General features: G+C 71.6%; 197 protein-coding genes and 5 pseudogenes (2 of these 202 running past the window's edge). 101 read left to right on the forward strand and 101 right to left on the reverse strand.

Going from position 1 to position 230686, the window contains the following annotated elements; all coding sequences use genetic code 11:
• A protein-coding gene (locus tag ACN28F_RS03155; protein ID WP_421356975.1) for an elongation factor G-like protein EF-G2 crosses the window boundary here: on the forward strand, nucleotides 1-457 show its end. Its footprint begins 1667 nt before the window's first position; only the last 457 of its 2124 coding nucleotides appear in the window; the start codon falls outside the window, past its left edge; the stop codon is at nucleotides 455-457.
• Nucleotides 458-587: 130 nt separating this feature from the next.
• Here ACN28F_RS03155 and ACN28F_RS03160 read toward each other — a convergent pair whose 3' ends face one another.
• Both ACN28F_RS03160 and thrS read right to left on the reverse strand, forming a co-directional pair.
• On the reverse strand, nucleotides 588-1127 hold the full coding sequence (locus ACN28F_RS03160) for an HIT family protein (RefSeq protein ID WP_421356976.1): 540 nt from the start codon (nucleotides 1125-1127) through the stop codon (nucleotides 588-590).
• Nucleotides 1128-1242: 115 nt separating this feature from the next.
• Nucleotides 1243-3252, reverse strand: coding sequence for a threonine--tRNA ligase (thrS, locus tag ACN28F_RS03165; protein ID WP_421356977.1), 2010 nt, complete (start codon nucleotides 3250-3252; stop codon nucleotides 1243-1245).
• 189 nt (nucleotides 3253-3441) lie between these two features.
• Here thrS and ACN28F_RS03170 point away from each other — a divergent pair, with 189 nt between their 5' ends.
• From ACN28F_RS03170 to ACN28F_RS03195, 6 genes are all read left to right on the forward strand, one after another.
• Nucleotides 3442-4584, forward strand: coding sequence for a class I SAM-dependent methyltransferase (locus tag ACN28F_RS03170; RefSeq protein ID WP_289206620.1), 1143 nt, complete (start codon nucleotides 3442-3444; stop codon nucleotides 4582-4584).
• Nucleotides 4585-4623: 39 nt separating this feature from the next.
• Nucleotides 4624-4920, forward strand: a complete 297-nt coding sequence (locus tag ACN28F_RS03175) for a hypothetical protein (protein WP_289206621.1) — start codon at nucleotides 4624-4626, stop codon at nucleotides 4918-4920.
• Between the two features lie 321 nt (nucleotides 4921-5241).
• On the forward strand, nucleotides 5242-6198 hold the full coding sequence (locus ACN28F_RS03180; RefSeq protein WP_289206622.1) for a glycoside hydrolase family 3 protein: 957 nt from the start codon (nucleotides 5242-5244) through the stop codon (nucleotides 6196-6198).
• A gap of 67 nt (nucleotides 6199-6265) precedes the next feature.
• Complete coding sequence (locus ACN28F_RS03185; RefSeq protein WP_282227815.1) at nucleotides 6266-6955, forward strand: response regulator transcription factor; 690 nt, start codon at nucleotides 6266-6268, stop codon at nucleotides 6953-6955.
• Nucleotides 6956-6984: 29 nt separating this feature from the next.
• Nucleotides 6985-8391, forward strand: a complete 1407-nt coding sequence (locus ACN28F_RS03190; RefSeq protein ID WP_289206623.1) for a HAMP domain-containing sensor histidine kinase — start codon at nucleotides 6985-6987, stop codon at nucleotides 8389-8391.
• Nucleotides 8392-8688: 297 nt separating this feature from the next.
• Nucleotides 8689-8925: a hypothetical protein gene (locus ACN28F_RS03195; RefSeq protein ID WP_289206624.1), complete on the forward strand. Its 237-nt coding sequence runs from the start codon at nucleotides 8689-8691 to the stop codon at nucleotides 8923-8925.
• Here ACN28F_RS03195 and ACN28F_RS03200 read toward each other — a convergent pair.
• On the reverse strand, nucleotides 8913-9965 hold the full coding sequence (locus tag ACN28F_RS03200; protein WP_421356978.1) for an adenosine deaminase: 1053 nt from the start codon (nucleotides 9963-9965) through the stop codon (nucleotides 8913-8915). The genes ACN28F_RS03195 and ACN28F_RS03200 overlap by 13 nt on opposite strands.
• Nucleotides 9966-10059: 94 nt before the next feature.
• On the opposite strand from ACN28F_RS03200, the gene ACN28F_RS03205 reads away from it, so the two are divergent.
• Entirely contained in the window at nucleotides 10060-11043 is a 984-nt protein-coding gene (locus tag ACN28F_RS03205) for an aldo/keto reductase (RefSeq protein ID WP_289206626.1), read from the forward strand.
• Nucleotides 11044-11218: 175 nt separating this feature from the next.
• On the opposite strand, the gene ACN28F_RS03210 is transcribed toward ACN28F_RS03205, so the two are convergent.
• The 7 genes from ACN28F_RS03210 to ACN28F_RS03240 all read right to left on the reverse strand — a co-directional run bounded on the left by ACN28F_RS03210 (nucleotide 11219) and on the right by ACN28F_RS03240 (nucleotide 15443).
• Entirely contained in the window at nucleotides 11219-11422 is a 204-nt protein-coding gene (locus ACN28F_RS03210) for a cold-shock protein (RefSeq protein WP_007075740.1), read from the reverse strand.
• 241 nt (nucleotides 11423-11663) lie between these two features.
• Nucleotides 11664-11936, reverse strand: coding sequence for a DUF4235 domain-containing protein (locus tag ACN28F_RS03215; protein WP_289206627.1), 273 nt, complete (start codon nucleotides 11934-11936; stop codon nucleotides 11664-11666).
• Nucleotides 11933-12259: a DUF3618 domain-containing protein gene (locus ACN28F_RS03220; protein WP_289206628.1), complete on the reverse strand. Its 327-nt coding sequence runs from the start codon at nucleotides 12257-12259 to the stop codon at nucleotides 11933-11935. The genes ACN28F_RS03215 and ACN28F_RS03220 overlap by 4 nt, the downstream gene beginning before the upstream one ends.
• A complete protein-coding gene (locus ACN28F_RS03225) occupies nucleotides 12256-12678 on the reverse strand; it encodes a phage holin family protein (protein ID WP_421356979.1) in 423 nt (140 codons plus the stop codon). Before ACN28F_RS03225 ends, ACN28F_RS03220 begins: the two co-directional genes overlap by 4 nt.
• 50 nt (nucleotides 12679-12728) lie before the next feature.
• Nucleotides 12729-13964, reverse strand: a complete 1236-nt coding sequence (locus tag ACN28F_RS03230; protein WP_421361238.1) for a mechanosensitive ion channel family protein — start codon at nucleotides 13962-13964, stop codon at nucleotides 12729-12731.
• A gap of 204 nt (nucleotides 13965-14168) precedes the next feature.
• Nucleotides 14169-14990 carry a DUF1206 domain-containing protein gene (locus tag ACN28F_RS03235; protein WP_289206631.1) on the reverse strand — a complete coding sequence of 274 codons (822 nt, stop codon included), beginning with the start codon at nucleotides 14988-14990 and terminating at the stop codon, nucleotides 14169-14171.
• 78 nt (nucleotides 14991-15068) lie between these two features.
• Nucleotides 15069-15443, reverse strand: coding sequence for a hypothetical protein (locus tag ACN28F_RS03240; protein ID WP_421361240.1), 375 nt, complete (start codon nucleotides 15441-15443; stop codon nucleotides 15069-15071).
• A gap of 228 nt (nucleotides 15444-15671) precedes the next feature.
• On the opposite strand from ACN28F_RS03240, the gene ACN28F_RS03245 reads away from it, so the two are divergent.
• Nucleotides 15672-15950, forward strand: a complete 279-nt coding sequence (locus tag ACN28F_RS03245; protein ID WP_289211007.1) for a GNAT family N-acetyltransferase — start codon at nucleotides 15672-15674, stop codon at nucleotides 15948-15950.
• Nucleotides 15943-17037: a PQQ-dependent sugar dehydrogenase gene (locus tag ACN28F_RS03250; protein ID WP_289206632.1), complete on the forward strand. Its 1095-nt coding sequence runs from the start codon at nucleotides 15943-15945 to the stop codon at nucleotides 17035-17037. The genes ACN28F_RS03245 and ACN28F_RS03250 overlap by 8 nt, the downstream gene beginning before the upstream one ends.
• Here ACN28F_RS03250 and ACN28F_RS03255 read toward each other — a convergent pair.
• The gene (locus tag ACN28F_RS03255) at nucleotides 17027-18643 is read right to left on the reverse strand and encodes a glycoside hydrolase family 3 protein (RefSeq protein WP_289206633.1); all 1617 of its coding nucleotides are present in this window, start codon (nucleotides 18641-18643) and stop codon (nucleotides 17027-17029) included. The two genes, ACN28F_RS03250 and ACN28F_RS03255, sit on opposite strands and share 11 nt — an antisense overlap.
• Nucleotides 18644-18808: 165 nt before the next feature.
• Here ACN28F_RS03255 and ACN28F_RS03260 point away from each other — a divergent pair, with 165 nt between their 5' ends.
• The 4 genes from ACN28F_RS03260 (at nucleotide 18809) to ACN28F_RS03275 (ending at nucleotide 22077) form a co-directional block, all read left to right on the forward strand.
• Nucleotides 18809-18934 carry a hypothetical protein gene (locus ACN28F_RS03260; protein WP_289206634.1) on the forward strand — a complete coding sequence of 42 codons (126 nt, stop codon included), beginning with the start codon at nucleotides 18809-18811 and terminating at the stop codon, nucleotides 18932-18934.
• A 52-nt stretch (nucleotides 18935-18986) separates the two neighbouring features.
• On the forward strand, nucleotides 18987-20624 hold the full coding sequence (locus ACN28F_RS03265) for a RecQ family ATP-dependent DNA helicase (protein WP_289206635.1): 1638 nt from the start codon (nucleotides 18987-18989) through the stop codon (nucleotides 20622-20624).
• Between the two features lie 49 nt (nucleotides 20625-20673).
• Complete coding sequence (locus tag ACN28F_RS03270; protein ID WP_421356980.1) at nucleotides 20674-21183, forward strand: hypothetical protein; 510 nt, start codon at nucleotides 20674-20676, stop codon at nucleotides 21181-21183.
• A gap of 99 nt (nucleotides 21184-21282) precedes the next feature.
• A complete protein-coding gene (locus tag ACN28F_RS03275; RefSeq protein WP_421356981.1) occupies nucleotides 21283-22077 on the forward strand; it encodes a TerC family protein in 795 nt (264 codons plus the stop codon).
• On the opposite strand, the gene ACN28F_RS03280 is transcribed toward ACN28F_RS03275, so the two are convergent.
• From ACN28F_RS03280 to ACN28F_RS03315, 8 genes are read right to left on the reverse strand one after another with little or no spacing between them, the layout of a single operon-like run.
• Nucleotides 22069-23055 (reverse strand): DNA topoisomerase IB, encoded by a 987-nt coding sequence (locus ACN28F_RS03280; protein ID WP_289206637.1) that lies wholly within the window; start codon nucleotides 23053-23055, stop codon nucleotides 22069-22071. The genes ACN28F_RS03275 and ACN28F_RS03280 overlap by 9 nt on opposite strands.
• Nucleotides 23039-24046 (reverse strand): glycosyltransferase family 9 protein, encoded by a 1008-nt coding sequence (locus ACN28F_RS03285; RefSeq protein WP_289206638.1) that lies wholly within the window; start codon nucleotides 24044-24046, stop codon nucleotides 23039-23041. The genes ACN28F_RS03280 and ACN28F_RS03285 overlap by 17 nt, the downstream gene beginning before the upstream one ends.
• Entirely contained in the window at nucleotides 24043-24738 is a 696-nt protein-coding gene (locus ACN28F_RS03290; RefSeq protein ID WP_289206639.1) for an SDR family oxidoreductase, read from the reverse strand. The genes ACN28F_RS03285 and ACN28F_RS03290 overlap by 4 nt, the downstream gene beginning before the upstream one ends.
• Complete coding sequence (locus tag ACN28F_RS03295; RefSeq protein WP_289206640.1) at nucleotides 24735-26219, reverse strand: PfkB family carbohydrate kinase; 1485 nt, start codon at nucleotides 26217-26219, stop codon at nucleotides 24735-24737. The genes ACN28F_RS03290 and ACN28F_RS03295 overlap by 4 nt, the downstream gene beginning before the upstream one ends.
• Entirely contained in the window at nucleotides 26216-26926 is a 711-nt protein-coding gene (locus ACN28F_RS03300) for a D-sedoheptulose-7-phosphate isomerase (RefSeq protein WP_289206641.1), read from the reverse strand. Before ACN28F_RS03300 ends, ACN28F_RS03295 begins: the two co-directional genes overlap by 4 nt.
• Nucleotides 26923-28149, reverse strand: coding sequence for a glycosyltransferase (locus ACN28F_RS03305; protein WP_289206642.1), 1227 nt, complete (start codon nucleotides 28147-28149; stop codon nucleotides 26923-26925). Before ACN28F_RS03305 ends, ACN28F_RS03300 begins: the two co-directional genes overlap by 4 nt.
• Nucleotides 28134-29111 carry a glycosyltransferase gene (locus tag ACN28F_RS03310; protein ID WP_289206643.1) on the reverse strand — a complete coding sequence of 326 codons (978 nt, stop codon included), beginning with the start codon at nucleotides 29109-29111 and terminating at the stop codon, nucleotides 28134-28136. Before ACN28F_RS03310 ends, ACN28F_RS03305 begins: the two co-directional genes overlap by 16 nt.
• On the reverse strand, nucleotides 29108-30784 hold the full coding sequence (locus tag ACN28F_RS03315; protein ID WP_421356982.1) for an HAD-IIIA family hydrolase: 1677 nt from the start codon (nucleotides 30782-30784) through the stop codon (nucleotides 29108-29110). Before ACN28F_RS03315 ends, ACN28F_RS03310 begins: the two co-directional genes overlap by 4 nt.
• A gap of 76 nt (nucleotides 30785-30860) precedes the next feature.
• Between ACN28F_RS03315 and ACN28F_RS03320 the strand changes: the two genes are divergently transcribed.
• From ACN28F_RS03320 to ACN28F_RS03340, 5 genes are all read left to right on the forward strand, one after another.
• Nucleotides 30861-31310 (forward strand): SRPBCC family protein, encoded by a 450-nt coding sequence (locus ACN28F_RS03320; RefSeq protein ID WP_289206645.1) that lies wholly within the window; start codon nucleotides 30861-30863, stop codon nucleotides 31308-31310.
• A 38-nt stretch (nucleotides 31311-31348) separates the two neighbouring features.
• Nucleotides 31349-32410, forward strand: a complete 1062-nt coding sequence (locus ACN28F_RS03325) for an SDR family oxidoreductase (RefSeq protein ID WP_289206646.1) — start codon at nucleotides 31349-31351, stop codon at nucleotides 32408-32410.
• A gap of 224 nt (nucleotides 32411-32634) precedes the next feature.
• Entirely contained in the window at nucleotides 32635-33048 is a 414-nt protein-coding gene (locus ACN28F_RS03330) for a hypothetical protein (protein ID WP_421356983.1), read from the forward strand.
• Nucleotides 33048-34463, forward strand: a complete 1416-nt coding sequence (locus tag ACN28F_RS03335) for a hypothetical protein (protein WP_289206648.1) — start codon at nucleotides 33048-33050, stop codon at nucleotides 34461-34463. Before ACN28F_RS03330 ends, ACN28F_RS03335 begins: the two co-directional genes overlap by 1 nt.
• A 148-nt stretch (nucleotides 34464-34611) precedes the next feature.
• Nucleotides 34612-35100 carry a hypothetical protein gene (locus tag ACN28F_RS03340; RefSeq protein WP_289206649.1) on the forward strand — a complete coding sequence of 163 codons (489 nt, stop codon included), beginning with the start codon at nucleotides 34612-34614 and terminating at the stop codon, nucleotides 35098-35100.
• A gap of 41 nt (nucleotides 35101-35141) precedes the next feature.
• Here ACN28F_RS03340 and ACN28F_RS03345 read toward each other — a convergent pair whose 3' ends face one another.
• On the reverse strand, nucleotides 35142-36746 hold the full coding sequence (locus ACN28F_RS03345) for a phytoene desaturase family protein (RefSeq protein WP_421356984.1): 1605 nt from the start codon (nucleotides 36744-36746) through the stop codon (nucleotides 35142-35144).
• A gap of 69 nt (nucleotides 36747-36815) precedes the next feature.
• Here ACN28F_RS03345 and ACN28F_RS03350 point away from each other — a divergent pair, with 69 nt between their 5' ends.
• Nucleotides 36816-38258: an aldehyde dehydrogenase family protein gene (locus tag ACN28F_RS03350; RefSeq protein ID WP_289206651.1), complete on the forward strand. Its 1443-nt coding sequence runs from the start codon at nucleotides 36816-36818 to the stop codon at nucleotides 38256-38258.
• 55 nt (nucleotides 38259-38313) lie between these two features.
• Here the strand turns inward: ACN28F_RS03350 and ACN28F_RS03355 are convergent, their stop codons facing one another.
• Entirely contained in the window at nucleotides 38314-38712 is a 399-nt protein-coding gene (locus ACN28F_RS03355; RefSeq protein WP_289206652.1) for a ChaB family protein, read from the reverse strand.
• Nucleotides 38713-38824: 112 nt separating this feature from the next.
• Between ACN28F_RS03355 and ACN28F_RS03360 the strand changes: the two genes are divergently transcribed.
• The 6 genes from ACN28F_RS03360 (at nucleotide 38825) to ACN28F_RS03385 (ending at nucleotide 41912) form a co-directional block, all read left to right on the forward strand.
• Nucleotides 38825-39790 carry a YihY/virulence factor BrkB family protein gene (locus ACN28F_RS03360; RefSeq protein WP_289206653.1) on the forward strand — a complete coding sequence of 322 codons (966 nt, stop codon included), beginning with the start codon at nucleotides 38825-38827 and terminating at the stop codon, nucleotides 39788-39790.
• A 50-nt stretch (nucleotides 39791-39840) separates the two neighbouring features.
• Complete coding sequence (locus ACN28F_RS03365; RefSeq protein WP_289206654.1) at nucleotides 39841-40251, forward strand: DUF2795 domain-containing protein; 411 nt, start codon at nucleotides 39841-39843, stop codon at nucleotides 40249-40251.
• Nucleotides 40252-40293: 42 nt separating this feature from the next.
• Nucleotides 40294-40758 (forward strand): SRPBCC family protein, encoded by a 465-nt coding sequence (locus tag ACN28F_RS03370; RefSeq protein WP_289206655.1) that lies wholly within the window; start codon nucleotides 40294-40296, stop codon nucleotides 40756-40758.
• A 152-nt stretch (nucleotides 40759-40910) separates the two neighbouring features.
• Complete coding sequence (locus ACN28F_RS03375; protein WP_289206656.1) at nucleotides 40911-41153, forward strand: hypothetical protein; 243 nt, start codon at nucleotides 40911-40913, stop codon at nucleotides 41151-41153.
• A 158-nt stretch (nucleotides 41154-41311) separates the two neighbouring features.
• Nucleotides 41312-41527, forward strand: coding sequence for a hypothetical protein (locus ACN28F_RS03380; RefSeq protein ID WP_289206657.1), 216 nt, complete (start codon nucleotides 41312-41314; stop codon nucleotides 41525-41527).
• A gap of 16 nt (nucleotides 41528-41543) precedes the next feature.
• Nucleotides 41544-41912, forward strand: a complete 369-nt coding sequence (locus ACN28F_RS03385) for a DUF6401 family natural product biosynthesis protein (RefSeq protein WP_289206658.1) — start codon at nucleotides 41544-41546, stop codon at nucleotides 41910-41912.
• A gap of 120 nt (nucleotides 41913-42032) precedes the next feature.
• On the opposite strand, the gene ACN28F_RS03390 is transcribed toward ACN28F_RS03385, so the two are convergent.
• A complete protein-coding gene (locus ACN28F_RS03390; RefSeq protein WP_289206659.1) occupies nucleotides 42033-42938 on the reverse strand; it encodes a mechanosensitive ion channel family protein in 906 nt (301 codons plus the stop codon).
• 141 nt (nucleotides 42939-43079) lie between these two features.
• Between ACN28F_RS03390 and ACN28F_RS03395 the strand changes: the two genes are divergently transcribed.
• From ACN28F_RS03395 to ACN28F_RS03415, 5 genes are all read left to right on the forward strand, one after another.
• Complete coding sequence (locus ACN28F_RS03395) at nucleotides 43080-45242, forward strand: ATP-binding SpoIIE family protein phosphatase (protein ID WP_289206660.1); 2163 nt, start codon at nucleotides 43080-43082, stop codon at nucleotides 45240-45242.
• Between the two features lie 121 nt (nucleotides 45243-45363).
• On the forward strand, nucleotides 45364-46146 hold the full coding sequence (locus ACN28F_RS03400; RefSeq protein WP_289206661.1) for a VOC family protein: 783 nt from the start codon (nucleotides 45364-45366) through the stop codon (nucleotides 46144-46146).
• A 166-nt stretch (nucleotides 46147-46312) separates the two neighbouring features.
• A complete protein-coding gene (locus ACN28F_RS03405; RefSeq protein WP_421356985.1) occupies nucleotides 46313-47713 on the forward strand; it encodes a glycoside hydrolase family 6 protein in 1401 nt (466 codons plus the stop codon).
• A gap of 182 nt (nucleotides 47714-47895) precedes the next feature.
• Complete coding sequence (locus ACN28F_RS03410; RefSeq protein WP_289206663.1) at nucleotides 47896-48492, forward strand: general stress protein; 597 nt, start codon at nucleotides 47896-47898, stop codon at nucleotides 48490-48492.
• 270 nt (nucleotides 48493-48762) lie between these two features.
• Entirely contained in the window at nucleotides 48763-48897 is a 135-nt protein-coding gene (locus ACN28F_RS03415) for a hypothetical protein (RefSeq protein WP_282227855.1), read from the forward strand.
• Nucleotides 48898-48912: 15 nt separating this feature from the next.
• Here ACN28F_RS03415 and ACN28F_RS03420 read toward each other — a convergent pair whose 3' ends face one another.
• Nucleotides 48913-49902, reverse strand: coding sequence for a pirin family protein (locus ACN28F_RS03420; protein WP_289206664.1), 990 nt, complete (start codon nucleotides 49900-49902; stop codon nucleotides 48913-48915).
• Complete coding sequence (locus ACN28F_RS03425; RefSeq protein WP_289206665.1) at nucleotides 49902-50432, reverse strand: MarR family winged helix-turn-helix transcriptional regulator; 531 nt, start codon at nucleotides 50430-50432, stop codon at nucleotides 49902-49904. Before ACN28F_RS03425 ends, ACN28F_RS03420 begins: the two co-directional genes overlap by 1 nt.
• Before the next feature lie 103 nt (nucleotides 50433-50535).
• Here ACN28F_RS03425 and ACN28F_RS03430 point away from each other — a divergent pair, with 103 nt between their 5' ends.
• Nucleotides 50536-51354, forward strand: a complete 819-nt coding sequence (locus ACN28F_RS03430) for a transglutaminase-like domain-containing protein (protein WP_421356986.1) — start codon at nucleotides 50536-50538, stop codon at nucleotides 51352-51354.
• 265 nt (nucleotides 51355-51619) lie between these two features.
• Nucleotides 51620-52408, forward strand: a complete 789-nt coding sequence (locus tag ACN28F_RS03435) for a SigB/SigF/SigG family RNA polymerase sigma factor (protein WP_289211009.1) — start codon at nucleotides 51620-51622, stop codon at nucleotides 52406-52408.
• Between the two features lie 105 nt (nucleotides 52409-52513).
• Here the strand turns inward: ACN28F_RS03435 and ACN28F_RS03440 are convergent, their stop codons facing one another.
• On the reverse strand, nucleotides 52514-53245 hold the full coding sequence (locus ACN28F_RS03440; protein WP_289206667.1) for a PP2C family protein-serine/threonine phosphatase: 732 nt from the start codon (nucleotides 53243-53245) through the stop codon (nucleotides 52514-52516).
• A 252-nt stretch (nucleotides 53246-53497) separates the two neighbouring features.
• On the opposite strand from ACN28F_RS03440, the gene ACN28F_RS03445 reads away from it, so the two are divergent.
• Nucleotides 53498-56554, forward strand: coding sequence for a glycoside hydrolase family 9 protein (locus tag ACN28F_RS03445; protein WP_421356987.1), 3057 nt, complete (start codon nucleotides 53498-53500; stop codon nucleotides 56552-56554).
• Between the two features lie 125 nt (nucleotides 56555-56679).
• Here ACN28F_RS03445 and ACN28F_RS03450 read toward each other — a convergent pair whose 3' ends face one another.
• Together ACN28F_RS03450 and ACN28F_RS03455 are read right to left on the reverse strand one after the other, a co-directional pair.
• Complete coding sequence (locus ACN28F_RS03450) at nucleotides 56680-57624, reverse strand: 3-hydroxybutyryl-CoA dehydrogenase (RefSeq protein ID WP_289206669.1); 945 nt, start codon at nucleotides 57622-57624, stop codon at nucleotides 56680-56682.
• Nucleotides 57606-58601: a 3-oxoacyl-ACP synthase III family protein gene (locus tag ACN28F_RS03455; protein ID WP_289206670.1), complete on the reverse strand. Its 996-nt coding sequence runs from the start codon at nucleotides 58599-58601 to the stop codon at nucleotides 57606-57608. Before ACN28F_RS03455 ends, ACN28F_RS03450 begins: the two co-directional genes overlap by 19 nt.
• Before the next feature lie 508 nt (nucleotides 58602-59109).
• Here ACN28F_RS03455 and ACN28F_RS03460 point away from each other — a divergent pair.
• Nucleotides 59110-60171 carry a helix-turn-helix transcriptional regulator gene (locus tag ACN28F_RS03460; RefSeq protein WP_421356988.1) on the forward strand — a complete coding sequence of 354 codons (1062 nt, stop codon included), beginning with the start codon at nucleotides 59110-59112 and terminating at the stop codon, nucleotides 60169-60171.
• Nucleotides 60172-60223: 52 nt separating this feature from the next.
• Here ACN28F_RS03460 and ACN28F_RS03465 read toward each other — a convergent pair whose 3' ends face one another.
• Complete coding sequence (locus tag ACN28F_RS03465) at nucleotides 60224-60676, reverse strand: YbaK/EbsC family protein (RefSeq protein WP_421356989.1); 453 nt, start codon at nucleotides 60674-60676, stop codon at nucleotides 60224-60226.
• A gap of 155 nt (nucleotides 60677-60831) precedes the next feature.
• Here ACN28F_RS03465 and ACN28F_RS03470 point away from each other — a divergent pair, with 155 nt between their 5' ends.
• The 8 genes from ACN28F_RS03470 to ACN28F_RS03505 all read left to right on the forward strand — a co-directional run bounded on the left by ACN28F_RS03470 (nucleotide 60832) and on the right by ACN28F_RS03505 (nucleotide 76268).
• Nucleotides 60832-68163 carry an amino acid adenylation domain-containing protein gene (locus ACN28F_RS03470; protein WP_421356990.1) on the forward strand — a complete coding sequence of 2444 codons (7332 nt, stop codon included), beginning with the start codon at nucleotides 60832-60834 and terminating at the stop codon, nucleotides 68161-68163.
• A 4-nt stretch (nucleotides 68164-68167) separates the two neighbouring features.
• Complete coding sequence (locus ACN28F_RS03475; protein WP_289206674.1) at nucleotides 68168-69331, forward strand: FAD-dependent oxidoreductase; 1164 nt, start codon at nucleotides 68168-68170, stop codon at nucleotides 69329-69331.
• A complete protein-coding gene (locus tag ACN28F_RS03480) occupies nucleotides 69328-70788 on the forward strand; it encodes a phthiocerol/phthiodiolone dimycocerosyl transferase family protein (RefSeq protein ID WP_289206675.1) in 1461 nt (486 codons plus the stop codon). The genes ACN28F_RS03475 and ACN28F_RS03480 overlap by 4 nt, the downstream gene beginning before the upstream one ends.
• The gene (locus tag ACN28F_RS03485) at nucleotides 70772-71713 is read left to right on the forward strand and encodes an SDR family NAD(P)-dependent oxidoreductase (protein ID WP_289206676.1); all 942 of its coding nucleotides are present in this window, start codon (nucleotides 70772-70774) and stop codon (nucleotides 71711-71713) included. The genes ACN28F_RS03480 and ACN28F_RS03485 overlap by 17 nt, the downstream gene beginning before the upstream one ends.
• Nucleotides 71714-71722: 9 nt before the next feature.
• Entirely contained in the window at nucleotides 71723-72940 is a 1218-nt protein-coding gene (locus ACN28F_RS03490) for a cytochrome P450 family protein (protein ID WP_421356991.1), read from the forward strand.
• Between the two features lie 2 nt (nucleotides 72941-72942).
• Nucleotides 72943-73389 (forward strand): nuclear transport factor 2 family protein, encoded by a 447-nt coding sequence (locus tag ACN28F_RS03495; protein WP_289206678.1) that lies wholly within the window; start codon nucleotides 72943-72945, stop codon nucleotides 73387-73389.
• A 72-nt stretch (nucleotides 73390-73461) separates the two neighbouring features.
• Nucleotides 73462-75405: a B12-binding domain-containing radical SAM protein gene (locus ACN28F_RS03500; RefSeq protein WP_289206679.1), complete on the forward strand. Its 1944-nt coding sequence runs from the start codon at nucleotides 73462-73464 to the stop codon at nucleotides 75403-75405.
• A 44-nt stretch (nucleotides 75406-75449) separates the two neighbouring features.
• On the forward strand, nucleotides 75450-76268 hold the full coding sequence (locus tag ACN28F_RS03505; protein ID WP_289206680.1) for a Rossmann-like domain-containing protein: 819 nt from the start codon (nucleotides 75450-75452) through the stop codon (nucleotides 76266-76268).
• Between the two features lie 276 nt (nucleotides 76269-76544).
• Here the strand turns inward: ACN28F_RS03505 and ACN28F_RS03510 are convergent.
• The 5 genes and pseudogenes from ACN28F_RS03510 to ACN28F_RS03530 all read right to left on the reverse strand — a co-directional run.
• Nucleotides 76545-76743: pseudogene (locus tag ACN28F_RS03510) on the reverse strand (helix-turn-helix domain-containing protein); the annotation flags it as partial.
• A gap of 234 nt (nucleotides 76744-76977) precedes the next feature.
• On the reverse strand, nucleotides 76978-77592 hold the full coding sequence (locus tag ACN28F_RS03515) for an ATP-dependent Clp protease proteolytic subunit (RefSeq protein ID WP_282227873.1): 615 nt from the start codon (nucleotides 77590-77592) through the stop codon (nucleotides 76978-76980).
• Nucleotides 77593-77726: 134 nt separating this feature from the next.
• On the reverse strand, nucleotides 77727-78914 hold the full coding sequence (tuf, locus tag ACN28F_RS03520; RefSeq protein ID WP_421361243.1) for an elongation factor Tu: 1188 nt from the start codon (nucleotides 78912-78914) through the stop codon (nucleotides 77727-77729).
• 362 nt (nucleotides 78915-79276) lie between these two features.
• Nucleotides 79277-80239 carry a TIGR03885 family FMN-dependent LLM class oxidoreductase gene (locus ACN28F_RS03525; protein ID WP_289206681.1) on the reverse strand — a complete coding sequence of 321 codons (963 nt, stop codon included), beginning with the start codon at nucleotides 80237-80239 and terminating at the stop codon, nucleotides 79277-79279.
• Nucleotides 80240-80299: 60 nt separating this feature from the next.
• Nucleotides 80300-80566: a DUF6343 family protein gene (locus ACN28F_RS03530; protein ID WP_289206682.1), complete on the reverse strand. Its 267-nt coding sequence runs from the start codon at nucleotides 80564-80566 to the stop codon at nucleotides 80300-80302.
• 143 nt (nucleotides 80567-80709) lie between these two features.
• Here ACN28F_RS03530 and ACN28F_RS03535 point away from each other — a divergent pair, with 143 nt between their 5' ends.
• The 6 genes from ACN28F_RS03535 (at nucleotide 80710) to ACN28F_RS03560 (ending at nucleotide 87132) form a co-directional block, all read left to right on the forward strand.
• Nucleotides 80710-81738 carry a 3-oxoacyl-ACP synthase III family protein gene (locus ACN28F_RS03535; RefSeq protein ID WP_289206683.1) on the forward strand — a complete coding sequence of 343 codons (1029 nt, stop codon included), beginning with the start codon at nucleotides 80710-80712 and terminating at the stop codon, nucleotides 81736-81738.
• Complete coding sequence (locus ACN28F_RS03540) at nucleotides 81735-82523, forward strand: glycosyltransferase family A protein (protein ID WP_289206684.1); 789 nt, start codon at nucleotides 81735-81737, stop codon at nucleotides 82521-82523. Before ACN28F_RS03535 ends, ACN28F_RS03540 begins: the two co-directional genes overlap by 4 nt.
• 40 nt (nucleotides 82524-82563) lie before the next feature.
• Entirely contained in the window at nucleotides 82564-84090 is a 1527-nt protein-coding gene (locus tag ACN28F_RS03545; protein WP_289206685.1) for a class I adenylate-forming enzyme family protein, read from the forward strand.
• On the forward strand, nucleotides 84087-85235 hold the full coding sequence (locus tag ACN28F_RS03550; RefSeq protein WP_289206686.1) for a cytochrome P450: 1149 nt from the start codon (nucleotides 84087-84089) through the stop codon (nucleotides 85233-85235). The genes ACN28F_RS03545 and ACN28F_RS03550 overlap by 4 nt, the downstream gene beginning before the upstream one ends.
• Nucleotides 85232-86206 carry an NAD-dependent epimerase/dehydratase family protein gene (locus ACN28F_RS03555; RefSeq protein WP_289206687.1) on the forward strand — a complete coding sequence of 325 codons (975 nt, stop codon included), beginning with the start codon at nucleotides 85232-85234 and terminating at the stop codon, nucleotides 86204-86206. The genes ACN28F_RS03550 and ACN28F_RS03555 overlap by 4 nt, the downstream gene beginning before the upstream one ends.
• A 65-nt stretch (nucleotides 86207-86271) precedes the next feature.
• Complete coding sequence (locus ACN28F_RS03560; protein WP_289206688.1) at nucleotides 86272-87132, forward strand: SGNH/GDSL hydrolase family protein; 861 nt, start codon at nucleotides 86272-86274, stop codon at nucleotides 87130-87132.
• A 46-nt stretch (nucleotides 87133-87178) separates the two neighbouring features.
• Here the strand turns inward: ACN28F_RS03560 and ACN28F_RS03565 are convergent, their stop codons facing one another.
• A complete protein-coding gene (locus tag ACN28F_RS03565) occupies nucleotides 87179-88111 on the reverse strand; it encodes a hypothetical protein (RefSeq protein WP_289206689.1) in 933 nt (310 codons plus the stop codon).
• A gap of 480 nt (nucleotides 88112-88591) precedes the next feature.
• Between ACN28F_RS03565 and ACN28F_RS03570 the strand changes: the two genes are divergently transcribed.
• Both ACN28F_RS03570 and ACN28F_RS03575 read left to right on the forward strand, forming a co-directional pair.
• Nucleotides 88592-89515, forward strand: a complete 924-nt coding sequence (locus tag ACN28F_RS03570) for a proteasome assembly chaperone family protein (RefSeq protein ID WP_289206690.1) — start codon at nucleotides 88592-88594, stop codon at nucleotides 89513-89515.
• A 7-nt stretch (nucleotides 89516-89522) separates the two neighbouring features.
• Nucleotides 89523-90290 carry an exodeoxyribonuclease III gene (locus ACN28F_RS03575; protein WP_289206691.1) on the forward strand — a complete coding sequence of 256 codons (768 nt, stop codon included), beginning with the start codon at nucleotides 89523-89525 and terminating at the stop codon, nucleotides 90288-90290.
• Between the two features lie 70 nt (nucleotides 90291-90360).
• Here the strand turns inward: ACN28F_RS03575 and gndA are convergent, their stop codons facing one another.
• The 3 genes from gndA to ACN28F_RS03590 all read right to left on the reverse strand — a co-directional run bounded on the left by gndA (nucleotide 90361) and on the right by ACN28F_RS03590 (nucleotide 93248).
• Nucleotides 90361-91794, reverse strand: coding sequence for an NADP-dependent phosphogluconate dehydrogenase (gene gndA, locus ACN28F_RS03580; protein WP_289206692.1), 1434 nt, complete (start codon nucleotides 91792-91794; stop codon nucleotides 90361-90363).
• A 287-nt stretch (nucleotides 91795-92081) separates the two neighbouring features.
• Nucleotides 92082-92696 carry a class F sortase gene (locus ACN28F_RS03585; RefSeq protein WP_289206693.1) on the reverse strand — a complete coding sequence of 205 codons (615 nt, stop codon included), beginning with the start codon at nucleotides 92694-92696 and terminating at the stop codon, nucleotides 92082-92084.
• A gap of 30 nt (nucleotides 92697-92726) precedes the next feature.
• A complete protein-coding gene (locus ACN28F_RS03590; RefSeq protein WP_289206694.1) occupies nucleotides 92727-93248 on the reverse strand; it encodes a hypothetical protein in 522 nt (173 codons plus the stop codon).
• Nucleotides 93249-93349: 101 nt separating this feature from the next.
• Here ACN28F_RS03590 and trmB point away from each other — a divergent pair, with 101 nt between their 5' ends.
• Nucleotides 93350-94033 carry a tRNA (guanosine(46)-N7)-methyltransferase TrmB gene (gene trmB / locus ACN28F_RS03595; protein ID WP_421356992.1) on the forward strand — a complete coding sequence of 228 codons (684 nt, stop codon included), beginning with the start codon at nucleotides 93350-93352 and terminating at the stop codon, nucleotides 94031-94033.
• Nucleotides 94034-94086: 53 nt separating this feature from the next.
• Nucleotides 94087-96603 carry a DEAD/DEAH box helicase gene (locus ACN28F_RS03600; protein WP_421356993.1) on the forward strand — a complete coding sequence of 839 codons (2517 nt, stop codon included), beginning with the start codon at nucleotides 94087-94089 and terminating at the stop codon, nucleotides 96601-96603.
• A gap of 7 nt (nucleotides 96604-96610) precedes the next feature.
• On the opposite strand, the gene ACN28F_RS03605 is transcribed toward ACN28F_RS03600, so the two are convergent.
• Nucleotides 96611-96973: a hypothetical protein gene (locus ACN28F_RS03605; RefSeq protein ID WP_289206697.1), complete on the reverse strand. Its 363-nt coding sequence runs from the start codon at nucleotides 96971-96973 to the stop codon at nucleotides 96611-96613.
• Between the two features lie 165 nt (nucleotides 96974-97138).
• Between ACN28F_RS03605 and ACN28F_RS03610 the strand changes: the two genes are divergently transcribed.
• Entirely contained in the window at nucleotides 97139-97924 is a 786-nt protein-coding gene (locus ACN28F_RS03610; RefSeq protein WP_289206698.1) for a helix-turn-helix domain-containing protein, read from the forward strand.
• Nucleotides 97915-98121 carry a DUF397 domain-containing protein gene (locus ACN28F_RS03615; RefSeq protein ID WP_289206699.1) on the forward strand — a complete coding sequence of 69 codons (207 nt, stop codon included), beginning with the start codon at nucleotides 97915-97917 and terminating at the stop codon, nucleotides 98119-98121. The genes ACN28F_RS03610 and ACN28F_RS03615 overlap by 10 nt, the downstream gene beginning before the upstream one ends.
• Before the next feature lie 16 nt (nucleotides 98122-98137).
• Here the strand turns inward: ACN28F_RS03615 and ACN28F_RS03620 are convergent, their stop codons facing one another.
• Entirely contained in the window at nucleotides 98138-98659 is a 522-nt protein-coding gene (locus ACN28F_RS03620) for a hypothetical protein (RefSeq protein WP_289206700.1), read from the reverse strand.
• Between the two features lie 52 nt (nucleotides 98660-98711).
• Complete coding sequence (locus ACN28F_RS03625; RefSeq protein WP_289206701.1) at nucleotides 98712-99557, reverse strand: alpha/beta fold hydrolase; 846 nt, start codon at nucleotides 99555-99557, stop codon at nucleotides 98712-98714.
• A gap of 168 nt (nucleotides 99558-99725) precedes the next feature.
• Between ACN28F_RS03625 and ACN28F_RS03630 the strand changes: the two genes are divergently transcribed.
• On the forward strand, nucleotides 99726-100406 hold the full coding sequence (locus ACN28F_RS03630) for a hypothetical protein (RefSeq protein ID WP_289211011.1): 681 nt from the start codon (nucleotides 99726-99728) through the stop codon (nucleotides 100404-100406).
• An 84-nt stretch (nucleotides 100407-100490) separates the two neighbouring features.
• Nucleotides 100491-101366, forward strand: a complete 876-nt coding sequence (locus ACN28F_RS03635) for an RluA family pseudouridine synthase (protein ID WP_421356994.1) — start codon at nucleotides 100491-100493, stop codon at nucleotides 101364-101366.
• 26 nt (nucleotides 101367-101392) lie between these two features.
• Here ACN28F_RS03635 and ACN28F_RS03640 read toward each other — a convergent pair.
• From ACN28F_RS03640 to ACN28F_RS03650, 3 genes and pseudogenes are all read right to left on the reverse strand, one after another.
• Nucleotides 101393-101938: pseudogene (locus tag ACN28F_RS03640) on the reverse strand (histidine phosphatase family protein).
• A gap of 164 nt (nucleotides 101939-102102) precedes the next feature.
• Nucleotides 102103-102303: a DUF397 domain-containing protein gene (locus ACN28F_RS03645; protein ID WP_289206703.1), complete on the reverse strand. Its 201-nt coding sequence runs from the start codon at nucleotides 102301-102303 to the stop codon at nucleotides 102103-102105.
• A complete protein-coding gene (locus tag ACN28F_RS03650) occupies nucleotides 102263-103081 on the reverse strand; it encodes a helix-turn-helix domain-containing protein (RefSeq protein WP_289206704.1) in 819 nt (272 codons plus the stop codon). Before ACN28F_RS03650 ends, ACN28F_RS03645 begins: the two co-directional genes overlap by 41 nt.
• Before the next feature lie 160 nt (nucleotides 103082-103241).
• Here ACN28F_RS03650 and ACN28F_RS03655 point away from each other — a divergent pair, with 160 nt between their 5' ends.
• Both ACN28F_RS03655 and ACN28F_RS03660 read left to right on the forward strand, forming a co-directional pair.
• On the forward strand, nucleotides 103242-103655 hold the full coding sequence (locus ACN28F_RS03655) for a hypothetical protein (RefSeq protein WP_421356995.1): 414 nt from the start codon (nucleotides 103242-103244) through the stop codon (nucleotides 103653-103655).
• A 70-nt stretch (nucleotides 103656-103725) separates the two neighbouring features.
• Nucleotides 103726-104466: pseudogene (locus tag ACN28F_RS03660) on the forward strand (class I SAM-dependent methyltransferase); the annotation flags it as partial.
• Between the two features lie 56 nt (nucleotides 104467-104522).
• Here ACN28F_RS03660 and ACN28F_RS03665 read toward each other — a convergent pair.
• Nucleotides 104523-105029: a hypothetical protein gene (locus ACN28F_RS03665; RefSeq protein ID WP_289206706.1), complete on the reverse strand. Its 507-nt coding sequence runs from the start codon at nucleotides 105027-105029 to the stop codon at nucleotides 104523-104525.
• 202 nt (nucleotides 105030-105231) lie between these two features.
• On the opposite strand from ACN28F_RS03665, the gene ACN28F_RS03670 reads away from it, so the two are divergent.
• The 3 genes from ACN28F_RS03670 (at nucleotide 105232) to hrpA (ending at nucleotide 110449) form a co-directional block, all read left to right on the forward strand.
• Nucleotides 105232-105687, forward strand: a complete 456-nt coding sequence (locus ACN28F_RS03670) for a hypothetical protein (RefSeq protein WP_421356996.1) — start codon at nucleotides 105232-105234, stop codon at nucleotides 105685-105687.
• Nucleotides 105636-106388: a phosphotransferase gene (locus ACN28F_RS03675; protein WP_421361245.1), complete on the forward strand. Its 753-nt coding sequence runs from the start codon at nucleotides 105636-105638 to the stop codon at nucleotides 106386-106388. Before ACN28F_RS03670 ends, ACN28F_RS03675 begins: the two co-directional genes overlap by 52 nt.
• Nucleotides 106389-106474: 86 nt before the next feature.
• Nucleotides 106475-110449, forward strand: a complete 3975-nt coding sequence (gene hrpA / locus ACN28F_RS03680) for an ATP-dependent RNA helicase HrpA (RefSeq protein WP_421356997.1) — start codon at nucleotides 106475-106477, stop codon at nucleotides 110447-110449.
• A gap of 64 nt (nucleotides 110450-110513) precedes the next feature.
• Here hrpA and ACN28F_RS03685 read toward each other — a convergent pair whose 3' ends face one another.
• Complete coding sequence (locus ACN28F_RS03685; protein WP_421356998.1) at nucleotides 110514-111854, reverse strand: hypothetical protein; 1341 nt, start codon at nucleotides 111852-111854, stop codon at nucleotides 110514-110516.
• 300 nt (nucleotides 111855-112154) lie between these two features.
• Here ACN28F_RS03685 and ACN28F_RS03690 point away from each other — a divergent pair, with 300 nt between their 5' ends.
• Nucleotides 112155-112706: a hypothetical protein gene (locus ACN28F_RS03690; protein WP_289206710.1), complete on the forward strand. Its 552-nt coding sequence runs from the start codon at nucleotides 112155-112157 to the stop codon at nucleotides 112704-112706.
• Here the strand turns inward: ACN28F_RS03690 and ACN28F_RS03695 are convergent.
• Nucleotides 112682-115084, reverse strand: a complete 2403-nt coding sequence (locus tag ACN28F_RS03695) for a putative bifunctional diguanylate cyclase/phosphodiesterase (RefSeq protein ID WP_289206711.1) — start codon at nucleotides 115082-115084, stop codon at nucleotides 112682-112684. The two genes, ACN28F_RS03690 and ACN28F_RS03695, sit on opposite strands and share 25 nt — an antisense overlap.
• A 154-nt stretch (nucleotides 115085-115238) precedes the next feature.
• Between ACN28F_RS03695 and ACN28F_RS03700 the strand changes: the two genes are divergently transcribed.
• The 3 genes from ACN28F_RS03700 to ACN28F_RS03710 all read left to right on the forward strand — a co-directional run bounded on the left by ACN28F_RS03700 (nucleotide 115239) and on the right by ACN28F_RS03710 (nucleotide 117228).
• Entirely contained in the window at nucleotides 115239-116348 is a 1110-nt protein-coding gene (locus tag ACN28F_RS03700; RefSeq protein WP_289206712.1) for an acyltransferase family protein, read from the forward strand.
• 52 nt (nucleotides 116349-116400) lie between these two features.
• Nucleotides 116401-116799 (forward strand): PaaI family thioesterase, encoded by a 399-nt coding sequence (locus tag ACN28F_RS03705; protein ID WP_289206713.1) that lies wholly within the window; start codon nucleotides 116401-116403, stop codon nucleotides 116797-116799.
• Nucleotides 116800-116895: 96 nt separating this feature from the next.
• Nucleotides 116896-117228, forward strand: coding sequence for a zinc ribbon domain-containing protein (locus tag ACN28F_RS03710; protein ID WP_421356999.1), 333 nt, complete (start codon nucleotides 116896-116898; stop codon nucleotides 117226-117228).
• A gap of 34 nt (nucleotides 117229-117262) precedes the next feature.
• Here the strand turns inward: ACN28F_RS03710 and ACN28F_RS03715 are convergent, their stop codons facing one another.
• Nucleotides 117263-118816, reverse strand: coding sequence for a deoxyguanosinetriphosphate triphosphohydrolase family protein (locus ACN28F_RS03715; protein ID WP_421357000.1), 1554 nt, complete (start codon nucleotides 118814-118816; stop codon nucleotides 117263-117265).
• Between the two features lie 208 nt (nucleotides 118817-119024).
• Here ACN28F_RS03715 and ACN28F_RS03720 point away from each other — a divergent pair, with 208 nt between their 5' ends.
• A complete protein-coding gene (locus tag ACN28F_RS03720) occupies nucleotides 119025-119714 on the forward strand; it encodes a GOLPH3/VPS74 family protein (protein WP_289206716.1) in 690 nt (229 codons plus the stop codon).
• A gap of 184 nt (nucleotides 119715-119898) precedes the next feature.
• Nucleotides 119899-122328, forward strand: a complete 2430-nt coding sequence (locus ACN28F_RS03725; RefSeq protein WP_289206717.1) for a Tex family protein — start codon at nucleotides 119899-119901, stop codon at nucleotides 122326-122328.
• A gap of 73 nt (nucleotides 122329-122401) precedes the next feature.
• On the opposite strand, the gene ACN28F_RS03730 is transcribed toward ACN28F_RS03725, so the two are convergent.
• Entirely contained in the window at nucleotides 122402-123529 is a 1128-nt protein-coding gene (locus ACN28F_RS03730; RefSeq protein WP_421357001.1) for a hypothetical protein, read from the reverse strand.
• A 225-nt stretch (nucleotides 123530-123754) separates the two neighbouring features.
• Between ACN28F_RS03730 and ACN28F_RS03735 the strand changes: the two genes are divergently transcribed.
• From ACN28F_RS03735 to ACN28F_RS03745, 3 genes are read left to right on the forward strand one after another with little or no spacing between them, the layout of a single operon-like run.
• Nucleotides 123755-124450, forward strand: coding sequence for a response regulator (locus tag ACN28F_RS03735; protein ID WP_421357002.1), 696 nt, complete (start codon nucleotides 123755-123757; stop codon nucleotides 124448-124450).
• Nucleotides 124443-125882: a HAMP domain-containing sensor histidine kinase gene (locus tag ACN28F_RS03740; RefSeq protein ID WP_421357003.1), complete on the forward strand. Its 1440-nt coding sequence runs from the start codon at nucleotides 124443-124445 to the stop codon at nucleotides 125880-125882. The genes ACN28F_RS03735 and ACN28F_RS03740 overlap by 8 nt, the downstream gene beginning before the upstream one ends.
• Before the next feature lie 52 nt (nucleotides 125883-125934).
• Complete coding sequence (locus ACN28F_RS03745) at nucleotides 125935-126468, forward strand: hypothetical protein (RefSeq protein ID WP_421357004.1); 534 nt, start codon at nucleotides 125935-125937, stop codon at nucleotides 126466-126468.
• Between the two features lie 25 nt (nucleotides 126469-126493).
• On the opposite strand, the gene ACN28F_RS03750 is transcribed toward ACN28F_RS03745, so the two are convergent.
• Together ACN28F_RS03750 and ACN28F_RS03755 are read right to left on the reverse strand one after the other, a co-directional pair.
• Nucleotides 126494-127681, reverse strand: coding sequence for an ATP-binding cassette domain-containing protein (locus ACN28F_RS03750; RefSeq protein WP_289206722.1), 1188 nt, complete (start codon nucleotides 127679-127681; stop codon nucleotides 126494-126496).
• Between the two features lie 448 nt (nucleotides 127682-128129).
• Complete coding sequence (locus ACN28F_RS03755; RefSeq protein ID WP_289206723.1) at nucleotides 128130-129710, reverse strand: pectate lyase family protein; 1581 nt, start codon at nucleotides 129708-129710, stop codon at nucleotides 128130-128132.
• A gap of 281 nt (nucleotides 129711-129991) precedes the next feature.
• Here ACN28F_RS03755 and ACN28F_RS03760 point away from each other — a divergent pair, with 281 nt between their 5' ends.
• The 3 genes from ACN28F_RS03760 to ACN28F_RS03770 all read left to right on the forward strand — a co-directional run bounded on the left by ACN28F_RS03760 (nucleotide 129992) and on the right by ACN28F_RS03770 (nucleotide 137882).
• Nucleotides 129992-132922 (forward strand): AAA family ATPase, encoded by a 2931-nt coding sequence (locus ACN28F_RS03760; RefSeq protein WP_421357005.1) that lies wholly within the window; start codon nucleotides 129992-129994, stop codon nucleotides 132920-132922.
• A gap of 112 nt (nucleotides 132923-133034) precedes the next feature.
• Complete coding sequence (locus ACN28F_RS03765; RefSeq protein ID WP_289206725.1) at nucleotides 133035-133220, forward strand: hypothetical protein; 186 nt, start codon at nucleotides 133035-133037, stop codon at nucleotides 133218-133220.
• A 48-nt stretch (nucleotides 133221-133268) separates the two neighbouring features.
• Nucleotides 133269-137882, forward strand: a complete 4614-nt coding sequence (locus ACN28F_RS03770) for a S8 family serine peptidase (protein WP_421357007.1) — start codon at nucleotides 133269-133271, stop codon at nucleotides 137880-137882.
• A 119-nt stretch (nucleotides 137883-138001) separates the two neighbouring features.
• Here the strand turns inward: ACN28F_RS03770 and ACN28F_RS03775 are convergent, their stop codons facing one another.
• On the reverse strand, nucleotides 138002-139138 hold the full coding sequence (locus ACN28F_RS03775; protein ID WP_289206727.1) for a cellulose binding domain-containing protein: 1137 nt from the start codon (nucleotides 139136-139138) through the stop codon (nucleotides 138002-138004).
• Between the two features lie 115 nt (nucleotides 139139-139253).
• The gene (locus ACN28F_RS03780; protein ID WP_421357008.1) at nucleotides 139254-141146 is read right to left on the reverse strand and encodes a DUF6461 domain-containing protein; all 1893 of its coding nucleotides are present in this window, start codon (nucleotides 141144-141146) and stop codon (nucleotides 139254-139256) included.
• Nucleotides 141147-141369: 223 nt separating this feature from the next.
• Here ACN28F_RS03780 and ACN28F_RS03785 point away from each other — a divergent pair, with 223 nt between their 5' ends.
• Nucleotides 141370-142737 carry a hypothetical protein gene (locus ACN28F_RS03785; RefSeq protein ID WP_421357009.1) on the forward strand — a complete coding sequence of 456 codons (1368 nt, stop codon included), beginning with the start codon at nucleotides 141370-141372 and terminating at the stop codon, nucleotides 142735-142737.
• A gap of 125 nt (nucleotides 142738-142862) precedes the next feature.
• On the opposite strand, the gene ACN28F_RS03790 is transcribed toward ACN28F_RS03785, so the two are convergent.
• Both ACN28F_RS03790 and ACN28F_RS03795 read right to left on the reverse strand, forming a co-directional pair.
• A complete protein-coding gene (locus ACN28F_RS03790) occupies nucleotides 142863-143726 on the reverse strand; it encodes a phosphotransferase (protein WP_421357010.1) in 864 nt (287 codons plus the stop codon).
• Between the two features lie 129 nt (nucleotides 143727-143855).
• Complete coding sequence (locus ACN28F_RS03795) at nucleotides 143856-144341, reverse strand: hypothetical protein (RefSeq protein WP_289206731.1); 486 nt, start codon at nucleotides 144339-144341, stop codon at nucleotides 143856-143858.
• A gap of 339 nt (nucleotides 144342-144680) precedes the next feature.
• Here ACN28F_RS03795 and ACN28F_RS03800 point away from each other — a divergent pair, with 339 nt between their 5' ends.
• Nucleotides 144681-145649: an aldo/keto reductase gene (locus ACN28F_RS03800; RefSeq protein ID WP_289206732.1), complete on the forward strand. Its 969-nt coding sequence runs from the start codon at nucleotides 144681-144683 to the stop codon at nucleotides 145647-145649.
• Here ACN28F_RS03800 and ACN28F_RS03805 read toward each other — a convergent pair.
• Both ACN28F_RS03805 and ACN28F_RS03810 read right to left on the reverse strand, forming a co-directional pair.
• Nucleotides 145634-146173: an RNA 2'-phosphotransferase gene (locus ACN28F_RS03805; RefSeq protein WP_289206733.1), complete on the reverse strand. Its 540-nt coding sequence runs from the start codon at nucleotides 146171-146173 to the stop codon at nucleotides 145634-145636. The two genes, ACN28F_RS03800 and ACN28F_RS03805, sit on opposite strands and share 16 nt — an antisense overlap.
• On the reverse strand, nucleotides 146170-146865 hold the full coding sequence (locus tag ACN28F_RS03810; protein ID WP_289206734.1) for a hypothetical protein: 696 nt from the start codon (nucleotides 146863-146865) through the stop codon (nucleotides 146170-146172). Before ACN28F_RS03810 ends, ACN28F_RS03805 begins: the two co-directional genes overlap by 4 nt.
• 63 nt (nucleotides 146866-146928) lie before the next feature.
• Here ACN28F_RS03810 and ACN28F_RS03815 point away from each other — a divergent pair, with 63 nt between their 5' ends.
• The 4 genes from ACN28F_RS03815 to ACN28F_RS03830 all read left to right on the forward strand — a co-directional run bounded on the left by ACN28F_RS03815 (nucleotide 146929) and on the right by ACN28F_RS03830 (nucleotide 149242).
• Nucleotides 146929-147681, forward strand: a complete 753-nt coding sequence (locus tag ACN28F_RS03815; RefSeq protein ID WP_289206735.1) for a MerR family transcriptional regulator — start codon at nucleotides 146929-146931, stop codon at nucleotides 147679-147681.
• Between the two features lie 40 nt (nucleotides 147682-147721).
• Nucleotides 147722-148114, forward strand: a complete 393-nt coding sequence (locus ACN28F_RS03820; RefSeq protein ID WP_289206736.1) for an MmcQ/YjbR family DNA-binding protein — start codon at nucleotides 147722-147724, stop codon at nucleotides 148112-148114.
• A 172-nt stretch (nucleotides 148115-148286) separates the two neighbouring features.
• Nucleotides 148287-149051, forward strand: coding sequence for a helix-turn-helix domain-containing protein (locus tag ACN28F_RS03825; protein ID WP_421357011.1), 765 nt, complete (start codon nucleotides 148287-148289; stop codon nucleotides 149049-149051).
• Nucleotides 149042-149242: a DUF397 domain-containing protein gene (locus ACN28F_RS03830; RefSeq protein ID WP_421357012.1), complete on the forward strand. Its 201-nt coding sequence runs from the start codon at nucleotides 149042-149044 to the stop codon at nucleotides 149240-149242. Before ACN28F_RS03825 ends, ACN28F_RS03830 begins: the two co-directional genes overlap by 10 nt.
• Here ACN28F_RS03830 and ACN28F_RS03835 read toward each other — a convergent pair.
• Together ACN28F_RS03835 and ACN28F_RS03840 are read right to left on the reverse strand one after the other, a co-directional pair.
• Nucleotides 149211-150182: pseudogene (locus tag ACN28F_RS03835) on the reverse strand (hypothetical protein); the annotation flags it as partial. The gene ACN28F_RS03830 and the pseudogene ACN28F_RS03835 overlap by 32 nt on opposite strands.
• Before the next feature lie 27 nt (nucleotides 150183-150209).
• Entirely contained in the window at nucleotides 150210-150470 is a 261-nt protein-coding gene (locus ACN28F_RS03840; protein WP_421357013.1) for a hypothetical protein, read from the reverse strand.
• Between the two features lie 96 nt (nucleotides 150471-150566).
• Between ACN28F_RS03840 and ACN28F_RS03845 the strand changes: the two genes are divergently transcribed.
• Nucleotides 150567-151001: a MarR family winged helix-turn-helix transcriptional regulator gene (locus tag ACN28F_RS03845; protein WP_421357014.1), complete on the forward strand. Its 435-nt coding sequence runs from the start codon at nucleotides 150567-150569 to the stop codon at nucleotides 150999-151001.
• Here the strand turns inward: ACN28F_RS03845 and ACN28F_RS03850 are convergent.
• Genes ACN28F_RS03850 through ACN28F_RS03900 form a run of 11 tightly spaced genes read right to left on the reverse strand, consistent with a single transcriptional unit; the run spans nucleotide 150980 to nucleotide 161606 of the window.
• On the reverse strand, nucleotides 150980-152026 hold the full coding sequence (locus ACN28F_RS03850) for an amidohydrolase family protein (protein ID WP_421357015.1): 1047 nt from the start codon (nucleotides 152024-152026) through the stop codon (nucleotides 150980-150982). The genes ACN28F_RS03845 and ACN28F_RS03850 overlap by 22 nt on opposite strands.
• Entirely contained in the window at nucleotides 151996-152520 is a 525-nt protein-coding gene (locus tag ACN28F_RS03855) for a 3-hydroxyanthranilate 3,4-dioxygenase (protein ID WP_289206742.1), read from the reverse strand. The genes ACN28F_RS03850 and ACN28F_RS03855 overlap by 31 nt, the downstream gene beginning before the upstream one ends.
• A 5-nt stretch (nucleotides 152521-152525) precedes the next feature.
• Nucleotides 152526-152957, reverse strand: a complete 432-nt coding sequence (locus tag ACN28F_RS03860) for a RidA family protein (RefSeq protein ID WP_289206743.1) — start codon at nucleotides 152955-152957, stop codon at nucleotides 152526-152528.
• Nucleotides 152954-153736 carry a 2-keto-4-pentenoate hydratase gene (locus ACN28F_RS03865; RefSeq protein ID WP_421357016.1) on the reverse strand — a complete coding sequence of 261 codons (783 nt, stop codon included), beginning with the start codon at nucleotides 153734-153736 and terminating at the stop codon, nucleotides 152954-152956. Before ACN28F_RS03865 ends, ACN28F_RS03860 begins: the two co-directional genes overlap by 4 nt.
• The gene (dmpG, locus tag ACN28F_RS03870) at nucleotides 153733-154764 is read right to left on the reverse strand and encodes a 4-hydroxy-2-oxovalerate aldolase (protein WP_421357017.1); all 1032 of its coding nucleotides are present in this window, start codon (nucleotides 154762-154764) and stop codon (nucleotides 153733-153735) included. The genes ACN28F_RS03865 and dmpG overlap by 4 nt, the downstream gene beginning before the upstream one ends.
• Nucleotides 154761-155687 (reverse strand): acetaldehyde dehydrogenase (acetylating), encoded by a 927-nt coding sequence (locus tag ACN28F_RS03875; protein WP_421357018.1) that lies wholly within the window; start codon nucleotides 155685-155687, stop codon nucleotides 154761-154763. The genes dmpG and ACN28F_RS03875 overlap by 4 nt, the downstream gene beginning before the upstream one ends.
• Nucleotides 155687-156517 carry a 2-keto-4-pentenoate hydratase gene (locus ACN28F_RS03880; protein WP_421357019.1) on the reverse strand — a complete coding sequence of 277 codons (831 nt, stop codon included), beginning with the start codon at nucleotides 156515-156517 and terminating at the stop codon, nucleotides 155687-155689. The genes ACN28F_RS03875 and ACN28F_RS03880 overlap by 1 nt, the downstream gene beginning before the upstream one ends.
• Nucleotides 156514-158022: a 2-hydroxymuconic semialdehyde dehydrogenase gene (locus tag ACN28F_RS03885; RefSeq protein ID WP_421357020.1), complete on the reverse strand. Its 1509-nt coding sequence runs from the start codon at nucleotides 158020-158022 to the stop codon at nucleotides 156514-156516. The genes ACN28F_RS03880 and ACN28F_RS03885 overlap by 4 nt, the downstream gene beginning before the upstream one ends.
• Entirely contained in the window at nucleotides 158019-159404 is a 1386-nt protein-coding gene (locus tag ACN28F_RS03890) for an FAD-dependent oxidoreductase (RefSeq protein WP_421357021.1), read from the reverse strand. Before ACN28F_RS03890 ends, ACN28F_RS03885 begins: the two co-directional genes overlap by 4 nt.
• Nucleotides 159397-160701: a kynureninase gene (kynU, locus tag ACN28F_RS03895; RefSeq protein ID WP_421357022.1), complete on the reverse strand. Its 1305-nt coding sequence runs from the start codon at nucleotides 160699-160701 to the stop codon at nucleotides 159397-159399. The genes ACN28F_RS03890 and kynU overlap by 8 nt, the downstream gene beginning before the upstream one ends.
• Nucleotides 160702-160712: 11 nt before the next feature.
• Nucleotides 160713-161606: a tryptophan 2,3-dioxygenase gene (locus tag ACN28F_RS03900; protein ID WP_421357023.1), complete on the reverse strand. Its 894-nt coding sequence runs from the start codon at nucleotides 161604-161606 to the stop codon at nucleotides 160713-160715.
• Nucleotides 161607-161748: 142 nt separating this feature from the next.
• Here ACN28F_RS03900 and ACN28F_RS03905 point away from each other — a divergent pair, with 142 nt between their 5' ends.
• The 4 genes from ACN28F_RS03905 (at nucleotide 161749) to ACN28F_RS03920 (ending at nucleotide 165377) form a co-directional block, all read left to right on the forward strand.
• Complete coding sequence (locus ACN28F_RS03905; protein ID WP_282227942.1) at nucleotides 161749-162186, forward strand: Lrp/AsnC family transcriptional regulator; 438 nt, start codon at nucleotides 161749-161751, stop codon at nucleotides 162184-162186.
• Nucleotides 162187-162294: 108 nt separating this feature from the next.
• Nucleotides 162295-163566 carry an AAA family ATPase gene (locus ACN28F_RS03910; protein WP_289206752.1) on the forward strand — a complete coding sequence of 424 codons (1272 nt, stop codon included), beginning with the start codon at nucleotides 162295-162297 and terminating at the stop codon, nucleotides 163564-163566.
• 3 nt (nucleotides 163567-163569) lie between these two features.
• The gene (locus ACN28F_RS03915) at nucleotides 163570-164196 is read left to right on the forward strand and encodes an RloB family protein (RefSeq protein WP_421357024.1); all 627 of its coding nucleotides are present in this window, start codon (nucleotides 163570-163572) and stop codon (nucleotides 164194-164196) included.
• Between the two features lie 26 nt (nucleotides 164197-164222).
• Nucleotides 164223-165377 carry a MalY/PatB family protein gene (locus tag ACN28F_RS03920; RefSeq protein ID WP_289206754.1) on the forward strand — a complete coding sequence of 385 codons (1155 nt, stop codon included), beginning with the start codon at nucleotides 164223-164225 and terminating at the stop codon, nucleotides 165375-165377.
• 1 nt (nucleotide 165378) lies between these two features.
• Here ACN28F_RS03920 and ACN28F_RS03925 read toward each other — a convergent pair whose 3' ends face one another.
• Nucleotides 165379-166188 carry a hypothetical protein gene (locus ACN28F_RS03925; RefSeq protein WP_289206755.1) on the reverse strand — a complete coding sequence of 270 codons (810 nt, stop codon included), beginning with the start codon at nucleotides 166186-166188 and terminating at the stop codon, nucleotides 165379-165381.
• Between the two features lie 172 nt (nucleotides 166189-166360).
• Between ACN28F_RS03925 and ACN28F_RS03930 the strand changes: the two genes are divergently transcribed.
• A complete protein-coding gene (locus ACN28F_RS03930) occupies nucleotides 166361-167227 on the forward strand; it encodes an SGNH/GDSL hydrolase family protein (protein ID WP_289206756.1) in 867 nt (288 codons plus the stop codon).
• Here the strand turns inward: ACN28F_RS03930 and ACN28F_RS03935 are convergent.
• Nucleotides 167187-169643, reverse strand: a complete 2457-nt coding sequence (locus tag ACN28F_RS03935) for a low temperature requirement protein A (RefSeq protein WP_289206757.1) — start codon at nucleotides 169641-169643, stop codon at nucleotides 167187-167189. The two genes, ACN28F_RS03930 and ACN28F_RS03935, sit on opposite strands and share 41 nt — an antisense overlap.
• 233 nt (nucleotides 169644-169876) lie before the next feature.
• Here ACN28F_RS03935 and ACN28F_RS03940 point away from each other — a divergent pair, with 233 nt between their 5' ends.
• A complete protein-coding gene (locus tag ACN28F_RS03940) occupies nucleotides 169877-170650 on the forward strand; it encodes a hypothetical protein (protein WP_289206758.1) in 774 nt (257 codons plus the stop codon).
• 75 nt (nucleotides 170651-170725) lie between these two features.
• Here ACN28F_RS03940 and ACN28F_RS03945 read toward each other — a convergent pair whose 3' ends face one another.
• Together ACN28F_RS03945 and ACN28F_RS03950 are read right to left on the reverse strand one after the other, a co-directional pair.
• Complete coding sequence (locus tag ACN28F_RS03945) at nucleotides 170726-172699, reverse strand: phosphatase PAP2 family protein (protein WP_289206759.1); 1974 nt, start codon at nucleotides 172697-172699, stop codon at nucleotides 170726-170728.
• Nucleotides 172700-172850: 151 nt separating this feature from the next.
• On the reverse strand, nucleotides 172851-172991 hold the full coding sequence (locus ACN28F_RS03950; protein WP_289206760.1) for a hypothetical protein: 141 nt from the start codon (nucleotides 172989-172991) through the stop codon (nucleotides 172851-172853).
• Nucleotides 172992-173627: 636 nt separating this feature from the next.
• On the opposite strand from ACN28F_RS03950, the gene ACN28F_RS03955 reads away from it, so the two are divergent.
• The 3 genes and pseudogenes from ACN28F_RS03955 to ACN28F_RS03965 all read left to right on the forward strand — a co-directional run.
• Complete coding sequence (locus ACN28F_RS03955; protein ID WP_289206761.1) at nucleotides 173628-174467, forward strand: helix-turn-helix domain-containing protein; 840 nt, start codon at nucleotides 173628-173630, stop codon at nucleotides 174465-174467.
• 2 nt (nucleotides 174468-174469) lie between these two features.
• Nucleotides 174470-174688 carry a DUF397 domain-containing protein gene (locus ACN28F_RS03960; protein WP_289206762.1) on the forward strand — a complete coding sequence of 73 codons (219 nt, stop codon included), beginning with the start codon at nucleotides 174470-174472 and terminating at the stop codon, nucleotides 174686-174688.
• 521 nt (nucleotides 174689-175209) lie between these two features.
• Nucleotides 175210-175323: pseudogene (locus ACN28F_RS03965) on the forward strand (transposase); the annotation flags it as partial.
• A gap of 615 nt (nucleotides 175324-175938) precedes the next feature.
• Here ACN28F_RS03965 and ACN28F_RS03970 read toward each other — a convergent pair.
• The 3 genes from ACN28F_RS03970 to ACN28F_RS03980 are packed head-to-tail and all read right to left on the reverse strand — an operon-like array spanning nucleotide 175939 to nucleotide 189786.
• Complete coding sequence (locus tag ACN28F_RS03970; protein ID WP_289206763.1) at nucleotides 175939-176442, reverse strand: SUKH-3 domain-containing protein; 504 nt, start codon at nucleotides 176440-176442, stop codon at nucleotides 175939-175941.
• Nucleotides 176439-183326: a polymorphic toxin-type HINT domain-containing protein gene (locus ACN28F_RS03975; RefSeq protein ID WP_289206764.1), complete on the reverse strand. Its 6888-nt coding sequence runs from the start codon at nucleotides 183324-183326 to the stop codon at nucleotides 176439-176441. Before ACN28F_RS03975 ends, ACN28F_RS03970 begins: the two co-directional genes overlap by 4 nt.
• Before the next feature lie 52 nt (nucleotides 183327-183378).
• Nucleotides 183379-189786, reverse strand: a complete 6408-nt coding sequence (locus tag ACN28F_RS03980) for a carboxypeptidase regulatory-like domain-containing protein (protein WP_289206765.1) — start codon at nucleotides 189784-189786, stop codon at nucleotides 183379-183381.
• Between the two features lie 420 nt (nucleotides 189787-190206).
• Here ACN28F_RS03980 and ACN28F_RS03985 point away from each other — a divergent pair, with 420 nt between their 5' ends.
• Nucleotides 190207-190824 (forward strand): helix-turn-helix domain-containing protein, encoded by a 618-nt coding sequence (locus ACN28F_RS03985; RefSeq protein WP_282227952.1) that lies wholly within the window; start codon nucleotides 190207-190209, stop codon nucleotides 190822-190824.
• An 85-nt stretch (nucleotides 190825-190909) separates the two neighbouring features.
• On the opposite strand, the gene ACN28F_RS03990 is transcribed toward ACN28F_RS03985, so the two are convergent.
• From ACN28F_RS03990 to ACN28F_RS04050, 13 genes are read right to left on the reverse strand one after another with little or no spacing between them, the layout of a single operon-like run.
• Nucleotides 190910-192079 carry an alpha/beta hydrolase gene (locus ACN28F_RS03990; RefSeq protein WP_289206766.1) on the reverse strand — a complete coding sequence of 390 codons (1170 nt, stop codon included), beginning with the start codon at nucleotides 192077-192079 and terminating at the stop codon, nucleotides 190910-190912.
• A complete protein-coding gene (locus ACN28F_RS03995) occupies nucleotides 192076-193089 on the reverse strand; it encodes an LLM class flavin-dependent oxidoreductase (protein WP_289206767.1) in 1014 nt (337 codons plus the stop codon). The genes ACN28F_RS03990 and ACN28F_RS03995 overlap by 4 nt, the downstream gene beginning before the upstream one ends.
• A 14-nt stretch (nucleotides 193090-193103) precedes the next feature.
• On the reverse strand, nucleotides 193104-193463 hold the full coding sequence (locus ACN28F_RS04000; RefSeq protein ID WP_289206768.1) for a TIGR04076 family protein: 360 nt from the start codon (nucleotides 193461-193463) through the stop codon (nucleotides 193104-193106).
• Complete coding sequence (locus ACN28F_RS04005; RefSeq protein WP_289206769.1) at nucleotides 193460-194461, reverse strand: NADPH:quinone oxidoreductase family protein; 1002 nt, start codon at nucleotides 194459-194461, stop codon at nucleotides 193460-193462. Before ACN28F_RS04005 ends, ACN28F_RS04000 begins: the two co-directional genes overlap by 4 nt.
• Nucleotides 194458-194889 carry a nuclear transport factor 2 family protein gene (locus tag ACN28F_RS04010; protein ID WP_289206770.1) on the reverse strand — a complete coding sequence of 144 codons (432 nt, stop codon included), beginning with the start codon at nucleotides 194887-194889 and terminating at the stop codon, nucleotides 194458-194460. The genes ACN28F_RS04005 and ACN28F_RS04010 overlap by 4 nt, the downstream gene beginning before the upstream one ends.
• A gap of 20 nt (nucleotides 194890-194909) precedes the next feature.
• Nucleotides 194910-196178 carry an amidohydrolase family protein gene (locus ACN28F_RS04015; protein WP_289206771.1) on the reverse strand — a complete coding sequence of 423 codons (1269 nt, stop codon included), beginning with the start codon at nucleotides 196176-196178 and terminating at the stop codon, nucleotides 194910-194912.
• A complete protein-coding gene (locus ACN28F_RS04020) occupies nucleotides 196175-197893 on the reverse strand; it encodes a hydantoinase B/oxoprolinase family protein (RefSeq protein ID WP_289206772.1) in 1719 nt (572 codons plus the stop codon). The genes ACN28F_RS04015 and ACN28F_RS04020 overlap by 4 nt, the downstream gene beginning before the upstream one ends.
• Before the next feature lie 10 nt (nucleotides 197894-197903).
• Entirely contained in the window at nucleotides 197904-199592 is a 1689-nt protein-coding gene (locus tag ACN28F_RS04025; RefSeq protein WP_421357025.1) for a hydantoinase B/oxoprolinase family protein, read from the reverse strand.
• Nucleotides 199589-201658 (reverse strand): hydantoinase/oxoprolinase family protein, encoded by a 2070-nt coding sequence (locus tag ACN28F_RS04030; RefSeq protein ID WP_421357026.1) that lies wholly within the window; start codon nucleotides 201656-201658, stop codon nucleotides 199589-199591. Before ACN28F_RS04030 ends, ACN28F_RS04025 begins: the two co-directional genes overlap by 4 nt.
• Before the next feature lie 10 nt (nucleotides 201659-201668).
• A complete protein-coding gene (locus ACN28F_RS04035; RefSeq protein ID WP_421357027.1) occupies nucleotides 201669-203798 on the reverse strand; it encodes a dipeptide ABC transporter ATP-binding protein in 2130 nt (709 codons plus the stop codon).
• Between the two features lie 5 nt (nucleotides 203799-203803).
• On the reverse strand, nucleotides 203804-204700 hold the full coding sequence (locus tag ACN28F_RS04040) for an ABC transporter permease (RefSeq protein WP_421357028.1): 897 nt from the start codon (nucleotides 204698-204700) through the stop codon (nucleotides 203804-203806).
• A complete protein-coding gene (locus ACN28F_RS04045) occupies nucleotides 204700-205710 on the reverse strand; it encodes an ABC transporter permease (protein ID WP_421357029.1) in 1011 nt (336 codons plus the stop codon). Before ACN28F_RS04045 ends, ACN28F_RS04040 begins: the two co-directional genes overlap by 1 nt.
• 22 nt (nucleotides 205711-205732) lie before the next feature.
• On the reverse strand, nucleotides 205733-207391 hold the full coding sequence (locus ACN28F_RS04050; protein WP_421357030.1) for an ABC transporter substrate-binding protein: 1659 nt from the start codon (nucleotides 207389-207391) through the stop codon (nucleotides 205733-205735).
• 384 nt (nucleotides 207392-207775) lie between these two features.
• Between ACN28F_RS04050 and ACN28F_RS04055 the strand changes: the two genes are divergently transcribed.
• Nucleotides 207776-208288: a hypothetical protein gene (locus ACN28F_RS04055; RefSeq protein ID WP_421357031.1), complete on the forward strand. Its 513-nt coding sequence runs from the start codon at nucleotides 207776-207778 to the stop codon at nucleotides 208286-208288.
• Nucleotides 208289-208402: 114 nt separating this feature from the next.
• Here ACN28F_RS04055 and ACN28F_RS04060 read toward each other — a convergent pair whose 3' ends face one another.
• Complete coding sequence (locus ACN28F_RS04060; RefSeq protein WP_282227967.1) at nucleotides 208403-208585, reverse strand: hypothetical protein; 183 nt, start codon at nucleotides 208583-208585, stop codon at nucleotides 208403-208405.
• Between the two features lie 125 nt (nucleotides 208586-208710).
• Nucleotides 208711-210831, reverse strand: coding sequence for a sulfatase-like hydrolase/transferase (locus tag ACN28F_RS04065; protein WP_421361247.1), 2121 nt, complete (start codon nucleotides 210829-210831; stop codon nucleotides 208711-208713).
• 386 nt (nucleotides 210832-211217) lie between these two features.
• Here ACN28F_RS04065 and ACN28F_RS04070 point away from each other — a divergent pair, with 386 nt between their 5' ends.
• The 4 genes from ACN28F_RS04070 (at nucleotide 211218) to ACN28F_RS04085 (ending at nucleotide 214719) form a co-directional block, all read left to right on the forward strand.
• Nucleotides 211218-212123: a terpene synthase family protein gene (locus ACN28F_RS04070; protein ID WP_289206781.1), complete on the forward strand. Its 906-nt coding sequence runs from the start codon at nucleotides 211218-211220 to the stop codon at nucleotides 212121-212123.
• Nucleotides 212120-213115, forward strand: a complete 996-nt coding sequence (locus ACN28F_RS04075) for a prenyltransferase/squalene oxidase repeat-containing protein (protein ID WP_289206782.1) — start codon at nucleotides 212120-212122, stop codon at nucleotides 213113-213115. The genes ACN28F_RS04070 and ACN28F_RS04075 overlap by 4 nt, the downstream gene beginning before the upstream one ends.
• A 193-nt stretch (nucleotides 213116-213308) precedes the next feature.
• The gene (locus ACN28F_RS04080) at nucleotides 213309-213857 is read left to right on the forward strand and encodes a hypothetical protein (RefSeq protein WP_289206783.1); all 549 of its coding nucleotides are present in this window, start codon (nucleotides 213309-213311) and stop codon (nucleotides 213855-213857) included.
• Between the two features lie 517 nt (nucleotides 213858-214374).
• A complete protein-coding gene (locus ACN28F_RS04085) occupies nucleotides 214375-214719 on the forward strand; it encodes a histone-like nucleoid-structuring protein Lsr2 (protein WP_289206784.1) in 345 nt (114 codons plus the stop codon).
• A gap of 213 nt (nucleotides 214720-214932) precedes the next feature.
• Here the strand turns inward: ACN28F_RS04085 and ACN28F_RS04090 are convergent, their stop codons facing one another.
• The 5 genes from ACN28F_RS04090 to ACN28F_RS04110 all read right to left on the reverse strand — a co-directional run bounded on the left by ACN28F_RS04090 (nucleotide 214933) and on the right by ACN28F_RS04110 (nucleotide 218958).
• Complete coding sequence (locus ACN28F_RS04090; RefSeq protein ID WP_289206785.1) at nucleotides 214933-215835, reverse strand: DUF2726 domain-containing protein; 903 nt, start codon at nucleotides 215833-215835, stop codon at nucleotides 214933-214935.
• A 135-nt stretch (nucleotides 215836-215970) separates the two neighbouring features.
• Nucleotides 215971-216216 carry a ferredoxin gene (locus ACN28F_RS04095; protein ID WP_289206786.1) on the reverse strand — a complete coding sequence of 82 codons (246 nt, stop codon included), beginning with the start codon at nucleotides 216214-216216 and terminating at the stop codon, nucleotides 215971-215973.
• A 12-nt stretch (nucleotides 216217-216228) separates the two neighbouring features.
• A complete protein-coding gene (locus ACN28F_RS04100) occupies nucleotides 216229-217596 on the reverse strand; it encodes a ferric reductase-like transmembrane domain-containing protein (RefSeq protein ID WP_421357032.1) in 1368 nt (455 codons plus the stop codon).
• On the reverse strand, nucleotides 217593-218531 hold the full coding sequence (locus ACN28F_RS04105) for an FAD:protein FMN transferase (RefSeq protein ID WP_289206788.1): 939 nt from the start codon (nucleotides 218529-218531) through the stop codon (nucleotides 217593-217595). The genes ACN28F_RS04100 and ACN28F_RS04105 overlap by 4 nt, the downstream gene beginning before the upstream one ends.
• 4 nt (nucleotides 218532-218535) lie before the next feature.
• On the reverse strand, nucleotides 218536-218958 hold the full coding sequence (locus tag ACN28F_RS04110) for a hypothetical protein (RefSeq protein ID WP_289206789.1): 423 nt from the start codon (nucleotides 218956-218958) through the stop codon (nucleotides 218536-218538).
• Between the two features lie 150 nt (nucleotides 218959-219108).
• Here ACN28F_RS04110 and ACN28F_RS04115 point away from each other — a divergent pair, with 150 nt between their 5' ends.
• Nucleotides 219109-220065: a hypothetical protein gene (locus ACN28F_RS04115; RefSeq protein WP_421357033.1), complete on the forward strand. Its 957-nt coding sequence runs from the start codon at nucleotides 219109-219111 to the stop codon at nucleotides 220063-220065.
• Between the two features lie 137 nt (nucleotides 220066-220202).
• Here the strand turns inward: ACN28F_RS04115 and ACN28F_RS04120 are convergent, their stop codons facing one another.
• Nucleotides 220203-220937: a cellulose binding domain-containing protein gene (locus ACN28F_RS04120; RefSeq protein ID WP_289206791.1), complete on the reverse strand. Its 735-nt coding sequence runs from the start codon at nucleotides 220935-220937 to the stop codon at nucleotides 220203-220205.
• 303 nt (nucleotides 220938-221240) lie between these two features.
• On the opposite strand from ACN28F_RS04120, the gene ACN28F_RS04125 reads away from it, so the two are divergent.
• Nucleotides 221241-221972: a hypothetical protein gene (locus ACN28F_RS04125; protein ID WP_353850581.1), complete on the forward strand. Its 732-nt coding sequence runs from the start codon at nucleotides 221241-221243 to the stop codon at nucleotides 221970-221972.
• Between the two features lie 462 nt (nucleotides 221973-222434).
• Here ACN28F_RS04125 and ACN28F_RS04130 read toward each other — a convergent pair whose 3' ends face one another.
• Entirely contained in the window at nucleotides 222435-223082 is a 648-nt protein-coding gene (locus ACN28F_RS04130) for a DUF4360 domain-containing protein (protein ID WP_289206793.1), read from the reverse strand.
• Nucleotides 223083-223563: 481 nt separating this feature from the next.
• Here ACN28F_RS04130 and ACN28F_RS04135 point away from each other — a divergent pair, with 481 nt between their 5' ends.
• Complete coding sequence (locus tag ACN28F_RS04135) at nucleotides 223564-224214, forward strand: DUF4360 domain-containing protein (protein ID WP_421357034.1); 651 nt, start codon at nucleotides 223564-223566, stop codon at nucleotides 224212-224214.
• Between the two features lie 136 nt (nucleotides 224215-224350).
• On the opposite strand, the gene ACN28F_RS04140 is transcribed toward ACN28F_RS04135, so the two are convergent.
• The 3 genes from ACN28F_RS04140 to ACN28F_RS04150 all read right to left on the reverse strand — a co-directional run bounded on the left by ACN28F_RS04140 (nucleotide 224351) and on the right by ACN28F_RS04150 (nucleotide 228515).
• Nucleotides 224351-225508 carry a glycosyltransferase gene (locus ACN28F_RS04140; protein ID WP_289206795.1) on the reverse strand — a complete coding sequence of 386 codons (1158 nt, stop codon included), beginning with the start codon at nucleotides 225506-225508 and terminating at the stop codon, nucleotides 224351-224353.
• 108 nt (nucleotides 225509-225616) lie between these two features.
• The gene (locus tag ACN28F_RS04145; protein ID WP_421361248.1) at nucleotides 225617-226078 is read right to left on the reverse strand and encodes a type II toxin-antitoxin system PemK/MazF family toxin; all 462 of its coding nucleotides are present in this window, start codon (nucleotides 226076-226078) and stop codon (nucleotides 225617-225619) included.
• Nucleotides 226079-226193: 115 nt separating this feature from the next.
• Complete coding sequence (locus ACN28F_RS04150) at nucleotides 226194-228515, reverse strand: rhamnogalacturonan lyase (protein ID WP_289206797.1); 2322 nt, start codon at nucleotides 228513-228515, stop codon at nucleotides 226194-226196.
• Between the two features lie 280 nt (nucleotides 228516-228795).
• On the opposite strand from ACN28F_RS04150, the gene ACN28F_RS04155 reads away from it, so the two are divergent.
• Together ACN28F_RS04155 and ACN28F_RS04160 are read left to right on the forward strand one after the other, a co-directional pair.
• Nucleotides 228796-230376 (forward strand): ABC transporter substrate-binding protein, encoded by a 1581-nt coding sequence (locus tag ACN28F_RS04155; protein WP_289206798.1) that lies wholly within the window; start codon nucleotides 228796-228798, stop codon nucleotides 230374-230376.
• A gap of 9 nt (nucleotides 230377-230385) precedes the next feature.
• Nucleotides 230386-230686, forward strand: the start of a protein-coding gene (locus tag ACN28F_RS04160; RefSeq protein WP_289206799.1) for an ABC transporter permease. It continues 644 nt past the right edge of the window; the window shows 301 of its 945 coding nt (coding positions 1-301); the start codon lies at nucleotides 230386-230388; its stop codon lies beyond the right edge, outside the window.

Consider the following 230686-nt stretch of genomic DNA (forward strand, 5'->3'; position numbering starts at 1 on the left):
GCCGCACCAGTACATCCCGTCGGTGGAGAAAGGGATCCGGGCCCAACTGAGCCGGGGCGTCGTCGCCGGTCACCCGGTGGTGGACCTGCGGATCACCCTGGTCGACGGCAAGGCGCATCCGGTGGACTCCTCCGACGCGGCGTTCCAGACCGCTGGCGCGCTCGCGCTGCGCGACGCGGCGACGACCGGGCGGCCGGTGCTGCTGGAACCGGTGGACGATGTCGCGGTGACGGTGCCGAACGGGTTCGTCGGCGCGGTGCTCGGCGACCTGGCTGGGCGACGTGCCAAGGTGCTGGGTACGACGCCGACCGACGACGACACCGACCGGACGGTGGTCCGGGCCGAGGTGCCGGCGACCGAACTACTGCGGTACGCGGTGGAGCTGCGCTCGATGACCAGTGGGGCCGGCACCTTCAGCCGGGCGTTCGCGCACTACGAGCCCGCCCCCGCCAGCTGACCCACCCCCACTCCACCGACGATCTTGCAGTTATCGAGAGCTTTTGTCGGAATTGTCCAACGATAAGTGCAAGATCGTCGGGGCAGGGCGGGCGGGGGGCAGGGCGGGCGCGGGGTGGGCGGGAGCAGGGTCAGCTGGTTGGCCAGGCCTCGGCGAACAGGTCGCGGGTGTCGGCCAGCAACTGCGGCAGCACCTTCGTCCGGCCGATCACCGGCATGAAGTTGGCGTCGCCACCCCACCGGGGCACCACGTGCTGGTGCAGGTGGGCGGCGATGCCGGCACCGGCCACCGAACCCTGGTTCATGCCGATGTTGAACCCGTGGGCGCTGCTGACCCGCCGGACCATCCGCATCGCCGTCTGGGTGAAGGCGGCCAGCTCGGCGGTCTCCGCCGTGTCCAGCTGCGGATAGTCGGCGACGTGCCGGTACGGGCAGATCATCAGGTGACCCGGGTTGTACGGATAGAGGTTGAGCACGGCGAAGACCCGCTCACCCCGGGCCACCACCAGACTCTGCTCGGCGGGACGCTGCGGTGCCAGACAAAATGGGCAGCCGCCGGGGGCGTCGTAGCCGCCGTCGGGACGGTCCGCACCGGAGATGTACGCCATCCGGTGCGGCGTCCAGAGTCGTTCGAGGCCATCCGGCCCGGGTTGCCCGGTCGCGCCAGTCACCTCGTGATCCTACGGGCTCGGCACGACAGGACGACCGCCCCGGCGACGCGGGCAGTGCCGGCGACCCGGACGGCGCCGCCGGGACGGGCAACGCGGGCAGTGCGGGCGGGGCGGCTCACTCGGCGGCGGTCGGGTTGGCGTTGGTGCGTGAGCGCACCACGTCGACGACGTGCGCCACCGCCTGCGCCACCGGCACCCCGTTGCGCTGCGTACCGTCACGGTATCGGAACGAGACGGTGCCGGCGGCGACGTCGGCGTCCCCGGCGATCGCCATGAACGGCACCTTCTGCTGCTGCGCCGTACGGATCTTCTTCTGCATCCGGTCGTCGGAGAAGTCCACCTCGGCGCGGATGCCCTCGGCCCGCAGCATCGCCACGAACTCGGCCAGGTAGTCACCGTGCTCGCCACGGATCGGGATGCCGACCACCTGCACCGGCGCCAGCCACGCCGGGAACGCGCCCGCGTAGTGCTCGGTGAGGATGCCGAAGAACCGCTCGATCGAGCCGAACAACGCGCGGTGGATCATCACCGGCTGCTGCCGGGTGCCGTCGGCGGCCTGGTACTCCAGCCCGAACCGCTTCGGCTGGTTGAAGTCCAACTGGATGGTGGACATCTGCCAGGTCCGGCCGATCGCGTCGCGCGCCTGCACCGAGATCTTCGGGCCGTAGAAGGCCGCGCCACCCGGGTCGGGCACCAGCTCCAGGCCGGAGTCGACCGCCGCCTGACGCAGCGTCTCGGTCGCCTCTTCCCACTCGGCGGGGTCCCCGATGAACTTGTCCGAGTCGTCGCGGGTCGACAGCTCCAGGTAGAAGTCCTCCAGGCCGTAGTCGCGCAGCAGGTCGAGCACGAAGGCCAGCAACGAGCGCAGCTCGCCGGGCATCTGCTCCTTGGTGCAGTAGATGTGCGAGTCGTCCATGGTCAGCCCGCGCACCCGGGTCAACCCGTGCACCACGCCGGACTTCTCGTACCGGTAGACGGTGCCGAACTCGAACAACCGCAGCGGCAGCTCCCGGTACGACCGACCCCGCGAGCGGAAGATCAGGTTGTGCATCGGGCAGTTCATCGCCTTGAGGTAGTACTGCGCGCCTTCCATCTCCGCCGGTGGGAACATGGTGTCGGAGTAGTACGGCAGGTGCCCCGAGGTCTCGAACAGCTTCGACTTGCTGATGTGCGGGGAGTAGACGAACTCGTACCCGGACTGCTCGTGCCGCCGCCGCGAGTAGTCCTCCAGCTCCCGGCGGATGATGCCGCCCTTGGGGTGGAACACCGGCAGGCCGGAACCGATCTCGTCGGGGAAGCTGAACAGGTCCAGGTCCGCGCCGAGCTTGCGGTGGTCGCGGCGGGCGGCCTCGTCGAGAAGTTTCAGGTACGCCTTGAGGGCGTCCCGGGTCGGCCAGGCGGTGCCGTAGATCCGCTGCAGCTGCGGGTTGCGCTCGGAGCCCCGCCAGTACGCCGCCGCGCTGCGCATCAACTTGACCGCGCCGATCAGCCGGGTCGACGGCAGGTGCGGACCCCGGCACAGGTCCGACCAGCAGGTCTTGCCCGACGTCGGGTCGATGTTGTCGTAGATGGTCAACTCGCCACCGCCGACCTCCATCACCTCGGCCGCGTCGAAGTCGGCGGCCCCCTTGACGTCGATCAGTTCGAGCTTGTACGGCTCGTCGGCGAGTTCGGCGCGGGCGGCGTCGAGGTCGGCGAAGCGCCGCCGACGGAACCGCTGACCCGACTTGACGATCTCCTGCACCCGCTTCTCCAGCCGGTCGAGGTCGTCCGGCTGGAACGGCTTGGCCACGTCGAAGTCGTAGTAGAAGCCGTTGACGATCGGCGGGCCGATGCCAAGCTTCGCCTCGGGGAACAGGTCCTGCACCGCCTGGGCGAGCACGTGCGCGGTGGAGTGGCGCAGCACGGCGAGCCCGTCCGGGGAGTCGATGGCGACCGGCTCCACCCGTACGTCGGTCTCCGGTGACCAGTCCAGGTCCCGCAGCGTGCCGTCGGGGTCCCGGACCACGACGATCGCCTTCGGGCCGTTCACCGGCAGACCGGCGGCGGCGATCGCGTCCGCGGCCGTCGTCCCGGCCGGGACCGCGACGGGTTCGGCCTGGGGTGGGGCTGCGCTTGCGGACACGACGGACTCCTTCGGTCAGAAACGGTACGGCGACGAGGCCGTTGCCGATGCTAGCGGTCGCCACGCGCGGGTCGGACGGCGACGCTGCCGGGCCGCAGCCGACGGCGACGGCGACGGCGTGTTTACGCTACGTTGCTGTCCCGCGGCGAACTCCTGACGGCGGCACCGTCGCGGCGTTAGATTGACGCGGTGGCTCCCACCGACATGGTCGGCGCGTTGCGGCGCCGCTACGACTCATTTTTCGCCAGTCGGCCACCGGTGCCGTTCGCGGTGGTGGACGAGGCCGGGGCGGAACACCACTTCGGGCCGGGTGCGCCCGAGTTCACCATCGCCGTACGGGATCCGCGCGGCGCGCGGGCGCTGGCCGGTCTGGACCAGTTCGCGGTCGCCGTGGCGTACCGGCAGGGCTGGCTCGACCTTGACGGCGACCTGGCTGCGGCGCTGCGGATGCGTGCCTTCTTCAGCGACCTGCATCCGGTGGCCCGCTTCTCCGGCCTGGTCACCGGAGTGCTGCGCGGCCGGCGCGAGGACGACCGGCGGGCCATCTCGCACCACTACGACGCCGAGAGCGACTTCTTCCTGACCTTCCTGGACACCCGGCACCGGTGCTACACCGAAGGGGTCTTCGTCGCCGACGACGAACCGTTGGAGGACGCGATGACCCGCAAGATGGACCTGGCGTTGGACGCGATCGGCGTCAAGCCCGGTGACCGGGTGCTGGAGGTCGGCGGAGGCTGGGGGGCGTTCGCCGAACACGCCGCCCGCCGGGGCGTCGAGGTGACCACGACGACGCTGTCGCGGGAATCGGAGCGCTACCTGACCGACCTGTTCGACCGGGAAGGGCTGGCGGTGCGGGTGGTACGCCAGCACATCCTGGCGTTCACCGACGAGCGCCGCTACGACGCGATCGTCAACATGGGGGTCACCGAGCACCTGCCGGACTACCGGCGCACCCTGCGCAAGTACGCCGAACTGCTCACCCCCGGCGGGCACGTCTACCTGGACGCCCTGGCGATGCGCCGCAAGCACGCGGCGTCGGCGTTCATGAAGCGCTACATCTACCCGGGGCGCTCGGCGCCGCTGCTGCTGCACCAGTACCTGCGGCACGTGGCCCGTTCCCCGTTCGAGCTGTGCAGCATCGCCGATGACCGGCACAACTACTACCTGACCTGCCGGGAATGGGCGCGGCGGCTGGACGCCGCCCGCGACGAGATCGTGCAACGCTGGGGCGAGGCGATGTACCGGCAGTTCCGGATCTTCCTGTGGGGCTCGGCGGCCGGCTTCGACACCGGGCTGGTGCAGGCGTACCGCTGGGTGCTGCGACTGCCCTGAGGGATCGACGACGGTGCCACGCGTGCGTACCCTCCGCTCGTGCGTACCCTCCGTCTGCCGCTGCCCCGCCGCCGTGTCCGCGTCCTGCTCGGTGCTCTGATCGTCGCGCTGCTGGCCGGCGGGCTGGCCGTCGCCCGGTTGACCGCCGCGTCCGGGCCGCCGACAGCGGATCTGGCAGCGGATCCGGCAGCGGGCCCGGACGCCGGGGTGTCGTCGCCGCCGGGCGAGGCGACCTACCGGGACCCGCACGCTTCGGTCGACGCCCGGGTGACCGACCTGCTCGCCCGGATGAGCCTCGACGACAAGATCGGCCAGTTGACATCTCCCCCTGCTTAATCAGGGAGATTCGACCCTCACGGGTTGAGTTTTCTGCTTCGCCGACCACAGCCGACCCGAATCAACGGCAAGGGACGGAATACCGCCCATCGGTCTTACACGGTCTCCACAGACGTCACTTCCCACCAGCCCGGCGGTAGACCCGACCGGCTTGGTTGTCACCGGCAAGGCAACGCCACATTAGCACACCTGTCCGCACGTTCCGGTGTGCGGGTGGTGGACGACGATCCGCCTCGGCGGCGAATCGACTTCCCTGCCCTGCTCCGCAGGAGTCCGTTTCCTCCCCGGCCTGAAGGCCGGAGTAGCCACGGAAGGTATCTGATGACCCAGGCCGAACGCGCCTCGGTGACCCCGGGCGACCTCACCCGGTACCCGTTGGGGATGAGCGCGGCCGACGTCCGCCAGGCGGTCAACGCCGGCATCGACATGGCGATGGTGCCGACCGACTGGCGACGCTTCATCGACCTGCTCCGTACCGAGGTCGAGGCCGGTCGGGTCGCCACGGACCGCGTCGACGACGCGGTCCGGCGCATCCTGACCAAGAAGGTCGAGCTCGGGCTCTTCGAGCGGCCGTACGCCGACCGGTCGCTGACCGCCAGCGTCGGTGCCCCGGCGCACCGGGCGCTGGCCCGGGAGGCGGTGGCCGCCTCCCAGGTGCTGCTGCGCAACACCGACGGGATCCTGCCGCTGGACCCGGCCGGCAACCGCATCTTCGTCGCCGGCGGCAACGCCGACGACGTCGGCCACCAGAGTGGCGGCTGGACCGTCACCTGGCAGGGCGGCAGCGGCCCGATCACCCCGGGGACGTCGATCCTGGCCGGGATCCGGGCGGCGGTGGACCCGTCCACGCAGGTCACCTACGACGCCACCGGCGTCGGGATCGACAGCTCCTACCGGGTGGCGGTCGCGGTGGTCGGGGAAACGCCGTACGCCGAGGGCGAGGGTGACCGGCCGGCGGCGATGGGGCTGCGCGACACCGACCTGGCGACCATCGAACGGCTGCGGGCCGCCGGGGTACCGGTGGTGGTCGTGCTGGTCTCCGGCCGACCGCTGGACGTCGCCGGGCAGGTGTCCGGCTGGGCCGCGCTGCTCGCGTCGTGGCTGCCCGGCACCGAGGGCGCCGGCGTCGCCGACGTGCTGTTCGGGGTCCGCGCGCCGACCGGAAAACTGCCGGTCACCTGGATGGCTGGTGCCGATCAGCAGCCGATCCACCACGGTGACGGGCAGTCGCCGCTGTACCCGTACGGCTTCGGGTTGACCTATCCGGCGGCGGGCTGACCGGTCCGCGCGCTCGCCCGGCGGGGCGTGCCGGCGGGCGACTTGCCAAGGGCAGTACGGTCGTGTGGTGGCTACGGTGCTGTTGGTCGAGGACGACCACGTCGTGCGCGGCGCCATGTTGCGCTCGCTGGCCGACCGGGGACACGCGGTCCACGCCGTCGGCACGGCCCTGGACGCGCTGCGTCGGGTCGCCGCCGAAACCCCTGACCTGGTCGTTCTCGACCTGGGCCTGCCCGACCTGGACGGTGCCGACGCGCTGCGGATGCTGCGCGGCATCACCGACGTACCGATCATCATCGCCACCGCCCGCGACGACGAACAGGCGATCGTTCGGCTGCTGCGTGCCGGTGCCGACGACTACATGGTCAAGCCGTTCACCGGTGCCCATCTCGACGCCCGGATCACCACGGTGCTGCGCCGGGCGGGTCGGGCCAGCCGCTCGGTCCCGCCGGCCGTGCACCAGGTGGGTGGCCTGCGGGTCGACGTCGGGGAGCGCAGCGCGACCCTGGACGGCGAGGCCCTGGCGCTGACCCGCAAGGAGTTCGACCTGTTGGCCTACCTGGCCGCCCGGCCAGGTCGGGTAGTGTCCCGCCGGGAGCTGTTGGAGGAGGTATGGCGGCAGCCGTCGGTCGGCGAGGACCAGACAATCGACGTGCATCTTTACTGGCTTCGCCGCAAAATGGGCGAATCCGCAGCGAAGCCACGTTACCTGCGCACCGTGCGGGGGGTCGGCTTCCGGTTGGTGGTACCCGACTGAGGTTGGCGCTGGCCTACCTCGGGGCCGGCATGACGTCGATCATCGCGCTGGTCTTCCTCATTCCGCTGGGGCTGCAGCTGCAGCAGGAGACCCGGGAACAGGCACTCGCCGACGCCGCCCGCCGGGCCGCCGTGGTGCGCGGCGCGCTGGCGATCAGCAACGACCCGGAATCGGTCCGCCAAGCAGTGGCCAATCTCGGTGAGAGCGCCGAGCGGCAGCCCGTCGTGCACGGGCTCGACCTCGGCGGTACGCCCCGGGCGAGCACCCGCGACGTGGCCGATGCCGCCGCCGGCACCGCGCCGGTGGTGGTGGCCACCGACGGCGGGGTGCTGCACCTGGAGCCGGTGACGGTCGGTGAGGCGGTGACCGTCGTCGAGGTGTTCGTCGCCGACGCCGAGCTCAACCAGGGCGCCACCGGCACCTGGCTGCTGCTCGTCGGCATCGCCGCCGGCCTGGTGGTCTGCTCGGTCATCGTGGTGGACCGGATCGCGGCCCGCGCGGTCGCCTCGGCCAAGGGCCTGGTCAAGGCGGCAATGGCGGTCGGGGACGGCGACCTGGGGGTCCGCATCCAGCCGAGCGGTCCGCGCGAGCTGGCCGAGGCCGGGTACGCGTTCAACCGGATGGCGGACCGGCTGGTCGCCTCCCGTACCGACGAACGGGAGCTCGTCGCCGACCTGTCCCACCGGCTGCGCACCCCGTTGACGGTGCTGCGGCTGGACGCCGACGCGCTCGACTCCGACGACACCAGCGTCGGCTCGTTCAGCGAGGCCGAACTGGACCGCCGCCGCACCATCCGCCGGATCCGGCAGGCGATCGTCACCCTCGAAGGTGAAGTCGACGTGCTGATCAACACGACCCGCAAGACGGTCACCCAGGAGACCGGGCCGGGCAGTTGCGACGTGGCCGAGGTGGTCCGCGACCGGATGGTCTTCTGGTCGGCGCTGGCCGGCGACCAGAACCGCGCGTACACCGTGATCGGCGCGCAGCTGCGGACCCCGGTCCCGGTGCCCCGGGCGGAGCTGGCCGCCGCCCTCGACGCCGTGCTGGGCAACGTGTTCCGCTACACCCCGCAGGGCACCGCGTTCGAGGTGGCGGTCTCGCGCCGCGACGGGTACGTGGCCATCCGGGTCGACGACGCCGGTCCCGGCATCGCCAACCCCGACCGGGCGCTGCGCCGTGGTGCCAGCGATCAGGGCTCCACCGGGCTCGGCCTGGACATCGCCCGACGGGTGGCGTTGCAGGCCAACGGTTCGGTCAGCCTGGACCGGGCCCGGCTCGGCGGTGCCAGCGTGGTGATGCTGCTCGCCGACGCCGAGGCCGCCCCGCCCCGGCCGGCCAGCCGGTTCGGCTTGGTCGGACGGCTGGCCCGGGAACGGGACCGCAACCCGGTACGCGGCCGGCAACCCGACGCGGACTCCCCCGCCGCGCCGCACTGACCGACCCCTGCGTACCGGCCCACCGCGTACCTCCCGGCTGCGGCGACGGGGCTGACCCGGGGCGCAGGTCACGTCCCGGTCTTCAGTGGCGCAAGCTTTTCTTAGGTCTGGATTAACGCCGTTCCGTTGGGGACGCACCGGGTGGCAGCATCTGCTGCGAACCCATCGGCAGCCCTGGACCGTCACCCGCAGTACCGTCCCGTGTCCCAAGGTCCAGGGTTGCTTGCGCGCGGCGGGGCCCGGTCCCCCAACATCGTCGTCCCGCCGCGCGCCCACCTTGGACAGAGGTAGGTGTACGTGTCACCGCCGCTACGGAACTCCCCCACCGGAGCCCGGCGGGACGGGCGCGACGACGAAGGCGCCGAACCACTGGAGCCTGCGCCGCCGGACGGACCCGACGCCGAGTTCGAGGACGAACCCGCCCTGGTCACCCCCCGCCAACTGCTGCGCTGGGTGGCGGTGGTCGGCGCCCTGGTCATCGCGGTCCTCGCCTGCTGGCAGGACCCCAGCTACGCCGGCGGTTACCGGGGCTGACCCGCCACGGCCACGTACCGGTCGATCTCACCGGTCAGCCGCGCCTTGTCCGGTGCGGGCAGGAACGACGCGGTGACCGCGTTGCGGGCCAGCCCCGCCAGCTGCGCCGTGTCCGCACCCAGCAGCCCGGCGGCGACGAGATACTCCTGGTTGAGGCTGGTGCCGAACATCGGCGGATCGTCGGAGTTGATCGTCACCAGCAGCCCCGCCGCCACCATCTCGGCCAGCGGGTGCGCGGCCAGGTCGGGGACCGCCCCGGTCCGCAGGTTCGAGGTGGGGCAGACCTCCAGCGGGATCTGCCGCTGCGCCAGGTGATCGACCAACCGCGCGTCCCGTACGCAGGACGTGCCGTGCCCGATCCGTTCGGCGTGCAGCTCCCGCAGCGCGTCCCAGATCGTCTCCGGCCCGGTGGTCTCCCCAGCGTGCGGCACCGAATGCAGCCCGGCCGCCCTGGCCTTGTCGAAGTACGGCTTGAACTGCGGACGCGGCACCCCGATCTCCGGCCCACCGAGACCGAAGCTGATCAACCCGTCCGGGGCCTCGTCCAGGCAGATCCGCAGGGTCTCCTCGGCCGCCGGCAGGCCCGCCTCGCCGGGGATGTCGAAGCACCAGCGCAGCTCGACGCCGAAGTCGGCGCGGGCCCGGTGCCGGGCGTCCTCGAGCGCGGCGCAGAAAGCCGGTGCCGGGATGCCCCGGCGCACGTGCGAGTACGGCGTCACCGTCAGCTCGGCGTAGCGGACCTGCTGGGCGGCCAGCTCCCGGGCCACCTCGTGGGTGAGGATCCAGACGTCCTCGTCGTCGCGGACCAGGTCGACCACGCTCAGGTAGATCTCGATGAAGTGGGCGAAGTCGCGGAAGACGAAGTAGTCGGCGAGCAGGTCCGGGTCGGCCGGCACCGGACTCTGGCCCTCGTGCCGGCCGGCGAGCTCGGCGACGATCCGGGGCGACGCCGACCCGACGTGGTGCACGTGCAACTCGGCCTTCGGCAGGCCCTCGACGAACGCCGACAACTCGGGCGTCACGGGTGGCGGCTGACTCACCGGCTGCTGCGACCTCCTCGTACCATGCCGGTTCGCCTCGGCGGCGACCGGCTGCGCCGAGCGTACCGTCCGGGGTGTCGACTAGGCTCGCCTGGTGGACAAGCGTACGTTTCCGCGGCTGGGCCGCACAGCGGGTGTGATCGGTCTGGGCGCCTGGCAGCTCGGCGCGGACTGGGGGACGGTCAGCGAGGACGACGCGCTGGCGACGCTGACCTCCGCCGTCGACGCCGGCACCACGTTCCTGGACACCGCCGACGTGTACGGCGACGGGCGCAGCGAGCGGATCATCGGCCGGTTCCTGCGGGAGTCCGGGTCGGGCGAGCTGTTCGTCGCCACGAAGATGGGCCGTCGGGTGCCGCAGGAGCCGGCCGCGTACGTGCTGGACAACTTCCGGGCCTGGACCGACCGGTCGCGGGCCAACCTCGGCGTCGACACCCTCGACCTGGTCCAGCTGCACTGCCCGCCGACCGAGGTGCTGCACACCGACGCGGTCTACGACGCGCTGGACACCCTGGTGTCGGAGAAGCGCATCGCCGCGTACGGGGTGAGTGTGGAGACCGTCGACGAGGCGCTGGCCGCGATCGCCCGGCCGGGTGTCGCCAGCGTGCAGATCATCCTGAACGCGTTGCGGCTCAAACCGGTCGAGCGGGTGCTGCCGGCGGCGGCCGCCGCCGGGGTCGGCATCATCGCGCGGGTGCCGCTGGCCAGTGGCCTGCTCTCCGGCCGGTACGACGAGCAGACCCGGTTCGCCGCCGACGACCACCGCAACTTCAACCGCGACGGGGCGGCGTTCGACGTCGGTGAGACCTTCTCCGGCGTCGACTTCGGCACCGGGTTGGCGGCGGTCCGCCGGCTCGCGCCGCTCGTGCCGCAGCAGGCGACCATGGCGCAGTTCGCGTTGCGCTGGATCCTGGACCAGCCGGGCGTCACCGTGGTGATCCCCGGTGCCCGTAACCCGCAGCAGGCCCGCGACAACGCGGCGGCGGCCGGTCTGGCACCGCTGGACGAGGCGGCCCGGCAGGCCGTGGCGCAGGTCTACGACGAGCTGATCCGGCCGCAGGTGCACCACCGGTGGTGACAGCCGCGTCCTCGTGGGCCGCCCGGTCGCCGGCCGGTCGGCCCCACGAGGGCAGCACGCCCGGTGTCCGGTGACGGGAAAGCCCCGCGTCCGGTGCGGACACGGGGCTTCCTGTTGCACAAGCTTCCCGGGTAGAGCCGGGCCCAGCAGCCGACGTCGCGTCGGCGACTGAGGGTCAGATGGGGCGGACCTGCTCGGCCTGCGGGCCCTTCTGGCCCTGGGCGATCTCGAACTCCACCCGCTGGTTCTCCTCCAGCGTCCGGTAGCCGCTGGTCTGGATGGCCGAGAAGTGGACGAACACGTCAGCACCCCCGCCGTCGACGGTGATGAAGCCGAAGCCCTTGTCTGCGTTGAACCACTTCACGGTTCCCTGCGCCATGTGTATCTCCTTCTGAAACTGGCGGCCAAGCACGCCGTGCGGCCGGTTGGCCGTTTTCGAGCAGCGGCGCCTGAGGTGGCCCCCGGTGAAGGAGGACTCTCAACCCACGCTGTCTCGCAACAGCGTGGACAGCAAACCACGTACGCAAAAACTTCGCACAGCCTACCTGACGAACGTCGCCGACATGTGACCTGAGACGCCGTTCACGCCCTCGTGGCGTGCGCAAATCCGGTCACCGTCGTCAGCCCGGCCAGCGGCCGGTCAACCGGCGGACACCGGTCGCTCCGCCCCGGTCGACGGCGGCCCGGACGACCGAGAAGATCGCCCCCTGCAGGGCCGCCGCAGCGAGCACTTCGCCCCAGCCCCGCTCCTCGTCGATCGCGCTGGGCGCGTCGTCGTCCCCGGCGGCGGCCTTCCACACCTGTCGGAAGATCGCCCCGGCCAGGGCTCCGGCGGCCATTCCCAGAATCAGGCCCACCGGGCGGTAGGCCAGCTTGTTGACCGGCTTGCTCACCGGCGCCTCCCTCGCATCGTCACCCACACCACGGCCACGCTGATCAGTACGCCGGCCACCGCCACCGCCGGCAGCGCGCCGCGCGATCCCAGGTGGCGTACGTCCAGGCCGGTGCGGCGTACGTCGACCAGTACCTGGTCGGCCCGGTCCCGCAGCCGACGCCGGGTCCGCGCGGCACCGACGCGCACCCGGCTCTTGACGTCCGTCTTGGCGGCCAGTGCCTGGACGGTCTGCCCGAGCTCGGCCCGGGTCCGTCGGATGTCGGCCCGCAGCAGGTCCAGGTCACCGCTGCCGTTGCCCGATCTGCCGTTGTGCGAGGTCACGACTGCCGCCCCCGCTTCATGGCCGCGCCGACCACGGTCACGTCGGCGCGCAGACTGTCCGCCGTCGCGGTCGGTACCGGCGGGGCCGCCTGCCGGACCTGACGCCGGCCGGCCAGTGCCAGTCCACCGGCCACCGCGAAGAGCAGCACCGCCACGACCAACGCCGCTACCCACGGCGGCCAGGCCTGGCCGAGCAGCAGAACGGCCGCGGCGATCAACGTGCCGAGGCCGTACAGGGCCACGACACCGCCGCCGCCGAACAGGCCGATGCCCTTTCCGGCGTGTTTGCCTTTCTCGGTCAGTTCCGCCCGGGCCAGCGCGAGCTCGTCACGGACCAGCCGCGATATCTGCTCACCTGCCTGTTGCACGAGTTCCGCGGTGGACTGCTCGGCGGGTGGCCGGTGCAAGACGTCGGCCATGGTGCCTCCTTTCCCGCTGTTCGCCGCTGTATGCCCGGCCCGGGACCAGATCAATCCTGTCGCTGCGGATCCGGGCCGGTGGAATCGTCCGGGCCGACGAAGACCGAGGCCCGGGCCTCGCCGTCGGCACCGCCGCCGAACAGCCGGGCGTCGTCTGGTGGCTCGGCGTCCAGGGCGGGCCGTACGCGGCCCCGGCCGACCCGGTCGCGGCCGCCTCGGTCGCGGGCGGCGGCCGGCGGACGCAGGTCCAGCCAGTCGGACAGGCCGTTGCCGTCGCCGACCTCGGCCCGCCAGCGGGGCAACGCGGTCGGCCGCTGGTCGCGGACCCACCGGACCAGATGTTCGCGGACCAGGCAGCGCAGATCCCACAGGCTCGGTGAGTCGGCCGCGCTGACCAGGGCACGCAGCCGCACCGTGCCGCCCATCGCGTCGGTCACCTGCAGCACGCAGACCCGGCCGTCCCACAGCTCGGATGATTCGACCAGGCGACGCAGCTCCTCGCGCATCACCTGCACCGGAACCGACCAGTCCAGGTCGAACTCAGCGGTGCCGAGCACCGCCGCCCGGGTCCGGGTCCAATTCTGGAAGGGGCGGGTGGTGAAGTACGAGGTCGGCAGGATGAGCCGGCGGTCGTCCCAGATGTGCACCACGACGTAGCTGAGGGTGAGCTCCTCGATCCGGCCCCACTCGCCCTCCACGACGACGACGTCGTCGATGCGCACCGCGTCGCTGAAGGCCAGTTGCAGGCCGGCGATGACGTTGCCGAGCACGCTCTGCGCGGCGAGCGCGGCCACCACGCCGATGACCCCGGCGGAGGCGAGCAGGCTGGCACCGACGCCCCGGACGGCGGGGAAGGTCATCAGCATCACGCCGATGGTCAGCACCACGATCACCGCGATGGTGACCCGGCGCAGCATCACCACCTGGGTGTGCAGCCGCCGGGCGTGCCGGTTGTCGGGCACGTCGGTGCGGAACCGGGCCAGCGTGGTGTCCTCCAGGGCCAGCAGCAGTGCCCCGACCAGCCAGGCACACGAGGCGATGGTCGCCAGCACCAGCAGGTGCAACGTGGTCCGCCGCCAGGGTTCGCCGACGGCGTACCCGGTGGAGAAGCGCACCGCGAACTGGACCGCAGCGACGGTCGCCGCCACCAGTAGGGGCCGGTGGGCGTGGGTGGCGAGCTCGGCGAGCAGCACCGAGCGCCGGCCGAGCCGGCGTACGACCCGGTGGCCGATGGCCACCAGTCCGACCGCCAGCAGGGCCGCTCCGACGGTCACTGTCGCCGTCACCACAACCGGATGCACGAATTTCTCCCTCCACCGCGCGAACGATCGCCACCGGCTGCGCAGCCGGTGGCGATCGGCGTACGGGCGATCGGTCGGCGGCCGGGGACGATCGCGCGATTTGCGATCTTTGGCAGCGAAATGCCAAGGATGCCGGGAGTGTCGCCGGACCGCCAGGCGGGGCCACCAGTCAGTGACCGGTCACACGTCTCAGACCTTGCGGTAGCGGGACTGGGCGAAGCAGTAGACACCGAACGCCGCGAAGCCGGCCGCCACCAGGCAGAGCAGCAGCGTGCCGAACGCCTGCTCCCGCAGCGTGTGCAGCGCCGCGTCCAGGCCCCGGGCCCGCTCGGGTGCGTACTGCACAGCGGCGACGACCACCAGCACCCCGGCGGTGCCGTACGCGACACCCTTGGCGACGTATCCGACCATACCCAGCCGGCAGATCACCCGGCGTGCCTTCGCACTCATCTGCCCGGTCCGCAGGTGCTTGGTGAAGCGCTGGGTGATCCCGTTGACCGCCATGCCGATCCCGATGCCGACCAGCACCACACCGGCGGCACCGACGAGCCACCGGCCACCCGGCTCGGCCATCACCCGTGCGCTCATCGCCTGCTGCTGCCCGGCGGTGTCCGCGTTGGCGTCCCGGAACACCTGCACGGCGGTCCAGGCGAAGGAGAGATAGACCGCCGTACGCCCGGCGGAGAGCACCCGCTCGACGACCCGGTCGCGGCCCTGCTCCGCGCGGTGCCCGACCGCGGCCTCGATCCCCTGCCAGAGCGCCATCGCGGCCAGCCCCACCGCGACCGCGATCAGCAGCACGGTGCCCAACGGCTGCTGGGCGAGCGTCCGCAGGGCACCGGACTGGTCGCCGTCGGCAGCGGAGCGTCCGAAGGCGATCTGCAGTGCGAGCCAGGCCACCAGCAGGTGGACGACTCCGTATCCAATGAATCCGACTCTGGCCAGCGTCTCCAGCCAGCGGCTCTCGCCAACCTGGTGGGCGGTGCGTCGGGCGTCGCGGGTGTTCGGCATGGCCGCTTCAATGACCGGTACCGACCACCGTCAAACCTGCGGGTCGGCGACCGCACCGGCCCGCAGGAGATCGTCAGGTCACTGCCGGGCGACCCGGACCACCACCTGGGAGTCGGTGACCTGCTCCAGGGTGACGGCCATCCCGCCGACCTCGGTCGCCTGCTGACCCGTGGTCAGGGTCACCTGCTCGCCGGCCACCTCGACGGTGACCTGGTCACCCTCGGCTCCGATCAGCTTGGCCTCGATGCCGAGGAAACTGGCGCTGGCCTCGACGCCCCGGTCGAAGGTCACCGTGCAGGCGTCCAGCCCGCAGTCGGTGCTGGCACCCTCGGAGCTGCAGCCGGCGAGCACCGCGGCACCGAGCATCAGCCCGGCGAACGAGGCCGCGAGCCGACCGGCCCGGCGACGGCCAGCTGTCGGGACGGCCAGGGCGGACCGGGTCGGGTCGGTCATGGCGGCCGGGTCGGCGGTGGCGGTGGGCAGGCCGGCGGCGGCCGGCGGCAGGGGGGCGTTCGTCACAGCTCCCAGGGTACCGGGACAAGGCGAAGCAATCGGCGCGTCGGACGCGCGACGGGCCGGATAGGCTCGACGGGCGACGACCGGCCGGCGCAGGTGTCGGCCGGCCCGTGGTCGATGACGTCGACGGCCGTCCACCGGCCAAGGAGGTGCCTGACGTTGACCGTGCTGGTGCAGGACGACCCCGCACGCCACCGGTTCGAGATCCTGATCGACGACGCGCTGGCCGGGTTCGCGGCGTACCGGCTCACGCCGGGGACGGTGACCGTGACGCACACCGAGATCGACCCCGCCCATCGCGGCAAGGGCGCCGGCGACGCGCTCGCCCACGGGATGCTCAGCCAGATCCGCGAACGGGATGAACAGGTGGTGCCGCAGTGCCCGTTCATCGCCGCCTACATCGACCGGCATCCGGAGTTCGCGTCGCTGGTCGCCGGTGACTGACCGGCCCCGCTCCCGGCCGCTGCGGGCGGTGGCGGCGCTGGCCGCCGTGGCGGTACTGACCGCGGCGGTGATCGCGGTCGGCGGCCGGCTCGGCTGGTTCAGCGACCCGACGATATCCGGCGCGCCCGAGGCACCCGCCGAGGTGGAGGTGGTCGCGAGCGGTCTGGCCGCGCCGTGGGACCTGGCGTTCCTGCCGGACGGCAGCGCACTGGTCACCGAACGGGACAGCACCCGGCTACTCGTCGTCGATCAGCAGGGCACCGTCCGGGAGCTCACCCGGATCAGCGACGCCGTCGCCGGCGGCGAGGGCGGGCTGCTCGGGGTCGCGGTCTCCGCGCGGCACGCCGACGACCGCTGGGTGTACCTCTACTACACGACCGCGACCGACAACCGGATCGTCCGGCTGCGGCTGGCCGCCGACGGTACGGCCGGCGCGCCGGAGCCGGTCCTCACCGGAATCCCCCGGGCGGCGACACACAACGGCGGGCGACTCGCCTTCGGACCCGACGGGATGCTGTACGCCGGAACCGGGGACGCCGGGCAGCGGGGTGCCGCCCAGGATCCGGCCAGCCTGGCCGGCAAGATCCTACGGATCGCCCCGGACGGCACGCCACCACCGGACAATCCGTTCCCCGACTCACCGGTGTTCAGCCTCGGCCACCGCAACGTCCAAGGGTTGGACTGGGGTACGGACGGCCAGCTGTACGCCAGCGAGTTCGGCCAGAACCGCCACGACGAGCTGAACCTGATCACTCCCGGCGGCAACTACGGCTGGCCGGACGCCGAGGGTGTCGCCGAGTTGGCGCAGTTCGTCGACCCGGTCGCGACCTGGTCGCCCCGGGACGCCTCACCCAGCGGCCTGGCGTTCCACCAGGGCAAGCTCTGGCTGGCCTGCCTACGCGGCCAACGGCTGTACCGGGTGAACCCGGACGGCACCGGCGCCGAGACGCTGCTGCGCGGCGACTACGGCCGGCTGCGGCACGCCGCCGTCGCGCCCGACGGCACCCTGTGGGTGTTGACGTCCAACCGGGACGGCCGGGGTGATCCGGACGCCGACGACGACCGGATCCTGCGGGTCACCGGCTGACCACCGGCCGGGTCACCGGCTGACCACCGCCGGCGGTCGACAGACCGTCGCGGCCTCGCCGGCCGACCAGCAGCTCGGCGGCGGCCTCGGCGTTGGCCCGGCTCGCCCCGTAGGTGGCCAGGTGGGTGCCGCCGACGACCCGTACCGGCACGCCCATCTCGACGACGACAGCGTCGGGGCGCACCGCCAGCGCCTGCTCGACCGCCGTTGCCATCCACTGGTGGCGGTGCAGGTCCCGGACGACCAGGACGACGGTACGGTCGCGGGCCGCGGCAAGGACCGCAGCCAGCCGGGCCGTCGGGTCGCCGGCTGTTGGCAGGCCGCCGGTTGTGGGCGTGTCGAGGTCGGCGGCCGTCAGCCGTACGGTGACCGTGTCGGGGCGCAGCGCGGTCATCGCCGGGCCGAGTCCCCACGGGGTCTGCGTACCGGAGGCGATGTTGTGCGGGGGCGCGAACTCGACCACGTGGGCGGGCCGGGTCAGCGGCAGCGGCGTCGCGGTCCGCAGCCGCAGGGCCCGGCGGGCGGCGACCAGCCCGACCCCGGCACCGTCCGGTGCGCCGCCGGCGGTCGGCACGGCGCTGTCGACGGTCGGCACGCCGGGCGGCCGAAGGGTCCAATCGGCCAGCCGGGCGATCCGTTCACTCGCCTCGGCCAGCCGGCACACCGGCAGCACTCCGGTCACGACCGCGTCGACGATCGCGTCGCGCAGCAGCCGGACCGTCGCCTCGTCGGAGTGTTCCCCGCCGACGCAGACCGCGTCGACCCCGGCGGCGAGCGCCCGTACGGTGGCCCCGCCGAGGCCGTAGCGGCCGGTCACGGCCCGCATCTCGATGCCGTCGGTGATCACCGCGCCGGTGAAGCCGAGCTCCCCCCGGAGCAGGTCGACCAGGACGGGACGGCTCAGCGTGGCCGGGTACCCCGGGTCGATCGCCGGCACCGACAGGTGGCCGGTCATCACCGTGGCGGTGCCCGCCGCGATCGCCGCCCGGAACGGGGCGAGTTCGACGGCGTCCAACCGGACCCGGTCGGCGTCGATGCGGGGCAGGTCCAGATGCGAGTCGACGCTGGTGTCGCCGTGCCCTGGGAAGTGTTTGGCGCAGGCGGCGACCCCGGCGGACTGCAGGCCACGGATCCACGCGGCGGTGTGCCGGGCGACCAGGTCGGGGTCGTCGCCGAAGGCCCGGACGCCGATCACCGGGTTGTCCGGGTTGGAGTTGACGTCGGCGACCGGGGCGTAGTTGAGCGTGATCCCGGCCCCGGCCAGTTCCCGGCCGAGGTCCCGGGCCACCCGCTCGGTCAGCGCCGGGTCGTCCACCGCGCCGAGCGCCAGGTTGCCGGGCCGGGAGCTGCCGGTGCCGGATTCGAGCCGGGTCACGTCGCCGGCCTCCTCGTCGATGGCGACCAGCAGGTCAGGTCGTTCGGCCCGCAACGCCGAGGTGAGGGCGGCGACCTGCGCGGCGTCGCGCACGTTGCGGTCGAACAGCACCACCGCGCCGAGCCCGTCGGCGGTCCAGCGCCGCACCCAGTCCGGCACGCTGGTGCCGACGAAGCCGGGTTGCAGTACGGCGGCCGCCATCCGCCGCAGACTGGGACTGGAGTCGACCATGCGGCGTGGACCCTTTCGCGACGGTGGGAGCAGCCATGGTCACACCCGGCGATCAGTTCAGTCAATAAACCTTCCTATTAATCGGGACCCACCACGGCACCGCCCGCCCGGCAGCCATCGACCACGACCTGTCGCCGACCGGGCACGATGTGGCACAGTGCGGAGATGGCACCGATCGTCTCGTTCGCCGCCGAGCAGACCAGTTGGCACGACATACCGGGCGTACAGGTGGTCGGCGCGGTCCTGGGCATCCTGCTGCTGATCGCCGCCCTACGGGCGATGTTCCGGTGACCGCCGCACCAGCCGTTTGATCGGCGTACCCGCCGGGTAACCACGGCTTCCGATGAAGCTGCCCCTGCATTCACCCCGCCTACGACGCACGGCCCGCCAGCGGTTCGGCTGGTCCGCGCTGCGTCCCGGACAACTCGGCGCGATGCGCGCGTTGCTCAAGGGACGTGACGCCCTCGTCGTACTCCCCACCGGTGCCGGCAAGTCCGCCGTCTACCAGGTGCCGGCCACCATGCTGGCCGGCCCGACGGTGGTGATCTCCCCGCTGCTGGCGTTGCAGCAGGACCAGATCACCGCGCTCAACGACCGGGGCCAGCCCGACCTGCGGGCGGTCCGGATCAGCTCCGCCGAGACACCGGCCCAGCAACAGGCCGCCCTCGACGAGATCCGCACCGGCCGGGCCCGGTTCCTGTTCACCACCCCTGAGCAGCTCTGCGACCCGCAGCGGCTGGCCGAGGTCCGCCAATTGCGCCCCGGCCTGGTCGCCGTCGACGAGGCGCACTGCATCTCCGCCTGGGGCCACGACTTCCGACCCGACTACCTGTCGATCGGACACCTGGTCCGCGAGCTGGGTCGACCCCCGATCGTCGCGCTCACCGCCACGGCCTCGCCGCCGGTGCGTGAGGACATCGTGCACCGTCTCGGGCTGACCGATCCGCACCTGGTGGTGGCCGGGCTCGACCGGCCCAACCTGTTCCTGGAGGTCGCCCACTGCCCGACCGAGGACTACCGCTGGCGCCGGCTGCTCGCGCTGCTCGACGCCGAAACGCCGCCCGGCATCGTCTACGTGCCGACCCGGCGGGCGGCGGAGGAACTGGCCGCCCGGCTCGACGACGCCGGTCACCCGGCCCGCTGCTACCACGGCGGGATGGCCGCCGGTGCCCGGGAGCGGCTGCACGAGGAGTTCCTCGACGGGCAGGTTCCGGTGATGGTGGCGACGTCCGCGTTCGGCATGGGCATCGACAAACCGGACGTACGGTGGGTGGCGCACACCGCGCTGCCCGACTCCCCCGACAGCTACCTGCAGGAGATCGGCCGGGGCGGCCGCGACGGCGCCCCGGCGCGGGCGCTGTTGCTGTGGCGGGCCGAGGACGTCGGGCTGCAGCGCTACTTCACCACCAGCCCGCCGGAGCACGACGACCTGCGCGACCTGGCCGCGTTGCTGGACGCCGACGGCGCCACCCGCAGCCAACTGCGGGCCCGCTGCGGGCTGGGGGCCCGCAAACTGGGGCAGCTGCTGGCACTGCTGGAGGAGGTGGGGGCCGCCCGCGCCGTCGCCGGCGGCCGGTTCGTCCGCCCGCCGTACGCGCCACTGCCCGACCGGGCCGCCGGTGACGCGGTCGCGGCGGCGACCCGCCGCCAGGCGGTCCAGCGGACCCGAACCGACATGATGCGGGCGTTCGCCGAGGCGAACGGCTGCCGCAGCCAGGCGTTGCTGGCCTACTTCGGCGAGCACATGCGCGACGTCTGCGGGCACTGTGACAGCTGCCACGCCGGCACCAGCACCGCCGACGACGGTGCCAGTGGCCCGTTCCCGGTACACAGTATGGTGCGACACGCCGACTGGGGAGCCGGCATGGTCCTCGGCTACGAGCAGGACCGGATGACGGTGCTCTTCGACGGTGTCGGATACAAGACGTTGTCCGTACCGGTGGTCAGCGAGCAGGGTCTGCTGGCCGCCGAGTCACACTGAGGATCATCGACCGCCGGACACCGATGCGGCGGTCGGACGTGAGAGGGGCATGAGCGTGACGGACCTGCCGGTGTACACCGAGCTCGGATTCTCCGACGAGGAGTGGGGCCTGCTGGTCGGGCTGCCGCAGGCGGTGCTGACCGCGGCCAGCGCCGCCGAGTCCGACGGCGGGCGACGCACCCGGGCGGAGAGCGCCGCCGGGCTGGAGGCCATCGGCGCCGGCCGGGAGTCGGCCAGCCCGCTGGTCAGCGCCGTCGCCGGCGAACTGGTCAGCCGGGTCGGCGACCCCGAGACCGGGGAGGAACTGCCGGTGCCGGAGCCGGCCGACCCGCAGGCGCTGATCGCCGACGTACTCGACCGGGCCGGTCAGGCCGCCCGGTTGCTCACCGCACGGGTCGACGACGGCGAGGCCGGCGCCTACAAGCACTGGCTGGTCGGCATCGCCGAACAGGTCGTCGGTGCCGCCGCCACCGGCGGTCTGCTGGGCATCGGCGGGGAGACGGTGACCGAGTCGGAGCGGCGGTTCCGCGACCGGCTCGCCCAGGTGCTCACCGACTGAGACCACGGCTCCCGGTGCCGCCGAGGTTGACCCCCGGCAGTACGGTCTGGGATCGCGGGCCGGTCGCGGCTCGATGGACACCCCTTTCCTGGGAGCATCATGGAGCTTCTGACCAGCCCCGAGCTGTGGATCGCGTTCGCGACCCTGCTGCTGCTCGAGATCGTGCTGGGCATCGACAACATCGTGTTCATCTCGATCCTCGCCGGGCGGCTTCCCGAGCATCAGCAGGCGCGGGCGCGCACCATCGGCATTTCCCTGGCCCTGATCACCCGGTTGCTGCTACTGGCCTCGCTGTCCTGGGTGATCGGGCTGACCGCGCCGCTGTTCACCGTCGTCGGCCAGGAGATCTCCGGCCGCGACCTGATCCTGCTGCTCGGCGGCCTGTTCCTGCTGGTGAAGGCGACGTACGAGATCCACGAGCATCTGGAGGGCGCCGACCACGGCGGCGGCCGCAAGACCGCCTCGTTCGCCGGGGTGATCGTCCAGATCCTGATCCTGGACGTGGTCTTCTCGCTCGACTCGGTGATCACCGCGGTCGGCATGGTCAACGAGTTGACCATCATGGTCGCCGCCGTGATCATCGCGATGATCATCATGCTGGTGTCGGCCGGCACGGTCAGCGCGTTCGTCAACCGACACCCGACGGTCAAGATGCTGGCCCTGTCGTTCCTGCTGCTGATCGGCGGCAGCCTCATCGCCGAAGGGCTCGGCCAGCACATCCCCAAGGGCTACGTCTACGGGCCGATCGCGTTCTCGATCTTCGTGGAGTTCCTCAACCTGCGGCTGCGCTCGCGCCAGTCCAAGGGCGGTGCCGCCCCGGTCAGCCTGCATCCGACCTTCGTCAAGGAGCCGTCGGCGGCGGCCACGCCGGGCGGCGGCACCACCTCACCGTAGCGGCAGGAGTCGCCGTACCGCCTGCTCGGCGGCATCGCGGGTGGGCTCGCCGGCACCGAGGCGGGCCACCCGGCCGCGGTGGAACATCTCGACCACCCGTGGATCCACGTAGGAGGCACGGGCCACCGTGGGGGTGTTGCCGAGCAGGTCGGCGACCTCGCGCATCACCCCGGCCACCGCCCGGCGCCGGGCCGCCGTCGACCGGGGTGCTCCGAGCGCGGCCAGCCGGGTCGCGGCCAGCACCGTCGCGTGCCAGGTACGGAAGTCCTTCGCGGTCATCTCGGTGCCGCTGACCCGCCGCAGATAGTCATTGATCTCGTCGCTGTGCACCTCCCGCCAGCGCCGCCCGTCCCAGTAGCAGAACAGCCGCTGATCGCCGCGTCGACGGCGGCGCAGTGCGCGCAGCACCGCGCACACCTGCGGATCGTCGATCCGTCGCTGCTGGGCCAGGCCGCCCTTGGCCGGGAACTGCAGCACCACGCACCCCCGGCCGGAGCGGGCGTGGCTGCCCCGCAGCGTCGCCACTCCGAACGTCGGATCGTCGCCGGCGGCGTACTGGTCGCTGCCGATGCGGAACATGCCCAGGTCGAGCAGCCGCACCAGCGCCGCCAGCACCCGTTCCCGGCGCAGGCCACGACCGCGCAGATCCACCGCGACCCGGCGGCGCAGCCGGGGCAGCCGGTCGGCCACCCGCCGTACGTGGTGGAACTTCGCGGTGTCCCGACGCAGGCGCCACTGCGGGTGGTAGACGTACTGCCGGCGGCCGGCGGCGTCGAATCCGACGGCCTGGATGTGCCCGTTGGCGTCCGGGCAGATCCACACGTCCCGCCACGCGGGTGGGATCGCCAGGGCCCGGATCCGGGCCAACTCCTGCCGGTCGCTGACCGCCCGCCCGTCGCCGTCCAGGTACATGACGCCCCGACCCCGTCGGCGACGCCGGTAACCGGCGGCCGTGAGGTCGCTACGCCGCAGCCGCATCGCGGGTCACCCGGTCCACCGCCGCCAGCACCTCGTCGACACAGATCGCCGCCATCGCGGGGTGCGGGCCGCCGGACCGGCCCGGCTCCCCGACACCCGGCTCCCCGGCACCCGGCTCCTCGGTGCCCGGCTCCTCGGTGCCCGGCTCCTCGGTGCCGGCCGACAGGTGCGGGTACTGCAGCACCCGGTGCCGGTGGCGGTCGATCGTCGGCCCCCAGCGTGCCGGTGACGTGGGGCCGAACAGCAGCACCGAGGGCACCCCGAACGCGGTCGCCAGATGCCCCGCACCGGTGTCCGCCGCCACGACCAGGCGGGCGTGCGACAGCAACGCCGCGAACCGGGACAGCTCCAGCCGACCGGCGTGCACCGCCGTCGCGGGCAGTCCCGCCCCGGCGGCCACCACCTCGGCCAGCGGCCGTTCCCGGGCCGACCCGGTAACCACCACCCGGTGTCCGGCCGCCGTGAGCCGCCGGGCCACCTCGGCGAACCGGTCCGCGGGCCAACGCCGGCGGGCCGAGGCGGCACCGGGGTGCACCACCGTGACCCCGACCGCGACCCGGTCCGGTGGGGGGCGACGCAGCCGCAGATCCGTCGGGTCGCAGGCGACGCCGTACCAGTCGAGCAGGCGGCACCAGCGGGTCACCTCGTGCTCGTCGTCGTGCCACGGTGGTCCATCGTCGTGGCCGGCCGGCGGGCTGGCGTACGCCCACAGCCGTCCGGGTCGCAGCGTCCGCAGCAGCCGGTGCGACTGCGGGCCCTTCCCGTGCAGATTGACCGCCAGGTCCGGCGGCGGGGCCACCGCGGGCAGCGGGGCCAGCCCGTCGACCGGCAGCAGCCGGTCGACGGCACCGGTCAGCTCGGCCAACGGCGCCAGGACGGCGGGCGCGGCGAGGGCGACCGGCAGCGCCGGATGGGCGGCGCGCAGACCGCGCAGCGCCGGTACGGCCGTGGCCAGGTCGCCGATGCCGAGCGCCCGGAGCACGACGATCACGGGTAGGACGATTCCCGGTCGGCGCAGACGACCAGCTCGCGTACCGCACAGCCGGCCGGCTGCCGGATCGCGAACAGCACCGCGGCCGCCACGGCGGCGGGGTCGTTCAGGGCGGCGTCGGCCCCCGGTCGGTACTGCGCGTCACGGTCGTCGAAGAACGCGGTCCGCATCCCGCCGGGCACCAGCAGGGTGACGCCGACGGTGCCGGCCAGTTCGGCGGCGAGCGCCCGGGTGAAGCCGACCACCCCGAACTTGGCCGCGCAGTACGCGGTCGCGTCACTGACCGCCTTCACGCCGAGCGTCGAGGCGACCGTGACGACGGATCCGCGCGCCTCGGTCAGCCAGGGCAACGCGGCCCGGACCACGGCGGCGGTGGCGAGCAGGTCCACCGCGACGATCCGTTCCCACACGTCGCCGGGCAGCGCGTCCAGCCGGCCCGGGACGTCCATGCCGGCGGCGGTGACCACCGCGTCGAGCCCGCCCAGCTGTTCGGCGAGCTGGCGGGTGGCCGACTCGGCCGCCCGCGTGTCGGCCAGATCGCAGTCGACCCACGGCACGCCGTCGGCCGGTGGTCGCCGGTCGATGACGCAGGGCCGGTAGCCGTTGGCGGCCACCAGTTCGACGACGGCCGCGCCGAGGCCGCTCGCACCGCCGGTGACCAGCACCGCAGGACCGGTGACGGGGTTCGTCACGCCAGCTCCTTCCGTCGTTGCGGATCCCGATCACGCGCTGTCGCGATCATGCTGGTGGTGGACCGACCGTCGAGGTACGGCACGACCGCCGTCTGCCCGCCCCACCGCCGTAGCAGTCCGGCCTCCGGCAGGTCCGGCTCGCCGGTGCCGTCGCCGGCGTAGTCGCCGCCCTTGACCCAGACGTCGGGCCGCAGCCAGCTCAGCACCGCGTGCGGGGTGTCCTCGTCGAACACCACGACCGCGTCGACACAGGCCAACGCGGCCAGCAGCCGGACCCGGTCGCGTTCGGGGACCACCGGGCGGTCCGGGCCCTTGAGCCGGGCCACGCTGGCGTCGGAGTTGACGCACACGATCAGGCAGTCGCCCATCTGCCGGGCCGCCTGCAGCGCCGAGACGTGCCCGGCGTGCAGCAGGTCGAAGCAGCCGCCGCTGGCCACCACCGTCCCACCGGCGGCCCGTACCTCGGCGGCGAGCGCCCCGGCCGCCGCCGGGCCGATCCGGTCCGGTGCCGCGACGGCCTCCACCACCACCGGCGGTACGCCGGCCCCGGCCCGCTGCGCGTCGGCCGGTGCCCCGGTCACCGCCAGCAGCCGGCGCACCCCGGCGGCACCACCGTCGGCGACGTACCGCGACGCCTGCCGGACGGCGACCTGGACCGCCTCGGAGACCACCGCTCCGTCGGCGAGCGCGATCGCCGCCGCGGTGGCGAACCGGTCCCCCGCGCCGCAGGTGTCCCCGTCGGCGCTGGCCGGGGCCGGCACCACCAGGGGCACACTGCCGGCGTGGCACAGCAACGCCCCGTCGCCGCCCATCGTGACCGCGACCGCCCCGGCCCGCCACCGTAGCCGCAACTCCTCGGCGCAGCCGGCCGCCGTCGCGACCCGGGTGTCCCCGGCCGGCTGCCCGGTCAACTGGCGTACCTCGGTCTCGTTGGGGGTGACCAGGCGGACGCCGGGCACCGCCGCCGGACCCCGGGGATGCGGATCCCAGACCACCGGCGCCGAGGTGGCGGCGAGCACTGTCCGCAACGCCGGCAGCCGGGCCACCCCTCGGCCGTAGTCGCTGACCACCACGGCGGCGGCGCTGGCGAACAGTTCCCCGGTGGCCGGCGACAGATCGCCCCGTACGGTGCCGGTGCCGCCCCGGTCCAGCCGCAGCAGCACCTGGCCCCGGGTCCGCAGCCGGATCTTCTCCACCGTGGCCCCACCCAGCGGCAGCGGATGCAGGTCGACCCCGGCGGTGGTGAGCAGCGCCGCCAACCGGGCGCCGGCGACGTCGTCGGCGAACGCACTGACCAGCACCACGGGCCGGCCCTGGCCGGCGGCGAGCACAGCGGCCAGCCCGGCGCCGCCGGGCCGGTCGGTGACGTGGCGTTCGTCGAGCACCGGGGCGGCGGCGTCCGGACAGACCCGGGTGACCGCACCGTCGATGTCGCGGTCGAGCAACGTGTCGCCGACCACGACGATCGGGGCGGTGGTCATGGGCGGCCGCCGTGGGAGTCGACGACGGGCAGCCCGGAGACGGTCGCCCCACCGGGCGCGGAGCCGGCGGCACCCACCCGGTCGGCGGTGCCCGCCCCGGCGGCGGCACCCATCGCGTCGACCAGGCCGAGGACGGCGGGCAGGGTCTGGTCCACGTACTCGCACAGCAGGTGGGCGGTGACCAGGTGCAGTTCCTGCACCACCTGCGGATCCGCCGCCGGCACCGCCAGCACCTCCGGGCAGATGTCGGCGAGCGGGTTCGGCACCGGGCCGGTGCAGGCCCAGCAGCGCAGCCCGGCCTCGCGACCGGCGTGGGCGGCGGCGAGCAGGTTGCCGCTGCGGCCGCTGGTCGACAGCAGCAGCAGGATGTCACCCGGGCGGCCGTGGGCGCGGACCTGGCGGGCGAAGACCTCGTCGAAGCCGAAGTCGTTGCTGATCGCGGTGAGCGAGGAGGTCTCGGCGGTGAGTGCGATCGCCGACAGCGGCGTCCGGTCGGCGCGCAGCTTGCCGACCAGTTCGGCGGCGAGGTGCTGGGCCTCGGCGGCGCTGCCGCCGTTGCCGGCCACCAGCAGCCGGCCGCCGTGGCCCAGGGTCCAGGCCAGCTCCGACCCCCAGCGACCCAGCCGCGACGCCACCTCCCGGTACGGCAGCAGCGCCTCGGCCAGTCCGGCGAGGTGGCTGTCGATCAGCGAGTGCGGGTCGTTCATCCGGCCACCACCTGGCTCGGCTGGCTCGGCTGACGCACCCCGCTGACCGTGGCGTAGATCGCGGTCAACTGGTCGGCGGCCCGCTGCCACGAGTAGCACTGGCGGGCCCGGTCCAGCGCGGCCGTCGCGTACGCGAACCGGCGGACCCGGTCGGCGAGCAGCCGGCGCAGCGCCATCCCGAGCGCCTTCGGATCCCGCGGCGGAACGAGGTCGCCGGTGAGGCCGTCGACGACCGTGTCGGTCAGCCCGCCCACGGCGGTGCCGATCACCGGTACGCCGCACGCCATCGCCTCCAGCGGGGTCAGCCCGAACGGCTCGTACCAGGGGGCGGCGACCAGCACGTCTGCCGACCGGTACCACTGTGGCATCTCCTCGCGGGGCACCGCGCCGACGAGCCGTACCCGGTCGCCGACACCGCAGGACTCGGCGAGTTGGCGCAACTGGCGGGCCTGCGGGTCGACGTCGAGCGCGGAGCCTGGTGGGCCGCCGACGACGACGCATTCGGCGTCCGGCACGAGCTGCATGGCCCGTACGACGTCCTGAAAGCCCTTGCGGGCGACCAGCCGGCCGACGGTCAGCACCCGGTGCCGGTCGGGGTCGCGCCCGGCCACTGGCCCGTCGGGCGAGAAGGTGTGTTCGTTGACCCCGGACGGCACGACCGACAGTCGGCCCCGGGGTACCCCCATCCGGATCAGTTCGGCCACCTCGTCCTGGGACTGGGCGATGACCCGGTCGACGCTGCGGCCGAGCGCGCGCTCGTAGCCGATGCGACGCGGCGGGCTGGTGTCCATCGCACCCTGGTGGCGCCGCTTGACGGTGCCCAGCGCGTGGTAGGTCTGCACCACCGGCACCCCGGTCGACCGGCCGGCGTCGACCGCCGCCAGTCCGCTCATCCAGAAGTGCGCGTGCGCGACCGTCGGGGTCCAGTCGCCGCTCCACTGGCCGACCAGCCATCGGCTGAACTGCGCCATGTACGGCAGCAGTTCGTCCTTGGCGATGTGCGCGGCGGGACCGGCGGGGACGTGTACCACCGTCACGCCGTTGTCCATCCGGACCAGTTCCGGCAGGTCGTCGGCGTCCCGCCGAGTGTAGACCCGCACCTCGTGCCCGTCGGCGGCGAGCGCGGTGGACAACTCGGCGACGTGGGTGTTCTGACCGCCGGCGTCCACCCCGCCCAGCGCGGCGAGCGGGCTGGCATGCTCCGAGATCATCGCGATGCGCATAGCGCCTCCTCCAGCAGCTCGTCCCAGTCCGCGAGGAACCGGTCCAGTCCGTATCGGTCCTGCGCCACACGTCGCGCGCCGTCGCCGAGCCGGCGGGCGGCGTCCGGCTCGTCGAGCAGCCACCGGGCGGCGTCGAGGAGGGTCTGCATCCTCGTGGTCGACACTCCGGCCGACGGCGGCACCGCGGCGACCGCCTCGGTGGTGCCGAGCACGATCACCGGCATACCCATCGCCATCGCCTCGATCAGGCTCAGGCCCAGCGACGTCCACCGGCACAGATGCAGGTACGCCCGCCGCCGGGCGACCTCGGCGTGCATCCGGGCCTGCGGCGGATCGTCGTGGACGGTGACCCGCCCGGCCACCGCCGCGCCGAGCGCCTCGGGAAGGCCGGCGACACCCATGCCGTACACGTCGAGCGGCGCCACCCGGGCGAAGCGCGGCATCAGGTCGGTGCCGGTGACCCGGCCCCGGCGGACCGGCTCGTTGGTGACCACCGCGAACCGTTCCAGTTCGCCGCTGTAGCGGGCCGTCGGTGCCACGATGCCGTGCTCGATCACCCGGGTACGGGTGCCACCGGTGTCCCAGAACAGGTCGTTGAAGTGGGTCACGTGCACCACGGTGAGGTCGTCACGGTCGGCCATCGGGTGCCGGGTCGCCGGCACGTCGCCCTTGGGGGTGTTGTGTTCGACGTAGACGGCCGGGACGTCGCGGCCGACGGTACGGCCGAGCCAACTGGTGGCCAGTTCCCACTCCTCGGGCCGTTGCAGGACCACCAGGTCGACGTCGGCGGCGGCGAGCTGACCGGGGCGGATCTCGACGACGCTGTCCGGCCACGGGTAGGTCCGGGCCCGGCCCAGCCCGTACGGCCCCCGGTCCGGGGTGACCGGGACCAGGTAGTGGTGCTTGCCGTGGACGAACGCGGTGGTCCACGAGCCGTGGACGTGCCAGAGGAGGATGTTCATCCGACCGTCCCGTTGATCAGTCGGACCGCGTCGACGACGCTGTCGGCGGAGACGGTCGACAGGCAGGGGTGCCCGGGGACCGGGCAGCGGGCGGCCCGGGTGTTGCGGCAGCCGGCCACCGGGTCGCCGAGGCGCACCCAGGGCACCCGGTACGGCCCCCACTGGCCGAACGGCACGGTCGGGGCGAAGAGGCTGACCACCGGGGTACCGACGGCGGCGGCCAGGTGGGCCGGCCCGGTGTTGCCGACGACCACCGCGTCGGCTCCGGCGAGGATAGCGGCCAGCCGGGCCAGCGAGGTCTGCCCGCCCAGGTCGATGCCGGTACGCCCGGCGACCGTGGTGCTCAGCGAGCGTTCGCCGGGGCCACCGGTGACGACGACCCGGTGGCCGGCGGAGTGCAGCGCGTCGACGAACTCCGCGCAGCGCTCGGGTGGGCAGGCCCGGGACTCGACGGACGAGCCGGGGTGCACCACGACGTACCCCCCTGGTGGAGCGCCGGTCGCCGCGGCGTCGGTCGTCCCGTCCGGCGCGTCCGCCAGGGCCGCAGGCGGGGCCGGCCGCAGGCATCCGGGTCGCAGCCGCAGCACCGGTTCGTCGTCGCCGGGCAGGGCGAAGCCGGCGGCGGCGGCGAGCGACAGGGCACGTTCCGGTTCGGGCAGTCCGGGCGGCACCCGGTGGCGCACGTCCAGCAGGGACCCGGGGTAGTCGTCGCTGATCGCCGCGACGCGTGGCACCCCGGCCATCCGTAGCAGCAGGGCCAGCGGAAGCGGTGACTGGTGGAACGAGGTGAACACGATCGCCTCGTCGGCACCGACACCGGCCAGCCGGTCGGTGAGCCGGTGCAGGGCGGCCGGGTCGACCGGGGCGGGGTCCGGGTCGATCCACGGCAGCGGCCACTCGATCAGCTCGGCGACGCCCGGCAGCAGTTCGGCGGCGGCGCGGCCCCGGGGGCCACAGAGCATCACGACCTCGTCGGCGCTGGCCGCGACGGCGCGGATCGCCGGACCGGTGACCAGGACGTCACCGACCGAGTCGGACCGGACGACCAGCACCCGGCGGCGGCGGGTGCCGTCGGCAGCCGCGCTGATCCGGTGCCGGCGCAGGATGAGGTCGACGGCGCCGGGCAGGTCGCCGGCGACCGCCGGGGCGGCCGCCACCTCCGCCGGCAGGGTCTGCTCGGTGGGGACCAGGACGCCGGTGGCGCCGGCGGCACCGGCAGCGACCATGTCCCGGCCGATGTCGCCGACCACGACGCAGCGGCGGGCGACGGTGCCCAGGGCGGCGGCCGCCGCGTGGACCATGCCGGGGGCCGGTTTGCGGCACCGGCAGCTGTCGGCGTCGTCGTGCGGGCAGACCTGCCAGGTGTCGAACGGGCCCAGCAGCTGCTCGACGCGGGCGTGCACCCGCTGCAGGTCCTCGGTGGTGAACCTGCCCCGGGCCAGGCCGGACTGGTTCGTCACGACGCCGAGCCGCAGTCCGGCGGCGCGCAGCCGGTCCAGCGCGGCGCGGGCGCCCGGCACCGGGCGTACCCGGTCCGGGTCGCCGTTGTACGGCACGTCGTGCACGAGCGTCCCGTCACGGTCGAACAGCACCGCGTCGAACAGCCCGCGGCTGCGGCTGGTCCGTTCGCTTCGCACGCCGGTCGGGTTCCCGGGGGCGCGGCGAGTAAACATCCTTCACCTTCGTCCGGTCCGCACCATTTGGGGCTCGCGCGGATTAGCCGGCCGGAGGCCGGGTACCGGTGCCTTCGTGGCTGTCGTACAGCGGGTGATCCCCGCCCCGCCGGACCAGGTCTTCGCCGTGCTGGCCAACGGATGGACCTACAGCGACTGGGTGGTCGGCACCGTCCACATCCGCGACGTGGACGACCACTGGCCGCAGCCGGGGGCCGCCCTGCACCACACCGCCGGGCCGTGGCCGTTGTCGCTGTCGGACACCTCGACCGTGGTCTCCTGCGACCCACCGACCGAGTTGACGTTGCGGGCCGGACTGTGGCCGCTGGGCGAGGCGACGGTGGTGTTCCGGCTGGCGGGCACCGAGGGCAACGGCACGCGGGTGACGATCGCCGAGTCGTTCACCGCCGGCCCGTTGCACTGGGTACGGACGAAACTCGACGACCTCGTCCTGCACCACCGCAACCGCGAGACGCTGCGGCGGTTGTCGGACATCGCGACCCGCAAGGTCGCCGTGGAGACCTGACCCGCGTACGGCACCGACGGCACAGGAGGGTGGACGGGATGAGTCAGACCGTGATGATCACTGGGGCCAGCGCCGGCATCGGGCGGGCGACCGCCCAACGGTACGCCCGACGCGGTGCCCGGCTGGGACTGATCGCCCGGGGTGAGGCCGGCCTGGCCGCAGCGGCCGCCGAGTGCCGGGAGCTCGGGGCCGAGGCGGTCGCCACCTACCAGGTGGACGTCGCCGACGCGGCGGCCGTCGAGCGGGCCGGCGACGACCTGGCCCGGCGCAACGGCGGACTGGACGTGTGGATCAACAACGCGATGGTCTCGGTGTTCGCCCCGACCTGGGAGATCAGCGCCGACGAGTTCCGCCGGGTCACCGAGGTGAACTATCTCGGTACGGTGCACGGCACCCTGGCGGCGCTGCGGCAGATGCGCCCGGCCGGGATCGGCACGATCGTGCAGGTCGGCTCGGCGCTGGCCTACCGGGGTATCCCACTGCAGTCGGCCTACTGCGCCAGCAAGCACGCCATCCAGGGTTTCAACGACTCGCTGCGGGCCGAACTGCTCCAGGCCAGCCCGGAGATCAAACTGTCGATGGTGCAGCTGCCGGCGGTGAACACCCCACAGTTCTCCTGGGTGCGTACCCATCTGCCGAGGCACCCGCAGCCGGTGCCGCCGATCTTCCAGCCGGAGGTCGCCGCGCAGGCGATCTGCTGGGCGGCGGACAAGGGGCCCCGGGAGGTCAACGTCGGCGGGCCGACGCTGCGGGCCCGACTGGCCGACGTGCTGGCCCCCGGGCTGCTGGACCGGTTCCTGGCGCTGCGCCAGGTCGGCTTCGACTCGCAGCAGACCGCAGAGGTGATCGACCGGTCGTCCTGGCGGGACAACGTGGACGCACCGGCCGACGCCGACGTCGACCACGGCGCGCACGGGGTCTTCGACGACACGGCCCATCGGCGGTCGCTCGCGTTGTGGGCGGTGACCCACAAGCAGACCGCGACGGCACTGCTCGCCGCCGGGCTCGGTGTGGCCCAGGCACTGGTCCGCGCCGGTTCCGGCCGGGTACGCACGGCCGCGTCCGCTCCAGGTGGTCGGATGCGGGGCGCCCAGGCCTGACCCCGGACGATCCGCGCGGACCACTGCGGCCCGCCGACCGGGCCGGTGCCGCAGGGACCGGCAGCCGGATCGCCGGTACCAGCGGCGGGGTTGCGCCCGCGCCCGGACGACGGCGACGACACGGACGGAGGATGGAGCCGGCCCGACCAGCAGCGGCATGATCGGCGGAGATGACGATCATGGCGCGGCCCTGCTGTCGCGACCGCTGACAGCGGAGGCCAACGGTGACAACTGATTCGGACTGGGGCGGCTACCTGGCTGACGACTCCGCCGCCGCGACCGCCGAGCCGGTGGCGATGCCGGAGCAGGTCGTCGCGTCCGTCCAGACGCATCTGGACAAGGCGGCCGCAGACGAGGACTGGGCGGACTGGCACGGCGGCAACAGCGGCGACTGGGCCCGGTCCGCCGATGCGTACGTGCAGGACGCGGCCGACAGCGTGGCGGCCGGATTCGACGCCTCGGCGGAGGCGTCCCTGGCCGCCGCCGAACGCGGGTACACGCTGGCCGCCGACGAGGCCGCCAAGGCCGGCGACTACGCGGCGGCGGCGGACTACAACATCGACGCGGCGGCGGAGGAGGTGAGCCTGTACGACAGCACTGCCGCTACCTTCGACGCCGACGCGGGACTCGACAGCTGATGAGCTGGATCGACGTCGCCGAGGTACCGGGGGGCGCCGAAGCCGCAGCCGGGACCGCAGGTCGACTCGCAGCCGGAGCGCGGCGCAGCGTCGCCGTACCGTTGACCGCTGTGCGTCAGCACGTGCTGGCGGCGGTCCGGGAGCGGGGATTCACGCTGACCACCGAGCAGCTGACCGTCATCGAGGGTGCCCGGGGCTCGGCACTCGGGGCGGTCACGCTGCAGCCGGCGAAGATCCCGGTCGGGGTCTCGATCGGGCTGGAGTCGACCGACGACGGCGGCTGCGGGGTGACCGTGCGGATCGTCGACCGCTGGCCGGCCAAGGTGGGCCGCAACTGGGGGGCCACCGCCGCCTACCAGGACGTGTTCGCCGAGGTGCTGGCCGCCGTCGACGGCGTGCTGGCCCGGCTCGATCCGGCGGCCGCCAGCGGATTTCCACCCCGGTGGCGCCGCGTCGGCCCCGGTGACGTCGCGGTGATGCAGAACGCGGCCGGTTGGGCAGCACAGGCCGGCTCGGCGCTGTCGCGGCACACCAGCCGGCTGCTCGACGGGTCGGGCCCGAGATCCGGTACGCCGGTGAGCCGGACCGGTGCCGGAACGTTCACCTTCCTGGCGCCGGGGAAGGTCGCCGAGGTCCCCCCGCAACTCGCCGACGGCATGCTCACCGTCGGTACGCTGATCACCAGCCGGCCCGGCCAGATGCCGCCCCATCTGGTGGCTCAGATCCAGTCCCTGGTGTACCGGGTGGAGGAGTACGTCGCGGCGACGGCGGCCACCGCCGGTGACGGTGGGTCGTTCCGATTCACCGTCGACACCGCTGACGTACCGGTGGTGGTCTTCCTGCACCAGCAGGCCCAGCTCCGGGAGCTGCTCCCGGTGCGGACCCTGCAGGTCTGCACCACCTGCAGACTCGAGAAGATCGTGAACCCCGAGCTGGAGCGTCTTCAGGAGCGCAACCGGCGCACCCGGGACCTGGCGACCACCGTCAGTGCCGTGATCAGCCCGTTCGTCCTGGCCGGTCGGCTCGCGCAGAGCAAGGGGCCGGCGTTCGCCTGCCCACGGTGCCAGGGGTTGTCCGCTGAGGAGTCCGTGGTCACCTTCTGCCGGCGCTGTGGCGACCGTCGGGCGGAGACCGCGTTGCGTACCTGCGGCAAGTGCGCCTTCGACTTCCGTTCGTTGCTGCCCGGCGGAGCGCTGTGGACCGACGCACGGGCCGAGCCCTCGGCGGCGCCGGTGCCGCCGTCTCCGCACGCTGACACCCCGGCCGCTCCAGCAGTCGTGGCGGCCCCCCTGCCACCGGACGCTGATGATGCCGCTCTGGCGCCCCGGCCACCGCAACCCGGCACCGCGGCTAGCCGGCCGGAGCCGGCGGCCGCCCCGGCTGAGGAGTCCTGGCCGCGTCCGCCGGGCTCGTAGGCCACGGGGCGGGCCGTCGTCGCGCGCCTCGATCCGACATCGCCGGCCGGGTTCGCCGATCCGGCGACACACCGAGACGTCGGTTACTCTAGGTAACATATCGCGCACACAAACACCACTGCGCGGGCCGACGACAACAGGGGGTGCGATGTCCTACTACCTGGCACCGTCGCTGCAGGTGCTCCGTATCGAGATCGACGCCCGCTGGCCGGACCGGGACCGCAGGTCCGACGGTTGGATCGGCGACGCGTCGCACGCGAGCCGGACCTCGGACCACAATCCGAACATCCGGGGCACCGTGAACGCGATCGACGTCGACCGCGACGGCGTCGACGTGGCCACACTGCTCGCCGCGTTCGAGGCCCATCCGGCCGCCCAGTACTGGATTTTCGAACGGCAGATCGCCAACCGCAGTACCGACTGGTCCCGCCGAATCTACAGTGGAAGCAACCCGCACACCGGCCATGTCCACCTGTCGATCAGGCAGAACGCCGCCGCTGAGCAGGACACCACGGGTTGGGGGCTGTGGCCGGTCCCGGTGCCGACGGTGCCGCCGCCGGCCGCCGTGCCCCCGGCCGACCCGGTCCCGGCACCCCGGCCACCCGCCCACCGCCGGCCCCGCATGGTCATCGACTGACGCCACCCGGAAGCACAGCCGTCAGCCACCCGGCACAGACATCAGCGGTACACCGCCCGCTGGGCGGTCGAGACGAGCGCGCCGTACAGGCCGCCGGTCAGCGCGCGGTCGCGGGCCAGCGCCGCCCGGGCGGCGTTCGCCCCCGGCGCGCCGTGCACCCCACCGCCCGGATGCGCCGACGCCGAGGCGAGAAAGAGCCGGTCCACCGGCGTGTCCGCCCGGCCCAGGCCGGGCACCGGCCGGAAGAACAACTGCTGGTACGCCGCCGAGGTGCCGCCACCGACCGCTCCCCCGACCAGGCTCGGATTGGCCTGCTGCAGGTCGGCCGGGCCGGCCACGTGTCGGGCCCGCACCAGCGCACCGAACCCGGGTGCGTGGCGTTCCAGCAGCGCTTCCATCCGGGCGACGTGGTCGAGGACCTCCTCGGGTCGCCACTGTGGTCGGTGCGGCAGATGCGTGTAGGCCCACAACGATTCGGTGCCCGTCGGCGACCGGGTCGGATCCGCCGTCGTCAGCTGGCCGAGCAGCAGGAACGGATCCGCTGGCACCTCGTCGCAGGCGAGCGCGGCGGCGTACTTCGTCAGGCCGTCGAGATCGGCGCCGAGGTGGACCGTGCCGGCCCCGGCGACCGCCGGGTTGCGCCACGGCAACGGACCCGACAGCGCCCAGTCCACCTTCACCGTCGCCCCGTCCCAGCGGAACCGGCTCAGGTCGTCCACCAGGCGGGGCGGCAACCACGCGGCACCCACCAGGTCGAGAAAGAACGCCGGAGCCGGTACGTCGGCCAGCACCGCCCGCCGGGCACGCCAGCGCCGGCCGTCGACCGTGTGCACCCCGACTGCCCGGCTACGGGCGATCAGCACCCGATCGGCGGCCGCACCGGTGACCACCCGACCGCCGCGCGCGCCCAGCCGGGCGACCAGCGCGTCGGTGATACGTTGCGCCCCGCCCACCGGCACCGGCCAACCGACCTCCTGGCCGAGCATGGCCAGCAGCCAGCCGTACACCCCGGAGGCGACGTCGTCCGGCGACAGGTCGGTGTGCAGGGCACAGCCGGCGAGCAGCGCCGGCCCGCCCGCACCGTCGAACAGTTCCCGACCGAGGTGGCGTACCGGCAGCAGCAGTTGCCGAGCGAGCCGCACCGCCCCGGCGACCCGCAGCCGCCGCAGCATCGCCGCACCGCCCCGCACCGGCGGGAACGGGGTGAACAGCGCGTCGATCAGCGGCGCCGACAGCGACCGCCACTGCGCGTACGCCGACAGCCAGCGTTCGCCGTCGCCGGCGGCGAACGCCTCCAGCGACTCGGCGGTACGCCGTGCGTCGAGGTTGACCACCGCCGCCCGGTCGTCGGGCAGCAGGTGGGCGAAGACGTCAGGGGCATGCCGCCACCGCAGCCCGAACTCGGCCAACCGCAGCTCGCGCAGCACCGGGGAGGCGAACCCGAGCGGGTAGAACGAGCTGTACAGGTCGCTGAGGTAGCCAGGCGCGGTGACCTGCGCGGACCGGACGGCCCCGCCGGCGGCGTCGGTCGCCTCCAGCACCAGCACGTCCCAGCCGGCGTCGGCGAGCAGGTTGGCGGCGACCAGTCCGTTGTGTCCGGCGCCGATGACGACCGCGTCCGCTGTCTGCACACCCGAGCTTGTCATCGTCGCCTGGCTACCCCGGCTGGTGGGGGCCAAACGTTTGCCGACGCGGACAACGGGAACCGTCCCGGGATGTACGACGTGGAGCAGTTCATCGACGGCATCTGGGGACGGTTCGGCGACGGCGCGGAGCTGGTGGTCGAGGATCCGTCCGAGGGCGGACCGGTCAGCCGCAGCCCGATCGCCACCGCCGCGGACGTGCAGACGGCGGTCAAGTCGGCGCGGGAGGCGGCACCGACGTGGGCCGCCACTCCCGCGGCGCAGCGGGCGGAAGCGCTGCACCGCGTCGCCGACGCCCTCGCCGGTGCCGCCGACCGGGTCGCCGAGGCGCAGAGCGCGGAGATGGGCAAGCCGCTGGCCGGGGCCCGGGCCGGCATCGCGGCCGGGGTGGCGACCCTGCGCCAGTACGCCGAGTTGGGCCCGGTGCACCGGGGGCGGGCGCTGGCCGGCGACCCGGCAGCGATGGACCTGATGGCGTACGTACCGCGCGGTGTGGTGGCGGTGCTGACCCCGTGGAACGACCCGATCGCGGTCGCCTGCGGGCTGCTCGGCGCCGCGCTGGTCACCGGCAACACGGTGGTGCACAAGCCGAGCGAGCGCTGCCCCGCGACCGGCGCCCTGCTCGGCCGGTTGGTCGCCGACGAGCTGCCGGACGGGGTCTTCGCGCTGCTCACCGGGGACGGCACGGTCGGTGCCCGGATCGCCGGCTCGGACGGGGTGGACCTGGTCGCCCACGTCGGTTCCACCGCGAGCGGCCGGGAGATCGCCCAGGCCGGTGCCCGTACCGGGGCGAAGGTTCTGCGGGAGAACGGTGGCAACGACGCGTTGATCGTCGACGAGGGCGTCGACCCCCGGTGGGCGGCGCAACAGGCGGCGCTCGGCGCGCTGGCAAACTCGGGCCAGGTGTGTGTCAGCGTCGAACGGATCTACGTGCACAGCGCGGTGGCGGAGCCGTTCGTGGCGGCGCTGGCCGAACACTGCGCCGGAATGCGGCTCGGACCGGCCCGCGACCCGTACACCGAACTGGGCCCGCTGGTCGACCGCCGGCACCGCGACCAGGTGCACGCGCAGGTGTCGGCGGCTCTCGCGGCCGGGGCGACGGCCCGCTGCGGGGGCCACCTGCCGGAGGGGCCCGGCGCCTACTACCCGCCGACGGTGCTGACCGGCTGCACAGACGACATGGCTGTCATGCGGGAGGAGACGTTCGGTCCGGTGGCGCCGGTGATGACCGTGGGTTCGTTCGACGAGGCCCTGTCCCGGGCGGCGTGTTCGGCGTACGGTCTGTCGGCGACCGTGCTCACCCGGTCGATGAGCCACGCGCAGCGGGCCTGGCGGGAACTGCCGGTCGGCACCGTGAAGGTCAACTCGGTCTTCGGCGGCGCGCCCGGTGGGGCCGCGCATCCCCGACGCGGCAGCGGCGAAGGGTTCGGCTACGGGCCGGAGCTGCTGGACGAGATGACCGTGATGAAGGTGCTGCACCTGACCGGCCCCGACGGCCCGGACGGGCGCTGGTGAGCTCCGTACGCCCGGACGGGCCGCCGACGCACCGGTGCCGGCCGACGGACCGCGACTACTCGCGGGCCCGGGCCGTCTCGCGGCGGTTCGCCTTGCCGATCGCGGTGACCAGCTGGTCCTTGGTCATCGACGAGCGGCCCTTGACGTCGAGCCGGCGGGCCACCTCCATCAGGTGGTCCTTGGACGCCCGGGCGTCGACACCACCGGCACCCGCCGCCGGCCGGTCCTGGTAGCCCCGGGCGGCCTGCTCGTCGCTGGGGCCCTTCTTCTCCTTGGGCTCCCAGTGGTCGCCGACCTTCTCGAAGGAGTGCTTGAGCGACGCGAAGGCGGTGCGGTGCGACCGCTCCCCTTCGCCGTAGGTCTCGACCGCCGCGTCGTGTGTCTTGGACCAGGTGTCCTGCGCCTTGCGCGACGAACGGCGCAGCGTGCTGGGAAGTTCCTCACGAGCTGGCATGATCGCCTCCTCGACTCTCGGGGTCGGGTCACCTGACACTGTGCCCGCCCCGGGATCCGGCAAACCCGGACCACCGGTTTGCCGGTGGACACCGAGGGTAACGAGGCAGGGTATGAAATCCACCGCCGACACCGTCGAGACCGACCCCCGACGCCCGGTGCGGCTCCGCGAGCTGACCCCCGCCACCTGGCGGACGGTCCTCGTCGGCAGCGGTCGCAAGTTCATGGCCGACAACTGTCTGGACTGGGCCGCCGCACTGACCTACTACGGGGTGCTCGCGCTGTTTCCGTCCCTGATCGTCGTCGTCGCGCTGGTCGGGCTGGTCTCCGACGGCGAGCGGACCGTGGGCACCGTGGTCGACCTGGCCGACGATGTCGGTGCCGGTGCCGTGGTCGGCAACGAAGGGTTCGTCACCGTCGTCGACGAGGTGGTGAACCAGCAGAGTTCGGCCGGGGTGCTGCTCAGTTTCGGCCTGCTGGCGGCCCTGTGGTCGGCATCGGGCTACGTCCGGGCGTTCACCCGGGCGGCCAACGCGATCTACGGCGTGTCCGAGGGTCGGCCGTTCTACCGGTTGCAGCCGCAGCAGCTCGGGCTGACCGCCGCCGGGCTGGTGCTGGTCGCGCTGGTCGCCACGATGCTGATCGTCAGTGGGCCGGTCGCCGACGCCGTCGGTGACCTGCTCGGCCTGGGTCAGGCCCCGCGAACCGCGTGGAACCTGGTCAAATGGCCGGTGCTGGTCGCCATCATGGTCGGGCTGCTGACCCTGCTGTTCTGGGTGGCCCCCAACGTCCGACAGCCGAAATTCCGGTGGCTGGCGGTCGGCGGTGCGGTGACGCTGCTGCTGTGGGCGGTCGCCTCGGCCGGCTTCGGCACCTACGTGGCGTACTTCGGCTCGTACGACGTCACCTACGGCAGCCTCGGCGCGGTGATCGCGTTCCTGGTCTGGCTCTACCTGGCCAACCTGGCCGTGATGCTCGGGGTCGAGATCAACGCGGGGGTGCAGCGCGGCCGGGCCGTCCAGGCCGGCAACCCTGATCCGGCCGATCCGGTACTGCCACCGCGGACCCCGGCCGACTGACCGACCCACGCCGGTGTTTGAGGCCGGCACTGCCGGGTAGTCGAACAGCTATGGAACGCGGCAACAGCAAGCACAGCCCCCGGGTGGACGACAGCATGGCGCACGACATCCGGGGGACCACGCAGGGCACCGCCGGCGGCCGGGCGCAGGAGTGGCACGAAGCGGAGCCCCCGGGTGAGGACCAGCCGGAGCCGACCACCGTGCCGGCCGGCGACAACCGGTCCGGCACCCCGCAGGGCATGTCCAGCGAGGACGTGGAGCAGCGCAGCCGACTCGGCCGCTACATCAACCTTTCGGCGCTGCCCGGCGACCGGAGCGCCCTGCGGCGCAGCGCCGAGGGTAACGAGGCGCCCGCCGACGTACTCGACGAAATCGACCAGCTGCCGGCGGGCCGCACGTTCCAGACGGTGTCCGAGGTGTGGGCCGCGCTCGGCCACGCCAACGAATCGACCCGCTGGTGACCGCGCCGCCCGCGGCCCGGCGGAACTGAGGAGGAACATCAGATGGGTGCAGTGACGGAGTACGTCGATGTCGCGGTGCCGGTGCGCACCGTGTACAACCAGTGGACCCAGTTCGAGGAGTTCCCGCACTTCATGGAGGGTGTCGACCAGGTCACCCAGGTGTCGGACACGATGACCCACTGGACCACCGAGATCGCCGGGGTGACCCGCGAGTTCGACGCGAAGATCACCGAGCAGATCCCTGACGAGCGGGTCGCCTGGACCGCCACCGGCGGGGTCAAGCAGGCAGGTGTGATCACCTTCCACCGGCTCGACGACCACCACACCAGGGTGACCGCGCAGATGGAGTTCGACCCGGAAGGGCTGGCCGAGCAGGCCGGCGACAAGCTCGGCATCGTCGACCGCCGGGTCAAGGGCGATCTGAAGCGCTTCAAGGAGTTCATCGAGAACCGTCAGGGCGTCGAGACCGGAGCCTGGCGCGGCGAGGTGCCCCGGCCCCAACCGTGACGTCCGGCCGGAGCCCCGACCCACAGCTGGGCAGCCCGGCGATCGACCTGTGCACGACGGCGCGGACCCGGACCGGGTCCGCGCCGTCGTGCGTGCCCGGCCGGCGCGCCTCGGGGCGTTTGCCGGCCCGGGTTGCGGGTAACCCGGCGGACATGACTGATCCAGTGGACGGTGTCTGGCGTGACGAACAGCGGCTGCCCCTGCGCGACCTGGAACGCGCGGTGGCCGCGCCGGCGGCCGACGGGGAGGTCGACGACGTGACCGGCAGCGACGCCGGGGCCGAGGAGGAGTTCGGGCACGGCCCGGAGGCCGCCGAGGGCGGTACGCAGCGGCACGCCACCGACCCCGACCGGGCGTACCGACCGTCGACCACCGGCCGGACCGGACCGAACTGACCCGGGACGGGCTCCCGCTGCCCGGTGCGACGCTGCCTGCCCGGGCAGCCCACTCGCCCGGCCGGATTGTCCGCTAGCTCCGACATGGGGCGGATCGGCCACTGATCCTCGACCGATCGGCTGACGGCGGTCCGGCTCCGCCGCGCAAGACTTTCTGGATGCGTCCCGCCCCTGGCTTCCTCACCACGCGTCAACGGCGCTGGGCCTGGCTCGGTTTCGTGCTGGCCGCGCTGCAGGCTCCGGTCTCGGCCTATCTGCTCCCCGATGACTCCTGGCTGTTCAGCGTCTGCGTGGCGCTGATGGTGGCCACGGTGATCATCGCCGACGACGCGGCACGACGCCGCCCCGCCACGGCCGACCGCCGGGCCGAGTAGCAGACCGCCGCCAGCTGTGACGACACCGTACGGCAGCCCCGTCCCGAGCCTGCGTGCCGCGCCGGCGGCCCGGCGCTCGGCACGCAGCACGCTGCAGGATCTGCACGCCGCACTCGGCGATCACGGTCTGCGCGCCGCCGCCGGCTCCCCCGGCCTGCTGGCCGAGCTGGACCAGCACGGGGCGGGGGTGCGGGACCGGCTCTGGGCGGACCTGCGGCCACTGCACCCGGTGACCCTGGCCCGGTACGCGCAGGGCGTGCGCGACGCCGCCGTCGAGTCCGGCTGGCACCCGCCGGTCGGACCAACGACGGACTGGAGCCGCGCCGACTGGGTGACGCTGCGGCTGGTGGCCGTCTGCCAGCTCGCCGCCAGCTGCCACCGCTGACCCAGCTGTTGCCGACCCCGACCGGGCGACGGATACCGACGCCCGGTCGGGGGCCTGTCACCGGCGGGGCGACGCCCGTCCCGTGACAAGCCCCCGGAAAATCATCGGCGGGCGACGCGGTCAGCCGGTGCTGCCGCCCGGCCGGGTCGTCCCGCCGGGCGGGTTGGTCATCCCACCTGGTTGACCGGCGCCGGGGCCGGTCATGCCCCGACCGCTGGCCGCCTCCCGGCCACCGGACATCGCCGGTGCCTGCTGGCCCTGCGGGATCACCTGGGTCGGCTCGTTCATCCGCTGACCCACGTCCTCCCGCCCCGCCTGGTACGCCTGGTGGCTGTCCCGGATCGCCTGGGACTCGTGGGCCACCTTGGTCAGCCAGTCCTCCCACCGTTGCTGCATGGGACGGACCAGACCGCCACCGACGCCGACGATCAGGATGCCGGCGATGGTGGCCAGGACCGCGATCAGCACCGGTGTGGTGACGGTGGTGGCGATCCCGACCTGGTTGAGCGCCGCGATGACACCGAGCGCGATGATGAACACCGACGCTGCGGTCGCCAGCACCCGCCCGTAGGAGAGCCCGCCGAGTGCGCCGGACACCAGGTCACGTACCGCCGTCGCGATGGCCGCCGCGACGACCACGATCACGATGGCGACGAACGCCCGGGGCAGCCACGCCACGACGGCGCTGATCAGGTCGCTGATCGGGTTCGGTCCCCAGACGCCGAAAGCAAACTGCAGGGTGAACAGCAGCACCGCGTAGTACGCCAGTCTGGCCAGGATGTCGCTGGCGTCGTACCGGGTGCGTTCCAGCGCCCGACCGATACCGCCACGTTCCACGGCCTTGTCGAACCCGACGCGTTCGAGCGCCTTGTCGACACCCTTCAGGACGGCCCGCGCGATCAACCATCCGACCACGAGAATCGCGATGAACGCGATGGCCCGGGGCACGAAAAGTATCACGGACCGCCACATGTCAGTCAGCGCATTCCCAATATCGACCTGCGCCGACGCGTACGTTGAGGACATCCGGTCCTCCCTTCCGCCTCGTCTGTCGATGCGTCGCCTCGCTGTCGTTCGGACGCGCTGCATCGCCTACCGCCGGCCCGCATACCCACCCTGCGGCGGTCCACGCCCCCCACCGGTCACCGCCCGGATAGGCTGCCCCCCATGGCAGGCAGCACCGGGCGTACCCGCGACACCCCCACCGGCGTACCTGCTGCCCGTTCCGCCGTCGCCGCCGGAGCGTCGGCGCCGGTGGCCCCGCCGCCGGACGGCCCGAACCTGGTGCAACGACACGACTGGGCGCAGACGGCGCTGGGGCCCGTCGACGGCTGGGACCCGGCGGTACGGGCCACCGTCGATCTGCTGCTGGCCTCCCCCGTGCCGATGGCGCTGGTGTACGGCGACGACTTCCTGATGATCTACAACGACGCGTACGCCGACCTGCTCGGCGACAAGCACCCGCACGCGTTCGGCCAGCCCGCCGCCGAGGTCTTCGCCGATTCGTGGCACCAGCCGGGGGTCGGTGACGTGGTCGAACGGGTCTACCGCACCGGGGAGCCGTTCCTCGAGTCGGAGACCGTGGCGCCGTTCGTCGCGGACATCGACGGTGCCGGCGGCACGACCGCGTACACCCGGGGTTACTCGGCGGTGCGCGACAGCCACGGGACGATCATCGGGATGCTCTCGGTCGCCACCGAGACCGGCGCGATCACCCACCGGCTGCAGAGCCTGAGTGAGCTGACGGCGGCGCTGGCCGGCACCCTCACCCTCGACGACGTGGCCCGGGTCGCCCTGCGCTACGGTCTCGCCTCGTTCGACATCGACCAGGTGGCGATCGGCATCGACGACGGCGGCGGGTGGCGGGTGGTCCGTCGGGTCCGTGGTGAGCTGCTCGACGAGGCCGACGAACGGCTGCCGCCGGTCTGGCGGCGGTTGCCACGCGACGCCGCGACGCCGCTGGCGGCCGTCGGCACCACCGGTGTCCCCCGCTTCACCAGCGACGGTCGGCCACTGGCCCGGTACGCCATCGACCGCCACGACGAGCGGGTGGCGGCGCTCGCGGCGCTGCCGTTGCGGGCGGGTTCGCTGCGCGGCGGGATCACATTCGGCTACCGGGAGCCGCACCAGTGGCCGCCGGCCGAGCGGGCGCTGCTGGCGGCGGTCGCCGAACTGGTCACCCAGGCGGCGGAGCGGGCGCGCCGGTTCGAGACCCAGCACGGTACAGCGCAACTGCTGCAACGCAGCATGTTGCCGGAACAGTTGCCGGATCTGCCCCGCTTCCGGCTCGCCGCCCGCTACGACCCGGGCGTGGACGGCAACTCGGCCGGCGGCGACTTCTACGACGCGTTCCTGCTGCCCGACGGCGGGCTGGCCGTCGTGCTCGGCGACGTGGCCGGGCACGACGTACGGGCGGCGGCGTTGATGGGCCAGGTCCGGGCGGCGCTGCGCGGGCTGGCGTTGACCGATCCGGCGCCGGCCGCCGTGTTGACGGGACTGGACCGGCTGGTGCACAGCCTGGGCGCGGAGAGCCGCAACGAGGAGCTCTTCGTCACCGTGCTGTACGGCGTACTCGATCCGTCGGCCGGGCGGTTGACGCTGGCCAGCGCTGGTCATCCGGCGCCGCTGATCCGCCGTCCCGGCACCCCGGCGGCACGGGCCGAGTTCGCCGAGGTGCCGCCCGGCGTACCGCTCGGGCTGGCCGGGCCGCGCGAGCCGGTGGACGTGGTGCTGCGTCCGGGAGACACCCTGCTGATGTTCAGCGACGGGGTGGTGGAGCGCCGGGGTCACGATCTGGGTGCCGGCATGTCGGCGCTGGCGGCGGCGATCGCCGCGACCGGCACCAGCGATCCGCGCAACCTGTGCGCGGTGGCGAGTGGAGCGGTGGCCGGAACCACCGACGACGACGTGGCGGTGCTCGCGGTGGAGCACGCCGCGGCACCGAGTCGGTCGGCAGGGCTGTTGGTGCCGGCCGAGCCGATCGCGCCGAGCCGGGTCCGGCACTGGCTGGCCGACCAGTTGGCACAGTGGCGGGTGCCGGAGTCGGTCATCGGCCCGGCGGTGCTGTGCGCCAGCGAGTTGACCACGAACGCGCTGCTGCACGCCGGGACCGAGGCGCGGGTGGAGATCGACCTGAGCCAGGAGCGACTGTTGGTGTCGGTCGCGGACAGTGGCACCCGGGGTACGGTCAGCCGGGCCCGGACGGACACGCTGAGCAGTCGCGGGCGGGGGCTCGGACTCATCGAGCAGTTGAGCGACACCTGGGGCACTGACCCGTCGGTTCGTGGTTCGACGGTCTGGTTCGAGATCATGCTTCCGGTCGACACGTAACCCTGATCTTCACCGAACGTGACATCAATTCGGCCGTTCAGCCGACCCGCGTCCGGCGTTTCCTCGGCGTAGAGTAACTGGTCACGCCAAACGGGATAAACGACGCGAAGAGGAACACACGGTGCGAATCAGAGGTTACCCTGCGGGCACCCCTTGCTGGTCCGAGCTACGCACCAGCGACCCCGAGGGTTCGATCGAGTTCTACCGCGAGCTGTTCGGCTGGAAGCCCGCCGACCATCCCGCCTCGGGCTCGGTCGACTTCCACCTGCGGGACCTGGCCGCCGCCGGCCTCGTCGCCGCGCCCGCTGCGGCGCCGTCGGCCTGGGTGACCTACCTCGCCACCGACGACCTCGACGCGACGGTCGTCGCCGCGACGCAGGCCGGCGCGGCGACGCTCACGCCGGCGACCCGGTACGCCCAGCGGGGTGCCGCCGCACTGGTCGCCGACCCGCAGGGCGCGGTGTTCGGACTGTGGCAGCGCGACCCCTTCCCCGGCGCACAGGTCAGCGGCGAACCCGGCGCGGCCTGCTGGAACGAGCTCGCCACCCGCGACGTCAGCGGAGCCGGCAGCTTCTACGGGAGCCTCTTCGGCTGGACGGCCCGCGCGAGCAGCTACAGCGATTCCGCCAGTTACCAGGAGTGGTGGGTGGGCACCACCCGCGAGGTGGCCGGGTTGATCGACATGACCGTGTCGTACCCGCCCCAGGTGCCGGCCCACTGGCGAACCACGTTCGAGGTGGACGACTGCGCGTCGGCGGTCACGCGGTGCGAGGCCCTCGGCGGTCAGGTGACGTTCGGCCCGTACGTCGCCGGTGCGGGCACGTACGCGCAGTTGACGGACCCGGCGGGTGCGGCGTTCGGGGTCATCGCCCTGCTTCCGCAGTTCCGTACGCCGTTGGACTGACCACGGCAGCCGGCCCACCATCGATATATCATCATATAGAAGTTTCTGGACATCTACGTCACGGGCTCTTCACATATCGGCAACACGCCCGTACGGTAGTCGATATCCATGGGAGCGCTTCCAGTTAGTGCTTTCAATATATCGTCCCTACCCGGAGGGAGTGCCCATGCGCAGGAGATCTGCGCTCACCGCAGTTGGCGCCGCCGCCGTCCTGGCGTTCTCGGTCGCCACCGCGGTCGGTGTCGGGCTGCTGCAGCCCACGGCCGCCCAGGCCGCCGATTCCGTCTTCTACGTCGACCCGGACACTTCCGCCGCCCGCTGGGTGGCGGCGAACCCCGGTGACTACCGGGCGAACGTGATCCGCGATCGGATCGCCTCGGTCCCCCAGGGCCGCTGGTTCACCCAGTACAACCCCAACGAGGTCCGCAACCAGGTCAGCTCCTACGTCGGTGCCGCCGCGGCCGCCGGCAAGATCCCGATCATGGTGGTCTACAACATCCCGAACCGCGACTGCAGCAACCACAGCAGCGGGGGTGCCCCCAACCACACCGCGTACCGGCAGTGGGTCGACCAGGTCGCCGCCGGCCTCGGCAACCGCCCCGCGTACATCGTGCTGGAGCCCGACGTACTCGCCCTGATGGGCACCTGCATGAGCGCGGGCGAACAGGCCGAGGTCCGGGCGTCGATGGCGTACGCCGGCAAGGCGCTCAAGGCCGGTTCGTCGCAGGCCCGGGTCTACTTCGACGCCGGGCACTCGGCGTGGCACTCGCCCTCGGCGATGGCCAGCATGCTGACCGGCGCCGACGTGGCCAACAGCGCCCACGGCATCTCCAGCAACGTGTCGAACTACCGCAGCACCAGCGAGGCGGTCAACTACGTCAAGGCGGTCATCAACGCCACCGGCGCCAACCACCTCACCGCGGTGATCGACACCAGCCGCAACGGCAACGGCCCGCTCGGCTCCGAGTGGTGCGACCCGGCCGGCCGCGCGATCGGCACCGCCAGCACCACCAACACCGGCGACAGCAAGATCGACGCCTTCCTCTGGGTGAAGCTGCCGGGTGAGGCGGACGGCTGCATCGCCGCTGCCGGGCAGTTCGTGCCGCAGCGGGCGTACGACCTGGCCATCGCCGCCGGCCCGACCACCGCGCCGCCGCCCACGACCGCGCCGCCGACCACGGCACCACCCACCACCGCACCGCCGACCACGGCACCACCGACCACGGCACCACCCACCACCGCACCGCCGGCGGGTGGATGTGCCGTCAGCTACACCACCAACCAGTGGGGTGGCGGCTTCACCCGGGAGATCCGGATCACCAACCAGGGCACCTCGCTCAGCAACTGGACGCTGGCCTTCACCGCCGGTTCCAACGTCAGCCTGAGCAACGGCTGGAACGGCACCTGGAGCCAGTCCGGCAGCCAGATCACCGTCCGCAACGCCGCCTGGAACGGCTCGCTGGCGTCCGGATCCACCGTCAGCATCGGTTTCCAGGGCACCTACAGCGGCAGCACCCTGCCGCCGCTGTCCAGCTTCACCCTCAACGGCGCCGCCTGTAGCGGGTAGCGCCGGGTCCGTCCCGTGCCTACCGCCCCTGGCGCGGGCGGACCGAGGTCCGGCCGATTCCGGACCTACGTTTCGGCCCCTCCCCGTCGACGGGGAGGGGCCGAAATCGTGCCACGTCCGTCGCGGCCGGTAGGTTATCCGTCCCCTTCCCGGGGCACTAACTGCGGGAAGGGAGGCCATCCATGACCAGATCCACGATCCGTACGGACGCCTCGACGCCCGGCACCTTCGGGGACACGGCCAACTTCCCGGCGGGCGTGCCTGCCGGGCCCGTCGCCTACCCCACCACGCCAGGTGCCGCACCGCAGCCCGGTGATCAGGACCGGTCCACGGTCACGATCGCCAACCATCCGGACTACGCCGCCGCTCAGCGGACCGTCGACCAGCTCTCGGACAGCAAGTTCCCGGTCGAACGGACCGCGATCATCGGCACCAACCTGCGACTGGTCGAGGACGTCACCGGCCGGCTGACCGTCGGGCGGGCCGCCGCCGCCGGCGCGGGTACCGGTGCCTGGTTCGGTCTGTTCATCGGTCTGCTCATCGGCATCTTCGCCGTGGTCAACTGGCTCGGCATCATCGTGACCGCGCTGGTCATCGGTGCCGTCTGGGGGGCCATCTTCGGCGCCGTCGCGCACGCGATGACCGGCGGCCGCCGGGACTTCTCCTCGCGCAGTCTGCTCCAGGCCAGCCAGTACGGCGTGACGGTGGACGCCGAGTTCGCCGAGCAGGCGCGTCAGGCGCTGGCAGACCGGGCCGGAGCCGGCCGCGCCGGGAGGTAGGCGCACCGGTCGATCGATGCGAGCGACCAACGGACCGGGCGGCGTGGCCGCCCGGTCCGTGCTGTGTCCGTGCTGGGCTCGGTACCGGTGCCCGGGCCGGTCCATCGGGCAGAACTCACCGACATCCTCGGCCGATCCGGGTGTCCGCCGCAGCGGGGCGGGTACATGAGCCTGCGGCGACACCCGTAGGTGGCACAGGTTCGGGATTCACGGACGCGGCCGGCTGCCTACCGTCATTGTCAGGCCAGGACAGCACGCTGAGGAGGCACGATGAGCACTGAGATCGTCACCCCGGATCCCCAGCAGTCGTACACCGGCGACACCGTCGCCAGCGAACAGGGCCTGCTGGTGGCGGTCCTGGTAATGGTGGTACTCGGCGTCCTCGGGGTCTTCCTCGTGTCGTGAGGGCCGGTCCCGGCGTCACAGCGGCGGCTGCTGGCCGCCGCTGTGTGGTGTCCGGGCCGCCGGTACGACGCCGAGCCGGCCGGCCTGGTAGTCCTCGAACGCGGTGACCAGCTCCGCCCGGGTGTTCATCACGAACGGCCCGTACTGGGCGATCGGCTCACGGATCGGTTCACCGCCCATCACGTACACGTCGAGCTGCGGCGTCCGGCTGTCCTGCCGGGCGTCGGCGGTGATCCGCAACGTGTCCCCGGGCCCGTGCACCGCCAGCTGCCCGGTGCGCACCGAATGCGGCGCGGTGCCGACCGTTCCCCGGCCGCCGAGCACGTACACCAGGGCGTTGAAGTCCGGCCGCCACGGCAGGTCGACCTGTGCACCGGGCTGTACGGTGAGGTGGGCGATGCTGATCGGGGTGTGGGTGGAACCCGGGCCGCGGTGTCCGGCGACGTCGCCGGCGATCACCCGGATGAGCGCGCCGCCGTCGCCGGTGGTGAGCAGACCGACCTCACGGCCCCGGATGTCCTGGTAGCGCGGCGGTGCGAACTTCTTCACCCGGGGCAGGTTCACCCACAGCTGCAGGCCGTGGAACAGCCCGCCGCTGACGACCAGGTGCTCCGGCGGTGCCTCGATGTGCAGCAGCCCGGAACCGGCGGTCATCCACTGGGTGTCCCCGTCGGTGATGGTGCCGCCCCCGCCGTGTGAGTCCTGGTGGTCGAAGATCCCGTCGATGATGTACGTGACGGTCTCGAAGCCGCGGTGCGGGTGCCAGGCGGTCCCCTTGGGTTCGCCGGGGGCGTACTCCACCTCTCCCATCTGGTCGAGGTGCAGGAACGGGTCGAGCTCGGTCATCGGTACCCCGGCGAAGGCCCGACGGACGGGGAAGCCTTCGCCCTCGAAACCGCTCGGTGCGGTGGAGACCCGGCGCACCGGCCGGATCGTCCCGGCCGCCGGATCGAACTGCGGCAGGCGGGGCAGAACGAGTACGTCGTCGACGGTGATCGCGGGCATCAGGTCCTCTTTCGGGCTGGTGTGGTGCTGACGATGGATGTCACCTCGGCGCCGCAGTCGGGTCCGCTGGCGCCGGCCGACGGTCCGCCGAGGCGGGCATCGAGCGCGCCGAACACCTGACCCAGCTGGGCGATGTCGGCGTCGTCGAGGTGGTCGAGGAAGACCCGGCGGACGGCGGCGAGGTGCACGGGCGCGGCCACCCGTAGCTGGTTCAGGCCCTCGGCGGTGAGCACCGCGTGGCTGCCGCGTCGGTCCTGCGGGCAGCTCTGCCGCTCGACCAGGCCCCGCCGTTGCATGGTGGCGACCTGGTAGGTCAACCGGCTCGGGGAGAAGACCAGCCGGCTGGCCAGTTCGCCCATCCGCAGGCGCCGCCCAGGGGCCTCGGAGAGCAGCAGCAGGACGTGGTAGTCGGCCAGGCTGAGCCCGCAGTGTTCGCGCAACTCGTCACCGAGCAGGGTGAGCAGCCGCTGGCTGGACTCGATGTAGGCCCGCCAGGCGGCGAGGCGCTGCGCGTCGCGCTGGTCGTCCATGACACCCAGACTAGCGCTTATTTCAAATTTCAACTAATGCCCGTACGGTGACCCACGTCGCGTCACGGTTGGTGGCAGCGTGGCGGATGGGTATGAACGAGTCATGGGTGACGAGACGGCGGTGACGGTCGGCTGCGAGCTGACCTACGAGGTGGCGACGACCACGACGATCGCGCTGCAGGTGACGGCGTACCGGCAGGGGCCCGATGCCCGACTGACCGCCACGACCGCAGCCGACGAGTCGGTCCCCGAGGAGGTGGCCGACAGTTGGGCCGCCGGCGGGCGCCACCACCTGCTGGCGGCACCGCCCGGCCGGATCACCGTGCGGTACCAGGCGACGGTGACCCGGCCGACACCGGCGGCACCGGCCCCGGTGTCGGCGTGGGAGCGCATGGTGTCGCTACGGCCGAGCCGCTACTGCCCGTCGGACCGGCTGGGTGGGTTCGCGGCGGCCCGCTTCGCCGGCCACGGCGACGACGCCGACACCGTGCGGGCCATCTGCAGCTACGTGCACGATCACACCACCTACACCGCAGGCGCCAGTGGGCCGAGCACGGACGCGGCACAGACCCTGCTCAGCGGGGCCGGCGTGTGCCGGGACTACGCCCATCTCACGGTCACCCTCTGCCGCGCCATGGACATTCCCGCCCGGGTGGTGGCGGTCTACGCCCCCGGCCTGTCACCGATGGACTTCCACCTGGTGACCGAGGCCGCGGTGGACGACCACTGGTACGTGTGGGACGCGACGCGACTGGCCCCCCGGAGCAGCCTGGTGCGGATCGCGACAGGCCGGGACGCGGCGGACGTGGCGTTCGCGACCACCGTCGGCGGGGCGGTGGACCTGACCGGCATGTCGGTACTGGCGGTGACCGAGGGCGAACTTCCCGTCGACGATCCCGAGAAGTTGGTGGCGCTTCATTGACCGATCCGGGGGTACCCGGGTGGAGAAGTGAGGCGATCGGGCGGCAAAATGTCCGACTTGAGGAATAGTGGGCGTTAAATACATCGTACTTTCGGCTAGCTTTCAGCTGACCGACCAGGCTAGTGTTAGAGGCCGAAAGACCCTAGCGAGTACAGCTGAACGCACCACCTTCCATATCTGCGGACGAGGTGCAGGGAGGACCACCATGACCGCGACACTCACTGGACGCCCGACGGTGCACGAGCCGGCGACCGTCGACCAGACCATGTCGGGCGCCACCCTCGGCCAGCGGGCCAACGCCCCCGCCGACAGCGCCACCGAGCTTCTCAACGCGATGGCCGCCCTGCCGGCGGGTCACCCGTCCCGGGAGGCGCTGCGCGATCGCGCGATCGAGGCGTGGCTGCCCCTGGCCCAGCACCTCGCCCAGCGCTACAGCGGGCGCGGCGAGCCGACCGACGACCTGGCCCAGACCGCGGCGGTCGGCCTGATCAAGGCGATCGACAAGTTCGACCCGAGCCGGGGTGTCGACTTCGCCGGGTACGCCATTCCGACGATCATCGGCGAGCTCAAGCGGCACTTCCGGGACCGCACCTGGGACATCCGGGTGCCCCGTCGGCTGCAGGAGCTGCGGCTGAGCATCTCCGAGGCGAACAGCACCCTGCTGCAGACGCTGGGCCGCTCGCCGACGGTCGCCGACATCGCCGCGCACCTGCGGATCACCGAGGAGGAGGTCCTCGAAGGGCTGGAGGGTGCCCGCGCGTACAACGCGGTGTCGCTGTCCACGCCGACTGGCGACGGCGAGCGGGCCACCGAGCTGGCCGACATGCTCGGTGCCGAGGACCGCGAGTACGAGCTCGCCGAGCTACGGGTGGCGCTCGGCCCGGCCCTGGCCACCCTGGACGAGCGGGAGCAGCGGATCCTGACCCTGCGGTTCTACGGCAACCTGACCCAGTCGCAGATCGCCGACCAGGTCGGCGTGTCCCAGATGCACGTGTCGCGGCTGCTGGCCAGGGCGCTGACGAAGCTGCGGGGTCAACTGCAGTCGACGTACTGAACGATCATCGGGCAGGTGGATGCCCGTAGCTGACACCAGGCGGCCGCTCCGACACACGCCGGGGCGGCCGCACCGCGTCGGGCGCTCAGTCGGTGCGGCCGATGCTCAGTCGGTGACCTCGGTGATGTCGCCGATCACCACGGTGATGTTGTCCGGCCCACCGGCCCGGATCGCCAGGTCCACCAGCCGCTGCGCGCCGGCCTGCGGGTCGGCGTAGGTGGCCAGCACCTCGGCGATACTCTCCGCGCGTACGACGTTCGACAGGCCGTCGCTGCAGAGCAGCCACCGGTCACCGGTCTGCGGCTCGAGGACCTGGTACGCCGGGTTGACGTTGTCGCCCTGCAGCGCCTGGGTCACCACCGCGCGCCGAGGGTGGCTGGCCGCCTGTTCCGCAGTGATCACACCCTCGTCGACCAGCATCTGCACGAACGTGTCGTCCCGGGTCACCTGCTCCAGCGCCCCGCCCCGCAGCAGGTAGGCCCGGGAGTCACCGACGTGGGCCAGCCCGATCGCGGTGCCGGAGCCGGCGAACAGCAGCGCGGTCAGGGTCGTACCCATCCCCTCCCGGGCCGGATCGGCCTCGACCGCCGCCCGGATCTGGGCGCTGGCCGCCTCGACCGCACTCCGCAGGCGGGGCACCAGCTCGTCGTCGGCCGTCGCGACGTCGAGCTGGGCGATCGCTTCGATAGCGATCTTGCTCGCCAGATCCCCGGCGGCCATCCCGCCCATCCCGTCGGCGACAGCGACCAACCAGTTTCCGGCATGGACCGAGTCCTGGTTCCCGCTCCGGATGAGGCCGCGGTCGGTCACCGCCGCGGAACGCAGCTTCAGGGTCATGGCTGGCAGCCTGCCAGGAAGAGGGCCGAAATGTCTCTAGTAGATCAGCATGCAGATGCCAAAGATCATGAAGAATTGCCGGTCCCGGTATCCTAAATCGGTACTTTTTTAGCATAACCGGCAGCATGGGAGCGTGGCCGCCGGACGACACGGCGACATTGATTGACACTCCGGAAACGCCCTGGCAACATCGTTGCAGATCTATGGGAGCGCTCCCAGAACGTCCCCCGGCCCCTGCACGGAAGGACCCCCGTGACCCGACCCAGACGACGCCGCGCGGTCGCGCTATTCGCCGCCACCAGCGCCAGCGTCCTCGCGCTGACGGCCCTCACCGTGGCCTCGGCCCACGCCGAGGAACGCGAACACATCGTCAACGGCAGCTTCGACGACGGCACCACCGGCTGGTGGGCCACCGACAACGTGACCCTCGCCGCCACCGACGGGCGGCTGTGCGCCACCGTCGGCGCCGGCACCGCCAACCCGTGGGACGCCAGCATCGGGCACAACGACATCCCACTCATCGACGGTGCGGCGTACCGCCTGACCTTCACCGCCACCACCGACGTGCCGGCCAGCGTCCGGGCGAACGTGCAGCTCAACGCCGCCCCGTACACCACCGTACTGAGCCGCCAGCTCGACCTGGGCCCGACGGCCGAGACGGTGACCGCCGAGTTCACCGCCAACCTCGACTCCCCCGACGGCACCTTCACGTTCCAGCTCGGCGGCGGCACCGCCGACTACACCCTCTGCCTCGACGACGTCTCGCTGATCAGCGACGACAGCGCGCAACCACCGCCCGGCGGGCCGGAACAGATCACCAACGGCGACTTCAGCGACGGCACCACCGGCTGGATCAGCTACGGCACCGCCAGCCCTCAGGTGGTCGACGGACGGCTCTGCGCGAACGTTCCCGCTGGTCTGGCGAACCCGTGGGACGCCGGCATCCTGCAGGAGGGTCTACCGCTGATCGCCGGCGAGGAGTACGCGATCGCCTTCGAGGTCAGCGCCGAACCCGCCGCGACCGTCCGCACCGTCGTGCAGCTCGGCGCCGACCCGTACACCGGCTACTTCAACCGCGACCTGACGCTGACCGGCGACCCGCAGCGCGTCGAGCAGACCTTCGTCGCCACCGAGGACACCGCCCGCGCCCAACTCGCCTTCCAGCTCGGCGGCAACGCCTCGGCGTACACGTTCTGCCTGGACGACGTGTCGCTGCGCGGCGGCGAGGAAGAACCACCGTACGAGCCGGACACCGGCCCCCGGGTCCGGGTCAACCAGGTCGGCTACCTGCCCGGTGGGCCCAAGAACGCGACCATCGTCACCGACGCCGAGACGCCCCTGGACTGGGCTCTGCACGCCGCCGACGGCAGCGTGGCCGCCAGCGGCACCAGCACCCCGCGCGGGCTCGACGCCGCCTCCGGCGAGCAGGTGCACACCGTCGACTTCTCCGCGTACCGAGGCACCGGCACCGGGTTCACCCTGGTCGCCGACGGCGAGACCAGCTACCCGTTCGCCATCTCCGGCGACATCTACCAGCAGCTGCGCTCCGACGCCCTGCAGTTCTTCTACATCCAGCGCAGCGGCATCGCCATCGACGGCGACCTGGTCGGCGAGGAGTACGCCCGCCCGGCCGGGCACCTGGGCGTGGCCCCCAACCAGGGCGACACCGACGTGCCGTGCCAGCCCGGGGTCTGCGACTACCGGCTCGACGTGCGCGGCGGCTGGTACGACGCCGGTGACCACGGCAAGTACGTCGTCAACGGCGGGATCGCCACCTACCAGCTGCTGAGCGCCTTCGAGCGGACCAAGACCGCGCCCAGCGCCGACGGCGGTGCCGCCCTGGCCGACGGCACCCTGCGGGTGCCCGAGCGGGACAACGGCGTACCGGACATCCTCGACGAGGCCCGCTGGGAGCTGGAGTTCCTGATGCGGATGCAGGTGCCGGCCGGTGAGCCGCTGGCCGGGATGGCCCACCACAAGATGCACGACCGGAACTGGACGGGCATGCCGATGCAGCCCGAGGACGACCCCGAGCTGCGCGAACTGCACCCGCCGTCGACCGCGGCCACGCTCAACCTGGCAGCGGTCACCGCTCAGTGTGCCCGGCTGTACGCCCCGTACGACGCCGCCTTCGCCGGCCAGTGCCTGACCGCGGCGAAGACCGCGTACGCGGCCGCCAGGGCAAACCCTGACCGGATCGCCGACCCCAACGACGGCAACGGCGGTGGCTCCTACAGCGACGGCGACGTCAGTGACGAGTTCTACTGGGCCGCCGCCCAGCTGTACCTGACCACCGGGGAGCAGGGATACCTGGCCGACGTGACGGCGTCACGGCACCACACCGCGAACGTCTTCGACCCCAACGGCTTCGGCTGGGGCAGCACCGCCGCGCTGGGTCGGCTCGACCTGGCCACCGTGCCCAACGGGCTGGCCCCGCAGGAGCGGGAACGGATCCGGGCGTCGGTGACCGATGCCGCCGACGCCTACCTGGCCACCCTGGCGGGTCAGGCGTACGGGCTGCCGTTGCCGGGCAACCGCGGCTCCTACTTCTGGGGCGGCAACAGCAACATCATCAACAACGCGGTGGTGCTGGCGACGGCGTACGACATGACCGGTGACGCCGCCTACCGCGACGGCGCGGTCCAGGCGATGGACTACATCTTCGGCCGCAACGCGCTGAACCACTCGTACGTCACCGGCTGGGGCACGGTCTACCCGCGCAACCAGCACAGCCGGATCTTCGCCAACCAGCTCGACCCGGACCTGCCGATCCCGCCGGCCGGATCGATCGCCGGTGGCGCCAACGCCGGTCTGGACGACCCGTTCGTCCGGGACCTGCTGGCCGGCTGCGCGCCGATGTTCTGCTACGTCGACGACATCGAGTCCTACGCGACGAACGAGGTGGCGATCAACTGGAACTCGGCGTTGAGCTGGATCGCGTCCTTCCTCGGCGACCAGGGTGACGCCGAGGCCGCTCCCGCACCGCTGGCCTGCCGGGCCGAGTACGTCAACTACGGTGCCTGGGCCGGCGGCGGCGGCTTCACCGCCCAGGTCGACATCACCAACACCGGCACCACCGCGATCGACGGCTGGACGGCCCGGTTCGCCTTCACCGGCGACCAGCGGCTACGCGAAGCCTGGCTGGCCGGGGTCACCCAGTCCGGTGCGACCGTGACGGCACGCAACGAGACCTACAACGGTCGGATCGGTCCGGGTGCCACGGTGATGTTCGGGCTGAACGCCACCACCGGTGGTGGCGCCAATCCGGCGCCGGAGCTGATCACCGTCAACGGGGTGGCCTGCTCCTGAGAACGTGATGGTGGTCGGCCCGTCGCTTCCGGCAAGGCGACCGGCCGACCACCATCGCCACCTGTCCGGGCATGTCAGTCCGGATCAGGGTCGGGTCCGGCCTGATCCGGGTCGGGTCCGGCCGGTCAGACCGGGTAGTCGTAGAAGCCCCGGCCCGACTTGCGGCCGAGCCGTCCGGCCCGGACCATCCGGCGCAACAGCGGCGGCGGGGCGTGGGTCGGCTCGCGGAACTCGGCATAGAGCGCGTCCGCGACGGATTCGAGCACGTCCAGACCGATCAGGTCGACCAGCCGCAGCGGGCCCATCGGATGCCGGCAGCCGCCGACCATCGCGTCGTCGATCTCGGCGGGCCGGGCGAAGCCGGACTCGGCCATCCGTACCGCCGCCATCAGGTACGGCACCAGCAGCGCGTTCACCACGAAGCCGACGCGGTCCGGCGCGTCGATCACCTGCTTGCCGAGCTGCTGGGCGAGCAGCTGCCGGGTACGGCGTACCGTCGTCGTGGTGGTCTGCAGCCCGGCGGTGAGCTCGACCAGCGGCATCACCGGCACCGGATGGAAGAAGTGGGTGCCCACCACCTGCTCCGGGCGGCTCACCGCCGCGGCCAGGTTTCCCACCGGGATCGACGACGTGTTGGTGGCGAAGATCGCCGTCGGGTCCTTCACCACCTCGTCGAGCAGGATGAACGCCTGCCGCTTGCGCTGCTCGTCCTCGACGGTGGTCTCCACCACGATCTGCCGGTCGGCCAACTGCCCGACGTCGGTGGTCAGCAGTACCCGGTGGTGGATCGCGGCGGCCGTCGCCGCGTCGTACACCGCACGTTCGACAGCCCGCCGCAGTGAGTCGGCGAGCCGGGCCCGGCCGGCGGCCAGGGACTGCTCGCTCGAACCCACCAGGACGACGTCGAGGCCGGCCCGGCCGGCCACCTCGGCGATACCGACCCCCATCTGTCCGCAGCCGAGGACGCCGACCCGGTCGATGCCCGCGTCGCCGTCGGCCGCCGTCGGTGGGTGGCCGCCCGCGACGGTGCCCGGGTCCCCGTCGGCCGGCGTCACCGGGTCGCCGTCCACCGCAGGAGTGCAGCACCGACCGACATGCCGGCACCGAAGCCGGCGAGGACGACCGACTGCCCGTCGTGCAGCAGGCCCGCCCGGTTCGCCACGTCCAGGGTCACCGGCACCGAGGCGCTGCCGATGTTGCCGTAGCGCTCGACGGTGCGGTGGGTGGCGGCGGCGGTGAGCCCGCAGCGGCCGGGCAGCTCGGCCACCAGGACGCCGTTGGCCTGGTGCGGCACGAAGTGGTCGACCTGTGCGGCGGGCAGCCGCTCCTCGGCGAGCAGCGCGGCGATCGTCGCGGGCACCCGGTCGACGACGAACTCGCTCACCCGCCGGCCCTGCATCCGCAGGTAGTGGGACCCGTCGGCGACGGTCCGCGCGGACGCGGGCCGACGGCTGCCGCCGGCGTCGATCCAGATCAGGTCACGGGCCGCGCCGTCGGCCACCAGCTTGAACCCGCACAGGCCGCCACCGTCGGCAGCACCGAGGACGGCCGCGCCGGCGCCGTCGCCGAGCAGGACAGCGGTACGCCGGTCCTGGAAGTCGAGGACCCGTGAGTAGATGTCCGCCGCGACCACCAGGGCCCGGGTCCCCGGTCGACGGGCGAGCAGGCCGTCGGCCAGTGCCAGCGCGTAGACGAAGCCGCTGCAGGCGATGTTGACGTCGAACGCGGCCGCGTTGCGGGCGCCGATCAGATCCTGTACGACGCAGGCGGTCGACGGCAGCGGGGCGTCGGGTGTCGAAGTGGACAGGATCAGGTAGTCGATCTCGTCCGGGTCGGTCCCGGCGTGACGCAGAGCCTGCTCGGCGGCGGACGCGGCCAGGTCCGAGGTGGCCTCGTGCGGCGCGGCGTAGCGGCGGGTCCGGATCTGCGTACGGGTGTCGATCCAGTCGGGGTCGACCCCGACACGGGCCGCGACCTCCTCGTTGTGCACCTCGTCCTTCGGCAGGTACGAACCGGTGCCCAGAATGGCCACGGATGGTGTTCTCACCGCTGCTGCCCTCCGCTGAATGCTGCCGGGGCCGGACCGGTCGGCCTGGGTCGTGGCGGCCCGGTCCGGTGGCGGATGGTCAGTCTCGTCGACGCCGGGTGCGGTATCCAGCGCGCGGAGAGGCGGGTAGCGCGATCACCGTCCACCCGGCGACGGGTCCTGCCGAGACCGGCCGCCCGGTGACTGGTCCTCGCAGGACCAGCATGGTCGTGACCTGGCTACCTCGGTGATCCGCCGCTGGTGGCACGGCTGCCGGTCAGCCGCCGAAGATCGGGGACTTGCCGTTGTCACCCGCGCGCGTGTAGAAAGCGAAAGGTAACTGAGCGGAACTCATCGATGTCTCGTGGTAATCGTCAGGCATCACTGGTGGGGCCCGCGAGGTGGGCCGCCGGCTGTGCTCGGGCCCGGCGAGCCGGGCCGCCTCGATCTTTACCCATGGCGGCGGACACCCGCCGGATCGCCACCGCGGCACACCGCCGGTGGCAGTAGTCGACGGGGAAGGAATCCGATGACAGAGTGGAAAGCCTGGCGTGACGAGATCCCGGTGTGCTCCGACTCGGAGCACGACCACGACGCTGCCGCCGACAGCCCGGCGCGCCAGCGCACCGGCGAGACGTTCCTTCGGGCCCTCGGCTCCTTCTTCACCTCGCGACGAATCCGCCGTGACCCTTCCGCCGTCGGGCTGCCCGCCGACATCCGGCGGCGCACCCCCGGGCTGCGCCGCGAGGAGGTGGCGGTGCTGGCCGGCGTCAGCCCGACCTGGTACACGCGGCTGGAGCAGGGCCGCAACCTGGCGCCCTCCACGGAACGGCTGCAACGGGTCGCCGAGGTGCTGGGCCTGACCGATCAGGAACGTCGCTACCTGTTCGAGCTGCGCCGGGTCGCCCAGGAGCCACCGGTGCGGCGCACCGCCCGGGTGGCGTTGCGTGAGGCGCTGAGCATGGTGGCCGACATGTCGCACCGCTACCCCGCCTACGTCTGCAATGAGTACGGCGACGTGCTGGCCTGGAACCCGGCCACCACCCAGTGGTACACCGACTTCGGTCGGCAACCGGAGTACCGGCGCAACATCGTCTGGTGGATGTTCACCGACCGGCAGGCCCGCGACCGGCTGGCGAACTGGCCGGACGAGGCGCGGTCGATCGTGGCGCACCTGCGCCGGTCGTCGGTCAACTGGCTCGGTGAGTCCCGACCGAGCCAACTGGTCCATGACCTTCGGATCAGCAGCCCCAGCTTCCGCCGGATCTGGGACGCCCACCCCGTCTGTGACCACCAGCCGTGGATCCGGCGCTTCCGGCGACCGGACGGCTCCGGCATCGTGGGCCTGCGGCTGCTGGTGCTGCACGACGCCACCTCGTCGGCGCTGAGCCTGTTCCTGCATCTGCCGGCCGACAGCCGGCCCACCACGCCGGACCGGCGACCCGTCACCGGCGAGGGCCGGGCCGGCTACCTCGGCAGTGCCGCAGGGCTGGCAACCGGCCAGCCGAGCACCGCGCGGGCGCTGATCCTGATCGGCGCCCCGGAAGCCACCCTGACCCGGTCCGACCGGGACGGCTACCGGGCCGCCTGACCCGCCGGCCCGCCGTGTCGGGCCGATCTCCGCGTACGCCGCGCCGGCCTGCTCAGCCGGGCAGCGGCTGGCCGCCGGTCAGCGCCAGCAACTGCGGGTAGGTCGTGGCGAACATCGTGTACTCGTCCCCGCCACCGGCCCACACCTGCGGGAAGTCGGCCAGGTGCTGGTCCACCAGGGTCGGCAACGGTCGTGGATGGCCCAGTGGCGCGACTCCACCCACCCGCTGGCCGGTCGCGGCGTGCACCAGTTCCGGGCTGGCCCGGCGGACCTTGGCGGCACCCAGCTGTGCGGCGACCAGCGTGGTGTCCACCCGGTGCGCGCCGCTGGCGAGCACCAGCACTGGTGCGCCGTCGGCCGCGAAGACAAGGCTGTTGACGATCGCACCGACCGCGCAGCCCAGCTCCCGCGCGGCGTCCGCCGCCGTCGGCACCGCCACCGGCAGCACCCGGACCTCGCCGGTCACCCCCCACTGACGAGGGTCGACGTTCCCCTGCTCACTCACCTGCGCACCGTACCTGACCCGACCGGGGGTGGGCGGGACGAGGCTGGTCGCGTCAAGACCACGCTCCGGGCGCGCTGGATACCTGTGGAGGCGCGGGTGAGTCTGTTGCCTGGCAACCACGCAGGACGGTCGATCCGCCGTCCACCGACACGCACGTGGAGCTCTCCTTGCCTTCATCCGCACACCTTCCCCTCTCTCCCCACCAGCGAGACGTCTGGGTGGCGGCGTCCCGGTTCCCGCACCTGCCGCAGTTCAACTGCTGCATCTACGACCGGTTCGACGGCCGGGTGGACGTGCCGGCGCTGCGCGACGCCCTGGCTGCCGCGATCGCCCGCAACGACTCGTTCCACCTGCGCTTCGACGAGGCCGACGGCACGCCGTGGCAGTGGTACGAGCCGGCCGCGCCGGTGGTCGAGATCGTCGACTTCACCGCCACGCCCGACCCGGCGGCGGCGTGCGCGGCATGGATCGCCGACCGTTTCGACCGCCCGTTCCCGCTGCACCGCCAACGCCTCTACGGACTGTGGATTCTTCGGGAGAGCGAGTCGGTGGTCTACGCCTACGTGCAGTGTCACCACATCGTCTGCGACGCCTGGGGCCTCAACGTACTCGTCGGCCAGGTTCGCGACGACTACGCCCACCGGGTACGGAGCGGTCGGCCGGCCCACGTGGACGCACCGTCCTACGTGCAGTCGGTGCTCGACCAGCAGGAGCAGATCGACGACGTCCGCGCCGGGGCCAGCAGCTTCTTCCGGTCGTACCTGCGCGATGTGGAGCCGGCGCTGTTTCACCGGCGCAGCCCCGCCGGCACCCGGCGTACGGCGATCGAACGCTTCACGGTCGACCGGGCCCTGATCGACCGGATCCGGGCCGGCGGGGACAGCCCGTTCGCCTTCCTGACCGCGGTGATCGCCGGCTACCTGGGCCGGGTGCACCGCAGCGACGAGGTGCTCGTCGGCGTCTCGCTGCTGAACCGGCTCACCGGGACCGAGCGGGCGCTCACCGGCCACTTCGCCAACACCCTGCCGATGCGGGTGCCGCTGGGCGAGGGACGGTCCGTGCGGGCCGTGGTGGACCAGATCCGCCAGGACACCCGGCAGCTCAAACGCCACGAACGCTACCCACTCGGCGACCTGCTGCGCGACCTGCGTGCCAGCGGGGCCGGCCATCGCCAACTGTTCGACGTCACCATCTCCTACATGCGCTGGTCGGCGCCGGTGCCGGTACCGGAGGCCAGCTACCGCACCGTGGCCACCAACCCGTCGCACGATCCGGATGCGCTCGCCGTACTGATCAACGAACTCGACGAGGTCAGCGACGTCGTGGTGGAGCTCGGCTACGGCTGCGACGTGTTCGACGAGGACCTGCCCATCGCCCAGGTCGGTCGGCAACTGACCACCCTGCTGCGCCACGCGCTGGCCGAGCCGGCGACCGCCCTCGCCGCGCTGCCCCTGCTCACCGGGGCCGAGATCGACGAACTGGTCGCCGGGCACACCGACCCGCCGGTGCCGTACCCGCACGACGCCACCCTGGCCGGCCTGTTCGCCGCCGCCGTGGACCGGCATCCGGACCGGGTCGCGGTCGTCGACGACGCGAGTGAGCGGCAGCTCACCTTCGCCGACCTGGCCCGCAGCGTCGACGCGCTCGCCGCCGAGCTGCGCGGCCGGGGTGTCGGGGCCGACGACCGGGTGGCGGTGCTCGCCGCCCGCAGCCTGGAACTGGTCGTCGCGTTGCATGCCGTGGCGCGGGCCGCAGCGGCGTACGTACCGGTCGATCCGGGCTACCCGGCACAGCGGATCGCGACGCTGCTCGCCGACAGCGCCGCCCGGATCGTCCTGACCGACGGGTCCGCGTCGGCCGCCGACGCCCTGGCCCGGATGCCGGCTCCCGGTTCGACGGTGGTCCCGGTGACGCCGTGGCTGACCGGGGCACCCGACGGTACGACGGCGGCGTTCCCCCGACCGACCGATCTCGCCTACGTCATCTACACCTCCGGCTCCACCGGCCGGCCGAAGGGAACGATGGTGGAGCACCGGTCGGTGGTCAACCGACTGCACTGGATGCAACGCCGGTACCCGATCGGCGCCGACGACGTGCTGCTGCAGAAGACACCGAGCTCGTTCGACGTGTCGGTGTGGGAGCTGTTCTGGTGGTCGTTCACCGGTGCCCGCCTCGCGCTGGCCCCGCCGGGCAGCGAACGGGATCCGGACCAGCTGCTGCAGGTGATCGAACGGTGCCAGGTCACCGTGATCCACTTCGTACCGTCGATGCTCGGACCGCTGCTGGACCTACTGGAGAGGGCCCCGCAGCGTCGCCGGCAGGCCGTCACTCTGCGGCTGGTCTTCGCCAGTGGAGAGGCGCTGACACCCGAGCGGGTACGGCAGTTCAACCGGATCTTCCACGCCGACCCGCCGGCCGGTCGGCCGCTGCCCCGGTTGGTGAACCTCTACGGCCCGACCGAGGCCACCGTCGACGTGTCGTACTACGACTGCCCGACCGGGCCGCAGGCCGTGGTCGACCGGGTGCCGATCGGCCGGGCGATCGACAACATCCGGCTGTCCGTGCTCGACGCGCACGGCACCCCGCAACCGCCCGGGATCGCCGGCGAGCTGTGCGTCAGTGGCGTCGGGGTGGCCCGGGGATACCTCGACCGGCCGGACCTGACCCGGGACCGGTTCGTCGCCGACCCGTTGCGCCCCGGCGAACGGATGTACCGCACCGGTGACCTGGCCCGCTGGCTCGCCGACGGGAACCTGGAGTACCTCGGCCGGCTCGACGAGCAGGTCAAGATCCGGGGCAACCGGGTGGAGCTCGGCGAGGTCCGACGCCACCTGGCGACGCTGCCCGGGGTGCGCGACGCGGTGGTGGTCGACCACCGGTCGGCGACCCACGGCACCCGGCTGGTCGGCTACTACGTCGCCGACCAGCCGATCGACCCGACCGACCTGCGCACCGGGCTGGCCCGGTCGCTGCCGGACTTCATGGTGCCGAGCTTCTTCGTCCGCATCGACGCGGTGCCGCTCACTCCCAACGGCAAGACCGACCGTCGGGCGCTGCCGGATCCAGCCGCCGGCCCGCACGGCGCGGACCGGCCGCGTACCCCCACCGAGCAGACGCTGGCCGGGATCTGGTCCGACGTGCTCGGGGTCGACCAGGTCGGGGTCTGGGACAACTACTACGGAGTCGGGGGCGACTCGATCCTGATGCTGCGGCTACGGGCCGAGGCGGCCCGGCACGGACTCGCGTTGACCCTGGGCGATCTGGTCCGCTGGCCGACCATCGCCGAGCAGGCGGCCCAGGCCGATCGGGCCGCCGCCACGGTCGCCGTGGCCGGCCCGGCAACGGCTTCGGCCGAGGCGGCACCGCCGCAGCCGTTCGACCTGATCACCGACCGGGACCGGGCCCGGCTGCTGCACGCCGCGGACGCGTACCCGATCTCGCGGCTCAGTCTGGGTCTGCTCTTCCACAGCCGGGAGCGGGAGTCGTCGGCCGTCTACCACGACGTGTTCCGCTACACACTGCGGTTGCCCTGGGATGCGCAGGCGTTGCAGGCGGCGATGGATGCGCTGGTCTCGCGGCACCCGGCGTTGCGTTCGTCGTTCGACCTCGCCGGCTACTCCGAACCGCTGCAGATCGTGCACCACCGGGTCGCCGGCGCTCTGACGGTGACCGACCTGCGCGAGGTCGACGCCGAGACCGCGCAGCGGACCATCCTGGCCCACGTCGAGCACCGGCGGTTCCACCGGTACCGCTTCGATCAGCCACCGCTGTACCAGCTGCACGCCTTCCCCCGCGCCACCGCGGTCGACCTCGTCCTGAGCTTCCACCACGCGCTGCTGGACGGCTGGAGCGTGGCCAGTCTGGTGCACGAACTGGTCAGCGACTACCAGCACCGGACCGGTCAGGCGGTGGCGGCACCCGTACCGGCGCCGACGGTCAGCGGGGCGGAGCTGATCCGCCTCGAACGGGCCGCGCTCGCGTCGCCGCACGCCCGCGCGTACTGGCAGGAGCTGCTCGACGGTGCCGAACCGACCCAGGTCGAAGGGTTCCGGGCGTACCAGCCGCCGACCGGCGAGCAGCTCATCGTCGTCGAGCAGCCGGTGCCGCCCGCGCTGCGCCACGGCGTCCGCCGGCTCGCCGCCGAACTGGCGGTGCCGGTCAAGTCGGTGCTGTTCGCCGCGCACTGCCTGATGCTGCAGCTGTTCAGTGGCGCGCCCGAGGTGGTCACCGGCCTGGTCACCCACGGCCGGCCCGAGGTCGCCGGCGGCGACCGGGTCGCCGGGCTGTTCCTCAACACCCTGCCGGTACGGGTCACGACGTCCGACGGCGCGTGGGCCGACACGGTACGGCAGGTCCACCTCGCCGAGCAGCAGGCGCACCCGTACCGCCGGTTCCCACTGAGCGAGATCATCCGGCTGATGGACGGGCAGCGGCTCGGCACCGCGTTCAACTACGTCCACCCGCACGCGCTGGCCCCGCTGGTCGCCGGGCCGACGCCGGTGCTCACCGGGCTGCAGGTCTGGGAGGAGACCAGTTTCACCCTGCTGCTCAACGCGATCCTCGATCCGGCCGATGACCAGTTGCGGTTGCGGGTCGACTGCGCGGGCACGGTGTTCACCAGGGACCAGGCGGACCTGTACGCGCAGACCTACCTGCGCATCCTGGACCGGCTCACCCGGCACCCGCAGCAGGCTCGTGACTGGGGCTTCCTGGTCGCCGGCGACGACACCACCGATGGCGTCACGGTACGCCGACCGGCCGGCGAGCCGACCGACGTGGTCCGGCAGTTCCGGGGCCAGGCTGCCCGTACGCCGGACGCGCCCGCGATCGGCGACGGTGCCCGGCGATGGACGTACCGGGAGCTCGACGAGGTCACCGGGCGGATCGCCGCCCGCCTGCGGGCCCTCGGGGTGGGACCGGACGTGCCGGTCGGTGTGGCGATGGACCGCAGCGCGGAACTGGTCGCCGTCGTACTCGGCATCTGCCGCAGCGGTGGGGCGGTCGTCCCGCTGGACGTCAGCTATCCCCGGGAGCGGATCCGGGCCGTGCTGGAGATCGCCCGGCCGGTCCGGATCGTCGCCCACCGGGCACACCGGGGCCTGCTCGGCGACGGGTCGGACCCGACCACGCTGCTCGACATCGACGCCCTGATCGCCAGCGACGGTGACGCCCTGATCGCCAGCGATGGTGACGCCCTGTTCGCCGACGACGGCGCCGGACCGGCCGCGTCGCCGGACCTGGACCTGGACCTGGAGAGCATCGCCTGCATCCTGTTCACGTCCGGCTCGGCCGGCCGCCCCAAGGGCGTCGAGCTGACCCACCGGCTGTGGGCGAACTACGTGCAGTGGCAGGTGTCGGTACCGACCGGCGCGGGCGCGCCCCGTACGTTGCAGTTCGCCCCGCTCGGCTTCGACGTGTCGTTCCAGGAGATCTTCTCCACCCTGGCCTGCGGCGGCGAGCTGCGGATCATCAGCGAGGCGGACCGGCGCAACCCGTCGGCGCTGCTGCGCACCGTCGACGAACACCAGGTGGAACGGGTCTTCCTGCCCTACGTCGCGCTCCAGCAGTTCGCCGAGGCGGTCGATGCGCTCGACGTCGTCCCGCAGGCGCTGCGCGTGATCGTCTCCTCCGGTGAGCAGTTGCGCATCACCGAGGAGATCCGTCGGCTCTGCCGGCGGCTGCCGGGCCTGCTGTTGGAGAACCAGTACGGCCCGACCGAGACGAACCTGGCCTCCACCTGGCTGATGTCCGGGGATCCAGACCGGTTCCCGGTGCTGCCGCCGATCGGCCGGGCGATCAGCGGCGCGCAACTGCACGTGCTCGACGACCGGCTGCGGCCGGTCCCGACGGGCGCGCCCGGGGAGATCTACCTCGGCGGAGCCTGCCTGTCCCGCGGCTACCGGGACCAGCCCGAACTGACATCCCGGGCGTTCCTGCCGCACCCGGACCGGCCCGGCGCCCGGCTGTACCGCACCGGCGACGTCGCGATGGTGCTGCCCGACGGCGACGTGGTCTGGTTGGGCCGACGGGACACCCAGGTGAAGATCCGCGGCTTCCGGGTGGAGCTGGCCGAGGTGGAGGTCGCACTGCTGCGGGCCGCCGAGGACCAGCCGGCGGTCCGTGCGGTGGCGGTGGTGGCCCACCGGCGGGAGGCCGGCGACGCCCTGCTCGTCGCGTTCCTGGTCGGCGACGCCGACGTCGTCGACGTCTCCGATCTGGGCAAGCGGCTGCGGGTCAGCCTGCCGGACTACATGGTGCCGGCGCATTTCGTCTGGCTGCCCCGGCTGCCGGTGACCCCGAGCGGCAAACGCGACGACGCCGCGTTGCGCCGGCTCCCGCTGCCCACCGCCACGGCCGGCCGGCCGGCACCGGCCCGCGACGGCTACGAACGGGCGCTGGCCGAACTCCTGGCCGACCTGCTGGGGCTGCCACAGGTCGGCATCCACGACAACTTCTTCGATCTCGGTTGCACCTCGGTGGCCGCGATGCGCCTGGCGGTCACGGTCGAGCAGCGCTACGGCGTCCACCTGCCCATCGCCGCGCTCGTCGCCGCCCCGACCGTCGCCGAGCTGGCGGTACGGCTCCGGCAGCGGTCCGCGCCGGTCGCCTTCGACCCGCTCGTCCCGCTGCGCCGCGACGGCACCCGGCCGCCGCTGTTCCTGGTGCACCCGCTCGGCGGCAACGTGCTCTGCTACGTACCGCTGAGCCGGCACCTGCCGGCGGACCAGCCGGTGTACGCGCTGCAGGCGGCCGGCGCGGACCCCGGAGCCGAGCCGCTGCGCAGCCTGCCGGAGCTGGCCGCCAGCTACCTGACGGCGGTACGGCGGGTGCGCCCCACCGGCCCGTACGTGTTCAGCGGCTGGTCGTTCGGCGGCTTCGTCGCCCTGGAGATGGCCGCCCAGCTACGCCGGGCGCAGCCGGACGCGGCGGTACGGGTGATCCTGCTCGACTCGATCACCCCCGGTACGCCGACACCGGACGCGGTGGCCGACGACGCCCTGCTGGAGTGGTTCTTCTGGGAGCTGTGCTGGTTCGAGCGCGGCGCCACTCCCACCGAGGCGCTGCCCGGCGGGTTGCCCGAGCGCGGCGACCGGCTCGATTTCATTCTGCGGCGGGCGGTGGCGGCCGGTGTGCTGCCCGACGGTAGTTCACGCGGCGTGGTCGAGCGACTGTTCGGGGTGTTCCAGGCGAACTGGCAGGCGCTGCTCGACCACCGGCCACCGCCGTACGTCGACCCGATCGTGCTGCTACGGGCCAGCGGTGAGCTGCCGGCAGCGCTGCGCCCGATGCACGAGGCCGCCCACAGCCGCCACGCCGACCCGGACAACGGGCTGACCGACTGGGCCGGCGGTGGCCTCACCGTCGTGGAGGTCCCCGGCGACCATCTCGACCTGCTCGACGAACCCCACGTCCGGGTGCTCGCCGACCGGCTGAACGCCTGTCTCGTGTCCGACCCGACGCCACCGCAACCTTCTGTCGAGGAGTGAGCCAATGAGCAGTCCACCGCCGACGGCCATCGTCGTCGGTGCCGGGATCGGCGGTCTGACCGCCGCCGCAGCGCTGCGCCGCACCGGCTACCAGGTCAGGATCTTCGAACGGGCCACCGACCTGCTGCCCACCGGCAGCGCTCTGGCGCTGACCTGCAACGCGTCGGTCGCACTGCGCCAGATGGGCATCGAGCTGAACCTCGACGGTCGGGCCGTGCAGTGGGACCGGCTGCACTTCAAGTCCGCCGCCGGTCAGGTGATCCGCACCATTCACTACCGACACTTCATCCAGGAGTTCGGAGTGCCCATGCTGGCGGTGCACCGCGCCGATCTGCAACAGGCGCTGCTGGAGCAGGTCGGTGAGGAATCGGTAACCCTCGGCGCGACCGCGACCGGGTACGACATCGACGGCGATCAGGTCCAGGTGACCTTCAGCGACGGGCACACCGTACGCGGCGACGTCCTGATCGGCGCCGACGGAATCCGGTCGGCGATCCGCCGACAGCTGCTCGGACCGGAGGAGCTGCGCGACGGCGACTACATCTGCTGGCTCGCAACGCCGCACTTCACCCATACCCGGGTGACCCCCGGCTACGCCGCGCACTACTGGGGACGCGGCCGACGGTTCGGGCTCGCCGACATCGGCAACGGCCGGGTCTACTGGTGGGGCACCATGAACATGCCCGGTGAGGCCGCCCGGACCTGGAAGGGCGACCGGGAGGAGATCGAGCGGACCTACGCCGGCTGGGCCGACGAGGTCGGTGCCGTCCTGCGGGCCACGCCGGAGGACACCATCATCACGATCCCGGCCCAGGACCGCCCGTTCCGTGGCTCGTGGGGCACCGGTCCGGTGACCCTGCTCGGCGACGCCGCCCACCCGATGATGACCAGTCTGGGTCAGGGCGCGGCGATGGCGGTCGAGGACGGCGTGGTGCTCGCCCAGTGCCTGGCCGGTGCCGACACGATCAGCGCCGGGCTGCGCGCCTACGAGGACGCCCGCCGCCCCCGTACCCACCAGATGGTGCAGGCGTCGTACGCGCTGAGCCGCATCGAGCAGGCCGAACATCCGCTGGCCGTGCTCGGCCGCCGGGTGTACTTCCGGTGGGTGCCGCAACGCTCGATCGACGCGCGCAACCGGGCGGCACTGACCTTCCAGGGGGCGTCGTGAGCAGCCGGCCGGCCACGACCGGGCCGGTATCGGCGAAGGCGGTCGTCGACCGGGAGCTGAGCCCGGTCGAACGCTGGTACTGGATCGCCGACCAGCTCTCACCGCTCACCGTGATCGGCCGGGTCCGGGTGCACGCCACGATCGCGGGCCCGGTGCTGCGCGCGGCGCTGGACGCGGTGCAGCGACGGCATCCGCTGCTGCAGGTCGCGATCCGCGCCGACGAGGACGGACGACATCCACGGTACGTACCCACCGACCGGCCGGTCCCGCTGCGCGAGCCCACCGCCGCCGGGCCCGACGACGCGGACAGCTGGGTGCGGTGGTGCAACGAACACGAGCTGGTCGACCCGATCGACCGGCACACCGGCCCGCTGGCCAGGGCGACCGCCCTGACCATCGGCGGCGACGCACCACCGGCGGTCGATCTGATCATCGCCCTGCCGCACGGCGTCGCCGACGGCACCACCGTGCTCGCCCTCGTCCGGCAGTGGGCGCAGCAGTGCGCCCGGCTCGCCGCCGGACCCGACGACGGTGCCGCCCCGCCACCGCTGGGGCCGGCCGCCGCCGCGTCGGCGTGGTCGCCGGCCCGCGAGCGCGCCCTGCCGCCCCCCGACGACCTCCTACCGGAGCCGCACCGGGGGGCGGCCGGGGCCGCCGTACTGCAGGCCAAGCAGGAACGCGACGAACGGGACGTCGGCCTATACCGGCCGGCCCGGTTCGAACCCGGGCGGTACGTACCGTTCGAGCGGCGCCGTACCGGCCTGATCCACCGGGAACTCTCCGCCGACCAGCTCACCGCGCTGGCCGACGCCTGCCGGCGGGAGGGCACGACCGTCCACGGGGCGCTGGTGGCGGCACTGGCCGGCGCGGTGGCGGCCGAGCGGTCCGACGTCGTGTACCTGATGATCGGCTCGCCGATCGACTTCCGTGGAGCGTTGGAGCCGCCGGTCGGTCCGGACGAGGTCGGCACCTACGTGGCGACCGTACCGTCGCTGGTGGACTGCCGGCCCACCGCGACGGTGTGGGACCGGGCCCGGTCGGTCAGCGCCGACGTCGCCCGACGCCGGGATCTCGGCGAGCACCTCGCCCTGGTGAACCTGGTCCGCGGCGGCTGCCCGCCGACCGTGGCCGAGGGCCGTCCGTTCCTGGAGTTCATGGAACAGACCAGCCCGATCAACCTGTGCGTGTCCAACGTCGGCCGGTACGACCTCCCCGACCGGCTCGGCGACTGGGCGCTGTCCGGTGCGCAGTTCGTGACGGGGCTGTCGGTCAACGGCTACTTCGTCGCCACCGTCACCACCAGCGGAGGGCGGCTGTTCTGGAACTTCACCTACGTCCGGGAGGCAGTGGACGAGCAACGGGCCGTCGCCCTGGTCGACACCTGCCTGCACACCCTGCTGACCGCGCTGGCAGCCGCCCGCACCGAACAGGAGGACACCCATGTGGACCAGTCGTGAGCCGGTACCGCCGCAGGGACGCTGGGTGCTGGTCACCGGCGCGTCGTCAGGACTGGGCCGGCAGGCCACGGTCGACCTGGCCCGGCACGGCTTCACCGTGTTCGCCGCCGTGCGGCGGGCCGCTGACGGCGCGCAGCTGCGGGAGGCCGCCGCCGGAGCCGGTGCCGGAACCGGCACCGTCCGCCCCGTACTGCTGGACGTCACCGACGACGCGACGCTGCAGCGCGCCGCGGAGGAGGTCGCCGCCGAGACCGGCGCGGCGGGCCTGTGGGGGCTGGTCAACAACGCCGGGATCTGCGTCACCGCGCCGCTGGAGTGCGTCACCCGCGAGGAGTTGCGGACCCAGCTGGAGACCAACGTCGTCGGGTCGGTGATGGTCACCCGGGCGATGCTGCCGGCGCTGCGCCGGGGCGGCGGCCGGATCGTGAACGTCACGTCGGGGCTCGGCACGGTCGCGGTGCCGTACCTGGGGGCGTACGCGGCGTCGCAGTTCGCCAAGGAGGCGCTCAGCGACATCATGCGCCGGGAGCTGCGCGCCTTCGGCATCGCGGTGAGCGTCGTACAGCCCGGCGCGATCATGACCCCGATCTGGCGCAAGACCCGGGAGACGGCGTTGCGCACCCTGCAGGCGGCACCGGAGTCGGTGGCCGGCCTGTACCGGTCGTCGTTGCTGAGCTTCGTCGACGCCAACGAACAGGGCGCCCTCGCCAGCACCACCACGATGCAGGACTTCGCCGACGCGGTCCGCACCGCGCTGACCGCGCACCGGCCGAAGATCCGCTACGTCGTCGGCGCCGACGTCAAGAAGGCCCGGTTCATGACCCGGCTGTTGCCGGCGTCCGCCTTCGACCGTCAGCTCGGCGCGATCGTCGGCCCCCCGCCGGCCGTCGGCCGGGAACCCGCCAGCACCTCGCCCGGCCGCTGAGGAGACCTCGTGACCCACGCACCGCAACATGCCACCCTGATCCTCGGCGAAGAGATGATCTCGCCGCTGCATCCGCTCTACGACGGGCTGCGGGTCGACGGACCGGCCCGCCCGGCGTACCTCGCCACAGACCATCCGGTATGGATCGTCACCCGTTACGACGACGTCCGGACCGTCCTGGCCAGCCCGCACGTGGCCCGGGACGCGACCGCCGCCGCCGAACTGTTCACCACGGTCACCGGCGTGCACCGACCGGTGATCGGCGGCACGCTGATCGGGCACATGCTCAACGCCGACCCCCCGGACCACACCCGGCTGCGGTCGCTGGTGACCCGGGCGTTCACCACCCGGCGGGTGGAGCACCTGCGGCCCCGGGTGGAGCAGATCGCCGACCGGCTGCTCGACGCGATCGCCGACCAGGACCAGGTCGACCTGATGTCCAGCTACTGCTTCCCGCTGCCGCTGGCCGTCATCGGCGACATGCTCGGGATCCCCGCCGACGGCCAGGAACGGTTCCGGGGCTGGGCGCAGCAGCAGGCCACCCCGCTGTCACCGGACGCCGCCGAGGCGGTCGCCGCCGAGATCACCGCCTACCTGGAGGAGCTCATCGCGGCCAAGCAGGCGCATCCCGCCGACGACCTGCTGACCGCGTTGATCCAGGCTCGCGACGACGGCGACCGGCTCAGCGGGTCCGAGCTCGTCGCCATGACCTACCTGATGATCATGGCTGGTTTCGAGACGACCATGAACCTGATCGGCAACGGCGTACTCACCCTGCTGCGCCACCCGGACCAGCTCGCCGCGATCCAGGCCGACCCGGGCCTGCTGCCGAAGGCGATCGAGGCGTACCTGCGCTACGACGGCCCGGTGCTGATGTCGATGCTGCGGTTCACCACCGCCCCCGTCCAGGTCGGTGAGGTGACCATCCCGGAAGGTGCCTTCCTGCTCGCCTCCCTGGCGCACGCCAACCGCGATCCGCAGCGCTTCGCGCCGCAGGAGGCGTACGACGTACGCGGCCCCTCCGACGGCCACCTCGGCTTCGGCCACGGCATCCACTACTGCATCGGTGCCCCGCTGGCGCGGGTCGAGGGCCAGATCGCGATCGGCCGGCTGCTGCGGCGTTTCCCGCGGCTGTCGCTGGCCGCGCCGGTGGAGAGCCTGCGCTGGCTGGACACCACGTTCCTGCGCGCACTGATCAGCCTGCCCGTATCGACGAAAGGCGCCTGAGCATGCCCACCGGAGCCACTGCCCGTACCGCCGCCGAGCGGTTGTTCGCCCACCACCTCGACCTGCTCGAACGCGCCGCCATCGCCGACTGGGTCGCCCTGTTCACCTCCGACGGCGTGCTGGAGTTCCCGTACGCCCCGGCGGGCTGGCCGGCCGTCTTCCGTGGCCACGAGCAGATCCGCGAACAGATGGACAAGTACGCCGAGAACCTGTCACTGCGCTTCGACGAACTGCGGTTCCACCCGAGCGCCGCGCCGGACCTGGTGGTCGCCGAGTTCACCGGCACCGGCACCGCGTTGGCCACCGGGCTGCCGATGCACCAGACGTACATCTCGGTGGTGTGGACCTCCGGCGATCGGATCCGCCACTACCGGGACTTCTGGAACCCGACGGTCGTCCTGGCCGCGCTGGGTGGGGAGGCCGCAGCCGCCGAGGTGGCCCGTGGTTGAGCCGACCGCCGGCCGCCTCGTCGTGAGACCGGCCGGTCCCAGCGCCGACCCGACCCGACGGGGTCGAGCCCGATGACCGCAGGAGTACGTGCCGTCGTCGCCCACCCCGGGTTCGCCGGGCCGCCGCCGGTCGACCGCGACGCGGCGACCCGGCGGTTGGCGCAGCTGCACCGGCAGCGGGCCGCCGCGCTGGCCGCCGACTGCCCCGGTGACGACATCCGCTCCCAGTGGCGGACCCGCGCCTTCCCCGTGCTCGCCGCCCTGGCACCGGTGATGACCTCGACCGAAGGGGAGATCACCTACCCGGGCGACCCGATGTGCCTGTACGCGGCGTTGAGCGTCACCGTCGACGCGGCTCTGCAGTCGGCGGCCGCCGCCCCCGAGCACCGCGCCGCCTTCCCCGGACTCTGCCCCGACTGGGGCGCGGCCCCGTCGAAGGCCTACCGGCTCGCCGCGCAGCACGGACCACGGGGCTGGCACGCCGCAGACAGCAACTCCGACCGCAGCGTCTTCGACCCCCGTGTCTGGGACGCGCCCGCGCGTGCGCAGTTGCGCGACGACGTCCGCCGTCGTCGGCCCCGGGTCTTCCTGGTCAGCACCGTCTCCCCCGGCCACCGGTACGCGCTGCAGATGGCCGAGCTGGTGAAACAGGAGGTCCCCGACTGTCTGGTGGTGTTCGGCGGACGGCACATCGACGAGACGATGCGCTACCGCCCGGACGGCACCCTCGCGCTGGAGTACAGCGCCACCCTGCGGGCCATCGACGAGGGCCGGGCCCGGCCGGTGGTCGACTTCCTCATCTCCGGTGACGGCTACTTCAGCCTGCACCTGCTGATGCAGGCCATCGCCCTGTCGATGGACGTGCGCACCCGCGCCACCGACGTCGACGAGGTGGTGGCGACGCTGGACCTGCTCGCCGCCGCCGGCGAACAGATCCCCGGCACGTCCCTGCTGTGCGCGCGTACCGCCGACGCGGTGCACGCCTTCCCGGTCAAGGGTGCCGCCTACGACCTGGCCGACCTGCCGATGCCGTACCAGGGTTTCGCGATCCGCGCCCGGTTCCCGGTCTTCCCCCGCCCCGACGGCACGCCGGCACGCACCGCCCACATGACCGTCTCCAACGCCTGCCCGTACCACTGTGACTTCTGCTCGGAGGCGGCGCCGCTCGCCGGCGGGCTGCGACGGTTCCGGACCGAACCGGTGGCCGCCGCCCTGGAACGGATCTGCGCGTGCGCGAGCTACGGAGCCGAGGCGGTCTTCTTCGACGACTCGATCTTCTGGAGTGGCAATTTTCCGCTCATCCGGGCCTTCTGCACGGAGTTGGCCGCGCTGCGGGCGGCCAGTACCCCGGCGGAACTGCCGCCCCGGTACCGCAAATGGATCGAGGACGAGGGCGACTGGCAGCGGCTGCGGCAGTTGCGTTTCGGTGGGCAGGTCACCGTCGACCTGTTGACCACCCTGCACAAGGAAGCCGACGTGGTCGACACACTGCGGCTGCTCAAGCAGGCCGGCTGCGGCTACCTCTATCTCGGCATCGAGAGCATGTCCGAGCAGGTGATGGTCAACATTCACAAGAATCTGCGCCGATCGGCGGAGTTCCCCTGGCCGCAGAAGGTACGGACCGCGTTGGAACGGATCCGCGACGCGGGTATCCCGGTCGGATCGTCGGTGCTGTTCGGTCTGGAAGGAGAGGACCGCACATCGATCGAGGAAACGATCGACGGAGTCGGTGAGCTGATCGACGCCGGCCTGTTGATGCTGGCCAGCCCGAACATCCTCACCTACCATCCGGCGACCCCGATCACCCGGCAGCATCAGATGACCGAGTCGCTCGACTACCACTCGCCCACCGTGGACAATCGGCCACCGTACATCTATTTCGAGGAGGCCTTTCCCGGGGTCGTCTCACGGCGGTTGACCGAGGACGACATCTGGTACATCCACGAGGCGACCCAGCGGCGTTGGGGCACCCGGCGCAACTCGGCGCCGGCGGAGCCGGCCGCCGATCCCCACTGAGCGACACCGGTTCCCCACCAGCGGCAACGGCAGGAGCAGCATCGATGGACACCATGTTGGACACGTTGCGCACGATCGTGCGGGAACGCAGTCGAGGGATTCCCGACGAGGATTTCACCCTGCGTGGCCTGTGGAGTGTCGATTACCGGGCCTACCCCACCCCGTACGAGCGGTTCATGACGTACAGCTTCGTCATGGCCCAGGCGAAGCGGCAGGGTTGCTGCTATGCCGACTTCGGCTCGGTCCGGCTCAGCGGCGAGGTCGACGCCCTGCTCGGCCAGGACAGCCGCGAGGTACGGGGCCTGTCGGTGGAGGAGGACATCGCGATCCTGGATGCCGCGTTCGGCTCGCTGCCGGCCCGGCCCACCCGCCGGCACCTCATCGACGGTCTGCCGCAGGACAAGGCGCTGGCCCGGGCGAGGATCGTCGTCGACGAGGCGATGGCGCTGCTGGACGCGACCGGCGGGCGGCGGGTCGCGAACGTAGGGGTGATGGGCAACCTGATCCACCACCTGCTCGCCGAGGACGTCGAGATCACCGCCAGCGACTTCGATCCGGACCTGATCGCCAACGGCATTCTCGGCGTACCGGTGGTGTCGGGGCAGGAGAGCGCCCGGCTGATCGCCGAGAGCGACGTCGCGCTCGTCTGCGGGGAGACCCTTCCGAGTCACACGCTGTCGGCGCTGCTGGGCACCGCCGCCGAGCACGGCACCCGTCTGGTGGTGTTCGCTGTCACCGGCTGCCATTTCGCGCAGGCGTACTGCGCGGACTTCGGCATCGACGTGGTGGTCAGCGAGCCGCAGCCGCAGTACCTCTTCCAGGGGCAGTCGACGATCGACGTCTACCGTCGCCGGTCGGGCTGATCCGGCTGATCACGACCGGCCAGGTCGGCCAGTTCGGCCGCGCCGGTCAGGCGAGACGCCCCGGCCAGCCCGTCGGACGCACCAACCGGGCCCGCACGGCACGCCGGGCCCCGGCCGCATCGGTCCTGCCGGCCGGGCGGCGGGACATCGCACGGTGGGGTCGGCCAGCGGCATCGGCCCCGCCGCGCAGGACCGGAAGGCGACCCCGGGCGAGGCCACGCAGCGGAGCGGGGACCACCGTGGGCTGGATCTTGGACAGCTCCTCCAGCACCTGCTGCAGCAGTTCCTCCAGGGGTACGCCGAGCGCACGGCAGATCGACGCGAGGATCTCCGACGACGGCTCCTTGCGGCCGCGTTCCAGCTCCGACAGGTACGGGGTGGACACGCCAGCGGCCCGTGCCACGTCCTGCAGGGTCCGCCCCTGCCGCAGCCGGATCCTGCGCAACACCGAGCCGATAACCTGTCGCAACAGCATCTCGCTCCGCCCGCAGTCGTGATCACCTCTGGTGGCGGAACACGCACGGCCGCCAGTAGTCCAATCTAGCTGACCGCAATGCACTTGTGGAGCGCGACGGGACGGGCAGGGCTCGGCGACGGGACCGGTCGACTCCTCGGTCGACCGGGTGACGAACGCACCGGCGGCGCGGTTCAACCGCGCCGCCGGTGTGCCGACGAATCGGATGTCGCCAGCGTCAGGCGACGCCCCGGTTCAGGAGATCGACCCTTCCAACGACATCTGGGTGGTCGTGGTGATGACGTGGTCGATCATTCCGTACTCGCGGGCCTCCTCGGCGGTGAACCACCGGTCGCGGTCCGAATCCGCCTCGATCTCCTCGTAGGTGCGACCGGTGTGGAAGGCGATCCGCTCGATCGTGGTCCGCTTGACGTAGAGCATGTTCTCCGCCTGGATCGCGATGTCCGCGGCGGTGCCGCCGATGCCGCCGGAGAGCTGGTGCATCATGATCCGGGTGTGCGGAAGCGAATAGCGCTTGCCGGGCGCACCGGAGCAGAGCAGGAACTGCCCCATCGACCCGGCGAAGCCGAGCGCGAGCGTGGCCACGTCGTTCTTGACGTAGTGCATCGTGTCGTAGATCGCCATCCCGGCGCTGATGGAGCCACCCGGGGAGTTGATGTAGAGAAAGATGTCCCGCTTGCTGTCCTCGGCGGCGAGCAGCAACATCTGAGCGCAGATCGCGTTCGCCGAAGCGTCGTCGACCTGGGTCCCGAGAAAGATCACCCGCTCCTGGAGCAACCGGTGGTAGACCTGGTCGCCGAAGCTGGCCGCCGCCCCGTCACCGCGCATGGCAGGTGTCTTGAAGTCCATCCGTAAATCTCCTCGGTCGAGCGGATCGTCATCGGGTGTCCGTTCCAGCATCGCGCACGCCGAGGGAGTCCGCCCGTGGTTCTGCTGTCAGGAGATTAGCTGAGAGCAGAACCACGGGCGGACGACAGCCGTGATCAGTCGAGCAGCGCGGTCACCGTACCGGCGGCCACCGTACGGCCGCCCTCCCGGACCGCGAAGCCCAGCCCGACGTCCATCGCGATCGGCTTGCCGAGCTCCACCGTCACCTCGACGGTGTCACCCGGCATCGCCATCGTCCGGTCGCCCAGGTCCACCGACCCGACCACGTCCGTGGTACGGAAGTAGAACTGCGGCCGGTAGTTGGCGAAGAACGGCGTGTGCCGCCCACCCTCGGCGGTGGTCAGCACGTAGAGCCGCGCCGTGAAGCGCTGGTGCGGCGTGACGCTGCCCGGCAACGCCACCACCTGGCCCCGCTGCACCTGGTCCCGCTTGACCCCGCGCAGCAGCACGGCGGCGTTGTCGCCGGCCTCGGCGGTGTCCAGCGACTTGCCGAACGTCTCCAGCCCGGTCGCGACCGTGGACACCGTCGGACCGAGGCCGACCACCTCCACCTGGTCGCCGAGGCGCAACGTGCCGCGCTCGACCGCACCGGTCACCACGGTCCCCCGACCGGAGATCGTCAGCACGTTCTCGATCGGCATCAGGAACGGCTCGCCAAGCTCGCGTGGCGGCACCGGAACGTACCGGTCGACGGCGTCGAGCAGCTCCACGATGGAGGCCACCCAGCGCGGGTCACCTTCGAGCGCCCGCAGCGCCGACACCCGGACCACCGGAAGCTCGTCGCCGGGGAACCCGTACTCGGAAACCAGCTCCCGGACCTCGAGCTCGACCAGGTCGAGCAACTCCGGGTCGTCGACCGCGTCGGCCTTGTTCATCGCCACCACCAGGTACGGCACCCCGACCCGCCGGGCGAGCAGCACGTGCTCACGGGTCTGCGGCATCGCCCCGTCGAGTGCCGAGACGACCAGGATCGCCCCGTCGACCTGCGCCGCCCCCGTGATCATGTTCTTGACGAAGTCGGCGTGGCCCGGCATGTCCACGTGGGCGTAGTGCCGGGTGGCCGTCTCGTACTCGACGTGGGAGATGTTGATGGTGATGCCCCGCGCCACCTCCTCCGGTGCCCGGTCGATGCCGTCGAACGAGACGAACCGGTTGACGGCGGGGTCCCGGTCGGCGAGAACCTTGGTGATCGCGGCGGTCAGGGTCGTCTTGCCGTGGTCGACGTGACCCATCGTGCCGATGTTGAGGTGCGGCTTCGCGCGCACGAACTGACTCTTGGCCATGATGATGACGCTCCAGATCGGAGACTGGTCGGCGGACGACGTCACGCGGGCGGGATGCCAAGCCCCGCGAACCGCGCCAGAACCGCGCTCCACGACGTACGCCGGGAAAGGGGCGACGCCGGGAGGTCCGGGCCACCCTCCTCCGTGGTTCTGCCGCAGCGGGAGGAGGGTCAGCCTCGGGTATCAGCCAGCCACGCGCACCCGACGGCGGCACCCGGCAGGTGGAGACCTGCGGGCCGCACAACGCCGACGGTGCCGAACATGGTGGTCACGCTAGCCGTCAACGCCTGGACGGTCGACCGAATTCCGGCCGGTACGGGGCACCGTACGAACGCCACCCGGTGGATCAGCGGGTCGGGTGGTCAGGCGGTCCGCAGTTTCGGCAGCACCTCGGCGCCGAACGCGTCGATGAACGCGGCCTGCTCCTGGCCGACGTGGTGCAGGAAGATCTCGTCGAAGCCCAGCGCGACATAGGAGGCCAGCTGGTCGACGTGGCGGGACAGGTCCGCCGACACGTTGACGGTACGCCGTACCTGCTCGACGGTGACCTGGTCCGCGACGATGTCGAAGTGCTCGGGCGTGGCCAGGTCCCAGGCCACCGGCGGGGCGAAGATGTTGGTCCGCCACTGGTCGTGGGCGATCGCCTCGGCCTGCGCCTCGTCCGGCGCCCAGCTCAGGTGGACCTGCAGCACCAGCCGGCCACGACCGCCGGCGTCCCGGTACGCGGCGACCATCCGCCGCAGGTGCTCGACCGGGGCGTTGACGGTGATCAACCCATCGGCCCAGTCGGCGCACCACGCGGCGGTCGCCTCGGTCACCGCCGCACCGAACAGGTCGACCGGGGTGTCCGGCCGGGTCCACACCCGGGCCCGGTCCACGGTGACCAGACCGTCGTGGCTGACCTCCTCGCCGGCCAGCAGGGCCCGGATCACGTCGACGCACTCGCGCAGCCGGGCCGACCGCACCGCCTTGCGCGGCCAGGCATCGCCGGTGATGTGTTCGTTGGCGTTCTCCCCGGTGCCCAGCGCCGCCCAGAACCGTCCCGGGTACATGGCCGACAGGGTGCCGATCGCCTGGGCGACTATCGCCGGGTGGTAGCGCTGGCCGGGCGCGTTGACCACCCCGTACGGCAGGTTGGTGGCCTGCATCGCGGCGCCGAGCCAGGACCAGACGTAGCCGGAGTGGCCCTGCCGCTCGCTCCACGGGGCGAAGTGGTCGGAGGCCATCGCGGCGTCGAAGCCGGCCTGCTCGGCGCGGAGCACCGCGTCCAGCAGCCGGGCCGGGTGGATCTGTTCGTGCGAGCAGTGCAGGCCGAAGCGCGTCATGGCCGGTCATCTACCCGATGACCGTTTCCGCCAATCCCATCCACCGTCGGTGCCGACGGCTCATTCGAACAGGGAGTGCCGTACGCCCGGTTCCTCCTGCCGGCGGGCCCGGCGACGGCGCTGGATGACGACCAGGTCGACCACGGCGATCGCCGCGAGGACCCACAGGATCACCGCGCCGGCGATCAGGTCGGCGCGCCAGGCGAGGGCCCCGGCCACCACGCAGAAGACCAGTCCGAAGCTGGCCATCGCCAGCCGCAGGTTGAGCGCGCTGTTGGCGTGTCCGACAGTCCCTCTGGCCCCCTTGGGCTGGGATTTCGTAGCCATCGGACCGGTGTACCCGGCAGGGACGGACCCGTAACCTCGCACCGGTACCCGGTCCGGGCCCACCGCGTTTGGGCTACGACACCGGGACGCATTGAGCACCCCTACTCATCCGGACCCACCGGGTCCGGCAGGAAGCTGAGCAGATGAACGACACGTCGCCACCGGGGTGGCACCCCGAACGGGTCGGCATCACCGGGGTCGGCGCCAGCCTGCCCGACCGGGAACTGACCACCACCGGCCTGCAGGAGCGGATCGCCGTCGCCAGCGACGTCGCGTTGCCGCCCGGATTGTTCCGGATGATGACCGGAATCGACCACCGCCGGATCGCCGCGGACGACGAGTACGCCTCGACGTTCGCTGTCCGGGCGGCCCGGCAGGCCCTCGCCGCCGCCGGGCGCGGCGTCGACGAGGTCGACCTGCTGCTGTTCGCCTCGGCCAGCCGGGACCTTGTCGAACCGGCGACCGCGCACATCGTGCAGGCCGAACTGGGCGGACACGCCCACGCCGTGGACGTCACCAACGCCTGCAACAGCTTCCTCAACGGCATCGACCTGGCCCGGTCGATGATCCTGGCCGGGCGTGCCCAACGGGCGCTGGTGGTCACCGGCGAGACCCCGACCCGGGTGATGCGGCCCCGGCTGGACAGCCTGGCGCAGGCGCGGACGGCGTTCGCCGGCTACACCTTCGGCGACGGCGGCGCGGCGGTGCTGGTCGAGCCGGTACGCCGGGGCGGGATCGTCGACGTCGACACCGAGACCCGGTCGGCGCACTGGTCGGTCGGTGGCATCTTCGGCGGCGGGTCCCGCCACCCGCGCGGCGACGAACACACCTACTTCCACGGTGACGGCCACGCCCTGCGGGGGGTCTTCGAGCAGATCGGCACCGACATCCTGGACCGGGTACGCCAGCGCACCGGCTGGGACTGGGTCGACTACGACCGGGTGCTGGTGCACCAGGTGAGCGTGCCGTACCTGGAGCGGTTCATCGAGGTCACCGGCGTACCGAAGGAGAAGCTGGTGGTCACCGTCGGCGAGCTGGGCAACCTGGCCAGCGCCACGCTCGGCGTCCAACTGGCCCGTGTCGACGCCGAACTGCGCTCCGGCGACCGGGTGTTGGCGATCGGCCTGGGCGGCGGCGTCAGCGTGATGACGATGGTCTGGGAGAAGCCGTGAGGAGGGCACCGGAAAAACGCGGCGGCGACCGCGCGACCGTCCCCACCGGGCCGCTGTGGGTGGTGGTGCCGGCGTACCAGGAGCAGGCCCGCATCGGCGACACCCTCGCCGCGCTCGCCGACCAGACCGACCGGGACTTCACGTTGGTCGTGGTCGACAACGGCTCCACCGACGGCACCGTCGAGGTGGTCGAGCGGTTCGCCGCCGACGCGCCGTTCCCGGTACGGCTGCTGCACGAGCCGTGCAAGGGCGTCGGTGCCGCCGTCGACACCGGGTTCCGGTACGCCATCGGGCACGGCGCACTGCTGCTGGCCCGCACCGACGCGGACTGTCTGCCGCACCCCGGTTGGGTGGCGGCGGCGCGGGCCGGGTTGACCGGCGGTGCCGGGTTGGTCTGCGGCGCGATCCGGGCCCGCCGCGACGAGCACGGCCCGGTGGGTCGGGCCGGGTTCCGGCTGCTGGTCTTCCTGGCCGCGTCGTTCGGCCGGCTGCGGCCGGCGCACCGGCGCGCCGACGGCTACCTGGCGCCGTACCGGATGCACGCCGGAAACAACATGGCGGTCACCGCCGAGCTGTACCAGGCCTGCGGGGGGATGCCACGCCGGCCGTCGCCGACCGACCGGACCTTCCTCAACCGGGTACGGCGGACCACGTCGGCGATCAGCCACCGGCGCGACATGGTGGTGGAGAACTCGACCCGCCGGCTGCGGGCGTACGGTGTCCGGCGCACCGCCGCGTGGTACCTGGACCGGGGTGCCGGTGAGTTGACCGAGGATCCGCGATGACCGGATCCGCGATGACCCGGCACCGGCGGGGAGGCAGCTGATGTTGGACCGACTCGCGGCCACCTTGCGGGCCGACTGGGAGCGGCCGGCGGTGCTGACCGCCGCGCCGCTGACCGGTCGACCCCGGGTGCGGGCCACCACCGGGGAGCTGGCCGACCTGACCGACCGGTACGTCGCCGCGCTGCACCGGCACGGGTTGGCCGCCGGCGACACCCTCGGTGTGGCGGTGCGGCCCGGTCCCCGGTCGTTGGCGGTGCTGCTGGCCGCGTACCACCTGGGAGTGCGGGTGGCGGTGCTGGACCCCACCGCCGGGCCGGAGGTGCTCACCGCCCGGCTGGCACTGGCCCGCCCGGCGCTGGTGCTGGCCGACGCGGCGGCCCAGGCGGTGGCCGGCTGGGCCCGGCCGCTGGCCCGGCGGGCACACCTGGCACTGCCGGAGCTGACCCGGATCGCCCCGGTGCGCACCGTCGGCCGGCGGTTGCCCGGTGGCGCACCGGTGCTGCCGCCGGGGTCCGGGCCGGTGCCGGCGGCGTACGACGGCGACGGCGACGCGGTGATCATTTTCACCTCCGGCACGACCAGCCGGCCGAGGGCGGTGGTGCACACCCGGGCCGGCCTGTCCGCCGGGATGCGCGCGGTGACCGACCTGGTCGCGCCGACGCCGCGGGTGCCGGTGCTCGGTGGGATGTTCTTCGTGCTGGTGCCGGCGCTGGCCGCCGGGGCGCCGGTGGCGTTGCCGGCGAGGTCGGCGGCGCTGCTGGCCCGGCAGGTGGGCCGGCTCCGCCCGCAGGCGACGTACCTGACGCCGCCGCAGCTACGGGCGCTGCTGGACCGCTCCCCCCGGCTGACCGGTCAGGTGTTCAGCGGTTCGGCCCCGGTCAGCGCCGCGCTGCTGGACCGGGTCCGCCGGGCCGGGGCGCACCGGGCGTACGGGGTGTACGCGCTGACCGAACTGTTCCCGGCCGCCGCCGTCGAGCAGGCGGAGAAGGCGGCGTACGAAGCCGACGGTGATCTCGTCGGTGCCCTGCTGCCGGGGGTGGCGGCCCGCGTCGACGACACCGGCCAGGTGTGGCTGACCGGGCCGGGGCAGGCGGACCGGTACCTGGGTGAGCCGCCGCTGACCGAGGTGGCCACCGGCGACGTCGGCCGACTCGAGGGGGGTCGGCTGGTGCTCGCCGGGCGGTGCAAGGACATGGTGCTGCGGGCGGCGGAGAACATCTACCCCGGGCTGTACGAGCCGGCACTGCACGTGCCGGGGGTGGCGCTGGCGGTGCTGGTCGGGGTGCCCGGGGCCGACGGCGACGAACAGCTCGTGGCGATGGTTCAGCCGGAGCCGGGGGCCGACCCGGCGCGGCTGCGCGCGGCGCTGCGCCCGGTGCTGGCCAGGATGGGGTCGGCCCGGCCGGACCGGGTGGTGTTCGCCCGGGTGCCGCTGGCCGGCCGGTCCCGCAAGCCGGACCGTGGGGCGGCAGCGCGGGTACTGGCCGGGCGGACGACCGCAGCAGGCGGCGGGCCGGGCGGCAGCGCTGCTGGTGGCCGGCCGGGCGGCGACGGCGGTGCGTGGTGAGTGAGCCACGGCCGCACCCCGGGCGGGGCCGCCGCCGGGACCGCCGGGTCTACCTGGCCAGCCACCCGGTGCTGTTCGCCCTGTTGAGCGCGGGCCGGCGGGTGCCGGTCCGGCGGATCGGCCGGACCGTGCTGGTGCACCACGCGACGCCGTTCGCCGACGCGCTGCGGCGGGTGCCGCTGGACCGGTCGGCGGAGCGGACCACCGCCGGGGCCGCCCGGCGGGCCACCGGGGGTGGTGAATTCCTGTTCGATCAGGACGGTTCCGGGCACCGGCGGACCCGCCGGGACACGGCCACGGTGTTCGGTTCCGACGGGGTCGCCCGGCTGCGGCCGGTCTGGCTCGACGTGTTGCGCCGACGGCTGGCGCCGCTGGGCGACGGGGCCGAGATCGACATCGTCGACGTGGTCGCCGAGCTGGCCGGGGCGGCCACCCTGGCGCTGCTCGACGTCGACGTCGCCGCCGGTACGGCCGCAACCCCGGGTCACGCGTTGACGGCGGCGGCCCGGGCGGCGGCGGCGACCGCCGCCCGGCACCATCTGCCGGGGCTGCGGTGGCCGGGGCGGGCGCGGCGCGACCAGCGGGCCACCGCACGGGCCGCTGCCGAACTGGCCCGGCTGCTCGGTGCGGCGCCGCAGGAGGCGGCGCGGACCAGCATGCTGGCGGTCGCCTCGATCAACACCACGATGGCGGCGATCCCCCGGGCGGTCGCGTGGTGTGCCGACGACCGGTGGTGGGCGGCGGCGACCGACGCCGGCTCCCGCGACGCGCTGGTCGCCGAACTGCTGCGGGTCACCGCAGCCAGCCCGGTGCTGCCCCGGGTGGCGGCCGGTGCCGCCGAACTGGCCGGCGTACCGGTCCGCGCCGGCGACCGGCTGCTGCTGGTGGCCCGCAACGCGGTCCGTGCCGGGCGGCCGGCACCGGATCCGGGTACGCCGGTGCCGGCGGCGGTCGGGCAGCTGGTGTTCGGCACCGGGCCGCACCGCTGTCCCGGTGCCCGGCTGGCCCATGCCCAGCTGGCCGACGTGCTCGCGGTGTTGGCGCCGTACCGGCCGGTGGTGACCGGCGCCCGGGTGGACCGCCGGTCGGCGTTGCCGGGCTGGGCCCGGTTGACGGTGCGGGCGACGACCCGGTCGCGGCGGTGAGCGCCCACCTGGCCGGGGTACGGGTCGCGGTGACCGGTGCCAGCGGGTTCTGCGGGGCGGCGGTGGCGCGGGCGGCGGCCGCCGCCGGGGCGCGGGTCGTCTCGGTGGGTCGCCGGCCCGGCCCGGTGGGGCGGCACGTGCCCTGGGACGCGGGTCGGCAGGTGCCGGATCTGCGCGGCGTCGACGTCGTGCTGCACCTGGCGGCAGCGGTCGGGGATCCGGCACCGGGGGCGCAGGCGGCGTACCACGCGGTGAACGTGGCCGGCACCGACCGGCTGCTGCGGGCAGTGGCGGGTCGACCGCTGGTCTGGGTCAGCAGCGCCAGCGTCTACCGGCCCGGTGGCGACGCGGCACCGATCCGGGAGGACCATCCGACCGACGGCCAGCGCACCGCGTACGGGCGGACGAAGGCGGCCGGTGAGCGGCTGGCGTTGGCCGCCGGCGCGGTGGTGCTGCGGCCCCGGGCGGTGTACGGGGCCGGGGATCCGCATCTGCTGCCCCGGCTGCTGGGCGCGGTCCGGGCGGGGCGGCTGCCGCTGCCGGGTCGGGACGTGCGGATGAGCATGACCGCGGTGGAGAACCTGGCCGACGCGGTGCTGGCGGCGGTGCGCTGGCCGGCCGGGGCGTACAACGTCGCGGACGCGACGCCGTACTCGCGCGACGCGGTGGTCACCGGGGTGCTGGCGGCGCTGGGTCGCCCGGCCCGGCTGGTCCGGGTACCGGTCCGGGTGGCGCTGGGCGCGGCGACGGTGGCCACCGTGGCCGGTCGGCTCGGCGTACCGGGCGCCGGCCGGGTGACCCGGTACGCCGTGGAGCAGCTCGCGTACGAGACGGTGCTGGACCTGGGGCGGGCGTACGAGCAGGGCTGGTCGCCGCGCCGGGTGTTGCCGGACTTCCTCACCGAGCTGTCCGCGAACCGGGCCGCCGGGCGGTCCACCGACCCGGCCGCCGGGCTGCCAGAGCATCCATGACAGCACATACGACAAGCGCATATAGTGACACGGTCGTCACTGCCAGCTGACGCCCAGGAGGTACCGTGCACCGACGGTGGGTGGCCGGGGCCGCCGCGATCTGCGCACTGGTCGCCCTCGCCTGCGAGGCCGGAGACGGCGACGGTACGCCGGACGACCCACCACCACCACCACCGCCCCGGGCCGACCTGCCGACGTCGATCGCGGCGCTGGGCGACTCCATCACCGCCGGGTACGGCTCCTGCATCGTGCTGACCGCCTGTCACCGCAACTCGTGGTCCACAGGGGACGGTTTCCGAGTGGAGAGCCTGTACCGGCGGGTGCTGGACGCCGACGACCGGATCCGGGGGCAGGACCACAACTTCGCGGTGCCCGGGGCACGGGCGGCGGCGCTGGCCGATCAGGCGGCGTCGGCGGTGGAGGTGTCGGCGGCGTACGTGACGGTGCTCATCGGCGCGAACGACGCCTGCCGGTCGTCGGTGACCGACATGACGCCGGTCGACGCGTTCCGGGCCGACGTCGACCGGGGGTTGCGGGTGCTGCGCGACGGGCTGCCCGAGGCGGAGGTCCTGGTGCTGAGCATCCCGGACCTGCACCGGCTGTGGGAGCTCGGGCACGACCAGGAGCGGGCGGTCCGGGCCTGGAACCGGGGGGTGTGCCCGTCGATGCTGGCCGACCCGACCGCCACCGACGGGGCGGCGACGCAGCGGCGGGCCGCCGTCCGCGAGCGGGTGGCGGCGTACAACGCCGAGCTGGCCCGGGCCTGTCAGGCGTACGGCGACCGCTGCCGGTTCGACGGCGGCGCCGCGTACGAGGCGCAGTTCCGGCTCGGCGATCTGAACCAGCTCGACTACTTCCACCCGGACACGGACGGCCAGAATCTGCTGGCCGAGGTGGCGTATGCGGCGAGCGGCCTGGCCGAATGACCAGGCCGCCCGCCTTGAGGGGGAGGAATCAGGATCGGGTACGCGCTCAGCGTGTCGCGAGGATGGCGGTGACCACGGCGTCGGCCGCCGTCTCGTGCTGGGCGTAGTGCTCGGGGTAGGCCGACACCTGCACGGCCTGGGCCGCCTCGGTCAGGCGCAGCTGCTCCCAGCCGGGGACCCGCTGCAGGGCCAGGTAGAACTGGGTCGCCGCGTACGTGGGGTTCATCAGGTCGGCGACCGCGCCCCAGCCGGTGCTGGTCCGCTGCTGGAACAGCCCGACCGAGTCGTGGTCCCAGCCGGTGCCCTGGTGCGGGTAGTTCTTGGACTCCGGCAGCACCTCGCTGGCCCGGTTGAGCAGGGTGGATTCCTGCATCGCGGTGGCCACCGCGATCACCATCGCCCGACGGGGCATCTGCAGGGCCAGACCGGCGTCGACGATCATGGTGGCGTTGTCCATCTGCACCTGGGAGAGGCCGGCTACCGGGGCGATGGTGGTCGGGGTGGGCTCGGCGGTCGGCGACTCGGCCGGCGCGGGGGACTCCGTGGTCAGGTCCGGGTCGGCCGCCGCCGGCTCGTCGGTGGCGTCCGTGGCCGGCGCGTCGGTGGCGTCGGCCGCCGACTGGGCGGCGGGGTCGGCCGCCGCGACGGCGGCCGCGGCGGGGTCGGTGCCCGGGTCCGGGCGCTTGGCACGGGTGGCGTCGTCGAGCGCCTCGGCCCGGCGCTGCAGGTCCGCCTCCGACACCGAAGCCGTCGACGTGGCGTCGGTCGACTCGACGGCCGCGACGACGCCGAGCGCGCAGACGACGACGGCGGCGACGACGAGCCGGCCCGACGGGCGCTGTTCGCGCAGGCGCTCCCACCCGGCGACGGCGGCGGCCCGTAGCGCGCCGGTTGGCCCGACACCTGAGGCGACATCAGCCGAACGGCTATCGCGACTCAGGGTGGCGTCCTCGTTCCTTGTGGTGTGGTCATCAGGCATTCGACGAGGCTAGGCAGGCCGCACCCCGATTACCTACAGTGATCTTGTGATCGAGGCCACAATCCTGCACTGAGTAATCGGTCAGGACCGGGGAGTCGTCGACACGACCGGTCGATGCGGATAAATCATAAATTTCGGGAATTCAGCCAGGGTGCCCACCAGAGTGGCGAAGACCTCGCAGATATCGGAACCCCGACCCCTCCCCCGCCTCCATCAACCCTTCGTAGCCGTCGACCAACCGATCCGCCGACGCCGACGTCCGCCGGCCGGCCGGCCACCATGATCCATAACCGAAAGGAGTCAAGAATTAACTCCAAGTAGCGGCATGGCTGGCGGGTCGCGACTTCCGGTACGCCACATCAGTGCCCGGGAAAGCGGAATGCGTCGGCGTAGGACTAGCGTTGCTGACTACAGGGATGTCGTCCGCACCGTACCGTTTCGACAGCCCGCCGTACCGTTTCCGACAGGAGGTTGCGCCCGGTGCTCGACCCACACGAGCTCTACAACATCGTCGACGAGTTGCCCGAGCTCGGCCAGCCGGTGCTGATCCAGGCGATGACGGGCTTCGTCGACGCCGGGAACGCGACCCGCCTCGCCCGGGAGCACCTGCTCACCAGCCTCGAGCACGAGGTCGTGGCGACGTTCGACATCGACCAGCTGCTCGACTACCGGTCGCGGCGGCCGGTGATGCTCTTCGTCGAGGACCACTGGGAGCACTACGACGAGCCCCGGCTCGAGGTGCACCTGATGCGCGACGACGCCGGCACCCCGTTCCTGCTGCTCGGCGGGCCGGAACCGGATCTGCAGTGGGAGCGGTTCACGGCGGCGGTGATCGCCGTGGCCCGACGGCTCAACGTCGGCACCACGATCGGCCTGAACGCCATCCCGATGGCCGTGCCGCACACCCGGCCCACCGGGATCACCGCGCACGCCAGCCGGCGTGAGCTGATCAGCGGCTACGAACCGTGGCTGCAGCGGGTCCAGGTCCCCGGCAGCGCCGGGCACCTGCTGGAGTACCGCCTCGGCCAGCAGGGGCACGACGCCGTCGGCTTCGCCGTGCACGTGCCGCACTACGTCGCGCAGGCCGAGTACCCGGCCGCCGCCGAGATGCTGCTCAACTCGGTGTCCCGCACCACCGGTCTGCTGCTGCCGACCGAGCAGCTGCACGAGGCGGCCGAGACGGTCCGCGAGGACATCGACCGGCAGGTCGCCCAGACCGAGGAGGCCGTCTCCCTGGTCAGCGCCCTGGAGGAGCAGTACGACACGTTCACCAGGGGACGCGGCAGCGCCAACCTGCTCGCCGAGCCGAACGGCCCGTTGCCCACCGCCGACGAGCTCGGCGCCGAGCTGGAGCGTTTCCTGGCCGAGCAGACCCGCCCCGGTGACCTGCCCGGTTCCGGCTGAGCCCCCGGTGCGCATCGCCACCTGGAACGTCAACTCGGTCAAGGCGCGGCTACCCCGGCTGCTGGGCTGGCTGGCCGACAGCGCGCCGGACGTCGTCTGCCTGCAGGAGACGAAGTGTCCGGCGGCGGCGTTCCCGACCGACGCCGTCGCGGAGCTCGGCTACGCCGTCGCCGCGCACGGCGACGGCCGGTGGAACGGGGTCGCCGTCCTGTCCCGGGTCGGCCTCGATGAGGTACGCACCGGATTCGTCGGCGAACCGGGTTTCCCGGACCCCGAGGCGAGGGCCGTCTCGGCCGACTGCGCCGGAGTCCGGGTCTGGTCGGTGTACGTCCCGAACGGGCGTACTCTCGACTCGCCGCACTACCAGTACAAACTGGCCTGGCTGGCCGGACTGCGCGACGCGCTCGCCGCCGAGGCCGGACCGCAGCTGATCGTCTGCGGCGACTTCAACGTCGCGCCGACCGACGCCGACGTGTGGGATCCGGCCGTCTTCGCCGGCTCCACCCACGTCACCCCGGCCGAGCGGGCCGCGCTGGCGGACCTGCTCGCCCTCGGGCTGGTCGACGTCGTGCCACAGCCGATGAAGGGCCCACACCCGTACACCTACTGGGACTACCGGGCCGGGATGTTCCCGAAGAACATGGGCATGCGGATCGACCTGGTCTACGCCAGCTCCGCCGTCAACCGGCGGGTCCGGTCGGCGTACGTCGACCGCGACGCCCGCAAGGGACCGGGGCCGTCCGACCACGCCCCGATCGTCGTCGACCTGGACTGAACACTGCCCCGGTCGGCGACCGTGGTGGCGCCGGCCTGCGCCGGTGCCACCACGGTCGACCGTCCGGCGGTCAGCGGGACTCGACCTCGCTGCGGTCGCCGGCCCAGAGCACGTGGAAGCTGCCCTCGGCGTCGACCCGGCGGTAGGTGTGCGCACCGAAGAAGTCCCGCTGCCCCTGGATCAGGGCAGCCGGCAGCCGGGGGGCACGCAGCCCGTCGTAGTAGGCCAGCGCGGACGCGAACCCGGGAGCCGGCACACCGATCTGCGCGGCGGTGGCGACCACCCGACGCCAGCCCTGCTGGGCGCCGGCGAGCGCCTCGGCGAAGTAGCCGTCGGTCAACAGCGTCGGCAGCTGCGGTGCCGCGTCGTACGCCGCCCGGATCCGGTCCAGGAAGGCGGCCCGGATGATGCAGCCGCCCCGCCAGATCCTGGCCACCGCACCCAGGTCGATGTTCCAGTCGTACTCGGCGCTGCCGGCCTGGATCTGGTGGAAACCCTGCGCGTACGCGACGATCTTCGACGCGTACAGCGCCTGCTCGACATCGGCGATCAGTTCGTCGGCCGAACCGGCCCAGCTCTCCACCGGGCCCGGCAGGTCGGCGGCGGCGGCGCGGATGTCGGCGTGGCCGGACAACGCCCGGGCGAACACGGCCTCCGAGATGCCGCTCACCGGCACCCCGAGGTCCAACGCGCCCTGGACGGTCCACCGCCCGGTGCCCTTCTGCCCCGCCTGGTCGAGCACGACGTCGACGAACGGCTTGCCGGTGGCCACGTCGGTGTGGCCGAGCACCTCGGCGGTGATCTCGATCAGGTACGAGGAGAGCCGACCGGCGTTCCAGCTACGGAACACGTCGGCGATCTGCGCCGGGCTGAGTCCGCCGGCGCGGCGCAGCAGGTCGTACGCCTCACCGATGAGCTGCATGTCGGCGTACTCGATGCCGTTGTGCACCATCTTGACGAAGTGGCCGGCACCGTCCGGGCCGATCCGCACGCAGCACGGCGCGCCGTCGACCTTGGCGGAGATGTCCTCCAGCAGCGGGCCGAGCGCGGCGTACGACTCCTCGGACCCGCCCGGCATGATGCTCGGCCCGTGCAGCGCGCCCTCCTCACCGCCGGAGACCCCGGTGCCGACGAAGTGCAGGCCGCGTTCGCGCAGCTCGGCCTCGCGCCGACGAGTGTCCAGGAAGTGCGCGTTGCCACCGTCGATGATCATGTCGTCCGGCTCCAGCAGGGGCGCGAACTCGTTGATCACGGCGTCGGTGGCGGCACCCGCGTTCACCATGATCACCACACGACGCGGGCGTTCCAGCGAGGCCACGAACTCCGCCGGGCTCTCCGCCGGCAGGAACGTGCCCTCGTGGCCGAACTCGGCCATCATCTCCTTGGTCCGGCCGACCGACCGGTTGTGGACCGCCACCACATGGCCGTGCCGCGCGAGGTTCCGGGCCAGGTTGCGACCCATCACCCCCAGACCGGTGACCCCGATCTGCGCCGTCTGGCTCATGACTCCTCCTCGGTGCTGCAGGTTGTGCTGGTCATCTTTCCGCCTTCCGGATGGCGGGACACCCCGGGGCGGCCGGCGGTGGTGAAGGCTCGTCCGCGCGGGCCGCCCCGGAGTGGGCCGGGGTGGGGCTACCGCCGGCCGGCACCCGCCCCGGCAGTCACCGACGCCCTCGACATCGGACGCGGAGTCGACCCCGGACACGGGCGGGTCGTCGGCGCACGACGGATCGGACGGGTCATGCCCTGGGGTACGGCGGTCGCCGCGCAACGGTTCACCCGGTCGTCGGGTCAGCTGTCGCGGACGTCGACCAACGAGGCGAAGACCACGATGTTGTCGGCGTAGCCGATGCCGTCGCCGCGCCACTCGCCCCCGCAGGTGATCAGTCGCAGGCCGGGCCGGGTGTAGTCGCCGTACACCTGCTCGATCGGCAACGCGTCCTTGGCGTGGTGCGTCACCGAGTTCACCTCGAAGATGGCGACGGTGCGGTCCCGACGGGTCACCTCGACCGTCGCGCCCGGCGCGATGTCGGCCAACTCGTGGAACACCGACGGACCGTCGCGGGTGTCGGCGTGCCCGACGATGATCGCCGGACCGAACTGGCCGGGGGTCGGTCCCCGGTCGTACCAGCCGGCCTGGTTGTGCCGCCGCAGCGACGGTACGGCGATCGACCCGTCGTCGGCGACCCCGACCGCGTGCACCGGGGCCCGCACGTCGAGTGACGGGATGGCGATCCGGATCGGCCGGCTCGGCTCCAGCACCGGAAACTCCCGAGGTGGTGGATTGTTGCCACCGGCCAGCAGGTCCCGCCAGTTACCGTCGCCGAAGGCGATCATGAACACGCCGAACAGCCCGAGCAGCAGCGCTACCGGCCCGGTCCAATTGCGCCGACCACCCTTCGCCACACCCGCTGTCCTCCCCCCTGGCCGTCGCGGTCAGGCCGCGCGGCGACGGCGCAGGGTCAGCACGCCGAGCACGCCGGCGGCGGCCAACGCGACCACCCCGACGCCGGTACGCAGTCCACCGTCGCCGCCGTCGCCGGCGGTGCCGCCGAACCCGGTCGCCGGGCCGCGGCTGGGCCGGGTCGGGTCGAGCACGTACAGCGTGGTCGCCGCCGACCGGTCGTCCGGGCAGTTCAGCCGCACCCGGTAGCTGCCGGCCTCGGTCCCTGCCGGCACCGTCACCGCCGCTGTGAGCACCTCGAACTGCGGGTGCACCTCGACCGTGCCGAACGCGTCCGACTCCACAGTGGCCGACGCGGTGTTGTCGGTGCAGCTCGCCCGGATGCCCACCAGGTAACCGGACTCGACCGTGCTCGGATTCAACTCGACGAACACGTTCGCGGCGTGGGCCGGTGCCGCACCGGCCAGCCCGCCTCCGACCACGAGGGCGACCCCGGTCGCCAGGCCCAGGGCGGCGCCGAGCACGACGGCAGCGGACGAACGACGTACGGACATCGGGTCACCATCCTCCTCGCGGCCCTGCCGCCGATCCTCCCACCCCGCTGCCCTGGACGACACCCCGGACACGCACTGTGTCGGATATAGGCTGCCGTCACGTGAGCATCCGCACGTACCATCCGCGCCGGGGCCGGCTCAGCGGCCGGCACCACGACGCCCTCGACCGGCTGTTCGCCGCGTACGCGACGACCGTGGCCGAACTGCCGGCGCCGCTGGACCTGCCGGCGGTGTTCGGCCGGACCGCGCCGGTGGTGCTGGAGATCGGCTTCGGCATGGGCGACGCCACGGCCGAGATGGCGGCCGCCGACCCCGACCGCGACTACCTCGCCGTCGAGGTGCACACCCCCGGCATCGCCCACCTGCTGGCGCTGATCGAGCAGCGGGAGCTGACCAACGTACGGGTGGCCGTCGGCGACGCCCTCGACCTGGCCCGCCGCTGCCTGCCGGAGCAGAGCCTGGACGCGGTGCACGCCTACTTCCCGGACCCCTGGCCCAAGGCACGCCACCACAAGCGCCGGCTGATCCAACCGGCCCACGTGGCGCTGCTGCGCTCCCGGCTGCGTCGGGGCGGGCGGCTGCACTGCGCCACCGACTGGGCCCCGTACGCCGAGGTGATGCTGGCGACGCTGACCGCCGACCCGGAGCTGGTCAACACGCACGACGGGTACGCGCCACGACCGGCGTACCGGCCGCAGACGAAGTTCGAACGGCGCGGCGTGCGGGCCGGCCGGCCGGCGTACGACCTCGTCTTCGAACGATCTTTCGACACCGCTGACGGGTGAGTGTGCCCCCCGCTTTGGCCGGCGCGGGCCGCGACGGGCACGATTGAACGATTATGACGCAGACCACCCCGACCCTGACCGACCTGCTGCCGCGCGACGCCGACCCGGACGCCGTCTACGAGAGGTTCGCCGAGTGGGCCGCCGGCCGGGGCCTGGCGCTGTACCCGCACCAGGACGAGGCGCTCATCGAGATCGTCTCCGGGGCGAACGTCATCCTGAACACCCCGACCGGGTCGGGCAAGAGCCTGGTCGCCACCGGTGCGCACTTCGCCGCCCTCGCCGACGACCGGGTCACCTTCTACACCGCGCCGATCAAGGCCCTGGTGTCGGAGAAGTTCTTCGCGCTCTGCGAGGTCTTCGGCCCGGCCAACGTCGGCATGCTCACCGGTGACGCCAGCGTCAACGCCGACGCGCCGATCATCTGCTGCACCGCCGAGATCCTGGCCAACCTGGCGTTGCGCGACGGCGCCGACGCCGACGTCGGCCAGGTGGTGATGGACGAGTTCCACTTCTACGCCGAACCGGACCGGGGCTGGGCCTGGCAGGTGCCGCTGATCGAGCTGCCGCAGGCCCAGTTCGTGCTGATGTCGGCCACGTTGGGCGACGTCACCAGGTTCGTCGACGACCTGACCCGACGGACCGGGCGGGCCACTGCCGTGGTCGCCTCCGCGCAGCGGCCGGTGCCGCTGATCTACTCGTACGCGATGACCCCGCTGCACGAGACCCTGGAGGAGCTGCTCAGCACCCACCAGGCGCCGGTGTACGTGGTCCACTTCACCCAGGCGGCGGCGCTGGAACGCGCCCAGGCGTTGATGAGCATCAACGTCTGCACCCGGGCGGAGAAGGACGCGATCGCTGCGGCGATCGGCAACTTCCGGTTCACCTCCGGGTTCGGGCGCACCCTGTCCCGGCTGGTCCGCCACGGCATCGGGGTGCACCACGCCGGCATGCTGCCCAAGTACCGGCGGCTCGTGGAGACCCTCGCCCAGGCCGGACTGCTCAAGGTCATCTGCGGTACGGACACCCTCGGCGTGGGGATCAACGTGCCGATCCGTACGGTGCTGTTCACCGGTCTGTCCAAGTACGACGGGGTACGCACCCGGCTGCTCAAGGCACGGGAGTTCCACCAGATCGCCGGGCGGGCCGGCCGGGCCGGGTTCGACACCCTGGGCACCGTCGTGGTGCAGGCCCCGGAGCACGTCATCGACAACGAGAAGGCCCTGGCCAAGGCCGGTGACGACCCGAAGAAGCGCCGCAAGGTGGTGCGCAAGAAGCCGCCGGAGGGGTCGATCGGCTGGGGTCGACCCACCTTCGACCGGCTGATCGAAGCCGAACCGGAGCCGCTGACCTCCAGCTTCCAGGTCAGCCACGCGATGCTGCTCAACGTGATCAGCCGCCCGGGTGACGCGTTCGCGGCCATGCGGCACCTGCTGACCGACAACCACGAGGACCGGGCGGCGCAGCGCCGGCACATCCGCCGGGCGATCGCGATCTACCGTGCGCTGCGTGCCGGCGGTGTGGTCGAGCAGCTGCCGGAGCCCGACGCCGAGGGCCGGCGGGTCCGGCTCACCGTGGACCTGCAGTTGGACTTCGCGCTCAACCAGCCGCTGTCGCCGTTCGCGCTCGCCTCGTTGGAACTGCTCGACGTCGAGTCCCCGACGTACGCCCTGGACGTGTTGTCGATCATCGAGGCGACCCTGGACGATCCTCGGCAGATCCTCTCCGCGCAGCAGCACAAGGCGCGCGGCGAGGCGGTGGCGCAGATGAAGGCCGACGGCATCGAGTACGAGGCCCGCCTCGAACTGCTCGACCAGGTGACCCACCCGAAGCCGCTGGCCGAGCTGCTGGAGGTGGCGTACGAGACGTACCGGCGGGGTCATCCGTGGGTGGCCGACCACGAGGTGGCACCCAAGGCTGTCGTCCGCGACATGTACGAACGCGCGATGACGTTCACCGAGTACGTCAGCTTCTACGGGTTGTCCCGCTCGGAGGGTCTGGTGCTGCGGTACCTGGCCGACGCGTACCGGGCGCTGCGTCAGACGGTGCCCGACGACGCCAAGACCGAGGAGCTGATCGACCTCATCGAGTGGCTCGGTGAGCTGGTCCGCCAGGTCGACTCCAGCCTGATCGACGAGTGGGAGCGGCTGCGCAATCCGACGGATCCGGATACGCCGGTCGTGGTCGACGACCGGCCGCCAGCGGTCACCGGCAACCTGCGGGCGTTCCGGGTGCTGGTGCGCAACGCGATGTTCCGGCGGGTGGAGCTGGCGGCTCTGCGCCGCTACGACGAGCTGGGTGAGCTGGACGCCGGGACCGGGTGGGACGCCGACGCCTGGGCCGACGCGCTGGACGGCTACTTCGCCGAGCACGACGAGATCGGCACCGGTCCGGACGCCCGTGGCCCGGCGCTGCTGATGATCACGCAGGAGCGGGAGCGCTGGCTGGTCCGGCAGATCTTCGCCGACCCGGCCGCCGACCACGACTGGGGCATCAGCGCCGAGGTCGACCTCGCCGCCTCGGACGAGGCCGGGGCGGCGGTGGTACGGATCACCGACGTCGGTCAGCTCTGACGGTCGGTCAGCTCTGACGGTCGGCCTCCGGCGGCGGGCCGGATGAGGCGTCCGGCCACAGGCCGGCGTACTCCAGGACCGACCGGACGCGGCGGGCGCGCACCGGATCCCAGCGGTCCAGCACGGCCATCGCTTTGGTGAATGGTTCGCACATGGCCGCCGCCCCGCACACCCGGCATTCGCCGAGCCGGCTGGGCAGGTGCGTGGTGACGATGTCGCGGGCCCGGTGCAGCACGGCGACCCCGGGGTTGCGTTTGAGCAACGCAGCCCGGTTCGGAGTCGGTTCGGCGTGCCGGTTGCCGCGCGGTACGCCGATCGCGGTGTAGCGGGCCAGACGTGGCGTGCCGCCGATTCCGTCGTTCCTCAGCATCTGGTCCCTCCCAGGTCGGTCGCGGACCGGACGTCCGCCGTCGTCTTCCACCCTGGACTGTGGGATGGCATCAATGGAAGATAGGCGATGACCTGGTGTAGCGAGCCGGTGACGCTCGCAAGATCACATACATAACAGCGGTAAGTTGAGGGATGTGAAGGTATTGTGAGCGGGAGTGAATATCTGGTAGGAGAACTGCGCCGCGTCCGTGAGATGCTCGGGCTCACCCAGGAAGCGTGGGGCGAGCGCATCCACTTCTCGACATCACACGTCGGCTCGATCGAACGCGGCGAACGGCCGGCGCTACCCGACTATCTGAGTGCGGTGGACCGGGCATTCGGCACCGCGTTCGTGAAATTCTATCGCGAATTCGTCGTCGGCGAACGCGCCCCGGTCTGGTACCGACCGTTCATCGAACAGGAGGGCAAGGCGACCCTCATCCGGGTCTTCCAACCGCTGGCGGTGCCCGGGCTGCTGCAGACCGAGGCGTACGCCCGCGCCGTGCTGATGGCGTACGGCGTGCGCGGCGAGGCGATGGACGTCGCGTTGGCCACCCGGCTCGACCGGCAGGAGATCCTCCACCGGCTGCCTGACTCGTGCCAACTCGTCGCCGTGATCGACGAGAGCGTCCTGCACCGCCGGGTCGGCGACCCGTGCGTGATGCACGAACAACTCACGGCGGTCGTCGCCGCCTGCGAGCAGCCCAATATCCGGGTCCAGGTGGTCCCGGCCGATGCCGGGGCGTACCCGGGGCTGGACGGGCCGTTCGTCATCGCCACCGTCGACGGCAGATCCGTCGGTTACCTGGAGGGCTACCTGCAGGGGCGAGTCGTAGAAAATCCGGACGACGCGACCAGTCTGGAACGCACCTGGGAGAGCATCCGCGACTACGCTCTATCTGGCCCGCAGAGCCTAGAACTGATCATGAGGACGGCTGAGAGATGGACATAAGCACCGCGCCCCGGTGGCACAAGAGCACGCACAGCGACAGCACAAGCTGCGTGGAGGTCGCCGAGAACCTGCCTGGGCGGGTGCTGGTCCGGGACACCAAGGACCGCGACGGCGGCACGCTGGCCTTCGCACCGACCGCCTGGTCGGCGTTCCTTTCCGCGACCAGGTCCGACCCGACCGGGCGATCCACCCGCTAGCACCGCCACCTGTTCGTCACCGCACTGGACGCCCGGCGATCGGGACCTCGGTCTCACCGCCGACCCGCACGCCGGCCGCGTCCAGTGTGGTGACGAGCAACCGGTTCTCTCCCGCATCGGCGACCCGGCCACCGACGATGAAGACGCCGTCATTGACCTCGGCGCGGACCGCCGCACCGCCCGGGGACCGGACCGAGACCGCTTGAGCCTCGGCGCGCGGGACGGTGCCGACGTACGCCTCGAACACCTCGGTGACGGTGTACCGGTCACCTCCGACGCTGGCGCCGATGATTTCCTCGTGCTGCCCGTCGATCAGGCGCTCCACGTACCACGCGCCCGGCTTCGTCCACAGCCGCAACGCGCGGTCGTCGCCCAGCTCGACGGTGTCCGCGAGGACATGACCAGCGGGCGGCTGCCACGACCCGGCCGCCGCCGGCCCACCGCGCGGCGTCAGGCTGACGACCGCGGCCAGGACCAACGCGACACCGACCAGCCCGACGACGGTACGGACGTTGCCCCGGATCGCCGCGCTGTCCATCTGCCGATGATGCCACCCTGCGGTGTCCGGTCAGGACGGGTTCTCGGATCGGTCAGGACCGGTCCTCGACCCGGGCCGTCTCGGCGAGGAACGCAAGGATGTGCGCGACCACCTCGTCGGGGAACTGGGTGTGCGGGTAGTGCCCGGCTCCGTCGATGTTCGCCACCGTACCGAGGCCGGCCGGCAGCGCCGCGACGATCGCCTCACCTTCGGCGCGCGGGTCGGCCCAGTCGGGGTCGAGCGTCCCCTCGATGATCAGTACGCGGCTGCGGACGTTGCCGAGCTGCGCTCCGGCGTCGGCCGGGCTGGACTGGCCCATCTTCTGCAGGACCTTCATCCGGCCGGACTCACGTAGGCGGGCCTCGGTCCGGGCCAGCTGCTCGGACCAGTCGGCCGGCCGGCGCCCGGGGAAGGCGACGTCGAGGTAGCGCAGCCACTGTCCGACACTGCCGAACATGCCCGCGCCCAGCAGCCGGGTCATGCCCTGCCGGTACCGCTTGACGCGCAGATCGCCGAGGCTGATCGACTGTTTCCGGGTGAACGGTGCGAGCTCGACAACGGCGGTGATCAGCTCGGGCGCGGTGGCAGCGGCGATGGTGGCCGCCCCGCCGGAGATCGAGTGCCCGACCAGCACGGCCGGACCACCCAGGTGCCGGATCAGCGCGACCAGGTCGCCGGCGATGTCGGTACGGGAGTACGCCGGCCAGCCGATACTGGATTCGCCGGTGCCCCGCAGGTCGGTGGCGGCGACCCGGTAGCCGGCCGCGACCAGCTGCGGGACGACGAACCGGTACGCGGAGCGGCTCTCGCCCATGCCGGGCGCGAGGACCACGAGTGGGCCGTCGCCGGTGACCTCGTAGGCGATGCGCCCGCCGTCGAGGGACAGGTACGCGGTCATCACGACCTCCAGACCGTTAGCTAATTTAGATAGCTAGTAAGCTAACAGCATTAGCCAGGCTTGTCAACCACGCCGTCGGCGCAGCGTGATCAAAGACTGGGCGCAGCGTCACTTCTCGATTAGAATGGGTGTACTAATCCGGCTCCTGACCTGGGAAGGAACGCCGTGATCGCACCCCCTCCTGCCGCCACTTCGAGCCCTACCGCCGCACCGACCAACCCCACCCCGGTTCCGTACGCGACCCTGCTCGGTTTCACCCGGTATGTCGGGCAGTCCGGGCCGGCCAAGGCGACCTTCGTCGGCGGGTTGCGCCGGCAGCGGGCCAGCCGCTCCGGGTTCAACCCGCACGGGCAACTGGTCAAGGCGCTCAAGGCCGACATCCGGTTCCGCACCGGCGGCAGCCACCTGGCCGCCGTGGTCGGGCAGGTCGCCCAGCGCTGGCAGCCGCTGTACGCCACCCTCGTCCCGGGTGCCCAGCGCTATCTGGAGACGCTGGGAGACCTGAGCCAGGTGGAGCTGGCACAGACCCACGACGCCCTGGGCATGGTCGGCAACCTCCCCGTCAAGATCAACCCACACTTCGGCCTGCGGTACGCCGACGGGCACGCCGAAGCGGTCCGGATCCACTTCGACGATCAGCCACCGAGCCCCGACGCGTACACCGCGACCCTGCACCTGATGGCCCGGCACATGGACCAGGTGCTGCCGCGTGCCGAGCCGGTCCTGGTCGACCTGCGACGCGGCACCACGTTCCGGCGTCCGGATGTCACCTCCCGCCCCGACCAGGTGGAGCGCTGGCTGGCCGGTGAGGCCGCCGCATTCACCGCGATCTGGTCCACCACCGCCTGAGTCGTCCAGGCAACCATCGCCCCTTGATGCGATCACGGGTGCGCCGAGGGCACGCCGCCACGTGCGGCGTATCCTCGGGCACCGGTGAACCTGTGGACCGAACTTCGCGCCGGTGCCGTCCTGTTCGAGGACGACACCGCCCTGGTGCTGAGCAAGCCTCCCGGCGTGTCGGTGATGGGCGAGCGGCACGGCACCGACCTGGCCCGCCTCGCCGAGGAGGCCGGTGAGCCGGTCTTCCCGGTGCACCGCATCGACAAGAACACCTCCGGGGCGATCCTGTTCGCCAAGGAGCTGGCCCATCACGGCGACCTGACCCGGCAGTTCAACCGCCGTACCGTGGAAAAGGTCTATCTGGCCGTGGTCGCCGCCGCCGACGTCGGCTCCGCCACCGATGCCGCTCGCGCGGCGCTGCCCGAGGTCGGCGTGGTCGACCTGCCGCTGAGCGTCGGCCGCAAGAACCGGGTCCGGGTCGCCGGCAACCGCGCCGACATCGGCTTCGACGCCACCACCGCACGCTGGTCGCTCCCCGCCGGGGCCGAGTTCGACCACGTCAAGACCTATCCGTCGCAGAGCCGGCTGACCGACGTCACCGCCGGGTCCGACGGGGTCACCACCGGATCCGGTACGCCGGCAACCGACGCCGGTACGGCGGACCCGGCCGACGCCACGCACCGGCTGCTCGCCGTCGCGCCGCTCACCGGCCGACGCCACCAGATCCGGGTGCACCTGGCCTGGATCGGGCACCCGATCGTCGGTGACCCGCTGTTCGACCGTACGGCCGCCGCCAATGGGTTACGCACGTATCTGCACGCCTGGCGGCTCGGCTTCGACACCGCCGACGGCAACCGGGTCGACGTGACGGCCACCCCCGACGCCGACTTCTGGCAGCCGCTGCCCACCGGCGCACCATCGGTCGCGGAGCTGGACGCGGCGTACCGGCGGCTCCGCGCCCAGGGCTGACCCGGACTCGGAGCTGAACTCGGGTATCAGACCAGATGATCGAGACCGTTGAGCTGCACGACCGTACGGTTGTGGAAGTAGTCGTCTTCGCGCAGCAGGGTGATGCCTCCGGGAGAGAAGCGGAAACTCGCCAGACCTGCTGAGTCGATCGGCACGCCGATCCAGGCCGTGACCAGGAAGGTGGCCGTGCCTCCGTGGGTCACCACGACCTGCTGGTCTGCTCCTGAGTGCACTATGCGCTCAAGCGCGGCGTAGGCCCGCACAGCCAGGTCCCATCTCGTCTCAGCGCCGGAGATCCCCTCGTCGTGACGCATCCGTTCCCCCACGACGGGCGGTGCAATGAAGCGTTCGTCCAGCCACGCCTGCGGACGCCCACCAGCCTCGCCGTAGAACTTCTCACGCAGGTCGGCGTCGAGCTGCACCTAGACCCCGAGCCGCTTCCCGACTACCTCAGCGGTGCGCCGGGCGCGCAGCAGGTCGGACGAGCGCACCTCGACGGCGGCATCGGCCGCCAACCGCCCGGCGAGCGCCTGCGCGATCCGCTCGGCCTGGGTAGCGCTGCGCTCAGTCAGGTCGGAATCGAACCACCCACCGACCCCAGTCCGTCGACGTGGTGCGTCGCCTCCTGCACCTCACCCATTGAGCCGAACATGATCAGGTGAGGCTCATCCACGTAAATCGTCGATGATGACGTGGATGAGCCTCACCTGATCATCAAACGCGACTGGTGGTCCGGTCAGGCGGCAACGGTGGGACGCTTGGTCGAGGCGACGAAGCTGGACCAGGCCGACGGGGCGAAAGTCAACGTCCCGCCGGCACGGTCCTTGGTGTCCCGGACGAGGACCCGGCCGGGGAGATTGTCGGCGACCTCGACACAGGCGCCGCCGTTGCTGCCGCTACGGGTGGAGGTGCGCCACACTGGCTCGCTCATGCTCATCGATCACCTTCAGGATGAGGTCACGGGACTGGTCACAGGGTAGTGCCCGCGCGCAGATCATCTCCCAGGCGAGCACCAGATGGCGGAGCTTGTCCGCGGTCTCGCAGACCCGCCCCGCAGTCTGGTCTTCAATGTACGCCGCCGTCCCACCGTCGGGCAGGGTCGCCAAGACGAACGCCCCGGTCAGGCCCGGATGCAGCCCGGCGGAGAAGGGCAGGACCCGGACGTGCACGGTCTGCCGATGGCCGATGTCGACCAGATGTTCCAACTGGTCCTTCATGATCGTCGGCGGGCCGATCCGCAGCGCGGCCTCGCCGATGATCGCGGTCAGCGGCACCGGGTGCGGGTGCGCCCGTTCCAGGGCCGCCGCCTGCCGCTCCAGCCGCTCCCGGGTCATCTCCTCGACCTGCACCTCGGTGTGCGTCCCGGCGGCAATCACCTCCCGGGCGTACGCCTCGGTCTGCAACAGGCCCGGAATCAGCGAATGCTCGAACCAGCGCAGCTGCACCGCGCGGGACTCGTTGAGCTTCCACGGCCGCATCCACGGGGCGACCGCCTCGTCGCGGGCCCGCGCGGCCTGATCCCGCAGCTCGGTGCCGGTGCCGAGCACCCGGTCCAGGTTGACCGCCACGTCGTCCGGTGGCAGCGACCGCCCGGTCTCGTAGTGACCGATCTGCGAACCGGTCACGTGCACCTGCGAGCCGAGAGCGTCCTGCGACAGCCCTTTCTCGGTCCGCCGCAACCGCAGGGTGTGCCGAAACTCATTCATGATCGCCATTCACGTCTCCCCCAGCGAGATCTGTAGTGACCCTATTACAACCCCACACATACCCGAACGGGCGGCGGATGGTCCAGGGTGGAAATCAGACCCGGAGGGGACGGTCGGCAAACTTACCCCTCCGGGTCTTCCGAATCGCACTCTCCACGTAGGGGGAACAGTGCCAAGGAACGACGGAATCGGCGGGACACCCAAGCTCGCCCGGTACACCTCGATCGGTACGCCACGCAATGTCGACCCGACCCCGAACCGGCCTCCGCTGCCCAGGCGTACCCCTGGGCAGACCGACCCCGACCGCGACTGGCCGTTCCAGCTCGCCGGCGCCCCGCCACGCTCTCCCGCGTTGGAGGCGGCGATCCGGCAGGCCAACGAGACCGCCCGGACCCACATCCCGAACCGGACCACCGGCGAGTGCCACCGGTGCGGCGGGGTGGTCGCATCGTGCCGGCCGTCACTGCGGGCGCTCGCCATCCTCGACCGGTGGGACCCTGGCTCGGCGCGGCGCGTCCGGGCGGTGCTGCACCTGTCCGGGCTGATGCCCGCCGACCACCCGAGCGACGACACCGACGCATGAGCACGGGCGCAGGAGCGAGCGACGGAGCGCTCCGAGACCATCACTGACCGGTACGGTCGCTGGCATGTCTGGCACGCAGTTGTACGACTCCATCGGGGCCGGTTACACCGTGACGCGGCGGACCGAGCCACGGATCGCCGCACAGGTCTGGGCGTCGCTCGGCGATGCGCGGACGGTGTTGAACGTCGGGGCCGGCACCGGCTCCTACGAGCCCACCGACCGGGCCGTCACCGCAGTGGAGCCATCGGCGCTGATGCGGGCACAGCGTCCCGCAGGTGCGGCACCCTGCGTGGCCGCTACCGCCGAGCGCCTTCCGTTCGCGGACCGGTCCTTCGACGCGGCGATGGCGTTCGCCACCATCCATCACTGGCCGGACCCGATCGCCGGACTGCGCGAGCTGCGACGGGTGGCCCGCCGGGTGGTGGTCTTCACCCACGACACCAGCGAATCCGGCTGGCACCGTCGCTTCTGGCTGATCCGCGACTATCTGCCGGAGGTCGCCGGTTTTCTCGTCGGCCGGCCGTCCATCACCGAGCTGGCCGACACGATCGGGGCACGCGCGGAACCGGTGCTCGTTCCATGGGACTGTGCCGACGGCTTCTTCGAGGCCTACTGGCGCCGCCCCGAGGCATACCTCGACGAGCAGGTCCGTCGGGGAACCTCCGTCTGGGGCAGAGTCGGGCCCGAGGTCGAGCAGCGGGCAGTACGCGACCTGCGTGCCGACCTTGCCTCAGGTCGGTGGGCCGACCGCAACCGTGACCTGACCGCGCTCGACGCCGCTGAGCTTGGTCTCCGCCTGCTCGTCACCTGACTCCCGGTCCAGCTGGCTGGAACTCGGCTGCAGCGGACCGCGCGTGCAGGCGGGTGTCACCGGATCCGCTGTGGCGGACCGGGTGACACCCGTCTGGCCGGGGTGGGAGTCAGCCGGAACTCGTACGCCGCGTCGTCGGTGCCCTCCGCGTGGTCGTACCGTCGGATCTCGGTGGTGTACCAGCCCGGTGGCACGCTCACGCGGCGGTGTCGCGGATGGCCCGGCGTCCAGCGGGTGAGGTAGCCAGCGCCGCAGAGCAGCAGGGAGCCGGTCTCCGTGCCCAGGACCCCGCCTGGCGAGGAAAGGGCAGGTGCGGGCCACGGCGCAGGATCCCCGACGTGCCGCACCAGTACGGTGTAGTACCCGGCGTCCACACCCATCAGCGGGATCGCGATGCCTGCCCGGACGACCGCGTCACCTGCATCGGTGGTGGTGAACAGCTCCAGCAGGTCGCGGCCCGCACTGTCGGCACCGAGGTGCCGGTCGAGGCGTGCGGGGTCGAGCAGCACGAACCCGTGAGCCTCGGGAAAGCAGCCGATGAGGCGGACGGCCGGAAAAGCCATGGCGTCGACGCTACCTGCGCTCCAGCAGATCCACGCTCCCCAGCACCGGCTGGCGTGGGCCGCTACACTGGCCGACAGCGCGTCGGGGATCGCGCCGAGACTCGCCGGAAGGTTCGAAGCCACCCCAGGTCCGAGGTTCGAGCGACGGACACCGCAGCTCTGAATCCGCCCGTGCGAGTCCGGGTCACAGAGCGAGGTTCCCATGAAGACGCTCCCCGACAACCCACACCTGCACCACCTGCGGCAGCAGGCCAAGGAACTGTTGGCCGGGCTGCGTGAGGTCGATCCGACCGTGACCCTGGCCGACGCGCAGACGACGCTGGCCGGTCAGTACGGCTTCCGTACCTGGCCGGAGCTCAAGGCCGAGGTCGACCGGATGCACGGGCGGGCCGACACGGCCGATCCGTCCCTCGCCCGGGCGGTCGCCGACCGGTTCGGCCTCGGCACCGTCGTCGGCCCGATGCGCTCGCTGGCCCGCCCGGACGACATCGGCCGCCGCTGGTCGATCACCACCGACCGGGGACGCTTCACCGTCCGTACGATGGACACCTGGCTGCCGATCGTCGACGCCGACACCTGCAGCTGGCCGCCGCAGCGGCCGGTGGGCTGCTGCCGACCCCGGTACGCAGCCGCGACGGCAACATCGTCGAGTCCGTAGGTGGTCACCGCTGGCGGGCGTACCGGGATCTGCCGGCCGGGCCGCCGCTCGCGGCCCCGGTGAGTGCGGTGGTCGCCGGTGCGGCCGGCGACGTGCTCGCCACGCTGCACGGCCTGGCGTTGCCGGTCGACCGGGTCAGCCCGTGGCACGCCAGACGCCTCGGCCCGGCCAGTTGGGCCGGGCTGTCTGGCACCGCGACCGCCCGGCAGGCGCCCTGGGCCGGTCAGCTGGCGGCGGCGGTGCCGGCCCTGGAGGACCTGGCGGCGATCGGCCGCGACGTGCCCGTGCCGGATCCGGTGCTGACCCACAACACGTTCGGGCCGGCGCAGACCCGGCTCGCCCCCGACGGTCGCCTCGTCGTCGTCGGCTGGGAACACGCCGGTGGCCAGCCGCCGGCCTGGGAGTTGGCGAACGCCCTGCTGGACTGGGCAGTCGCCCCGCACAGTCGGGTCGACGCCGTCGGTGCGCGGGCGCTGATCGACGGCTACCGGCAGCGGGCCGGGGGCGCACCGACGCTGTGCCTGGCCGATTTCCGGGGCGCGGCGACCGGTCTGATCAACTACGTCTGCGAGCAGGTCGAGGCGGCGTTGGCGGCGGGGACGGCCGAAGATCGGCGGTACGCCGACCGCAGCGTCCACCACCTGCTGACGCACCTGCCGACCCGTACCACCCTGGAGCGCCTGCTCGACGCGGTGACCTGAACCCGGGACAGGTGGCCTGCACCAGAGACAGGCGGCCGGAAACCCGGGCGACCGGGCCGGGAGCGGCGGGTATCGTGGTCAACGCCATGAACCCGCCCTCCCCTGCGCCGAACCCCGCTGGCCTGCTCACACTCCTCCCCGAGTTGACTCTTCGTGACGAGCAGCGGCTGCGCCGGCGCCTCGACGGGGTGCGCAAGGTGCGGGATCCGCAGGCCCGGCAGGCCGCGCTGGGCGAGATCGCCGCCTCGATCGCGGCGGCGCAGCAGGCGGTGCAGCGACGGCGGGACGCGGTGCCGCAGGTCAGCTACCCCGCCGGGTTGCCGGTCAGCGAACGCGCCGACGACATCGCGGCGGCGATCCGCGACCACCAGGTGGTGATCGTGGCCGGTGAGACCGGCTCGGGCAAGACCACCCAGATCCCGAAGATCTGCCTGGAGCTGGGTCGTGGGGTGCGCGGGCTGATCGGGCACACCCAGCCGCGCCGGCTGGCCGCCCGCACCGTCGCCGACCGGATCGCCGAGGAGCTCGGCATCACGCTGGGCGACGTGGTCGGCTACAAGGTCCGGTTCAACGATCAGGTCGGCGGCCAGACCCTGGTGAAGTTGATGACCGACGGGATCCTGCTGGCCGAGCTGCAGCACGACAAGATGCTGCGCCAGTACGACACGTTGATCATCGACGAGGCGCACGAGCGCAGCCTGAACATCGACTTCATCCTCGGCTACCTCAAGCAGTTGCTGCCCCGCCGCCCCGACCTCAAAGTGGTCATCACGTCGGCGACGATCGACCCGCAGCGCTTCGCCGACCATTTCAGCGAGCCGGGCCGGCCGCCGGTGCCGATGGTCGAGGTGTCGGGGCGGACCTATCCGGTGGAGGTGCGGTACCGGCCGCTGCTGCGGGAGACCGTCGACCCGGACGACCCGGACGCCACCCCGGGCACGGTGACGCTCGACCAGGTCGACGGGATCAGCGCGGCGGTGGAGGAGCTCGCCGACGAGGGCCCCGGCGACATCCTGGTCTTCCTCAGCGGCGAACGGGAGATCCGCGACGCCGCCGACGCGCTGGGCAAGCTGGTCGCCAACCGGCCCCGGCTGCGCGACACCGAGATCCTGCCGCTGTACGCCCGGTTGTCCGCCGCCGAGCAGCACCGGATCTTCCAGCCACATCCGGGTCGGCGGGTGGTGTTGGCGACCAACGTCGCCGAGACGTCGCTGACCGTGCCGGGCATCAAGTACGTCATCGACCCGGGTACGGCGCGGATCTCCCGCTACAGCAACCGGTTGAAGGTGCAGCGGCTGCCGATCGAGCCGGTGTCGCAGGCGTCGGCCAACCAGCGTAAGGGCCGCTGCGGGCGTACCTCCGACGGGATCTGCATCCGGCTGTACGACGAGGCCGACTTCGAGTCCAGGCCGGAGTTCACCGATCCGGAGATCCTGCGGACCAACCTGGCCTCGGTGATCCTGCAGATGACCGCGATCGGGTTGGGTGACATCGCCGCGTTCCCGTTCGTGGAGCCGCCGGACCGCCGGCAGATCACCGACGGCGTCGCGCTGCTGCACGAGCTGGGCGCGATCGAGCCGCCCGCGCCGGGCCTGCCGCCCCGGTTGACGGCTGTCGGGCGGCGGCTGGCGCAGCTGCCGGTGGATCCCCGGCTGGGCCGGATGGTGCTCGCGGCCGAGGGCAACGGCTGCGTCGACGAGGTGTCGGTGATCGCCGCCGCGTTGTCCATCCAGGATCCCCGGGAGCGGCCGGCGGAGCAGAAACCCCAGGCCGATCAGGCGCACGCCCGGTTCGCCGATCCGGAGTCGGACTTCGTCGCCCTGCTCAACCTGTGGCGCCACCTGCGGGAGCAGCAGCGGGAACGCTCCGGCAGCGCGTTCCGGCGGATGTGCCGGGCCGAGTTCCTCAACTACCTGCGGGTCCGTGAGTGGCAGGACATCCACAGCCAGATCCGGCAGGTGCTGCGGTCGATGAACGTGCCGGTCGACCGGGGCGGTGAGCCGGCCGCGCCGGCCGCCGTACACCAGTCGTTGCTGGCCGGTCTGCTGTCGCACGTCGGGGTGAAGGACCCGGCCAAGCCGGAGTACTTGGGTGCCCGGGGAGCCAAGTTCGCGATCTTCCCCGGCTCGGCGCTGGCCCGCAGACCACCCCGCTGGGTGATGGCGGCCGAGCTGGTCGAGACGTCCCGGCTGTGGGCCCGTACGGTCGCCAAGGTCGAACCGGAGTGGGTCGAGGCGCTCGCCGGTCACCTGGTGAAACGCTCGTACAGCGAGCCGCACTGGGAGAAGAAGCAGGCGGCGGTGATGGCCTACGAGAAGGTCACCCTGTACGGCGTACCGCTGGCCGCCGGCCGCAAGGTCACCTTCGGCCGGGTCGACCCGGTGCTGAGTCGGGAGCTGTTCATCCGGCACGCCCTGGTCGAGGGCGACTGGCACACCCCGCACCGGTTCTTCCACGACAACCGGGCACTGCTCGACGAGGTCGGTGAGCTGGAGGAACGGGTCCGCCGGCGGGACATCGTGGTCGACGACGAGACCCTCTACGAGTTCTACGACCAGCGGCTGCCCGCCGACGTGGTCTCCGGTCGGCACTTCGACTCCTGGTGGAAGCAGGCCCGCCGGGACCGGCCCGACCTGCTCACCTTCGACCGGGACATGCTGGTCAACCAGGGCAAGGGCCGGGTCGACCCGGCCGACTACCCCGACGAGTGGCACTCCGACGGGATGGCGTTGCCGCTGACGTACCGGTTCGAGCCGGGCTCGGCCGTCGACGGGGTCAGCGTCGACGTGCCGTTGGCGATGCTCAACCAGGTCTCCGACGACAGCTTCGACTGGCACGTGCCCGGCCTGCGCGAGGAGCTGGTCATCGCGTTGATCCGGTCGCTGCCGAAGCAGTTGCGCCGCAACTTCGTACCGGTGCCGGATTTCGCCCGCGCGGCGCTGGCCGCCATCACCCCGGGTGCCGAGCCGTTGCTGGACGCGCTGGCCCGGCAGCTGCGCCGGATGACCGGGGTGGTCGTGCCGCACGACGCCTGGGATCTGACCAGGCTGCCGGCGCATCTGCGGGTGACGTTCCGGGTGGTGGACACCGACGGTAAGCCGGTCGCCGAGGGCAAGGACCTCGCGGCGCTGCGCCGGCAGCTGACCACCGAGGTCCGCAAGGTGGTGGCCGCCGCCGCGCCGGACGTGGAGCGCCGGGGGTTGCGGGACTGGAGCATCGGCACCCTGGCCCGCAGCGTCGAGCAGGACCGGGCCGGCTACCGGGTCACCGCGTACCCGGGGCTGGTCGACGAGGGTGACTCGGTGGCGGTCCGGGTCTTCGACCGGGCCGCCGCCCGGGACCGGTCGATGTGGGCGGGCACCCGGCGGCTGCTGCTGATCACCCTGCCGTCGCCGGCGAAGTTCGTCGCCGGCCGGCTGTCCAACCAGGACAAGTTGGCGTTGAGTCGCAACCCGTACCGCAACGTGGTGGAGCTGCTGGAGGACTGCGCCGGGGCGGCGGTCGACAAGCTGATGGCCGACGCGGGCGGGCCGGCCTGGGACGCCGACGGCTTCGCGGCGCTGCGCGAGCAGGTCCGCGCCGGGCTGGTCGACACCACCGTCGAGGTGGTCAACCGGGTACGCCGGGTGCTGGCGGCGGCGCACGACGTGCAGCAGCGACTCGGGCGTACCACCGACCTGGCCCTGGTCGCGGCGCTGACCGACATCCGCGACCAGCTCGCCGCGCTGGTCTTCCCGGGGTTCGTGACGGTCACCGGGTACGCGCGGCTGGCGGACCTGCCCCGCTATCTGACCGCGATCGACCGCCGGTTGGAGAAGCTGCCGCAGAATCCGCGCCGGGACCGCGACCAGCAGGCGAGGATCGACACGGTACGCCGGGAGTACCAGCAACTGCTCGACGGGCTGCCGCCGGCCCGGCATCACACCGAGGCCGCCCGGCAGATCCGTTGGATGATCGAGGAGCTGCGGGTGAACGTGTTCGCCCAGGCGCTGGGCACCCCGTACCCGGTGTCGGAGCAGCGGATCTACCGGATGATGGACGAGGCGGAAACGGCGGACTGAGCCGTCGGGTGATCCGGCCCGCCGACGCCAGGGCGGCGGCGACGGCTCAGTCGTCGCTGATTCGTCAGTCGCGTTGCAGGGTGAACACGGAGGCACCGGCGACGACGTCGATGTCGTACCGGTCGGTCGCGTCGGCGAAGCCACGGCCGGTGAAGACCGCTCCGGGGGCGACACCACCGCGCTGACGGTCATCGAGGGTCACGTCGCCGGCGCCGGCACCGAAGCTGACCCGGGCCGGCGGACCGTCCGGGGCGCTGACCACGAACTGGTTGGCGCCGCCGGTCATCCGTACCGTCATCGTGCCGTCGGGTGCCGGCAGTGCCAGGTCGATCCGGGCCGCCCCGCCGACGATGTCGACGCCGTCGAGGTCGGCGGCGGTCAGGTCGATCGCGTGCTGGGCGACGCCGCCGGTGAGGCGCAGCTGCCAGCGGACCGCCGAGTTCAGCTGGATGTCGACGACGCCGGGTCCGGTCTGCCCACTGGGCACCAGGTGCAGCTGGATCCGGCTGTCGTCGTCAGCGATGATCCGTGGCTGCACGTCGGCATCGATCGGGGTGCTCACCCGGTACAGTTCGTCGCCGAGGTCGACCGCCCGGATATTGACCGTGGTGGTGCCGCTGACCAGGTCGAACTCGGCTTCCTGCAGGTCGCCGCGCGGGCCGGTGACCAGTCGTTCGGTGGCCGGGGCCGTCTCGACCGGGTCGCCGTCGTCGACCGCTCCCGGTGCGGGTGCGCCGCCGGCGGCTGAGTCCGGGGCGGCGGGGGCGGGCTGCGCGTCGGCGGTCGGGCCACCGCCGCCACCGCCGCGCGTTTGCATCAGGTTGGCACCGGCCACGGCGGCCACCAGGAACAGGGCGAGCAGACCGGTCAGCAGCAGGGCGAACCGCCGGGGGCGGCGACGTGCGGTCGGCGGCCCGTCCGGTGGACCGGTCGGCGGCGTCCAGTCCGGGGCCGTCCAGCTCGGCGAGGCCCCGTACGCCGGGTCGTCGCGATGGTCGGACTCGCCGCCGTCGGGCCAGTCGCCGGACCCGTCGGGTCCACGGGCGTCGGCGGCGGCGTCGCCGGAGCCACGGTCGAAGAACGGTACGGCCGGGGCGACCGGCTCGGGCCGGTCCAACTCCCGGGCCAGCCACGGCGGCGGTGGGAGCAGCCGGGGCGGCCCGGTCACCGTGTCGTCGCCGGACAGTGGCGGAAGGTGGTCCTCGGCCGGATCACCGGCGTCGCTGGGCGGGCGGCCCGGCCAGGCCCCGTCGGGCCGGTACGGCGCGGAGTTGCCCGGCTCGGCCAGCGGGACCGTCGGACCGCCGGACGACCCGGACGACCCGGACGACCCGGACGGCTCCGGACGGTCGACCGGACCGAGTTCGATCGCTGCGGGCTGCGCCCCCTGTGCCGGTCGCTGCATGACGGGCCCTCCTCGGCTCGCGGGCACCATGCACCGAGGTGCCCACCCGGAGGTACGCAGCCGACCGCCGGACGGATCGATCGCAGCGGAAGAAATCGCGACGAGCAGCCCGGGGGCACCCGCTTCGTGTCCACCTCCGGACACTGCGTGTATGAACTCTACATTGGATCGGTCCGGCTGTCCGACGAACCCGTTGTGCCACAGTGTCTGTCGAGCTGACCTAACACTCAGTTGTCACCCATACTGAACGGCAGGGTCCGTCCACCCCCCACGCACGCGACGCGGCCCGGAGGGATGATCATGCACATCGAGGTCGGTACGGACGTTCCCGCCGAGCTGACCGAGGCGACCTGGCGCTTGTACACCGACGCATTCGACGAACTGCGGGTGACCGCGGTGCAACGGCACGTCATGGACCGCGTCGAGTTCGACCACGTCATCAGTGACAAACGGGTGCTGAAGTACCTCGGGCGGGACCCGGGTCGCCCGGACGAACTGGCCGCGCTCGCGACCTTCACCAACGAGCTCGACGCGATGCCACTGATCTCACCGGACTACTTCGCGCACCACTGGCCACAGCTGTACGCCGAGAAACGCATCTGGTACATCGGGTTCTTCGCCATCCACCCGGCGAGCCGTGGCTGCGGGATCTTCGAGTCGGTGATCGCCGACATGTGGCAGCGGGTACGCGCCTGCGACGGCATCGCCGCGCTGGACATCTGCCGCCGCAACGACGAGATCGGGCTCGGTAGGGCGATCCACCAGACACTGACGTCGTTGACCGCCGGCACCGGGGCCCGGCGGCTCGACGAACAGACGTTCTGGCTCTACGAGCCGCCGCCGCGGCCCTGAGTCGGCTCCGCCGCTGCCATCGGCTCCGGCTCCGCGGTCGCCATCGGCTCTGCCCGGCCGACCTCCGCCGGGCCGACCTCCGCCGACCAGAGGTGGACGAACTCCTGTGGCTCCACCGGTTCCCCCCAGAGTCTGCCCTGGCCGTACAGCACGCCGAGGACCGCGAGCACGCTCTGCTGCAGCGGCGTCTCGACGCCCTCGGCGACCACGGTGAGGTGCAGCGCGCTGCTCATCGCGACGACCGCCCGGACGATCTCCTCATCCTTGGCGCTCGCCCCGAGCCCGGCCACGAACGCACGGTCCACCTTCACCCCGGTCACCGGATGGCTCCGCAGGTAGCCGAGCGCCGAGAAGCCGGTGCCGAAATCGTCGACGACGATGCGGATGCCGCGCTGGCGCAGGTCGGACAGGACCTGGCCGGTGGCGCTGGTCGGGTCGATCATCACCGACTCGGTAATCTCCAGCACCACCGCCGACGCCGGTACGTCGTACCGGGCCAGGCAGTCGTCCAGCGCCCGGGACAGCCCGGGGTCGCGCAACTGCCGGGGTGACACATTGATCGACATCCAGAAGTCGGCGTCGACCGTGCCGTCGGCGCGCCACTGCGCGACCTGATGCAGCGCACGGTCGAGCACCCAGCGCCCGATCGGTCCGATCAGCCCGGTGTCCTCGGCCATCGGGATGAACACCGCCGGCGACACCGGCCCGCGCTCGGGATGCTCCCAACGCAGCAACGCCTCCGCCCCGATCAGGGCACCGCTTTCCAGATCGACGATCGGCTGGTACGCCAACCGCAGGTCGTCCTGCGCGAGCGCCGTCCGCAGCGCCTGCTCGATGTCGACCCGTTCCCGGACCCGTTCGTGCATCGACGCGTCGAACATCACCCACCGGCCCCGGCCGTCGGCCTTGGCCTGGTACATGGCGGTGTCGGCGTCGCGCAGCAGCGCGTCGGCGGACACCGGCGGGTCGGCGCGGACGCCGGCGGGGCCCAGTTCGGTCCCGGCGATACCCACCGATGCGGTGATCACCGCCTCGACCTGGCGGATCTGCAGTGGCGTGTTCACACAGTCGATGATCCGGTCGGCCACCGTGAGCGCGTCCGAGCGGTCACCCAGGTGGACCACGACGAACTCGTCGCCGCCGACCCGGGCGACCATCGCCGCCGGGGGCAGCGCCGCGCGCAGCCGGCCCGCCACCTCGGCGATCAGCTGGTCGCCGGCGTGGTGCCCCCAGGAATCGTTGACCAGCTTGAAGCCGTCGAGGTCGAGGAAGAACACCCAGATCCACGTCCGGTTCGCCGGACGCGTGGTCAGCAGCCGACGGACCTCGGCGGCGAGCATCAACCGGTTGGGCAGGCCGGTGAGCGGATCGTGGGTGGCCCGGTGCTCGTAGCGACGCTGCGCGGCGGCATAGCCCTGCACGGCGGAGACCGCCCGCATCATCAGCAGTACCACCATCGCCGCGCCGCCGACCCCGAGCACCAGCCGGTCGGTGGCGGACCGGCCGGAGACGAAGACCGTCAACAGGAACGGTGCGGCCAACGCCGGACCGATCAGCAGCAGCCGCTGCCAGGACCACGCCTGCACCGGCAGCGGGGCGGCCCGGCCGAGCTCGACCACCGACGGGTGCAGCGCCGCCGCGCCGATGAGCAGGAAGCCGACCAGGAACGGCAGGTCCAGCAGGCGGGAGCCGGTCAGCTGGCCGGAGACCCCGATGATGGCGTACAGCACGTCACCGAGCAGCAGGCAGCTCATCGAGGCGACCAGCAACAGGTAGCTGGCCCGCCGCGCGGCGGTGGTGAAGGCCAGACTGACCAGCAGCAGGACGAGGATCACGTCGAAGATCGGGTACAGCGCGGCGAGGGCCGACACCAACGCCGGACGGCCGGTGATGCTGCCGGCCGGTACCGCCAGCAGCAGCACCGAACACAGGGCGGCACCGATGAAGACGATCAGCCCGTCGATGACCGCGTGGGACGGCAGTCGGCCCCGGGTGCGCAGCAGCCCCGCCAACCCGAGCAGCATGAACAGGTAGCCGGGCACCGTCGCGGCGTCCGCCGCCAGCGCGTACGTCCCGTCCTGGCCGACCGCCCACGGCCGTGCCAGCGCGCCGGTGAGGAAGCAGACACACGCGGCGGCGAGCAACGCCCAGGCCAGTCGCGGTCGGGCACCGTGCCAGCGGGGTCCCACCACCACAGCCGCGGCCCCGCCCACCCCAGCGACGACGAACGCTGAGCCGTGAATCAGTGGGGAGTCGACGACGCCGTACAGCACGGCCGCCACGGCGCCGACGACGAGCAGGGCCAGCGCCGGCAACGACGAACAGGCGCGGGTCGTCCCCGGCGCGGCGGGTCGCACCACGATGGCCCCTGCGCACATGTCATCCACCGGCTGATTCGTCAAACAGGCGCACACCATACCAAGCCCGCTGCGGACCTGCCCTGGTCAGGAACACGTGCCGGCACGGTCGGACCGGTCAGCCGCGACGACGGCGGCTGTTTAGCGGTCGACGGCGCGGGAGACATGTCCCGCCGTGCCTGCCACCCCACCTGCGCCCGGCCGGCTGCCGTCGCTGACCGGGCTACGGGCCGCCGCCCTGCTGGTCTTCGGCGTGCACGCGTACTCGTTCATCCCGCTCGCGGACCCGCAGGACGTGTGGTGGGCCGGCCTGCTGTTCGACGCCGGCGACCTCGGGGTGTCGTTCTTCTTTGTCCTGTCCGGCTTCGTGCTCACCTGGTCGGTCCGTTCCGGTCACCGGCCCGGACGCTTCCTGCGCAACCGGATCGTCCGGGTCTATCCGGCGCATCTGGTGGCGCTGGGTCTGGCGCTGGTCGGGCTGGTGGTGACCGCCCGGACACCGGACTCCTGGCCACAGCTGCTGGCCAGCTCGGCCCTGCTGGTGCACGCCTGGCATCCCTCGGACGTCTACTACCTGGGGATCAACCCGGTCACCTGGTCACTTTCCTGCGAAATCGCCTTCTACCTGGCGTTTCCCCTGCTGTACGCCGGGTTGCGGCGACTCCGTACCGGCGCGTTGCGGGTGGCCGCCATCGTGGTGCCACTCGCCGTGTGGTCGATGCCGCTGGTGGCGCAGGCTCTCGTCGCCGCCGAGCACCGCCGGTGGTTCGTCTACGTCTTCCCACCGGTACGGATGCTGGAGTTCCTGCTCGGCATCGTGCTGGCGTTGCTGGTGCTGCGCGGTGCCTGGCGAGGGCCGGCGCTCCCGCTGGCGACGGCGCTGTGGGTGGTCAACTACCTCGCCGTCGGGTGGCTGCCGGCCGCTGCGCGCGACACCGCCGCGACGATCGTCACGATCGGCCTGCTGGTGCCGGCGGCAGCCCTGGCCGACCTGGGCGGTCGGCGGTCGGTGTGGCGGGACCGGCTCGCGGTGCACCTGGGCGAGGTGTCGTACGCCTTCTTCCTGGTGCACATGGTGGTGATCATCAGCGTGATGCACCTCCTCGGCCGGGACCGGGTCTTCCCGGCCGGGCAGGCGGTCGCCCTGGCGGTGGCGTTCCTGGTCGGGTCCTACCTGCTGGCGGTGCCGCTGCACCGCTGGGTGGAGCGGCCGGCGATGCGGCTGGCCAGGCAACGGGGCGAACGGACCAGGGGCGTCCCGGCCGGGGCCGGCCGTCCTGGCTAGGCTCGGCGCGGGCCGCACCGGCCCGCGCGGTGGGCCAGGGACAGGAGACGACATGCAGCAGCTGAACAGCGGGTTGTACGGCCTGCTCGGGATACGTCTCGACGAGGCGTCCGCCGACGCCGTCCGGCTGCGGATGCCGGTGACCGCCGCGCTGCACCAGCCGTACGGGATCGTGCACGGCGGGGTGTACTGCACGTTGGTGGAGAGCGCGGCGAGCATCGGCGGCACGCTCTGGATCGGCGATCAGGGCCGGGTGGTGGGCGTCGCCAACCAGACCGATTTCCTCGCGGCGGTCAGCGGCGGCGAACTGACCGCCGTCGGCACCCCGGTCCATCGCGGCCACAGTCAGCAACTGTGGAAGGTCGACATCACCGACGGTGACGGTCGGCTGGTCGCCCTGGGGCAGGTGCGGCTGCAGAACCTGCGACCGGGCAACGGCCGCGCCGGGTAGACCGCCCAGCCCGGCCGGATCAACCACATTTGGTACGCCGTGCCAGCGAACCGGACTCCTCGCCCAGCCGTACACACAGGCAGGAGGCGATGAGGGATGGACACCATGGTCAACCCCGCACGACCTGGCACCACCGAAACTGATCTCTACATCCTGCGCGGACTGCTCCGCTGCGCGGACCGCCAGATGATCCCTGCCTGGGCCGACGACGGCATCCGGTACTACGCATGCCCCGACACACAGTGTGACCGGAGATTGATCAACGCCGAGGAGATCGAGCAACTGATCTGGCAGCGGTACGTCCACCTGAACGCCGACGCCGCCGACATCGTCAGCCGTGACCAGCGCCGGTCGGCCCTGCTCGCCGTCCTGGCCCGGATCACGGTCGGCTCCAGCCTGGTCGATCTCGACTACGACTGGCGGGACTGACCGACGCACCGGGCCACAGGCCACGATCAGCCGGTCACAGCACGAACGCGTCGGTCCAGAGCTGCCCGGACCGGCCGGTGAGCGCGTCGAGCAACGCGACGGCCTGACCGTCGGTGAGCGACGCGACGTAGTCGACGATCGCCCGCCCCCGGGCGGGCGGACCGGGGTCGGCGACCAGGCCGGCCAGTTCGGCGGTTGCCAGCTCCACCAGGTCGTGCAGGCGGCGGGGTAGCCGCGCCTGCTCGTCCGGGTCGGTCAACCAGGCCAACAGCTTGTCGATCAGGGTCGCCAGCAGGTCGGCCTGGCCCCGCTGGTGCAGGGCGAGATCCGGGCGGGCCAGCACGAACCGGTGGTGCACGAACTTGAGCACCTGCACCTCGTGCCACTGTGCGGTGGCCAGCAGGACGTGCCCGGACCGCACCGGCGGGTCCGGGGTGACCCCGATCGCGTCGACCAGTCGGCGGGTCCACCGGGCGGAGAACGTGGTGATGTTCTCCTCGGCCTCGATCGACCCGTCGAACGGCACCATCAGCAGGCCCTCGGCCAGCTCCCGCCGGACGTGTTCGACGGCGGCCGCGAAGACCTCGTCGGAGGCGATCCAACTGTCCTTGCGGTGCAGCTGGCGGCGCAGCCCTTCGATCGCCCAGCCGGGCCGGTGCGTGGTCGCCCCGATCTCGGCGTCGGTGAGGCCGGCCAGCTCCGTCATCGCCCGCTGCCAGGCGGTCAGCTCCCCGGCCACCGTGCCCTGTTGCAGCACACCGACCCGGTGGAAGTCCTCCAGGTCGTGGATGGCGTACGCGATGTCGTCGGCGACATCCATGATGGACGCCTCGACGGTCTGCTGCCACGGGTCGATGAGCCCGGCGAACGGTTCGCGGGCCTGCCGCAGGTCGGCGGCCTCGGTGGTGTAGGCGCCGAACTTGACCGAACCGGTCGACGGGTCGTCCGGCGCGACGGCCGCGCCACGCGGTGCCGGGCGCAGCGTGCTCGGATGCGGGTCCGGGTAGGTACGCCGGGTCCACGGGTACTTCAGCATCGCCGCCCGTACCGCCGCGGTCAGGTCCAGCCCCACCGCCGCCGTGCCACGGATCTCCGTGCTGGTCACGATCCGGTAGGACTGCGCGTTGCCCTCGAAGCCGTCCGGCAGGCCGAGCCGCAGCCGGGCCACCCGGTCCAACACCCGCTCGCCCAGATGCCCGAACGGCGGGTGGCCGAGGTCGTGGGCGAGCGCGGCGGCCTCCACCACGTCCGGGTCGCAGCCGCCGAGTTTGTCCAGCAGACCCCGGTGCCGGTCGTCGGCGGTCAACCGTTCGGCGATGGCCCGGCCGACCTGGGCGACCTTCAGGCTGTGGGTGAGCCGGTTGTGCACCAGCAGACCGGACCCACCAGGGCTGATCACCTGGGTGACCCCGCCGAGGCGGGCGAACAGCGGCGAGGAGACGAGCCGGTCCCGGTCGGCCCGAAACGGGCTGCCCGCCAGGTCGCTGGCGGCCGCCGCGCGCCGGCCGAACAGCCGGCGGGCGCGCGGGTCGGCGTCGTCATCGGCGGACGGCCGCGCCGGCCGGTCCGGTTCCGGTGCCCGGTTCATCAGCAGACGCTAACCCGGTACGGACGTCGTCGGAGGCCCGGGGTGCCGTTCGGCGCTGCCGGGCGACCTCTGGCGGTGTCCGGCAAAGCACTGGGTTGAGCTGATTGGTCCGGCGTCGTAAGGTTCCGCTGCAGCAAGGTCATTTCGTCGGGCCGCTGCTTGGGTCCTGCTCGACTCGCGTACCAGAACCGCCGCAAGGGACGACTCGATGCCCCGTGCCCGGACTCCTTCGGAGTTGACGCTGACCGAGGAGTTCTTCCTGGTTGCGCTCGACGACAGCACCGGACGGCCGATGATCGGCCCGGAACCGCTCGGCGCGGGCCTGGCCGGTGCCGCGATCGCCACCCTGGTGCTGGCCGGCCGGGCGCAGGTACGCGACGACGGCCTGCTGGTGCCGGCCGACGGCCTGCCGATCGGTGATCCGGTCGCCGATCCGCTGCTGGCGGAGTTGCGGCGGGAGCCCCGTCAACCGGTGCCGGACTGGATCACCCTGATGCGTCCCGGGCTGCCCGGGGTGGTCGCCGAGGACCTGGAGGCGCTCGGCGTGCTGCGTACCGAGGTCGTCCGCCAACCGCTGACCCGACGGTCGGTCGCGCGGTTCCCGGCGATGGATCCGGTCCGCGCGGTCGGCCCCCGGGTGCGGCTCGGGCACGCGCTCGGCCGCTCCGGGCCGGTCGGTCGGCGTGCCGCGACACTGGCCCAGATCGTCCGCGCCACCGGTGCCGACGCATGGTTCGTGACCATGTACGGCCCGACGGTGCGCAGTCAGTTGACCACCACCGCCGCCGGGCTCGACCCGCAGCTGACGGCGGTGGTCGCGGCGATCAACGGGCAGCCGACCCGGTCCCGGATGGCGGTCCGGTTGTGGCCGGCACGGGACACCTCCGTCGCCTGGTGACCGGTCCCCTGCGGCGTTCGCGGTCGCGTGGTGGCGCGACACCGGTCCCCGGTTGCCGGCAGAATGCTTGTCGGACCGCGCACCGTGGTCCCCGCCGCCGCGACGCCGGCCGGCGGGCGGCAGGCAGCGAGCCGGCGGGCACACCACCGCCGGCACGCCGGGAAGTTGGAGCGGGGCACGCGACGTGACCACAGCGATTGATCAACGGATCGCGGAGGAACTGGGAGTACGGTCGGGGCAGGTGGCCGCCGCCGTCGAGCTGCTCGATGGCGGTGCGACGGTGCCGTTCATCGCCCGGTACCGCAAGGAAGCCACCGGGATGCTCGACGACGCGCAGCTGCGCACCCTGGAGGAGCGGCTGCGCTACCTGCGGGAGCTGGAGGAGCGCCGGGGCGCGATCCTGGAGGCGATCCGCAGCCAGGGCAAGCTCGACGACGCGCTGACCGCACAGATCATGGCGGCCGACTCGAAGGCCCGGCTGGAGGACATCTACCTGCCGTACAAGCCGAAGCGGCGGACCAAGGCGCAGATCGCCCGGGAGGCCGGGCTGGAGCCGCTGGCCGAGACGCTGCTCGCCGACCCGGCCCAGGATCCACGGACGGTCGCCGCCGGCTTCGTCGACGCCGACAAGGGAGTCGCCGACGCCACGGCCGCGCTGGACGGTGCGCGGGCGATCCTGGTGGAACGCTTCGCCGAGGACGCCGACCTGATCGGCGAGCTGCGGGAGCGGATGTGGTCGCGGGGCCGGCTCACCTCCCGGGTACGCGAGGGCCGGCAGACCGAGGGCGCCAAGTTCGCCGACTACTTCGACTTCGCCGAGCCGTTCACGAAGCTGCCGTCGCACCGGGTGCTGGCGATGTTGCGCGGCGAGAAGGAGCAGGTCCTGGACCTGACGATGGAGCCGGAGGAGGTGCCGGCCGACGCCGTCGCCGGGCCGAGCAGCTACGAGCCGATCATCGCCGGCCGGTTCGGCATCAGCGACCAGGGGCGCCCGGCGGACAAGTGGCTGGCCGACACGGTGCGCTGGGCCTGGCGCACCCGGATCCTCATCCACCTCGGCGCGGACCTGCGGATGCGGTTGTGGCAGGCGGCCGAGGACGAGGCGGTCCGGGTGTTCGCCGCCAATCTGCGCGACCTGCTGCTCGCCGCACCGGCCGGCAGCAGGACCACGATGGGGCTGGACCCGGGGATCCGGACCGGGGTGAAGGTGGCGGTGGTGGACGCCACCGGCAAGGTGGTGGCCACCGAGACGGTCTACCCGCACGAGCCCCGCCGGCAGTGGGACGCCTCGATCGACACGCTCGCGAAGCTGGCCGCCGCGCACCGGGTCGAGCTGGTCGCGATCGGCAACGGCACCGCGTCCCGGGAGACCGACAAGCTGGTCGCCGACCTGATGGCCCGCCACGGCGAGCTGAAGTTGACCAAGGTGATGGTCTCCGAGGCCGGCGCGTCGGTCTACTCGGCCTCGGCGTACGCCTCGCAGGAGCTGCCGGACCTGGACGTGTCGCTACGCGGCGCGGTCTCCATCGCCCGGCGCCTGCAGGACCCGCTCGCCGAACTGGTCAAGATCGACCCTCGGTCGATCGGGGTCGGGCAGTACCAGCACGACATCTCCGAGACGAAGCTGTCCCGGTCGCTCGACGCCGTCGTGGAGGACTGCGTCAACGGAGTCGGGGTGGACGTCAACACCGCATCGGCTCCGCTGCTGACCAGGGTCTCCGGCATCGGTGCCGGGCTGGCCGAGAACATCGTGCTGCACCGTGACAGCCATGGGCCGTTCCGGTCCCGGGAGGCGTTGAGGTCGGTGGCCCGGCTCGGCCCGAAGGCGTTCGAGCAGTGTGCCGGCTTCCTGCGGATCCGCGACGGCGACGACCCGCTGGACTCGTCCAGCGTGCACCCGGAGGCGTACCCGGTGGTCCGCCGGATCCTCGCCGACACCGGCAGCGACCTGCGCACGTTGATCGGCGACACGAAGACACTGCGCCGGATCAAGCCGGAGCGCTTCGTCGACGCCGTCTTCGGTCTGCCGACGGTCACCGACATCCTGGCGGAGTTGGAGAAGCCGGGCCGCGACCCTCGGCCGGCGTTCCGGACGGCGACCTTCGCCGACGGGGTGGAGACGCTCGCCGACCTTCGGACCGGCATGGTGCTGGAGGGGGTGGTGACGAACGTGGCCGCCTTCGGCGCGTTCGTCGACGTCGGGGTGCACCAGGACGGCCTGGTGCACGTGTCGGCGATGTCCAAGACGTTCGTGAAGGATCCGCGCGACGTGGCCAAGCCGGGTGACATCGTGCGGGTCAAGGTGCTCGAGGTGGACGTACCGCGCAAGCGGATCTCGTTGACCCTGCGGCTGGACGACGAGCCCGGTGCGGCCCGGACCCCGGGTCAGCGTGACGCCGGCGGCGGGCCCGGTCGCGGCGGTCAGCAGCGGTCGGCGGGGCGCGACGGCCAATCGGGCAAGGGCGGTGGCCAGAGTGGGGGCCACGGCGGCGGTCAGCGCGGCGGCCGATCCGGGGGCGGTGGTCGGTCGGGTTCCGGGGGCGGGCGGCCGGCCGGCGGCGGGTACGCCGACGGCGCCCTCGCCGATGCCCTGCGCCGGGCGGGACTGGCCTGACGACGTGCGGCGGGTGGGGTGGGCCGGTCGGCCCCACCCCACCCGCCGTCGGTCAGCGGTCGTCCGGCCTGGTTCAGATGTTGGACGAGTAGGTGAGGAAGAAGTCGTTCGGTGTCTGGGCTCCGGCGGCGTTGAAGCAGATCACGTTACGGACGAAGACCGTGGTGCCGGAGACCAGCCACGGTGCCTGCAGGTTGCAGTAGTCCGGTGTGGTACCGAACGCGGTGACCTGGACGGTGGTCATCCGGTAGCCGACCAGCGGCAGGGTCGCCATGTACTGCCCGACGCCGGAGACCATGATGGTGTTGACCCCGCCGGCCGAGTTGAAGTCGGTGCCACCCCCGAGCGCCGGGGACCACAGATAGGCGAAGTACCTCGGCGGGACGGCACCGAAGATCGGCCGCTGCCGGTGGTAGGTCAGGTTGAAGAAGCTGTCGGCCATCGCTCCGGCCGGGTCGAAACAGAAGACGTACGCCAGGATCGTGCCGCCGGTGGAGGTCCACCGGGCGATCTTGCAGCGCCGGGGGCTGTTCGGGTGCTCGGCGGTGGCCTGCAGGTTGCCGTCCAGCAGGGCGTTGCCGAGGCCGTTGAGCTTCACTTCGTAGAAGCCGGGGCCGAGGTGGGTGACCACGTTGCCGGCTCCGGCCGAGTTGTACGACGACATCAGCGCGCCGACCGGGTTGGCCTTGACGTAGCCGAACGCGGGCCCCGGTGGCAGGACGCCGGAGGCGGAGGTGTAGTCGACGACGAACCGGGCGTTGTCCGGGGCACCACCGGGCCGGTAGCACTGGACCTCGACCATCTGGCTGCTGCCGGAGGGGTAGGTCTGGAAGACCTGGCACCAGCGGGGCGCGTTGTCGACGGCGGTGACATGGGCGACGCCGTTGCGCGAGGCCGTGTTCGGGAAGTTCACCCGGTACCGTCCCACGCCGATCTGGTTCACGGTGGCCCACAGCGCCGGGGCGCCGGCCTTCCAGCCGCCCCACTGGCGGGTGGTGTCGAGGATGGTGCCGGGCGCCGGGGTGGGGGTCTGCAGGTAGGCGAACCCCCACCGGTCGGGTACGGCGGCCTGCGCCGGTGCGGCCCCGGCGAGCGCCGCGCCAGCGGCCAGCACGGCCGTGGCGAGCACGGCGACGCCTCGGGCGAGGATGCTCCGGCGCGGGTGCGCGCGACCGGTGCCGGATCGAGTGAGGACAGACACTGATCTACCTCCGTCTATGGAGTTAGGAATTCCATCAGCCTAATGAGCGCACAGCGTGTTCGTGAAGTCATTGACCGTGATCTGATTTGATGCGGCATCCGGTCCGTTCGACAATCCGGGAATCACCCGCCACCAACGACTTTTGCCTGATCCGTACCGGGAACTTTTACCTGATCCGTACCGGAAGCTGATGCCGCCGTGCCCCGACCCGACGATGATTGCCGGATGACCACCGCACCACCACCGGACCGTGGACTGGTGCTCGTCGTCGAGGACGAACAGCCGATCGCCGACCTGGTCCGGCTCTACCTCACCCGCGACGGCTACGGTGTCCACGCCTGCGCCGACGGCGACGCGGGTCTGGCCGCCGCCCGCCGGCTACGACCGGTGCTGGCCGTGCTCGACATCGGGCTGCCCGGGATCAGCGGCACCGAGATCTGCCGGCGACTGCGCGCCGACGACGACTGGACCCCGGTCGTCTTCCTCACTGCCCGCGACGACGAGGTCGACCGCGTCGTCGGGCTGGAGCTGGGCGCCGACGACTACGTCACCAAGCCGTTCAGCCCCCGCGAACTGCTCGCCCGGATCCGCGCGATCCGACGCCGCAGCCTCGGCCCGCCCGACACCGGGGTGGTGCACACCCTCGGCACCGTCACCGTCGACACGGCCCGACGCTCCGTCACCGCCGCCGGACGGCCCACTGTACTCACCTCGACCGAGTTCGACCTGCTGGCACACCTGATGCGCCGACCGGGCCGGGTCTTCACCCGCGAGGAGCTGCTCGCCTCCGTCTGGGGGTACGCCGCGCACGCCGGCACCCGGACCGTCGACGTCCACGTGGCTCAGATCCGCGCCAAACTGGGCGATGCCGCCGGTGTGATCCGCACCGTCCGGGGCGTCGGCTACACCGCCGATGGCTGAAGCCGGGACCGCCACCGTCCCACCGGTACGGCATCGGATCACCGGCACGCTCACCGCCCGTACCGTCGGGGTCGCCTGCGCCGTCGCCCTGCTGTCGGTGCTGGTCACCGCCGCCGTCGCGATCCCGCTCGGGGTGCGGGGTACCGAACGCGGCGCACGGGCCTCGCTGGCCGCCAGGGCCGACCTGGTCGCGGCGGCCGTCAGCGGGGCCTCGGACGACGCCCAGCGGGCCGCGCTGCTCGACCGGCTGGCCGGCGAACTGGCCGGACAGGGCATCGAGCTGGTCGGCATCGCGCCCGGTTCGGTGCCACGGCAACTGCCCGATTCGGTGCTCCGGCGGTTGGCCGCCGGTGAACCGGTGGCCGCCCGCCGGCCGGCCCGCATCGACGGCCGGCCCACTCTGTTGGAAGGTCGACCCACCGGCGGACAGACGGCGGTGGTGCTGCTGCAGCCACTGCGTCCCGGAGCCGGCAGACTGGTCTGGAGCAACCTGTGGCTGGCGCTGGTCGCCGGGCTCGGTGCCGGCCTGGTCGCCGGGGTGCTGCTGGCCGCCCGGCTGTCCCGACCGATCCGGGCCGCCGCCCACGCGGCGCAACGGCTGCGCACCGGCGACCGCACCGTCCGGGTTCCGGTCGAATCTCCGGTCGAGGCGGCGCAGCTGGCCCACGCCCTCAACGACCTGGCCGCCGCGCTGGCCGCCAGCGAGGCCCGGCAGCGTGACTTCCTGCTGTCCATCTCGCACGAGCTGCGGACCCCGTTGACCACCCTGCGCGGCTATGCCGAGGCGCTCGCCGACGGCGTCGTCGACGCCGACGCCACCGGACCCACCGGGCGGATCATGCTCGATGAGGCACACCGGCTGGACCGCCTCGTCGGCGATCTGCTGGCGCTGGCCCGGCTGGAGGCCGCCGACTTCACCATCGAGGTCGCCGACGTCGACCTCGGCACGCTGCTCGCCGACGCGGTCACCGCCTGGTCGCCCCGGTTCGCCGGCTCCGGGGTGACCGTGGCGCTGGCCGCTCCCCCTGCCCCGCTGCTGGTACGCACCGACCCCGGGCGGCTGCGGCAGGTCGTCGACATCCTGCTGGACAACGCGCTGCGGGTGGTGCCGGCGGGCGGCACGGTGCGGGTCGGCGTACCGTCGGATCCGCCGGCCACGGAGCCGGACACCGTCGCGGTGCAGGTGCACGACGACGGTCCCGGCTTCACCGACGACGACCTCGCGGTGATCTTCGAACGCGGCGCGCTGCACCGTCGCTACCGGGGTGAACGCTCGGTCGGCACCGGGATCGGACTGGCGCTGGCCGCCGGGTTGACCCAGCGCATCGGCGGCCGGATCACCGCCGGCCACTCCCCTGGCGGCGGTGCGGTGTTCACCGTGCTGCTGCCGCGCCGACCGGGCGGACCGGTGGCCCCGGGTGGCCTTACCTGATCCGAACGTCCGGCTCACCGGGTCTTCGTGGCCCTGGCCGACGCTGGTACGCATGAGACGTTCACTGCGTACCAGTGTCCTGACCGCGACGACCGCCGGTGCCGCCGCCGTGGTCCTCGCCGGCTGCGCGGCCGGCGGGCCGACCGGCACCGACGGCGGCACCGGCGAGCCGGTCAGCGTCGCGGCGCTGACCAGCGCCATCGACGACTACGACAGCTTCGCCGACTGGCGCGACGACTACCCGGGCCGGCGGGGTGGGCCGTGGGGCGGCCGGCACCCGTTCGCCGGTGGTGGCCCGCGCGGCGCGGCACTGCACGGCGAACTGACCGTGCAGACCGACGACGGACCGCATACGGTCGTCGGCCAACGCGGCACCGTCGAGTCGGTCGACGGCAACTCGCTGACCGTCGAGTCCACCGACGGTTTCACCCTCGACTGGACCTGCGCCGACGAGTGCCGGGTGGTCGACGACGGCGACGAGGTCGAGTTGGCGCAGCTCGACCTCGACGCCGAGGTCCGGGTCGTCGGCGTCCGCGACGGCGACGACGTGCTCGCCCGGATCGTGCGCCACCCGGGCAGCGACTGAGCCGTCGCCGAACCACCTCGAACGGTCAGGTGGCGTCGGTCCCGGCGTCGGGCGGGGTATCGAGGCGCAACGTCGGCCACCCCGACAGGTCGTCGAGCAACTGCCGGTCATGGGTGGCCACCACCACCGCTGCCGGGGTGGCCAGCAGGGCGGTGGTCAGCTCGTCGACCAGGACCGCCGACAGGTGGTTGGTCGGCTCGTCGAGGATGAGCAGGTTCGGTCGTTGCGCCAACCGCAACGCGAGGTCGAGCCGACGCTGCTGACCGTGGGACATCCGCCCGACCGGGGTGCCCGAGGCGGTCCGGTCGAGCAGGCCGGTGGGGTCGGCCGGCCAGGGCGGAACCTCCTGACCGAGGTAGGCGACCCGCGCCGGGGGGAGGTGCGTGACCGACCCGCCCGACGGGGCCAGGTGCGCGGCGAGAACGGCCAGCAGGGTCGACTTGCCCGCCCCGTTCGGCCCGGTGACGAGCAGCCGGTCGCCGCCGTCCAACTCGACGGTGACCGGCCGGGACAACCGTGCCGCCACGGTGACGTCGTGGCAGCGCAGCAGGGGCAGCCCGGGTCGGACGTCGAGGTGGTTGGTCGGCTCGTCCAGCATCAGCAGGTCGTAGTACGCACCCAGCACGCAGGCCAGCCGGACCCGGTAACGCTGGCCGACCGACAGCGTCGACAGCGGCCTGCTGCGGTCGGGGCAGGCGTCGAGCCCGGCCAGCGCCACGTCGACCCGACGGTGGGCGTCCCACGCGTCCAGGCGGGTGGCGGCGTCCAGCGCGGTGGCGTAGGCCTCGTCGGCGCCGGGGCGGCCCTGCGCGATCGCGGTCGAAGCCTCGTCGAGTGCCCGCAGCGCGCGCTGCGAGGCGCGGATCGCGCCCATGGTGAGGTCACCGACGGTCTCGCCAGCGTAGGCGGGAAGGGTCTGTCGGGCGACGCCGAAGGTGCCGACGCGCCGTACGGTGCCCTGGTCGGGTCGGATGATGCCGGCCAGTACGTGCAGCAACGTCGTCTTGCCACGGCCGTTCTCACCGACGATGGCCAGCCGCGACGTCGCGGAGACGACGACGCTGACGTCGGCCAGGACCGCCCGTCCGCCGAGTACGACGTGGAGTCCGTCGGCCCGAACGTGGGCCCGGTCACCGGCTGGCAGTCCACTACCCCAGCCGAGGTCGGATGCTGACGTCAGGTCGAATGGTGGGTTGTTCCCGGAGTTGTTCACTGTCTGCTCTCAGCTCGCCGTGGAGCCGGGCAGCGCGCAATCGCCGCCCGGCGGGAACGCCAGGGACGGCGGAGCAGAGTCAGGTCGCGGAAATGCTGGTCACCCTGCCGCCGTCAGCGGCGGCGGCGCAGCTTCCGCGACGCGGTACCTGAGTGCATGCGGCAACCGTAGCATCGCGGCTGGTCGGGCAGCTCCCGTCAGAGCCCTCGGGGGCAGTACTGCCGAAAACCGTTATTCCACAGGGGTATAATTATTCCTCAGAGGAATAACGCTGGATCGACATTTGCCCGCAGGGTCGATGACGGTGCGTAACGCACCGTTCGCACCGTTGGTCGGACCCGGGCATCGGCAAACCGGCACCGGTGATCCCCTACCGGGATCAGCATCCTGGTAGGGGATCACGCTGGACCGCAGCTGACAGTGGTCGGCCGGGCCCAGGATGGGTCGGTTATCCGGCGTACGTCTCGAACTCGGCGACCCGCGGGGTGCCGCTCGCGCCGGTGATCTCGAAGTTGATCTTCCTCAGCGAGGTCGGCGAGAACCGGATCACACCGGCCCCGCTTCCGGTGGCCAGGACTGCGCCGTTGTCGTTGTTGACGACCCGCCAGGAACCGATGTTGCCGGCGGCACCCGACGCCTCCCGGATGACGATCGCGGCGACCGTGGTCGCGGACCCCCACTTGACCGAGATCCGGCCGGTCGAGCCGTTCGGCGACCAGTAGCTGCCCAGGTCACCGTCGACCGCGTTGCCGTAGCTCGTGCCGCTGGCCTTGCTGGACCCGTCGGCACCGGCCCCGATGCTGAGGTTGGTCCCACCGGGCTGACCCGGTGCCGGCGTCGTCGGATTCGGCCCCGGGGTGGTCGGGTTCGGACCGGGCGTCGTCGGGTTCGGTGCCGGCGTCGTGGGCGCCGGGTTCTGCGGGGTGCAGCTGCCGTTGGACACCCGGTTGCCCTTGTTGGCACCGGCCAGCTGCCGGACCAGGTTCGGCACGCAGCTCGCCCCGTCCATCGGGTACGGATACGGGATGCTGACGCTGGTGTTGGACTGCGGATTCGGGCCGGCCGGGTTGGTGTCGCCGCCGCGCGACGACCAGGTCACGTTGTCGAAGATGTTCCCGCCGACCTGCCAGTAGCCGGCTTCACTGGTGTAGAAGGTGCCGAGGACGTCCTTGGAGTCCTCGAAGTAGTTGTTGTCCACCTTGGCGCGGGCCCCGGCACGGGAGTTGATCCCAGACTCGTTGAGGTTGACGTAGTAGTTGTTGTACATGTGCCCGATCCCCCCGCGCAGCAGCGGCGTGCGGGAGTCGATGTTCTCGTACAGGTTGTGGTGGTAGGTGACGAACCCGTTCGAGCGGTCGCTCTCACTGGAGCCCACCAGGCCGCCGCGGCCGGAGTTGCGCAGGATGCTGTAGGACAGGGTCACGTACTGCGTGTCGTTCTTCATGTCGAACAGGCCGTCGAAGCCCTCCGACTCCCCGCCCGATGCCTCCAGGGTGACGTGGTCGACCCAGACGTTGCGGACGGACGCCTCCATCCCGATGGCGTCCCCGCCGTTGGAGGTCGGCGAGCCGGACTTCTTGACGTTACGGACCGTCACGTTCTGGATGATGATGTTGCGGGCCTCGCGGATGTGGATGCCCACCTGGTCGAAGACCGCTCCGCTGCCGACCCCCACGATCGAGACGTTGCTGATCTGCTTGAGCTCGATCACCCCGTCGGCGGTGTTGCAGCTGTCGCCCGACACCTTGCTGGTGTTGCCGTGGTTGATGGTGCCCTGCACCTCGATGATGATCGGAGTGCTGCTGCTGGCCCGGTTGCACAGCGCCGCGTGCAGGGCGGTGCCGGTGCTGACCCGTACGGTCTGGCCACCCGCGCCACCGGTCGTGCCGCCGTTGCCGGTCGCGAAACCGGTGGCGCTGCCGGTGACCGAGGCCGATGCCTGGGGCGTCAGCAGGGCCACCCCGATCGTGGCGGCCACGGCTGTCGTGGCCGCTGCCGCGAGGAGTCTCAGTGCGACTGGTCGTCTCATGGTGCTTCACCTTCTCCTGGTGTCTCGCGGCGGGGCGACGTTGCCCGTCCCGCAGACCCGCCGTCAGCGATGTCCTTCGATCTGCCTCCCACCCGGCCCTGGTGCGAAACATCAACGAAACGCAATCGTAGGAAAGGGTTTTCCTCAGGGCAATAGCTGGCCATGTGCAGATTTGTTGCACCGAATCGCACGGGACGGACCGCGACCCGTTCTTCGTCTCGTTCGCGCTTTGACCCACGCACGTCACCATCGGACCGTCCGGTCAGGATTAGCCTGCGACGATGCGGGTGAGTGGGCACCCGGTGGCGGTCCGCGCGCCCCGGTTCGTGGGCCGGGCCGGCGAGACGGCCACGCTGGTCGGGGCACTGACCCGGCCCTCGACGCTGGTGCTGGTGCGGGGCGAGGCCGGCATCGGCAAGAGTCGCCTCGTCCGCGAGGCGTTGGCGGCGCTGCCGGCGCGCCGCGCCAGCACCCTGCTCGCGGTCTGTCCGCCGATGCGGGAGTCGCTGACCCTGGGCCCGATCGTCGACGGCCTGCGCGATGCCCGACACCGGTTGACCGGGGTACGGCTGAGCCCGCTGGCCGGCGCGCTGCGCCCACTCGTACCGGAATGGTCGGCCGAACTGCCGCCGGCCCCGGAGCCGACCGACGACGCCCGCGCCGCACGGCACCGGTTGTTCCGGGCCCTCGACGAGGTGATCGGCGCGCTCGGGGTCGACCTGCTCGTCGTGGAGGACGCGCACTGGGCCGACGAGGCCACCCTGGAGTTCCTGCTCCTTCTCGCCGCCCGCCCGCAGCCGGGCGGGCCGGGGCTGGTGGTCACCTACCGGCCCGAGGAGGTCGACGACCAGTCGCTGCTGCTGCGTCTGTCGACGCGGTCGTCGACCGCCGGCGCACCGGTCCGGATCACCCTGGCCCCGCTGGACGTGACCGACACGGCGGCGCTGGTGTCGTCGATGCTCGACGGCAACCCGATGTCGGCCGAGTTCGCCAGCTTTCTGCACCAGCGCACCAGCGGGGTGCCCCTGGTCGTCGAGGAGTCGGTGCGGCTGCTCTGCGACCGGGCGGACGTGGTCCACCGCGACGGGCGATGGGTCCGGTTGAGCCTGGACGAACTGCAGGTGCCGGAGTCGGTCCGCGACGCGACCCGGGAACGGGTCGGCCGGTTGACCCAGCCGGCCCAGCGGGTGCTGCGCGCTGCGGCGGTCCTGGCTGAGCCGTGCGACGAGGCCACCCTCGCGGCCACCGCCGGGCTGCTGCGGCGGGCCTGCCGGACCGCCTCGGCCGAGGCCGCAGCGGCTGGCCTGCTGCAGTGTGACGAAGGCGAGGACGGCCGGTGGTGGTTCCGCCACGCGCTCACCGCCACCGCGGTCTACGACGCCGTCCCCCGGGCCGAACGCCGCATCCTGCACCTGCGCGCCGCTCGGGCGGTCGAGGCACTCGACCCGCCGCCGGTCGCCCGGTTGGCCCGCCACTTCCGGGAGGCCGGCGAGACCGCCGACTGGGCCCGGTACGCCGAACGGACCGCCGAACGGATGATCGCCGCCGGGGACCACACCTCGGCCGTGGTCACCCTCGACGAGGTGCTGTCCACGGCCCGACTTCCCGCACCCGAGCAGGCCCGGATCGCCCGTACGGCAGCGGTGGCGGCGCTCGGCCGCCGGGAACCGGTCGACGACGTGTACCACCGGGTGGTCGGCACGCTGCGTACCGTGCTGGGCTCGGCCGGGCTGACCACCCGGCAGCAGGCCGACATCCGTAACCCGTTGGGTCGGCTACTGATCATCGGTGGTGAGGCGCAGGCCGCGCTGACCGAACTCGGCCGCGCCGTCGACCACCTCGACGATCCGTTGGAGGCGGCCCGGGCGATGACCTACCTGGGCTGGGCGTACGCCGGCCCGTGGCCGGCCGTCACCCACCTGCGCTGGCTACGCCGCGCCGCCGCGCTGATGCCCGACATCACCGCCGCCGCCGACCGGCTGTCGCTGACCGGCAACCGGGCGGCCGCACTGCTGATGCTCGGTGAACCCGAGGCATGGGACCTGGTGGCAGGGATACCCATCGATGGCGCGACCTCGGCCGAACGCCGGGACATCGCCCGGATCCACGCCAATGTCGGCACCGGCGCGCTGCTGTGGGGCCGGTACGCCGACGCGGCACGCCACCTGGGGGTCGCGATGGACCTCGCCGACGTCGAGCAGCTGAGCCGACTGCGCTACAACATCCTGATCGAACAGGCCAACCTGGACTGGTTCGCGGGGCGCTGGGACGGTCTGGCCCGCCGCGCCGGCGACCTCGCCGAGGCCGACCGGGACCGCCCCGGCGTGTATCTCGCCGGGGTCCGCCTGGCCGGCCGGCTGGCCGCCGCCCAGGGCCGGCGGCCCGCCGCCGAGCAGGATTTTCAGCTGGTGTTGGACGAGGCGACCGGGCGCGGCGCGGTGGACGACACGATGGAGCCGGCGGCGGCGCTGGCCCGACTGTGGCTCGACGACGGTCAGATCGACCGGGCGGCGCGGGTCACCGAAGCACCGATGGCGACCGTCGTCGCGAAGCGGGTCTGGGTGTGGGCCACCGATATCGCGCCTGCGCGGGTCGCGGCGCTGCTGGCCGCCGGCCGGCCGGGCCCGGCCGCCGAACTGGTCCGCCGGTTCGCCCGAGGGCTGGCCGGTCGCGACGCGCCCGGCCCGCAGGCCGCGCTTGCGACGTGCCGGGCGGCGCTGGCCGCCGCCGCCGGTGACCACGACCGGGCCGCAGCCGGTTTCGACCGGGCCGCCGGCGCCTGGACGGCCCTGCCCCGCCCGTACGACGCCCTGCTGGCCCGCGAACAACAGGCGGCGGCGCTGCTGGCAGCCGGTCGGACCGGGCCCGGCCGGGAGTTGCTGACGGAGGTCCACGCCGCGCTGTCCGACCTGGGTGCGAGCGGCGACGCCGACCGGGTGGCGACGCTGCTGCGCGCGCACGGCGGGCAGGTGCCACGCCGCTGGCGGGGCGGCCGCAAGGGGTACGGCGACCAGCTGTCCCCCCGCGAGCTGGACGTGGTCCGGTTGGTGGCGGCAGGACACACCAACCGGGAGATCGGCCGGATCCTGACCAAGTCTTCTGCCACAGTGGATCAGCAGTTGCGTTCCGCGATGCGCAAACTGTCGGTGTCCACCCGGACGGCACTGGCGGTCGCCGCGATGGAGGCGGGAGTTCTCTCGGCGGACAGCTGAAACCCGTCCGCAACACCACTGTCACCGGACGAGGCTGATCCACTGTGGCATCCAGGTTTTTTGACGTATCTGCTGGATAGCTAGCGTCCCGTCGGGTCAGCAGCATGACGGTATGCACATGCCGCCGGGCCGGCCCATCGATGCGCCGGGCCCCGATCATCCCGCCGCCGACGGACCTGGCGAGGCGGTGGCCGTACCGGCCGACACCGGAGACGACGCCGCCGCGCCGACCGACGGTCCGGCACCCGACGGCGCGGCGTTCGACAGCGACCGCCGCGACCCGTACCAACCCCTGTAAGGAGCGACCGCGCCAACCCCGCGTGGCCGATCCCACGGAAGGACATCGATGAGATCCATCGCACGAGCCCTGTCGCTGGTGCTGCTGGCCGGGGTGGCGCTGGTCGCGCCACTGCCGGCCACGGCGGCACCCCGACCCGGCCCGGAACCGGGCGACGCCCCGGCGCGCAGTGCCGCCGACAAGATTCAACCGGAGCTGGAGCGGTCGCTGCAGGCCACCGGCGGCACCGACCTGTGGATCCGGTTCACCGCCCAGGCCGACCTGTCGCAGGCCCGCCAGATCGACGACTGGACGGCCCGGGGCGAGGCGGTCGTGCGGGCGCTGCGGACCGCCGCCGCCACCAGCCAGACCAACGTACGGCACCTGCTCGACACCCAGGGTGTGACCTACCAGTCGTTCTGGGCGTCCAACGCGATCTACGTCCACGACGGTTCGGCGACGCTCGCCGGGCAGCTGGCGGCCCGCTCCGACGTCGAAGGGCTGTACCAGCCGGTCGAGTACCAGCTGATCGACCCGGCGCCGGGCACCCCCACCGCCGACGAGTCGACCCGCACCCCCACGGCGGACGAAGCCGTCGAGTGGGGTGTCGCCAACATCAACGCCGACGACGTGTGGGACCAGTACGGCACCAAGGGTGCCGGCATCACCGTCGCCAACCTCGACACCGGCGTGCAGTTCGACCACCCGGCGCTGGTCGCGAGCTACCGGGGCAACCTCGGTGACGGCACGTTCGACCACGACTACAACTGGTTCGACGCCGACGGCCGCTGCGCCGACGGGCCCTGTGACCGGGGCACCCACGGCACCCACACGATGGGCACCATGGTCGGCGACGGCGGCCCCGGCAACCGGATCGGGGTCGCCCCCGAGGCCACCTGGATCGCGGCGAACGGCTGCTGCCCGAGCGACGCCGCGCTGGTCTCCTCCGGTGAGTGGCTGCTCGCCCCGACCGACCTCGCCGGGCAGAACCCCGACGCGGGCCGACGGCCACACGTGATCAACAACTCGTGGGGCAGCCGGGCGCCGTCGATGGATCCGTTCATGGAGGACGTGATGACGGCGTGGGACGCCGCCGGCATCCTCGGCATCTGGTCCAACGGCAACAGTGGCTCGCTGGGCTGCCAGTCCAGCGGCTCCCCCGGTAGCCGCACGATCAACTACTCGGTCGGCGCGTACGACAGCGACAACCGGATCGCCGGCTTCTCCGGCCGAGGCCCCGGCCAGGACGGCGAGTTCAAGCCGAACATCGCCGCCCCCGGCGTCGCGGTGCGCTCCTCCGGGCCAGGCAGCAGCTACTACACCGACGACGGCACCTCGATGGCGTCGCCGCACGTCGCCGGCGCGGTGGCGCTGCTGTGGTCGGCGGCACCGTCGCTGATCGGCGACACCGACGCTACCCGCGAGTTGCTGGACCGGACGGCGATCGACACCGCCGACCCGCAGTGCGGCGGCACCGGCGCCGACAACAACGTCTTCGGCGAGGGCCGGCTCGACGCGTTGGCGCTGCTGGAAGCGGCACCGGTCGGCGACACCGGCACCCTGACCGGCACCGTCACCGACGCCGCCACCGGCAAGCCGATCGAGGGCGCCACCGTCACCATCGACACCGAGCCGGCCCGCGAGCGGGTCACCGGCGCGGACGGCTCCTACTCGGCCCGGCTGACCGTCGGCACCTACCCGGTGACCGTCACCGCGTTCGGCTACGCCCCGCAGACCGCCGAAGCGACGATCACCGCCGGTGGCGCGACCACCGTCGACGTGGCGCTGACCGCGCTGCCGACCATGACGCTCAGCGGTCTGGTCCGTGACGGCTCCGGCCACGGCTGGCCGCTGTACGCCAAGGTCACCGTCGACGGCACCCCGGTCGGCACCTTCACCAACCCGTTCACCGGCCGCTACCAGGTGACCCTGCCCGCGCACACGGGGTACACGCTGGTGGTGGAGCCGCAGTACGACGGCTACGGCATCGTCGAACAGGCGGTCGAGCTGCGCGGCGGCAACCGGACCGTGGACGTCGCCGCGACGGTCGAGCGGTGCGGGACCGCCCCGGGCTACGCGTTCTCCGCCGGCATCGGCATTCTCGGCGACGACGCCGGTCAGCTCGGCGACTACCTCGACGCGCAGGGCGTGCCGAGCACCGAGGTCGACTGGGACACCGACGTCACCGGCTACGACGCGATCATCGTCAACCAGCCGAGCAACCCGGGCCAGGAGACGTTCCTGCGGTTCCTGGCCGACACCGACGCGGCCGGCGTCGGTCTACTGTTCCTCGACACCTGGTCCAACACCGGCGGCAACGGCATCTACATGCTCAGCCAGTACACCGGCAACCCGGGTACCCGCAGCAGCGGCATCGTCTACGACACCGAGGGTGACCTGTCGTACCAGGTGATGCAGGAACACCCGGTGGTGGCCGGCTTCCCGCTCGGCGGGCGGATCGCCTTCGACGAGACGGACAACTACTCCAAGTACTACGGCTTCTTCGACGCTTACGGCGGTGACGGTCGGATGGTCATCGCCAACGCGGTCACCTCGGAGGCCGGCAGAGTCGGGGTCGGCATCGGCGTGCAGCAGCGGGCGAACAACCGACACGTGCTGCTGTCGATGCACGCGGCCAGCTACAACACCGGACCGGCGGTCTGGCACGACGACAGTGCCCGGGTGTTCCGCAACGCGGTCGACTGGATCGCCGAGACCGAGTTCGAGTGCCTCGTGGTCGACGGTGGCCTGGTCGCCGGCTTCGTGCGGGACGCCAACACCGGGGCCGGGCTGGTCGGTGCGCAGGTCACCCCGGTGGACCGGGTCGGCGCGGGCACCCGTACCGTCGCCACGCCGACGGACCCGGGGATCGACGACGGGTTCTACGCGCTGTTCTCCCCCGCCGGCCGGCACCGGATCACCGCTACGGCGAACCAGTACGCGCCGCTGACCCGGTGGGCCGACGTCGCCGAGGACTGGACCACCCGGCACAACTACAACCTGGCCGCCGGCCAGCTGACTGTCACCGGGGCACCGGTGACCGCGACGGTACCGCTGGGCGGCACGACCACGGCCCGCGTCACCGTCACCAACACCGGCGGCGCGCCGGCCGAGGTGGAGCTGGCCGAACGGGCCGACGACTTCGAGATCGCCCGCGCCGACGGCACCCGGGTCGGATCCCGGGCGCTCGCGTCGGCACCGGGCGCGCCGGTGCGCACCGTTCCGGTCGACGTACCGATCGAGCGGCTGTCCGGCGCGGACCCGGCTGCGGGGTTCGGGCCGACCGCCGCGCCGGCCCCGACGGGCGCTGCGGCCCCGGCCGCTGAACCGTGGCTGAACCTGCCGGGTCTGCCCCGCACAGTGATGGACAACAGCGCGGTCACCGTCGACGGCAAGGTGTACTCGTTCGGCGGCTCCAGCAGCTCGACGCTGGCGGAGGTGTACGTCTTCGACCCGGCCGCCCAGACCTGGACCCGGCTCGCCGACCTGCCCAACGGTCCCCGCAGCCAGGCCGCCGAAGGGGTGATCGACGGCAAGGTCTACCTGGTCAGCGGCTGGAGCGCGCTGAACACCGACACGCTGATCTTCGACCCGGCCACCGGTGCGTGGAGCACGGGCGCCGACGTGCCGGCCGCGTCGGCCGCCGCCGGATCGGCGGTGCTCGACGGCCAGCTGTACGTCATCGGCGGTTGCACGACGACCAGCTGCACGCCCAACAGCGACCAGGTGTTCCGCTACGACCCGCGCGGCGACACCTGGGAGACCGTGGCCCCGTACCCGGTGCCGATCGGCTGGCAGTCCTGCGGTGCGGTCGCCGGCCGGGTCATCTGCGCCGGTGGGCTGTCCAACAGCCAGCCGGTGACCGCCAGCTACTCCTACGACCCGACCGCCGACGCCTGGACACCGGTGGCGGACCTGCCGGTGAACCTGTGGGGCTCGGCGTACCACAGCGCCGACAACCAGCTGCTGGTCTCCGGCGGCGGCACCGGCCTTGCGGCGATCACCAACCAGGGGTACGCCTACGACCCGGTGACCGACGCGTGGTCGAGCCTGCCGGCGGCGAACAGTCCCGGTTTCCGGCCGGGTAGCGCCTGCGGGTTCTACCGGGTCGGCGGCTCGTCGGTCGCCGGTTTCCAGCCGACGACGACCGTGGAACTGCTGCCCGGCTTCGACCAGTGCGGGTCGACGCAGGACACGGCGTGGTTGGCGGTGGATCCGGCTACCGCGACGATCGCCCCGGGCGAGAGCGTCACCGTGACGATGACGCTGACGGCCGAGGTGGCCCAGCCGGGCACCTACACCAGCAGCGTCGCCGTCTTCGAGGACACCCCGTACGCGGTCGACGCGGTGCCGGTGACGATGACGGTCACCCCACCGGACACCTGGGGCAAGATCACCGGTACGGTCTCCGCCGTCGGCTGCGACGGTGACCGGACCCCGATCACCGGGGCGACGGTGCAGCTGAGCACGTGGACGATGGAGCTGCCGCTGGCCACCGGCACCGACGGCGGCTACGCCCACTGGCTCGACCACCGGCACAATCCGGTCACGATGATCGTGGCCAAGGACGGCTACATGCCGCAGACCCGCCAGACCCAGATCACCGCCGGTGGCGTACGGGTCGAGGACTGGGCGCTGCGTCAGATGTGTGGCCGATCGGCCGGAGCGCTGGAGACCAGCTGACGCGCTGGTCACCAGCTGATCCGTGACCGGCTCACCGGTCGGTGACCCGTCGACGGTGAGCCACCTGGAGCGTACGCCCCGAGGAGACCCCTCGGGGCGTACGCCGTTGGACGGTCGGATCAGCTCACGGCGCAGGTCACGGAGACTCCGGTGGCACCGACGCCGGAGGCGAGGAAGCCGAAGCTCGCCGTACCGCCGGGCGGCAGGCTACCGTTCCAGCTCGCGTTGCGGGCGGTGGCGGTCGTGCCGGTCTGGGTGACGGTGGCGTTCCACGCCTGGCCGACCTGCTGGCCCCCGCCGAGGGTGAGCGTCGCGGTCCACGCCGACGTCGCCGCCGGGCCGGTGTTGCGCACGGTCACCTCACCTTGGAAGCCGCCGTTCCACTGGCTGGCCACCCGGTAGGTGGCCGTGCAGTTTCCGCCGGCCGGCGGCGTCGTGGTCGGGGCGACCGTCGGCGTCGGGGTGACAGGTGGTGGGCCGGTCGTGCTTGGCGTCGGGCTCGGAGTGCCGGTCACGCTCGGTGTCGGTGTCGGTGTCGGCGTGCCGAGAAGTCGCGCGATCGCCGGTGCGAACCGGTCGGCCATCTTGCGGAACCCGGCGTCGTTGGGGTGTACGCCGTCGCCGGTGTCGGTCGCGGCGTCGAAGCCGGTCCACTGGTCCACCACGGCGACCGGTGACCGGGCCGTCGTCAGGCCGGCGGCCCAGCCGACGATGCGGTTGTTCAGCGTGACCGTGTCGGCCGGGCAGGTGGCGCAGCCGTGGTGCGGAATGATCTGCGCGACCAGGAGCTTCATGTCCGGATTGTGCGCCCGCATCTGCCCGACCAGTGTGGTGAAGGCGGCCATGATGGTGTCCATCGACTGCCAGCCGCCCCACAGGTCGTTCGTCCCCAGGTGCATCACCACGACGTCCGGGCGTGCGGCGGTCAGCCACGGCGGCAGCTGGTTGTTGTTGGCGATGCCGACCGCGGAGAAGCCGCCGTGCCCCTCGTGGTCGGGGTCGTACGGGAAGCCGTAGTTGCAGCTGCCGCCGTCGGAGGCGCTGCCGACGAAGTCGATGTCGGTGTGCCCGGCGCGGCGCAGCTGGTCCCAGACCAGGGCCCGCCAGCAGCCGGGGCCGGCGGTGATGGAGTCGCCGAGCGGCATGATCCGCACCGGGGTGGCGGCCGAGGCGGCGGGCGCCGCCAGCGGCACCGCCAGGCCGAGGGCCATGGCGAGGGCGGCGAGCACCGTGTACACAGTGGTTCTTCGTGACATGGTCGATCCTTCCGAGGTCACACCGGTGCCGGGCGGCCGTGCAACGGTGGCCGCGCGGCCCCGGTGACGGGGACCGCCGATGGGAGCGCACCCTCAGCTTTGTTTAGGATCCCTACTAAGTCAACGACCGGTCCTGGTCGGTGACCCGAAAGCCCACGCCGGCGTCCCAGATGCGGGCGACATCCGCCTCGGTGACTCCGTACCCGGTGAACCGCTCCACCGCGACAAGTCCCTTCTCGACCCGGTCGCGGGGCACGTCGAAGTCGAGGCCGGCGATCGTCTCGGCGACGACCGGGGCGACCTCGGTGTCACCCCACGGCTCGAACGACTCGATCAGCTCACCCCGCTCGGCGAAGGACAACCGGGTCACCGCGTTGACGTTCCAGAACATGCTCGCCGCCCGGCCCCGGGCCGACGCCGTGCACAGCACCGACCCGTGGGTGCCCTCGTACCCGTTGACCTCCACCACGATCACCGCGCCGCCGGTGTCACGCACGGTCACCCAGGGATCGAGGCGACCCCCGCCGTACATCTGCTGCTCGATCTCGTCGATCGCCGTGGGTCGGGCCGGATCGGCCCCGAAGGCCCGCAGTACGTCGTCTACGGTGACGCCGGTGGCCACCGTCACGGTGCCGGCGACGGACAGCGGACCGCGCCGCACCCAGCGGTACGCGTGCTCCGGGCGGGGCTGCCGCACCGGCTCCGGCTCGCCGCGCAGCCGGTGACCCAGTCGATCGGTCCGCAGGTGCACGACATCCGGGGTGGGCGGTGCCGGCCACACCATCAGTTCGTAGCGTTCGAACTCGTTGTCGCCGTCGTCGCGCCCCTGAGCATGCACCCGCAGCCGGTAGTCGCCGGGCCACGGCGCGGTCCGGTTACGCCGTCGCTGCCGCCACGGACCGCCGCCCACGTCGGTCGCTCCGACCAGCGACGCCCGACCCTGCGCCGCCCGCCAACTGACCTCGACGACCTCCTCCCAGCCGGACAGCGACACCTCCTCCGGTGGCTGCGCCAACACCGCGAACTCCACCGAGACGACCCCGTTCGTGGCACCGGTACGGACCACGGCACCACCGTCGACGACCGCGACCAGCCCGTTGCCGGCGAACGCGTCGTCGGTCACCACAGGCAGGACGGGTCGCTGCCCTTCCCGCAACGCGAATCGTTGACCGGTCACCTCGACCCGCTCGAAGCTGCGCATCGGCGCGAACTCGTCGCGGATCCGGGCGAGCAGCGCGTCGGCGTACCCGGGCGGCATCGGTGCCCGCCGCAGAATCTCCACGGCCACCCCGAGCCCCAGCCCGACCGTCGCCACCGCCCGGTCGACGATCGGCGGAATCCGGGCCTGGTCGACGACGGCGACGGCGGTCGCCACCGCCAGCGCGAGATGTCCGGCCCCGTGTCGCGCCACCATCGCCGCCTCCCGTGCGGTGCCCGACCCCGCACTGTCGGCTCCGGACCCGTCGACGTCGACGTCGGACCCGTTGTCGGCACCCGGCGAGACCGCCAGCAGCGGCGCGACGTGCGGGTGGGCCGCGAGTCGCCGGGTCAGTGTCTCGACCAGGTCGACGATGCCGGGGCGCAGCCGCTCCAGCAGCGTCACCGCCGACAGCGCCTCGCCGTCGTGCCCGGTCGTGGCGAACAGGAACTGACCTTTGGTCGGGGGCGGGGGCAGCAGCTGCGACAGGTCCGGCACCCCGGAAAGGGTGAGATCGGCGACCGTCAGCTCCAACGCACCGAGCAGCCGTTCGGTCGACAGGTGTCCCAGGCCGCGTAGCGCCACCAGCGCGGCCGGATCGACCGACCCGCCGGGAACGGTGGGATGTGCGGCGGCGGCGGGCCCGGTAGACCCCCAGGCGTCCCGGCCGGCCGTGATCTCGTCGTCGGGCACGGCCAACCGGCCCAGCCGGGCGGCCGGGCCCGCCGGAATCCGGCCGGCGATCAGCGGTACGGCATCCCGCACCGCCCGCGCACACTCCGCCACCAACACATCCGACAACTCGTTCATGCGCAACTCCCCCGCCGCGTCGGCACCGCACAGCACATCGCCGGGAGGCTAATGAGCGGGTCTGACAGGAACACGCACCAGCTCGCCCGTGACGCTCCACTTGGCGACGGGGTTGTGTCCGCTGGCTAACGTGGACCGGGAACGGCTCGTCAGCCGTCCTCGACGCGTTTCACGTCGCTGCCGGCCCTACCCCGCGACACAACCCGGCCGGGAGGATCGCGTGATGTTCACGCAACGACAGATCCACAAGCTCGTCGACAAGGGTGACCAGGCACGGGCGGGCGGTGATCTCGCCGAGGCCGCCCACTCCTACCAGGACGCCTGTCAGCTGGCTGGGGCGGCTGCCGCGCAGGACCCGTCCGCTGTCGATCACCAGGAGCTGCTCGGCCGCATCCAGTTGGCGCTCGGCGACGTGCAGCATCGGCGGGGCGACAACCGGGCCGCGGTGGACACGTTGACGGCAGCCGAGTCCACTTGGGAGATGGTCGCCGAGCTACGCGGCGCATCGGCCGGTGACGGGATGATGCAGATCCGGGATATCGCCGTCGACGGACTACCCGGCTCGTCCGGGGGTCCCGTGACCGAACGGATCCTCGCCGACGTCGCGATCATCAGGGCCCGCGCACACGCCGAGCTGGGCCACCCGTTCTCCGGCCTCGTCGACGCCCAGCAGGCGCTGTACACGTACGTCGTGCACGCACAGTCCGCCGATCCGCCGTCCGACTTCGACCAGGCGCTGACCGCCACCGGAGCCGGGTACGTCCAGATGAAGGTCGGCGGCGATCCGGAGATCGTGGCCGCTGCCGCCGGGTACGCGGTGTCCCGGTACGCACAGAGTCTCGCAACCGTGCAGCCCTGGCAGCGCGAGGCGGCCTGGACAAAGCACTGGGACGAGTTCCGGCTGGCGGTCGACGTCGCGTACATCGCGTACCGGGCGCTCGGCCAGCACGACCTCGCCGAGGCGGTCCGCCGTCTCGTCGATCCCGACCACTCGGGCCGGCCCGATGCCTGGGAGGACGCCATCGACCAGCTGCGACAGCGGCCGACCCTACCGGCGGTGCTCGCCGAGCTGGCCCCGGACCTCAAGGCCCGGCTGCCCGGCCTGGCCGCAGCGAGCCTGCCGCTCGTCCCGCTGCTGCGGGTACGGCTGGCGCAGGCACCGGACGTGGCGGTCCAGCTGGCCCGGCTCAGTGAGGCGGCGCTCGATCGGGGCGATCCGCGGTCCGGCATGCGGCTGGCCCTGGACGCGCACGTGCTGTTCGCCGGCACGTCCCAGCTCGGGACGGCCCAGCTGCGCTACCAGTTCCACCGGTACGGGCCGGCCTGGTGCCGGGTGCTGTACCGGGCGGGCCGGCAGTGGCACGATGACGGTCAGTCTGAGGTAGCCGTCGACGCCGCCAACTGGCTGACCGGGTTGGTCAGCAGCCTGTTCCCGCACGCGATCGTCGATGCCGGGATCCGTTCGCTGCTGCGCGACTGCCTGCGTTGGCAGCGTGAGCTCTACAGCGGTCTCGGTGACACCCAGGCGGTCGCCGACGTCACGCGCGCCGAGGAGACCCTGGCGACCCTCGGCGGTACGGCCGCCGGCTGACGTCGCCCGGCAGCTACCGTTCGTAGTGGTAGCTGCAGGCGACGATCTCGACGTCTTCCTTGGTTGGATCGACGAGCTGCTGCTCCTGCAGAGGTACCGAAATTGTGCCTGAATCGGCGTTTCGCTCATGCCCGACGGTGGGATCGGTCGCCCAACGCGTCGGCGATCATGCGGTGGCCCTGGGCTTCGAACCGCTCGTCGCCCACCCGGTAGGCCCACGCGGCGGTGCCGATCGCCTCCCGGACCTGGGTGCGGTGCCATGCGTCGGCCGTACGCGGATCGGTGCCGTAGCCGTCGAGGAACGCCGCTTCGAGGGCCGGCGTACGGCGGAAGTCGTTGACGCCCAGCCGGGCGAGGTCGGTGTACGCGGGCCGCAGCGCCGCGCGGCCGAAGTCGATGACGCTGATCACGCCACCGTCGACGAGCCAGTTGCGCGGATGCCAGTCGCCGTGGGTGGGCACCAGGGTCACCGACGGCGTCGGCCAGCTGGCGATCTCGGCGCGCAACCGCCGTACCGTGTCGTCGTCGATCCGGTGCGGGCCGGCGAGCCAGGACAGGGACTTGGCGTTCTCCCGCCGCTCGTGGTCGACGTCGGTGACGGCAATCTGGGCGTGCAGCATCGCCAGTAATTCGCCGGCCTGCCGGTGGATGTCCGGGTCGTCGGCGTGCCCGCTGCCGAGCGCCAGATCACCCGGCAGGAACCGGGTGATCAACAGCTTCGCCTCGGCGCTGCCGTACACCAACGTCGGGGCGCGGCCGATCCTGGTCCACGGGCGCAGCCAGTGCCGGTGGGCGTGCAACTCGCGGGCGAGGTGATGGTCGTCGTGGCCGCCGGCCTTGACGATGAACCGCGACCCGGCATGCGTCACCCCCAGGACGGTGGTCGCCACCAGGCCCCAGCTGTGGTCCCGCTCGACGCTCACGCCGGGCAGCCAGCGGTCCAACAACGACCGCTGCTGCCCGGTGAGCGTGCCGAGCGCCGGGTCCACAGCCCCGGATTCTACGGGCGGGGCGCGCCGGCCTACACGGACAGGCGGCCACGTCGACGGCGCAGGGCTGACGACTGTCCGAGTGCGTTTGCGCGTGTGTCACACCCGAGCCTGCCGAATGCCGGCTTGTCAGTTCGTGCAGAGCGCGCTGACCGTGACGTTGTAGACGTGCCAGGATCCGTCCGGTGCGGTGAACACATTGCTGGCATTCGTCGCCCAGTTCGCGCAGGCAACGCCGACGGCGAGAATGTCGGCGCGGGCAGCCTGGGCCCCGTTCTGGATCGCGCTGGTCGAGGTGGCACCGCTGCCTTGCCGGGTCGCCGAGCGGGCAACGGTGTACGACGGCGGCGGCGGGGCCGGTACACAGTAGCCGGTGGCTGTCGCCTCGTAGACGTACGCCGAGCCGTCAGGCGCGGTGTAGAGGTGTCGCGGCGCAGAGACCGTGACATTGCTGCAGGTCTCGCCGAGGTTCGCGGCGAGCGAGGTGAGCGCCGCGCGGGCGTTGTTCGCCGCGTTCTGCTGGCCGGCGGCCGGGCTCGGCCCCCATCCGGTGGATGTCGCCGACCGCCACGTGGCAGCCTGCGCGACTGCCGCCGGGAGCAGGAAGAGCCCCATGGTGACAGCCAGAGCGACAACCGTCAGCCGATGGAGCGACCGGCTGATCAGTCCACCCATTCGCCTGTCGAAACCATTCACGTGTTTGTCCCTTTCCGACCGTTAATCATTGGTTTAGTTCGATGTCTCCGACGCCATCTTCGTGATACTAGTCAATGTCTTGGAAATCTCGAACAGGCAGAGGTGACTCGTCTCGGCCAGACCCTCCCGGCGGCCTGACCGACGGCTGGCACACTGATCACCCATAGATGGCCGAGCCTGTCCACGGTTGACTTCGAGTGTGCTCGAAGTGGGAAACTTCGGCCGTACCTGAGATCGCGGCGGAAGGAACGTACGGCGATGGAGAAGCGTAGCCTCGGCAGCATCGGACCGGTCAGTGTCCTCACCCTCGGTGGGGGCGGGCTGGGCCAGGTGTGGGGCGTCACCGACCGGGACGAGGCGGTGGCGACCGTACGGGAGGCAGTCGACGCCGGCATCGACCTGCTCGACGTCGCCCCCGGCTACGGCGACGGCGAGGCGGAGCGGGTGGTCGGCGCGGCGTTCGACGGCAATCTGCCGGCCGGCGTACGCGTCGTCACCAAGTGCGGGCTGGGCAACCCGGCCGCCGGTGACGTCGCGGCCCTGCTGGAGCAGTCCCTCGACGACAGCCTGCAGCGGATGCGACTGTCCGCCGTAGACGTGCTGCTGCTGCACAATCCGATCGTGGCGCAGGCCGCGCCGGGCACCACCGGGGTCACCTCCGCCGACCTGTTCACCGGGGCCGTCCGGCCGGCGTTCGAGGACCTGGTCCGGCGCGGCCGGATCGGCGCCTGGGGGATCACCGCCGTCGAAGAGTCGGACGCGATAATCCGAGTGCTCGGCGAGCAGCCGACCCCGGCGGTCGCCCAGTGCGTGACGAACCTGCTCGACTCCCCCGGCGACCTGCTGCGGCCGGACGGTGACGGCTCCCGGCCACGCGACATCCTGACGGCCGCCGGCCGGTACGGCGTCGGAGTGATGGGCATCCGCGCGGTCGCGGCCGGCGCGTTCACCGACGCGGTGGACCGGGACCTGCCGCCGGAGCATCCGACCATGATCGACTTCCGGCGGGCCGCGCCGCTGCGCGAGCTGGCCCGCGAGCTGGGCGAGTCCGCTGCGTCGCTGGCCCACCGGTACACGCTGTCGATGCCGGGCGTCGACACCGTCGTCCTCGGTGTGAAGAACCGCACCGAGCTGCGAGAGTGTCTCGCGGCGGCAGCCGCCGGCCCGCTCCCGGCCGACCTGATGGCGACCATCGACGCCCGCGTCGGCGCTCAGACATCCAAGTAGCGGGGCGGCACCGCGTCGGTGAGCCACACCCCGTTGGCGCTGCGGTAGAACAGGTGACCGTCCCGGGCCATCGCCGCCGCGTCGACGGTGAGGATTACGACGCCACCGGCCCGTCGGGCGCCGACCCGGCGGGCCGTGTCGGTGTCCGCCGACAGGTGCACGTGGTGGCGCCGGGCCCGGTGCAGCCCGGTGGCCCGGATCGAGTCGAGCGCGGCAGCGGACGTGCCGTGGTAGAGCCGCTCCGGCGGGGGCAGCGCGACCAGCCCCAGGGCGATCGGGACCGAATGCCCCTGGTTCGCCCGGATCTGCTCGGTGCCGTCGGGGTCACGGCGCAGCGCGAACCGTTGTTTGCCGTCCCGCTCGACAACGGTGTCCAACTCCAGCCGGGTGATCCGCAGCGCGGCGAGCAGATCCGTCACCCGAACCCAGCCGGCCGGGTCCAGTTCGAGCGCGAACCGAGCTGGTGCGTGACGCAACGCCAGCGACATCCGCTTGCTCATCCTGACCAACAACTTGTCGTTCACATCCGCATTGTGGCCGGCCGGCGCACGCGCCCGCATAGGCATTGCCGCCACCCCAGCACGCCCCACCAGAGCATCACCGGTAGGTGCAGAAGGTAGCCGAACTGTTCCAGCACCGCAGACGGTCCGGCGGTCCCGGTCGTCCAGGGTAGAACCACCGCGGCGAGACCGGACGCCCCGGCGGCAAGACCGGCTCGCCGAAACCCGGTCGGCAACGCGATGCCGGACGCGGCCGCCACGGTCGCAGCCACCCAGAGCAGCCCGGCCAGGTTGACCGTCCACTTCGCGGTGAGCAGCAGCCCTTCCGCCACCGCCACGGCAGCCGGTTGGTTGGGGTCGGCGGCGAGCTGGGTGACCGCCAGGTTTCCGGCGTCGTGCAGCAGCCCGGCCAGGCCGGCGCCGGTCAGCAGTCCGCCGGCCAGCACGGACAGGTGTGCGCGGGGACGGTCGGGACGCGCGGCCAGCACCAGACCGGCGGCGAGCAGGGCGAGCCAGCCGATCACGTCGAGGGCCAACTCGATCAGGTGCAGCTCGACCCGGGCGTGCACCGCCGTCAGCACGGCGGCCGGGTCGGCCGGGTTCAGGGTCAACCCGGATGGCACGACAACGCCGACACCGGCGAGCATGGCAAGCAACGACCCCAGCAGCAGTACGCCTGTCAGCCGGGCGGCGGAATCGCGTTCAACGGCATCCATGGCGGCACGCTAAAACCCTGCCGCAGGGGCAGAGTCAACACTGCGGGGCAGGAGGACACCGGCGTGTGGCGGATCGGTGAGGTGGCGCGCATGGTCGGGGTCTCCGAGCGGACCCTGCGGCACTACGACAAGGTCGGGCTGCTGCCGCCGGCAGCGACCGACCAGCTCACCGGCTACCGCTGGTACGGCGCGGCCGAACTGACCCGGCTGGAACGCATCCGTGGCCTGCAACGCCTCGGACTGTCGCTGCGCCGGATCGCCGACCTGCTGGACGCCCCCGACGCCGAGCTGCGGCAGGCCCTGGCCGAGACCGTGGCGGTGCTGCGCGACGACATCGCCGCCCGTACGGCGACGGTCGCCGACGCCGAGGACCACCTCGCCGGTACGGCATCGGTGCTGCCGCAGGTCGCGCAGGTCGGTGCCCGCCGGCTGCGGGTACGCCATCTGACGGTCGCCGATCCCGCCGAGCTGGCAACGCTGTGTCTGCGGCCGCCGACGGTGCTGCTGACCTGGCTCCGCGGCTGGCCGGAGGCGGTGTTCCGGGCGGCGGTGGCGACCGAGGGGCCCGGCGAGCGGCTCGACCTGCCCGCCCGTACCGTGGTCCGGGCCGTTGTCGCACCGGCGACCGGCGTGGTCCGCGCCGGGCTCGAGCTGTTCGCCTGGCTGCCCCGCCAAGATCTGACAGTCGCCGGTCCCACGGCGGAGGATCACCTGGTCGACGGCGACGGGGAAGCCGTCACCGTCCTGGAGATCCCGGTCGCGGCCCGCCCGGACCGACCGACCCGCCTGCATCAGCGCGCCCGGCCGGCTCGGTGAACGGGACCGAAGTGTCAGCCGGGTGTGATTACCTACCGTCATGCCGCACCCGATCATGTTCGACGACGCCGACCCGCTGCTCGCCGAGGTACGCCGGCTCGCGCTGGCCTTCCCCGACGCCGCCGAGAAGATCTCACACGGCCATCCAGCCTTCTACACCACGAAGGTGTTCGCCTACTACGGCGGCTCGGTGAAGGTCGACGGCGTCTACCAGCAGCATGATCACTCCGTACTGGTGCTGGTGGACCCGGACGAGCGGGCGGCGCTGCTGGCCGAGCCACGCTGTTACGCCCCGGCGTACCTGGCCAGTTCGGGCTGGGTCGGGGTGGACCTGGCCGACGACACCGACTGGGCGGAGATCGGCGAGCTGCTCGACGCCAGCTACCGGCGGACCGCCGGGCCCCGTCGGGTGGCCCGGCTCGACGCCCGATAGGTCGACGGGTCGACAGAACCCCATCCGACAGAACCCGATATCGATCACACAAACTATCCGGAATTTATCCGATCTCCATCATGGACTCCGATCCGTCGCACTGATAGAGGTAGGGATGGCATTCGACGCACCGCCCCACCATCAGCAGATCGGGGATCCGACAATGCACGAGGTGCACCGCATCATTCGCACCCTGCGCACCGAGCGCGGGCTTTCCCAGCAGCAGCTCGGCGCGTTGATCCAGCTCAGCGCGTCGTCGATCGGCAGTTACGAGAACGGCCGTCTGGTCCCGGTGCAGCAGAACGCGAAGATCCTCGACGATGTGCTGGGCAGCGGCGACCGCGTGCAGCGCGCCTCCGCCGAGGCGCGCGGAATGTCCTTCGCCGGTTTCCTGCGCCCGTGGGCCGAAATGGAGGAGCGGGCCACCCTGCTGCGGTCGTTCGAGCTCGCGGTCGTCCCGGGTCTGTTGCAGACCCGGGAGTACGCCGAACGACTGTTGCGCGTCGGCCCGGTCGACGACGTGCCGACCCGGCTGGCGAACCGGCTCACCCGCCAGCAGGTGCTCACCCGCGCCGACGACCCGGCCGAGTTCATCGCCGTCCTCGACCGCAGCGTGCTGCACCGTCAGGTCGGCACGCCGGAGCAGACGGCCGAGCAGCTGCGCAGTCTCGCCGAGGCGGCGGCGCGCCCCAACATCTGGGTGCACGTGGTGCCGGGCAGCGCCGACGCCTACCACGGGCTCAACGGCTCGTTCGCGATGGCGACCGTGGACGATCACGTGTTCGGCTACGTCGATTCCCATTTCGGCGGCGACGTGATCAGCAACCCGGCCGACGTGCAGATATTGGAGCGGTCCTGGGAAGGTGTCCGCAGCTATGCTCTGCCTGTCGAGGAATCCCACGACATGATCCTGAAAGCGGTGCAGACATGGAGCTGAGCACCACCCCTCGCTGGCGCAAGTCGACCCGCAGCAACCCCGCTGGGGGCAACTGCGTCGAGGTCGCCGACAACGTGCCCGGCCGGGTCCACGTCCGCGACACCAAGGACCCCGACGGCGGCACCCTGACCTTCGCCCCCGCCGCCTGGTCCGCCTTCGTCACCCTGGCCAGGACCACGTCCGTACGCTGACCGGCTCCGCCAACCAGCGGCGGTAGCGCCGCAGCGACCGGCGTCGCTGGAGCTGCTCCTGCATGAGGGAGACGACCGGGTCTGCCCGGCCGGGGTCGGCGGCTCCTCGCCCGACCTGGCGGAGCCGGCAGTGCACGACGGCCTGGGTGGCCGCCGAGGCCAGGTGCTTGTTCTTCCAGCGCGGGCCCGGGGCCGTGGCCGCTGCTTCCTCGCCGCGCAGCCAGCGCCGCGGTAGCTCCGGGTCCACGGCGAGTGCCGTCGCCACTCCGACGACAGCCGCGCCCTGGGTGCGTACCCGCTCGGCGACGGCGCGGCGGCGGACGCCGCCGGTAAGCATCACCGGCACCGGGGCCTGCGGGATGATCGTCGCGGCGGCGTCGAGGAAGTACGCCTCCCGGGCGAGGGTGTGTCCGTCCGCCGGGTAGCCGTTGGTGGCCAGGCTCTCCACCGACCCTCCGGAGAGTTCGACCAGGTCGACGCCGGTGTCGGCGAGCATGCCGACCACCTGCCTGGCGTCGTCCGGGTCAAAGCCGCCGCGCTGGAAGTCGGCGGTGTTGAGCTTGACCGCGACCGCCGCGCCGTCGGGCAGTCGACGCCGGACCTCGGTGACCACGTCGATCAGCAGCCGGGCCCGGTTGCGCAGTTCACCTCCCCAGCGGTCGGTCCGCCGGTTGGTCAGCGGGGAGAGGAACTGACTGATCAGGTAGCCGTGGGCAGCGTGGATCTCCACCCCGTCGAATCCGGCCTCGACCGCTCGTTGTGCCGTGCGACCGAACCGGTCGACGACCTCGTCGAGCTGTTCCGGCGTCATCGCGGTGGGTTGGGCGAAGAAGCGGGACAGCCGCCCGATGCTGACCGGTATGTCCGACGCCGACCAGGCCAGCCCCGGCATGTCCGCGTAGACGACCCGACCGGGGTGGTTGATCTGCATCCAGGCGCGGGCACCGCCAGCGGTCGCCGCCGCCGTTCAGCGCCGGAACGGTTCCAGCGGGGTACGGTCCGCGAGCACGACGTCGGAGGGGTCGGCGAGGGCACGCTCGTCGACCATGACGTGCCCGGTGATCAGCAGCCCCGCTCCGCCGGCACCCCAGCGCTGGTAGAGCGTGGCGAGCTCGGTGCCGGGCAGCTGACCGTCGACTGCCAGGAACTCCTCCATGGCGGCCTTGGCGATCCGGTTCGGCAGGACCTGCCCGCTGGGCAGTTCGAGCGGTTCGGCCAGTTGGGTCATGGTGCGGCTCCTCAGCTTTGACGACATACTTCGATACTCGAAGCGTTTCAGACCGCAATAGTTCGAGACTCGAAGCGCAAGTGGTACCGTCGGCCGGTGGACCACCGGGACCTCGTTGACGCCATCCGCGCCAACCACGAGATCTTCATGACGACCAGCGACCGGCTCGAACCCGCCCTGACCGCCCACGGGCTGACCAACGCGACCGCGCAGGCGCTGTGGGCGATCGACCCGACCGGACCGGCCCTGTCAATGAAGGCGCTCGCCGAGCGCCTGTACTGCAACGCCCCCAACCTCAGCTTCATCGCCAACCAGCTGATCGAGCGCGGACTGGTCGAGCGCAGCGTCGACCCCACCGACCGACGCGGCCGGGTGCTCGCCCTCACTGACAAGGGCCGACAGGTACGCCAGGAGATCATCGCGGCGACGCTGGAGGCGAGCCCGTTCGCCGACTGCCCGCCGCAACTGCTGCACGAACTCGCCACCCTGCTCCGGCAGGTCGCCGCCGGTCAGCCGGTAAGGAACCGGTAGGCGTTGCCGCCGCTCAGGGCAGCCCGCTGGTCAGCGGTGAGGAAGTCCGCCTTGTCGATCACCGCGCCGACCGGCCGTTCCCCCAGCGGGTACGGGTAGTCGCTGCCCAGCAGCACTCGGTCGGCACCCATCGTGTCGACCAGCAGCCGCAGCGCCGCCGGGTCGAACACCACCGAATCGACGTAGAACCGGTCCAGGTAGTGGCTCGGCGGGTGCGCCGACCGGCCGCGTACCACGTCGCCCCGGCGGTGCCAGGCGTTGTCGGCGCGGCCCAGCCAGAACGGGAAGCTGCCGCCGCCGTGCGCGAAGCAGATCCGCAGCGTACGGGGTAACTGGTCGAAGCCGCCGCCGAGGATCAGCGCCAGGATCGACAGGTGGGTCTCGGCGGGCATGCCGGACAGCCAGCGGGCCATCCACCGGTCCAGCCGTGGCCCGTCCGGCATGTCCCAGGGGTGGACGAAGACGGGTGCGCCGACGTCGGCGCAGTGCCGCAGGAAGGCGACGATGCCGGCGTCGTCGAGGTCGCGGTCACCGACGTGGTTGCCGATTTCCACCCCGGCGTGCCCGGCGGCGAGGCAGCGATCCAGCTCGGCACAGGCGGCGTCCGGGTCCTGCAACGGCACTTGGCAGAACGGCACCAGCCTTCCGCCACCGGCGGCGGTGACCTCAAGGGTCAGGTCGTTGAAGATCCGGGCCACCTTGACCGCCTGGTCGGCCGGGCGATCGTAGGCGAAGAACACCGGCGTCGGGGAGACCACCTGCACGTCGACCCCGTCGGCGGCCATGTCGGCCAGCCTCGTCGCCGGGTCCCAGGTCTGCGGGCCGACCGGGCGAAACTCCGTCTCCCCGACCATGATCATGGCGGCCCGTTCGGAGTCGACGCGCAGCCACGGCCAGCCGGTCCCGCCGCACGCGGCGGCGAGATCCGGCCAGCCCTTGGGCACCAGGTGGGTGTGGACGTCGATGGTCTGCCCGGCGTCGGTCACGGCGAGGCTCAGCCCTTGCCCGGATGCAGCGCGCCGCACTTGTCGCAGGTACGCGCGGACTCGTCACCGTAGAAGGCGGTGAAGACCGGCGGCAGGTCGGCGACGATGTCGCGCACCTGCAACTCCACCTCGTGCACCAGGTTGCCGCAGTCGAGGCAGTACCACTGGAACTTCTCCAGGGTGCCCTCCTCCCGGACCCGTTCGATGACGACCCCGATCGAGCCGGCCTCGGGGCGTTGCGGCGAATGCGGCACGTAGCCGGGCAGCACCCACATCTGGCCTTCGCGGATGTGCACGGTCTGCGGACCGTCGTCGGTCATCAGGTTGACGTGCATGTTGCCTTTGACCTGGTAGAAGAATTCCTCGTACGGGTCGACGTGGAAGTCGGTGCGCTGGTTGGGGCCGCCGACGACCTGCACGATGAAATCGTCGCCGGTGGGGAACAGCTGCTTGTTGTTCACCGGCGGCTTGAGCAGATGCTCGTTCTCACTGACCCAGTGCGGGAAGTTGACCGGTTCGGCGATGTCGCTCACGGGTGTCACTCCTTCCGGGTGGGGGCGTCGGCGGGCACGACCGCGACGGCCTGGATCTCGATGAGCAGGTGCGGATGCGGCAGTTGGTGGACGGCGACGGTGGTGCGGGTCGGTCCGGTGTGGTCGAAGTGTTCGGCCCAGACCTGGTTGTAGCCGCCGAAGTCGTTCATGTTGACCAGGTACGTGGTGACGGAGACCAGGTCGGCGAGGCTGGCCCCGGCGGCGGCGAGCAGGTCGGCGATGTTGGCGATCACCACGCGGGTCTGCTCGCGGATGTCCAGCTCGGTCGTGCCGTACTCATCCACTGTGGCCCCGGCGATGGTGTTGTCGGGGCGGCGGCTCGACGTACCGGAGACGAAGATGAACCCACCGGCGACCTTGACGTGCGGGAACGCCCCGCGCGGGGTGGCCTTGCCGGCGACCAGATGCGCTGTCACAGCGTACCGCCGATCGTGGTGAAGGCGGCGGTGCCGAGCCCCTGGACGGTGCCCCGCACGTGCGCGCCGGGGGCCAGCGGCACCGCGGCGGTGGCCGCGCCGGCCAGGAAGATCCAGCCGGCTCGCAGGGCCGGGCCGTGCCGGTCGGCGAGGGCGACGCCGGCGGCGAGGGCCCGGCGCGGGTCGCCGAGGATGGCCGCCGTCGACCCGGTCTGCACCGTGCGTCCGTCCACCTCCAGCAGTACGCCGAGGTTGTCGACGCCGTCCGGGACCGGCTGCCACGGCCCGACGGTGAACAGGGCTGCCGAGGTGTTGTCGGCGATCACGTCGGGCAGCGAGAAGGTGAAGTTGGCGTACCGGGAGTCGATGACCTCCAGGGCGGGGGCGACGGCCCGGACCGCGTCGGTGAACGGCATCCCCGGTGTCGGCGGCCTGTCCAGCAGGAAGGCGATCTCCGGTTCGACCCGGGGGTGGATCAGCCCGGAGATGTCGACGCTGCCGCCGTCGGGCACCTGCGTGGTGTCGGTGAGTTGGCCGAGGATCGGGGAGTCGACGCCGACCTGCGCCATTTTCGCCTTGCTGGTCAGCCCCATCTTGACGCCGACGAGGCGTTCGCCCCGGCCGGTGCGGCGGGCGATCAGCGCCTGCTGCACCCGGTACGCGGCGTCGACGTCGACGCCGTGCGCCTCGGCGAGCTGCGGAATCGGGGTGCCGGTGACGGCCGCCTCGTCGAGCCGGGCGGCCAACCCGGCGAGGTCGACGTCTGCGCTGGTGGTCACTGCGCACCTCCGTGGGCGGTGTTGGCGGCGTCGGCGAGGTCGAGCGCGACGTCGGTGATCATGTCTTCCTGGCCGCCGACCATCCGGCGGCGGCCGAGTTCGATCAGGATGGACCGCACGTCGAGACCGTAGCGGTCGGCGGCACGTTCGGCGTGGCGCAGGAAGCTGGAGTAGACGCCGGCGTAGCCGAGCGACAGGGTTTCCCGGTCGACCCGCACCGGCCGGTCCTGCAGCGGCCGGACCAGGTCCTCGGCGGCGTCCATCAGCGCGAACGTGTCGCAGCCGTGTTTCCAGCCGTGCAGGTCCGCGACGGCGGTGAAGACCTCGAGCGGGGCGTTGCCGGCCCCGGCACCCATGCCGGCGAGGGAGGCGTCGACCCGGGTGGTGCCGTGCTGCACGGCGACGACACTGTTCGCCACGCCGAGGGACAGATTGTGGTGGGCGTGGATGCCGATCTGGGTGCCCGGGTCGAGCACCTCGCGGTAGGCGTCGACCCGGGCGGCGACGTCGTCCATCAGCAGCCGGCCACCGGAGTCGGTGACGTAGACGCAGTGCGCCCCGTACGACTCCATCAGTTTGGCCTGCTGCGCGAGCCCGTCCGGGGTGTTCATGTGCGACATCATCAGGAACCCGGCGACGTCCATGCCGTTGTCGCGGGCCCAGCCGATGTGTTGGGCGGCGACGTCGGCCTCGGTGCAGTGGGTGGCGATCCGGACGCTGGTGACCCCGAGGTCGCGGGCTGCCCGCAGGTCGTCGATGGTGCCGATGCCGGGCAGCAGCAACGTGGTCAACGTCGCGCGGCTGATCGACTCGGCGGCGGCGGTGATCCAGTCGGCGTCCGACGCCGCGCCGTGGCCGTAGGTGACGGACGAGCCGGCCAGGCCGTCGCCGTGGGCGACCTCGATGGCGTCAACGCCGGCGGCGTCGAGCGCGGCGGCGATCGCCCGGACCTCCTCGACGGTGTAGCGGTGCCTGATGGCGTGCATGCCGTCGCGCAACGTGACGTCCTGGACGTACAGCCGGGTCATCGCTGAGCCCCCTCTCGGACAGCGACCAGACGTTCGGCGGTGCGCAGCGCCGCCGAGGTCATGATGTCGAGGTTGCCGGCGTACGCGGGCAGGTAGTGCCCGGCGCCGGAGACCTCCAGGAACACCGACACCTGGGTGCCGGTGAAGTGGCTGCCCAACGCCGGCACGTACGCGTCGACCGGGTCGAACTGAACCCGCTGCTTGAGTCGGTAGCCGGGCACGTACTCGGCGACCGACGCCACCATAGCCGCCACCGAGTCGGCCACCGCGCCGGTGTCGACCCCGGCCGGGATCAGGCAGTAGACGGTGTCGCGCATCAGCAGTGGCGGGTCCGCCGGGTTCAGCACGATGATCGCCTTGCCCTTGCCGGCACCGCCGACGACCTCCAGGGCGCGGGCGGTGGTCTGGGTGAACTCGTCGATGTTGGCCCGGGTCCCGGGACCGGCCGAGCGGGACGCGATCGAGGCGACGATCTCCGCGTACGCGACCGGGGCCACCGCCGCGACGGCGGCGACGACCGGTACGGTCGCCTGCCCACCGCAGGTGACCATGTTGACGTTCGGCTCGGCCAGGTGCGCGTCCAGGTTGACCGGCGGCACCACGTACGGGCCGATCGCGGCCGGGGTCAGGTCGACCACGGTCCGCCCGTGCGCCTGCAGGATCTCGTTGTTGCGCCGGTGCGCGCCGGCCGACGTGGCGTCGAAGACGAGTCGCACGTCGGCGAACTCGGGCATCGCGACCAGGCCGTCGACCCCGTCGGCGGTGGTGGCCACGCCGAGGCGGCGGGCCCGGGCCAGCCCGTCGGATTCCGGGTCGATGCCGACCATCGCCACCATCCGCAGCGACTCCGACAGCCGCAGCACCTTGATCATCAGGTCGGTGCCGATGTTGCCCGACCCGATCACCGCCACTCCGACGCCCACTACGACCCCTCCCCTGACTCGCCGTCGGCCGACCGGTCGGCGGGTTTCGCGCTGAATCTGGTCCGTACCGAGCCGAGCCCGGCGATCCGTGCCTCGTACGCCGCCCCCGGGGTGACCGGCACCATCGGGCCGAGCGCACCGGAGAGCACGATGTCGCCGGCCCGCAGCGGATCCCCGGCGGCGGCCATGGTCGACGCCAGCCATGCGACGGCGTGCACCGGGTTGCCGAGGCAGGCGGCCGCGGCGCCGACCGACACCGGCTCACCGGCGGATTCGAGGACCATGCCGCACTCGCGCAGGTCCACCGAGGCGGCCGGCACCGGCCGGTCGCCGAGGACGAACAGCCCGGACGAGGCGTTGTCCGCCACGGTGTCCACGATGGAGATGTCCCAGTCGGTGATCCGGGAGTCGACGATCTCGATCGCCGGCAGCAGGAAGTCGGTGGCCCGCAGCACGTCGACCACGGTCGCCGGCCCGTCCGGCAGATCAGCGCCGAGCACGAACGCCACCTCGGCCTCCACCCTGGGCTGGATCAGCCCGGCCAGGTCGACCTCGTCGCCATCCGGCACCGCCATGTCGGCGAAGAGCACCCCGAAGTCGGGCTGGTAGACGCCGAACGCGGCCTGCACCGCCGGCGACGTCAGGCCGATCTTCGCGCCGACCCGGCGGCGGCCGACGGCCGACCAGCCCGCGACGGTCGCCCGCTGCACCGCGTACGCGGCGGCCACGTCGCCGGCGGGCAGCAGCCGGTCCCGCAGCGGCGGGCACGGCACCCCGGTGTCGTACGCCCCGGTCAGCGCCGCGACAGCGGCCTCGATGTCCACAGTCATGTCAGATCCACACAGACGTTTGTCAGTTCGGAGTAGAAGTCGAGCGAGTGCACGCCACCCTCCCGGCCCACCCCGGAGGCCTTGACCCCGCCGAACGGGGTGCGCAGGTCCCGTAAGAACCAGGTGTTGACCCAGACGATGCCGACGTCCAGTCGGGCACCGGCCCGGTGCGCCCGCCCCACGTCGCGGGTCCACACCGTCGCCGCGAGGCCGTAGTCGGAGTCGTTGGCCAGCGCGAACGCCTCCTCCTCGGTGTCGAACGGGGCGATGTGACAGATCGGGCCGAACACCTCCTCGCGCAGCAGCCGCGCCGAGGAGCCCAGCCCGGTCAGTACGGTCGGCTGCACGTACGCGCCGCCGTCGCGGGCGTCGTCGAAGGTCGGCACACCACCACCGGCGAGTATGTCGGCACCTTCGACGCGGGCCAGGTCGTAGTAGCCGAGCACCTTGTCCCGGTGACCGTGCGAGATCAGCGGCATCGTCGAGATCGTCTCGTCGGCGGGCCAGCCGTACCGGGCGTCGCGGGCGGCGGCCGCCAACCGGTCGACGAACTCGTCGAAGACCGGCCGCTGCACGTACAGCCGCTCGGTGCACAGGCACACCTGGCCGCCGTTGGTGAACGACGACCGCACCGAACCGGCGACGGCGGCGTCCAGGTCGGCGTCGGCGAAGACCAGGCCGGCGTTCTTGCCGCCCAGCTCGAACGAGACCGCCTTCACCCCGTCGGCGGCGGCCCGCATGATCGCCGACCCGGTCGCCGACTCGCCGGTGAAGGTGATCGCGTCCACGCCGGGGTGGGTAGTCAGCCACTCCCCTGCCGCGCCCGGCCCGAAGCCGTGCACCAGGTTGAACACCCCGTCGGGTACGCCAGCCGCCGCCATCACCTCGGCGAGCAGCGTCGCCGACGCCGGTGTCTCCTCACTCGGCTTGACGACGACAGCGTTGCCGCACGCCAGCGCCGGAGCGACCTTCCAGGTCAGCAGCAGCAGCGGCAGGTTCCACGGCACGATCACCGCGACGACGCCGACGGGTTTGCGGACGGCGTAGTTCAACGCCCGGCCGCCGGTCGGGGTGACCGTGGTGAACGACTCGGTCGGCGCGGTCGCGGCGATCTCCGCGAACGCCCGGAAGTTCGCCGCCCCGCGCGGAATGTCCAGGGTCCGGGCCTGGCTGACCGGTTTGCCGGTGTCCGCGACCTCAGCAGCGACCAGGTCGTCGAACCGGCGGTCCAGTTCGTCGGCGACCGCCCGCAGCACCGCCGCCCGGTCCCGTTCGGCCATGCCGCCCCAGGGTCCGCGCAGCGCCGCGCGGGCCGCCGCGACGGCCGCGTCGACCGTCGCGGAGTCGGCCTCCGCGACCTCGAAGACCGTCTCGCCGGTCACCGGGGACACCTTCGGGAACCGCTTCCCGGCGTCGACGAACCGGCCGTCGACGAAGTTGCGCAGCAGGCCGGGGCCGTCGGCGGCCGGCCGGCCGGCGTACAGGTCGGGGTGCCACAGCGTCATGTTCGTCCCTTCCGGGCAGGCCCGTGTCCTCGTCGGGCAGACCCGGGTCCCTTGCGGATGGACCGGGTGACGGCGGCGCCGAGTGCCCCTACCAACAGCGCCGCCGTCCCGGCCACCGCCGCCGCCAGCACCTGGTGCTGCCGCCGGACCCGTCGCCTGACCTCGGCGTACGGGATGGTGGTGAAGGAGACCATCTCGTAGCGGGACACGTAGCGCCCCGGCAGTGCCCGTTCCAGGGCGTGTTCGACCTTGCGGAACGTCTGGAACGTCGGGGAGGCGACCTTGTCGCGCATCTCGACGAAGTTCGCCAGCGCCATCTGGGCGATCGCTTCGGCGTTGGCCTGGCGGCGGGACTGGTACAGCGGCAGTGCCGCCGCCCAGTCGCCGCCGGTGTCGTCGAGGCAGCGGTCCAGTTCGACGACGTCCTCGAAGGCGCAGTTGGCGCCCTGACCGTAGAACGGCACGACCGCGTGGGCGGCGTCGCCGAGCAGCGCCACCCGGCCGCCGACCTGCCACGGGTCGCAGCGCACCGTGCCGAGCAGACCGACCGGGTTGTGCTGGTAGTCGTCGACCAGGTCCGGTGCCAGCGGCGGCACGTCCGGGTAGTGCTCGCGGAAGTGCCGTTCGATCGCGGCCGGGCTGCTCAGCGAGGCGAAACTCGACGTACCGCCGGTCGGCCAGAACAGGGTGCAGGTGAAAGAGCGGTCCGGGTTCGGCAGGGCGATCATCATCGACGTGCCGCGCGGCCAGATGTGCAGCGCACCCGGGTCGAGGGCGTAGTCGCCGCCGACCGCCGGGATGGTCAGCTCCTTGTACCCGTAGTCGAGGAAGTCGAGGCTCTCGTCGACCAGGCCGTGGGCGAGCAGCTGGCCGCGTACCGCCGAACCGGCGCCGTCGGCACCGAGCACGACCTGCGCCTGCGCGCGGACCGTGCCCTGCGGCGTGTCGAAGGTCGCCTCGCCGGAATCCGGGTCGAGGCCGACGAGCCGGTGGTCGAAGACGACGGTGACGCCGGGCGCGGCCTCGGCGGCGTCGAGCAGCGCGTTGTTGAGCGCGCCCCGGCTGATCGAGTTGATCGCCCGCTGCCCGTCGGCGCTGTACGGCTGGAAGTCCAGGTCACCGTCGACCGGGTGGATCATCCGGCCGCGCATCGGCAACGCGTCGGCGAGCACCTGGTCGGCCAGGTCGATGCGGCGCAGCGCGTCCAGACCGCGTTCGGACAGCGCCAGGTTGATCGACCGGCCGCGTTCGGCGGTGCCGCGTCGCGGGTCCGACCGCCGCTCGTAGAGGGTGACCGGCAGGCCCCGGCGGGCCAGGAAGCAGGCGAGCAGGCTGCCGGCCAGGCCGGCGCCGACCACCGCGACGGGTGCAGGTTCAGACATCGTCGCCGCCTTCCGTCGGGAGGGTCGCGGCGAGCGCCTGGGCGGCCCGCCAGCAGTCGTGGTACGTCGAGTACAGCGGCACTGGGGCGAGCCGGACGATGTCCGGTTCGCGGGCGTCGGCGATCACCCCGTGTTCGTGGCGCAGCCGGGCGGTCAGCGCGTGTGCTCCGCCGCCGGTGGCACCCGCCCCGCCGCCGATACGCAGCGACAGTTGGCAGCCGCGTCGGGCCGGATCCCGTGGGGTGACGACGCTGACCGGCCGGCCCGGCAGGGTCTCGTCGAGCAGCTGTTCGAGGTAACCGGTGAGCCGTTCGCTGCGTTCGCGCAGCGCCGGCATGCCGACCTTGTCGAAGATCTGCAACGAGGTACGGACCGGACCCATGGCGAAGATCGGCGGGTTGGAGATCTGCCAGGCGTCGGCGCTGGCCGGTGGCCGCGACACCGGGGTCATCTCGAACCGGGTGGCCGGCTCGGTGCTCCACCAGCCTTCGAAGCGGGCCAGCGTCGGATCGCCGTGGTGACGTTCGTGCACGTACGCCCCGGCTAGGGCGCCCGGACCGGAGTTGAGGTACTTGTAGGAGCACCAGGCGGCGAAGTCGACGCCCCAGTCGTGCAGCCGCAGCGGCACGTTGCCGGCGGCGTGCGCCAGGTCCCAGCCGACGATCGCGCCGGCGGCCCGGCCGGCGGTGGTGATCGTCGGGATGTCGAGCAGTTCGCCGGTCAGGTAGTTGACCCCGCCGAGCAGCACCAACGCCACCCGGTCGCCCTCGGTGCGCAGGTAGTCGACGACGTCTTCGGTGCGCAGCGTGTCCTCGCCGGGGCGTGGCCGCAGTCGGACCACCGTACGGTCGGGGTCGAGGCCGTGGAAAGCGGCCTGGCTGCGCACCGCGTAGCTGTCCGACGGGAACGCCGAGTCCTCGATGACGATCCGGGTGCGCTCGCCGGCCGGCCGGTAGAACGACACCATCAGCAGGTGCAGGTTGACCGTCAGCGAGTTCATCACCACGGTCTCGCTGGGCAGGGCGCCGACCAGTCGCGCGGCGGTGTCGGTGAGCAGTTCGTGGTACGGCAGCCACGGCCGGCCGGCTTCGAGGTGGCCTTCGACGCCGAGCCGGGCCCAGTCGTCGAGGTCGTCGAGCAGCTCGGCGCGGGTGGCCTTCGGTTGCAGGCCGAGGGAGTTGCCGGCGAAGTAGGCGACGTCGGGGTGTTCGCCGCCGGTGGCCGGCGGGATGTGGAACAGGTCGCGGTGCCCGGGGTCGGCGGCGTCTCGGCGGCGGGCGTCGTCCTCTGTGAACATGCGGCAGCCTCTCACATGCCGGTCCGGGCGGACCAGATCTCGGGGAACACCACCCGGTTCATGCTGCGTTGCAGCCAGGCCAGCCCGGCGGAGCCGCCGCTGCCGACCTTGGCGCCCATGGTGCGCTGCACCGCCTTGAGATGCTTGTACCGCCAGTCGCCGAACTGTTCGGCGACCTCGGTCAACGCCTCGCCGAGTTGCCGCAGATGGTTGTCCGGGGCGTTGACCCGGTAGACCTCCACCCAGGCGGCCTCGACCGCCGGGTGCGGTTCGTGTTCGGTGGCGACGTCGCGGGTCAGCAGGTCGGTCGGGATGTCGTGGCCGACGCGGGCGAGCAGGGCGATCACGTCGTCCCACAGGCTCGGCGCGTGCAGGGCCTGCTCCAACTCGGCGTACACGTCGGGTTGGCGGCGGAACGGGCGGATCAGCGACGGGGTCCGGATGCCGAGGATGAACTCCAACTGCCGGTACATCGCCGACTGGAAGCCGGAGCCCTCACCGAGCAGGTTGCGGAACCGGTTGAAGTCGGCCGGGGTCATCCAGCGCAGCGTCTGCCAGGAGGCGTTGAGCCCTTCCAGGTGCAGGGCGGCGCGGCGCAGCGGGGCCAGCGCCTCCCACACCTGGTCGGCGCGGATCAGCCGTTGGGCGTCGCGCAGCTCGTGGCGGGTCAGCCCGAAGTACAGCTCCATGATCTGGCTGACCATCAGGAACGACATTTCACCGGGGTCGTCGCTGAGGGTGCGCTGCAGGCTGTGCAGGGTGCTGGCGTGCACGTAGGCGTCGTATGGCACCCGGTCGCCGAACTCCAGGGTCGGCTCGCCAGCGTTGGCGGCGGCGCGGGCGTCGCGTTCGGCGGCGTCCACCGGCCGCACGGCCGGTGGGCTGGCCACGTCGGTGCTGTTCACGTCGGCTGCCCTCCTTTGCTGTGCCGCCCATGATTGCCGACTTGCGGTCCGTCGCTGAATACCGGATCAACGGCGGTACGCGGCCACGACCTGCAGGTCCGTGGCTAGATTGGGGTGATCGGTTAACGAAGGGAAAGTGTCCGTGGACGAGATGGATTGGGCGCTGCTGCGCGAGTTGCAGGCCGATGCCCGACTTTCCTTCAGCGAGCTGTCCCGCCGGGTGCACCTGTCACCGCCGGCGGTCGCCGAGCGGGTCCGCCGGCTGGAAGAGTCCGGGGTGATCGGCGGCTACCACGCGCACGTCGACCTGACCCGGGCCGGCTGGACGGTGATCGCGCTGATCCGGATGTCCTGCTACGGGTCGCACTGCATCCTGCGGGACCCGCAGGTGCCGACCTGGCCGGAGATCCGGGAGATCCACCGGATCACCGGCGACGCCTGCTCGATGCTGAAGGTGGCGGCGGCGTCGATGGACGCCTTCGAGGACGTCATCGACCGGCTCGCCCCGTACGGCCAGCCGTCCAGCACGATGGTGCTCTCCACTCCGCTGGACTGGCGACCGGTCACCGCCGCCGACTGACTCAGCACCGTGTGACAGTCGACTGGACGTCGACAGAGCCGCGATTCTGTCAATTCTCGCCAGAAACTGCGGTATGGTTGCGGGGTCATGCGCTAGGAGGCAGGTGCTGTGCTGATCCGTTTCGAGGCGGCGAACTTCCGCTCGATCCTCGGACCGGTCGAGCTGTCGATGGTCGCCGTCGACCGGGACCGGCCGGCGGTGCAGCGGGTCGACAGCATCGACGAGAGCCTCCTGCCGGTCGCCGCCATCTACGGTCCCAACGCCTCCGGCAAGTCCAACGTGGTTGCGGCTCTCACCTGGCTGCGCGACGCGGTCGCCGACTCGCTGCGGTTCTGGGACGACGGGATTCCGGTCGAGCCGTTCGCGTTCGGCCACGGTCCACGGAGCCCATCGGAGTTCACCGTCGAACTGATCCTCGGCGGGGTCCGCTTCGAGTACGTCGTCGAGCTGGACGCAGACGCGATCCGCTACGAAGGCCTGTTCCACTATCCGGAACGCAAGCGGCGTCGGATCTTCGAACGCGAGGGTGACGAACTGACGCTGCAACGGGGCCTCGGCCACCTGTCGGGCACCCGTGAGCTGCTGACCAGTCGTACTCTCGCCTTGTCAGCTGCCCGGCGGTTCCGCGAACCCCTCGTTTCCGGCCCCGCCGAGGAGTTGCTGAGCGTACAGACGTTGGAGCCGGGGCCGCGTCGCCGCCCATTCGTCCGGCAGGCCCCTCATCTGGCGACCCGACACTGGTTCGAGGATGCCGCCGGGGCGCGCCAGGAAGTGCTGCCCGGGCTCGAGGACCTGCGTCCGGACCGGGCTCAGGCCCTGGCGCTGCTGAGGATGGCCGACCTCGGCATCGAGGACGTGGTGATCGACGATGGCGCAGCAGCGTCCGGCCAGGACCCGCGATCCTCGACCCGGCGACGACGAATCCGGCTGCTGCACCGTACGGGCGACGAAGCGGTCCCCTTGGACTTCGGCGCCGAATCGGAGGGGACCCGCACCTGGTTCCAGCTGATCGGCCCGGTGCTGACCGCGTTGAAGGCCGGTTCCCTGCTGCTGTTCGACGAACTGGACGCCAGCCTGCATCCGACGCTGTCCATGCAGCTCATCCGGCTGTTCACCGACCCCGCGACGAACCCCTCGGGGGCACAGCTGATCTTCACCTCGCACGACACCAGCCTGCTCAATCATCTGAACCGGGACGAGGTCTGGCTGACCGAGAAGGCAGTCGACGGCGCGACCCGCCTCGGCGCGCTGGCCGAGTTCGCCGGCGAACGCGTGCGCCGGTCGCAGAACCTGGAGAAGGCGTACCTGCACGGACGGTTCGGCGCGCTACCCGACGTCGACCGCACCGAGATCCTGCGGGCACTCGGACTGATCGGCTGACCGGTGACACCGAGACGGACGCGGGCCAAGGACCTGCGACGGCGGACCGCGACCCGCCCCGAGCGCAGAACGATCGTCATCTTCTGCGAGGGTGAGGCATCGGAGCCGGACTACCTGAACGCGCTCCGGCGGCTCCCCCACATCAGGGACAGCACCGCGATCAACATCGAGATCGACCCGGACCAGGGGGTCCCGTTGACCCTGGTCAACCGGGCGATCGAGCGCAGCGCGGACGACGAGGTCGACGAGTGCTGGTGCGTGTTCGACGTCGAATGGCCCCGGCACCATCCGCACCTCGACCGGGCCATCCGGCTGGCAGCCGAACACGGCATCCGACTGGCGGTCAGCAACCCGTGCTTCGAGCTGTGGCTGATTCTGCACTTTCAGGATCAGACCGCGTTCCTCACCACCGCCGAGGCGCAACGACTGAGCCGCAAACTTGACGGCCGTACCGGCAAGCGGATCGACCCGACGCGCTACCTGCAGCAACGGCAGGCGGCGGCACGACGCGCCGCGCTGCTCGGGCGGCGGCACGACCGGAATCAGGCGACGTTCCCCAACGACAACCCCTCGTCGGGCATGTATGAACTGCTGAGGGCGGTCGAGCCGACCGCGAGCGGATCAGGGTGAACGAACGTCCTGGATCGGAGGCGACCGTGACGACAGCGCGGCAGGGGCCCTGGGTGCCGCTGGACCGGGCCCGGCAGCGGACCAGCATCAAGTGGCGGATGTATCCGCCGGACGTGCTGCCGGTGTGGGTGGCGGAGATGGACGTCGACCCGGCCGGGCCGATCGTCGAGGCGATCGACGCCGCGGTCCGCGCCGGTGACCTCGGGTACGCCACCGGGGCCGGCTACGCCGAGGCGGTCGCCGGGTTCGCGGCGACCCGCTGGGGCTGGGACGGCCTGCACCCGGCGCGCACGGCGATCGTGCCGGACGTGATGCTCGGGGCCGTCGAGATGCTGAAGCTGGTGACCGGGCCGGGCGACACGGTCGTGGTCAACCCGCCGGTGTACCCGCCGTTCTACGGGTTCCTGCGCAACCTCGACCGGCCGGTGCGGGAGGCTCCGCTCGGGTCGGACGGTCGGCTCGACCTCGACGTGCTGGCCGAGGCGTTCACCGCCGCCCGCGCGGGCGGCCGCCGGGCGGCGTACCTGCTGTGCAGCCCGCACAACCCGACGGGGACGGTGCACACCGCCGCCGAGCTGGCGGCCGTCGCCGACCTGGCCGCCCGGCACGGGGTGCGGGTGGTGGTCGACGAGATCCACGCGCCGATGACCGCCTCCGGCGTGACGTTCGTGCCGTACCTGTCGGTGCCCGGCACCGACGACGGCCTGACGCTGATCTCCGGTTCGAAGGGCTGGAACCTCGCCGGGCTCAAGGCCGCCCTCGCGGTCGCCGGGCCGGCCGCCGCCACCGACCTGGCCCGGCTGCCGCAGGAGGTCGGCCACGGGGTCAACCACCTCGGGGTCATCGCCCACACGGCGGCGTTCCGCGACGGCGGCGACTGGCTGGACACCGTACGGGCGGCGGTGGACGCCAACCGGCGGCTGCTCGCCGACCTGCTGACGGCCCACCTGCCGCAGGTGCGGTACGCACCGGGTCAGGCGACGTTCCTGGCCTGGCTGGACTGTCGTGGCCTCGGGCTCGGTGGAGATCCGGCGGCGGTGTTCCTCGACCGGGGGCGGGTGGCGCTCAGCTCGGGCATGGACTTCGGTGCCGGCGGCACCGGCCACGCCCGGTTCAACCTGGCCGCCGCCCCCGACACGATCGCCGAGGCGGTACGCCGGATGGCGGCGGCCGTCGGCTGAGTCACCACGGTTCGGGGATGACCAGCGCGAGGCAGCGCTGGGTCCCGGAGGTGGGCTGGTAGCAGGCGGAGGCCTCCAGGTTGTAGGTGTGGTCGAAGCGGCTGAACGAGGCGGTGCCGCCGTTGGTGCAGGTGCCGCCGCTGGTGGTCGTGCCGCCGGTGACCCGGCCGGTGGCGCAGCCGGCCGACGTGGCGGTCTTCTGCACGGTGTTCAGCGAGGAGCGCTGGTCGAACGACTGGTGCGAGCCGTACCCGACCTGCGTGACGCCGGGGCGGGTCACCGTGTACTGGAACGCCGTCGACGTGTAGTAGGACCAGCTGGCCCCGGTGCCGACCGTCCGTAGCTGCGAGTCGCTCGCCGAGCCTGGAATGTGCAGGTAGAAGCCCTTGTCGTGGGTCGAGGTGCCCTGCACCATCCGGTAGACGATGACCAGTAGTCCCTGGCTGTAGTTTCCGGTGCTGTAGTTCAGGCTGAGGCCGCTGCCGCAGATCGTCTGGTCGACGGGGTACCCGACGCCGTTGGCGTAGAGCATCACCCTCGCGCAGCGCCCGTCGTTGGCGGTGTCCTGGATGGTCCCGACCGTGTTCGAGGTGCCGGAGTAGTCGGTGGCGTAGCCGGTCAGGCTCACCCCGGGCAGGGTGCCGGCGTACTGGTAGGCGTTGGGATGGTAGTAGCTCCACGACGCCGACCAGCCGGTGCCCGAGGGCAGGGCCAAGGCGGGCGCGGCGGGCAGCAGCGCGGCGGCCACGGCGCCGACCAGCGCGGCCACCAGGGTCGCACCGATCGATCGTGGCCGGATTCGTTTCCTCATTGGTCCTCCCGACAGTCGACGTGGACGGTCGCCGATGTCGACAACAGGGTGCCGCAGTCACGCCGCCGACCGTGCCGATCGGTCGTGAAGCGGACAGCGGTCCGTTCGGGGATTGATTAACAGCGATGGTCGACGCATCCTGCTGCTAATTCGGATTCCTGGGGAGGTAGCCGTGATCCTGAACCGTGCCAGACATCTCCGCCGTACCCTCACTCTGTCCGTCTCGGCCGCACTGCTGATCACCATCGCCGCAGCACCCGCCACCGCCAACGCAGCCGGCACGACCGGCGCCACGTCCGCCACCGACGACCGGCAGTACGTCGCGCTCGGCGACTCGTACTCTTCCGGAGTCGGCGCCAAGCCGTACATCGACGACGACTGCAAGCGGAGCACCCATTCGTACGCCGCCCAGTACGCCGCCGCGCACCCGACGATGTCGTTCGGCTTCGCGGCCTGCAGCGGCGCGACCACCGACGACGTGATCGCCCACCAGTTGGGCTTCCTCGGGCCGGACACCAGGCTGGTGACCATCACCGTCGGTGGCGACAACCTCGGCTTCACCTCCACCTTGGAGAAGTGCATCGACGCGCTGCACGACAGCACCTGCAAGGCCGCCGTGGACGCGGCCGTCGCGATCATCAACACGGCGCTGCCGGGCGACCTGAAGCAGGTGTACGGCGACATCCTCGCCAAAGCCCCGAACGCCAAGCTGGTGGTGCTGGGCTACGCGCAGCTGTTCGCCCCTGACTTCTGCTTCGAAGCGCCGCTGGATGAAAATCGGCGGGGCTGGATCAACGACGCGGCGGTGCAGCTCAACCAGGCCATCGAGAAGACCGCCAAGCCGTACGGGGTGTTCGTGCCGGTCGACGACCTGTTCGCCAAGCACCGGGTCTGCAGCGACGTCCCGTGGCTCAACGGCGTCACCGCGCTCAAGGATGCGTTCCACCCGAACCTGGACGGCTACACCGACGGCTACCTGAAGGCGCTCGACGGGGCAGTCACGCCGGCCGGTGCGCGGAACCGGATCGCCGCCGGTTAGCCAGCGCCTCGGCCACCGCGAAGGTGACCCCGAAGCCGGCCAGCAACACGATGTTCCACAGCACGGGCAGCGGTGCGGTCACCGGCGCGAGTACGGCGACCAGGACCGCACCGCTGATCCGGTAGCCGCTGACCCGCCGCCAGACCCGCCACCAGAAGGCCTGGTTCGCGACGATGTACACGACCGGGCCGACGAAGAGCGCGTAGTGGCCGAGGGCGTGTGCGCGGGCGGTCACCAGACTGCCGTGCAGGATCAGGGTCTCGCGCAGGCCGAACGCGAACAGGATCAGCCCGGCGACCATCGGCAGGTGCAGGTAGGTGTAGGCGTCGCGGGCCAGTTTCGCTCGCTCCTCGCCCTGGGAGGCTTCCAGGGCGTCGTGGGCGAGGCCGGCGTCGGTGTGGAAGTAGGACCACCAGATGGTGCAGATCCCGACCGCCGCGGCCGTGAGGACCGCGACCAGCAGTACGGAGGTCGCCTCCTGCGCGGCGGAGAACCCGAGGGCGATGATGGTCTCACCGAAGGCGATCAGCATGATCAACGCGTACCGGTCGGTCCAGTGCCGGACGGTCCGGATCCGCCAGCTGCGTACCCCGGTCCGGTAGTTGCCGAAGATTTCGATCAGGACAGCGACCAGCCAGATCGCCGTGATGGTCACATCCGTGGGTCGATCGTCGGGCACGGCCAGGTCGAGCACGATGCTGCCGGCCAGCAGCGCCAGCGCCAGCCCGCTGGGCAGCGCACCCTCCAGAAGCACCGCCGGCAGTTCCGGCTGTTCCCGGGCGACATGCCGGATCAGCGCGGCATGGACGAGCCGACCGGCGATGTACGCGGTCACCACGACGCTGGCACCGGGCAGTCCCCCGGGAACCTGTTCGAATGTCTGCGGTAACGCGATTCCCAGCACCAGCGTCACCGCCATCACGCCGATCATCGCCAGGCGGACCGGGACGGTGTCGCGTCGGATCGCGTGGGTCACCCAGCAGAAACTTGCCCAGGCCCACCACAGCAGTGCCAGCAGGATCAGTCCCTGCAGCACCCCGAGCACCGAGTTCTCCCGCACCATCAGGACGGTGACCTGGATGAACGCGAACACGAAGACCAGGTCGACGAGAAGTTCCTTCGGGGTGGCCCCGGTGATCTTGGCGGCTTCCTGGTCGGCCCGCTCGTGCAACCGCAGATGTCGCCGACGGAACACGGTGCGGTCGGCAACGATCATCGCGGCGGCTCCGACCAGGAGCAGCCCGAGCGAGGCCAGCGGCGGGGTGTGGGCGGCCAGCGGCAGAAGCACCAGCAGGAACACGATGCCGACGATCGGGCTGCGCCCGAGCATGCCGACGGCACGTCGCTGGAATGCGATCAGCCCGGCGAGGTAGACCATGACGCCACCGAACAACAGGACGGTGCTCGCGGCGCGCCAGGGATGGTCGGTGGTGCCGGTGGCCGAGGCGACGACGTGTTTCAGGCTGAGCGCGAGCACAATGAGCCCGCAGATCATCGGCAGGTGCAGGCCGCTGTAGGCGTCCCGGGCGATCCGCGACTGGTCGGATCGGGGCAGCCCCTGCATGGCGTGCTCGGCGACGACCTTGGCGACGTCGAAGTAGGTCCACCAGAGGACGGCGACCACGGCGATGCTCAGCGCCGCGCCGACCAGCAGTTGCCAGGTGATCGGCCGGTCACCGCTCAGGCCCTGGCTGATGCCGACGGAGATCACCGTTTCCCCGAGCGCGACGAGGACGACCAGGCCGTGCCGCTCGGCGAGGTGCCGGCTCGACACCACCTGTGCGTTGCCGCTGCTGACCACCCGCAGCGCGCTGAAGTTGATCACGACGACCAGGGCGAACATCGCGGTACGCACGTACCGGTCGTCTATCGGCAGGTCGAGTCGCGGCGGCAGCCAGACCGCGCAGGCCAGGATCAGTCCGGCCGGCAGGTAGGTCGCCCACGAGGCGATCACCGGGCGCCGGCCGGCGGGTCCCTGCGACCAGTGCAGGATGCTCAGTACCACCATGACGGCGTAGATGATCGTCAGGTAGCCGGTCGCGACGATCAGCGGCTCGATCACGCCGCCCGACTCGGCGGTGAAGGTGCCGGGAATCGCGACGCCCATGATCAGCAACGTGGTGGCGATCCCGAACACGACAATCGGCATCAGGCCCTTGTCCGGGTAGACGACGTTGCCGAGCCAGGCGCAGGAGTTCCAGCAGTGCCACAGCATCAGCACCACGAGGATGCCCTCGACGACCCCCAGCCAGTGCAGCTGACTCGCCATCAGGCTGGTGACCCGCAGGAAGGCGAACACGAAGAACAGGTCGATGAAGAGCTCCATCCAGCTCACATCGCCGGCGGTCCCCTCGGGGCGTAGGACGAGAAACCGTCGCCGCCGCAGCTCGGGCGGCGCCGGACCCCCGTCCGCCATGCCCCTACTGTGCCGACCGGGCCGGGCCGTGGCGGTCGGATCGGAAAAATTCACCCACCCGCGTCCGGGTCGGCGGTGGCCGCCGCGTCCAGTCGGCGTCCATTCATGATCCAGTGATAGTTGGGACGCTGACCAAACCCGCGACCTGCGGGAAAACGTGTGTCCCGGCAGACATTGTCAACACAGTGGATGATCGTCCGGCCGGGACGGCCGTCGGCCAGAAGGGGAGATTGATGAGACGCGTCCTGCTCCGCCGTACCGTTGCCGCCGTCGCGGCGGTCGTGGTCACCCTCCCACTGGGTGCCCGCCCCGTCCAGGCGTTCGACTTCACCGCGATCATCGGTGCCGCGAAGGCCGCCTACGAGCTGTACAAGGAGTACAAGGAAGGCCAGTCGCTGGACGACGCCACGGACAAGATCATCAAGACCATCAACGACGCCAGGACCGACATCCTGGCCCAGGTCGACCGGCTGGCCACCGCGCCGGCGAAAGCCTGCGCCCGCAGCGCGATCATCGACTTCAACGACCTGCCGAACTTCAACCAGACCACCGTGCAGGCGTACGCGCGGGACACCACCGCCTGCGTGACGCTCATCGACAGCCTGCTCGAGGTCGTCACCGACAAGGCCTCCGCCGACCAGCTCGGCTTCACCCTCAACACCGTCGGGCCGCTGGCCCTCACCGCCCGCGCGCACGCCGGCTTCAGCACCTCGTCACTGCTCGAGCAGGTCGTCGACAGCAACGACACCGTGCTCAGCACCCTGAAGCCGACCTGCACGACTGCCATCAAGGGGCTCAACGGCATCCCGCAGAACGGCGCGGTCTACACCTGGGAGACCAGGTGCACCGCCTACGACGGCAAGGTCGTCAGCACCAGCAAGCGCATCGCGTACCCGCCGACGACGAACCCGTACGACGTGCCCGGCACCACCGCCATCGTGATGCGCCACACCAGCCACGCCCAGGCCACCGCCGTACTGCCGGTCCTGCGGGCCACCCCCGCCTGACCGCCGTCCGTCCGGCTCAGGTGACCGACCGTGCCGCCCCGGCCATCGCCGGGGCGGCACGGGTCACGCCTGCGCTCAGGCGGTCTTCAGCAGCCGCACCGACACACCAGTGCCGGTGTGGAACGGCTCGGCGGTGTAACCGTCGAGCCCGGTCACCGTGACCGCGCCGAACGTGCCGACGAGCTTCGCCGCCCGCAGCACCGGCACCGACACGTTCGCCGCCGGCGGCCGCTGCGGGTCCAGGGCCAGCACCAGGGCCGCCCGGCCGTTCAGCGTCGCCGTCGCGTCGACCACCAGCGGCGGTTCACCGCCGTCGGTCAGGTTCACCGACAGGGTGGCCTGACCGGACTGGCTGTACTCGCCGCGTACCCGGACCTGCCCGGCGGTGCGGTCCAACCGCAACGTGCCGCCGCGCAGCTCCGCTGGGCCGTCGCCCAACGCCCGCTCCGACGCCGCGACCAGGGTGCCGTCGACCAGCCGGGTGCCGCCGGTGTAGCTGTTCGCCCCGGTCAGGGTCAACGCGCCGGTGCCGGACTTGACCAGCATGCCCTCGCCGTCGATGTCGTTGCGCCAGGCGTCGGCGGCGTGGAAGCCACCGGCGGCGGCGTCCATCGTGACCCGTACGGTGCGCCGCAGCGACCCGTAGCCGTCGGCGGCGGCGAACAGGTTCAGCCGGCCCCACTGCTCCGGGCCGTCCAGCAGCGGGTAGCCGCCCGGCAGCCCGGTGCTGCGCAGCACCTCGCGGCGCTGCTCGGCGTCCAGGTACGGCAGCCGGGTCTCCAGCAGCGTCTCGGCGCCCTTCGGCACGGTGAACGGGGTGTCCTTACGCGCCTGCGGCAACATGTACGTCAGCCGGGGCGTCACCTTCGCCAGGTTCGCCGCCCGGTCGGCGTACGGGTCGGTGTCCGGCCCGGCCGAGTGGGCGTACGCGTACAGCGTGTCGGCGCTCGTGCCGGTGGCGGCCTGCAGATACTCGGCGGCCTGGTGCCGGGCGTCGGCCTTGAGCTGCGCGTACGCCGGGTCGGCGAGCACGGCGGCGGCCAGTGCGGTGGCCAGGATCCGGCCACCGATCACGTCCACCGGCGAGTGCATGCCGGCCACGATCCGGCTGTCCGCGACGTCACTGGCCCGGGCCAACAGCTCCTGGAACCGCTCCGGTACGGCGTACGCGAACGCCAGCGCCGCCAGGTAGGCGGCGTTGGCGTGCCCGCTGGGGAAACCACCGTCGTCGGCCGGGTTGTCGGCCCGCTGACGCAGCAACTGCGGCACGACGGCGGTGTTCGCCGCGTACACCGGCACACCCAGCACCGGGATGCCGCCGGTCTCGACCACTTTGCTGTCGTCGGTGAGCCGCCACGGCCGCGGATACTGGTAGGTGGACTTGCTCGGGTTGCTGGAGGCGTGCGGGCCACGGATCGTGTTGACCAGCTGCACCACCGTGCCCAGCGCCGACGAGGTGGAGCCGGCGCCGAGCGACGAGCCGGCCGGCGCGTCCGGCGGCAGCGCGTCGCTGACCCGCCCGTCCGGCACCCCGTCGGGGGCAGCGGTGATGCCGGTGACGGCGAGCGACCCCGCCAGGTACGGCTGCGTCAGCGGACCGAGGCCGCTGATCGCGCTGTAGCTCTGGTGCTGCCGGTCGAAGATGTACGCCTGCTTCGCCTCGACCTCGGTGCGCTCCTCGCCCACCTTCACCACGTACCGGATGTTGGCCCGCAGCACCTCGGCGCTGCGCGGTACGCCGTTGTCCCAGTTGCTGCCGGTGGTCCACAGCTGCTCGAATCCGGCGAGGATCCGGACCGCCGCGTTGGTCTGCGGGGTCCGGTTGGCGCTGGTGTTGGTCAGGTAGTCGTCAACGAACGGCAACCCGGGGTAGCTGGGCGCCGGCGGCACGTTGCCGGCGGCGGTCGCCGCTGCCGTGCTGGTCGCGGTGGCCGGGGCGGCTGTCGCCGGCCCGGCGGTGAGCAGGCTGCCGGCCACCGGTAGGGCGGCGAGGGCGGCCGAGCCGCGCAGGAAGACGCGGCGGTCTATCGCATGGTGCTGTGCAGTCATGGCTGCTGACCCTGGCCAACGCCGATGAACGGCGCAGGGCCGGTCAGCGAACGGTCGGTGGACTCAAGCGATCGTTAGATCCAGAAGTGACGTGTCTCCCACTGGTACGCCGACCACCGGTGACCTGGTGTGATGCGCCAACGCCGATCGGCTACCTCACCGGGTTGGCCGGCGATGGCGGGACGGTGGTCAGCTCGCCGCACTTGGGGCACCAGCGGCTCTTGACCCGGATCGAGAACAGCCCGGCGAGGTAACCGAGCACTGTGGCGCTGGTCAACGCACAGATGTCCATGATCGTCCGCCTTCTCTCTCGGAGGGGATGGAACGTCTTTTCTACGGAGGGGATGGAACGGGGTCGGGCCGGATGGTTGCCGCCACCGGCCCGACCCCGGCTCTCACCGCCACCAGCCCATGAACCGCCAGTAGGCGTCGCCGCAGCGGTCCTGCGGCAGGTCAGTCATCGCGTCCAGCAGGCACGTCGCCAGGTAGACCGACAGCGACACCCGCGCTCCCGCGTACTCGGCCAGCAACTCCCGCCGCCGCGTCTCGCACGGCCACGAAAGGCCACAGCCAGCGCAGATCCAGCTCGGCCGGACAGGACGATGCGTCGTCAACGCGTCTCCCCCGGCCAGTGACCCCGGTTGATCGGAATCCGGTGCCGCGCCCGGCAGGGCAACACCGACCCGCACCGGCAGATCCGCCGCCACCTGCGCCAGGACCACACCGGCCGATGCCGGCGAGCCAGCGTCACCGCCACCGCCACCAGGTACGAGTCGTACGTGACACGCCCAGACACACGACCTCCCGCAAGCCCGAACCGCACTCCTAATTTGCAAGTCCAAAAACGATGGTACGTGTGAGGACACACTTTGGGAACCCACCCGGCACGTCCCACACCCACCGGGACAGCCGTCAGATACTCACCACCATGGTCAACCCGACGATCCAACGCCGACGCCTCGGCAACGCCCTCAAACGCGCCCGCGAAACCGCAGGCAAAACCCAGGACGACGCCGCCAAGATCATCGACTCCTCAGCCAGCAAGATCAGCCGACTCGAACTCGGCCAGTCCGGCATCCGCCAAACCGACCTCACCCTGCTCCTCGACTTCTACGGCGTCACCCGCGATGACGCCGAACCCCTCCGCAACCTCGCACGAGCCGGCCGCCAACGCGGAAGATGGAGTGGCTACCGCAACGTCATCCCCGACTGGTTCCGCCAATACCTCGACCTCGAAGCAGACGCCACCCACATCCGCTGGTACCAACCAGAAGTTATCCCCGGCATCCTCCAGACCGAGCCCTACATCCGCGCCCTCAACCAACGCACCCACACCGACGACCTCGAACGCCAGATCTCCGTACGACTCGAACGGCAGAAGGTCATCGACCAGCCCGACAGAGCCCACCTCCACCTGATCCTCAGCGAGTCAGCCCTCCGCCGCACCCTCGGCGACCCAGCCGCCATGCACCAGCAGCTCACCCACCTCGCAACCCTCGCCAACCACCCCAACCTGACCATCCAGGTCTTCCCGTTCGACGCCCCCACCTACGAGACCTCGTCGTACAACTTCATCATCCTGCGCTTCGGCGAGGAGATGGCATCCGAAGTCGTCTACCTGGAGACCCTCACCGACGCCGACTACCTCGACGGCCCCGAGGCGGTCCGGGCATACACTCGGCTCTGGGAACGACTCACCGCCGCCGCACTCGGCCCGGTCGAGTCCCGCACCCTCATCCAGCGGATCGCAGACGACACCAGAGGCTGACCATGAACACATCCCACCCCACCTGGCGCAAGTCCAGCCGCAGCGACAACAACGGCGGCGCCTGCATCGAAGTCGCCAGCATGCCCTCCACCACCGCAGTCCGCGACAGCAAACACCAGGCCGGGCCAACCCTCGCCTTCACCACTCCCACCTGGACCAGATTCATCGACGCGATCAAGGCCGGCGAACGCGGAGCGCTCACACCGAAGTCGCTGGGCTAGGATCTGCTCCACCAAGTCCAGAAGCGGTCCGGCCGAAGCCGGACCGCACACACACGCCACGGCCCACGACCCCGCGCGCGCACACCGGTGACACCACGCCCCAGAACTCGACGAGCTTCCCCGGCTGCCGCCGTCGGTTGCTGCCGCAGCACTACGCCGAGCGCTGCCCCGGCATTTGCCGACCGACACCAATCTCGCTAAATGGCAGCGGCAGTACACCGGCACGGCGGGGCAAGAACGCGCAGGTCGCGGTATACCGGCACAGACGGACAACCCGATCCGGCGCGCGGGGGCGCTGCGGCCATGGTCGACAACCCGGACCTCAACCGGCGCGTAGCCCAGTTCCTGCTGAAACAGAACAGATCGCCGGCCGCGTCGTTGACGCGATGATGGCCAAAGACGTCCACGGCATGAACGCCGCCGCTCAGGAACTCGCCGACCTCAGCACAGCACACCAAGACCTCGCCGAGGACATCGTGAGGTACAAGGCCAACGCCGGCATCGAGCCAGTCGACGCCGCACCCCTGGCGGTGACCCAGACGTGTGTCGTGCACCTGCTGCGGGCGTCGTTCCGGTACGCGGCCCGTCAGCACTGGGACGCAATCGCGAAGGCGTTGCGGCCGGTCTACACCGCGGCACAACGCGTCCCACAGGTGCCCCATCCGCGAACTGGTGATCTCCAACGGACCGCCCGCGTCCGGACTGTCGTCCAGCCCCAGGTCCAACTCGCCCTGACCAGCCGCCAACCGCTGCCACGCGACCGACTTCAACACCGCGAGCTGTCTCGTGGGTCTGTAAGAACAACGGGCAAGACACACGGAGAGCCGTATGCGGGGCCAACTCGCACGTACGGTTCGGGCGGGCGGCCAGCGGAAACGGACCAGGAGCAATCCCGGCACCGCGCCACTGGCCGACCCCACGAGCGCCCGGCTACGCCGGGCCGCGCGCACGCGCTCAAGGCCTACGGCCCCGCGCGCACGCCCATCAACCCGAACCGCGAGAAGGCGGCGGAGTCGGCCGATCGAGGGCCAAGGCCGTGACGATCCCTCCACCCCGGTCATCCCACAGCAACCGGTTCCGGGGATCGACGCCGCACCGCTACGCGGCACGCCACCGAACATCCGTCGCGACGATCCAGCTATCGACCTTCCATCACGGTTCGTCGATCCGATGCGCCGCTTGACGGCAACCCACGCGCACACCCAGGTCCGCCAGCACTCGCATCATCACCGAAAGTAACCTACAGACTTTCAACTCCCGTCCGGCGGCCATGGCTTTGCCCCCGGCGTGAGAACCTTCAAACAGATCAGGGGACGATTTGCGAGTAGGGCGAGGTTAATTGCTTCCTCTACTGTTTTGCCAAGTTCCCAGATCCACCCCAGCCCAGTCGCCACTGTCCAACCGCGATCATCGACGAACACGCTTGAAGAGCTAATCCACTCGCCAAGCGGGTACCAATTGCCACCGAGTGCCTCATGCAGCTCTTCCGCCAATAAGTGATGTCCGAAGCCAGCATCGATCGGTTCAAAATTGAGCGGTTCGCCGTTCTCGAAATTCGGTCCTACTTCGTTGACCGGCTCCACCGACAATCCACCGAAGGCCTGCAGGGTGCTTCGCGCCGGTTCATTGATGTGGTACCCCTGCGCAGCAAGTAGCTCAATCCACTCCGAGACATCCACCTGCCGATTCTCGTGCCAACCAGCTCCTCGGAGAGCCGACAAGCTCTCCGAGGAGATTTTATCTAGATCGATCACCCTGGCCCTGCCTCGAATGAAATGTTTAGACTCTTAAGAAGCGGATTGCAAAGCCGTCTACATGGGTAGCCGGGCGTACCATGAACCGGCGCATTTGGTGACATCGAATTTCGAGTCTGCACTACTTGCATCGATCCCCCGGTTATTGCCGATGGACCTTCAGCTCGGTATGCCTGAATAAGACATCCCACCTCGGCGCAGCCACCGTGATGCCCGGCTGCTTGAACTGCGTCCCGGAGTTCCGGCATGTTTTCTAGCTCGCCGGCCGTTCCGTGCCTATTCGTGCTGTAGTATTTCGCACCCGAAGGTGATGTGTATTCCGCTGCGAACTTGGTGCCCGGCTGGTTCCGGACACTATCAGCGAAATCCTCAAGTCCGCAGTTGTGCACCAGGACCGGTGTTGTGCCGGCGAGCACATAGTACGTGTGGATGTCGGCGACGGTGAGGTTGTAGACCGTAGCGGGCCGCTGGTAGGCGACGATGTCGATGGCCCGCAGGCGGGAGCCGTCCGGAGCCAGCAGCTCGTCACCAGGCCGCAGCATGCTGGCGTCACGCCACGTCGCCTGACTGGCCACCCAGAACGGGTGGCCGTCGGTAGCAGTAATGACCTGGGATTCATGTCCGTCGCCGACCGCGACGGTGATCTCAACCAGGTCCTTGTCGCCGGTGCCCTCGATCGTCGCGGTTACAGCCTTGACTGCCGTCTCACCGGTCTCTGGATCACTCGCCACCACCCGGTCGCCGATCTCGACGTCCTCGATCGGCTTACGCGAACCGTCCGCCAACAACACGAGCGTACCGGGAACGAAGCTGTTCCCCGTTTCGCATTTGTCCGGCTTCCCCGGACCCCTGCCACCCCCGGTGCCGGAGCCAGATCCGGAGCCGGCGTTGGTCGTCGTCGGCTTTCCAGTTGAGCCACCAGCGGGCGCGTCCGGTGATTGGGCGCCAGTATTCGGCTTCACCGTCGGACCAGGCGCATCAGGCGTGGAGGAACCTCCGAAAATCCTCCTAGCAAGCCCTCCGCAGACGCGGGAGGGGCAACCGGGGGTTAGGAAACCGACAGTCGCAACCGCCGCACCGCGGAAATCACCGTTGAAGAGCGCCTCGCCAATCAGGTACGCATCGTAACCAGTAGAGATTCCACGGCACAGTACGCTTAACGTACAAATCGTTTCATAAACAAGCTCTTCCTGCCAGCTCGGCGGCGGACCCATCTTGATGACTACCGAGCTTTCATATCGACCCGCGTCTGCCTTCGCCTGACAACTGTAGGGGCCGGTGCCGTTGCAGTGGGTCGTCCGCTGTGACGCCATGTCACTTCCGTGCGCACCCGGGCCCCAGCCAGCGTTGTTGCCGTTGAAGTGGGGGTCACTGCCGACCATGAAGTCGGTGTAGATCAACCCGGAAGGGTCGCTGTACGTGATCGGGCTGTTGTTCGCGTAGCTGTAAGGGTTCCACTGCTGGGGATCGGTCAGGTCATGGACCGGGTCGACGCTGATGAAACGGCCGGCAACCGGGTCGTACTCGCGGGCGCCCAGATGCGTCAGGCCCGTGTTGTCGATGGTGCCACCGACGAAGCCCTTGCTGTTCGGCCAGGTCGGCACCGCGCCCCGTGGCGTGCCGTACGGGGTCTGGCGGCGGACGGTCAACGCCTGACTGACCGAATCGACTGCAATCGACGACGTGCCCTGGTGGTCGCTGGCCAGCCACGACAACCCGTTCGCGGTCCGTGATCCGACGGTGGAGCCTAGGTGGCTGTAGTAGCGGGTGGCGCTGGTCGAAGTCGTCGCCGAGTTGTAGCGGATTTCTTGACCGGGCAGGTAGAGCGTCTTCCCACCCGGATCACGACGGATCAGCCGGTTGCCGTCTGCGTCATAGAGGTAGCTGGTCGCTCCGCTGCTGTCGGTGGAGTTGGTCAGCCGACCCTCGGAGTCCCATCCCAAGGTCTGCGTGCCGGAGGTGGCGGTCGGCCGAGTCGCGGTGTTGCCCGCCGCATCGTAGGTGTAGCTGCCGGTCTGCGCCCCAGTCGTGGAGGCCAGGGCGTGTGGCCTGACCGCGCCCGCCGCCGGGTAGTTGTACGTGGTGGTGGCGGTGCCGCCAGTGGTGTGCACCGACTGGGTGCGGCGGTTGCCGATGCTGTCGAAGGTCCAGGAATGCCAGTACGGTGCGGGGCCGCCCAGGCCGGCAGCGGACGGGGCCGTGGCGCAGTCCGCCGAGCTCGGCGTCCAGGCCTGAGTGAGCCGACGCAGGTGGTCGTAGTTGAAGCACTGGGTGTCGTCGACCGGATCCTGGGCCTCGTCCCGGATGCTGGTGACGTTGCCCGCGTGGTCCTGGGTGTAATGCAGATCGGCGATCGTGTTCGGTGCGACGGTGTCTCGCGCGGTGACTGCCCGAGTCAGCCGCCCTGTATCGAGTTCACGGGTGAACGCCTGCCACACGCGGCCACCGGCGATGTCGTCGGTGTCGAGGGTGATCTGAGTGGGCTCGCCGAGCGCGTTGTAGCTGGTACCGGCGACATACTGGCTCGACACGCCTCCGTACAGCGTTTCAAGCTTGGTCGGCAGACCGAGGCTGTTGTAGCTGTACAGCAGGGTTTCGGCCGGCAGGTCGTTGTTCGTCGACGGGAGGCTCAGCGACGCCAGGGAGTCGTCAGGGTTCCACGTCAGGAAGGAGTTGTAGATGCCGCCCAGTCCGGTCTCGGATGTGGGGATGGTGATCTGGGTGCCGGTCGGCTGGTAGCTGTCGGTGTAGCCGGTCACCCGCACCTGGTAGAGGGAGCCGCCTTCGATCCGAGTGGACTGGGTCAGCGCACCCTTGAGGATGGTGTCGTAGATCCACTGGGCCCGCGTTGTGCTGCCGATCTGGTCGTCGTAGACCGCTCGCTTGCGGTTCAGCGGGTCGTACAGGTAAGCGAGCTTCTCGCCGCGCGCGTCGGTGCTGGTAGTGACCCTGCCTGCGTTGTCGTAGGTGAAGGTGCTGGTTCCCTTGTCAGGGTCGACGACCTGGACCTGCCGGCCACGGAAGTCGTAACCGTAGGTCCAGTTGTTGCCGAGATCGTCGGTGACGCGCTGCAGCAGCCCCTTACGGTTGTAGTGGTACGTCGAGGTGTCCCAGCTCCCAGCGGTGCCTGGGGTGGGCGTTGCACCGTGATACTGACGCAGTTCGACGGTGCGTCCGTGGGTGTCGGACAGCGTGGAGGTCGCGGTCCCGCCCGCTGGTGGCGTGACGTCGACCCGGTCGCCGGCGTAGTAGACGCTGGTGCGCCATCGCTCGTCGGCGTAAGGCTGGAAGACCGCCGCCCGCATCCTCCCGGCGCCGTCGTAGACGGCACGGGTCTGGGTGTGCACGAACGCCGCTTCGGTCGCGGTGAAGAGGTTTATGCCAGGGCCGGCGCTCCCGTCGTGGTAGGCGCCGTACTCCTTCACGACTCGGCCCGCGCTGTCATAGAACGTGTCGGTCAGGATTCGGCCGCCCGACGGCGACGGAGTCTGCGTCTGCCGGGGTCGCAGCAAACCGTCATACAGAGAGTACGACGTGACGTAGGCGCCTGCGGCGTTGAGCCGCGACGTAGCGATCGTCGTCGCCGCGTTGTTGCGCACATGGTAGGCATACGTCGCACTCGCCGACTGGGTCGCCTTGTCACGGCCTGGCAGCCAGAGCGACGTCATCCGGCCGATGCTGTCGTACACCATGTCCGTGCGTTTGCCGTTCGGATCGACGGTGGCAATCGGCAGCCCCCAGGCGGGTGACACCGTCGTCGAGGTGACGTGCTGCATCGCGTTGGTGATGGTGACCGCCGTAACCGGCCCGCCGGTCGTCGGGGTGTAGGCGGTGGTGGTTTCGGAGTTCATCGCGTCCCGCACGGAGGTCGACCGGCCGTGGGCGTCGTAGCTCGACTGGCTCACCGTGACGAAGGTCGGTGCCCCGTTGTTCCAGGCCGACATCTCGTCGGCCCGGGTGGCCAGACCCCGGGTAGGTGCCGTCTCGAACGCGTTCCCGTCATACAGGGTCCGCATCTCGCCCAGCACGTCGGCCTCGACAAGAGTGCCGCCGGTCGCACCGCAGCCGACCGCGTAGGACTGCACCCGATGTGGACGGTCCATCAGCCAGATCGCATCGTTGCGGGGTGTGTAGTCGAGCTTGGTGCACTGCTCGTCCCCGGTTACGTTCACGTCGCCGTGGTCATCGACGGTCGCCGCCATACCGTACGAGTCGTAGGTCGCCACTACCCGGGTCGACCGCTCGCCCCGGCCAGCGTCCAAGGCCGTGTAGTGCCGCACCGAGCCGACCCGGGCGAACCGGGCCGTCACCGTTTGTCCGTTGATGGTCCGGGTAGCGGTGACGGGCGAAGCCCACGGATCGTTGACCTGCCGGGACACCACCGCGCCGCCGGGCCCGTTCAGGGACCTGGACTCCCGGGCCAGGCCGACGTACCAGTCCTCGTCGTTGATGCCGTCGACGGTGACCGTGCGGGTGCCGCCGGCCGGGCCCGCCCGGTCGCCGTGCATGCCCTGGAAGAAGCGCGTCTCGGTGTAGGTCTGCTCGCCGGGGTCACCGACGGTGACGCCTACCCGCTTGAACCCGCGGTAGCTCGACCAGGTCCGGGTGTCCGGGTCAATCAGCCCGTCGTCGTCGCTGTACCGCCAGGCCGCGCCGTCGAGATAGCTGTACGAGTAAACCGTGCGTGGGCTGCCCTGTGGCGGCACCCCACCGGTGTGGTCGGTCTCGTAGATGGTCTTGACAACGTACTTGTGGAACCAGTCGGTCACCGGCTGCTGATAGCCCTCAGGGGTCCAGATCACCGGATAGCAGAGGCGGGAGTTGGTGTGTGGCGTCGGCGTCTGCCCCGCGACGCAGTCCTCCTCGGAGTACGTGATGTTGGTGGTGCCGCCGCTCTGGTGACGGATCCGCGCGATGCGCAGCCAGTTCATTTCCGGTGCAAAGTCGTTGGTGTCGACCCGGTTTGCGAGCTGCACCTCGGTGAACTCGATCGCCGGCATGCTGATGGCCGCACCGACAAGACCTGTCTGGGTGATCGTGGAGAGCCAGAGTCCTGCCCGGGTCGCGTCGCCCGGATCCGGGAAGGTGTGCGTGAGGGTCCACCGCTCGACGTTGTCGTACGCGCCGCCCGAGCGGACCTGGGTCGTGACGCTGGCCAGCCGTTTGGAGATCCAAAAGGTTGGCGAGAAGATCCCGGTGCACGGTGAACCCGTGCACTCCGAGTCCCAGGGGGTGTCTGGCCAGTGCGCTTCGTCACGCACGCCACAATTGCTCAGGCAGCGATCCGCTACCGCGAAGTCGACCCGCGACGGGGCCGGGGTGGCGAAGACCGAGTCGACCCCGCTGACCCGGCGCGTGCCGTAGTCGATCCGGTCGAGCCAGCCGCCCCGGTCGTAGCTCGCCGCGTCAGTGGCGACGAGGTTACGACCGTACCGGTTCGTCTCCTTGCTGTACCAGTAAGAAACGGAATTGCCGTGCAGGTCGACAATGTAGTCGAGGTTCCACCGCCAGGTTTGCATGCAGTGTGAGGCAGCGAAGGTGGCGGCACGGCACGGCTCGTTCGGGTCGTTGCCGAAGACCGGGACGTTCCAGGCGGAGTTCGTGACCGGATTGCCCGATGCCCAGCCCGGCAGCCGGTTTGCCCCGAACCAGTACTGGACGCCGTCTGTAGTGGTGAGTACCCAGTACTCGCCGTTGTTGTCACCGTTGGTCGCGCCGGTCTTCCGTTCGATCCGGGAGCCGTCGTCGTTGCGCAGATGCCACCGGCTCTCCTGCGCGTTGTAGATCAGTTCACCGCCGCGGCCGAACATCGACAGGACGGCGTTGTCGGTCTCCCAGCAGAGGTCGCCGGTCTTGACAGTGTTGTTCGCCTGCCCACCCATGTCGTTGGCGCACGCGCGGTACCGCCGCTCGATGAACCCGCCGCCCGAGGTGTCGAATCCTTCGCCGATCCACGACGGCTGGTTGTTGGAAGCCGCGTGGCGACCGTCAACCGACTGGGACGAGTACGCCAGCGATACCGATGGGGCCAGACCGCCGGCTGCCGGCGGCACCCGCATAGGATGCGACCAGCTGAAGGTACCGGAGTTGCCGCCGACTGCCCAGGTCGACGACGGCAGAAGCGAGGTCGCAGCCAGGTCCCCGGCCGGGCCCGAAGGTCCCGCTACCAGGGCGACCAGACTGCCGCTCGCCGCCAGCGGTACCGTTGCTGTCACCGTCGTAGCGGCCAGGTCGTTGCGGCCAGGCAAGGCGTTGCCGGCGCAATCTCCCGATGCGGATTTCATCGCACAGTCCGGCATGCTAACCAGCCGCAGCCGACTCGCCCAGTCCGCGCCGTACGCTGTGGCGAACGCACCGTAGTCGACGCTGACCGACACTTCACCGTCGGTTGCCTCCCCGTCCGGGGCGAGCCGAAGTAGTACTCCTCGGACACCAACACGCGCGGTCGTCGTTCGGTCCAGCACCTCGACCCGCACCCGCTCAGGCCGATTGCCCGCAGACCGGGCCGACTCGTCGCCGGTCGCAGTCACCTGCACCGGCAGACCGCCGGGGCGCACCGTCGTGTCTCCCCGAGCCGCCACCAGGTCCGTGACGGCGACCCCGCCGTCCGGCCAGACTGGTGCCGGTTTGCTGCTGGCTGGCGGCAGCGGCTTGGCCGGGTCGGGTTCGTCCGCCGCAACCGGGGTGACTGGAACGCTTGGCACCTCCTCGACCGCCGGTGGCTGGGCTGGCTGGGCCGCCTGCGCCGAAGTGGCAGATGGCGCCTGCACCAGCAGATTCGCGGCCAGGACACCCGCCAGTGCAGTAGCGACGATCCGCCGAAGTTTGTAGGCCGGGCTACGCCGGACCAGTGGCAGCGAAAATGGGAGCAGGTGTTCCTGCACCGCGACCTCCGGGTCCTCAGAGGGATGGATCATACGATTCAAGTCAGTGCGATCAGGACGTGGGGGCGGTAAATCGCAGTCCCACTCCGGGCCGGAGCACGGGTTGCCGGTACGTGTACTGGATCGCGGCGGTGCCGGTGGCGTTCTCGATGCCGATCGTGGCGCCGCCGCCACGTTCGAGGAACGTGCCGTCGTTGTCGATGTAGGCGAAGCTGTAGCCGCCGGCTTCGTCGATGATGGCCTGGAAGGTGACCCGGGTACGCGGATCCTCGTACGAGTGGACGTTGCGCCACTCGATGACGAACTGCCGGTTCGGTGTGGTGCCACGCACAGCGGTGCGGACACTGGCGTTGCTGTCGACAACCCAGTCGTGCCAGAACGGGTACAATGCGGCGTTGGGTTGCTCGGCACCGGCGGGTGACGGGATGGGCCACGCGTCCGGTGAGGACGTCCCGGGGTTGATGAAGCTGACCAGTCCGTTGATGTCCACCCAGCAGGTGGAGTAACTCTGACCGTAGAGGGTCACTGGGAATGGAAGGGCGACCGAGGTGTAGGTGTCGTCACCAGTCAGCGACAGCACGGTGCCGTTGGCGGCGGTGTAGGTCACGGGTAGTTCAGTCAGTTGGTAACCGCCGCCGGTCGCGGTGACGGCCAGGCCGAAGTCGGCGGTTGCCTGAGTGTTGGTCCCGACCGTCACCTGGCGCGCGTCCGAGCCCCGGCAGGTGCCGCTCGGCAGGGTGACGATCACCGCCCAGGTACCGGCCGGAACCGCAGTGACCTGATAGGTGCCGTTGGCGGCGGTGGTGGTCGTCTTGTCGGCAACCGCAACGGTCGCTCCGGCGACCGGTGCTCCAGCACAGGTGACGGTGCCGCTGACGCTGCCCAGGCCCGGAGGGTTAGGGGTGAACGTGACACCCTGGCCGGAGGCGAGCCACGGCTCACGGAACAGGTACTGGAAGCCGATGGATCCGTCGCCGTTCTCGATCCCGACGGTGCCCTCACCGCCACGTTCGATCGACTTCGCGGGGTCGATGTCGGCGTAGGCGAGCCTGATCTGACCGTTCTCCTGGAAGATGGCCTCGAAGGTGGCCCGGGTGTTGGTGTCACCGTAGATATGGACGTTGCGCCACTCCACGACCCATTGCCGGTTCGGGGCGGTGCCGCTGATCCTGGTCGCAATCCGGGCCTGAGAGTCGACCACCCAGTCGTCCCACAGCACATAAACCGCCGCGTTCGGTGAGCCCTCCGCCGCCGGTGACGGGATCGGGCCCGGCCAGGAGCCGATCCAGCCGAAGTACGCCGGGTCCTTGAAGCTGATCAGGCCGTTGGCGCTGATCCACGCCGACGTGTACGACTCGCCGTAGAGCTTGACCGGGAATGGCGGGTTCTTCTGCCATACCGTCTCGTCGCCCTGCCATCCCTCGACGACGTCACCGGGGATGAAGGTCTGTGCACCGGCGGTGCACTTGTAGCCAAACTCATCGCCGTCGACCATCACCGACAGATCCACGTCAGAGATGCCGCCTGGATGGTTGATCGTCTCGCGGGCGTACTGGCCGGCACACCGGTTGTCACCGGTGGACGCCGCGACCCGGTACTCGCCCACCGGGACCGCGGTGAACTGGTAGCTTCCGTCGGCGGTAGTGGTGGCGCTGCGGTTACCCGGGTTCAACGTCACCGTCGCCCCGGCTACCGGGTCACCGGTAACCGCCGTGGTCAACACGCCCTCGACCGTCCCATTAGGGGCCGGGGTGTAGATGATCGAGCTGTTTGCGGTCAGCGCCGCCTCGTGGAAGGAGTACAGCGCAGCGACTGTGCCGGAGGCGTTTTCCAGCCCGACCGTCGCCGCCGCGCCCTGCTGGACCGGAGTCGACATAGCCCCGTAGTGGAATGCGATCCGACCATCCTCGTGGAAGATGACCTCGAAGGTGATCCGTTGGGCGTTGGTGGGCCGGAATCCAACGTTGCGCCACTCGACCACATACGATCGGTTCGGTGAGCTGCCCAAGGTCTGGGTGCGGATGCTGGCTGACGCGTCGACCTCCAGATCGTCCCAGAACGGCGCCACGACAGCATTCGGTGCGGCGGCGGTTGGCATCGTCGGGTTCACCCAGGTGTCCGGCTCGCCGGACACGCTGCCGAAGCTCACCAGGCCATTCGTGTGCACCCGCCCACTGGTGTACGTCTCGCCGTGGAACCGTACCGGGAATGGCAGGGTGACCATCGTCGCCGCGTCGTCACCGGTCAACCCGAGCACCGTCGATGCGGCGACGAAACCGGAGCTCCCAGTGCTACACGCGTATCCCATGCCGCCGTAGTCCGGACCCAACTGCAGGTTACGGACCAGGTCGGCGAACAGCTCCACCTGCTGGCTGGCCACGGCACCGCACCGCCCCGGCATCCGCACCGCCACGGTGTAGCTGTCCGCTACGAGTCCGGTGAAGCTGTACGCGCCGCCGGTGCCGGTCGTCGTACTCAACCCGGTCGGATCCAGGGTCACCGTGGCACCGACCACCGGTGCGCCCGAGGCGTTGGTCAGTGTGCCAGTCAGGGTGTGCAGCTCCAGTTCGCCGACGGCGTCCGGTCGAGTGAACGTGATCGCCTTGCTGCTTGCCAGCACCGGCTCGGTGACGGAGTAGCGCAGCCGGTCCTGGCCGTCGGGTGCCTCGATCCCGACGACCGCGTGTGCACCCCGCTCGGCGGCGTTGTCGAGTTGATCGTAGTTCGTGGTCACGGTGCCGTCGGGGGCGAGGAGCACCTCGAACGACAGCCGCTGCGCGGTGTTGCCCTTACGGTGCACGTTGCGCCATTCGACGATGAACCGCTGGGAAGCGCCGGAGCCGGTAGTCGCGGTACGGATACTCGCCGAGGCGTCGACGACCAGGTCGTCCCAGAATGGTGCCACCGCTGCGGCTGGTGTCGCCGGTGCCGGCTGCTGACCGGTGTACGGGTACGAGCCGCCGGGGTCCGTGAAGGAAAGCAAGCCGTTGGTGTCCACCCACGCGCTGCGGTACGCGCCGCCGTAGAACGGGAACGCGAACGGCAACTGCACTGTGGCGACCGCGTCATCACCGGTCAACGCCAGTGTGCTCGACGCCGCAGCGAACGCGGTGGTCTGTTCCGTGCAGGTGTGACCCAGATCGTCGCTGACCGCTGAGAGGAAGATGTCGAAATTGATGCCCTGTCCGTCGATCTCCAACGGATCGCTGGACACCTCGCCGCATCGGCCGCCGAACGTGGCGGTGACGGTGTACGCGCCGGGGGCGAAGCCTGTCACGAAGTAGCTGCCGTCGGCATTCGAGGTCGCTTGATGGTTACCGGGATGCAGCCGGATCACGACGTCGGCCTGTGGCAGGAAGAACTGGTTCCACACCGTACCGGACAGGCTGGCTGCCGACCCGACGGTAAACGCGCCCTGGTTAATGTCGCTGATCCGATTGCCGTCGTCCACCGCGACCGCGTAGACGGGCCGCTCTCCCATTGCGCCGCCGACGTCGATAGTCACGGTCGCGGTGCCACCCGCCGTGGTCGCGTTCACCGCGCTGTCTAGCCCAGCGCCGTCGACGCTGTATCGGAAGCTGGTGACGTTGGTGTCGCCGCCGGCGTCGAACCGTACGGTGAGCTGTCCGCCGGCGGTGGCGTCGTTGCCGTTGGGGAAGGTGACGACGGGCGGCAGCGGTACTGCGAGCTCCGAGAGGTTCGCCGGGGTCTCCATGAAGTTGTAGAAGCGCACGTTGTCGACAAGACCGGTGAAGAAGCTGTCGTCGCCGCCGTTCCACTTGCGTTTGCCAACGGCGACATCTGTCGTAGCGTTGAACCCCCCGACGAGGGTCGCAGTTGCCGTCTGGAGGACGCCGTTGACGTAGAGCGTCATCTGTCTTGTCGAGGCGTCGTAGACCCCGGCGAGGTGGGTCCACCGGCCAGCGGTAGGTGCGGCGTTGGACAGCACGCTGTACAGCGCGGGGTTGTCGACGTCGGCCCCGGCCATCGTGAATCGCCAGCGTTGGTTGCCCCCGGCGTAGCCGAGGTGATAGGCAGACGCCCGGGAGCCGTTCGCGCTGACTACGGTCTGCAGGCCAGTTCCGGTGGTGGAGTCGATTCTGACCCAGGCGGCGATGGTGAAACTGACGTCGGTGCGGACCTGTGTCGAGACACCGGTGTCGGGGTGCGGCGTGCTGAGCGCGCCGGCCCTGGTGGCAGCGGCGGTGCCCGGCAGCGACAGCGCCGTACCTATCCCGGACCGGCCGGCGACCCTGGTTGCCGATGCGCCGATGGTCAGGGCGTTGCCGTGGCCGGAGACGTCGGTGGCGGTTGTCCCGGTTTCCTCGAACGTCCACTCGGCGGCCGGACCGGAACCGGCCCGGACGCTGAAGTTGTAGATGACCGGGGTAGAGAACCGCCCAGCGTGGTCCTTCGACCATATGTACAGCACGTTGACGCCGTCGCGCACCGGCGCCAGGGTGATCGACGCGCCGTAGTCCGTCGTCCGCGCCGGCACCGTCTTCGCAGCCGTCAGCACACCCGAGTCGAGGCTGTAGGCGTACTCCTTGACCTCGTACGGCCGGACGGTCGGTGCGGCCACGGAGAACGTGCCAGGGAGGCCGACTCCGCCGCGTGGGACACCATCGTTGGGGTAGTTTGTGGAGCCGACGTTCGCCGGTGGTGGCGGTGGTGTCGCGTCGACGGTGAACTCGCAGGTGCCAGACCACGCTCCATGGTGCGAACCGTCCCAGGTCCTGGCCTGCCAGACGTAGCTGGCCCCGTCGGTCAACCTGCCCGACGGGATCGCCCGGGACACCGTCGATGGGTTTCCCGCAGCCTGCGACACCTTGTTCGATTCGGTCCGCGTACCGCCCACCGGCCACCAGTAGAAATCGGTCGTCAGCGACTGCTGGTCGCTGTCCGGGTCGGAGTGCCTGGCGGCGAGGATCGGCGTGGTCGTCAGCACGTACGGCCGTGACGCCCCGGTGGCGCAGGCCTTGCCGTCGGACTTGCGGTCCGCCAGCGCGTTCGGACTGGTGTTGTAGGTGATGGCCAGCTTCGGCGACGAGTGGTTGAAGCGCTTCCACTGATTCTTGGTGCCCTCGTCGACGGCTCGCAGACCGACGGTCAGGTTCGACCATTTGCTGGACGCGGCCTTCGCCACCATCGACGTCACGTTGAACTCGATGGTGCCGGTGCCCAGACAGCCGTGCGCCGCCCCGTACTTGCGGTTTCCCGATGTCTGTGCCGTGTAGCTGCCGTTCCAGGTGGGCTGGTTGTTCCACGTCGTGCTCGAGGAGATCGCCCCGGTCAGCCACAGTTTCGCGTTGCTCTTCGGACTACACGTCCACGCATGCCGCTGCTCGATCCGGAACTCAGCCTTGACGATGTGCTTCCCGGACACCTTGGAGGTGTTCATCCGGAAGAACGACCGGATGATGTAGTCGCTGCAGCCGGAGCAGTCCTGGGTACGGCCCGCACCGGCCGACCCGTACGTCGAACCGTTGTACAACGCCGACGAGTTCTGCCAGAACGAGCTCGCCTTGTACTTGCTCCACACCGTCGTCCACGCGTTGCTGACGATCCCGCCGGTCCAGGACGGGTCGATGTAGATCGGCAGCTTCGTCCGTGGATCAGCCAGCATCGCCTTGTCCGGCAGGATGGTCACCGAGTCCTCGTTGACGCGGACCGGCATGACCGCCCGATGGGCCGCCTCGGGGATGGCGGGCTGGTCGGGCGCAACCTCGGCGGTCGACGACTCATCCAGCTGCCGCTGCTGCTCTGCCAAGTCCGGTTTGCGCTGCGGTGCGGACTCGCGCGTGTCCTTCTCCCGAGTGGCACTCTCCGCTGCCGCGTCGGTTTCGGCCGCCGCGGACCCAGTGGAGTCCCACATCAGAGGTGCAGGCGCGGCGAACACGACGGCGCCTTTGTCGTCACGGGCGGCCAGCCCGCCCGAGGCGGTCGCGCCCACCGTGACACCCTTGGTCTCCAGTCCGAACCGCAGCGACGCCAGGTCCGGGTGCGCCGCCGCCTCGCGGGAATGCACCACCAGCACCTCGGAGAAGCCCAGGGGCTGCGCAGTCACCTGTAGATCGACGTCAGGCAGTACGTCGCGGTAGATTGCGGTCGCACCCTCCAGCTCGGGTTTCGGCAGCCGGGACGGCCAGGTCATCGCCAGCTCCCGCTCGCCGTCGCGGAGCCGGGCAAGGGGGGCATCGCCGCCTCCGGAGAAGACCATCGGCAGCACCGTTGCCCGTGGCGCCACGCCGTTGGCCGTCATCTTCAGGGTGGTGTCGACCGGCACCCACGCGTTTCCCTTACGGACCCGCGCCGGCTCGATGGTCTGCTCCAAGGTCCGCGATCCGTCGACGTTGACGAAGGTCTGTGTCCACTCCGTACGCTCGGCGAGAAGCTCGACCCGCCGGCCACAGATCTCGACCATTCGCGTCGCCGAGGCGGCGTCTGCCTGCTCATCCACACAGGCCTGTGGCGGAGAGCTGGTTGGAGTAGCGGCCACGCGTGCCGGCACCGCCAGCCCTGTCAGGGCTACCGATGCGGCCACTGTCGCGGCCCAGTATCGCCGCGAACCGCCCATGCGCACGCCTGCCATCCGGCACCCCCGTGATTGACGCCAGCCAGTGTCCGAACTGTAAGGGCCCTGAACGATCGGCGTAAATGCCCGTCACAAGCTGCAACCACAAAGCGGACACGGCATACACATTCGTCGCCAACGGGTAACGAACAGTGAGCACAACGAACAACTACTCAGCGCTACGACCCCGAAGCCCTCCTCCACGACGTCCGGTCGGGGTTCCGGTCGGGGCGGTTAGTTCGATACCATCGAACAAGAATTCGGTGCGGCCCGGCGGGCGGTCCGCCTCACCCCCTGGGAGGTCCGGTGCGCAGGTCAGACCGCGTCGTCACCGACGGTGACGTACGTCAGGATCTGGTCGGCGCCCGGATGCGCCAGTTCCGCAAGGAACAGGGGCTGACCCTGCGCGGTCTGGCCGGTCGGGCCAATCTGTCGATCGGCTTCCTGTCGCAGGTCGAGCGGGGTGTCTCGTCGATCGGGCTGACCGCGCTCAACAGCGTCGCCGCCGCCCTGGACCGGCCGGTCGCCGAGTTCTTCAGCGAGGAGCCGCCCGCGACCGCCGAGGACCCGCAGGGCAACTTGCCGGTGCACTTCACGCTCACCCGGGCCGACAACGGCGCGACCGAGTACGTCTCCGGTCAGCAGACCTATCGGATGCTCTCCGACCGTGGCCCCAACCTGGTGCTGGAGCCGATGCTGGTGCACATCGCGCCGGGCGGGCGCCGCGAGGAGGCGTACGGGCACGCCGGCGAGGAGTTCGCCTACGTCGTGCGGGGCGAGCTGCTGTACGAGGTCGACGGGGTGGAGCACCGGCTCTACCCGGGCGACAGCCTGCACCTGCGGTCGAACACCCCGCACCGGCTCTACAACGACACCGACGAAGTGACCACCGTGGTCTCGGTGGTCACTCCCCGGTTGTTCTGACTCCGCGCACCGTCGCCGGTCGGCGCCGGAAACTGCCCACTGCTGGGCATCATGTTCACTGTCACGTAATAATTCGGCGGACGGCTCACCGGCCGAGTCGGCGGTCCGTCTCGGCCATCGTCGCCCGCCAGATCGGCGCGGCCGGGTCGATCACCGAGAAGTGGTCGCCGGCCTGCTCCAGCCAGCCCGGGTCCTCGCCGGCGGCGCGGGCCGCGGCCACGTACCGGCGGTTGAAGTCGATCAGGTCCAGGTCGTCGCTGGCACCCTGGACGATCAACTGTGGTACGCCGATCGGCAGCCGGGCCATCGGATCCGAGGCGGCGTACACCTGCGGGATGTCGTCGCGAACACCGCCGAGCGCGGCGGCGACCGCCCCGGTGCCGACCTGGCGCCGCTGGCCCTCGGCCAGGTCCAGCACCCCGGCCAACGACACCGCCAACGCCACCGCGACACCGCCCGCACCGCCGGGACCGCCAGAGCCGGGACCGTCGGCGGCGGTGTCGGCGGCCAGCCGCAGCGCCAACTGGCCGCCAGCGGAGTGGCCGAACACCGCGACCCGGTCCAGGTCCAGCGACCCGGCCGGCACCGCGTCGCCGGTCAGCTCCGGCAGGTTGGCCAGCACCGCCAACCCGGTCGCCACGTCGGCGGTGGTGGCCGGCCAGCCGTGCCGGTCCGGTCGGCGGTACTCCAGGTTCCACGCCGCGTAGCCCCGGTCGGCAAGGTCGATGGCGAGCGCGTCCATCAGGTCCGCCGCCCAGATCGACCGCCAGAAGCCGCCGTGCAGCAGCACCGCCACCGGCACGCGATCACCTGCCGCTGGCGGCAGCCGCAGCTCGCCCCACTGTTCCGGATCCGGACCGTACGGGATCCGCAGTGCCGGTCGGCGCAGCCGGTGCACCGCGTGCCGGACCGCCCAGGCCAGCCCCCACACGCCCCGGCCGTACAGGTGGGTCGAGGCTTGATGCACCGGCTGCGGGCCGGTAACGTCGGGCTCGTACCACACGGTGCGGCCGGCCCGGTCGCCGCCGCTGGTCAGCAACGACCGGACCGCCGGGTCCGGGCCGGGCAGCCCGACGGCGGCGCTGCCCGCGCCGAGGCCGTCGAGCAGCTGTCGCACCTGACCCGCGTCGGCGGCGGCCACGAAGTCACCGGTCACGCCGAGACCGGTTGCCTCAGCGGCGACCAGCCCGTGCAGCAGCGACGGGTCGACCGCCAGCCCCGGGCCGGCGACGACCAGTACATGATCGACAGTCATCGGGAACCCTCCTTCCGCAGCAGCGGCAGCACCTGCGCGCCGAGCAGCTCCACTCCCCGATCGTCGGTGAGCCCGTGCGGGGTGCCGAACTCGACCCGGCGTACCCCGGCGTCGATCAGCGCCTGTGCCTGGGCGGCGACCTGCGCCGGGGTGCCGGAGAAAGCGAACCGGTCCAGCAGGTCGTCGGGCACCAGCCGGCCCGCGTCGACGTCACGCCCGGCCGCCACCAACGACTTGACGTGCGCCAGCAGCTCGTCCGGGACGGTCACCGTCGGGTCCAGGTCGGCGACGACCGCCAGGTACATCGCCACTTCGGTGCGGGCCTTCGCCCGCGCCGCCTCGCCGTCGGTGTCGACCACGGTCACCGCGCCGAACACGATGCCGATGTCGTCGACCGGGCGGCCGGCGGCCTGCGCACCGGGGCGGATCCGGTCCCGGATCACCGGCACCATGTCCGGGTTGGCGCTGCCGCCGACCTTGATCTCGTCGGCGATCCGGCCGGCGAGCGCGGCACCGCGCGGCCCCCAGGCGCCGAGTAGCAGCGGCGGGTCGGGGCGGTGCACGGCGTACCGGAGGGTGGTGTCGGCGGCGAGTTGGAACACCGTACCGTCGAAACCGGACGTGTCGCCGCGCAGCAGCCGGTAGACCACCTCGGCGGCCTCGGCGAGCGCGGCGAGCGGGCGCGGCTGGGCGATGCCGACCGCGCCGAGCCAGGTGCCTCGGGCCAGCCCGAGGTAGGCCCGCCCGTGCGAGGCCAGGTCGAGGGCGGCGAGCTGACCGGCGATCTCGTACGGGGCCATCGAGTACGGGTTGAGGCAGGCGGTGCCGAGCCGGACCCGCCCGGTGGCGGCGGCCATCTCCAGCAGCGGGAAGATCGGCGGCTGGTACATCAGGTCACCGAAGACGGTGAGCACGTCGAAGCCGTACGCCTCGGCGGCGCGGGCCAGCCGGGCGTAGTCGCCGGCGCGCTTGTCGCTCTGCAACCCCAGCCCGATTTCTACAGTAGACACCTGGTTGCTCCCGGTCAGGTCAGGTCGGCGGAGTTCATCCGCCGTTTGCAGGTCCGTTCGACCCGCATGACCAGGCCCTCCTCCGGGTCCGGGCAGGCGAACAGGGTGTCACGTTCCAGCCAGTCCCCCGGCGGCATGTCGCGCTGCTTGGCGGCGAGGAACGGCAGCACGGAGGCGAGCGCGTACACGCAGAAGTGTTTGCCGGCCGGGATCTTCAGGTGCGCGCTGTCGGTCAGCTCGAAGTGGTCGCCGACGGCCATTCCGCAGACCGACCGGCCCTCGATGCGGTCCACGCTGACCCGCAGGTCGTAGACCTCCATGTCGCCGCCTCCGATGCCTTCGCCGCCGTCGGCGCCGGCAGTGTGCTCGCTCATGATTGCTCCCTCGGGTCGATCCGGACGATGATCTTGCCGGTGGTGCGCCGGTCGGCCAGGTCGGCGAGCGCCGCCGGGGTGCCGGCCAGGTCGACGACCCGGCTCACCGGGGGCCGGACCGCGCCGGCCCGGATCAGGTCGAAGATCCGCTGGTACGCCTGGGCGACCGCGTCGGGGCGGGCCCACGGGTACGTCGAGCCCCAGGAGAGCCCGATCAGGGTGGCGTTGCCGGCGATCAGCCGCATCGGGTCCACCGGCGGCGGGGTGCCGCCGGCCGCACCGACCGCCACCAGTCGGCCCTCGACGGCGAGGCAGTCCAGCGACCGGGTGAACACGTCACCGCCGACCGGGTCGACGACCACGTCCGCGCCGGTGCCGCCGGTCGCGTCGCGTACCGCGTCGACGAAGTCGGTGGCCAGGTAGTCGATGGCGACGTCGGCGCCGTTGTCGCGGCACAGCGCCGTCTTCGCCGGCCCGCCGGCGGTGCAGATCACCCGGGCGCCCCGGGCGCGCGCCAGCTGGGTGGCGGCGATGCCGACGCCGCCGGCTCCGGCGTGCACCAGCACCGTCTCACCAGCGTGGACGCCCGCGCGGTCCAGGGCGAACCAGGCAGTCTGATAGGTGACCGGGACGGCGGCGGCCACGACCGGGTCAAGCTCGGCCGGACGCGGTACGGCGAGCGTCGCGTCGATGGTGACGGTCTCGCCGAGCGCGCCGTGCGGCAGCGCCGGGCAGGCCACCACGTCGACCCCGGCCAGGGCCTCGGCCCCGGTGCCGGTGGCGACGACCCGGCCGGCCAGCTCGACACCGGGGGTGAACGGCGGTTCGGGGCGCACCGGGTACTCGCCCCGGCACAGCATGACGTCGAGGAAGTTCAGCCCGACGGCGGTGACCGCGATCCGCACCTGGCCGGGGCCGGGCGGCGGGTCGTCGGGCAGGTCGGCGACTGTGAGCACCTGCTCGGGTTCGCCGTACCCGGTGGCGATCAGCCGCCTCATGCCGGGCCGCCGGCGGGTTCGAGGTCCGGTTCCGCCGGGTCGCGGACCAGTTCGGAGTGGTGGTGCACGATCCGCCAGCCGTCGTCGGTGCGGCGCAGCACGTCGGTGACCCGGCTGTGCTGCTCCGGTCCGCCGCCGGCGGCCACGGCGACCAGGACGTAGCGGGCCACGGCGGCGTCGCCCCACACGTCGACCCGCAGCTGCCGCGCGGCGAGCCGGTCCAGCGTCGGCCGGCTGCCGGCGGCATCGCGGCCTGCCCGGTAGGCGTCCAGTTCGGCGCGGGTACGCAGCGGGCCGGGCAGGTGCGTCTCCCAGGTGGTCACGTCGGCGTGCAGGTGCCGGTCGAACCGGGCCTGGTCACCGGCGAGAAAGGCGTCGTACATGTCGTCGATGTCGGCGGCGATCTCGGCGGCGGCCTGTTCGGACATTCTGCTCCTCCTTACGTCGGTCACCACGCCGCCCACCCGGTGCGGTCGTCACGGATCACCCGGCCGCCGGACATCACCCAGCGCACCCCCCGGAACGCCGACGTGTCGGCGAGCGGGTCGGCGTCCATCGCCACCAGGTCGGCGTACTTGCCGACCTCGACGGTGCCCAGGTCGGCCTCGGCGCCGAGCCAGCGGACCGGGCCGAGGGTGCCGGCGTACAGGGCGCGGGCCGGGCCGATGCCGCTCTCCGACAGGTACTCCAACTCCCGGACGGAGGCGTTGGTGCCTTCGAACTGCCAGAACGGCGGCATGTCGCTGCCGAGCAGCACCTCGACGCCGGCGGCGAGGGCCATGGCGTAGCTCTCCAGGTGCCGGGGGCCGGCGCCGAGGGAACGGCACTGCATCCACTCCGGTACGCCGAGTTCGTCGAAGAACTCCTTGCAGCGGGTGACCAGCAGGGTCGGGACCAGCGCGGTGCCACGGTGTGCCATCCGGGCGGCGACCTCCTCGGTGAGCTGGTAGCCGTGTTCGACGCAGTCCAGGCCCAGCTCGACGGCTTCGCCGATCACCGGTGCCGGGCCGGCGTGGGCGGTGACCTTGCGACCCCAGGCGTGCGCGGTGTCGATGACGGCGGCCATCTCGTCGGGGAACAACTGTCGGGTATGGATCGACTCGTGTTCGCCGGCGATCCCGCCGGAGATCATCACCTTGATCAGGTCGGCGCCGGCCTTGATCTGGCTACGGACACCCCGGCGGAAACCGTCGGCACCGTCGCATTCCAGCGTGTCGCTGCTCTCGTGGCCGTGCCCGCCGGTGCAGACCAGGGCCCGGCCGGCGGTGAAGATCCGTGGCCCGGTGACCCGGCCGGAGCTGATCGCCCGGCGCAGCGCGAAGTCGGCGTGGTCCTTCTCGGCGACGCAGCGGACCGTGGTGACGCCGCAGAGCAGGGTCCGCCGGGCCCCGTCGGCCATGTAGAGGGCCAGCTCGTGCGGGGTCATGTTCTTCACGCTCTGCCCACCGGTGCCGGGCAGCGACAGCGACAGGTGGGTGTGCATGTTGGTCAGCCCGGGGGTCAGGTAGGCCCCGCCGAGGTCGATCTCGGTGATGTCGGCGTCGGCGCGGGCGGCGGCGGTCACCTCGGCGGCCGGGCCGACAGCGACGATCCGGTCTCCGCGTACCCGCACGGCGGCGTCGGGGACCGGGCCGACGCCGTCGAGGACGCGGGCGTCGACGACGGTGCAGTTGGTCAGGACGGTGTCGACCGGTGCGGGGCGGGTGGCGGCGCTCATGCCGGGGTCCGGCCATCGGGGGCGGTCATCGGAACCTCTTTCACGGTCAGGTCGGGTACGCCGTAGACGTCGCGGGCGGCGGCCGGTGACACGTAGCCTTCGGCGACGTCGGCGCGTACCGCCCCGGGATCGCGTTGACGCGGGTCGCCGTGCCCGCCGCCGCCGGCGGTGAGCAGGGTGATCCGGTCCCCGGGGGTCACCGGCGTGCGTCTGGTGCTGACCCGGTGTTCCCGATCGGTGCCGGGGTGGACGATCACCTGGATCGGTTCCGGTTGGGCACCGCCGGCCAGCGCCCACGGCGCCGATCTGGTCTTCTTCACCACCGACAGGAACTCGCCGGGGGTGACGAACCGGATGTCGCGGCGCAGCCCGGGTCCGCCCCGGTGCCGGCCGGCTCCGCCGGAGTCGGCGCGTACCTCGACCCGTTCGAAGAACATTCCGGTGCGGGCCTCGAGGACCTCGACCGGGGTGTTGCGGGCCTGGGTCTGGCACAGGTGGTTGGCCGGGCCGAGTCCGTCGTGGTCGGGTGTGGCACCCCAGCCGACCGGGTCGTTGTTGCTGACCGCGTAGAGCTGCCCGGTGTCGGGGTGGGTGCCGACCATCATGAACCCGGGCACGTCCCCACCGGACGAGGCGGCCAGCCGGTCCGGCATCCCCTGGGCCAGCGCCTGGTAGATCAGCTCCATCGCCACGGTGCCGGTCCACTGGGTGAAGGTGGCGGCCGGGTAGACGGCGTGGAACAGGCTGCCCGGTTCGGCGATCACCCGCAGCGCGGTGAAGTGCCCGGCGTTGGTCTGCTCGGTCGGGGTGGTCAGCGCCTTGAACGCGACCCGGGCGGTGGCGATCGTCGACCCGTACGGCAGATTCACCGGCCCGGCGACGGCGGGTGACGAGCCGGTGAAGTCGATGGTGCAGGTGCCGTCGGCGATGGTGACGGTGACCTGCATCCGGATCGGTTCGTCGGTGATGCCATCGTCGTCGAGCCAGTCCACGGCGGTCCAGGAGCCCTGCGGCAGGGCGGCGAGCGCGTCGGCGGTGGACGCTTCGGCGGCGGCGATCGCCGTGTCGACGACCGATTCGACGGTGGCCAGGCCGAACCGCCCGATCAGCTCGATCAGCCGCCGCTCACCGGTGCGCAGCGCCGCGACCTGGGCGTGCAGGTCACCGACGACCAGTTCGGGCATCCGCGAGTTGAACCGGATCAGTTCGATGATCTCGTGCGCCGGCTCGCCCCGGCGGAACACCTTGGTGCCGGGGAAGATGATGCCTTCCTGGTGCATGTCGGTGGAGTCGAGCACGTACCCCGGGTCCTTGGCCCCGAGGTCCATCCAGTGCGCCCGGACGCAGAGGAACCCGACGAGCGTGCCGTCCGCACCGCCGTGGTCCGGCAGGAACACCGGGGCGAACAGGGTGGCGTCGTAGGCGTGCGCGGCGTTCCAGTACGGATAGTTGAGCAGCACGATGTCGCCGGGGTACAGATTGTCCCGGCCGACGTACTCGACGCCTTTGCGGATCGAGTAGTCGTTGGCGCCGAGGAACCGGCTCAGCCCGGTGGATTCGGCGACCAGCCGGAGTTCGGCGTCGTAGATGGAGATGCCGAAGTCGTACACCTCGTAGATGACCGGGTTGAACGCGGTGCGCACCAGCGCCGAGCGCATCTCCTCGGCGGCGGCGACCAGGTAGCTGCGCACCACCTCGGCCGCCGCACCGTCCACTTTGCAAGTATCAGTCATCGACGTCGACCCCGTAGACGTCGCGGGCGGCGGCCGGCGACACGTAGCCTTCGGCGACGTCGGCACGCACCGCCTCGGGATCCCGGTCGCGCGGGTCGCCGTGCCCGCCGCCACCAGCGGTGAGCAGGGTGACCCGGTCCCCGGGGACGACCGGCGTGCGTCTGGTGCTGACCCGCTGCTCCCGGTCGGTGCCGGGAAAGACGATCACCTGGTTGGGTTCCGGTTGGGCGCCGCCGTCGAGCGCCCACGGCGCCGACTTCGTCTTCTTGATCACCGACAGGAACTCGCCGGGGGTGACGAACCGGATGTCGCGGCGCAGCCCGGCACCGCCCCGGTGCCGACCGGCGCCACCGGAGTCGGTGCGCATCTCGACCCGTTCGAAGAACATCCCGGTACGGGCCTCGAGAACCTCGATCGGGGTGATCCGCCCGGTGCTGCCGGAGACGTGGGTGGCGGCGTTCATGCCGTCGTGCTCGCGGGTGGCGCCCCAGCCGACCGGGTCGTTGTTGCTGACCGCGAAGAGCTGCCCGGTGTCGGGGTGGATGCCGACCATCATGAACCCGGGCACGTCCCCACCGGACGAGGCCGGCAACCGGTCCGGCATGCCCTGGGCGAGCGCCTTGAGGATCAGTTCGACGGCGACGATGCCGGTCCACAGGGTGAACGTCGGCTGCGGGTAGACGGCGTGGAACAGGCTGCCCGGTTCGGCCCTGACCCGCAACGGCGCGATGGTGCCGGCGTTCGACGGCTGGTCCGGCGAGGTCAACGACTTCAGGATGACCTTGCAGATCGCCTCCGTGGCGCCGTACGGCATGTTGATCGGGCCGGGCACCGCCGGTGACGAGCCGGCGAAGTCGACGGTGAACGTGCCGTCCGCGATGGTGACGGTGACCTGCATCTTCACCGGGTCGTCGGTGATGCCGTCGTCGTCGACCCAGTCGGTCGCCGTCCACGACCCCTGCGGCAGCGCGGCCAGGGCGGCCCGGCTGCGCGCCTCGCCGTCGGCGATGATCGCCTCGACGGCGGCGTCGACAGTGGGCCGGCCGAACTTCGCCAGGATCTCCAGGAAGCGCCGCTCCCCGGTGCGCAGCGCGGCGATCTGGGCGTGCAGGTCGCCGAGCACCTCGGCGGGCATCCGCGAGTTGAAGCGGATCAGCTCGTGGATCTCGTGCACCGGCTCACCCCGCGAGACGACCTTCGTGCCGGGGAAGATCAGCCCTTCCTGGTGCATGTCGGTGGAGTCGAGCACGTACCCCGGGTCCTTGGCGCCCAGGTCCATCCAGTGCGCCCGGACGCAGAGGAACCCCACGAGGGTGCCGTCGGCGGCCGGATCGGCCGGGTCCGGCATGAACACCGGGGCGAACAGGGTGGCGTCCGAGGCGTGCGCCGCGTTCCAGTACGGGTAGTTCAGCAGCACGATGTCGCCACGGTGCAGGTTGTCCCGGCCGACGTAGGCGACGCCCTTGGCGAGCGAGAAGTCGTTGGCGCCGAGGAAGAACGTCAACCCGGTCGCCTCGGCGATCAGCCGCAGGTCGGCGTCGTACATCGACATGCCGAAGTCGTGCACCTCGTAGATGACCGGGTTGAACGAGGTACGGATCAACGTGGCCCGCATCTCCTCGGCGGCGGAGATCAGGTAGCTGCGGACCACCTCGGTGGTCGCGCCGTCCAGAGTGCTCACTTCGCCTCCTCCAGGGTGACCAGCAGGTAGCCGTGCGGGTCCACCTCGACGTACTGGCCGCTGGGCACCACCGTGGTCGAGGTGCCCTCGTCGACCAGGGCCGGGCCGGCGAATCGGTCCCCCGGGGCCAGCTTCGACCGGTCGTAGACGGCGAACGGCACCACTTCGCGGGTGCCGAAGTCGAAGGCGTAGCGGTGGCCGAGCAGCGCCCGTGCCGGGTCGCCGTCGCCGGCGGACGGGCGGTGAAGCTCCGGCCGGGTGGTCCGGCCGATGCCGCGTACCCGCAGGTTGAGGATCTGCAGCCGGTTGCTCATCGCGTGGCCGTACCGGGTGCGGTGCAGCTCGGTGAACGCGGCCCGGATCGCGGCGCTGTCCAGGTCGGTGCCGATGGTGACGATCAGGGAGTGTTCCTGACCGAGGTAGCGCAGCTCCAGCTGGCGCTCCAGCACCGCCGAGGCGGCGTCGACGCCCTGCTCCACCAGGGAGGCGACCGCTTCGGCTTCGACCTCGACGAACGTCGACTCCAGCGCGGCCAGGTCGACGCTGCCCTCCGGCGCGTCGGCGTCCAGGGTGGCCAGCACCGTCCGGGAGAAGTCGTCGACGATGTCGGCCGACAGCATCCCCCAGGCGGAGAAGCCGGACGGGGCGAACGGCACCACCACCTCCCGGATGCCCATCTCGCGGGCCAGCAGTGGGGCCAGCAGCGGGCCAGCACCGCCGAACGCGAGCAGCGAGAAGACCCGGGGGTCGTGGCCGCGTTCCACGGTGATCTGCCGGACCGCGCCGACGGTACGGGCCAGCAGCACGTCGTAGACGCCGGCCGCGGCGGCGGTCGGGCTCAGCCCCAGCGGGGTGGCGATCTGCTCGTCGAGCGCCGCCTGTGCCGCCTTGGCCTGCAACCCCATCGCGCCGGCGAGGAACCGGTCCGGGTCGACGTAGCCGAGCACCACCGAGGCGTCGGTGACGGTCGGGCGCTGACCGCCCCGGCCGTAGCAGACCGGGCCAGGGTCGGCACCGGCGCTCTGCGGACCCACCTTCAGCAGCCCCCGGTCCAGCCAGGCGATCGAGCCGCCGCCGGCCCCGATGGTGCGGATGTCGTACGTCGGGATCAGCAGCGGGAAGTGCTCCAGCTGGGCCTCGTACGCGGCGACCGGGCTGCCGCGTTCGATCACGCAGGCGTCCAACGACGTACCGCCGATGTCGAAGGTCAGCAGGTTGTCCCGACCCAGCGCGTCGGCCAGGTAGGCCGCGCCGACGATGCCGCCGGCCGGGCCGGACAGCACGGTGTGCGTCGGGGACGTCTTGGCCATCGTCGAGGTCATCGACCCGCCGCCGGAGCGCATGATCAGGAACCGGCCGGTGAAGCCCCGGGCGGCCAGCCCGGACTCCAGCTCGTCGACGTAACGTTCGAAGATCGGCCGGATGTACGCCTCCAGCACGGTGGTGCTGGTCCGCTCGTACTCGCGGTGCTCGCGCACGATGTCCGTCGACACCGAGACACTGACCTGCGGGTACGCCTCACGGATGAGGGCGGCGGCGGCCTGCTCGTGGCGCGGGTCGACGTGCGAGTGCAGGAAGCAGACGGCGATCGAGCCGACCCCCTGGCCCTCGACCAGGGTACGGGCGGCGGCCCGGACGCTGTCCGGGTCCAGCTCGGTCACCACCCGGCCCTGGTAGTCCAGCCGCCCGGTGACCCCGGCGGTGTACCGGCGCTTGACCAGGCTCTCCGGCCGCTCGTACTGGAAGTCGTACATGTGGTCGGCGGGCACGTTGCCCCGACCGAGCAGGAAGATGTCCCGGAAACCCTCGTTGGTGATGATCCCGGTGGCTCCGCCCCGGCGCTCCAGTACGGCGTTGAGCCCGAGCGTGGTGCCGTGGATGAACAGCTCCACCTGCGACAGGTCGGTGCCGAGCGCGGTCACCGCGTCCAGCACACCCTCCCAGGGGCGGGCCGGGGTGGTCGACGCCTTGCGGAACCGGACCTGGTTGGTACGGGTGTCGAGTTCCATCGCGTCGACGAAGGTGCCGCCGATGTCGACGGCGAGCCGGATGTGTGGTGCGGACATCGTCGTGGGGTCACCTTTCGGATTCGGTGAGCAGGTCGGGGATCTCCGGGGCGCGCCAGCAGGCCACCCGGCTGTGCCCGTACGGCTGCAGTTGCTGGTCCTCGGTGCGGCAGCGGGCCGTGGCGAACGGGCAGCGGGCGGCGAGCGGGCAGCCGGCCTCGGCGTCGGCGTCCTCCAGGTCCTTGAGCAGCTCGACCCGGCCGCCGCCGAAGCCGGCGCCAAGGCTCGGTGCGCTGGACAGCAACGCCCGGGTGTACGGGTGCGCCGGGTGGGTGAAGACTTCGTCGACCGGGCCTTCCTCGACGATTCGGCCCAGGTAGAGCACGATCACCCGGTCGGCGAACCCGCGTACCGTGGCCAGGTCGTGGGAGATGAAGATCGAGCCCCGGTCGCGGTCGGCGGCGACGTCGCGGATCACCTCCAGGATCTGTGCCTGCACGGTGACGTCCAACGCCGACGTCGGTTCGTCGAAGACGATCAGGTCAGGGTCGCCGACCAGGGCGCGGGCGATGCCGACCCGCTGGGCCTGACCGCCGGAGAGTTCGTGTGGGCGCCGCGCCAGGATCGACCGGTCCAGGCCCATCCGGTCCAGCACCGCGCCGACCCGCTCGGCCCGCTCGTCGGCCGGTACGCCGAGAGCGCGCAGCGGTTCACCGATGGCGTCGGCGACGCTGCGGCGCGGGCTGAGCGACCCGAACGGATCCTGGAAGACCATCTGGGCGCGGGTCCGCAGCCGGCGCAGCGCCCGGCCGCGCAGCTCGGCCATCCGGGCCCCGCCGATCTCCACGGTGCCCTCGGCCGGTTCGACCAGCCCCAGGATCAGCTTGGCCAGGGTCGACTTGCCGCAGCCGCTCTCCCCCACCACACCGAGGGTCTCACCGGCGGCCACGGTCAGGTCGACGCCGCGCAGCGCGTGGTGCCCGCCGCGACCGAACCGGTTGCGGTAGACCACGTGGGCGTCGGTGATCCGCAGCACCGTCCGGTCGCCGACGGCAGCAGGCTCCGCCGGCCGCCCCGGCTCCGGCACCGATGGGTCGGCGGGGATCGCCTCGACGGTCGACGGGCCGGTCTGCGGGTGGAAGCAGGCCAGTGTCCAGCCGGCGGCGCCGGTGGTCGGGCCGGTGGTCGGGGCCGCCGCCGTGGTCGGGGCGGCGACCGGGACCGCGCCGGTCGGCGGGCGCCGCTCGGCGCAGCGGTCGGTGGCGTGCGCGCAGCGGGCCACGAACGGGCACTGCCGTGGTGGCGCGGTCAGCAGCGGCATGCCACCGGCGGTGGCCCGGACCGGCCGGCCGTCGACGTCGGGCACCGAGGCGAGCAACGCCCGGGTGTACGGGTGGGCCGGCGCGCGCAGCACCGTGGCCGCCGGGCCGCTCTCGACCACGGTGCCGGCGTAGAGCACCACGACCCGGTCGCAGACCTCGGCGATCGAGGCCAGGTCGTGCGAGATCAGCAGTACGCCGCGCCGGTCGGTGTCGGCGGCGTGGCGGAACTGCCGCAGGATCTCCCGGGCCAGGGTGACGTCCAGGCCGGTGGTGGGTTCGTCGGCGATCAGCAGGCCGGGCGCGCAGCCGGTGGCCAGCGAGATCATCACCCGCTGCGCCATCCCGCCGGACAGTTCGTGCGGGTACGCCGCCAACCGTCGCTGCGGGCTGCGGATGCCGACGGCGGCGAACAGTTCCCCGGCGGTCTCGCGGGCCTGCTGCGGGGTCATGCCCTGATGGGTGACGAGCCGGTCTACCAACTGCCGGCCGACGGTACGGGTGGGGCTCAGCGCGCCGCGCGGGTTCTGGAAGCAGATCGCCGCGCCGTGGCCCCGGTGGCGGCGCAGCTGCTCCGGTCCGAGCCGCAGCACGTCGACCGGACCACCGTCACCCGAGCCTGCGGTGGGGTCGTCGGTGGGATCGCCGCCGTGGAAGCGGACCCGGCCGGTGGCCTGCGCGCCGCCGGGCAGCAGTCCGACGATGGAGCGGGCCACCATGGACTTGCCGCCGCCGCTCTCGCCGACCAGGCCGACCACTTCGCCCCGGTCGACGTGCAGGCTGACGTCGCTGAGCGCGGCGACCTGCCGGCCGGGCCGACGGATCAGCACCGACAGGTTCTCGATGGCGAGCAGCTCGCGGGTCGTCGTGGTCGAATCCATCGCGGTCACCGCCGTTTCGCTTCGGCGCGTTCCTGCAGGCCTTCGCCGAGCAGGCTGAACCCGAACACGCTGACCAGCAGAAACAATCCGGGCGGTACGGAGGTCCACCAGCGGCCGGCGACCACGTCCGGTGAGCCGAGGCTGATCATCGACCCCCACTCGGCGGTCGGCACCGCGATGCCCAGCCCGAGGAAGGACAGCCCGGCCAGGGTCAGCATCGCCCAGCCGCAGCCCAGCGGGGCGATCACCCGTACCGGGGTGAGGCTGTTGGGCAGCACGTGCCGCCAGAGCACCCCGACCGGGGACGCGCCGGAGGTGACGGCGGCGTCGATGAACGGCAGCTCGCGGACCGAGCGGACCTCGGCGCGCACCAGCCGGGCGTAGCCGGGGGCGTTGACCAGGGCGATGGTGAGGATCAGGTTGACCGTGCCGCCGCCGAGCAGGGCCGCCACCGCGAGGGCCAGGATGAAGGTGGGGAACGCCTGGAAGATGTCGAGCAGCCGCATCAGCACGTCGTCGATCCAGCCGCCGAAGTAGCCGGCGACCAGCCCCAGGGTGGTGCCGGCGACGACGGCGAGGGCGACGGCGGCGACCGCGATGCCCAGGTCGAGCCGGCCGGCGTGCAGCACCCGGCTCCACACGTCCATCCCGTTGATGTCGGTGCCGAGCAGGTGGCTGCCGCCGGGTGGCAGCAGCGTACCGGCGGGGTCGATCTCCTCCGGGCCCCACGACGACAGCAGCGGTGCGGCGAGCGCGGCCAACGCCACCACGGCGAGGATCGTCGCGCCGACGGCGATCAGCACGGTGGCGAACCGGCCACCCCGGGCCGTCGCGGTGGCGACCACCGGGGCGGCGTCGTCGGCGCTGTCGCCTGGGCCGCCGGCCGCGCGCAGGTCAACCATCAGATCTTCACTCTCGGGTCGAGGATCGCGTGCACGACGTCGGCGATCAGGAAGACGAGCACGTAGCAGACGGCGATGAGCAGTACGGCGGCCTGCACCACCGGGAAGTCGCGGTAGAGCAGACCGCGCAGCGCCCACTGGCCGAAGCCCTGCCACGAGTAGACGTACTCGATCAGCACGGTGGAGCCGATCGCGGTGCCGAAGACCAGCGCGGCCAGTGACGGCAGCCGTACCAGGGTGGCCCGGATCAGGTAGCCGCGGCGCAGCAGCCGGTCGCGCAGCCCGTGCGCGGCGGCGGCGGTGTACGCCTCGGAGTGCAGCACCTCCAGGGCGGAGGCGCGGACGCTGCGCAGCAGCGGCGCCACGACGACGATCGCCAGGGTGGCCACCGGCAACGCCAGGTGCCCGAGCGCTGAGGTGAACGCCGGCCCGTTGGCGGTCAGCGCGGCGTCGATCAGTTCGGCGCCGGTGATCGGGGTGAGGTTGGTGTCCGGGTCGACCCGGCCGCTGGGGGCCGGGAACCAGCCGAGCATGCTGTAGCCGACCAGGACCAGCACCAGGCCGAGCCAGAACTCCGGCACCGAGTTGCCGATCAGGGCGAGCACCCGGATGCCGTGGTCGGCGGCCCGGTCGGCGCGGCGCGCCGACCAGATGCCGCCGACCACGGCGAGGAGCACCGCCACGGTGACCGCCAGTACCACCAGTTGCAGGGTGGGGCCGACCCGCAGGGCCAGTTCACCGGCGACCGCGTTGCCGCTCTGGATCGACGTGCCGAGGTCGCCGGTGGCCAGCCCGCCCAGGTAGTCCAGGAACTGTTTCCACAGTGGCTGGTCCAGGCCGTAGCGGGCGCGCGCCGCCGCGGCCTCCACCTCGGTGGCGTTGGGGCCGAGGATGGTCCGGATCGGGTCCCCGGGCAGGACCCGGACCAGGACGAAGGTCGCGACGATCACGCCGAGCAGCACCGGGACGAGCTGCAGCAGCCGCCGGACGACGAAGCGGGCGATGCGCATGAGGGGTGGTCGCCGCCGGCGGTCAGGCCGAGGCGCTCAGGTAGCGCAGCCGGGCCAGCCCGTCCATGGGCTGGACCCAGCCGGCGACCTGTTCGCGGACCGGCAGGTTGAAGTTGGGCTGGCAGAGGATGACCCACGGCACGTCGGCGGCGAGGATCTCCTGGACCCGCAGCCACAGTTCGTTGCGCTCGTTGGCGTCCACGATGGTGTGCGACCGCTCGTAGATCTCCTCCAGCTCCGGGTTGACGTAGTTGGAGTAGTTGAGGTTGGCGCCGTCGACGAAGCTGGTGGCCAGCATGTACTCGACGTCGTTGACCCACAGCTGACCGGAGGTGATCTGCAGCGGGATGTTCTTCTGCTGCCGACGCTCGGCCAGGGTGGCCGGGTCCAGCGGGGTCAGTTCCAGTTCGATGCCGACCTTGCGGGCCTCGCTCTGGACCAGCACCGCGATCTGCTGCTGGGTGTCGTTGTCGGTGGCGTAGACCAGCTCGGAGGTGATCTGGTCGACCCCGGTGGCGGCGAGCGCGGCGCGGGCGGCGTCCGGGTCGTAGCCGTACGGGTACCCGCGCTCGTCGTAGCCGGGCATGTCCAGCGGCACGAGGCTCTTCGTCGGGCGGGCGTCGCCGCCGTACACGTTGTTGATGATCTGGTCGTACGGCACCGCGTGGGCCAGGGCCTTGCGCACGTCGACGTTGTCGAACGGCGCGGTGGTCACCGACATCTGGATGGCGACCTGCTCGTTGCTGGCCGCCGAGATGACCTTGATGCCGTCGGCGGACTTGAGGTCGGCGATGTCGCGCTGGCTGATGCCCAGCGCCACGTCGATGTCACCGGCCTGCAGCTGCAGTCGCTGGTTGGCGGCGGCCGGCACCACCGAGATCCGGATGGTCCCGGCCTGCGCCGGGTCCGGCCCGGGGTAGTTCTCGTTGGCGGTGAGCACGATCTCCTGGCCCTGCACGGCCCGTTCGACGTTGAAGTAGCCGCCGGTCGGGGCGTTGTTGGCGAACCACTCGGTGGCCCACGGGTCGGCGTCGGTGGCGTGCTTCTTCGCTTCCTCGGAGTCGAACACGTACAGCGAGATGGCCTGGATCTGTCGGGTCAGCGCGCTGGGGAAGGCCTGGGTGAACTCGACCGTGTAGTCGTCGACCACCCGGACCTGGTCCGGCTCGGTCAGCCCGATCGTGCGGTAGATGCCGGCGACGTTGGCCTGGGCGGCGAAGGCGCGGTCCTTGGACCACTTGACGTCGGCGGCGGTCATCTCGTTGCCGCTGGCGAAGGTGACGCCCTGGCGCAGCTTGAGGGTCCAGACCGTCTGGTCGGCGTTGGGCTCGAACGACTCCGCGAAGGTCGCCACGATGTTCTCGGTGTCGAGGATCCGGGATCCGTCGGCCTCGGTCACCCCGTAGTCGATCATGTACGGGAAGACGTTCTTGTACAGCATCAGGGCGACCGGGTCGAAGCCCACGAAGTCCTGGTCCCAGCTGCTGAGGTAGCTGGAGACCGCGATGCGCAGGGTGTCGGTGCCGGTGCCCGGCGAGGCGTTGCCGGAGCTGTCGGTACGCGACCCGGAGGCGCAGGCACCGGTGGCGAACAGCAACGTGCCGATGCCGCCGAGCTGGAGCACCGACCGGCGGGAGAGGGCGGGCGAGGCGGATTCGCCACGCGGAGAGGTACCAGCCATGGGAGAAGTCCTCCGTCGTCAACGGCGAGGGTTACCAGAGAAACTAGCGGTGACTGTGCGTGAAGCGTTCGGCGAGCTGGGTAGCGGAGTTCAACCAACCACTCCCCGTGTTCTATCAGGCTGAACGCTAGTGAACAAGAGGTGAAACCCGTTCACCGCGACAATCACGCAACTGGCCACACGACAAGGCCGAATGGCCGAGCCACGCAGAAGCAACTTGTTCACGAGATTTCACACAGCTGATACATCAGATCCGACCACCGGGCCAGCGACCCGACGTGATCGACAAAAGTTGATACGGGGCCTAAGCTGCCAGACTGACCTCTGGTAGCGCTCCCACCGTCCGTAACCTGCCGGAGGCGCACCGAACAAGGAGGAAGTGGCATGCGCCGCTGGACCGCGAGCGTACTCATCGCAGTGGCCGCCCTGACGCTCACCGCCGGTTGCGGCACCGCGTCCGGCGGTACCCCGGGCACCCCGACGGCCCCGGCCGTCTCCGCGCCCGAGACCAGGGAACCGATCCAGGTCAACGTGGCCGACGCGCTCGGCGTCGCCCAGCAGGAGTTCAGTCTGATCGCCGGCGGCGACTGGTCCGGCGCGTGGCAGCTGTGGACCGAGGAGGCCAAGAAGTCCGTCCCGGAGGAGGTCTTCGTCACCACCAACGAAGCCTGTCCGGTTCAGGACGGGGTCGAGTTCGAGCTCCAGGAGGTCAATCCGGTCAGCGAGACCGCGGTCGACCTCACCTGGCGACGCGACGACACCGTCGGCAACAGCTCGATGCGGCTGGAACAGGACACCTGGCGGTTCGACCCGGGCGGCGGCATGCTCGTCGAGTACGCATCCGGTGCCGACGACGCCATCGCCAACCGTCAGGCCGCCGGCAACTGCCCGTCCTGACCACCCCCGAAGGGCACCCGGCCGACACCTCATGGGTGCCCGGCGCACAAGCGGATGCCCGGCCCCGCGCCGCGAAACGTCGGCGGCCGGAGGCCGGGCAGCCCACGGGTACGGCTACCGCCAGGCGCGGCGGCGCTTGTTCTGGTGCATCATGTCGCCGGCCCGGCGCAGCAGGTTCGAGGTGCGCGACGGACCCCGGCGCGACTCCACCACCGAACTGAGCTTGCGCGCGCCAGCCGCCGCCAACGGCACCGCGATCGCCACGACCGCCCAGCGCTTGATCATCCTGCCGACCATGGTCGCCTCCTTCGTCGCGACGGGGTGTCCGCCACGTGCTCTCGGCGAACTCATACCCATCGACCCGCCCCGGTACGCCTGCCCGACGCCAGCGGAGACGACGCCCGATCGCCAACAGCTCGTCGTCAGTCCGCCGCCGTCGGCATCCGCAGCGCCGTCGTCGGGGCGGTGCCGGCGCCGTCGGTGGTGATCAGGAACAGCTCCAGTTCGTTGCGGCCCGGCACGAACAGCTCCTCGTCCGGGATCAGCCCGACGAACCGCATCTGTCCCGTCCGGTCCCGGGCGGCCTGTACCACGGTGCCGACCCGACCGTTGAGTGCGATCGCGATCGGCGCGCCGACCGGCACCGAGTCGGGCAGGGTGCCGTGCGCCAACGCCGGCAGCAGGCCGCTGTCCGGGTCGACGTCGCCGTACGCCGGCAGGTTCGCCACGGTCGCCGGCGGCCCGGTACCGGTCACCGTGAGATCGTCGACCGAGGTGCCGATCAGCTCGGCGGCCGGTAGCGGCGGCCAGACGGGCCGAGCGCTGCTGCCCGCTCGTACGGTGGCGAACAGGGTCGGTCCGTCCATCGTCATCGGCTGCCCCGGCTGCTGGTCGAACCGCTTGTCGGTGGTCTCGCGCTGCTCGCGCAGCGCCGAGATTCCGTCGGTGCGCCAGGGCACCTCGATGCCGGCGTGGTCGGCGACGGTGGGCAGCAGGTCGACGTGTTCCCAGTTGCGGTCGTCGACGCGGCCGGCCCGCTGACCCGGTTCCTTGACGAACAGCGGCACCCAGGCGAGTTCGGGCGCTGCCCGGAACTCGGCGTCCATCTCGCGGCCGGCGACGCCCTCGGTGAAGCTGCCGCCGTGGTCGGCGGTCACCACGATCAGCGCGTCGTCGTAGAGCCCGGACTCACGCAGGGTCCGCATCGCCTCACCGATCAGTACGTCGGTGTAGCCGACCTGCTCGATGTGCCGTTGATGGGTCAGTCGGGCCCACCAGGTGCCGTCCCAGGGCAGGCCGGCGGGGCCGTGGTAGCGGGTTCCCGACGGCAGGTACGTCCACGGCGAGTGCGGCATCAGCAGATGCAGGAAGTGCAGCGTCGGATCCTCCTGCGGACGCAACGAGGTGAGAAACTCGGTGAACCGGGCCGGCTGGTTCTCCGACAGCCGGCTCATCCGGAACTCCGGGCCGGTCTCCGGAGCCTTGTCGTTGGCCCGGATGTCGTCGGCGACGGTCGGCTCCCGGAAGCTGTCGGCCGGGTCCACCAGCGAATCGGTCGGTGAGACCAGTTGGCCGTACAGGGTGGCGGTCTCCCGCAGCATGACCGGCAGGCTCCCCCGCGCCTGCCCTGGCCGGCCCCGGCAGTGTTCCGGAGGGCACAGCTGGGTGACGTTCTCCCACGCCTCGATCTGGTACTGCGGGCCGAGGAGGGTGAACAGGTTCTCCGGGTGCTGCGAGTAGTGCGGGGTGACCTCGCCGGTCGGGTACCGACCGGTCAGCATTGCCGGTACGGCGGAGACCGTCTTGCCGCTGACCGCCGTCGCGTTGCGGTACCAGGTGGCGTCCGCCGCGAACTCGGCGAAGTGCGGCACCCTGTCGGCGTCGAGTTCACCCCGTTCGTCGAGCAGCGAGATCAGCGGGAACTCGTCCAGAAGGATGATCACGACCGGTGGGTGCGGGCCGATGCTGCGACCGGCCGTGCTCGACGCCTCGCCGCCGAGCAGCACCGCCGACGACGGCGACGCGAGGGCGAACAGCAGGACGAACACCAACGGCCCGACCGCCGCGACCCGCAGCACCTGTGCGGTCACGGTGAACCGTGCGTACGCCACGACCACCGCCACCGCCACCGCCGTGGCGGCTGCCAGCAGCAGCGGGCCACGCAGGCCGGTGAGCGACTTGCCGACCTGGACCGCCAGCAGCGTGCCGAGCCCGCCGAGCAGCAACAGGTGGGTCCACCGACCGGCGGCCGCGCCGGCCAGGCCGGCCAGCCGTTCGACGCCCCACAGCACCAGCGGCGGGCCGAGGGCCACGATCGTCACCAGGGTGAGCACCGCAGGGACGCCCGCGCCGTGGAAGAAGAAGAAATCCGGGCTGCGGCCGATGACGTCGAGCAGTGGCTGGGTGACGGCCAACCCGCTGAGCGCGGTCAGCTCCAGCAGGCTGTGCCAGGCCGGTCGGCGGCTGGAATCACCAGTCCGCTGGACGGAAGCACCGGTCGAGCGTGCCGGGTCACCGGCCGGCTCCGTCGGGTCATCCGCCAGCTTCGCTGAGTCACCTAGCGGCGGGGCCGGCGGATCGGTCACGCTGGTACGGTCGTCAGGCTCCGGCTCGGTCACGGTGCACTCCTATCACACCCGCCCCGACCACCCGACGGCACACTGTCGCATACCTGACCAGGAGCGCACCTCGCCACAGGAACCCTTTTCGGCAAAGGAACTTAACATCTATGAAACTAGATTAACCCTCACCATCGTGGCATGATCATCCGAAAGTCATCTTTCGCTTCCATGGAGTCACCATCACGCCGGCTTGACCCAGCAGTCAGGTGACGGACGAGACCACGTACAGGTGATCGAATGCCCAACGCGTCAGCCCTGCGCTCGGCGCACCCCCGCCAGGCGACCCGCCACGCCCCCGGGACCGTCTGATGCGGACGGTCTCCTCGTCGGCCGGCGAGGCCCTGCAGTCCGCCGCGGAGCAGGGCAGGATCTGCGCCATCGCGACCGCCGGTCACCGCGACCTGGCGACCCGCGCCACGACATACCCGGAGCTGCTGCCCCACCGGCCGTTCGACCCGTCGGTCTTCGCGGCGGTCGCGATGGCCACCGCGTTCGCCGCCCCGTGGTGCACCCCGGAGCAGCTGCGGTCAGCCAACCGGGCCACCATCTGGGGGTACGCGGCGCACTGGCGGATCCGGCACACCGGGTCCGACGACGACGTCATCGTCCTGATCGACCGCTGCCGGGCCGTCGCGCACGGGGCACCCGCCGGACAGCACGACGACCTCGGCCGGTTCCTCGCCGAAATCGTCGCCGAGCTCACCCCGTCACCTGCCTTCGCCGCCCGACGTGGCCTGTGGTGGGCCGAGCTGGAACGGATGTTGACCGCCCTGCACCGCGAATGGCGCTGGCGGGCCGCCCAGCGGGCCGAGCCGGCCGGTCACCGACCCAGCCTGCACGAGTACCTCGACAACGCCGCGACCATCGGCACCACCTTCGTCGACCTCACCCACTGGCTCCGGTTGGGCGACGGTCCGGCCATCGCCCACCTGCACGAGCTGATCACCGTCAGCCGCGAGGTCCAGCGGGTGCTGCGGCTGGTCGCCGACCTCGCCGCGCCACCCGGGCGGGACAGCGCGTCCGGCGGACTCGACACCCTCCTGGCGGCCGACCGGATCACCCTGCAGGAGCAGATCGGCCACCTCGTCGACCGCTGCCGGGAGCTGCTGCGTCCGCTGGAGGTCCGCTGTCCGCACCACGCCAGCTACCTGTCGCGCCAACTCGGCTTCAGCAGCGGCTTCCACCGGATCACCGACCTCTGGGGTGGACTGTGACCATCACCGACATCTGGCCCGGCACCCTCACCCGGCTGTCACACCCCCCGCGCCGTCGGCAACCGACCCCACTCGACCACGACTGGACCCGGCCGGCCCAGGATCTCGTCGACCAGCTGCTCACGACGGCCGGACCGGGCGACGAGGTGGCCGCCGCCGTCGAGCGCGCCCGGGTGCTGAGCACCCTGCTGCGGGTGGACCTGACGATCCTGGTCGCGCCGGAGCTGATCGATTCGCTCCAGGCCGCGGTACGGCCGAGCGGGCCCGCCAATCCGACGGCACCGGGCCCGTCGACAGGACAGGCACCGGACCCGTCCGGACGGCAGGCGGCGGCAGACGTCGGCGCCACCGCGCTGATCTCGTACGCCCTTGCGCTGCTCGGCCGCCCCACGGACCCGACGACGCTGCTCGACCACGCGACGACGCTGCGCGACCAGCGCGCCGACCCGCCCGCGCCGGTGACCGCCCAGGCGTACCTGCTCGAGGCGCTCGCCGCCGGCGACGCCGGCAGGCGTTACGGCGATGTGATGGCGGCCCGACGTACCGTCAGCGCCCGCCTCTGCGACCAGCAGCTCCCCGACGGGTCCTGGCCCGGCCGGCCCGCCGACTCGCCCTACGCCACCACAGCCTGCTGTGCACTGGCGCTGCAGGAGGCCGGCCTGGGCGCCCGTGCCTCCGCCGCGGTGCTGCGCGCCGTCGACTGGGTGCTGCGTACTCAACGGACCGACGGATCCTGGGGGCGCTGGTCAGGCACCGCCGAGGAGACCGGGTACGCGCTGCAGGTGCTGCTGGCCACCACCGACCCGCCCAGTGCCCGGATGGCGCAGGCGGCCGACCGCGGCCGCACCCACCTTGGCACACCGGACAGCCGGTGGCCGGACCCCCGGCCCGACACGGTCGGCGGTGGGCCGGGCCGGTCGGGGCGCGTCGTGCGGGCCGGCATCGTCGCCGCCGGGCATCTCGCCCGACAGGTGGCCGACGGCGAGGGGTGACCGCGCTCGTGCCGGCCCCGGGGGCGCTGGCCACCGCCGACGACGGCGCGGCGACCAGCGCCGGACCTTGACCAACGACACAGGCCGGCGGGACCTCCGGCCCTGTCCCGGGTGTCCGCCAGTGCCTGATCCTTGACGTGTCGGTAGAACCGGTACCGACACCGACATCGATCAGACAGGGGAGGGGATCGAGATGGCGGCACACACCACTCACCCGGCAACAGTCAGCGGGCGCGACCAGTCCACCACCGCTACGGCACCCCGATTCGGCACCGCGATCTGGGCGGTGGCCAGAATTGCCCTGGGATTCATCTTTCTCTGGGCCTTCCTCGACAAGCTCTTCGGCCTGGGCAAGGCCACCCCGAGCGAGCGGGCCTGGCTCAACGGCGGCTCGCCCACGACCGGCTACCTGAGCAACGTGGAAGGTCCGTTCGGCGGCTTCTTCGGCGGTATGGCGGGCCAGGCCTGGGCGGACTGGCTGTTCATGGCCGGGCTGGCCGGCATCGGCGTCGCGCTGATCCTGGGCATCGGAATGTGGATCGCCGCAGTCTCCGGCTCGCTGCTGCTGGGCCTCATGTGGTTGGCGGCGCTGCCGATCGCGAACAATCCGTTCCTCGACGACCACCTGGTGTACGGCCTGGTGCTGCTGGGGCTGGCAGCCACCGGCGCGGGCCTGCGCTACAGCCTCGCCGGCTGGTGGACGAGCCTGGCGATCGTGCGGCGCAACGCCTGGCTACGCTGACCGACTGGCCCCGTCGTGGCCCCGCTGACCTGGTCAGCGGGGCCACGACTCGTTGCGGGCGCCGGACCTGATCATCCGGAATGCACATGAGCGCCGGCCTCGGGCAAATGCTCGAGGCCGGCACCCACGTCCATCAAACGGCAGCTACCGAGCGTCCGAACCGGACACTCACCGCCCTGAGCGGTCGTCGCCTGAACCAGGCGAGCATCACTGCACCTCTATGCTAGACAGGCGGGCCGCCGCCGGTAATGGTTTGTGGGCCATCCCACGTCGACGACCGGCAGGCCGGTGCGTCCGGCCGCGATCACCCGGCCGGCGTCCGCATTGCCCGGCCAAGTCGAGGGATTCACCCCCGGGCACCGGCCCTGGCCAGCGGTAAATGCCGCCCGGAACGAGATCGATGCGGGCCCGGACGGCGACCGACGGACCACGGACAATGACGGAAGTGTTGCGGATTGGCATGGCAATGCGTCAGACTCAATTCCGAACACGGCCGTATCCCGAGGAGTGAGCACCTGTGGCCAAGAAAGTCATTACTCTGCTGACCGACGACCTTGACGGCAGCGAGGCCGATCGGACGGTGGAGTTCTCGCTGGACGGTGTCAGTTACACCATAGATCTGTCCGAGAAGAACGCCGGCAAGCTACGCAAGGCGTTGGACGCCTACATCGCCGCCGGAACCAGGGTCAGCCGTAGCACCGCTGCGGGGCGAGGAGGGCGGGGCAGCTACACGGCACCGCCGGCCCGGTCCGACCGCGAACAGAACCGGGCGATCCGTGAATGGGCAGCCAAGAACGGCTACGCGGTCTCGGAACGGGGCCGTATCCCGGCGAACGTGATCGCCGCCTACCACAAGGGCTGACCCACGCCCCTGGCAATTGCGGGCACAGGTGCCGGCAGGTGGCCCGGTCAGGTATCGGTGCCGACGGTACCGCCGGAAGGGAATCCCTCCGGCGGTACAGCGGATCATCCGTCGGCGCCCACCACCGGCAGCCGTGGTCGGTCGACACCGGCCCCGGTCCGGCGGCCGCATCCGGGCCCACCCGGATTCGTGTTCGGCGGCCGCTCGGCGGAATCAGTCGAACGCCACATGATCGAACGCGAACTCGCCGCTCATCTGAGCGCGGCTCTCCAGCAGGTCGCGCAACCTTTGACGCAGCTGGGCGCGGTCGCACAACTCCGGCTCGACGAGTTCGAGTGTCTTCAGCCGCTCTCCGACGGCGGCCGCCGCCAGATCCTCGGCGAATCGTGCCGGTTCAATCCCGCACTGCAGCCGGTGCGGACAGATCCGCACCCGCTCAAACAGAAAACGACCTTCGCGTACCGACAGCCATGCCCACCCCTCCGCCGATCCGTCTTTCCACCGTACGTGCAGCCCACGCAGCAGCGGGTCGGACAATTGTCGACCGACGAAGGCCTCCACGGCCCGCGCCCGGGCCACCGCGCCCAGATCGTTGACGTACCCGGTCCGGCCGTCGGGCAGCCGACCCACGATGTCGCGGTAACCGGTCTGCCCGGCAGTGGCATCCTCCGGGTCCACCCCGCCGATGCGCTGGAACGCTCGCGCGTCCAGGATGTACTCGACGATACGGCGGCCGGGCCCGGTAGCAGCGAACGCCGGCGACTCGACGCGCAACAGTTCCAGACCGAGTGCCTCGCAGACCGCGTCCGTCATCCGCTCGTCCCGCTGCTGCTCGGCTGACCGCGTCGCCGGGTCGACGAAGGTGACCACGAATTCCGGCCGGTGATCGGTCGCGTCGCACACCACGAAGTCGAACTGCGCCCGGGTCGCGACGCTCCACTGACGCGTCGTCACACCCGGCGGGCGACGGCCCGCTATCTGGCTGAGCCGCCGGTCGGGATGGACGACCCGGCCCGCACGCTCGAACAGCGCACCGCGCGCGAGCGCGGCGGTGTGTTCCGCAGGGCCGGGCAGTGGGCGCAGCCAGGATTGCCGGGAGCCGTTGTCGTTGGTCATCGAACTGTCCGTCACGTCGCAGCGAACCACACCGCGCCGCGGTCGGCACGGGTGCCGACCATGCTAAATGTTCCCGGGCGACGCCCACCGACGGCCACCGACCGCCGCCGGTCGCGGCGACCCACCCAGGGCAACTCAGCCGCCGGTCGCGGCGGCCGACCCAGGGAGCAGCCGTAACGCCAGTTCCGGGCAGTTCGCCACCGCCCGGTCGGCGTGCCGGCGCAGCGCTGGCGGCACGACCGGTTCCCGGCTGCCGTCGACCGACACCGGGAAGCCCCAGTCGTCGCGGGTCAGCAACTCCGGAAGGAACTCGATGCACAGCCCACGGCCGTCACAGCGGGCCCAGTCGATCTGCAGCCGCGCACCATCCGGTTGCTTCACCTGTCGTCACTCCTAACGGCGCCACCCCGAGGAGACCGCGTGCGGGTCATCACGATAGCTGTTGGACTCCCCGGCCGGTGGGTAGGTCGTCCGGCGGTACATGTCCGTGGCGTCGTAGGTCGGTCCCGGATCGGCACCGTATGCCGGATCCGTACCAGTGTCGTGCGCCGGGTCCACTGCCGGATATGCCGGGCCGACCGGATCGTAACCCTCCCCCCGGTACATGGCCACGTACTCGGCGGCCGGCTGGTACCGCAGATCGTCCGACCAGTCCGGATCGGACGCGGTACCAGGCACCTGGTACGGCGGGCCAGGATCGGCGTAGCCAGGGTTCGCCGGGTAGCCCGGGCCTGCGTAGCCAGCGGCGGCGTAGCCCGGGTCGGGGTAGCCCGGGTCGGGGTAGCCCGGGTCGGGGTAGCCGGCGGCGGCGTAGCCGGACTCGGCGGGGCCCGGGTCCGCGTGGCCGGCGGCGTAGGGGTCCCGCGTCTGAACGTCCTCGGAGTGGATCGCCTGGCCGTATCCGCCGCTGTATCCGCCGTACCCTTCGGACCCGCCGTACGCCGCTGGTGGGTCGTTCGCCGCAGCCGACGCGTTCACCGGCTGGTAGCTGGTAGCCGGCTTGCGGTACATGTCGAGCAGACTGCCACTGGTGGTCGTGCTGGCGTACCCGGAAACCGCCGGTGCGGAGCCGTCGGCGGTCGACGGATAGGACCACTGCCGCGCCGGCCGCGCCTCGACACCGTCGGTGGAGCCGCCGGCCGCCCGACGGACCGGGGCGGCGTCCGACGCGTGGCGGGCCGCGACGGCGTCCGGCACCCGGCGGGCCGGGGCGGCGACACCTGGCTGTCGTGGTCGGGGGCGCAGCCACAGGACGAATCGCCAGCCGAGCGCGCCGAGGACCGCGACCAGACAGACGGCACTGACGGCCAGCATCCAGAGCTCGCCGCTGTCGGTACCCGTACCGATGGAGTGGCCGAAGGCCGCCGGCCAGGAGGCGTACGCCAGCCAGTGCAACGCCCGCCACAGCCGGGGCCGTAGGTGCCGACGCAGCAGGCTCGTCACCACCAGGACCAGCATGACGTCACTGGCCACGGTGCCCATCCCCATGTAGAGCGGCCGGTACTCGGCGCCGAACGGGACGAACAGGTCGTACACCCGGAGTTTGGCGTACGGATCGAACAGCAGGGTCACGACATGGACGGTCAGCAACCCGATCGACAGCAGAGCCGCGTTGCGGTGCACCAGACTGACCGCGAACCGGGGCAGGCCGAACGCCGGCCGCCCGGATCTGCTGCCGACCCCGAGCACCACCACCACCGACAGCAGGATGAGTGCCATCACCCCGGTGCCGCGCGCGACGAACCACCCGGCTTCCGTCACGACCTCTCCTCCTTGGCCGACCAGCCGCCGACGGTGCGCACCGTGCCGTCGGCCGCCACCAGGCGGGCCGACGCGCCGAGGTCGGCGAGCCACCCTGGCGCGGCCGCGCCACGTACCAGCGCCGCCGTGCTCAATGTGTTGGCCCGCACGCAGGTGTAGGCGGCCACCGACACGCTGCGCCATACCCGCCCTGCCGGCAGTCCGGTACGTGGGTCGACGATGTGGTGCATCGTCGTGTCCCCGGCGAGCCACTGCCGGCTGACCGTGCTGGACGTGGCGACCGCCGCGCCAGCCGGAAGCTCGACCACGCAGTACGGGTCGTCGGGCTGGTCCTGGACCCGGATCCGCCAGCCCCCCTGCGGGGCGGCACCGGCGGTGGCGATGTCCCCGCCGAGGGCCACCATGGCACCGACCCCACAGCGTCGGGCCACGTCGCGGGCGGACCGGTCGGCGGCCCAGGCCTTCGCGGTCGCCCCCAGATCGAGTTGTACGCCGTCCGGCACGGTCAACCCGTTGCTGTCGAGCCGGACCTGGCGCCAGTCCACGGCCAGCGGTGCCGGCGGGCCGACGGCGGGCCGCCCGTGCAGGGTCACCCAGTGGAGATCGTCGTCGTAGCCGAGCCGGCACAGCGCCGCGCCGACCGTCGGATCCACCGCACCGTCGGTGTCCCGCGCGGCGCGCAGGGCGACCGACAGCAGGCCGGCGAGCAGCGGGCTGACCGGCACCGTCGCGCCACCGGCCCGGCTGGCCCGGACAAGTTCGGAATCGGGCCGGAACCGGCTGCAGGCGGCGTCGACGGCGTCGAGGACGTCCTCGACGATCGCCCGGGCGGCCGGCACCGCGGCCGGGTCGGTCACCACGACCCGGGCCAGCGTCCCCCACACCTGCCACTGTGCACAGTCCCGCCCCACCGGCAGAGTCTCCAGCAGCGGCATCGGGTCACGACCCGCCGGTCGTGGCCTGGCCTGGCCCGCCCCCGCCGTCGGTGACCTCGGGGAACTCCTCGGCCGACGGCTGTTCGCCGGCCTCGGCGGCCGGGTCGGCGGCGGCCGGGGGTGCCTCGTCCGGCGCGGTGTCCGGCGCGGGCTGGCCGTCCTCCGCCGCCGGTGGTGGCGCACCACCGGGTACGACACCGGACGGGACGACGGTCTCCTGCTCCGCGGTGTGCGCGGCGTGTGCCGCCATGGCGACACCGAGTGTGCCGGCGATGCTCACCGCCGCCAGACCACCGGTGAGCATCGTGACCCGCCGGTATCCGCGTTCGCGCTCCCCCAACGTCGCCTCCTGCGTCAGCGTCGGCGGGCCCCCGCCGTCAAACCGGGATACGGCTACGACCGTCACCCGGTTCAACCCGTCAGGCATCACCCGAACATCGACCGGCGGCGTACCCCACCCGACGATTTGCAGCGCCGCCGATCGATGGCACCGTGTCCACAGCGGAGGGCGATCCGTCCTGCGCTTCGGACCGGCGGCCGGACCCGGCCGCAGCCGATCGGCGACGAAGGGAACCGGATGTCGACAAGGACAGGGCGGGCGTCGGCGGCGACGCTGACGGCGATAGCGGCGGCGCTGCTCATGATCGTGTCGCTGGCGCCGGCCAGCCAGGCGGCCGGCTCGGGCTTCTCGCACCTCAACCCGGGTGGCGCACCGAAGCTGACCGAGAAGGTGCCGGTCAACGTGGTGTTCCTCGGATACCAACCGGCGCAGGTCGACCGGGACGCGTACCTGGCCGGCCTGCCGAGCGGCTACGAGCCGGTGGTGCGGTCCCGGCTGTGGTACGACCAGGTGGAGAAGCTCGGACTGACCTACACCTACGACTATCGCGTGCGGTACGCGGACAAGCGGTACGAGAACCGGTTCTTCGCCGAGTTGGGCCGCTTGGCGACACCGGCTCCGCTGACGATCTACCAGGAGCTCTACAACGAGCAACGTGACGCGGTCACCACGATCACCGACAACCATCACATCGACGCGGCCAGCGTCGAGCGGTGGCTGGCGCTCAACCCGCCGGCAGGGGTCGACACCCGGCGCAACACCACCTGGTACGGCGACCAGGTCAACTCGATGATGAGCTACATCGACCTGAACTGGGACTTCAGTCAGTTCGACCGGGACAACAGCGACCGGTTCCTCACCGCGGCGTACAACGAGGCGGCGAACCGGCTGGCCGGCGAGGTCCTGGACAGTCGGCACGCTGGCCGGGCCCGTGGTGAGCTGCGGGCGGCCGACCGGCTCCTCGGGGCGGCCCAGCGGTCGCTGAGCCGGCACGACTACCGGCAGGCGCTGATCCTGGCCGAGCAGGCGTACGACAGGGTGACCGAGGCGGCGCGGCGGGCCGGCGTACCGACCGACTCCGCCGCCGAGGCGATGGCCACCCGGGCGGCGCAGGCGCGCAGCGTGGTCGACCTCGGCGGGCCGCACGAGTTCATCGACACGTTGGGGCCGGACGGGCCGCGTAGCCAGCCCTGACCCCGACGGGCGGGGGTGTCGGCGTGCTGCCGCACCCCCGCCCACCGCCCGGGCCGGACCGGCTCCGGGGCTGCATGCTGTCCGGGTGACGGAAGGCACCACCCGTAGAGCATCCTAGGACGAACCGCCCTGCCCGGTCAGCCGACGCAGGCCGGGTCGATCGCGGCCGGCGCACCACCGCTCGCCACCACCAGGCCGAAGGTGATCGTCGTGCCCGGCGCCACCGTCCCGTTGTAGGCCACGTCGCGGACCACGACGGACTGTCCGTCAGCATCTACCTGGCCACCCCAGGCCGCCTGGATCCGTTCGTCCCCTGGCCACTGCCAGGAGACCGCCCAGCCGTTCAACGGCCGCGACCCGATGTTGCGGACAGTGACCGTGCTGAGGTATCCGCCGGGCCAGCTCGCGTCCACCACTGCGGATGCGACGCACCCGGTCGCCGCCACCGTCCGGGCCGGACCACCGATGTGGAGCATCTCCTGGCGTCCGTCGGCACCGGCGAACCGGAACCAGTACGCGGTGTCGGGTGTCAGCCCGTCGACGGTGATCGACCCGTGCTGTTCCAGACCGGACGTCGCGGTCGCCACCGGGTCACGTTGCTGCTGCGCGTCGGCCTGGCTGGTGTACAGGGTCATGGTCAGCGGCAGCGTGAAGCCACACGGTGGGCCGACCACGAACATCGAATAGCTGATCGTGACACTGGTCTCGGTCGTGCCGGTCACCGACGCCGTCAGCGGCAGCACCGGCGGGCACGCCGGGGGCGGGGTCGCCGTGGCGGCGGTGCCCGGCGGTGGGGTCGCCTGGGCCGGGCCGGCCCAGGCGGCGGCGGTCACGATCGCGGCGGTCAGCGCGACGCCGAGTCGGTGCGGCATTACGGGCTCCTCGTGAGCTGTCGGGGCAGGTCGGACCGGCGGACCAGAGCGCATGGCACCTCTGGCGGGGGTACGCGGCTGGTGCTCCCGCCGGTGGGTGGGCTGCCACCACAGTGGGTGCGGCGACCGGGAACGGAACTCGACGGTGCGGTTCGGACGGCCCGCACTGGCTCCGGTGCGACGGTCCCGAAATTCTGACACGCTCCAATGATCGTTACAACCATCGATCGACGTGAACGTCTCGCTATGCCGTACGGCGATATCCCGTCGACCGGGTTGACCGCACCTGCGATCATGGCCGCCGTGACCAAGCTGAACCAGATCATCGCGGTGGAGAAGGGCGTCAAGAGCAAGTCCTTCGCGGAGTTGACCGAGGCGCATCACGCGGTGCAGAAGCAACCGCTGCTGTCCGGGATCTCGCGTACCTACCAGCCGAAGGACGAGGAGGGCGAGCAGTTCCCACCCGAGTCGACCCGGGTGCAGGTGCACGCCGAACAGGTGTTGCGGGACGTGGCGAAGACCCTCACCCGGTTGTTCGACGTCACCGCCACCAAGGACTGGGCGAACACCCGGGCCACCGCGGACGTGACGGTCGACGGTCGGACACTGATCACCGCCGTACCGGTGTCGTATCTGCTCTTCCTGGAAAAGCAACTGGTCGACCTGCACACCTTCGTCAAGAAGCTGCCGGTGCTTGACGCCGCCGAGTCGTGGAGCCGCGACGAGTCGACCGATTCCTGGCGGACCGATCCGGTGCGGACCGTGAAGACCAGGAAGGTGCCCCGCAACCACGTCAAGGCCGAGGCGACCGACAAGCACCCGGCGCAGGTCGAGGTCTACTACGAGGACGTCCCGATCGGTTACTGGACGACGGTGAAGTTCTCCGGAGCGTTGCCGGCGCGGCGGGTCAACGAGCTGCTGGACCGGATCTCCACGCTGCAGATGGCGGTGAAGTTCGCCCGCGAGGAGGCCAACGGCGCCGAGGTCACCGACCAGCGGGTCGGCGACGCTGTCTTCGGCTACCTTTTCGGGTAGTGGAACCGGCCGCTGCGCGGCGGTTCGGCTACCCTCACAGTCTCCCCCGGACTGAGCCCCGGGGGTGGCCGTCACCCGGAGAATCTCCTGGGTGACGGAGATGGAGCACCACGCTGAAGCTGATTGCAGAAGCTGACGAAGCGGTCCCAGTGCGGGTTCGAGTCCCGCCCCCGGTACCACACACCGGGGTGGCCCAACTGGCAGAGGCAGCCGCGTTCACCCTCAGACTCTCGCTCCACGCTCAGCATTCGCCACCGGTCGTCAGGTCGAGGAGGGACGGACAGGGACAGCTGGATGCTGGTTCGATTCCAGCCCGCGCCTCCACGCGGCGCGGTAGTTTAAGGGCAAAACCCGGTGTCATGAGAGTGATCCGGCCCGTTAAACGTGTTGACGACAGCAAGTGGGTGGCAGCCCAGAGGCCCGGAGACAGGACAGGTCTCCGGGCCTCGCCATGTCGTCGGCTCAGGGGCAGGGCTGCCAGGCCATGTGGTAGGTGGTCTCGATGCTGCCGTCGGTCGAGTCCATCGTCAGGAAGCTCTCCCCTGTCGACGTGCCCTTGGTCAGCCGCAGCTCAGTGTTGATGTTGAGGTTGCGCAGCTCACCACAGGGGTGCCAGACCACGGAACCGATCGGGACCTCGTCGGTGACCACCCAGTTGTCGTCCAGCGGCGCGGCGATCGGGTGGTTGGTGGAGGTGCTCTCGGTCATGCCCTGGAAGTAGTAGTTGGCCATCTGCGTGGCGATGGCACCCGGCTCGAGCAGGCCGTACCCCCGGTAGTCCACCTTGACGATCGCGAAGGTGTAGCCGGCCGGGACGTGCACCAGCACGTTGAGCTGGCAGTTGCGGCGCCCGTCGGTGACCGGGATGCCGGGGCCGGCCTGGACCAGGTAGTCGCTGTAGATCGTGGTGAAGGCCGTGTTGTCCGGCGAGACCGCCACGTCCGCAGTGCCGGGCTCGCAACCGGAGCCGGCCATCGCGACCAACTCGATGACGACCTTGTCGGCGGGTGGGTCGTCCATGATGCTGCGAGCGGACGCGGGCGCCCCCGCGATCAGTGACGAGGCGAGCAGCGCGAGCACCACACCGCCGCGCGTCAGCAGTTTGCGCATGAAACTACCTCCAAGGCTTGATTTGACCTTGCATGCGCGCCAACTTACTTCTGGCATCGATGAATGTCAACGTCTAATGTTTATGCTGAACACTGACACAAAGTTGAGCCGAATCCGACCGAGAACCGGACGCAAGTCGCCATTATCCGAAGGTCGACCCGAAGCCGCGCCGACACACACTGCGAGCGCAACAGCCATTCCAGCCAGACATAAGCCCCGAAATCGGGACGGCATCTCCGGCAGATCGCGCCCAGCAGTGATCAATTTGCGGACTCCTCCGGTATTGCATTGGTGAACAACAATGCTTGCGATGCTCGCCGCATCTGGTTATCATGCATTCGCGGGCCACCAGCGAGGTGACCGTTCCAACCACTTGCGACCCTGCGCCAGGAACCCAGAGAGCAAGGAGCCGCGCGGGCTGTTCGGCACCACCGCACGTTTCCATCCGGTTGATATCGGCTCCACCCGGGAGGGGATTGGTATGTCTAGAAACCTCGTCGGCACCGGACGCGGAATCGGCACCGCACTCGGCGTGGCCCTCGCGCTGTGTCTGGTCGCGCCGGCCCACGCGGCACCGGTCGACCCGGCGGGCGCCCCCGAGGGCAGCATCTCCGTCGAGGTGCTCGCCGCCAACGGCTCCGGTTGCGCGCCCGGTACGGCCAGGGTCGTCGCCCAACCCGACGGCTCCGGCTTCCGGATCCGCTACTTCGATTTCGTCGCCAGCGCTGGCGGCGGAACCGACCCCGCCGCCAGTCGGCGGAACTGCCAGCTCGGCGTCCTCGTCACGGTGCCGGCCGGTTGGACGTTCGCCGTCGCCACCGCCGACTACCGGGGCCGCGCCGCAGTGCCCGCCGGGGCGGCCGGTCTGCAGCGCACCAACTACTACTGGCAGGGATCCTCGGACTCCAGCCGCACCGAGGAGACCTTCGACGGGCCGTACCACGGGCTCTGGTCCACCCGCGACGCCGCACCGGTGCTGTCCTACCTGCCCTGTGGACAGCAGCGGGTGCTCAACATCAACACCGAGCTGCGGGTCGACGCCGGCACGTCCGCAGGCATCACCACCATGTCGATGACCAGCACCGACGCTGACATCGACACCTTGTTCAACCTTGCCTGGCAGCGGTGCTGACCGCGCTGGGCTGACCTGCCACGCGCCAGCACCGAGGTCGCCACGACAGGCAGGCGAACAGCGTCGACGGGCACCGAGGCGCATCCGACGGGCGTGGGCAGCGGCTCCGCTGCCCACGCCTCGCGACCGTGCCGCGTCATCGTCCGGTGAGCCGCAGGCCGACCGGGGTGCCCACCGTGCGATGGGCACGCAGAAACCCGTCCACCGACGCCGACCAGGGGAACCGTTCGGCCCGCGCCCGGGCCGCCGCCCGCCGGGCCGACTCCGGACGCCGCGCCAGCTCGACGATCGCGTCGGCGAAGCCGACTCCCCCACCGGTGGCGGCCAGTCCCGCGTCGGCGACCACCTCCGGCAGCGCGCTCTCGGCGGCGACCACCACGGGCGTGCCACTGGCCAACGCCTCCAGCGCGGCCAGCCCGAAGGTCTCCACCGGCCCCGGTGCGACCACCACGTCGGCGCTGGCCATCAACCGGGCGATCTCGGTGCGGTCGTCGACGTAGTTGGCGAAGTGCACCGCCAGGCCGGCGGCTGCGGCCTGTTCACGCAGCCCTGCCTGGCGAGGACCGGTGCCGACGAACACTCCCACCGCCGCGACCCGGCGGCGGCGCAACTGCGCGAGGGCGGCGAGCACCCGTTCCGGACATTTTTCCGCCGACAACCGGGCACAGTGCAGCACCAGCAACTCACCGGCCGGGGCGTACCGCTGCCGGACGGCAGGATCGTAGCACCGAGGATGGAACCGTTCGAGGTCGACGCCGAGCGGGACCCGTACCAGATTGTCGACGCCGATCCGGGCGAACTCGCGGGCGGCCCACCCGGTGGTGCACAGCACCGTGTCGAAGCTGGCGGCGGTGGCGGCGTTGAGCCGGTCGGCGATCCGGGTGGTCAGTCGTGCCGACGCGCGACGTCCGCCGAACGGCAGCCCCAACAGCCCGTCGAGGGTCTCGTGGGACACCATCACCGACGGCACACCGGCACGGCGCGCCCACCGCCCCGTCCACCGAAGCGTGGTCCGGTCGGAGACCTCCAGGCGGTCCGGGGCCAGCTCGGTCAACAACCGGCGTAGCCGCGACCGGGCCACCAGCACCCGGTAGCCGCCGGTCCCGGGGACCACCGGGCCGGCGAGGGTGATCACCCGGCCCTGGCCGGTCTGTTCGTCCGAGTCCACCGCCCCCGGCATGATCAGCACCGGCTCGTGGCCGGCGGCCAGGTAGCCGGTGCCCAGTTCACGCAGGGCGGTCCGGAGCCCACCGGAGCTGCCGGTGATGAAATTCGCCAGCCGGACGATCCTCATGACGCGGTCACCATGCGCCGAGCATGCGGGCTGCTGGTCGGCCTGCGGTCCACGGACACGTGACGTGTCGGCGAACTGTCGCTGACCGCGAGGTCAGCCCGATCCTGGTCAAGACCAGCCGTACCCGCCCCGTAACGCGTGGCACACCCGGTCGAACCGGGCCCGGTCCAGAATCGCGCCTTCGCGGCGGATGCTGTCCTCCCGCATGGTGAGCACCCGGTCGAGCCGGATCCAGCTGGGTCGGCCGTCCTTGCCCCAGGCGCCCAACGCCAGCCAGTGCCGCTGCCCGTCCCGGTCGGACTGGCTGGACAGCATCAGCCCGAACAGGGTGCGGCTGGTCCGCCCGACGACGAGCACCGGCCGGTCCTTGCCCTGGCGCGGGTCGTCCTCGTACGGCACCCAGGTCCAGACGATCTCGCCGGGATCGGCATGTCCGTCCAGCTCCGGCGCGTAGGACAGTTCCCGTCGCTGCAGCCTCGCCACCTGGCGGGGCCGGGCCGGGCGGGCCGGCTTCGGGGCCCGCTGCGCCGGGACACGCTGCCCGGTGAGTCGGCCAACGGTCGCGGTCACGCCCTGCCAGAGTCTGCCCACGGCGCGACAGCCTAGCCGGATCCCCTCCGTGTCACCGCGCCGGGGCGCGGCGGGGGTGTCACCGGGAGGGCGACGACCGTCGCGGCGGGACGGGTCAGCGCGGTCCTCGCGGTGTCCGCAGGTGCGGCACCGGGACCCGCCGGAAGTCGGTGTCGGACGCCAGGTGGAAGCCGGGGTACGACGGCTGGTTGTAGGTGGTCTGCTGGCGGGCGACCTCGGCCCGGTACTGCGGGTCGTGCATCAGCGTGTACATTTTGCGGTCGGTCACCTCGGTACTGAGGTAGATCCGGACCGCCGCGCTGTCGACCGTACGGACCAGCAACTCCTCCCGCCAGTCGCCGAAGACGTCGGCGACCAGACCCGGATTGCCCTTGGTGTGGTTGTTGGTCCGGGTGCCGTCGGCGGTGAGCAGCCGGCCCCGGCGCCAGTCGGTGATCGTCGGGGTCTGGTCGATCGCGCCGTCGACGATCTGGGTGGTGCCGTCGGCGGCCCACCGGATGCTCATGTTGGTGCCCGGGATCTGGTCGGCGATCCGGGCACCGGTGACGTCGCGCAGGCCGATGCCGCTGACCGCCCAGACCTCGTGGCCGGGCCGGTCGGGGTCGATGTCGCCGATCATGCCCCGACCGGTGTCCACCCCGGTGTAGTCGCCGAAGATCACCTCACCGGTGCCGGCGTCGAGCAGGGCGTGCCCGTACGGCGCCCACGGCCCGCCTTCGAAGACCAGGTAGGCCTCCAGACCGGGTCGGGCCGGGTCGATGTCGGTGACGTGCATGGCGTCGCCGTGGCCGAGCCGGGCCGTGGTGCCCGGCGCGGCGCTGGCCGGCGGCATCGCCGCGAACGCGCTGTAGAGCAGGCTGCCGTCGTGGTCGATGACGGCCGCGCCGTAGACGATCTCGTGACGGCCGTCGCCGTCGACGTCGGCGGCGCTGACCGAATGCTGACCCTGCGTGGTGATGGTGGCGAACTCGTCGTCGGTGCCGTCACGGCCGTGCGGGGAGTCGTTGAACGGATTGCTCATCGGCGTCCAGCCGCTGTCGACGTACCACCGTTGGGTGAGCCGACGCCCGTTCCAGTCGTAGGCGACCAGAGTCGACCGGGTGTAGTAGCCACGGGCGAAGACCGCCGAGGGGCGTACGCCGTCGAGATAGGCCACGGCGGACAGGAACCGGTCGACGCGGTTGCCCGGCTCGATGCGCGCCATCGCGTAGTCGCCCCACATCAGGCCGTCGTCGTGCCGGCCCGGCTTGTACGGGATCGTCTGCAGTTCCCGGCCGGTGGCACCGTCGAAGACCGTCAGGTACTCGGGGCCGTCGACGATGAAGCCCTCGAAGGCACGCAGGTTGTTGCGCGCGCTGCGCGACGGGGCGTACGTGTCGACGAAGTGGTCGACCAGGGCCCGTGCGTCCGCGTCCGACAGCGGGTACGCGTACGTCGGCGCCAGCCCGAACGCCTGTTCCAGGGTGGCCGGCCAGTTGCCGGCGACCACCTCCGGATGCGTGTGCCAGCCACGGAACATCCCGACCAGGTGTTCGTGGTAGTCGGCGGCGGACATGCGGTGGTCGTCGGTGTGGGTGTGGCCGGCCCGGCGGTCGGCGGCCGGCATGGTGACGTACCGCTCGCTGGCCACCTGGCCGTCGGACCGGTAGCGGATGCTCTTCGTGCCGGGGGCGGTCTTGAGCATCAGTTCGGCGCGGCCGTCGCTGTCGAAGTCGTAGACCAGGAACTGGGTGTAGTGCGCCCCGGCCCGGATGTTGACGCCCAGGTCGATGCGGTGCAGCAGGGTGCCGTCGAGGCGGTACGTGTCGAGGTAGACCGGCCCGGTGTAGCCGACCTGGGAGACGTCCTTGGAGTTGGACGGGTCCCACTTGACGACGAACTCGTACCGGCCGTCACCGTCGACGTCGCCGACGCTCATGTCGTTGGCGGCGTAGGTGTACGGCTCACCGGCCGGGGTGACCCCGTCGGCCGGGCGGCGCAACGGCAGGTCGTGGTACGCCTGCGACCAAGGGGTGACGACGGCGCTGCGGTCGACCTCGCGACCACGGACGAGGGCGGCGACCTGGTACCGGGCGCCGGCGGCGGGGGCGGCGGTGTCCAGGTGGTTGGTGCTGTCGGTGACGGTGGCGATCCGTCGGCCGTCCCGGTAGACGTGGAAGTCGACGCCGGTCATGCCGGTGGCCTGCCGACCGGTGACCTCGTCGCCACGCAGCCGCCAGCTGAGGAACACCCCGTCGGCGGTGGCGGCGGCGACCAGGCCCCGGTCGAGATGTTCGAGGTGGACGGCACCCGGCCCGGCACCCGGCGGACCGGGGTGGCCCGGCACGGCCGATGCCGGTGCGGCGGTCAGGGTCGACCCGGCGACGCAGGCCGCGATGATCAGTGCCCTTCCGGTGGTGGGGCGGCGACGGCTCATACCGGGCTCTCCTCGGGTGAGGATGAAACGATACAATGTACTGAAGGTTATGAATATGGTCGACCGACTGTCAAGGGTGGAAACCGCGATCCGCCGGCAATGAATCGTTCCACCATGGCTCCGGCCAGACCGTTCACCGTCGACAATCACCACACGTCGTCGAGTTGTGACCCATCGACCGATCGACTAGGGTCGGCCTTTCATCCGGCGATGCCCAGGCCCGTCACGCGACCGAGCCCGTCAAGCCCGCAACGGCGACAACGAGGTAGGAGATAGACGGTTGAACAACCTCCCGGCACCCCCGTACCGGCACCGGCCGGCACATACCACCCGTACCGCAGCGGCCCGCCTCACCGGTCTCGCCGCCGTCACGGCGCTCACGCTGGCCGCCTGCACGACCGGCGAATCCCTGGAGACCGACGACGGTGGCGCACCGTCCGACGGCACCCTGGTCGTGGCGATCTCCAGCGAACCGGACAGTCTGGACGTGCACGTCTCCACCGCCTCACCGACGTTCCTGGTGCTGGAGAACGTCTACGACACCCTCGTCGAGCCGGCCCCCGACCTCAGCTTCCAACCCGCCCTGGCCACCGAGTGGGAGGTCAGCGACGATCTGCTGACCTGGACCTTCCACCTGCGTGAGGGCGTCACCTGGCACAACGGACGCGAGTTCGTCGCCGACGACGTGGTGGCCAGCTTCGACCGGATCACCGACGCGGAGACCGCCGCGAACGCCTGGCGCTTCGAAACCGTCGACGAGGTACGCGCGGTCGACGACCGTACCGTCGAATTCGTCCTCACCCAGCCGACGCCGAACCTGCTGGCCAACGTCGGCGGGTTCAAGGGGATGGCGATCGTCGCACCCGAGCTGATCGACGGTGACGGGCTGACCACCAACGCGATCGGCACCGGGCCGTTCCGGTTCGTCAGCTACACCCCCGGCGACCGGATCATCCTGGAGGCCAACCAGGACTACTGGGGCGACGGACCGCACGTCGACCGGGTCGAGTTCCGGTTCATCTCCGAGCCGACGACCGCGCTGACCAACCTGCGCACCGGCGCGGTGCACCTGACAAACAACGTGCCGCCGCAGGAGGTCGCCACCCTGCGCGACGACCCGGCGGTCGAGCTGGGCCAACTGGCCAGCAACGACTACTGGTACTTCACCTGCAACTTCGACCGGGCGCCGTTCGACGACATCGACGTGCGGCGGGCACTGTCCTTCGCCATCGACCGGGAGCAGGTCGCCCAGGCCGCGTACTTCGACGCCGCCACACCGGTGCAGTCGGCGATGCCGCCGGGCAACTTCTGGGCCACCGACTACGCCCCGTTCAGCTACGACCCGGACCAGGCCCGCGAACTGCTCGCCGGGGCCGGCGTGACCGACCTGAGCATGGACCTGATGCTCACCAACGAGTTCCCACACACTCTTGCGGCCGCCGAGGTGCTCGCCAGCCAGTGGGGCGACGTCGGCGTCGACGTCGAGATCCGCACCCTGGACTTCGCCAGCTGGCTCGACGAGCAGGGCGCCGGCAGCTACGACTGCTACGTCCTGGGCTGGTTGAACAACCTCGACGGCGAGTACGCCTACTACGGCCAGCACCACTCGACCGGCTCGTTCAACTTCCACGGGTACGCCAACCCGCAGGTGGACCAGCTGCTCGACCAGGCACGGGCCACCGTCGCCGACGCGGACCGCAAGCCGCTGTACGACCAGGCCGCCCGGTTCATCATCGACGACGTCAGCTACGGCTACCTCTACAGTCCACAGGCCTCGCTGGCCTGGGTGCCGCAGGTGTCCGGGGTCGAGATGCACCCCGACGGAAAGACCCGACTGCGCACCGTACGGCTCGGCGGCTGAGCCGGCGCGATGGCGCGCTTCCTGCTGTGGCGGGCGCTGCAGGCGGTGATCGCGATGCTCGGGGTGAGCGTCGCGGTGTTCCTCATCGTGCATCTGGTGCCCGGCGACCCGATCCGGCTGGCCCTGGGCACCCGCTTCGACGAAAGCCTGTACCAGGCGATGCGGGCCCGGGCCGGGCTGGACCAGCCGATCGTCGTCCAGTACTTCCGGTGGCTGGGCCGGGCGCTCACCGGTGACCTGGGGGTCAGCTTCCGCAGCGGTGAGCCGGTGACCCTGCTGCTGCTGGCCCGGCTCGGCCCGACCAGCCTGC

This window comes from Solwaraspora sp. WMMA2101 (assembly GCF_049179175.1).
Taxonomy (GTDB): domain Bacteria; phylum Actinomycetota; class Actinomycetes; order Mycobacteriales; family Micromonosporaceae; genus Micromonospora_E.

Coding starts and splice junctions, on each gene's coding strand:
- ACN28F_RS03770 (WP_421357007.1), top strand. CDS start 133,269: ATGAGATCCATCGCACGAGCCCTGTCGCTGGTGCTGCTGGCCGGGGTG.
- ACN28F_RS03810 (WP_289206734.1), bottom strand. CDS start 146,865: ATGGATGCCGTTGAACGCGATTCCGCCGCCCGGCTGACAGGCGTACTG.
- ACN28F_RS03590 (WP_289206694.1), bottom strand. CDS start 93,248: ATGTCCGTACGTCGTTCGTCCGCTGCCGTCGTGCTCGGCGCCGCCCTG.
- ACN28F_RS03685 (WP_421356998.1), bottom strand. CDS start 111,854: ATGCAGCGACCGGCACAGGGGGCGCAGCCCGCAGCGATCGAACTCGGT.
- ACN28F_RS03515 (WP_282227873.1), bottom strand. CDS start 77,592: ATGGACTTCAAGACACCTGCCATGCGCGGTGACGGGGCGGCGGCCAGC.
- tuf (WP_421361243.1), bottom strand. CDS start 78,914: ATGGCCAAGAGTCAGTTCGTGCGCGCGAAGCCGCACCTCAACATCGGC.
- ACN28F_RS03295 (WP_289206640.1), bottom strand. CDS start 26,219: ATGACCACCGCCCCGATCGTCGTGGTCGGCGACACGTTGCTCGACCGC.
- ACN28F_RS03335 (WP_289206648.1), top strand. CDS start 33,048: ATGAGCTGGATCGACGTCGCCGAGGTACCGGGGGGCGCCGAAGCCGCA.
- ACN28F_RS03745 (WP_421357004.1), top strand. CDS start 125,935: ATGAGACGTTCACTGCGTACCAGTGTCCTGACCGCGACGACCGCCGGT.
- ACN28F_RS03325 (WP_289206646.1), top strand. CDS start 31,349: ATGAGTCAGACCGTGATGATCACTGGGGCCAGCGCCGGCATCGGGCGG.
- ACN28F_RS03275 (WP_421356981.1), top strand. CDS start 21,283: ATGGAGCTTCTGACCAGCCCCGAGCTGTGGATCGCGTTCGCGACCCTG.
- ACN28F_RS04000 (WP_289206768.1), bottom strand. CDS start 193,463: ATGAGCGAGCACACTGCCGGCGCCGACGGCGGCGAAGGCATCGGAGGC.
- ACN28F_RS04115 (WP_421357033.1), top strand. CDS start 219,109: ATGTCGACAAGGACAGGGCGGGCGTCGGCGGCGACGCTGACGGCGATA.
- ACN28F_RS04060 (WP_282227967.1), bottom strand. CDS start 208,585: ATGGTCGGCAGGATGATCAAGCGCTGGGCGGTCGTGGCGATCGCGGTG.
- ACN28F_RS04010 (WP_289206770.1), bottom strand. CDS start 194,889: ATGTCCGAACAGGCCGCCGCCGAGATCGCCGCCGACATCGACGACATG.
- ACN28F_RS03890 (WP_421357021.1), bottom strand. CDS start 159,404: ATGTCTGAACCTGCACCCGTCGCGGTGGTCGGCGCCGGCCTGGCCGGC.
- ACN28F_RS03645 (WP_289206703.1), bottom strand. CDS start 102,303: ATGAGCATGAGCGAGCCAGTGTGGCGCACCTCCACCCGTAGCGGCAGC.
- ACN28F_RS03940 (WP_289206758.1), top strand. CDS start 169,877: ATGAGACGCGTCCTGCTCCGCCGTACCGTTGCCGCCGTCGCGGCGGTC.
- ACN28F_RS03430 (WP_421356986.1), top strand. CDS start 50,536: ATGGGTGACGAGACGGCGGTGACGGTCGGCTGCGAGCTGACCTACGAG.
- ACN28F_RS04150 (WP_289206797.1), bottom strand. CDS start 228,515: ATGAGCCGTCGCCGCCCCACCACCGGAAGGGCACTGATCATCGCGGCC.
- ACN28F_RS03600 (WP_421356993.1), top strand. CDS start 94,087: ATGACGCAGACCACCCCGACCCTGACCGACCTGCTGCCGCGCGACGCC.
- ACN28F_RS03365 (WP_289206654.1), top strand. CDS start 39,841: ATGGAACGCGGCAACAGCAAGCACAGCCCCCGGGTGGACGACAGCATG.
- ACN28F_RS03280 (WP_289206637.1), bottom strand. CDS start 23,055: ATGCGGCTGCGGCGTAGCGACCTCACGGCCGCCGGTTACCGGCGTCGC.
- ACN28F_RS04090 (WP_289206785.1), bottom strand. CDS start 215,835: ATGACCAACGACAACGGCTCCCGGCAATCCTGGCTGCGCCCACTGCCC.
- ACN28F_RS04120 (WP_289206791.1), bottom strand. CDS start 220,937: ATGCCGCACCGACTCGGCGTCGCGCTGACCGCCGCGATCGTGACCGCC.
- ACN28F_RS03355 (WP_289206652.1), bottom strand. CDS start 38,712: ATGCCAGCTCGTGAGGAACTTCCCAGCACGCTGCGCCGTTCGTCGCGC.
- ACN28F_RS03500 (WP_289206679.1), top strand. CDS start 73,462: ATGACCGCAGGAGTACGTGCCGTCGTCGCCCACCCCGGGTTCGCCGGG.
- ACN28F_RS03425 (WP_289206665.1), bottom strand. CDS start 50,432: ATGGACGACCAGCGCGACGCGCAGCGCCTCGCCGCCTGGCGGGCCTAC.
- ACN28F_RS03310 (WP_289206643.1), bottom strand. CDS start 29,111: ATGAACATCCTCCTCTGGCACGTCCACGGCTCGTGGACCACCGCGTTC.
- ACN28F_RS04140 (WP_289206795.1), bottom strand. CDS start 225,508: ATGAGGATCGTCCGGCTGGCGAATTTCATCACCGGCAGCTCCGGTGGG.
- ACN28F_RS04130 (WP_289206793.1), bottom strand. CDS start 223,082: ATGCGCAAACTGCTGACGCGCGGCGGTGTGGTGCTCGCGCTGCTCGCC.
- ACN28F_RS03260 (WP_289206634.1), top strand. CDS start 18,809: ATGGCACCGATCGTCTCGTTCGCCGCCGAGCAGACCAGTTGGCACGAC.
- ACN28F_RS04050 (WP_421357030.1), bottom strand. CDS start 207,391: ATGGCTGGTACCTCTCCGCGTGGCGAATCCGCCTCGCCCGCCCTCTCC.
- ACN28F_RS03840 (WP_421357013.1), bottom strand. CDS start 150,470: ATGACCCAACTGGCCGAACCGCTCGAACTGCCCAGCGGGCAGGTCCTG.
- ACN28F_RS03620 (WP_289206700.1), bottom strand. CDS start 98,659: ATGGACAGCGCGGCGATCCGGGGCAACGTCCGTACCGTCGTCGGGCTG.
- ACN28F_RS03710 (WP_421356999.1), top strand. CDS start 116,896: ATGGACACCATGGTCAACCCCGCACGACCTGGCACCACCGAAACTGAT.
- ACN28F_RS03880 (WP_421357019.1), bottom strand. CDS start 156,517: ATGACTGTGGACATCGAGGCCGCTGTCGCGGCGCTGACCGGGGCGTAC.
- ACN28F_RS03265 (WP_289206635.1), top strand. CDS start 18,987: ATGAAGCTGCCCCTGCATTCACCCCGCCTACGACGCACGGCCCGCCAG.
- ACN28F_RS03695 (WP_289206711.1), bottom strand. CDS start 115,084: ATGTGCGCAGGGGCCATCGTGGTGCGACCCGCCGCGCCGGGGACGACC.
- ACN28F_RS03705 (WP_289206713.1), top strand. CDS start 116,401: ATGCAGCAGCTGAACAGCGGGTTGTACGGCCTGCTCGGGATACGTCTC.
- ACN28F_RS03765 (WP_289206725.1), top strand. CDS start 133,035: ATGCACATGCCGCCGGGCCGGCCCATCGATGCGCCGGGCCCCGATCAT.
- ACN28F_RS03300 (WP_289206641.1), bottom strand. CDS start 26,926: ATGAACGACCCGCACTCGCTGATCGACAGCCACCTCGCCGGACTGGCC.
- ACN28F_RS03945 (WP_289206759.1), bottom strand. CDS start 172,699: ATGACTGCACAGCACCATGCGATAGACCGCCGCGTCTTCCTGCGCGGC.
- ACN28F_RS04035 (WP_421357027.1), bottom strand. CDS start 203,798: ATGGATTCGACCACGACGACCCGCGAGCTGCTCGCCATCGAGAACCTG.
- ACN28F_RS03340 (WP_289206649.1), top strand. CDS start 34,612: ATGTCCTACTACCTGGCACCGTCGCTGCAGGTGCTCCGTATCGAGATC.
- ACN28F_RS04110 (WP_289206789.1), bottom strand. CDS start 218,958: ATGCCTGACGGGTTGAACCGGGTGACGGTCGTAGCCGTATCCCGGTTT.
- ACN28F_RS03460 (WP_421356988.1), top strand. CDS start 59,110: ATGACAGAGTGGAAAGCCTGGCGTGACGAGATCCCGGTGTGCTCCGAC.
- ACN28F_RS03545 (WP_289206685.1), top strand. CDS start 82,564: ATGTTGGACCGACTCGCGGCCACCTTGCGGGCCGACTGGGAGCGGCCG.
- ACN28F_RS03390 (WP_289206659.1), bottom strand. CDS start 42,938: ATGTCCTCAACGTACGCGTCGGCGCAGGTCGATATTGGGAATGCGCTG.
- ACN28F_RS03345 (WP_421356984.1), bottom strand. CDS start 36,746: ATGACAAGCTCGGGTGTGCAGACAGCGGACGCGGTCGTCATCGGCGCC.
- ACN28F_RS03955 (WP_289206761.1), top strand. CDS start 173,628: ATGGTCAACCCGACGATCCAACGCCGACGCCTCGGCAACGCCCTCAAA.
- ACN28F_RS03255 (WP_289206633.1), bottom strand. CDS start 18,643: ATGGTCGACTCCAGTCCCAGTCTGCGGCGGATGGCGGCCGCCGTACTG.
- ACN28F_RS03755 (WP_289206723.1), bottom strand. CDS start 129,710: ATGAGACGACCAGTCGCACTGAGACTCCTCGCGGCAGCGGCCACGACA.
- ACN28F_RS03740 (WP_421357003.1), top strand. CDS start 124,443: ATGGCTGAAGCCGGGACCGCCACCGTCCCACCGGTACGGCATCGGATC.
- ACN28F_RS04005 (WP_289206769.1), bottom strand. CDS start 194,461: ATGAGGCGGCTGATCGCCACCGGGTACGGCGAACCCGAGCAGGTGCTC.
- ACN28F_RS03735 (WP_421357002.1), top strand. CDS start 123,755: ATGACCACCGCACCACCACCGGACCGTGGACTGGTGCTCGTCGTCGAG.
- ACN28F_RS03405 (WP_421356985.1), top strand. CDS start 46,313: ATGCGCAGGAGATCTGCGCTCACCGCAGTTGGCGCCGCCGCCGTCCTG.
- ACN28F_RS03475 (WP_289206674.1), top strand. CDS start 68,168: ATGAGCAGTCCACCGCCGACGGCCATCGTCGTCGGTGCCGGGATCGGC.
- ACN28F_RS04030 (WP_421357026.1), bottom strand. CDS start 201,658: ATGTCCGCACCACACATCCGGCTCGCCGTCGACATCGGCGGCACCTTC.
- ACN28F_RS03830 (WP_421357012.1), top strand. CDS start 149,042: ATGGAGCTGAGCACCACCCCTCGCTGGCGCAAGTCGACCCGCAGCAAC.
- ACN28F_RS03715 (WP_421357000.1), bottom strand. CDS start 118,816: ATGAACCGGGCACCGGAACCGGACCGGCCGGCGCGGCCGTCCGCCGAT.
- ACN28F_RS03760 (WP_421357005.1), top strand. CDS start 129,992: ATGCGGGTGAGTGGGCACCCGGTGGCGGTCCGCGCGCCCCGGTTCGTG.
- ACN28F_RS04070 (WP_289206781.1), top strand. CDS start 211,218: ATGCGGACGGTCTCCTCGTCGGCCGGCGAGGCCCTGCAGTCCGCCGCG.
- ACN28F_RS03935 (WP_289206757.1), bottom strand. CDS start 169,643: ATGGCGGACGGGGGTCCGGCGCCGCCCGAGCTGCGGCGGCGACGGTTT.
- ACN28F_RS03315 (WP_421356982.1), bottom strand. CDS start 30,784: ATGTTTACTCGCCGCGCCCCCGGGAACCCGACCGGCGTGCGAAGCGAA.
- ACN28F_RS03210 (WP_007075740.1), bottom strand. CDS start 11,422: ATGGCGCAGGGAACCGTGAAGTGGTTCAACGCAGACAAGGGCTTCGGC.
- ACN28F_RS03820 (WP_289206736.1), top strand. CDS start 147,722: ATGCCGCACCCGATCATGTTCGACGACGCCGACCCGCTGCTCGCCGAG.
- dmpG (WP_421357017.1), bottom strand. CDS start 154,764: ATGACCCGGCTGTACGTCCAGGACGTCACGTTGCGCGACGGCATGCAC.
- ACN28F_RS03440 (WP_289206667.1), bottom strand. CDS start 53,245: ATGACCCTGAAGCTGCGTTCCGCGGCGGTGACCGACCGCGGCCTCATC.
- ACN28F_RS03485 (WP_289206676.1), top strand. CDS start 70,772: ATGTGGACCAGTCGTGAGCCGGTACCGCCGCAGGGACGCTGGGTGCTG.
- ACN28F_RS03605 (WP_289206697.1), bottom strand. CDS start 96,973: ATGCTGAGGAACGACGGAATCGGCGGCACGCCACGTCTGGCCCGCTAC.
- ACN28F_RS03435 (WP_289211009.1), top strand. CDS start 51,620: ATGTCGGGCGCCACCCTCGGCCAGCGGGCCAACGCCCCCGCCGACAGC.
- ACN28F_RS03625 (WP_289206701.1), bottom strand. CDS start 99,557: ATGACCGCGTACCTGTCCCTCGACGGCGGGCGCATCGCCTACGAGGTC.
- ACN28F_RS03780 (WP_421357008.1), bottom strand. CDS start 141,146: ATGAACGAGTTGTCGGATGTGTTGGTGGCGGAGTGTGCGCGGGCGGTG.
- ACN28F_RS03615 (WP_289206699.1), top strand. CDS start 97,915: ATGGACATAAGCACCGCGCCCCGGTGGCACAAGAGCACGCACAGCGAC.
- ACN28F_RS03565 (WP_289206689.1), bottom strand. CDS start 88,111: ATGCCTGATGACCACACCACAAGGAACGAGGACGCCACCCTGAGTCGC.
- ACN28F_RS04055 (WP_421357031.1), top strand. CDS start 207,776: ATGCGCCGCTGGACCGCGAGCGTACTCATCGCAGTGGCCGCCCTGACG.
- ACN28F_RS04045 (WP_421357029.1), bottom strand. CDS start 205,710: ATGCGCATCGCCCGCTTCGTCGTCCGGCGGCTGCTGCAGCTCGTCCCG.
- hrpA (WP_421356997.1), top strand. CDS start 106,475: ATGAACCCGCCCTCCCCTGCGCCGAACCCCGCTGGCCTGCTCACACTC.
- ACN28F_RS03670 (WP_421356996.1), top strand. CDS start 105,232: ATGAAGACGCTCCCCGACAACCCACACCTGCACCACCTGCGGCAGCAG.
- ACN28F_RS03350 (WP_289206651.1), top strand. CDS start 36,816: ATGTACGACGTGGAGCAGTTCATCGACGGCATCTGGGGACGGTTCGGC.
- ACN28F_RS03235 (WP_289206631.1), bottom strand. CDS start 14,990: ATGCCGAACACCCGCGACGCCCGACGCACCGCCCACCAGGTTGGCGAG.
- ACN28F_RS03665 (WP_289206706.1), bottom strand. CDS start 105,029: ATGGCTTTTCCGGCCGTCCGCCTCATCGGCTGCTTTCCCGAGGCTCAC.
- ACN28F_RS04015 (WP_289206771.1), bottom strand. CDS start 196,178: ATGAGCGCCGCCACCCGCCCCGCACCGGTCGACACCGTCCTGACCAAC.
- ACN28F_RS03190 (WP_289206623.1), top strand. CDS start 6,985: ATGACGTCGATCATCGCGCTGGTCTTCCTCATTCCGCTGGGGCTGCAG.
- ACN28F_RS04080 (WP_289206783.1), top strand. CDS start 213,309: ATGGCGGCACACACCACTCACCCGGCAACAGTCAGCGGGCGCGACCAG.
- ACN28F_RS03360 (WP_289206653.1), top strand. CDS start 38,825: ATGAAATCCACCGCCGACACCGTCGAGACCGACCCCCGACGCCCGGTG.
- ACN28F_RS03960 (WP_289206762.1), top strand. CDS start 174,470: ATGAACACATCCCACCCCACCTGGCGCAAGTCCAGCCGCAGCGACAAC.
- ACN28F_RS03410 (WP_289206663.1), top strand. CDS start 47,896: ATGACCAGATCCACGATCCGTACGGACGCCTCGACGCCCGGCACCTTC.
- ACN28F_RS03240 (WP_421361240.1), bottom strand. CDS start 15,443: ATGACCGACCCGACCCGGTCCGCCCTGGCCGTCCCGACAGCTGGCCGT.
- gndA (WP_289206692.1), bottom strand. CDS start 91,794: ATGAGCCAGACGGCGCAGATCGGGGTCACCGGTCTGGGGGTGATGGGT.
- ACN28F_RS03525 (WP_289206681.1), bottom strand. CDS start 80,239: ATGACGCGCTTCGGCCTGCACTGCTCGCACGAACAGATCCACCCGGCC.
- ACN28F_RS03800 (WP_289206732.1), top strand. CDS start 144,681: ATGGAGAAGCGTAGCCTCGGCAGCATCGGACCGGTCAGTGTCCTCACC.
- ACN28F_RS03535 (WP_289206683.1), top strand. CDS start 80,710: ATGAACGACACGTCGCCACCGGGGTGGCACCCCGAACGGGTCGGCATC.
- ACN28F_RS04135 (WP_421357034.1), top strand. CDS start 223,564: ATGTCTAGAAACCTCGTCGGCACCGGACGCGGAATCGGCACCGCACTC.
- ACN28F_RS03950 (WP_289206760.1), bottom strand. CDS start 172,991: ATGGACATCTGTGCGTTGACCAGCGCCACAGTGCTCGGTTACCTCGCC.
- ACN28F_RS03495 (WP_289206678.1), top strand. CDS start 72,943: ATGCCCACCGGAGCCACTGCCCGTACCGCCGCCGAGCGGTTGTTCGCC.
- ACN28F_RS04040 (WP_421357028.1), bottom strand. CDS start 204,700: ATGGTTGACCTGCGCGCGGCCGGCGGCCCAGGCGACAGCGCCGACGAC.
- ACN28F_RS03305 (WP_289206642.1), bottom strand. CDS start 28,149: ATGCGCATCGCGATGATCTCGGAGCATGCCAGCCCGCTCGCCGCGCTG.
- ACN28F_RS03380 (WP_289206657.1), top strand. CDS start 41,312: ATGCGTCCCGCCCCTGGCTTCCTCACCACGCGTCAACGGCGCTGGGCC.
- ACN28F_RS03505 (WP_289206680.1), top strand. CDS start 75,450: ATGGACACCATGTTGGACACGTTGCGCACGATCGTGCGGGAACGCAGT.
- ACN28F_RS03690 (WP_289206710.1), top strand. CDS start 112,155: ATGCACATCGAGGTCGGTACGGACGTTCCCGCCGAGCTGACCGAGGCG.
- ACN28F_RS03180 (WP_289206622.1), top strand. CDS start 5,242: ATGACCCAGGCCGAACGCGCCTCGGTGACCCCGGGCGACCTCACCCGG.
- ACN28F_RS03420 (WP_289206664.1), bottom strand. CDS start 49,902: ATGCCCGCGATCACCGTCGACGACGTACTCGTTCTGCCCCGCCTGCCG.
- ACN28F_RS03925 (WP_289206755.1), bottom strand. CDS start 166,188: ATGAGGAAACGAATCCGGCCACGATCGATCGGTGCGACCCTGGTGGCC.
- ACN28F_RS03395 (WP_289206660.1), top strand. CDS start 43,080: ATGGCAGGCAGCACCGGGCGTACCCGCGACACCCCCACCGGCGTACCT.
- ACN28F_RS04105 (WP_289206788.1), bottom strand. CDS start 218,531: ATGCCGCTGCTGGAGACTCTGCCGGTGGGGCGGGACTGTGCACAGTGG.
- ACN28F_RS03885 (WP_421357020.1), bottom strand. CDS start 158,022: ATGACGCTGTGGCACCCCGACCTGTACGCCGGCCGGCCGGCCGCCGAC.
- ACN28F_RS03375 (WP_289206656.1), top strand. CDS start 40,911: ATGACTGATCCAGTGGACGGTGTCTGGCGTGACGAACAGCGGCTGCCC.
- ACN28F_RS03650 (WP_289206704.1), bottom strand. CDS start 103,081: ATGGCGATCATGAATGAGTTTCGGCACACCCTGCGGTTGCGGCGGACC.
- ACN28F_RS03530 (WP_289206682.1), bottom strand. CDS start 80,566: ATGGCTACGAAATCCCAGCCCAAGGGGGCCAGAGGGACTGTCGGACAC.
- kynU (WP_421357022.1), bottom strand. CDS start 160,701: ATGTTCACAGAGGACGACGCCCGCCGCCGAGACGCCGCCGACCCCGGG.
- ACN28F_RS03720 (WP_289206716.1), top strand. CDS start 119,025: ATGCCCCGTGCCCGGACTCCTTCGGAGTTGACGCTGACCGAGGAGTTC.
- ACN28F_RS03225 (WP_421356979.1), bottom strand. CDS start 12,678: ATGGCCGACGTCTTGCACCGGCCACCCGCCGAGCAGTCCACCGCGGAA.
- ACN28F_RS03370 (WP_289206655.1), top strand. CDS start 40,294: ATGGGTGCAGTGACGGAGTACGTCGATGTCGCGGTGCCGGTGCGCACC.
- ACN28F_RS03775 (WP_289206727.1), bottom strand. CDS start 139,138: ATGTCACGAAGAACCACTGTGTACACGGTGCTCGCCGCCCTCGCCATG.
- ACN28F_RS03785 (WP_421357009.1), top strand. CDS start 141,370: ATGTTCACGCAACGACAGATCCACAAGCTCGTCGACAAGGGTGACCAG.
- ACN28F_RS03795 (WP_289206731.1), bottom strand. CDS start 144,341: ATGGGGCTCTTCCTGCTCCCGGCGGCAGTCGCGCAGGCTGCCACGTGG.
- ACN28F_RS03990 (WP_289206766.1), bottom strand. CDS start 192,079: ATGACTGTCGATCATGTACTGGTCGTCGCCGGCCCGGGGCTGGCGGTC.
- ACN28F_RS03270 (WP_421356980.1), top strand. CDS start 20,674: ATGAGCGTGACGGACCTGCCGGTGTACACCGAGCTCGGATTCTCCGAC.
- ACN28F_RS03415 (WP_282227855.1), top strand. CDS start 48,763: ATGAGCACTGAGATCGTCACCCCGGATCCCCAGCAGTCGTACACCGGC.